General features: G+C 35.9%; 212 protein-coding genes, 4 tRNA genes and 1 pseudogene. 139 read left to right on the top strand and 78 right to left on the bottom strand.

Going from position 1 to position 230686, the window contains the following annotated elements:
- Nucleotides 1-58: 58 nt before the first annotated feature.
- Entirely contained in the window at nt 59-700 is a 642-nt protein-coding gene (locus tag ACSHW7_RS12695) for an NUDIX hydrolase (RefSeq protein WP_435679733.1), read from the bottom strand.
- Here ACSHW7_RS12695 and ACSHW7_RS12690 point away from each other — a divergent pair.
- On the top strand, nt 694-1443 hold the full coding sequence (locus ACSHW7_RS12690) for a peptidylprolyl isomerase (RefSeq protein WP_435679732.1): 750 nt from the start codon (nt 694-696) through the stop codon (nt 1441-1443). The two genes, ACSHW7_RS12695 and ACSHW7_RS12690, sit on opposite strands and share 7 nt — an antisense overlap.
- 22 nt (nt 1444-1465) lie before the next feature.
- On the opposite strand, the gene ACSHW7_RS12685 is transcribed toward ACSHW7_RS12690, so the two are convergent.
- Nucleotides 1466-2095 carry a trimeric intracellular cation channel family protein gene (locus ACSHW7_RS12685; RefSeq protein ID WP_435679731.1) on the bottom strand — a complete coding sequence of 210 codons (630 nt, stop codon included), beginning with the start codon at nt 2093-2095 and terminating at the stop codon, nt 1466-1468.
- Entirely contained in the window at nt 2092-2817 is a 726-nt protein-coding gene (locus ACSHW7_RS12680) for an RDD family protein (RefSeq protein WP_435679730.1), read from the bottom strand. Before ACSHW7_RS12680 ends, ACSHW7_RS12685 begins: the two co-directional genes overlap by 4 nt.
- A 33-nt stretch (nt 2818-2850) precedes the next feature.
- Here ACSHW7_RS12680 and ACSHW7_RS12675 point away from each other — a divergent pair, with 33 nt between their 5' ends.
- The 15 genes from ACSHW7_RS12675 (at nt 2851) to ACSHW7_RS12605 (ending at nt 17535) form a co-directional block, all read left to right on the top strand.
- The gene (locus tag ACSHW7_RS12675) at nt 2851-3807 is read left to right on the top strand and encodes a stage II sporulation protein M (protein WP_435679729.1); all 957 of its coding nucleotides are present in this window, start codon (nt 2851-2853) and stop codon (nt 3805-3807) included.
- Nucleotides 3800-4735: a hypothetical protein gene (locus tag ACSHW7_RS12670; RefSeq protein ID WP_435679728.1), complete on the top strand. Its 936-nt coding sequence runs from the start codon at nt 3800-3802 to the stop codon at nt 4733-4735. The genes ACSHW7_RS12675 and ACSHW7_RS12670 overlap by 8 nt, the downstream gene beginning before the upstream one ends.
- Nucleotides 4728-5456 (top strand): hypothetical protein, encoded by a 729-nt coding sequence (locus tag ACSHW7_RS12665; protein ID WP_435679727.1) that lies wholly within the window; start codon nt 4728-4730, stop codon nt 5454-5456. Before ACSHW7_RS12670 ends, ACSHW7_RS12665 begins: the two co-directional genes overlap by 8 nt.
- A complete protein-coding gene (locus ACSHW7_RS12660; protein ID WP_435679726.1) occupies nt 5446-6684 on the top strand; it encodes a DUF4350 domain-containing protein in 1239 nt (412 codons plus the stop codon). Before ACSHW7_RS12665 ends, ACSHW7_RS12660 begins: the two co-directional genes overlap by 11 nt.
- Nucleotides 6685-6688: 4 nt before the next feature.
- A complete protein-coding gene (locus tag ACSHW7_RS12655; protein WP_435679725.1) occupies nt 6689-7780 on the top strand; it encodes an AAA family ATPase in 1092 nt (363 codons plus the stop codon).
- A gap of 197 nt (nt 7781-7977) precedes the next feature.
- On the top strand, nt 7978-9204 hold the full coding sequence (locus ACSHW7_RS12650; protein ID WP_435679724.1) for a DUF58 domain-containing protein: 1227 nt from the start codon (nt 7978-7980) through the stop codon (nt 9202-9204).
- Between the two features lie 215 nt (nt 9205-9419).
- Nucleotides 9420-9848 carry a DUF2141 domain-containing protein gene (locus ACSHW7_RS12645; RefSeq protein ID WP_435679723.1) on the top strand — a complete coding sequence of 143 codons (429 nt, stop codon included), beginning with the start codon at nt 9420-9422 and terminating at the stop codon, nt 9846-9848.
- Nucleotides 9849-10081: 233 nt separating this feature from the next.
- Nucleotides 10082-10678 (top strand): hypothetical protein, encoded by a 597-nt coding sequence (locus ACSHW7_RS12640; RefSeq protein WP_435679722.1) that lies wholly within the window; start codon nt 10082-10084, stop codon nt 10676-10678.
- Between the two features lie 275 nt (nt 10679-10953).
- A complete protein-coding gene (locus ACSHW7_RS12635) occupies nt 10954-11706 on the top strand; it encodes a hypothetical protein (protein WP_435679721.1) in 753 nt (250 codons plus the stop codon).
- A gap of 54 nt (nt 11707-11760) precedes the next feature.
- Nucleotides 11761-11988: a T9SS type A sorting domain-containing protein gene (locus ACSHW7_RS12630; RefSeq protein ID WP_435679760.1), complete on the top strand. Its 228-nt coding sequence runs from the start codon at nt 11761-11763 to the stop codon at nt 11986-11988.
- 299 nt (nt 11989-12287) lie between these two features.
- Nucleotides 12288-12908 (top strand): hypothetical protein, encoded by a 621-nt coding sequence (locus ACSHW7_RS12625; protein WP_435679720.1) that lies wholly within the window; start codon nt 12288-12290, stop codon nt 12906-12908.
- Between the two features lie 149 nt (nt 12909-13057).
- On the top strand, nt 13058-13933 hold the full coding sequence (locus ACSHW7_RS12620; protein WP_435679719.1) for an alpha/beta hydrolase: 876 nt from the start codon (nt 13058-13060) through the stop codon (nt 13931-13933).
- 92 nt (nt 13934-14025) lie between these two features.
- On the top strand, nt 14026-14352 hold the full coding sequence (locus ACSHW7_RS12615) for a DMT family transporter (RefSeq protein ID WP_435679718.1): 327 nt from the start codon (nt 14026-14028) through the stop codon (nt 14350-14352).
- A 308-nt stretch (nt 14353-14660) separates the two neighbouring features.
- A complete protein-coding gene (locus tag ACSHW7_RS12610; RefSeq protein ID WP_435679717.1) occupies nt 14661-16406 on the top strand; it encodes a serine hydrolase in 1746 nt (581 codons plus the stop codon).
- Between the two features lie 193 nt (nt 16407-16599).
- Nucleotides 16600-17535, top strand: a complete 936-nt coding sequence (locus tag ACSHW7_RS12605) for a LysR family transcriptional regulator (RefSeq protein WP_435679716.1) — start codon at nt 16600-16602, stop codon at nt 17533-17535.
- 386 nt (nt 17536-17921) lie between these two features.
- Here the strand turns inward: ACSHW7_RS12605 and ACSHW7_RS12600 are convergent, their stop codons facing one another.
- Both ACSHW7_RS12600 and ACSHW7_RS12595 read right to left on the bottom strand, forming a co-directional pair.
- Nucleotides 17922-18119 carry a hypothetical protein gene (locus ACSHW7_RS12600; protein ID WP_435679715.1) on the bottom strand — a complete coding sequence of 66 codons (198 nt, stop codon included), beginning with the start codon at nt 18117-18119 and terminating at the stop codon, nt 17922-17924.
- Nucleotides 18120-18268: 149 nt separating this feature from the next.
- Nucleotides 18269-18727, bottom strand: coding sequence for a DUF4442 domain-containing protein (locus ACSHW7_RS12595; protein ID WP_435679714.1), 459 nt, complete (start codon nt 18725-18727; stop codon nt 18269-18271).
- Between the two features lie 212 nt (nt 18728-18939).
- Here ACSHW7_RS12595 and ACSHW7_RS12590 point away from each other — a divergent pair, with 212 nt between their 5' ends.
- From ACSHW7_RS12590 to ACSHW7_RS12550, 9 genes are all read left to right on the top strand, one after another.
- Nucleotides 18940-19599: a DUF4870 domain-containing protein gene (locus tag ACSHW7_RS12590; protein ID WP_435679713.1), complete on the top strand. Its 660-nt coding sequence runs from the start codon at nt 18940-18942 to the stop codon at nt 19597-19599.
- Between the two features lie 2 nt (nt 19600-19601).
- Nucleotides 19602-19781, top strand: a complete 180-nt coding sequence (locus ACSHW7_RS12585; protein ID WP_435679712.1) for a hypothetical protein — start codon at nt 19602-19604, stop codon at nt 19779-19781.
- The gene (locus ACSHW7_RS12580) at nt 19781-20116 is read left to right on the top strand and encodes a PadR family transcriptional regulator (protein ID WP_151894150.1); all 336 of its coding nucleotides are present in this window, start codon (nt 19781-19783) and stop codon (nt 20114-20116) included. The genes ACSHW7_RS12585 and ACSHW7_RS12580 overlap by 1 nt, the downstream gene beginning before the upstream one ends.
- Nucleotides 20113-21942, top strand: coding sequence for a PspC domain-containing protein (locus tag ACSHW7_RS12575; RefSeq protein ID WP_435679711.1), 1830 nt, complete (start codon nt 20113-20115; stop codon nt 21940-21942). The genes ACSHW7_RS12580 and ACSHW7_RS12575 overlap by 4 nt, the downstream gene beginning before the upstream one ends.
- 66 nt (nt 21943-22008) lie before the next feature.
- Entirely contained in the window at nt 22009-22731 is a 723-nt protein-coding gene (locus tag ACSHW7_RS12570) for a head GIN domain-containing protein (RefSeq protein ID WP_435679710.1), read from the top strand.
- Between the two features lie 86 nt (nt 22732-22817).
- Nucleotides 22818-24449, top strand: coding sequence for a serine hydrolase domain-containing protein (locus ACSHW7_RS12565; protein WP_435679709.1), 1632 nt, complete (start codon nt 22818-22820; stop codon nt 24447-24449).
- A complete protein-coding gene (locus ACSHW7_RS12560; RefSeq protein WP_435679759.1) occupies nt 24445-24798 on the top strand; it encodes a serine hydrolase in 354 nt (117 codons plus the stop codon). Before ACSHW7_RS12565 ends, ACSHW7_RS12560 begins: the two co-directional genes overlap by 5 nt.
- Nucleotides 24799-25033: 235 nt before the next feature.
- Complete coding sequence (locus tag ACSHW7_RS12555) at nt 25034-27457, top strand: TonB-dependent siderophore receptor (protein ID WP_435679708.1); 2424 nt, start codon at nt 25034-25036, stop codon at nt 27455-27457.
- Nucleotides 27458-27519: 62 nt separating this feature from the next.
- Nucleotides 27520-28644 carry a PepSY-associated TM helix domain-containing protein gene (locus tag ACSHW7_RS12550; protein WP_435679707.1) on the top strand — a complete coding sequence of 375 codons (1125 nt, stop codon included), beginning with the start codon at nt 27520-27522 and terminating at the stop codon, nt 28642-28644.
- Nucleotides 28645-28654: 10 nt separating this feature from the next.
- Here ACSHW7_RS12550 and trxB read toward each other — a convergent pair whose 3' ends face one another.
- Entirely contained in the window at nt 28655-29623 is a 969-nt protein-coding gene (gene trxB / locus ACSHW7_RS12545; protein ID WP_435679706.1) for a thioredoxin-disulfide reductase, read from the bottom strand.
- A gap of 361 nt (nt 29624-29984) precedes the next feature.
- Here trxB and ACSHW7_RS12540 point away from each other — a divergent pair, with 361 nt between their 5' ends.
- The 4 genes from ACSHW7_RS12540 (at nt 29985) to ACSHW7_RS12525 (ending at nt 34383) form a co-directional block, all read left to right on the top strand.
- Entirely contained in the window at nt 29985-30959 is a 975-nt protein-coding gene (locus ACSHW7_RS12540) for an NAD(P)H-dependent flavin oxidoreductase (protein ID WP_435679705.1), read from the top strand.
- A gap of 81 nt (nt 30960-31040) precedes the next feature.
- Nucleotides 31041-31766 (top strand): MBL fold metallo-hydrolase, encoded by a 726-nt coding sequence (locus ACSHW7_RS12535; protein ID WP_435679704.1) that lies wholly within the window; start codon nt 31041-31043, stop codon nt 31764-31766.
- 199 nt (nt 31767-31965) lie between these two features.
- Nucleotides 31966-33678, top strand: coding sequence for a LytTR family transcriptional regulator DNA-binding domain-containing protein (locus tag ACSHW7_RS12530; protein ID WP_435679703.1), 1713 nt, complete (start codon nt 31966-31968; stop codon nt 33676-33678).
- 207 nt (nt 33679-33885) lie between these two features.
- Nucleotides 33886-34383, top strand: a complete 498-nt coding sequence (locus ACSHW7_RS12525) for a response regulator transcription factor (RefSeq protein WP_435679702.1) — start codon at nt 33886-33888, stop codon at nt 34381-34383.
- 1 nt (nt 34384) lies between these two features.
- On the opposite strand, the gene ACSHW7_RS12520 is transcribed toward ACSHW7_RS12525, so the two are convergent.
- The 3 genes from ACSHW7_RS12520 to ACSHW7_RS12510 all read right to left on the bottom strand — a co-directional run bounded on the left by ACSHW7_RS12520 (nt 34385) and on the right by ACSHW7_RS12510 (nt 38440).
- Nucleotides 34385-36415, bottom strand: a complete 2031-nt coding sequence (locus ACSHW7_RS12520) for a S9 family peptidase (protein WP_435679701.1) — start codon at nt 36413-36415, stop codon at nt 34385-34387.
- Nucleotides 36416-36511: 96 nt separating this feature from the next.
- Nucleotides 36512-38203: an energy-dependent translational throttle protein EttA gene (gene ettA / locus ACSHW7_RS12515; protein WP_435679700.1), complete on the bottom strand. Its 1692-nt coding sequence runs from the start codon at nt 38201-38203 to the stop codon at nt 36512-36514.
- A 60-nt stretch (nt 38204-38263) separates the two neighbouring features.
- Nucleotides 38264-38440 (bottom strand): CAL67264 family membrane protein, encoded by a 177-nt coding sequence (locus ACSHW7_RS12510; protein ID WP_435679758.1) that lies wholly within the window; start codon nt 38438-38440, stop codon nt 38264-38266.
- Nucleotides 38441-38650: 210 nt separating this feature from the next.
- Between ACSHW7_RS12510 and ACSHW7_RS12505 the strand changes: the two genes are divergently transcribed.
- Entirely contained in the window at nt 38651-40294 is a 1644-nt protein-coding gene (locus ACSHW7_RS12505; RefSeq protein WP_435679699.1) for an acyl-CoA carboxylase subunit beta, read from the top strand.
- A gap of 274 nt (nt 40295-40568) precedes the next feature.
- Here ACSHW7_RS12505 and ACSHW7_RS12500 read toward each other — a convergent pair whose 3' ends face one another.
- The 3 genes from ACSHW7_RS12500 to ACSHW7_RS12490 are packed head-to-tail and all read right to left on the bottom strand — an operon-like array spanning nt 40569 to nt 43911.
- Nucleotides 40569-41129 (bottom strand): type 1 periplasmic binding fold superfamily protein, encoded by a 561-nt coding sequence (locus ACSHW7_RS12500; protein ID WP_435679698.1) that lies wholly within the window; start codon nt 41127-41129, stop codon nt 40569-40571.
- A 16-nt stretch (nt 41130-41145) separates the two neighbouring features.
- The gene (locus ACSHW7_RS12495) at nt 41146-43545 is read right to left on the bottom strand and encodes a TonB-dependent receptor (protein ID WP_435679697.1); all 2400 of its coding nucleotides are present in this window, start codon (nt 43543-43545) and stop codon (nt 41146-41148) included.
- 33 nt (nt 43546-43578) lie between these two features.
- Nucleotides 43579-43911, bottom strand: coding sequence for a hypothetical protein (locus ACSHW7_RS12490; RefSeq protein ID WP_435679696.1), 333 nt, complete (start codon nt 43909-43911; stop codon nt 43579-43581).
- Between the two features lie 120 nt (nt 43912-44031).
- Here ACSHW7_RS12490 and ACSHW7_RS12485 point away from each other — a divergent pair, with 120 nt between their 5' ends.
- The 13 genes from ACSHW7_RS12485 (at nt 44032) to ACSHW7_RS12425 (ending at nt 56256) form a co-directional block, all read left to right on the top strand.
- Nucleotides 44032-44580 carry a hypothetical protein gene (locus ACSHW7_RS12485; protein WP_435679695.1) on the top strand — a complete coding sequence of 183 codons (549 nt, stop codon included), beginning with the start codon at nt 44032-44034 and terminating at the stop codon, nt 44578-44580.
- A gap of 217 nt (nt 44581-44797) precedes the next feature.
- Nucleotides 44798-45637, top strand: coding sequence for a 5-dehydro-4-deoxy-D-glucuronate isomerase (gene kduI, locus ACSHW7_RS12480; RefSeq protein WP_435679694.1), 840 nt, complete (start codon nt 44798-44800; stop codon nt 45635-45637).
- 2 nt (nt 45638-45639) lie between these two features.
- Complete coding sequence (locus ACSHW7_RS12475) at nt 45640-46425, top strand: gluconate 5-dehydrogenase (protein ID WP_435679693.1); 786 nt, start codon at nt 45640-45642, stop codon at nt 46423-46425.
- Between the two features lie 17 nt (nt 46426-46442).
- Nucleotides 46443-47843, top strand: a complete 1401-nt coding sequence (gene uxaC, locus ACSHW7_RS12470; RefSeq protein ID WP_435679692.1) for a glucuronate isomerase — start codon at nt 46443-46445, stop codon at nt 47841-47843.
- A gap of 8 nt (nt 47844-47851) precedes the next feature.
- The gene (locus ACSHW7_RS12465) at nt 47852-48187 is read left to right on the top strand and encodes a cupin domain-containing protein (protein WP_435679691.1); all 336 of its coding nucleotides are present in this window, start codon (nt 47852-47854) and stop codon (nt 48185-48187) included.
- A gap of 7 nt (nt 48188-48194) precedes the next feature.
- On the top strand, nt 48195-49217 hold the full coding sequence (locus ACSHW7_RS12460; RefSeq protein ID WP_435679690.1) for a PfkB family carbohydrate kinase: 1023 nt from the start codon (nt 48195-48197) through the stop codon (nt 49215-49217).
- A 9-nt stretch (nt 49218-49226) separates the two neighbouring features.
- Nucleotides 49227-49736 carry a LacI family DNA-binding transcriptional regulator gene (locus ACSHW7_RS12455; RefSeq protein ID WP_435679689.1) on the top strand — a complete coding sequence of 170 codons (510 nt, stop codon included), beginning with the start codon at nt 49227-49229 and terminating at the stop codon, nt 49734-49736.
- Nucleotides 49737-49738: 2 nt separating this feature from the next.
- Nucleotides 49739-50416, top strand: a complete 678-nt coding sequence (locus tag ACSHW7_RS12450; RefSeq protein WP_435679688.1) for a bifunctional 4-hydroxy-2-oxoglutarate aldolase/2-dehydro-3-deoxy-phosphogluconate aldolase — start codon at nt 49739-49741, stop codon at nt 50414-50416.
- A complete protein-coding gene (locus tag ACSHW7_RS12445) occupies nt 50406-51392 on the top strand; it encodes a TRAP transporter substrate-binding protein (RefSeq protein ID WP_435679687.1) in 987 nt (328 codons plus the stop codon). Before ACSHW7_RS12450 ends, ACSHW7_RS12445 begins: the two co-directional genes overlap by 11 nt.
- A gap of 7 nt (nt 51393-51399) precedes the next feature.
- Entirely contained in the window at nt 51400-51855 is a 456-nt protein-coding gene (locus ACSHW7_RS12440; RefSeq protein ID WP_435679686.1) for a TRAP transporter small permease, read from the top strand.
- Nucleotides 51856-51857: 2 nt separating this feature from the next.
- On the top strand, nt 51858-53153 hold the full coding sequence (locus ACSHW7_RS12435; RefSeq protein ID WP_435679685.1) for a TRAP transporter large permease: 1296 nt from the start codon (nt 51858-51860) through the stop codon (nt 53151-53153).
- A gap of 20 nt (nt 53154-53173) precedes the next feature.
- On the top strand, nt 53174-54625 hold the full coding sequence (locus ACSHW7_RS12430; protein WP_435679684.1) for a tagaturonate reductase: 1452 nt from the start codon (nt 53174-53176) through the stop codon (nt 54623-54625).
- A gap of 17 nt (nt 54626-54642) precedes the next feature.
- Nucleotides 54643-56256 (top strand): UxaA family hydrolase, encoded by a 1614-nt coding sequence (locus tag ACSHW7_RS12425; protein WP_435679683.1) that lies wholly within the window; start codon nt 54643-54645, stop codon nt 56254-56256.
- Between the two features lie 13 nt (nt 56257-56269).
- Here ACSHW7_RS12425 and ACSHW7_RS12420 read toward each other — a convergent pair whose 3' ends face one another.
- A complete protein-coding gene (locus ACSHW7_RS12420) occupies nt 56270-57295 on the bottom strand; it encodes a LacI family DNA-binding transcriptional regulator (protein ID WP_435679682.1) in 1026 nt (341 codons plus the stop codon).
- A 435-nt stretch (nt 57296-57730) separates the two neighbouring features.
- Here ACSHW7_RS12420 and ACSHW7_RS12415 point away from each other — a divergent pair, with 435 nt between their 5' ends.
- The 12 genes from ACSHW7_RS12415 to ACSHW7_RS12360 all read left to right on the top strand — a co-directional run bounded on the left by ACSHW7_RS12415 (nt 57731) and on the right by ACSHW7_RS12360 (nt 73056).
- Entirely contained in the window at nt 57731-59077 is a 1347-nt protein-coding gene (locus tag ACSHW7_RS12415) for a glycoside hydrolase family 28 protein (protein WP_435679681.1), read from the top strand.
- A gap of 15 nt (nt 59078-59092) precedes the next feature.
- Nucleotides 59093-62221 carry a SusC/RagA family TonB-linked outer membrane protein gene (locus ACSHW7_RS12410; RefSeq protein WP_435679680.1) on the top strand — a complete coding sequence of 1043 codons (3129 nt, stop codon included), beginning with the start codon at nt 59093-59095 and terminating at the stop codon, nt 62219-62221.
- A 10-nt stretch (nt 62222-62231) separates the two neighbouring features.
- Nucleotides 62232-63854 (top strand): RagB/SusD family nutrient uptake outer membrane protein, encoded by a 1623-nt coding sequence (locus ACSHW7_RS12405; protein ID WP_435679679.1) that lies wholly within the window; start codon nt 62232-62234, stop codon nt 63852-63854.
- Nucleotides 63855-63985: 131 nt separating this feature from the next.
- On the top strand, nt 63986-64927 hold the full coding sequence (locus tag ACSHW7_RS12400; protein WP_435679678.1) for an alpha/beta hydrolase fold domain-containing protein: 942 nt from the start codon (nt 63986-63988) through the stop codon (nt 64925-64927).
- A gap of 6 nt (nt 64928-64933) precedes the next feature.
- Complete coding sequence (locus ACSHW7_RS12395; RefSeq protein ID WP_435679677.1) at nt 64934-65932, top strand: DUF4861 family protein; 999 nt, start codon at nt 64934-64936, stop codon at nt 65930-65932.
- A 3-nt stretch (nt 65933-65935) separates the two neighbouring features.
- Entirely contained in the window at nt 65936-67168 is a 1233-nt protein-coding gene (locus ACSHW7_RS12390; protein WP_435679676.1) for a glycoside hydrolase family 88/105 protein, read from the top strand.
- A gap of 10 nt (nt 67169-67178) precedes the next feature.
- The gene (locus tag ACSHW7_RS12385) at nt 67179-68399 is read left to right on the top strand and encodes a glycoside hydrolase family 88/105 protein (RefSeq protein ID WP_435679675.1); all 1221 of its coding nucleotides are present in this window, start codon (nt 67179-67181) and stop codon (nt 68397-68399) included.
- A 2-nt stretch (nt 68400-68401) separates the two neighbouring features.
- Nucleotides 68402-69451 (top strand): Gfo/Idh/MocA family oxidoreductase, encoded by a 1050-nt coding sequence (locus tag ACSHW7_RS12380; protein WP_435679674.1) that lies wholly within the window; start codon nt 68402-68404, stop codon nt 69449-69451.
- Nucleotides 69448-70449 carry a pectinesterase family protein gene (locus tag ACSHW7_RS12375; protein ID WP_435679673.1) on the top strand — a complete coding sequence of 334 codons (1002 nt, stop codon included), beginning with the start codon at nt 69448-69450 and terminating at the stop codon, nt 70447-70449. The genes ACSHW7_RS12380 and ACSHW7_RS12375 overlap by 4 nt, the downstream gene beginning before the upstream one ends.
- Complete coding sequence (locus ACSHW7_RS12370; RefSeq protein ID WP_435679672.1) at nt 70436-71215, top strand: rhamnogalacturonan acetylesterase; 780 nt, start codon at nt 70436-70438, stop codon at nt 71213-71215. Before ACSHW7_RS12375 ends, ACSHW7_RS12370 begins: the two co-directional genes overlap by 14 nt.
- 2 nt (nt 71216-71217) lie before the next feature.
- On the top strand, nt 71218-72576 hold the full coding sequence (locus ACSHW7_RS12365; protein ID WP_435679671.1) for a glycoside hydrolase family 28 protein: 1359 nt from the start codon (nt 71218-71220) through the stop codon (nt 72574-72576).
- A gap of 237 nt (nt 72577-72813) precedes the next feature.
- On the top strand, nt 72814-73056 hold the full coding sequence (locus ACSHW7_RS12360) for a hypothetical protein (protein WP_435679670.1): 243 nt from the start codon (nt 72814-72816) through the stop codon (nt 73054-73056).
- A gap of 454 nt (nt 73057-73510) precedes the next feature.
- On the opposite strand, the gene ACSHW7_RS12355 is transcribed toward ACSHW7_RS12360, so the two are convergent.
- The 4 genes from ACSHW7_RS12355 to dnaK all read right to left on the bottom strand — a co-directional run bounded on the left by ACSHW7_RS12355 (nt 73511) and on the right by dnaK (nt 78384).
- On the bottom strand, nt 73511-74137 hold the full coding sequence (locus ACSHW7_RS12355; protein ID WP_435679669.1) for a M35 family metallo-endopeptidase: 627 nt from the start codon (nt 74135-74137) through the stop codon (nt 73511-73513).
- A 159-nt stretch (nt 74138-74296) separates the two neighbouring features.
- On the bottom strand, nt 74297-75355 hold the full coding sequence (locus ACSHW7_RS12350) for a ligand-binding sensor domain-containing protein (protein ID WP_435679668.1): 1059 nt from the start codon (nt 75353-75355) through the stop codon (nt 74297-74299).
- A 353-nt stretch (nt 75356-75708) separates the two neighbouring features.
- Complete coding sequence (locus ACSHW7_RS12345) at nt 75709-76263, bottom strand: hypothetical protein (protein ID WP_435679667.1); 555 nt, start codon at nt 76261-76263, stop codon at nt 75709-75711.
- 213 nt (nt 76264-76476) lie between these two features.
- Nucleotides 76477-78384 carry a molecular chaperone DnaK gene (gene dnaK / locus ACSHW7_RS12340; protein ID WP_435679666.1) on the bottom strand — a complete coding sequence of 636 codons (1908 nt, stop codon included), beginning with the start codon at nt 78382-78384 and terminating at the stop codon, nt 76477-76479.
- Nucleotides 78385-78742: 358 nt separating this feature from the next.
- On the opposite strand from dnaK, the gene ACSHW7_RS12335 reads away from it, so the two are divergent.
- The gene (locus ACSHW7_RS12335) at nt 78743-79159 is read left to right on the top strand and encodes a cupin domain-containing protein (protein ID WP_435679665.1); all 417 of its coding nucleotides are present in this window, start codon (nt 78743-78745) and stop codon (nt 79157-79159) included.
- Between the two features lie 98 nt (nt 79160-79257).
- On the opposite strand, the gene ACSHW7_RS12330 is transcribed toward ACSHW7_RS12335, so the two are convergent.
- Both ACSHW7_RS12330 and ACSHW7_RS12325 read right to left on the bottom strand, forming a co-directional pair.
- A complete protein-coding gene (locus tag ACSHW7_RS12330; protein ID WP_435679664.1) occupies nt 79258-79656 on the bottom strand; it encodes a phage tail protein in 399 nt (132 codons plus the stop codon).
- Between the two features lie 12 nt (nt 79657-79668).
- On the bottom strand, nt 79669-80172 hold the full coding sequence (locus ACSHW7_RS12325; protein ID WP_435679663.1) for a DUF4255 domain-containing protein: 504 nt from the start codon (nt 80170-80172) through the stop codon (nt 79669-79671).
- A 215-nt stretch (nt 80173-80387) separates the two neighbouring features.
- On the opposite strand from ACSHW7_RS12325, the gene ACSHW7_RS12320 reads away from it, so the two are divergent.
- Nucleotides 80388-81659 (top strand): MFS transporter, encoded by a 1272-nt coding sequence (locus tag ACSHW7_RS12320; RefSeq protein ID WP_435679662.1) that lies wholly within the window; start codon nt 80388-80390, stop codon nt 81657-81659.
- Here the strand turns inward: ACSHW7_RS12320 and ACSHW7_RS12315 are convergent.
- A complete protein-coding gene (locus tag ACSHW7_RS12315; RefSeq protein WP_435679661.1) occupies nt 81653-82912 on the bottom strand; it encodes a Y-family DNA polymerase in 1260 nt (419 codons plus the stop codon). The two genes, ACSHW7_RS12320 and ACSHW7_RS12315, sit on opposite strands and share 7 nt — an antisense overlap.
- A gap of 5 nt (nt 82913-82917) precedes the next feature.
- A complete protein-coding gene (locus tag ACSHW7_RS12310; protein WP_435679660.1) occupies nt 82918-83286 on the bottom strand; it encodes a S24 family peptidase in 369 nt (122 codons plus the stop codon).
- Nucleotides 83287-83400: 114 nt separating this feature from the next.
- Between ACSHW7_RS12310 and ACSHW7_RS12305 the strand changes: the two genes are divergently transcribed.
- A complete protein-coding gene (locus ACSHW7_RS12305) occupies nt 83401-84828 on the top strand; it encodes an L-serine ammonia-lyase (RefSeq protein WP_435679659.1) in 1428 nt (475 codons plus the stop codon).
- Here the strand turns inward: ACSHW7_RS12305 and ACSHW7_RS12300 are convergent.
- Nucleotides 84825-85292, bottom strand: coding sequence for a nuclear transport factor 2 family protein (locus tag ACSHW7_RS12300; protein ID WP_435679658.1), 468 nt, complete (start codon nt 85290-85292; stop codon nt 84825-84827). The genes ACSHW7_RS12305 and ACSHW7_RS12300 overlap by 4 nt on opposite strands.
- Nucleotides 85293-85353: 61 nt before the next feature.
- On the opposite strand from ACSHW7_RS12300, the gene panB reads away from it, so the two are divergent.
- Together panB and ACSHW7_RS12290 are read left to right on the top strand one after the other, a co-directional pair.
- Entirely contained in the window at nt 85354-86172 is an 819-nt protein-coding gene (panB, locus tag ACSHW7_RS12295) for a 3-methyl-2-oxobutanoate hydroxymethyltransferase (RefSeq protein WP_435679657.1), read from the top strand.
- A gap of 34 nt (nt 86173-86206) precedes the next feature.
- The gene (locus ACSHW7_RS12290; RefSeq protein ID WP_435679656.1) at nt 86207-86923 is read left to right on the top strand and encodes an RluA family pseudouridine synthase; all 717 of its coding nucleotides are present in this window, start codon (nt 86207-86209) and stop codon (nt 86921-86923) included.
- 96 nt (nt 86924-87019) lie between these two features.
- Here the strand turns inward: ACSHW7_RS12290 and ACSHW7_RS12285 are convergent, their stop codons facing one another.
- The 14 genes from ACSHW7_RS12285 to ACSHW7_RS12220 form a co-directional block, all read right to left on the bottom strand.
- Complete coding sequence (locus tag ACSHW7_RS12285; protein WP_435679655.1) at nt 87020-87670, bottom strand: response regulator transcription factor; 651 nt, start codon at nt 87668-87670, stop codon at nt 87020-87022.
- Nucleotides 87667-88437: a sensor histidine kinase gene (locus ACSHW7_RS12280; protein ID WP_435679654.1), complete on the bottom strand. Its 771-nt coding sequence runs from the start codon at nt 88435-88437 to the stop codon at nt 87667-87669. The genes ACSHW7_RS12285 and ACSHW7_RS12280 overlap by 4 nt, the downstream gene beginning before the upstream one ends.
- Nucleotides 88413-89126 (bottom strand): hypothetical protein, encoded by a 714-nt coding sequence (locus ACSHW7_RS12275; RefSeq protein WP_435679653.1) that lies wholly within the window; start codon nt 89124-89126, stop codon nt 88413-88415. Before ACSHW7_RS12275 ends, ACSHW7_RS12280 begins: the two co-directional genes overlap by 25 nt.
- A complete protein-coding gene (locus ACSHW7_RS12270; protein ID WP_435679652.1) occupies nt 89126-89482 on the bottom strand; it encodes a hypothetical protein in 357 nt (118 codons plus the stop codon). Before ACSHW7_RS12270 ends, ACSHW7_RS12275 begins: the two co-directional genes overlap by 1 nt.
- Nucleotides 89483-89568: 86 nt before the next feature.
- Nucleotides 89569-90432 (bottom strand): biotin-dependent carboxyltransferase family protein, encoded by an 864-nt coding sequence (locus ACSHW7_RS12265; protein WP_435679651.1) that lies wholly within the window; start codon nt 90430-90432, stop codon nt 89569-89571.
- Nucleotides 90425-91147, bottom strand: a complete 723-nt coding sequence (gene pxpB, locus ACSHW7_RS12260) for a 5-oxoprolinase subunit PxpB (protein WP_435679650.1) — start codon at nt 91145-91147, stop codon at nt 90425-90427. Before pxpB ends, ACSHW7_RS12265 begins: the two co-directional genes overlap by 8 nt.
- On the bottom strand, nt 91144-91884 hold the full coding sequence (pxpA, locus tag ACSHW7_RS12255; protein ID WP_435679649.1) for a 5-oxoprolinase subunit PxpA: 741 nt from the start codon (nt 91882-91884) through the stop codon (nt 91144-91146). The genes pxpB and pxpA overlap by 4 nt, the downstream gene beginning before the upstream one ends.
- A 93-nt stretch (nt 91885-91977) precedes the next feature.
- Complete coding sequence (locus tag ACSHW7_RS12250) at nt 91978-93201, bottom strand: Nramp family divalent metal transporter (RefSeq protein ID WP_435679648.1); 1224 nt, start codon at nt 93199-93201, stop codon at nt 91978-91980.
- Nucleotides 93202-93333: 132 nt separating this feature from the next.
- Nucleotides 93334-96204: a M16 family metallopeptidase gene (locus ACSHW7_RS12245; RefSeq protein WP_435679647.1), complete on the bottom strand. Its 2871-nt coding sequence runs from the start codon at nt 96202-96204 to the stop codon at nt 93334-93336.
- A gap of 256 nt (nt 96205-96460) precedes the next feature.
- The gene (tssO, locus tag ACSHW7_RS12240) at nt 96461-96955 is read right to left on the bottom strand and encodes a type VI secretion system TssO (RefSeq protein ID WP_435679646.1); all 495 of its coding nucleotides are present in this window, start codon (nt 96953-96955) and stop codon (nt 96461-96463) included.
- A gap of 50 nt (nt 96956-97005) precedes the next feature.
- Nucleotides 97006-98166 carry a hypothetical protein gene (locus tag ACSHW7_RS12235; protein ID WP_435679645.1) on the bottom strand — a complete coding sequence of 387 codons (1161 nt, stop codon included), beginning with the start codon at nt 98164-98166 and terminating at the stop codon, nt 97006-97008.
- Between the two features lie 16 nt (nt 98167-98182).
- The gene (locus ACSHW7_RS12230) at nt 98183-99208 is read right to left on the bottom strand and encodes a PKD domain-containing protein (RefSeq protein WP_435679644.1); all 1026 of its coding nucleotides are present in this window, start codon (nt 99206-99208) and stop codon (nt 98183-98185) included.
- Nucleotides 99209-99238: 30 nt separating this feature from the next.
- Entirely contained in the window at nt 99239-101077 is a 1839-nt protein-coding gene (locus ACSHW7_RS12225; protein WP_435679643.1) for a type VI secretion system baseplate subunit TssF, read from the bottom strand.
- A 3-nt stretch (nt 101078-101080) separates the two neighbouring features.
- Nucleotides 101081-101515: a GPW/gp25 family protein gene (locus ACSHW7_RS12220; protein WP_435679642.1), complete on the bottom strand. Its 435-nt coding sequence runs from the start codon at nt 101513-101515 to the stop codon at nt 101081-101083.
- 227 nt (nt 101516-101742) lie between these two features.
- Here ACSHW7_RS12220 and ACSHW7_RS12215 point away from each other — a divergent pair, with 227 nt between their 5' ends.
- The 18 genes from ACSHW7_RS12215 (at nt 101743) to ACSHW7_RS12130 (ending at nt 120957) form a co-directional block, all read left to right on the top strand.
- Nucleotides 101743-102768: an NlpC/P60 family protein gene (locus tag ACSHW7_RS12215; protein WP_435679641.1), complete on the top strand. Its 1026-nt coding sequence runs from the start codon at nt 101743-101745 to the stop codon at nt 102766-102768.
- 6 nt (nt 102769-102774) lie between these two features.
- Complete coding sequence (locus ACSHW7_RS12210; RefSeq protein WP_435679640.1) at nt 102775-103692, top strand: hypothetical protein; 918 nt, start codon at nt 102775-102777, stop codon at nt 103690-103692.
- A 6-nt stretch (nt 103693-103698) separates the two neighbouring features.
- A complete protein-coding gene (locus ACSHW7_RS12205; RefSeq protein WP_435679639.1) occupies nt 103699-104574 on the top strand; it encodes a TssN family type VI secretion system protein in 876 nt (291 codons plus the stop codon).
- A 393-nt stretch (nt 104575-104967) separates the two neighbouring features.
- Nucleotides 104968-105354, top strand: coding sequence for a type VI secretion system tube protein TssD (gene tssD, locus ACSHW7_RS12200; RefSeq protein ID WP_435679638.1), 387 nt, complete (start codon nt 104968-104970; stop codon nt 105352-105354).
- Between the two features lie 100 nt (nt 105355-105454).
- Nucleotides 105455-105838, top strand: a complete 384-nt coding sequence (gene tssD / locus ACSHW7_RS12195) for a type VI secretion system tube protein TssD (protein WP_435679637.1) — start codon at nt 105455-105457, stop codon at nt 105836-105838.
- A 23-nt stretch (nt 105839-105861) separates the two neighbouring features.
- Entirely contained in the window at nt 105862-107619 is a 1758-nt protein-coding gene (locus ACSHW7_RS12190; RefSeq protein ID WP_435679636.1) for a phage baseplate assembly protein V, read from the top strand.
- Nucleotide 107620: 1 nt separating this feature from the next.
- Complete coding sequence (locus ACSHW7_RS12185) at nt 107621-108043, top strand: hypothetical protein (protein ID WP_435679635.1); 423 nt, start codon at nt 107621-107623, stop codon at nt 108041-108043.
- A 1-nt stretch (nt 108044) separates the two neighbouring features.
- Nucleotides 108045-109013, top strand: a complete 969-nt coding sequence (locus ACSHW7_RS12180) for a DUF2169 domain-containing protein (protein ID WP_435679634.1) — start codon at nt 108045-108047, stop codon at nt 109011-109013.
- Between the two features lie 6 nt (nt 109014-109019).
- On the top strand, nt 109020-109796 hold the full coding sequence (locus ACSHW7_RS12175; protein ID WP_435679633.1) for a hypothetical protein: 777 nt from the start codon (nt 109020-109022) through the stop codon (nt 109794-109796).
- 7 nt (nt 109797-109803) lie between these two features.
- Nucleotides 109804-110235 (top strand): DUF3592 domain-containing protein, encoded by a 432-nt coding sequence (locus ACSHW7_RS12170; RefSeq protein ID WP_435679632.1) that lies wholly within the window; start codon nt 109804-109806, stop codon nt 110233-110235.
- 20 nt (nt 110236-110255) lie between these two features.
- Complete coding sequence (locus ACSHW7_RS12165; protein WP_435679631.1) at nt 110256-111416, top strand: DUF2169 domain-containing protein; 1161 nt, start codon at nt 110256-110258, stop codon at nt 111414-111416.
- Nucleotides 111417-111777: 361 nt separating this feature from the next.
- The gene (gene tssD / locus ACSHW7_RS12160; protein ID WP_435679630.1) at nt 111778-112164 is read left to right on the top strand and encodes a type VI secretion system tube protein TssD; all 387 of its coding nucleotides are present in this window, start codon (nt 111778-111780) and stop codon (nt 112162-112164) included.
- A gap of 103 nt (nt 112165-112267) precedes the next feature.
- A complete protein-coding gene (gene tssD / locus ACSHW7_RS12155) occupies nt 112268-112669 on the top strand; it encodes a type VI secretion system tube protein TssD (protein ID WP_435679629.1) in 402 nt (133 codons plus the stop codon).
- Between the two features lie 12 nt (nt 112670-112681).
- On the top strand, nt 112682-114451 hold the full coding sequence (locus ACSHW7_RS12150; RefSeq protein ID WP_435679628.1) for a type VI secretion system Vgr family protein: 1770 nt from the start codon (nt 112682-112684) through the stop codon (nt 114449-114451).
- 6 nt (nt 114452-114457) lie between these two features.
- Nucleotides 114458-115819, top strand: coding sequence for a hypothetical protein (locus ACSHW7_RS12145; RefSeq protein WP_435679627.1), 1362 nt, complete (start codon nt 114458-114460; stop codon nt 115817-115819).
- Nucleotides 115820-115822: 3 nt separating this feature from the next.
- Nucleotides 115823-120052 (top strand): DUF6531 domain-containing protein, encoded by a 4230-nt coding sequence (locus tag ACSHW7_RS12140; protein ID WP_435679626.1) that lies wholly within the window; start codon nt 115823-115825, stop codon nt 120050-120052.
- Between the two features lie 2 nt (nt 120053-120054).
- Entirely contained in the window at nt 120055-120573 is a 519-nt protein-coding gene (locus ACSHW7_RS12135; RefSeq protein ID WP_435679625.1) for a hypothetical protein, read from the top strand.
- Nucleotides 120574-120579: 6 nt separating this feature from the next.
- The gene (locus tag ACSHW7_RS12130; RefSeq protein WP_435679624.1) at nt 120580-120957 is read left to right on the top strand and encodes a hypothetical protein; all 378 of its coding nucleotides are present in this window, start codon (nt 120580-120582) and stop codon (nt 120955-120957) included.
- 37 nt (nt 120958-120994) lie between these two features.
- Here the strand turns inward: ACSHW7_RS12130 and ACSHW7_RS12125 are convergent, their stop codons facing one another.
- Genes ACSHW7_RS12125 through ACSHW7_RS12115 form a run of 3 tightly spaced genes read right to left on the bottom strand, consistent with a single transcriptional unit; the run spans nt 120995 to nt 125316 of the window.
- Complete coding sequence (locus ACSHW7_RS12125) at nt 120995-122344, bottom strand: DUF5458 family protein (RefSeq protein ID WP_435679623.1); 1350 nt, start codon at nt 122342-122344, stop codon at nt 120995-120997.
- 1 nt (nt 122345) lies between these two features.
- On the bottom strand, nt 122346-122795 hold the full coding sequence (locus ACSHW7_RS12120; RefSeq protein ID WP_435679622.1) for a hypothetical protein: 450 nt from the start codon (nt 122793-122795) through the stop codon (nt 122346-122348).
- 37 nt (nt 122796-122832) lie between these two features.
- Nucleotides 122833-125316, bottom strand: coding sequence for an ATP-dependent Clp protease ATP-binding subunit (locus tag ACSHW7_RS12115; RefSeq protein ID WP_435679621.1), 2484 nt, complete (start codon nt 125314-125316; stop codon nt 122833-122835).
- Between the two features lie 474 nt (nt 125317-125790).
- Between ACSHW7_RS12115 and ACSHW7_RS12110 the strand changes: the two genes are divergently transcribed.
- A complete protein-coding gene (locus tag ACSHW7_RS12110; protein ID WP_435679620.1) occupies nt 125791-127590 on the top strand; it encodes an ABC transporter ATP-binding protein in 1800 nt (599 codons plus the stop codon).
- A 5-nt stretch (nt 127591-127595) separates the two neighbouring features.
- Here ACSHW7_RS12110 and ACSHW7_RS12105 read toward each other — a convergent pair whose 3' ends face one another.
- The 16 genes and pseudogenes from ACSHW7_RS12105 to ACSHW7_RS12030 all read right to left on the bottom strand — a co-directional run bounded on the left by ACSHW7_RS12105 (nt 127596) and on the right by ACSHW7_RS12030 (nt 148850).
- Nucleotides 127596-129137, bottom strand: a complete 1542-nt coding sequence (locus ACSHW7_RS12105) for a YifB family Mg chelatase-like AAA ATPase (protein WP_435679619.1) — start codon at nt 129135-129137, stop codon at nt 127596-127598.
- 100 nt (nt 129138-129237) lie between these two features.
- Nucleotides 129238-131715 (bottom strand): S8 family serine peptidase, encoded by a 2478-nt coding sequence (locus ACSHW7_RS12100; RefSeq protein ID WP_435679618.1) that lies wholly within the window; start codon nt 131713-131715, stop codon nt 129238-129240.
- 173 nt (nt 131716-131888) lie between these two features.
- A complete protein-coding gene (gene pgi / locus ACSHW7_RS12095; RefSeq protein WP_435679617.1) occupies nt 131889-133382 on the bottom strand; it encodes a glucose-6-phosphate isomerase in 1494 nt (497 codons plus the stop codon).
- A gap of 30 nt (nt 133383-133412) precedes the next feature.
- The gene (locus ACSHW7_RS12090; RefSeq protein WP_435679616.1) at nt 133413-134291 is read right to left on the bottom strand and encodes an N-acetylglucosamine kinase; all 879 of its coding nucleotides are present in this window, start codon (nt 134289-134291) and stop codon (nt 133413-133415) included.
- A gap of 96 nt (nt 134292-134387) precedes the next feature.
- On the bottom strand, nt 134388-135386 hold the full coding sequence (gene gap / locus ACSHW7_RS12085; RefSeq protein ID WP_435679615.1) for a type I glyceraldehyde-3-phosphate dehydrogenase: 999 nt from the start codon (nt 135384-135386) through the stop codon (nt 134388-134390).
- Between the two features lie 83 nt (nt 135387-135469).
- Nucleotides 135470-136459, bottom strand: a complete 990-nt coding sequence (pfkA, locus tag ACSHW7_RS12080; protein WP_435679614.1) for a 6-phosphofructokinase — start codon at nt 136457-136459, stop codon at nt 135470-135472.
- Nucleotides 136460-136641: 182 nt separating this feature from the next.
- The gene (locus ACSHW7_RS12075; RefSeq protein WP_435679613.1) at nt 136642-136809 is read right to left on the bottom strand and encodes a T9SS type A sorting domain-containing protein; all 168 of its coding nucleotides are present in this window, start codon (nt 136807-136809) and stop codon (nt 136642-136644) included.
- Between the two features lie 22 nt (nt 136810-136831).
- Nucleotides 136832-137830 (bottom strand): hypothetical protein, encoded by a 999-nt coding sequence (locus ACSHW7_RS12070; RefSeq protein ID WP_435679612.1) that lies wholly within the window; start codon nt 137828-137830, stop codon nt 136832-136834.
- Between the two features lie 185 nt (nt 137831-138015).
- Entirely contained in the window at nt 138016-139008 is a 993-nt protein-coding gene (locus tag ACSHW7_RS12065) for an alpha/beta hydrolase (RefSeq protein ID WP_435679611.1), read from the bottom strand.
- Between the two features lie 296 nt (nt 139009-139304).
- Nucleotides 139305-141701 (bottom strand): protein-disulfide reductase DsbD family protein, encoded by a 2397-nt coding sequence (locus tag ACSHW7_RS12060; RefSeq protein WP_435679757.1) that lies wholly within the window; start codon nt 141699-141701, stop codon nt 139305-139307.
- Between the two features lie 42 nt (nt 141702-141743).
- Nucleotides 141744-143036: pseudogene (tilS, locus tag ACSHW7_RS12055) on the bottom strand (tRNA lysidine(34) synthetase TilS); the annotation flags it as partial.
- 81 nt (nt 143037-143117) lie between these two features.
- Entirely contained in the window at nt 143118-144407 is a 1290-nt protein-coding gene (gene pabB / locus ACSHW7_RS12050) for an aminodeoxychorismate synthase component I (protein ID WP_435679610.1), read from the bottom strand.
- A 76-nt stretch (nt 144408-144483) separates the two neighbouring features.
- Complete coding sequence (gene lpdA, locus ACSHW7_RS12045; RefSeq protein WP_435679609.1) at nt 144484-145884, bottom strand: dihydrolipoyl dehydrogenase; 1401 nt, start codon at nt 145882-145884, stop codon at nt 144484-144486.
- Nucleotides 145885-146012: 128 nt separating this feature from the next.
- The gene (locus tag ACSHW7_RS12040) at nt 146013-147608 is read right to left on the bottom strand and encodes a S41 family peptidase (RefSeq protein WP_435679608.1); all 1596 of its coding nucleotides are present in this window, start codon (nt 147606-147608) and stop codon (nt 146013-146015) included.
- Nucleotides 147609-147738: 130 nt separating this feature from the next.
- The gene (locus ACSHW7_RS12035; RefSeq protein ID WP_435679607.1) at nt 147739-148395 is read right to left on the bottom strand and encodes a CPBP family intramembrane glutamic endopeptidase; all 657 of its coding nucleotides are present in this window, start codon (nt 148393-148395) and stop codon (nt 147739-147741) included.
- Nucleotides 148392-148850: an Lrp/AsnC family transcriptional regulator gene (locus ACSHW7_RS12030; RefSeq protein WP_435679606.1), complete on the bottom strand. Its 459-nt coding sequence runs from the start codon at nt 148848-148850 to the stop codon at nt 148392-148394. The genes ACSHW7_RS12035 and ACSHW7_RS12030 overlap by 4 nt, the downstream gene beginning before the upstream one ends.
- Before the next feature lie 183 nt (nt 148851-149033).
- Here ACSHW7_RS12030 and ACSHW7_RS12025 point away from each other — a divergent pair, with 183 nt between their 5' ends.
- The 4 genes from ACSHW7_RS12025 (at nt 149034) to ACSHW7_RS12010 (ending at nt 153011) form a co-directional block, all read left to right on the top strand.
- Entirely contained in the window at nt 149034-150242 is a 1209-nt protein-coding gene (locus ACSHW7_RS12025; RefSeq protein ID WP_435679605.1) for an aminotransferase class I/II-fold pyridoxal phosphate-dependent enzyme, read from the top strand.
- A gap of 105 nt (nt 150243-150347) precedes the next feature.
- Nucleotides 150348-152024, top strand: a complete 1677-nt coding sequence (locus tag ACSHW7_RS12020) for a Na+/H+ antiporter NhaC family protein (protein WP_435679604.1) — start codon at nt 150348-150350, stop codon at nt 152022-152024.
- A gap of 127 nt (nt 152025-152151) precedes the next feature.
- Nucleotides 152152-152652 carry a thiol peroxidase gene (gene tpx, locus ACSHW7_RS12015; RefSeq protein WP_435679603.1) on the top strand — a complete coding sequence of 167 codons (501 nt, stop codon included), beginning with the start codon at nt 152152-152154 and terminating at the stop codon, nt 152650-152652.
- Nucleotides 152652-153011: a diacylglycerol kinase gene (locus ACSHW7_RS12010; RefSeq protein ID WP_435679602.1), complete on the top strand. Its 360-nt coding sequence runs from the start codon at nt 152652-152654 to the stop codon at nt 153009-153011. Before tpx ends, ACSHW7_RS12010 begins: the two co-directional genes overlap by 1 nt.
- Before the next feature lie 81 nt (nt 153012-153092).
- On the opposite strand, the gene ACSHW7_RS12005 is transcribed toward ACSHW7_RS12010, so the two are convergent.
- The gene (locus ACSHW7_RS12005; RefSeq protein ID WP_435679601.1) at nt 153093-153503 is read right to left on the bottom strand and encodes a lipocalin family protein; all 411 of its coding nucleotides are present in this window, start codon (nt 153501-153503) and stop codon (nt 153093-153095) included.
- 192 nt (nt 153504-153695) lie between these two features.
- Between ACSHW7_RS12005 and ACSHW7_RS12000 the strand changes: the two genes are divergently transcribed.
- The 4 genes from ACSHW7_RS12000 to ribB all read left to right on the top strand — a co-directional run bounded on the left by ACSHW7_RS12000 (nt 153696) and on the right by ribB (nt 159784).
- The gene (locus tag ACSHW7_RS12000; protein ID WP_435679600.1) at nt 153696-156083 is read left to right on the top strand and encodes a DNA translocase FtsK 4TM domain-containing protein; all 2388 of its coding nucleotides are present in this window, start codon (nt 153696-153698) and stop codon (nt 156081-156083) included.
- 49 nt (nt 156084-156132) lie between these two features.
- On the top strand, nt 156133-156774 hold the full coding sequence (locus ACSHW7_RS11995) for a LolA family protein (RefSeq protein WP_435679599.1): 642 nt from the start codon (nt 156133-156135) through the stop codon (nt 156772-156774).
- Between the two features lie 78 nt (nt 156775-156852).
- Nucleotides 156853-158397, top strand: a complete 1545-nt coding sequence (locus tag ACSHW7_RS11990) for an LptF/LptG family permease (protein ID WP_435679598.1) — start codon at nt 156853-156855, stop codon at nt 158395-158397.
- Between the two features lie 238 nt (nt 158398-158635).
- Nucleotides 158636-159784 carry a 3,4-dihydroxy-2-butanone-4-phosphate synthase gene (gene ribB, locus ACSHW7_RS11985; protein ID WP_435679597.1) on the top strand — a complete coding sequence of 383 codons (1149 nt, stop codon included), beginning with the start codon at nt 158636-158638 and terminating at the stop codon, nt 159782-159784.
- Nucleotides 159785-159886: 102 nt separating this feature from the next.
- Here the strand turns inward: ribB and ACSHW7_RS11980 are convergent, their stop codons facing one another.
- Both ACSHW7_RS11980 and ACSHW7_RS11975 read right to left on the bottom strand, forming a co-directional pair.
- Nucleotides 159887-160054 carry a lmo0937 family membrane protein gene (locus ACSHW7_RS11980; protein ID WP_435679596.1) on the bottom strand — a complete coding sequence of 56 codons (168 nt, stop codon included), beginning with the start codon at nt 160052-160054 and terminating at the stop codon, nt 159887-159889.
- A gap of 104 nt (nt 160055-160158) precedes the next feature.
- A complete protein-coding gene (locus ACSHW7_RS11975) occupies nt 160159-161355 on the bottom strand; it encodes a DegT/DnrJ/EryC1/StrS family aminotransferase (RefSeq protein ID WP_435679595.1) in 1197 nt (398 codons plus the stop codon).
- Nucleotides 161356-161629: 274 nt separating this feature from the next.
- Here ACSHW7_RS11975 and ACSHW7_RS11970 point away from each other — a divergent pair, with 274 nt between their 5' ends.
- Nucleotides 161630-163402 (top strand): ABC transporter ATP-binding protein, encoded by a 1773-nt coding sequence (locus ACSHW7_RS11970; protein ID WP_435679594.1) that lies wholly within the window; start codon nt 161630-161632, stop codon nt 163400-163402.
- Between the two features lie 43 nt (nt 163403-163445).
- On the opposite strand, the gene ACSHW7_RS11965 is transcribed toward ACSHW7_RS11970, so the two are convergent.
- Nucleotides 163446-164081: an NAD(P)H-dependent oxidoreductase gene (locus ACSHW7_RS11965; protein ID WP_435679593.1), complete on the bottom strand. Its 636-nt coding sequence runs from the start codon at nt 164079-164081 to the stop codon at nt 163446-163448.
- A 93-nt stretch (nt 164082-164174) separates the two neighbouring features.
- Here ACSHW7_RS11965 and ACSHW7_RS11960 point away from each other — a divergent pair, with 93 nt between their 5' ends.
- Nucleotides 164175-164564, top strand: a complete 390-nt coding sequence (locus tag ACSHW7_RS11960; protein ID WP_435679592.1) for an acyl-CoA thioesterase — start codon at nt 164175-164177, stop codon at nt 164562-164564.
- Between the two features lie 92 nt (nt 164565-164656).
- On the opposite strand, the gene ACSHW7_RS11955 is transcribed toward ACSHW7_RS11960, so the two are convergent.
- Nucleotides 164657-164741 (bottom strand) — tRNA-Ser (locus tag ACSHW7_RS11955).
- A gap of 109 nt (nt 164742-164850) precedes the next feature.
- The gene (locus tag ACSHW7_RS11950; protein ID WP_435679756.1) at nt 164851-165768 is read right to left on the bottom strand and encodes a lysophospholipid acyltransferase family protein; all 918 of its coding nucleotides are present in this window, start codon (nt 165766-165768) and stop codon (nt 164851-164853) included.
- Between the two features lie 425 nt (nt 165769-166193).
- On the opposite strand from ACSHW7_RS11950, the gene ACSHW7_RS11945 reads away from it, so the two are divergent.
- Nucleotides 166194-166679 carry a ferritin-like domain-containing protein gene (locus ACSHW7_RS11945; protein WP_435679591.1) on the top strand — a complete coding sequence of 162 codons (486 nt, stop codon included), beginning with the start codon at nt 166194-166196 and terminating at the stop codon, nt 166677-166679.
- 72 nt (nt 166680-166751) lie between these two features.
- On the opposite strand, the gene ACSHW7_RS11940 is transcribed toward ACSHW7_RS11945, so the two are convergent.
- Nucleotides 166752-168131 (bottom strand): MBL fold metallo-hydrolase, encoded by a 1380-nt coding sequence (locus ACSHW7_RS11940; RefSeq protein ID WP_435679590.1) that lies wholly within the window; start codon nt 168129-168131, stop codon nt 166752-166754.
- A 151-nt stretch (nt 168132-168282) separates the two neighbouring features.
- Here ACSHW7_RS11940 and ACSHW7_RS11935 point away from each other — a divergent pair, with 151 nt between their 5' ends.
- Complete coding sequence (locus ACSHW7_RS11935) at nt 168283-169302, top strand: M28 family metallopeptidase (protein ID WP_435679589.1); 1020 nt, start codon at nt 168283-168285, stop codon at nt 169300-169302.
- Between the two features lie 132 nt (nt 169303-169434).
- On the opposite strand, the gene ACSHW7_RS11930 is transcribed toward ACSHW7_RS11935, so the two are convergent.
- The 3 genes from ACSHW7_RS11930 to ACSHW7_RS11920 form a co-directional block, all read right to left on the bottom strand.
- Nucleotides 169435-169510 (bottom strand) — tRNA-His (locus tag ACSHW7_RS11930).
- 86 nt (nt 169511-169596) lie between these two features.
- Nucleotides 169597-170313: a bacillithiol biosynthesis deacetylase BshB1 gene (gene bshB1, locus ACSHW7_RS11925; RefSeq protein WP_435679588.1), complete on the bottom strand. Its 717-nt coding sequence runs from the start codon at nt 170311-170313 to the stop codon at nt 169597-169599.
- An 11-nt stretch (nt 170314-170324) separates the two neighbouring features.
- Nucleotides 170325-171491, bottom strand: a complete 1167-nt coding sequence (locus ACSHW7_RS11920) for a trans-sulfuration enzyme family protein (RefSeq protein ID WP_435679587.1) — start codon at nt 171489-171491, stop codon at nt 170325-170327.
- A gap of 62 nt (nt 171492-171553) precedes the next feature.
- On the opposite strand from ACSHW7_RS11920, the gene ACSHW7_RS11915 reads away from it, so the two are divergent.
- The 11 genes from ACSHW7_RS11915 (at nt 171554) to ACSHW7_RS11865 (ending at nt 183063) form a co-directional block, all read left to right on the top strand.
- Nucleotides 171554-172162, top strand: coding sequence for a hypothetical protein (locus ACSHW7_RS11915; RefSeq protein ID WP_435679586.1), 609 nt, complete (start codon nt 171554-171556; stop codon nt 172160-172162).
- Complete coding sequence (gene hutI, locus ACSHW7_RS11910; protein WP_435679585.1) at nt 172162-173397, top strand: imidazolonepropionase; 1236 nt, start codon at nt 172162-172164, stop codon at nt 173395-173397. Before ACSHW7_RS11915 ends, hutI begins: the two co-directional genes overlap by 1 nt.
- Nucleotides 173394-174392 (top strand): formimidoylglutamase, encoded by a 999-nt coding sequence (locus ACSHW7_RS11905; RefSeq protein WP_435679584.1) that lies wholly within the window; start codon nt 173394-173396, stop codon nt 174390-174392. The genes hutI and ACSHW7_RS11905 overlap by 4 nt, the downstream gene beginning before the upstream one ends.
- 10 nt (nt 174393-174402) lie before the next feature.
- Nucleotides 174403-174858 carry a GNAT family N-acetyltransferase gene (locus tag ACSHW7_RS11900; protein ID WP_435679583.1) on the top strand — a complete coding sequence of 152 codons (456 nt, stop codon included), beginning with the start codon at nt 174403-174405 and terminating at the stop codon, nt 174856-174858.
- Between the two features lie 37 nt (nt 174859-174895).
- Nucleotides 174896-174969 (top strand) — tRNA-Pro (locus ACSHW7_RS11895).
- A gap of 312 nt (nt 174970-175281) precedes the next feature.
- On the top strand, nt 175282-178941 hold the full coding sequence (locus ACSHW7_RS11890) for a hypothetical protein (protein ID WP_435679582.1): 3660 nt from the start codon (nt 175282-175284) through the stop codon (nt 178939-178941).
- 89 nt (nt 178942-179030) lie between these two features.
- A tRNA-Pro gene (locus tag ACSHW7_RS11885) sits at nt 179031-179108 on the top strand.
- A gap of 214 nt (nt 179109-179322) precedes the next feature.
- Entirely contained in the window at nt 179323-180570 is a 1248-nt protein-coding gene (locus ACSHW7_RS11880; RefSeq protein WP_435679581.1) for a site-specific integrase, read from the top strand.
- Between the two features lie 880 nt (nt 180571-181450).
- Nucleotides 181451-181909: a hypothetical protein gene (locus ACSHW7_RS11875; protein WP_435679580.1), complete on the top strand. Its 459-nt coding sequence runs from the start codon at nt 181451-181453 to the stop codon at nt 181907-181909.
- Between the two features lie 3 nt (nt 181910-181912).
- Entirely contained in the window at nt 181913-182293 is a 381-nt protein-coding gene (locus ACSHW7_RS11870) for a hypothetical protein (RefSeq protein ID WP_435679579.1), read from the top strand.
- A 335-nt stretch (nt 182294-182628) separates the two neighbouring features.
- Complete coding sequence (locus ACSHW7_RS11865; protein WP_435679578.1) at nt 182629-183063, top strand: response regulator; 435 nt, start codon at nt 182629-182631, stop codon at nt 183061-183063.
- Here ACSHW7_RS11865 and ACSHW7_RS11860 read toward each other — a convergent pair.
- Nucleotides 183052-184137 (bottom strand): GAF domain-containing protein, encoded by a 1086-nt coding sequence (locus ACSHW7_RS11860; RefSeq protein WP_435679577.1) that lies wholly within the window; start codon nt 184135-184137, stop codon nt 183052-183054. The genes ACSHW7_RS11865 and ACSHW7_RS11860 overlap by 12 nt on opposite strands.
- Nucleotides 184138-184494: 357 nt before the next feature.
- Here ACSHW7_RS11860 and ACSHW7_RS11855 point away from each other — a divergent pair, with 357 nt between their 5' ends.
- From ACSHW7_RS11855 to ACSHW7_RS11760, 20 genes are all read left to right on the top strand, one after another.
- Nucleotides 184495-185355: a hypothetical protein gene (locus ACSHW7_RS11855; protein ID WP_435679576.1), complete on the top strand. Its 861-nt coding sequence runs from the start codon at nt 184495-184497 to the stop codon at nt 185353-185355.
- A gap of 30 nt (nt 185356-185385) precedes the next feature.
- A complete protein-coding gene (locus ACSHW7_RS11850; RefSeq protein WP_435679575.1) occupies nt 185386-186894 on the top strand; it encodes a cell wall anchor protein in 1509 nt (502 codons plus the stop codon).
- Nucleotides 186895-187041: 147 nt separating this feature from the next.
- Nucleotides 187042-187215: a hypothetical protein gene (locus tag ACSHW7_RS11845; protein WP_435679574.1), complete on the top strand. Its 174-nt coding sequence runs from the start codon at nt 187042-187044 to the stop codon at nt 187213-187215.
- A 505-nt stretch (nt 187216-187720) separates the two neighbouring features.
- Nucleotides 187721-189154, top strand: a complete 1434-nt coding sequence (locus tag ACSHW7_RS11840) for a CotH kinase family protein (protein WP_435679573.1) — start codon at nt 187721-187723, stop codon at nt 189152-189154.
- Between the two features lie 406 nt (nt 189155-189560).
- Nucleotides 189561-190685 carry a PQQ-dependent sugar dehydrogenase gene (locus tag ACSHW7_RS11835; protein WP_435679572.1) on the top strand — a complete coding sequence of 375 codons (1125 nt, stop codon included), beginning with the start codon at nt 189561-189563 and terminating at the stop codon, nt 190683-190685.
- A 114-nt stretch (nt 190686-190799) separates the two neighbouring features.
- Nucleotides 190800-191249, top strand: coding sequence for a c-type cytochrome (locus ACSHW7_RS11830; protein ID WP_435679571.1), 450 nt, complete (start codon nt 190800-190802; stop codon nt 191247-191249).
- A gap of 56 nt (nt 191250-191305) precedes the next feature.
- A complete protein-coding gene (udk, locus tag ACSHW7_RS11825) occupies nt 191306-191911 on the top strand; it encodes a uridine kinase (RefSeq protein WP_435679570.1) in 606 nt (201 codons plus the stop codon).
- Nucleotides 191895-192236 carry an FtsB family cell division protein gene (locus ACSHW7_RS11820; protein WP_435679569.1) on the top strand — a complete coding sequence of 114 codons (342 nt, stop codon included), beginning with the start codon at nt 191895-191897 and terminating at the stop codon, nt 192234-192236. Before udk ends, ACSHW7_RS11820 begins: the two co-directional genes overlap by 17 nt.
- 28 nt (nt 192237-192264) lie before the next feature.
- Nucleotides 192265-193638 (top strand): methylmalonyl-CoA mutase subunit beta, encoded by a 1374-nt coding sequence (locus ACSHW7_RS11815; RefSeq protein ID WP_435679568.1) that lies wholly within the window; start codon nt 192265-192267, stop codon nt 193636-193638.
- Between the two features lie 19 nt (nt 193639-193657).
- On the top strand, nt 193658-194275 hold the full coding sequence (locus ACSHW7_RS11810) for a hypothetical protein (protein ID WP_435679567.1): 618 nt from the start codon (nt 193658-193660) through the stop codon (nt 194273-194275).
- A complete protein-coding gene (scpA, locus tag ACSHW7_RS11805; protein ID WP_435679566.1) occupies nt 194275-196386 on the top strand; it encodes a methylmalonyl-CoA mutase in 2112 nt (703 codons plus the stop codon). Before ACSHW7_RS11810 ends, scpA begins: the two co-directional genes overlap by 1 nt.
- 91 nt (nt 196387-196477) lie before the next feature.
- A complete protein-coding gene (locus ACSHW7_RS11800) occupies nt 196478-196621 on the top strand; it encodes a hypothetical protein (RefSeq protein ID WP_435679565.1) in 144 nt (47 codons plus the stop codon).
- A 2-nt stretch (nt 196622-196623) separates the two neighbouring features.
- Nucleotides 196624-196746 carry a GNAT family N-acetyltransferase gene (locus tag ACSHW7_RS11795; RefSeq protein ID WP_435679564.1) on the top strand — a complete coding sequence of 41 codons (123 nt, stop codon included), beginning with the start codon at nt 196624-196626 and terminating at the stop codon, nt 196744-196746.
- A gap of 175 nt (nt 196747-196921) precedes the next feature.
- The gene (locus ACSHW7_RS11790) at nt 196922-197620 is read left to right on the top strand and encodes a hypothetical protein (protein WP_435679563.1); all 699 of its coding nucleotides are present in this window, start codon (nt 196922-196924) and stop codon (nt 197618-197620) included.
- Between the two features lie 203 nt (nt 197621-197823).
- Nucleotides 197824-198588, top strand: a complete 765-nt coding sequence (locus ACSHW7_RS11785) for a ParA family protein (protein ID WP_435679562.1) — start codon at nt 197824-197826, stop codon at nt 198586-198588.
- Between the two features lie 141 nt (nt 198589-198729).
- Nucleotides 198730-199626, top strand: coding sequence for a ParB/RepB/Spo0J family partition protein (locus tag ACSHW7_RS11780; RefSeq protein WP_435679561.1), 897 nt, complete (start codon nt 198730-198732; stop codon nt 199624-199626).
- 19 nt (nt 199627-199645) lie between these two features.
- Nucleotides 199646-200200, top strand: a complete 555-nt coding sequence (locus tag ACSHW7_RS11775) for a DUF5683 domain-containing protein (RefSeq protein ID WP_435679560.1) — start codon at nt 199646-199648, stop codon at nt 200198-200200.
- A complete protein-coding gene (gene dapB / locus ACSHW7_RS11770; protein ID WP_435679559.1) occupies nt 200200-200898 on the top strand; it encodes a 4-hydroxy-tetrahydrodipicolinate reductase in 699 nt (232 codons plus the stop codon). The genes ACSHW7_RS11775 and dapB overlap by 1 nt, the downstream gene beginning before the upstream one ends.
- Before the next feature lie 72 nt (nt 200899-200970).
- Nucleotides 200971-202554, top strand: coding sequence for a signal peptidase I (gene lepB / locus ACSHW7_RS11765; protein ID WP_435679558.1), 1584 nt, complete (start codon nt 200971-200973; stop codon nt 202552-202554).
- Between the two features lie 10 nt (nt 202555-202564).
- Nucleotides 202565-203200: a WbqC family protein gene (locus ACSHW7_RS11760; protein WP_435679557.1), complete on the top strand. Its 636-nt coding sequence runs from the start codon at nt 202565-202567 to the stop codon at nt 203198-203200.
- Nucleotide 203201: 1 nt separating this feature from the next.
- Here ACSHW7_RS11760 and ACSHW7_RS11755 read toward each other — a convergent pair whose 3' ends face one another.
- From ACSHW7_RS11755 to ACSHW7_RS11725, 7 genes are all read right to left on the bottom strand, one after another.
- Nucleotides 203202-204224 (bottom strand): endonuclease/exonuclease/phosphatase family protein, encoded by a 1023-nt coding sequence (locus ACSHW7_RS11755; protein WP_435679556.1) that lies wholly within the window; start codon nt 204222-204224, stop codon nt 203202-203204.
- A gap of 9 nt (nt 204225-204233) precedes the next feature.
- The gene (locus tag ACSHW7_RS11750; protein ID WP_435679555.1) at nt 204234-205106 is read right to left on the bottom strand and encodes a rhomboid family intramembrane serine protease; all 873 of its coding nucleotides are present in this window, start codon (nt 205104-205106) and stop codon (nt 204234-204236) included.
- Nucleotides 205107-205108: 2 nt separating this feature from the next.
- Nucleotides 205109-205858 carry a rhomboid family intramembrane serine protease gene (locus ACSHW7_RS11745; protein ID WP_435679554.1) on the bottom strand — a complete coding sequence of 250 codons (750 nt, stop codon included), beginning with the start codon at nt 205856-205858 and terminating at the stop codon, nt 205109-205111.
- A complete protein-coding gene (mutL, locus tag ACSHW7_RS11740) occupies nt 205859-207718 on the bottom strand; it encodes a DNA mismatch repair endonuclease MutL (protein ID WP_435679553.1) in 1860 nt (619 codons plus the stop codon).
- Entirely contained in the window at nt 207718-208077 is a 360-nt protein-coding gene (locus ACSHW7_RS11735) for a hypothetical protein (protein WP_435679552.1), read from the bottom strand. The genes mutL and ACSHW7_RS11735 overlap by 1 nt, the downstream gene beginning before the upstream one ends.
- Nucleotides 208078-208226: 149 nt before the next feature.
- Nucleotides 208227-208724, bottom strand: a complete 498-nt coding sequence (gene ribH, locus ACSHW7_RS11730) for a 6,7-dimethyl-8-ribityllumazine synthase (protein ID WP_435679551.1) — start codon at nt 208722-208724, stop codon at nt 208227-208229.
- Between the two features lie 6 nt (nt 208725-208730).
- On the bottom strand, nt 208731-209507 hold the full coding sequence (locus ACSHW7_RS11725; protein ID WP_435679550.1) for a tetratricopeptide repeat protein: 777 nt from the start codon (nt 209505-209507) through the stop codon (nt 208731-208733).
- 173 nt (nt 209508-209680) lie between these two features.
- Here ACSHW7_RS11725 and recF point away from each other — a divergent pair, with 173 nt between their 5' ends.
- The 3 genes from recF to ACSHW7_RS11710 all read left to right on the top strand — a co-directional run bounded on the left by recF (nt 209681) and on the right by ACSHW7_RS11710 (nt 211550).
- On the top strand, nt 209681-210760 hold the full coding sequence (recF, locus tag ACSHW7_RS11720; RefSeq protein WP_435679549.1) for a DNA replication/repair protein RecF: 1080 nt from the start codon (nt 209681-209683) through the stop codon (nt 210758-210760).
- A gap of 69 nt (nt 210761-210829) precedes the next feature.
- The gene (locus ACSHW7_RS11715) at nt 210830-211246 is read left to right on the top strand and encodes a hypothetical protein (protein ID WP_435679548.1); all 417 of its coding nucleotides are present in this window, start codon (nt 210830-210832) and stop codon (nt 211244-211246) included.
- 1 nt (nt 211247) lies between these two features.
- The gene (locus tag ACSHW7_RS11710; protein ID WP_435679547.1) at nt 211248-211550 is read left to right on the top strand and encodes a DUF721 domain-containing protein; all 303 of its coding nucleotides are present in this window, start codon (nt 211248-211250) and stop codon (nt 211548-211550) included.
- A 109-nt stretch (nt 211551-211659) separates the two neighbouring features.
- Here ACSHW7_RS11710 and ACSHW7_RS11705 read toward each other — a convergent pair whose 3' ends face one another.
- The gene (locus ACSHW7_RS11705) at nt 211660-212079 is read right to left on the bottom strand and encodes a nucleoside-diphosphate kinase (protein ID WP_435679546.1); all 420 of its coding nucleotides are present in this window, start codon (nt 212077-212079) and stop codon (nt 211660-211662) included.
- Nucleotides 212080-212146: 67 nt separating this feature from the next.
- A complete protein-coding gene (locus tag ACSHW7_RS11700; protein WP_435679545.1) occupies nt 212147-212971 on the bottom strand; it encodes a GIN domain-containing protein in 825 nt (274 codons plus the stop codon).
- Nucleotides 212972-213196: 225 nt separating this feature from the next.
- On the opposite strand from ACSHW7_RS11700, the gene ACSHW7_RS11695 reads away from it, so the two are divergent.
- The 3 genes from ACSHW7_RS11695 to ACSHW7_RS11685 are packed head-to-tail and all read left to right on the top strand — an operon-like array spanning nt 213197 to nt 215878.
- The gene (locus ACSHW7_RS11695; RefSeq protein WP_435679544.1) at nt 213197-214213 is read left to right on the top strand and encodes a DHH family phosphoesterase; all 1017 of its coding nucleotides are present in this window, start codon (nt 213197-213199) and stop codon (nt 214211-214213) included.
- A complete protein-coding gene (gene gldI / locus ACSHW7_RS11690; protein WP_435679543.1) occupies nt 214210-214773 on the top strand; it encodes a gliding motility-associated peptidyl-prolyl isomerase GldI in 564 nt (187 codons plus the stop codon). Before ACSHW7_RS11695 ends, gldI begins: the two co-directional genes overlap by 4 nt.
- A gap of 1 nt (nt 214774) precedes the next feature.
- Nucleotides 214775-215878, top strand: coding sequence for a peptidylprolyl isomerase (locus ACSHW7_RS11685; RefSeq protein ID WP_435679542.1), 1104 nt, complete (start codon nt 214775-214777; stop codon nt 215876-215878).
- 203 nt (nt 215879-216081) lie between these two features.
- Here ACSHW7_RS11685 and lysM read toward each other — a convergent pair whose 3' ends face one another.
- Nucleotides 216082-216579 carry a peptidoglycan-binding protein LysM gene (gene lysM / locus ACSHW7_RS11680; RefSeq protein WP_435679541.1) on the bottom strand — a complete coding sequence of 166 codons (498 nt, stop codon included), beginning with the start codon at nt 216577-216579 and terminating at the stop codon, nt 216082-216084.
- Nucleotides 216580-216639: 60 nt separating this feature from the next.
- Nucleotides 216640-218097, bottom strand: a complete 1458-nt coding sequence (locus tag ACSHW7_RS11675; RefSeq protein ID WP_435679540.1) for an aminoacyl-histidine dipeptidase — start codon at nt 218095-218097, stop codon at nt 216640-216642.
- A gap of 111 nt (nt 218098-218208) precedes the next feature.
- Between ACSHW7_RS11675 and ACSHW7_RS11670 the strand changes: the two genes are divergently transcribed.
- From ACSHW7_RS11670 to ACSHW7_RS11655, 4 genes are all read left to right on the top strand, one after another.
- Entirely contained in the window at nt 218209-219279 is a 1071-nt protein-coding gene (locus ACSHW7_RS11670) for a DUF3810 domain-containing protein (protein WP_435679539.1), read from the top strand.
- A 112-nt stretch (nt 219280-219391) separates the two neighbouring features.
- A complete protein-coding gene (locus ACSHW7_RS11665; protein ID WP_435679538.1) occupies nt 219392-219751 on the top strand; it encodes a glyoxalase in 360 nt (119 codons plus the stop codon).
- 225 nt (nt 219752-219976) lie between these two features.
- The gene (locus tag ACSHW7_RS11660) at nt 219977-222943 is read left to right on the top strand and encodes an amidohydrolase family protein (protein WP_435679537.1); all 2967 of its coding nucleotides are present in this window, start codon (nt 219977-219979) and stop codon (nt 222941-222943) included.
- Between the two features lie 98 nt (nt 222944-223041).
- The gene (locus ACSHW7_RS11655) at nt 223042-224337 is read left to right on the top strand and encodes an amidohydrolase family protein (RefSeq protein ID WP_435679536.1); all 1296 of its coding nucleotides are present in this window, start codon (nt 223042-223044) and stop codon (nt 224335-224337) included.
- A gap of 94 nt (nt 224338-224431) precedes the next feature.
- On the opposite strand, the gene ACSHW7_RS11650 is transcribed toward ACSHW7_RS11655, so the two are convergent.
- Nucleotides 224432-225277, bottom strand: a complete 846-nt coding sequence (locus tag ACSHW7_RS11650) for a tyrosine-type recombinase/integrase (protein ID WP_435679535.1) — start codon at nt 225275-225277, stop codon at nt 224432-224434.
- Between the two features lie 127 nt (nt 225278-225404).
- Here ACSHW7_RS11650 and ACSHW7_RS11645 point away from each other — a divergent pair, with 127 nt between their 5' ends.
- The 7 genes from ACSHW7_RS11645 (at nt 225405) to ACSHW7_RS11615 (ending at nt 230655) form a co-directional block, all read left to right on the top strand.
- Nucleotides 225405-226001 (top strand): hypothetical protein, encoded by a 597-nt coding sequence (locus ACSHW7_RS11645; RefSeq protein WP_435679534.1) that lies wholly within the window; start codon nt 225405-225407, stop codon nt 225999-226001.
- A gap of 160 nt (nt 226002-226161) precedes the next feature.
- On the top strand, nt 226162-226494 hold the full coding sequence (locus ACSHW7_RS11640; RefSeq protein ID WP_435679533.1) for a hypothetical protein: 333 nt from the start codon (nt 226162-226164) through the stop codon (nt 226492-226494).
- A gap of 3 nt (nt 226495-226497) precedes the next feature.
- Entirely contained in the window at nt 226498-226962 is a 465-nt protein-coding gene (locus tag ACSHW7_RS11635) for a hypothetical protein (protein ID WP_435679532.1), read from the top strand.
- A gap of 594 nt (nt 226963-227556) precedes the next feature.
- Nucleotides 227557-228183: a hypothetical protein gene (locus ACSHW7_RS11630; protein WP_435679531.1), complete on the top strand. Its 627-nt coding sequence runs from the start codon at nt 227557-227559 to the stop codon at nt 228181-228183.
- Nucleotides 228184-228442: 259 nt separating this feature from the next.
- Nucleotides 228443-229390, top strand: a complete 948-nt coding sequence (locus tag ACSHW7_RS11625) for a hypothetical protein (protein WP_435679530.1) — start codon at nt 228443-228445, stop codon at nt 229388-229390.
- Nucleotides 229391-229392: 2 nt separating this feature from the next.
- Complete coding sequence (locus ACSHW7_RS11620; RefSeq protein WP_435679529.1) at nt 229393-229848, top strand: PIN domain-containing protein; 456 nt, start codon at nt 229393-229395, stop codon at nt 229846-229848.
- A 12-nt stretch (nt 229849-229860) separates the two neighbouring features.
- Nucleotides 229861-230655: a hypothetical protein gene (locus tag ACSHW7_RS11615; RefSeq protein WP_435679528.1), complete on the top strand. Its 795-nt coding sequence runs from the start codon at nt 229861-229863 to the stop codon at nt 230653-230655.
- Nucleotides 230656-230686 lie beyond the last annotated feature (31 nt).

Here is a 230686-nt window from a genome sequence, read left to right as displayed (position 1 = left end):
TTTAATTTTTCCTCTTCGGAAATATTAGGGGAACAACAAATATACAAAATATTACACCTTAGCATATTTTTTTAAGTAGTTCCCTTACCTCGCTCAGCATCATCGCAGTAGCTCCCCAAACCACATGACCATTGAGTAAATATGCAGGAACTTCAATATCAGTCGCATAACTTGTTGATAGTGTTTTTGTAATCAAAACCGCATCATCCATAAAATGCGATAATGGCACTTCAATCAACGCCTCCACTTCTTCTTCCTGCGGAATAAATTTTGGCGTAACGCTTGTAATTCCTATAAATGGCTGCACAAAAAAGTTTGATGGCGGAATAAAAATTTCGGTTAGCTTTTTCAAAACAGCAATGGCCTGTTGCGGTACACCCACTTCCTCTTCGGTTTCTCGAAGTGCCGTTGCGGCTTCGTCGACATCTTCGGGTTCTGCTTTTCCGCCTGGAAATCCTACTTGTGCGGAGTGCACGCCTTTGTAGGTTTTTCGCAATATTAAAATTAAATTGGTTTCTCCTTTCTCTGACGGATAAAACAACGCCATCACTGCTGCACGCTTGGCTGTATTCTTGGATTTTGCTTTTTGTGTCAATTCTCGCAATCGCTCAATCGGTGCCATTTTATGATGAGATGCCTCTCCAGGAAGCTCCATTTTTTCTATTTTTACAATCTGTTTTGAAAATTCTAAAAATGTCATATTCCTTAAAAATTTTAGCTTCGGTAGTAGCGATTCTCTTTCTTTTTATCAATTGTGAAGATAAGAAAAAGACCCCGACGCCTGCAACACAAAATAGCAAAGAGGCCTCAAGTACTTCGGAAATAGACAACAACAAAACAAGGGTTGTTCAAGATACATTTCCGAAGAAAACAAAAAAAGAAACCCCACAACGCGAAGAAATAACCAATGAAAATGTGGTGGAATTTTTGACCAACTACGGAAAAGAAAACCCCGAAACTAAGGCGAAAATTACCACCCGCCTCGGCGAAATTGAAGTAGCGCTTTTTGAGAGCACACCTTTGCACCGCGCAAATTTTATTTACCTCGCCAAAGAAGGATATTACAATACTACTTTTTTTCATCGTGTGGTTCCAGGCTTTATAATTCAAGCAGGAACGAGCGATAATTATTCAACTCAAAAAATGCGAACTAAATTGGGTGCAGACTACCGAATCCCCAATGAAATCAATATCCCCCACACCTACGGAACCCTCTCTGGCGCAAAATATTATCGCGATAATGATGATAATAAAAGTGAGCCGTACGAATTTTTTATTTTCTTGGGCGAACCTAAAAAGAAACGTCATCTCGACGGTAGTTACACCGTATTTGGCAAAGTAACCAGCGGAATGGATGTCGTAGAAAAAATTGCCAACGAGCCAAAAGATGAACAGGAATGGCCGTTAAAAAATGTGGTTTTGACTGTGGAGGTTTTAGATTAATTGGGAGTATAGACTTTGAAACCTAAACTCCTTCAATATTTTCACTCTCTTTTTTATAAATACTAGGCAATGACAAATTAAAGGTAACCGCTAATAGTCGAATCACAATCACAACGCTCCCTGATATTATTACAATAAAGTCTGCTGTCATAGATGTTTTCAGCAAAATAAAATAACTTACTCCGCCTAAAATACATGCCGTAGCATAAATGTTTTTTCTAAAAATTACTGGAATTTCATTACAGAGAATATCTCTAATTACACCACCAAAACATGCCGTCATTGTGCCGAGTGCTATACAAATAAGTGGTGGCAAGTCTGCCGCAATTCCTTTTTCTACACCAATCACAGTATAGAGTGCGATCCCAATAGTATCAAATAAGAATAACGACTTACGGATATAGCCCAATTTTTTTCTAAACAATACCGCAAGCAGTGTTGCAATGGCAATGACATAAACGAACGTTAAATCCCGCATCCAAGTAATATTGACATCCAATAAAACATCACGCAACGTACCGCCACCCAAAGCAGTTACAAAAGCAATGATGAAAATCCCAAAAGGATCTAAGCGTTTTTTCATCGCGGTCAACGCTCCGGAAACCGAAAAGGCAATCGTTCCTAAAAAATCGATGATTAAGAGTAGACTCATGAGCGCTGCGTGTAATAATTATAATCCTTGAGAACAGTATCAATATACTGTTTGTCGTATAAATCTGATGTAGTGCTAATGGTAGCCTCTACCTTTTCTCGCAGCATTCTCAAGGTTTTATAATCTGAAGATCTAATGGCAATCAAATACGTTTCCTTTATAAGTCGTGCATCTTTATCCGTCAAGGTAGTTACGGTGGAAAATTTAGGCACATAATCATCATTTACTTCTTCAAGAATGGTATGGCTTATTTTTGTTTTTTTCTTATTTGAAATTACTACTGTTCCCGCAGCGTGGTCACCCAATCGTTGATGGCGGTCGCTAAAAATGATAGTCAATAATCCTATGGAACCTAAAAACATCCAAATATCTACCAATCGCATCATCCATAAAATTAAGTATGTGGACCAATGTGCAGGGCTTCCGTCGAGTTTAACCACTCTTGTTTTCATTACCATTTTACCTAAAGTTCTCCCTTTAAAAAGCAGATGCATATACAACGAATAGAAAAAAACAGGCAATAATAGTAATTGTTGTAATCCAAAAACAGTCCAATTATCGGTTATCGACTCGCCCATCGCATCTGTAACTAACTCAATTACATAGATATAAATAAAAAGAACAAACAAATCCACTAAAAACCCTAGAATACGTTCGCCAATGCTAACAACTTTATAGTTAAGATTAACATTTTGTGTGGTATTGATTGCTAAATTTGTCATTAAGAAAGTTGTGTTTATATTTAACTAAAAAAAATGCGCGAAGCAGCATTCGTAAAACAAAATAAAGAAAAATGGATTGCTTTTGAAAAGGCAATGCGACTTAATTATCAAATAACGCCAGATTATTTGGCAGACTACTACATACAGCTTACAAACGACCTCGCTTACGCTCAAACATATTACCCAGAAAGCAAGACACTACAGTACCTCAACTCACTTGCGAGCGAAGCGCATCAAAAAATCTATAAGAATAAAAAAGAATCCAAAAACCGCATTGTTAGCTTTTGGAAGTACGAATTTCCATTATTTTTTCTGCAATATCAACGAACATTGCTTTATGCTTTTTTAATTTTTGCTTCAGCAACGGCGATTGGAGTGATTTCAACCATCAATGATGACTCATTTGTGCGTTTAATTCTTGGTGACAATTATGTAAATCAAACACTCGAAAATATAGAAAATGGTGATCCAACTGCGATTTACAAAAGTGGTGGTGAACTCGGAACTTTTTTAGGAATTACAATCAATAACATTCGGGTCGCATTTTTGGCGTACGCTTTTGGAGTGATTACTTCTATTGGAACGGGATATATATTGTTTTCAAATGGTGTGATGCTAGGTGCATTTTTCACCTTCTTTTACAATAGAGATTTGTTGTTTGAAGCTTCAAAAACCATTTGGTTACACGGGACAATTGAAATTTCAGTGATTGTAATTGCTGGTTGCGCTGGTCTTATAATGGGTAATTCCATTCTATTTCCGAAGACATACTCACGCCGAATCTCCTTTTTAAAGGGTGCAAAAGATGGGCTAAAAGTGGTCGTAAGTACGATTCCATTTTTTATAATTGCAGGATTTATTGAAGGTTTCATTACGCGATATAGCAACATGCCCGTTTGGTTAGCGATGACGATAATTTTTGCTTCGTTGTTTTTAATCGTTTACTATTATATTATCTACCCTATTATTTTAAATAAGAAATATGCTTAAAAAAGACTTTATAGAATTAAAACAAAAACGTGATATTGGTGATTCTATAAGTACGTTTTTTGATTTCTTTAAACAAAATGCAGGAGCATACATAAATCTGTACATTAGATACAATGGTCTTTTTATCATTGGTCTTCTAGGTGTGAGTTATCTCATGGTTACAGGTTTTATGGGTATGATACAAAGTAGTGTTAATTACAATGTTACTGGGGAAAATCCTGTTGATGCTGGCGCTTGGTATATTGGGTTTGGAGTGTTAGCATTTGTTATAATCTTTTTAATCACTGGACTTCTTAATTACAGTTTAGCAGCTAGTTACATGATTGAATACGAGGATAATAAAAAAATCATAATTGATAAAAAACAAGTCTGGGCACGTCTCAAAAAAAACTTAGGAAAATCTGTTTTATTTTTGGTTTTACTCATTTTAATTTATTTAGCGGTGGCGGTCGTTGGCGCATTTATTTCCTTTATCCCTATTTTGGGAACAATAGTTTATTATGTAATAATCCTGGGTTGGACATCATGGATGGGTCTTGCATTTATGTCAATGCTCTACGAAAATAAAGATGTTTCGAGTGCCCTTGGTGAAGGCTGGACAATGCTGTTTAATTTTTTCTGGAAAAATGTTTTGACAAATCTTGTTATTTCCATACTGTTAGGGATATTGCTCGCGGTGCTACTAATGATTCCAGGGATTTTAATTGGTATTTATGTATTTCATGCCGCCGAAAATGATATTGACCTCATAAATAGTAGCGTAGCAAAAGTTATTTGGATTATAGCGCTGACCATCTTTTTATTTTTAATTTCTTTCAATCAATCGCTATCACAATTTGTAAATGGTGTTTTATATTTTTCTAACCATGAAGAAACCTACAACCACCATACACGCGAAAAAATCGAACAAATAGGCGCTGGTGAATAACAATAAATACATACTCACTTTTCTTTCTTTTTGCTGCGGAAATCTGCTGCAAGCACAAGATGCATTGCCTCAATTACAAATTGATAGTACAGCCGTGCCGCCCAAACGTTTTGCTGAAAATTTTAAAGAAAAATATTCTGGAGGTGATTATGATTATGATGTTATGGAAGGCGAGGCCGAAAATTTAATCACCCGGGGACTCAATTGGTTTTTTAGAAAACTTGCTGAACTTTTTGGGATTGACCTCGATCCGCAAACCTTTGTAATCTTGCGTTATTTAATTTATGGCGTATTGGTCATTTTTGCCATTTATATCGTTGTTAAATTATTGGTGGGCGATACTGCTTCCAGTTTTTTTACAAAGAAAAGTTCGCAACTCGCTCCATTGAAAGTGGAGGAAGAACACATTGAAAATATTGATTTGGACAGTTACATTTCCGAAGCCTTGAAAAACAATAATTATCGTCTTGCCATTAGGTATATGTATTTGAAAGCCTTGAAGCAACTCTCCGGGGCTTCAAAGATTATTTGGGATTTTGAAAAGACAAATCAAGATTATTATAATGAAATTGAAGATACCGATTTAAAAACCTCGTTTAAACGCATTTCATACGTGTACGATTATGTTTGGTATGGCGAATTTGCATTGAACGAAGACGATTTCGGCAAAGCCCAAAAAGATTTTGAACGCATTAAAACCCACTTAGGCAATGCTGGATAAACGTTCAAAAAATATACTCATCCTTTTTGGTGTCGCACTTTTGGTGGTGATTATTTCTGAAATAGTACGCCCAAAACCCATTAATTGGTGGACAAGTTACACCGCCGAAGATACCATCCCCTTTGGCTCAAAAATTTTCTTTGATGAATTACCTGCGCTTTTTGACAATGCGACGATTGAAACCATAAAAGAAGACCCTTACGAATTTCTCGTAAAAGAGGAATATGAAAACAACTCGGCATACCTGTTAATCAATGATTATATTTTGCTGGACGAACAACGTTTTGAGTCATTGCGAAACTATGTAGAGAAAGGAAATACAGTTTTTGTGTCTTCGCATTACTTCGGAAATATCGTAACAGACTCCCTCAATCTTGAAATTTTTACGAGTTACGGTTTTGCCGAAGACGATATTTTTCCCAACTTTTATGCTGAAAATCTAGAAAGTGATGACCCACCAAAATTCAAACGTGGCGCAACCTATTCTAGATTTGAAAGCATCGATACACTCACAACGCAAGCTATTGGTTACATTGAAACCGATGGCGTTATCGAGGCAATAGACGAATTTGAATATAACGTGACCGAAAAAGAACAGTTGGACGAAAACATCAATTACATTAGAGTGAAATACGGTAAAGGAGACTTTTATTTCCACTTATTACCAGAGGCTTTCTCTAACTATTATATGCTAAATGGTGCAGATAATTACACAGCAAATTTGATGGCTTTTATTGATGCAGACACTATTTATTGGGACGCATATATAAAAGATGGCAAGAAAACCATTACCTCAAAAATGCGTTTCATTTTTGACCAATCCCCATTAAAATGGGCGTATTACGTGACCATGCTCGGGCTGCTCGTTTTCATTATCTTTAAAGGAAAACGTGAGCAACGCATTATCGAAGTCATCGAACCACTACAAAACACCTCTATCGAATTTACGCGTACCATTGGTGATTTGTACTTTCAGCATAAAGACTTCGGAAATATAATCGCCAAAAAGATTTCGTATTTCATGGAAACGATTCGAACACAATATTATCTTGACACGAATGAGCTTTCAGAAAAATTCATTAACAAATTAGCACTCAAGAGTGGAAATACTATTGACGAAACCAGAAAGGTTATTGACACCATTAAAGTACTAAAAGGGAAATCATTTCATACCGAACAAGACTTGATAGCACTCAACAAACTCATTGAAAATTTTAAGACATCTTAATATTATGGAAAATCCACACGACAACGCTTCGCAACAAAATACACCACAACAGCAACCAGCAAATGAGCAACCACCCATTTCTGAAAATTCTGTTGTTCCGGAAATCGAACCTGAACAAAACAACGACGTAGCTTTTAATTCTCGTATTGATTTATCGGGATTACAAAACGCCGTTGAAAAGATAAAAGCCGAGCTAGCAAAAGTTATCGTAGGACAGCACGCCATGCTTGAAATGCTTGTGGTTTCTATCCTTGCAGATGGGCATTCTTTAATTGAAGGTGTTCCCGGAGTTGCAAAAACGATTACCGCAAAGTTGCTTGCCAAAACACTTGCTGTCGATTTTAGCCGAGTGCAATTTACGCCAGATTTAATGCCTAGTGATATTTTAGGGACATCTGTTTTTAACGTAAAAACGAGCGAATTCGAATTTAAAAAAGGGCCTATTTTCTCAAATATTATTTTGATTGACGAGATAAACAGAGCACCCGCAAAAACGCAAGCTGCTTTGTTTGAAGTAATGGAAGAACGCCAAATTACAATTGACGGAGCGCGGTACAAAATGGAACCACCATTTTTAGTATTTGCCACGCAAAATCCCGTAGAGCAAGAAGGAACGTATGCATTGCCAGAAGCACAATTGGACAGATTTTTATTTAAAATAAATGTGCCCTACCCTAGCCTTGCGGAGGAAATCCAGATTTTGACAAACGAACATCAGCGTGAAAACAAGTTGGCTTTAGATATGGTTGCTCCTGTTCTTTCGGCTGCGGAAATTGCACAATATCAAAAAGTGATTCGGCAAATAATTGTTGAACCCAATTTGCTCGCCTACATCGCAGCCATTACCGAAAACACAAGAAACAACGCCAACCTTTTTCTCGGAGCATCGCCACGTGCATCCTTAGCGATAATGAATGCATCAAAAGCACTCGCTGCTATCAACGGCCGTGATTTTGTTACACCAGATGATATCAAGAAAATAGCACCCGCGGTATTGAACCACCGTATCATTTTAACACCCGAAAGAGAAATGGAAGGCATTACAACAGATAAAGTGGTAAGTCAAATTATTGAAACCATTGAAATACCACGTTGAAATTGATCCCGATAGCTATCGGGACAAAATCGAAATTTAAGTTTAAGTAAAAATTCGTACATCGTAATTCTAAAATCGTAAATCCAAAAGTGAAATCATTCTTTAAAAGTCTATACTTAAACCAGCGCTTCTTTGGCTTGCTAATAGCTGTTGTATTGGTGTTTATACTTTCCTATTTTTTTCAGGATTTGTATGGGGTGGCACGGCTTTTATTTTTGATTTTAATGGTGGGATTGCTTTTTGATGTGTTGTTACTTTTCAGAAATAAAACGGGCGTTACCGCGAATAGAGTGTTGCCCGAAAAATTGAGCAACGGCGACGATAACAAGGTAGAGATTACGATTGTCAATAGATACCAGTTTAAAACAACCCTTAAAATTATTGACGAGCTACCCATTCAATGGCAACTGCGCGATTTTATGATTGAGTCAACACTTGCGCCATCGGAGGAAAAACGATTTACGTACCATGTGCGTCCAACGGAACGCGGGGAGTATCATTTTGGTAATTTGATAGTTTTCACAGCGAGCATTTTGGGGTTAGCGTCGCGCAAACATTTGTTTGATGCAAATGCGATGATACCCAATTACCCCTCATTTCTGCAATTAAAAAAATACGATTTTATCGCTTTTACAAATAAGCTGAAATTATTTGGATTAAAGAAAATTAGACGCATTGGCCATACGCTAGAATTTGAACAGATAAAAGATTATGTTTCTGGAGATGATGTGCGGAATATAAACTGGAATGCCACTGCAAAGCGGGGCGCTTTAATGGTAAACCAATTTCAGGATGAAAAGTCACAACCTGTGTACTCCATTATCGACAAAGGAAGAGTGATGAAAATGCCTTTTAGTGGGTTGAGTTTGTTGGATTACGCAATAAATGCTACGCTGGTAATTTCGAACATTGCTATCAAGAAAAAAGACAAAGCGGGGATGTTCAGCTTTAGCCGAAAAGTAGAAGACCGGGTATTAGCACAACGCTCAAAAGCCCAAATGAATCTGATCCTAGAAACGCTGTACAATGTACAAACCGATTTTAGCGAGAGTGATTTTGCGCGTTTATACATTGATATAAAAAGGATGGTGAAACAACGCAGTTTGATGTTGCTCTACACCAATTTTGAAACGATGGACGCACTGCACAGGCAGCTCCCCTATTTGCAAGCCATCAACAAAACGCATTTGTTAGTCGTTATCTTTTTTGAAAATACAGAGCTGAAAGAGTTCAGCGAGAAAAAAGCGGTCACTACGCACCAAATATTTGAAAAAACCATCGCCGAAAAATTTGTCTACGAGAAAAAGTTAATCGTTAACGAACTTCAGAAATACGGCATACAAACTATTTTAACCGCACCCGAAAATTTGACCGTGAATACCATAAATAAGTATTTGGAGATTAAGGCTCGTGGATTGTTGTAGACGGTAGACGAAATTAAAATTTATCGGAGGGAATAGTTTTTTGATTCATTTAGTCTTGGCTCTTGGCTCCTTTTAGTCATCATTCTTTCAGAAATCATATTCAAGATACAGTTCATCATCAAAAATTGACATTTCGGTTTTATAAAGTTTCGTAAAGGTTTGTTCTGTGGCATCTTTGTTTCAGAAATAAAAATCAACCCTTAAAACGTTATATCATGAAAACTATCATCATCTCAATCGCATTATCTATTGCATCTTTTGTAGCCACTGCGCAATCTGAAACTATAACATCAACTGGTAACTCTATTACTGTAACCGTTCCTGTAAATAGTGACGAAGGCAAAATAGGTCTTGCGCTCTACCAAGAGCATAATTTTATGAAAGGCCAACCTTTTCAAGGTACCAATGGCGAAATTAAAGACGGGAAATCTGTTGTAACTTTTGAAAACGTGCCGGCCGGAGAATACGCCATTGTTATTTATCACGATAAAAACAATAACAATCAAATGGATTTTGCGGCAAACGGAATGCCACTTGAAGATTATGGGATGTCAAACAATGTAATGAGTTTTGGCCCACCTATGTGGAGTGATGCTAAATTTGAAATAAATGGCAAAGATGTGTATATAGACATAAGAATGTAGGCACAGTTTTAACCGATACCAACTTTAAAAACCTCTTTAACACCTTTTGTTATAGGGGTTTTTGGTGTTTTGAGAGCTATTTATAAAATTTAAGAACTTTTAAAAAAACTACGTATATACAACTTCTGAAATTTTAGCTTCATTTTGGTTAAACATTAAAAATAACTTTTGGAAAGCATCAATAGTACTCGGAAAATTTTTAACTTGCTTATATACACTAGTTAGCAAACATATTGAAAAAAAACATTCTCATATTACTTATAATACTCACCTCTTGTTCATCATCAAGAATTGAAAAAGTATCGCTGGAAGGCAGGTATAAAGCAAAAGTAGAAGAAGGTTTGATTGAAATTGTTTTAGAAGAGAATAACCGATTTAGTTTTAGAAACGTGATAGGTTTAATCGATAGTAAAAGTAAAGGCGATTGGATTTTAAAAGAAAATAAAATTATACTGAATAGCGACTCGACTTATTTGAAAAACAAAATATTTGTAGATGAAATCAAAACTGAAAGTGAACCATATTTTAAAATTCACTACCCAGATAAATTAGCAGCTTTTGGCGCCTACATAATATTTAATAATAAAGAAGAATTAGGCTACGAAATAAATGATAGCGGAAAAATAAATCTGCCTAAAGAACTAAAAGTATCTAACTTCAAAATCTATCATTTAGGCAAAGAATACTTTTATAAAGTTTTATCGGAAGACAGTTTTGAAGTGACAATTTATTTTGACGACCTTGGGAAGACATATTTTGAAACTGAAGAATATGTCTTAAAAAGAAATAAGCTAATTTCAGAAGAGAAAACTGTATTCGTGAAAAGATGATGAAGAGAAATACGTTTGCTAACAACGCATATAAGCAATGCCGGAGTTTGTGCTCAATTAAAAGTTAAGGTATATTTGGGAGACCGCCAAATTTTTAAATTTGACGATTTCCAATAAAAGGTAAATAGTAAAATTTAAAAATCTGGCTTGTGTTAAATCCGAAAATAATTTTCTAATTTACACGGTACGAGCCATATACAAAACCGTTAGCCATAATATTGACCCGTCCTGAATAAAGGCTCAAGAATTAATAATATTACATAAAAAGAAAAAATATGAAAAAAATACACACAATTTATTTATTACTTTTTGGGTTTTTATCCCAAGCACAAAATGTAATTATTCCAGATGGGAATTTTAAATCAGCTCTAGTAAATACGATTTGTACAGATACAAATGGAAGTGGCCAACCAGATGATGATGTGGATACAAACAACGATGGCGAAATACAAATAAGTGAGGCCAAGGCTGTCACACACTTATTTGTCGGGGGGCAAGATATTACATCTTTAATGGGTATAGAAGAATTTACTAATCTCGAATTTCTTTTCTGTGACAACAATGGAATATCCACTTTAAGTTTTTTACAAAATCCAAATTTGAACGCACTATCCTGTAGCGGGAACAATCTGATAGATTTAGACATAACACAAAATCCGAATTTAGAACTATTATATAGTCTTACTAATCCTTTAGTAAATTTAGATATTTCGCAGAACACAAATCTAACGCATCTAATAATACCTAATAATGAAATTATAAGCTTAGACCTATCTCAAAATGAAAATTTAATTTTTTTTGATGCTGAAAACAATCAACTTATAAATCTTGATATTTCTCAAAATCCAAATTTATTAAGATTAAATGTTAAGAACAATCAACTTGTAAATTTGAACGTTAATATTGGAAGTAACGAAAACTTATCTGTAATGATAGCTTTAGACAACCCAAACTTAATGTGCATCAATGTTTTTGATGAAGACGAAGCAAATTCTACAGGATGTTTTAGTGGCGGAACACAGGGATAGTGTAAGGATGCATCCGCCTCTTACAGTGAAAACTGCACTTTAGGCTTAGCAGAAATAAATACTTCAGAAAATATAACATTATTTCCTAACCCAACCCAAAATTTTATAAATATCAAATCAGATAATCCAATAATAAATTTAAAAGTATATTCGATGGAAGGAATACTTTTAATAGATAAAAACTCTACTAGAATAAATATTTCTGAACTTTCTTCAGGTGTATATTTTGTAAATGTGTCTGTCAATGGTAGAATAATAAGTAAAAAATTTATTAAATCATAAAAAGTTTGTTCTATAAAATACTATGGGCAACAACGCATATAAAAAACAGCGCAATTCGTTGCAAACACAAAGATTTGGGAACTTTTTCGAGGTCGCCAAATTTTTAAATTTGACGATTTTCAATAAAAAAATAAATAGTAAAATTTAAAAATTCGGCTTGAGTTTAACCGAATGGGTAGCGTGCAAATCAGCGCTACTTTTCATATACTCGACCGTTACCCATAAGTTTGAAAAAAACCATTTTCATAATATTTATAGCTCTTCTGTCCATAATTGGATGTAAACAGAAGAACGAAATTATGACTAATTCAGATTTGCCGAAAATCGAAATTTATCTTCCAAAAGAACGAATCAAAACTAAAGATGGAGTAGAAATAACTCGTGAATGGAATTTTATCGAAAGTACGAGAACTGATAGTTCTATGATTCATTCAAATAAGTTATTGCGTGAGTTTGCGCGTTTGGATACAGTTACTGATAATTATATTTATGCAGGAAGTTACAATGCAGATGAAGATGATTTAGATATTAATCCATTCATTTATGAAAATGAAATAATTAGCTTTGACTTCGAAACGAGCGAATTAGAAATAAGCGCAAGTGGCGCGGAAAAGCTATGGAATTTACAAGAAGATTTCATTTATAGTCGACAATTTATTATAACGGCGGACAGAAAACCGATATTAACAGGTTATTTTTATGGGATACTTTCTTCATCCTATGTAAATCATTTTTACATTTTTTATGAGAATGGTGGTTTTGGCGAGAAAAAGCCGGTTTTTGAAAATGAAAAATTAAGAATTGAATATAATTCGAAATCAATGAAAGGTTTTTTTAAAACGGATAAAGAAAAATATGATTTTAAAACAATTGCTGAATTTTACAATGCATTTAAACTAAGCGGAAGGATTGCGGAGTAAACCTATGGGCAACAAAGAATATAATCAATGCGGAAGTTGTTGTTTAATTAAAAGTTAAGGTATATTTGGAAGTCGCTGTATTCTTACCTTAAATTCAAGGGATAGTTAATTTTTCAGCACTTCTTTTGTTTAGACATTATTCAAAAAACATGAAACCAAAAAGACCAACAAGTTTGAAATTATTATTTGCTTTAAACTTAATATTCTTTATTCCTCTAGCAAATTTTGCTCAAACAAACGAGACTATTTATTTATGGTCGGGTAATGTCCCCGGTGAAAATGAGGTAAAACATGACCCTGTACAAACAGCAAACACAAAGGGTAATGTTATTAGATTGACTGACGTAACGAATCCCGCATTAATCGTTTTTGAACCAGAAGCATCTGTTAATAATGGCGCAGGTATTATAGTATCGCCAGGTGGAGGATATAAAACACTGTCAATCGACAAGGAAGGTTATGAGGTGGCTGCATGGCTTAATACATTGGGTTTTACTGCCTTCGTATTGCAATATCGTGTACCTGATAAACAAGAACAAGCTTTGTATGATATTCAAAGAGCGATAAAAATCATCCGTAATAGAGCAAAAAGATGGGAGTTAAATCCTAATAAAATAGGGGTACTAGGCTTTTCGGCAGGAGGTAGTTTGAGTGCAAGAGCATCCACAAGATTTAATTATGACTCCTATGAAAAATTAGATGCCATTGATACTTTATCCAGCAGGCCAGATTTCGCACTGCTTATTTACCCCGCTTATCTTGACAAAGGAGAAGAAAGAAGTATTACACCCGAGTTACAAATTACTAAAGATATACCTCCATTTTTCATTTTTGCAACGGCAGATGATGAACATGCCAATAGCGCTCTTGTAATGGCAAGCGCTTTAAGAGATAATCAAATTCCAGTTGAATTACATTTGCTTTCAAACGGTGGACATGGTTATGGATTGCGACATGGCAATATTGCGGCCGAAACTTGGCCAGCACTAGCAGAAATTTGGTTAAAAAATATAATTTTGGATTAACACCGTAAATTATCCGTTTTTAAAGCTGGATTTTTGCGCTGAAAAAAATTCAACAGTATAAAAACATCAAATCAAATAAGTGATAGGTTAAAATGAATTGGATTATAGTAATCATAGCCGGGCTGTTTGAAGTAGGTTTTGCTGCATGCCTTGGAAAAGCAAAAGAAACCACAGGCACCGAAACAGTATTTTGGTACATCGGGTTTATCGTATGTTTATCCATCAGTATGTTGCTACTTGTAAAAGCAACTCAAGAATTACCTATCGGCACTGCTTATGGTGTCTGGACAGGAATTGGTGCGATTGGAACAGTACTATTGGGAATTTTTATATTTAATGAGCCTGCTACATTTTGGAGACTATTTTTTATCTCAACCCTAATAGCTTCAATCGTTGGATTGAAAATCGTTTCAAACTGAAATTGATTTGTTTAATAAAAGAAATTTAAATAGTTGAAATTTCAGACTTCACTAAATATAAAAGGATTAAAGTGAATTGCATTTTCTGAAATATTGATACAAATACTATCTTATTTTTCTTCGGAAATTTTATATAATCAAACCCCTAAATATTTATTTTAAACTCGTTCATACTAATTAAAAAATGTTTGGAAAAAACATCAAAATCACTACTGTTTTAGGGAAATGACATTTATATGACATGTAAATGTCGGATAAAAGGCAAGCGGTATTCAATACATTTGTTTCAGAAAAAAAAAATTTAAATCATGAACAATCAGTCCATTGCCGACAGACTAAAGTATCTAAGAAAAAGTAAAGGGTTCTCCCAAGAAGAATTGTCTCTTAGAACAAATGTTACAATACGTACGATACAACGTATTGAAAAAGCTGAAGTTAATCCACATTTAAATACTATTAAGTTGCTCGCTGCTGCCTTAGAAGTTGAAGTAAATGAGTTAATTCCTCTAGAAAATCCTAAAGAAGAAACGATTAAGAAAAAATGGCTTTTGCTATTACACGCGACTCCGCTATTAGGAATCTTTATTCCATTATGCAATGTACTTCTCCCCCTTTTTATTTGGATACACAAACGAGAGGACAATCCCATTTATGACAAGCACGGAATTAAGATAATCAACTTTCAAATAACGGCTTTGCTATTAGCAGCCTTATCTTTTGTGAGCTTACTAACTATTGAAAAATGGGGGTTTATTTTCTTTATAGCTACAGTTCCTGTTTGTATTGGTGTTGTGATTTTCAACATTATTTATGTTCTCAAAAAGGAAAAATGTTACTATCCGTTATCTATTCCATTTTTAAAATTCAAACAATCCGGTGTTTTATCTAGTATCATATTTCTTGTAGGAATATTTGTACTTGGCAGCTGTACTGTAAATAAAAATGAAAATGTTGAAAGGTTAGATGGAAGTACTATTTCTAAAGATTCATTGACTCATAGAATACAACAATTGGCAACCAACTCAGACGTTCAAGGATTAGGGGTTGTAATTTTCAATAATAAGCAACCTGATTATAAACATATTTTTGGATATAAAGATATTTCTGAAAAATCGACCTTAACAGATTCCACAAACATCTATGGAGCCTCTTTGAGTAAAGCTGTTTTTAGCGTAATTGTTATGAAATTAGTGGAAGATGGTATTATTGATTTGGACACGCCTCTTGAGTCTTATCTTCCGAAGAAAATTTATGAATATGAGCCAGTAACGCGTTGGCACGATGATTATTCAGACCTCAAAACCGATAGTCTGTATCATAACATTACTGCAAGAATGTGCTTAAATCATACTTCGGGTTTTCAAAATTGGAGGTCTAGGGATTTAAAATTGCAGACGAGCACGATACCCGGTGAGCATTATGAATATAGTGGTGAAGGGTTTGTTTACTTGCAGGTTGTTTTAGAAAAGATAACCAGCAAAGGACTAGAGCAACTTGCCCAAGATATTGTGTTCAAACCTTTAGGCATGAAAAATTCAGCTTATGAATGGAAACCGAAATTTGAAAAAGATTATGCAATAAGTTATGCAAAAAATGGAGGTGTTTTCAAGAAGGATAAAGATAACGAGCCAAGAGCGGCAAGTACGTTAGAAACTACATTTGAAGATTATATCATCTTTCTAACAGCAGTTTTGCATAAGAAAGTCCTAAGTGAAGCATCTTATAATGAGATTTTTAGCCCACAATTCAAAGTTAATTCTTTGGCTCAGCTCATTGAAGACAAAAAAGCAACTGATGTCGAATTTGAAAATATCAAATTAAGTTATGGTCTAGGTTGGGGATATCTTGAAACTCCTTATGGGAAAGGGTATTTTAAAGAAGGACGTGGAAGCGGATTCCACCATTACTCCATACTATTTCCAGCATTGGACAAGGGAGTTTTGATTATGAGTAATTCAGAAAATACGGGAATTATTTTTAGGGATTTATTAGAACTTACTATGGCAGACAAACACATGCCATGGCAATGGTTCAGTGAGATACCATATAAATAAGGCTACAAACAAAATGTTTGTTAAATATGTTGCTAATGTGTTTTTAATGGATAAATGTTAACTGAATAAAAAATTCTCAATTAATTGATTATTTTTTATAAAAGCACCAACTTAATCATAAGAAAAATCTAAATTAAATTAATATTCTATCAATATTTCTTATCTTTGAAATGCAACCACATTTCAAGAGATTATGACAATTACCCAACTCAAATACGTACTCGCCGTAGCCGAAAATCAAAACTTTACAAAAGCAGCTCAAAAAACATTTGTAACCCAGCCTACGTTGAGTATGCAAATTCAAAAACTGGAAGAAGAACTCGATATCCTTATTTTTGATAGGAGCAAAAAACCCATTGAACTTACGGTTGTTGGGCAAAAAATAGTACGCCAAGCAAGAAACATCGTTAATGAGAGCGAGCGCATGCAAGATGTGGTCGACCAAGAAAAAGGATTTATTGGTGGTGACTTTAATATTGGTATTATTCCGACGGTAATGCCAACATTGCTTCCTATGTTCTTGCGAAATTTCACAAAAAAATACTCTAAAGTCCACCTCAAAATTGAAGAACTCACAACTGAGGACATCATTAAAAAACTAAAAGAAGGGCATTTGGATGCTGCCATTGCTGCGACTCCTTTAGAACAAGATAATATTAAAGAACGTCCTATTTACTACGAACCGTTTGTAGGATACATTCCAGAAAGTCACAGACTTTTTGAAAAGAAGAAAATAAGTAGCGAGGATTTAGATTTGGATGATTTATTATTATTAGAAGACGGACATTGTTTTAGAGACGGTGTTATCAATCTTTGTAAATCAAAAACAGCGACTCAAGATGATAGCTTCCAACTACAAAGCGGAAGTTTTGAAACTCTCATAAAATTATCAAATGAAGGTTTGGGTATGACACTTCTACCCTATCTGCACACCTTAGACCTTACCGACACTCAAAAAGAAAAACTACGTTACTTCAATGAGCCATCTCCAGCAAGAGAAGTAAGCCTTATCTATAATAATAGCGAACTTAAAATGCAAATTGTCAATGCAATGTATGACGTAATCGCAGGCGTAATTCGTGGTGCGATTAGATTTCAAGATGTGAAGATTGTAAGTCCTTTGAAGTAGAAAGAAACTCTTAAGAAGTCTGACTGATAATTATCTTTAATGTCTGGTTGAGCGCAGTCGAAACCTAATTTTTATAAATGCAATCAAAAACCAAAACACCCATTAAAATATTTATCAATATCAATTTTAACCTCATTAGGAATATCATAATTTAGATAATAAATAAGACAACAATCAAAATATTCAATTTTTATCAATGTTTTCTTTATTTCCTCAATGAATAAAAAAGATTCATAGTGTTCATATGATATTGAATTTATCTTTGAAGTAAAACATTTAGTAATTTCTGATGCTCTCTTCAAAGTTAATACCCGTTTATTATTCATCTTAATTTGTGCTTAAAAAAAACGTCCTTCAAAAAAGTTTTTGAAGGACGTTTTTCCCGTTTAAGGATTTAACTGAATTAAACATTGATTGAGTTGAGGGTTTTCTGCAATGAGTGAATTAACCCATATTTTTAATTCCTCAATTTCGTAAGGAAGTAAACGTGATAATGCTTTTTCAAGCTCTTTACAGAAAAGATTAACATCAAAGCTCACTTTTGAAAGTACTGCCTTTGTGTAATCATACATTGCTCTAGCCATAATATTGATTAGATGTTAGGGTTAAGTAGTGTTCTCTCTATACGCTTTATGTTTTAATTAATCTGTTTTAAATATAACGAAAAAAATCGTTCAACGCTACAAAGTTTGGGTAATTAACACAGTCAATTATAAACAAAAATTTTAATTAACTATTTATTAGGCTTTAACCGCACCGTCCATTCAAATTCAAAAGTTGAAACTAAGTCGCCACTTTCATCCGTCCCAATAGATTTCATCCAGAAAGTCTGCCCCTCTCCGGTAGCAATCGTATTATTAATTGCTTCAGAAATGAGGTGTCCATCGCTACACGTAAAATTAATTCTACCTGTCGCTTTTTTACTGAAATTTGCCTTATTGTTAGCAACAAGCATTGAAATATGCTGCCCGCTTTCTTTAATCGCCCCCATTACCATCGCTCCGGTTGATAATTCGGCAGCCATTCCTTGTACGGCCCAAAATAGAGAATTAAACGGATTTTGATTGATCCATTGATGCTTTACCGAAGTCACACAACTAGTTTCAGAAATCTCCTTAACACGCACCCCCATAAAAAATACAGACGGCAGTTTAAATAAGGTGAACGTATTAATTTTTCGCTTCGAAATCATATTTAATTGTGTTTATAGCGAAGATAATTATATCCTATTAAACGTAGCCAATACAAAAGTCACATTTTAAACCAACACAAATAAAACAATCCTAAGTGTTGATTAGTAGATATTTAAATATTTTACAAATGTTAAAAAAATGTTAATTTTAGTACTATGCGTAACATAATACCTTTTTTAAGACATATATTTGTATAAGAAATTAATAGGCAATGGAACAATCAATCACAGAAAATCAAAAAAATATAGGTGCATTTATACACGCCTCTACATTTTTGAAATACTTTTTTCCCTTCGCAAACTTTTTTGCGCCACTCCTTTTATGGACACTCCATAAAGAGAAACGTTTTTTAGACCACCACGGGAGAGAAGCTTTAAACTTTCAATTGAGTATATTTATTTATGCCTTGGGTATCGCACTGTTAAGTGTACCGTTCATCGCTATTTTCGCGACAGATTTTATAAGTCTTATAGAAACGCTTGAAAGAGCGACAGAGGACCAAGCGATGAGTCAATTTTCAAATCTGGGCGGTTACATTGCTTTATTTGTCATATTTGGGTTGTTACTTTTTGGGCTATTCCTTTTTGAATTATACTATGTAATTACAGGTACAATAAGTGCCAGCAAGGGGGAGAATTTCACATATCCGTTGAGCATTAAATTCATTACAATTTCGGATCACGCTGAAGACGTGACAAGAACGCAACAATTTGTAAATAACCCGCAGGATGAAACTTCAGAAGAAATGAATTCAGAAACTAATAGTTCCGAAGAAGAAATTTCCGAAGAGAAAAAAACACAACATTACAATAGTACATCTAGTAGCGTAGATGATATTATAGACGACACAACCACACCAAAAAACAAGTAGCTATGGAAACACTCATCAATCTCATTCTAGCCGCCGCGCTCTATTTTACAGGTGCACAGGCTGCTCACGAACAAGAAATTACACAGCAACAAAAAATAATAACGCCTCAAGAAATTTGCTGTGATATTGACACACAAATAGGCTTTATCAAAAACGAACATTTTAATAACAACCCACACTAATGAATATTGAAAACACAAAAGCGCAAATGCGTAAAGGAGTGCTGGAGTACTGTATTCTCTCTATCTTAAAAGATGGCGAGGCCTATACAAGTGATATTCTAGAGAGCCTAAAGGACGCAAAATTGCTGGTGGTCGAGGGAACAATTTATCCCTTGCTTACACGCCTTAAAAACTCAGGATTGCTTTCCTATCGCTGGGAAGAATCAACGAGCGGACCCCCACGCAAATACTATGACCTCACAGAAACCGGTCATCTATTTTTAAATGAATTATCAACCACTTGGAGCAACTTGCAAACGGCAGTTTCTAAAGTAACCAATACCACCAAAAAATGAAAAAGACAGTAAATATTAATCTAGCAGGAACTTTTTTCCACATCGATGAAGATGCTTTTGGAAAATTACAACGCTACCTCGATGCCATACGTCGCTCGCTGAGTGACCCACTGGGTGGTGAAGAAATCATTCGTGATATCGAAGCACGTATTGCTGAACTTTTTTCTGAAAAAATTGAAACGAACTCACAGGTAGTTTCAACTAAAGAACTGGATGAAGTCATCAAAATTATGGGACAGCCCGAAGATTATACCATGGGTGAAGCAAGCTACGAAGAGGATATGGCAGATGCACCTAAGGATAATCAAAACTACGAATCTAAAACACGAAGCCCACATAAACAATTATTTAGAGACATTGACAACAAATTTGTGAGTGGTGTTTCGTCTGGATTAGGGCATTATTTAGGGCTTGACGCTATTTGGGTACGCCTTTTATGGATACTCCTAACCTTCCTTACAAGTGGTACGGCAATCTTGGCGTATGTTCTTTTTTGGATACTCGTTCCAGCGGCTCAAACCACTAGCGAAAAATTAAAAATGACTGGCGAACCTATAAACATTTCGAATATCGAAAAAAAGTTTAATGAGGGTTATCAAAACGTTGCAGATAGCATAAAAAATGCTGATTATGACAAGTATGGCGACAAGATCAGAAAAGGATCGTCAAACTTTTTTGATACCCTCGGAACTGTAATCGTTACCATTTTAAAAGTGTTTCTTAAATTCTTCGGAGTCATTTTAATGGTCGTAGGATTAATGAGTTTAGTAGGTATCATTATTGGGCTATTCGCTTTTGGAACCTTCGGGATTTATGATAATGGCGTGGGATTAGACATGTGGTATTTGGTAGATGCATCAAACACACCGGTTTGGGTGATTTCAATGCTAGGTATTTTTGCTGCAGGAATCCCAATGCTTGTATTGTTTATTTTAGGACTTAAAATTGTAGCACCAAATGTAAAATCAATTGGAACTCCAGCAAAAATCACATTATTAGTTTTATGGTTGGCATCACTGGGAGTTATCGCTGTATTGGCTATCAAACAAGCAAGTGCGAGAGCGTATGACAACAGTGCAATTACTGAAATTGCTGTACCTGTAAATGCTTCGGAAATTTTTAGGGTGAAAATGCGTGCTGACAAGCAATATAGTTATGAGGTAAATAGACACGGAGGTTTGAAATTGAGAACTAACCAAAGCGGTGAACGCGTTATCTATTCAAATGACATACGCTTGATTGTGCGTCATACGAATGATTCGGTAGGAAAATTAATCATCGAGCGTACCGCGGAAGCAGCCGATTTTATTGAAGCTAAAAACTATGCTGAAGCTATTGATTATAACTATACGCTTACAGGAAATGAATTAGTACTCGACGGATTTTTCACGACCTCGATGGATAATAAATTTAGAGACCAAGAAATTGAAGTGGTATTATATTTACCAAGCGGGACACAGTTGATGGCCGATAAAAACACATATTCATTCCACCGCAACGATTCTCGTTATAGAGATATATTGAATAATGGCGACGAAGGCAAAACGTTGCTAATTACTCCCAATGGAACAGAATGTTTAGACTGCCCTACCACCTCAACTAATTCAAGAGGAAACTATTATGACTATGACCAAGAAAGAAGTACCGGAGAATATCGTAATAATAGCTGGGAACAAGAAGTGGAAGATGGTCTAAATGGAACTGAAAGAGAGCTTAACAATGTTGACAGAATATTGCAGGAAAAAGAAAGAGAGATTCAACGATTGAAAGACTCATTAGAAAAGGGCAAGAATATCAAAGTAAATATCACAACTGAAACTTATTAATTCATCTTTTTTGAAAAAATTCATATTTTTAATGTGAGTTATATTTCAGAAACTAAACCAATCATTATGAAAACAACAAAAATAGTAATCATGCTTTTAGGAGTCCTTTCGATAAATTCTTGCATAGGAGATTTTAATATCAATAGAGTAAATGGTAACGGCGACGTTGTTGTTGAAAACAGGAGCATAGGTAATGATTTTGACGGCGTAAAAGGAAGCTCGGGACTCGAGGTTATTTTAACGCAAGGGACGGAAAATGCACTCAGAGTTGAAGCAGATTCTAACCTTCAAAATATGATTGAAACTTATGTGGACGATAACACACTTTACATTAAAACGGAAGGAAATATAGGAGACGCAGCCAAAAAAACGGTCTATGTAACCTATACAACACTTTCTAGCATTAAAGCAAGTAGCGGGGCAAATGTAAGTTTGAATAATGAATTTAAGAATGAAAAAATCACTCTTGATGCAAGCAGTGGTGCTAATATTACTGCGAGTATTTTTTCTAAAGACGCGTATGTTGAGACTAGTAGCGGCGCTAATATAAATGTGGAAGGAAAGACTAAAACTTTACGAACTAAAGCTTCTAGTGGTGGACATATTGACGCTAAAGATTTATTATCTGTTTCCTGCAACGCAAAAGCCTCGAGCGGCGGAAATATTACAGTGAACACAAAAGATGAGCTTGAAGTAAAAACAAGTAGCGGTGGTCAAGTAAATTATACGGGCGACCCTATTGTTAAAAACAATAGTAGCAAACACAATAACAATGTGAGCAGACTATAACGCTATCGACGTCTGTGATCTGAAAATCCCGAAACGTGTTTTGTTTCGGGATTTTTTTATCAAATTATTCATAAAAATATATAAACATGAAATCAAAATACATCATACCTATTATTGCTTGTTTTCTATTTTGCTGCAATAGAAATGTCAATTCCATCAATGCACAAACAAATGAAGCAAATACTATTTCCTTTTCAAAAAATGATATTGCTAAAACAACCTCAACACAGCCTAGTTTCTCAAATAGTTTCACGCTGAATGGAGACGAATTTTTGAATATCCATTTTAAGTTAAAGACGCCTCTTATTGAAAGCCTGCAATTGATAGAACCTAATTTTACTGAAGAAAAATTATTAGAGAAAGGAAACTTTCAATTTACATTTTTAGTAGATGGCAAAATAGTTTACGTTGAAAACTTAAATAAAGGAGCAGGATTAAAAGAGTTTAAAACAGAACAAGTCAATCATTCAATCCGTTTAGTTACGCCAGAACCCATAGATTTTTGGGGTTGGTTTATGTGGCTTAAGTTTATGAAATTAGGTGGAGGTCAAGATGTTTTAAGCAATGGAACACACAAATTAAGTGTTGAAGTCCGAGCATATTTACAACAAGACACTCTAAAAACAAGCCCTGTTTTGGCCAAGGGGGATATAACCATCGAAGTTGCTGAAATTCCAATAGATGAAAGTCTGGTGCCGGTTCAAAATATTGAACCAATTAGTGGATGGGAGCTATCAAAAGATACTTTTGATGTAAAAAAAATTGAAGCTTTAAATAGAAAAATAGCAGAAAAAAGATTTGAGGATATCAACGGAATCTTAGTTATAAAAGAAGGAAAACTTTTAATAGAAGAATATTTTAATGGGAAAACTAGAGATAGTCTGCACAACCCGCGATCTGTTGGGAAAACGTTTGCTTCAACATTACTAGGAATTGCCATCGAAGATAGTTTTATAAAAGACGAAAATGTTTTATTAAAAATTTTTTATAATCTAAAATCGTTTGAAAATTATAGTATGAAAAAAGAATCTGTAACATTAAAATCACTTTTAACAATGAGTTCGGGATTTGTTGGTGATGATAGTGACTATAATAGTTTAGGTAATGAAGAAAATATGTACCCGACAAATGACTGGGTTAAATTCGCTCTCAATTTACCTATGGATGAAAATAAAATTATTGGAAAAGACTTTGCTTATTTCACTGCTGGTGTTGTTGTTTTAGGCGACATTATTCATCAATCTGTACCCAACGGATTGGTTTCTTACGCAGAAAAAAAATTATTTACACCTCTTGGCATTACAAATTACCAATGGCAATATACTCCTCAAAAAGTAGGTAATACCGCTGGGGGCATTCAACTAAGAGCCATTGATTTTGCAAAATATGGTCAACTATACAAAAATAAAGGCGCTTGGAACGGAAAACAAATTTTAAGCGAGCAATGGGTAGAAAAAAGTCTGGACAAACAGATAAAGCAATCCACAGATGATGATAATTATTATGGATATTTATTTTGGAACAAGACTTATACAGTAAATAAAAAGGAATATGAAGTCTCCTATTGTAGTGGCCGTGGAGGCAACAAGATTTTTATTTTTAAAGACATTCCATTTGTAATCGTCATTACTTCTTCAGCGTACAATATACCAAATGCACATAGCAATATTGATCAAATGATGACTGATTATATATTACCGGCAGTATTAGAAGATTAATATTTCTGAAATTATTATAACAGAAATTTTAAATACAGTAACCTCAATAACCAATGAACAAACTTTCAAATTTGAACCAAGAACAAAATTTCAATATTCGGGCGAGGGTTTTGAATATCTTCGGAAATCTATTGAAAATAAACTCAATAAACCGTTTGAGGAAATTTCCGAAGAACTACTATTCAAACCATTGGGAATAAACAACACGCATTTTTATTGGACTCCAGAAGTAAATGAAACTGATTATGCTGTTGAACACGATGAAAATGGATTGGTACTCTGGCAGAAGATTATCTCTGAGTATTTCGGGGAGACTGGAATGGAGATTGTGAGAAGGAATTTGGATTAGTAAAGCTTATATTTTCAATTTTAAAACAATATTATAAATAGATTCTATCTTCACTAAAATCATATTTTCGGAAAATCCTGAAACAATATTTCAGGATTTTTTTTTAATAAATATGAGCGTATCAATCGATTACAAATTCCTTATTTAAATTTATTATAAATAGCTTGCGTATTCCAAAAGTGGGATTTACATTTGCCAAAAATCAACTATTTATATTAAGTCTAAATAAAAACAAATGAAAAATCTACTAAAACTTTTTCTCATATTACTAATAGCGAACAGCGCTATTGCTCAAAACGGAATAATATCTGGAACTGTAACCGACTCCAATCAAACTCCTCTTTTGGGAGTAAACATTTCTTTAAAAAACTTAACCATAGGAACGCAAACCAATGAAAATGGAGGTTTTAAAATAAGCAATTTAGAAAACGGTGATTACACCCTAAAGATTTCTTATGTAGGATTTAAAACAAGAGAAATTGCCGTATCTATTGTGAATAATCAAAACCTAGATTTAGAAAAAATCACGCTCTATGAAGGAAACGAAATCTTAAACGAAGTTATCTTGGAAGGAGAACGTCGCAACAAATTTTCAAGAAAGAAGACTGCTTATGTTTCCAAATTACCATTAAAGGATATTGAAAACACTCAAGTATATAGTACAATTACAAACGAGATTTTACAATCGCAGGTGGTTACAAATTTTGACGACGCACTAAAAAATGCTACCGGTATTGAACAGCTTTGGTCTTCAACAGGACGCGGTGGCGACGGAGCTGGTTATTATTCACTACGAGGGTTTTCCGTTCAACCACAATTGGTTAACGGTTTACCAGGGCTAACAAACGGAACTATCAATCCTGCTAATATAGAACGTATTGAAGTGCTCAAAGGTCCTTCTGCAACGTTATTTGGAAATGCAGTGAGTTCTTATGGTGGACTCATTAACGTGGTAACAAAAAAGCCATATGCCGGTACTGGTGGTCAATTATCCTTTACGTCTGGAACCTACGGTCTCAATCAAATAGTGGGCGATTTTAATACGGCTTTGAGTAAAGAGGATAATTTATATTTCAGAATCAATACAGCGTACACTACAGAGCAAAGTTTTCAGGATGCAGGATTCAGAAAATCTTTTTTCGTTGCACCTTCTCTTTCATATAAAGTGAACAACAAATTATCATTTTCTTTTTATGCCGAAATCACAAAAGCGGAACAAACCAACCCTATGTTCCTATTTTTAAACAGAAGCGCACCAACAGCAGCTTCCAATCTTGATGAATTGGAATACAATAGCAAGTTGTCATTCACGAGCAACGACTTAACACTACAAAATCCAACACAAAATTATAGAGCTGAAATGGATTATAAATTGTCAAACAATTGGCAATCGCAAACGTTACTTTCCAAAAGTTCCACGTCCACAAATGGCTATTATTCTTACTTATTTGATTACGGAATTTTAAAAGGCAATACCTATTCTCGCTTTATCAACAAACAAAATGCGAATACACAAACGACAGATATTCAGCAAAACTTCATTGGTGATTTTAAAATAGCTTCTTTAAGAAATAGAGTGGTCATTGGAGTAGATTATTTTAATGCAACACAAACCGACAATAGCACGGGCTATGCCTTCTACGGAAATATAACACCTAACGGAAACTCGAACGGAGACAACCCTTTCACTCCAGAAATAGAAGAAGACGCATATCCTTTATCAACTTCAGGAGTTGACGCTATTTTGGCATCGCAAGGTGTTAGCAATGTAAAATCTAAGTATCATATTTACAGTCTATATGCCTCTGATGTGTTAAATATTACAGATAACCTATCTGCAATGGTTGGTTTACGATTAGACCATTTTGACAATGAAGGTGATTTGTTAAATCCTGAAGATGATTTTGCCCAAACGACGCTGTCACCAAAATTTGGAATTGTTTATCAGCCCATAAAAGATAAATTATCGGTTTTCGGAAATTACCAAAATGGGTTTACTAATGTTGCACCGCAATTAGTAGGAAATCCTGATGAAGGGCCACAAACGCTACAAACATTTGACCCAGAACAGGCCGACCAAGTTGAATTTGGTATAAAAACCAACCTCTTCAAAAATAGGCTGAATGTCACTGCAAGTTATTACGATATTAAAGTGAAAGACCGTGTCATCACAGACCCATCATCTCCTTTCAATAAAATACAAGGTGGTGAGGTGGTAAGTAAAGGATTTGAAATTGAAATAAATGCAAATCCAATTAATGGATTGAATATTAGAGCAGGATTTAGCAACAATGACAGCGAAACAATAAAATCTGATAATACCGAAATTTTAAATAGAAGACCTTTAGAAGCTGGACCAAAAAAATTATACAACTTTTGGGCAAATTATGAAATTCAGGAAGGAATTTTACAAGGTTTTGGAATCGGTGCTGGATTTAATGGAGCGAGTGAACGCTTCGCAATAAACTACGAATCTACCGGAGAATTCATATTACCAAGTTATACCATTGTAAATACTTCTGTGTTTTACCAAGCAGATAAGTACCGTATAGGACTGAAATTAAATAATGCATTCAACAAAGAATATTACAAAGGCTGGTCAACTATTAGTCCCCAACAGCCAAGAGCCTTATTGGCAAACATTTCATATCAGTTTTAATTAGTCAAGTAAAAAAGGGCAGCGGTTTTAATTTACGTTGCCCCTCTCTAAAATCTACAGCAATGACTTTCAAAAAATTTATATTTCAATTACATAAAATATTAGGCTTAACAACAGGAGCAGTTGTATTTATAGTAGCTATTACCGGTTGTTGTTGGGCTTTTAGAGATGAAATTGAAAGCCTCTCTGATGACTATAAAAAAGTAGCTCCACAAAATGACGCTATCTTGACGCCAACAAAAGCAAAAGAACTTGCCGAAGAAATTTTCCCAAACAACACAGTTCACGGAACCTTATTCAAAAAAAGAAGTGACGCAATAGAAGTTATTTTTTATGATGCCGAACCAGAATTTTATCAAAGTGTTTTCTTAAATCCTTATTCTGGAAAAGTGATTCAAGTAGACAATCATCTTACAGGATTTTTTGCATTCATTCTAAAAGGTCATATTAGACTTTGGCTTCCTAAAGAAATTGGCGAACAGATTGTAGGTGCCTCCATTTTAATTTTTATTATAATCATTATTTCTGGTTTCATTTTATGGATACCAAAAAAACGTAAGAATCTAAAACAGCGTTTAAAATTTAATTGGAAAAAAACGACTCGATGGAAAAGAAAGAACTTCGACTTACATACAATTGTTGGATTTTATGTATGCTTTTTGGCTTTAATTTTGGCATTCACAGGTTCAATGATGTCTTATAATTGGTTAAAATATGTGGTGTATAAATCAACAGGAGGAGAAAAGGAAGTTCGCTTCATTATTCCTGAAAACACAAGTGAAAACATTGGAAATCAGGATTTAATACCTATGGATTATTTAATTGAAAAATTACAGAAAGAATTACCAAACGCAGAAAGTTTTGAACTTCACTATCCTAATACTTTAGACGAAAGTATTTACGTAGAAATTTCAAACAGTAAAGGAATTTACTATGATTCAGATTTTAGATTTTTCGACCAAAATACTTTACAGGAAATTGAAACGCCAGGTATCTATGGAAAATATGAGAACGCAAAAGTAGCCGATAAAATACAGCGAATGAATTATGACATACACATTGGCGCCATTGGTGGTATTGCAGGCAAAATCATTGCTTTTTTAATTAGTTTACTAACCGCAAGTTTACCCGTAACAGGCGTTTTATTATGGTATGGAAGAAATTACAAAAAGAAGAAAATGGCTTAAGTCAATAAACTTAAGCCTCTACCTCTTCTTCGGTTTCTATTGTCGCTAAATAGCGCTCCGCATCTAACGCAGCCATACAACCTGTACCTGCAGCAGTTACAGCTTGACGGTATTCTTTATCTTGAACATCACCGCTAGCAAAAACCCCGGGAATATTTGTTTTTGTTGTCTTTCCTTTTGTAATCAAATAACCTGTTTCGTCCATATCCAACTGTCCTTTAAAAATATCGGTATTTGGTTTGTGACCAATAGCAATAAACAATCCAGTAATTGCTATTTCTTCTTTCTCGCCGGTTTCGTTATTTTTCATTCTCAGACCTTCCACGACCATATCGCCTAAAACTTCATCAACTTCAGTATTATAACGCAAATCAATGTTAGGCGTCGATGTCACTCTATGTTGCATTGCTTTACTCGCTTTCATATAATCTTTACGTACGAGCATCGTCACTTTATTACAAATATTTGCAAGATACGTAGCCTCTTCAGCAGCCGTATCTCCAGCTCCTACGATAGCAACATCTTGACCCTTGTAAAAAAATCCATCACAAACCGCACATGCCGAAACACCACCACCACGTAATTTTTGCTCACTTGGTAAGCCTAAATATTTTGCAGTAGCACCCGTAGAAATAATCACAGACTCAGCTTCAATAACTTTGTTGTTGTCTACAGTTGCTTTATGAATGCCACCTACTTCTTTACTAAATTCAACCGATGTCACCATCCCAATTCGAACTTCAGTACCAAAACGCTCTGCTTGTTTTTGTAATTGTACCATCATTGTTGGCCCATCAATACCTTCTGGATATCCTGGAAAATTATCAACTTCAGTCGTCGTTGTTAACTGTCCGCCTGGCTCCATCCCTGTGTACATAAGTGGTTTCATATCGGCACGTGCCGCATAAATCGCCGCAGTATATCCCGCAGGTCCACTACCAATAATCAAACACTTTACTCTTTCAATTGTATCACTCATAATGTTCTATTCTGAAATTTTAAGGCTATAAAAATAGGTATTTTGAAAGAAACACTACACAGAAAGTTATCCATAAAACCAATGAAGTTATCAAGGAATCAAATAGATTTTATCCAAGTAATTAAGTAGGATTTCCCTCGGAAATGTTACTTAAATAGAAAATATGCAAAAAAAAAGGGAACCTTAAGACAAGACTTACACTCGAAATGGAGGTTAAATAAAGTCCAGTCTCTTGTATTGAGCGAAGCGAATGTTTATTGATTGTAAATCTAGTTATCTATCAAGCTATATATTCAATCAATCGTTCATTCTTTAGTTTCTCTCAAAATTCCACTACTTTTATATTCCTTAAAAAATACAGATGAACAAAGACCAATTTACCAAAAACCTTTCCCTGCCCGTTGTGGCAGCACCCATGTTTTTAATTTCGGGACCCGAACTTGTTATTGCTGCTTGTAAAAGTGGTATCGTGGGAACATTTCCCGCGCTCAACCAACGAACCACCGAAGGTTTTGAAGAATGGCTCATCCAAATTAAAACGGAACTTGAAAAATGGGAAAAAGAAACCGGTAAAAAAGCAGCTCCTTTTGGCGTCAACTTGATTGTGCATAACACAAACCCACGTGTGGAAGCAGATTTGCGAGTTTGCGTAAAGCATAAAGTGCCCTTAATCATAACATCGCTCGGAGCAATTTCTATGGTAGTAGATGCTGTGCACAGTTATGGCGGAATCATTTTCCATGATGTGATAAAAAGACGCCATGCCGAAAAAGCCATTGAAGCTGGTGTTGATGGCTTGATTTTAGTCTGTGCAGGCGCTGGAGGACACGCAGGGACTTTGCACCCCGTGCCTTTTATTAATGAAATTAAACAAATATTTGATGGCTTTATTCTGTTGAGCGGAGCCTTAAGCACCGGCCAGGATGTGGCGAGCGCGATGCAAATGGGCGCAGATTTAGCCTATATGGGAACTCGTTTTATCAACACAACAGAGAGCAAAGCAGATGCAGAATACCGCAAAATGATTGAAGATAGTGAAACCAATGATGTTACCTATACTGCGGCAATAAGTGGTGTTGCAGCAAATTTCTTGCAAAAAAGTTTAGATAAAGCAGGAGTCACTGAGGAACAATTAAAAAGCACTAAAAAAGTAGATTTCGGGAAAGAGCTGGACACAGAGGCCAAGGCTTGGAAAACTATTTGGTCTGCCGGGCAAGGCGTGACTTCCATTCACGATAATTTACCGGTTGGAGATTTAGTTGCTAGAATGAAAACCGAATTTAAAGATGCTATTGAGCACCAACAAGAAGTGCTTCGGAAATATAACAAACATTAAAATAATTAAACAGATGAAAAATTCAGCTATAGTCTTTTTATAATGCTATCCATTTTAAGTTGCAAAAACAACGACAAAAAGATGGAAGAAATTTCCGAAGAAAATATGGAAGAAGTTTCAGGAGAAAAAGAACAAACATTTAACATCATTCCCATCTCGCATGCAACCATAGCATTAGAATGGGGCAATGAAGTGATTTACGTTGATCCTGTGGGTGGCATAGAAGCATTTGCTGGTGCTCCCGAAGCAACACTCGTTTTAGTGACCGATATTCACGGCGACCATTTTAATCCAGAAAAATTAATGGCCACTCGTGGCGATGCTAGGATTATTGCTCCTCAGGCAGTTTTTGACAAAATGGATGAGGCATTGCAAGCGAGAACTACAGTAATGAACAATGGAGAGGAAATTGTTTCAAAAACTACCGATAAAATAAGCCTTGAAGCTATTCCAATGTACAACCTAAGACCCGAAGCTTTGAAATTTCATGAAAAAGGACGCGGTAATGGATATGTACTTTCTAAAGATGGAATGCGGGTATATATCTCAGGTGATACAGAAGATATTCCAGAAATGAGACAACTTAAAGATATTGATGTGGCATTTGTATGCATGAATTTACCCTACACCATGACCGTTGAAAGTGCAGCAAGCGCGGTACTAGATTTTAAACCAACAAAAGTATATCCATATCATTATAGAGGTACAGATGGCATGAGTGATGTGACCAAATTTATGGATATACTTGATGAAGAAAATGGAGATATTCAAGTAGTGCAATTAGATTGGTATCCAGAAGCCGAATAAATTAATTTTAAATAACAAAAAGCGCTTAAATAATTATTTGAGCGTTTTTTTGTTTTCAACTGTTTGGTTTTCAGAAAACTATTGTTTCAAAGTGTGGTTTTGTTTACTGTTAATGAAATTAAATTCAACAAATCATTCGAACTTTTTGTAAGTATTTCCTACATTTGAGTAGACACTTACTAATCATCAAGCCCCGTTTATGAGATATTTTTATCTTATTTTTTTTCTTATTTTTTCATCCATTTTTAATATCCAAGCACAATCAGAACAGCAATATGATTCTATTTATCAGCTTGGATTAAAGCATAGACGCTCACCAGATAGCTTACAAAAATATGGGCGTTTCTTGCTTTTACTTGACGACAGTAAACGTGCTGCCATATCAATGCGCGGCTATTACTATTTAGGTCAAGCAGAGTCTCTAAAAGGGGAAATAGCACAAAGTATTGTGTATTATGATAGTGCGTTGGTTTCAAAACAGGGGGTGCCAGATTCAGATTTTCAAATTATCGCAACATTGATGCGAAATAAGGGGATAAGCTACTCACGTTTAGGCAAAACTGAAGCAGCTAAAAAAGCTTTTAATGAACTCATCACGCTAGCAAAAACTAAAAACTTACCCATACAACTCGCCCCAGCATATAATGATTTAGGAATTACTGAGAAAAACACGGGTAATTTTAAAAAAGCAATAGAATTATATACAAACGCTTTACGTATTTACGATAGCCTTGGTAATTATAAAAGTATGTCGGCAACCTATTTGAACATGGGAGTTGCAGAAGCAAATTTAAAAAACCTAAATCATAGTAATGAGAGCTTTAAAAAAGTAATCTATATTTCCTTAGCGCATGAAAATAATAGAGACCTTTATAGAGCATATAATAATCTCTCTGTAAATTATAATTCCTTGAATCAACCTGATTCTGCTCTTTTCTATTTGAGAAAAATAGTGCCTTATTATAAAAATAATAAGGATAGATATAGTGAATATTTAGCTTATAAAAACTTGGGCACAGCTCATTCCCAATTAAAAACAAATGACAGTGTTTTATTCTATCTAAACAAATCTATAAAAGGTTTTAAGGAAATGAATATTCCTGAAAAAATAGGAGAAGGACAGGTAACGGCTGCAATTTTTTATTACGACCAAAGCCAATTGAACAAAGCACAAGCCTACGCAGATTCTGCTGTAAATAATTTTCAAAAATCAAATCATGCCAAGTTACTCGCAGACACATATAATTTGTTAAGTAACATTCATGAAAGCAAAAAAGATTTTGAAAAGGCAAATGAGTATATTAAAAAATCTAAACAAATAGAGGACTCTATTTATACCGCCGAGAACAACAAAAATTTAAATAAAATCTTAACCGAGCTTGAAGTAAAAGAAAAGGACTTAGCAATTGACAATTTGGAAGGCGAAAAGTCCTTTTACAAATCAACGTTTTTTATTGCGACTTTACTTTCGCTCGTATTGCTACTTTTCTTTTATTTATTATACAGAAGATATCAAGACTCAAACAAGGAGTTGATTTCATTGAGAGAAAAAATGGAATACTATCATAAAAAAACAACTCAAAAATCAGCGACTATGCTGGCTCTTAAAAGTAAAGCTGTTGTAAAAACCGAAGAACTTCTGTATGTAAAAAGTGACAGTCATTACCTAGAATTTTACACAAAGGACAACAATAAACCAGAAATAGACAGAAATGCACTTAAAGACGTTTTAGAACAATTAAAAGAACTAGGCTTTGCTCAGATACATAAATCTTATATTGTAAATCTGGACTATATTCGTATTATAAATTCTACTAAAATTATGCTTACCGATGGTACCTGGCTTCCATTATCCCGAACGTATAAACCAAGGTTAAAAGAAATATTACTTCATACTTCTGAAGAAAATTAGAAACTTAATTTGCTTGAAAACAGCACCTTGTAAAATCTCATTTTCATCTCATTTTTTGAAAATAATTTAATGCCTTAAAACGTGCGTTTTGTGACAACTTTCCTATTTTTATTGAGTTAGGGGTTGTATTTCGTGACGGAAAACCTGCGAGTAGTGACTTATAGAAGTTAATATAGATTAGTTTATAGTTTATTTGGATAACCAAAGATGAACCCAAATACTTATAAAATGAATCTTCCAGCTCAAAATTTAAAGGATACCGACCACGACCCACAAGGCAACTCGCTCAATAATGTCCAACAACAGATATCAAAACACATCCTTAATTTAATTTCAGAAAACCAACCTTTATCAAACTACAACCAATTGAAAACTCAAGACGAATCTCACGATAATGTGCGTTATCTTCATAACTCTAATAGCATCGTCAAAGAAATAAAACAGATAACCAAAGTGCTATCGAAAATCTATATCGAGGTTAATGAACAAGGATTAAAAGCAAAAAAATTAAATTCGCTTACCAAACAGGAGCTCAATATTTTTCATTTAATTTCAAAAGGTCTTCAAACAAAAGAAATCGCTGCGACATTATTCATTTCGGTACATACTGTAAACGCTCACAGAAAAAACATCTATAAAAAATTAGAAATCAACAATGTAGCTTCGCTAGTGAAACTATCTTTAATTATTGATATGGTGCAGTAAGTTATTTATACTTATCAAACCAAGCTAGCGTGTGTGCTATTTTGGTAATTAAATTACTCGGGCGTGCAGCAATCCCGTGCGATGCTTCAGGGATTTCAACGAGCACCGTTTCAATTTTTCTTAGTTTTAATGCGTGGTACAGTTGCTTTGCCTCGCTGGGTGGTGTTCTCAAATCATCCATTCCAACCATCACCATCGTGGGAGTTTCTACATTTCCAACTAAGGAAAGTGGAGAAAATTTCCAATAAACATCAAAATTCTCCCAAGGCTGGCCGGGATATCGGCTGTTTGCATAGCCATAATAGTTATCAGCTACCAAGGTTTTACTTATCCAATTCATTACTGGTTTTGCTACAACTGCCGCTTTAAATCGGTTGTTTTTTCCAATCATCCATGCAGTCATAATTCCGCCTGCGCTACCTCCTGTGACATATAATTTGCCGGCATCCACATTTCCTTTCGCAATCATTGCATCTACTCCGTCCATTACGTCATTATAATCTTCGCCCGGATAATTATTATAAAGTAAATTTCCGAATTCCTCCCCATAACTGGTACTTCCCCTTGGATTGGGATAAAAAACAATGTATCCTGCAGCTGCGTATAATTGCATTTCTGCTGAAAAATGTGGCCCATAATTTAAAATAGGACCACCGTGATTCTCAACAAGCAACGGATATTTTTTAGCCGAATCATAGTCTGGTGGATACACCGCATAGCCTTGAATATCGCGATTGTCCACCGAAGATGTATACCACATTTCTTCTACTTTTCCCAACTTTCGGTAAGCGAGTATATCTTCATTTAAAGCAGTAATTGTTTTAGCGCCTTTATTTCCTTTTGAAGTAATCGCAATTTCCGCAGGCCTGTCTGGTTTTGATATTGTATAAGCAATGGTGCCGTTGTTTGAAACTGAGAAATTTCCGCTTGCGTAAGGTCTTCCCAAAGTTGTTCCGCCTACGTTATCTGCAATATCGGTTACATTTCCGTTAATAGAAATATACGCCAATTTTGTAATCCCTTTATCGTTGTACATAAAATACAACCCCTTGCTATCACTCGCCCAAGTCGCATTGTCAATATCTCTATCGAGTGCTTCTGAAATGGATTTTACATTATCCCCATTGCTGTCCATTATATGTAATTGACGCACTTGGTAGGCCTGTACCTTGTCCTCAAAACCCACATAAGCAATATGCTTTCCATCTGGCGATATCATGGGGTTTCCATCGGGTCCATTTCTATCTGTCAAGGTTTTTATTTGCAAGTTTCGGGTATCCACAGAATAGACTTCAGAATTTCTAAAATCATATTCCCAATCAGCATTCAAATTGGCTGAAAAATAAATTTTTGTTCCATCTGGTGCCCAAGATAATCCGCCACGATGATTAAATTCGCCGCTCGTTAATTGACGTGGACTCCCTCCCTCTGCCGAAATCGTAAAAATATGGGTAAACCCTGGTTTAATATATCCTGCGCCGTCTGCTTCGTGTTTTAATCTGTCTGTAATTCGCGGTGTTTTTGCCCATTTTGCATCTTTGGGTTTCTCTGGCATCATTGCAATTACAGGAGCTTTTGCTGCTACTTTCATAGTAAATGCAATAGACTTTCCATCTGGTGACCAAGCTAAACTTGATGGACTCATTTCTAATTGTGTCAAGCGTGCCAACGTGCCAGATTGCAACCAATAAACGTAAATCTCACTACCGTTTTCTGTTCCGCTTGTAAATGCTATTTGGTCGCAGTTGGGAGACCAAATGGCATTTCCCTCAGCTTTATCTTGAGACGTTAATTTACGGTGGTTATTTCCATCGACATCAATAAGCCAAAGACTTGCCGTACTCTTATCTTCCATAATGTCAAATCCCGTTCTACGATACACAACATGTTTTCCGTCTGGCGAAATTTGTGGGTCGTTAGCGTATTCCAATTGAAAAACATCAAGATATTCAAAAGGGGTTTGGATTTGAGCTAACATTTCCGAAGGAAAAATAGAAGCTATATAAAAGGAAAAAAGGAGTAAGTATTTCATTGTGGTTAATTTTGATTTCAAGATAAATAAAAAGAGAGTTTCTAAAAAGGGATTCTAGAAACTCTCGCAGTTAATTATGTTATATTTCAGCAGTGATTATCGCACCAACTTTTTATATTTAATTCGCTTAGGCATTAAATCTCCACCTAGACGTTGTTTCTTGTTTTCTTCGTATTCACTAAATCCGCCCTCGAAGAAATATACTTGGCTGTCGCCTTCAAAAGCCAAAATGTGCGTACAAACTCTATCTAAAAACCATCTATCGTGACTAATCACTACAGCACATCCAGCAAAGTTTTCAAGTCCTTCCTCGAGTGCTCTCAAGGTATTCACATCCAAGTCGTTTGTTGGCTCATCCAGTAATAAAACGTTTCCTTCTTCTTTTAATGTCATTGCTAAGTGCAATCTGTTGCGTTCTCCACCCGAAAGTAATGAGACTTTTTTGTTCTGCTCGCTTCCACTAAAGTTGAATCTACTCAGATAAGCTCTAGAGTTTACTTGCTTCCCTCCCATCATCACCAAATCTTGCTCATCACTAAAGTTTTGCCAGATTGTTTTCTCCGGATCAATATTTGAATGCGCTTGATCAACATAACTCACCTTTGCCGTTTCTCCAGTTGTAAACATTCCTTTATCTGGGTCTTCTTCGCCCATAATCATCCTAAAGATGGTTGTTTTACCAGCACCGTTGGGTCCAATTACTCCCACAATTCCAGCCTGCGGTAAGTTGAAGTTTAAATCTTCATATAATAACTTATCGCCATAGGCCTTACTTACGCCGCTCGCTTCAATCACATTTGTTCCCAAACGAGGTCCATTGGGTATGTAGATTTCTAATTTTTCATCAAGCTGTTTTTGGTCTTGACTCATTAATTTATCGTAATTCTTTAAACGCGCTTTTTGCTTGGTCTGTCTTCCTTTTGCTCCTTGACGAACCCATTCCAACTCACGTTCCAATGTTTTTTGACGTTTGCTTGCAGTCTTGCTTTCCTGAGCCATACGTTTTGACTTTTGGTCCAACCAAGATGAGTAATTTCCTTTCCACGGAATTCCCTCTCCTCTATCCAATTCTAAAATCCAACCAGCAACGTTATCCAAGAAATATCTATCGTGTGTCACAGCAATTACAGTACCTTTATATTGCGCTAAATGATGTTCTAACCAGTGTACGCTCTCTGCATCCAAGTGGTTTGTTGGTTCATCTAATAGCAAAACATCTGGTTCTTGTAATAATAATCTACAAAGTGCCACTCGTCTTTTTTCTCCTCCTGAAAGTGGTCCAATTTTCTTATCGCCGTCTGGTGTACGTAATGCATCCATTGCTATTTCTAGCTTGGTATCTAACTCCCAGGCGTTTGCGGCGTCGATTTGGTCTTGCAACACCGCTTGGCGTGCCATGAGCTTTTCCATTTTATCAGGGTCGCTGTAGACTTCTTCAAGTCCAAAAGAGTCATTAATTTTATTATACTCGTCAAGAATAGCAACAGTTTCAGCAGCTCCTTCTTTTACAATTTCGAGTACGGTTTTTTCCGGGTCAAGTTGTGGGTCTTGTTCTAAATATCCTACCGAATATCCCGGTGCAAAAACCACATCTCCCTGGTAATTTTTATCAACACCAGCAATAATTTTAAGCAGGGTTGATTTACCACTACCGTTGAGACCGAGGATTCCAATCTTTGCTCCGTAAAAGAAACTCAGGTATATATTTTTTAAAACGGGTGTTTGTGCATTCTGAAATGACTTTGTCAATCCAGACATTGAAAATATTACTTTTTTATCGTCTGCCATTTTTTAAGTTGAATTTTTAATTAGAAAATTTGGTGATTTAATGCGCTTCGGAAATGTAATTTACATCCTTCCTTTTAACGCATTAAAAACCCATGCGATGGCAAAGAATCCTATTCCAACCGCTGCGAAGCCCCATCCTGCTACATCATCGTATCTAAAAGCTCCAAGAGCGATGAGCGATAATCCCACGATTATCATAATTAAGGTTGCCCAACCTAGCACTGTATTTTTATTCATCATAATTTTTAATTTGATCAAGGCCGAAAAGATTTCGGGAGTTTTTATGTTGTCTTATTTTCTTCGGAAATTTTAAATCCATGGAACTAGCGTAACATAAGTCCCATTTCCGAAGAAAAAAATCGATAACAAATATCGTTAATAAATCTATCTTTTGAAACAAACAAACCGTGATAGTTTTGTAATTTTACGGTCAAACAAACATTGTTCATGGACATCAACTTTAATAAAAACGAAGATCATAATAAATTACTACTTTCAGATTTACGCCAGCGACTTGGCAAGGTAAAACTTGGAGGTGGCGAAAAACGTATAGAAAAACACCACGCCAAAGGAAAGATGACCGCGCGGGAACGTATTGCGTATTTATTGGACGAGAAAAAACCATCCATTGAAATAGGTGCTTTTGCTGGAGAAGGCATGTACAAAGAACACGGCGGATGCCCAAGTGGTGGCGTTGTTGTAAAAATAGGCTATGTAAAAGGCGTGCAATGTATCGTGGTTGCTAATGACGCCACGGTAAAGGCGGGTGCTTGGTTTCCTATTACAGGTAAGAAAAATTTACGTGCGCAGGAAATTTCGATAGAGAACAAATTGCCTATTATTTATTTGGTGGATAGTGCCGGTGTGTATTTACCAATGCAGGATGAAATATTCCCAGACAAGGAACATTTTGGGCGTATTTTTAGAAACAATGCTGTGATGAGTAGTATGGGGATTACTCAAATTAGTGCCATTATGGGAAGTTGCGTTGCCGGTGGTGCGTACCTCCCAATTATGAGCGACGAAGCTTTAATCGTTGATAAAACGGGAAGTATTTTCCTTGCTGGAAGCTATCTCGTAAAAGCTGCTATTGGCGAAAGTATCGATAATGAAACACTGGGCGGAGCAACGACACAATGCGAAGTGAGCGGTGTTACAGATTATAAATCCAAAGATGACAAAGATGCTTTAGATATTATTAAAAAGATAGTTTCAAAAATAGGAGCGTATGATAAAGCTGGTTATAATCGAGCGAAGGCAATAAAACCTGCAAAAGACCCCAATGAAATTTTTGGAATCCTCCCCCGCTCTCGTGCGGATCAATATGATATGCGAGAAATCATTGAACGTCTTGTGGACGACAGTGATTTTGAAGAATACAAAAAAGGCTACGGCCAAACGATATTAACCGGCTATGCACGTATAGATGGCTGGGCTGTTGGAATTGTTGCCAATCAACGTAAGTTAGTGAAAACCACAAAAGCAAAAACGAAACCAAGCGAAATGCAGTTTGGAGGCGTAATCTATAGCGACAGTGCTGACAAAGCCACGCGATTTATTGCGAACTGTAACCAGAAAAAAATACCATTGGTGTTTTTACAAGATGTAACAGGATTTATGGTAGGTAGTAAAAGTGAGCACGGAGGCATTATTAAAGATGGGGCAAAAATGGTAAATGCTGTGAGTAATAGCGTGGTACCAAAATTTACAATTATTATAGGGAATAGCTACGGCGCAGGTAATTATGCCATGTGCGGAAAAGCATACGACCCAAGATTAATAGCTGCTTGGCCAAGCGCAGAACTTGCTGTAATGAGTGGAAACAGTGCTGCCAAAGTGTTGTTGCAAATTGAAACAGCATCCCTTAAAAAACAAGGAAAAGAGATAACTCCCGAAGTTGAAAAAGAACTCTACGACCGAATAAAAGCAAGATATGACGAACAGATTTCGCCGTATTATGCAGCGTCAAGAATTTGGACGGATGGCGTTATCGACCCATTAGACACAAGAAAATGGATTAGCCTAGGTATTGAAGCTGCTGACCACGCTCCTATTGAGAAACCTTTTAATTTAGGAGTTATTCAGGTTTAATATTTCAATTGGCGGTGTTGTAGAATAATGTGGGTAGGTGTTTTAATTGTATGTTTTAAATTTAATATGAAACACCCCACTAAATCTCCCCTCGAGGGGAGACTTTTAGCTCCTTTCCCTTGAGGGAAAGGCTGGGATAGGGTGTTCTTCGATAATTTTTTAAATTAACCCACATTATTCTACAACAGTACTTTTCAATTTAACCGAAAATAAAAATACCCGTTGAAACTTTTCAACGGGTATTTTGGTTTAAAAAATTTGATATTGTAACTGCTTATTGCACAGTTACATCTGTAAAAGTTACGGCAATATCAGTTTCGCCTCCTGCATCACCTAAACCTGTATTGGGTTTTGTAGGCTCGTGACGTAATGTGAATGTTAAATTCCCAGAACTGGCAGCATTCGCAGTAAGAGTAAACAGTATCCCTACAGGATTTCCGTCTAAATCAAAATCAACATAGGTAGTAGTTACATCGAGTGTTCCACCCACTGTGTAAAAAAACTGGTGTTCTTCTCCTTCTTCATCTACTTCAGTAGTAATATTATCTGGTGGACTCACCGTTTCATTGAGGAGAATTATTTCACCGTTATATGTGGTATTGGCACTCAAGTTTCCAGAAACTGTAACTACGGGAGCATCTCCACCATCTCCATCAATATCTCTACTTTGCAAAATAACGGCTGTTCCCCCTCCTTGAGGTCTCAAAGTTGCAGTAAACGTTGTGATTACCTCCTCTTCGTTAACTGGCACAGGAGTGGTATCATCATCATTTGAACAAGCAAGACTGAATAATCCTGCTATAATTGCTGCACTAAAAATTTTTAAGTTTTTCATTTTTTTTTGTTTTTAATTAATAATTAATTTTAAGGTTTAATAAAATATTTCTTCCCAAGTCATCCGCGTAATATCGTAGGCGATTGAGGTAATTTCTATAAGAGGTATTTAGTACATTGGTCACGTTCAATCCCACTGTGAGATTAGACTCGCTCCCAACATTAAAATCCATACTTGATTTAAAATTTAATAGATGATACGCATCTGGCGGGGTACTTACATCCACGAGTTCATCCATTTCAGTTTCTGGATTGAAAACTTCAAAGTTTGTATCTGGGAACTCATTTTGACGAAATACATATTGACTTTCTAAAGCCAAACGTAACTTGTTCAATTGTTTATTTTCATAGACAATTTCGTTCGTCGTGTTTACCGGCGGCATGTCTATCAAAGGTTCATCACGAGAACGGTCATAGCCCTTGACGAAAGAAAATTGATGCTTAAAGCTGAAATTCTCATCAATCACAATATTAGCATCTACGTCTACTCCCAATAACTGCGCATCTGTCTGGCGATATTCCCATACTTGAAAGTTTCCACGTATGGTTTGTTGAACACCAGTTGGCTCTATCACAATAAAATCTGAAATTGAATTTACATAAGGGTTTATTGAAAAATCCAGCCCTTTTCTTTTATGCTGAAATGTGACAGAAAATTTATGCGCCGTCTCCGAATCAAAACGCAAGTCACCCAACTCTATCCTTGAAGCCGAATGGTGCAAGCCTTCGCTAAAGAGCTCAGAAGGATTGGGAGCTCTCGATGCCAACGAGTAATTAAAAAACAAACTCGAAGCATCATCAAAAGCATACGTTGCTCCCGCAGTTACTGAAGGATTATAAAAATTGAGTTGAGGATTTGTCAAAAGTTGATTGTCTAATTCCTCCACAACGATTTCTGGAAACAAGTCGTCATAGTTTCGGGATTCCCAAAAGGATGTTCTGTAAAATTTAAAGACGTCCATATAGGTGTAATCAAAGCGAGCTCCTAATTCGGCTATTAAATTTTCATTTATTTCATATTTCAGAATACCATAAGCGGCAGCATCATAACGGTCATAATCTGGTATCAATCTTCTCACGCCCGTATCTGGATTTGCGAAGTTATTTTGATATCGGGTCATAATGCCTGCGGTCATGTCTAATTTTTCTGAAATTTCAGCATCCAAATTCAACTGAATTGTATGTGTCGTTAACTTTAAATCTAAGGAAGCATCATCACGATCGTCCCCGCGGCGAACGTCAAACTCAAGCCTGTTGTTTTGCTGAAAATCGTATTGCAGACTTATTTTTCCTAAACCTTCTAACCTTTTAAATCCTTTTACACGAGCCAAATGGTGTGTAACATCCTGCCGTGGGTCATCTATGGTATAGGTAAAGTCATTGACAATAAGCGGTCGATTGCTGTTAATGGCTCTTATTTGGTCTGTAGCACCGCCAATGTGCGATGCTCTTAAAATTCCTATTTCGTTTCTAAAAAGAGAATAATAGGCTTCCACGCCGAAGTTAAACTTATTCAATCCTACGCTCAATGATGCGTTGCGTTCAAAAATACCCGTGTTGCTCAGTACATAGTCTGGAGCTTCAAAATCGCCATAGCGCTTCAATGTACCTTGAACAGTACCGTACCAACCTGTTTTTGTTCCTTTAGATAGCGATGTGGACAGCGAAGCTCCACGACCATTTGTAGCAGCTGTCATTAGGGTTTTCCCATATAACGTATCTTTTACGGGTACTTTTGCAGCTTCGGAAATTATAACGCCACCTACGGCATCTCCCGAATATTGCAACGCTCCCGCTCCTTTGATTACGGTTAAATTTCCGGAAGAATTTACATCAACATTGGGCGCATGCTCGGCTCCCCATTCTTGGTCTTCCATGCGCACGCCGTTATTCATAATCACTACCCTACTGCTGTGAAGTCCATTAATTACTGGCTTTACAACTGTATTACCCGTGTTGAGCGATGATACACCAGACAGACTATTTAATGCATCACCCAAAGACCCATTGCTAAAGCTTTCTAATGTTTCTTTAGAAATAACGGTTTCTACGAGCGAATTGCTTTTCTTTTCATACGCCCTACCCTTCACTGTAACTTCGTTGAGTTCTTCCAAGTGATGCTCTAGACGGAAAGTTTTGGTTGTATTTCCATTTATCTTTACCGTATAGGTAACAGTATCACAGTACGGATGCGAAATTTGTACGTCGTAGCTTGCATTACATAATGACGAAATACTGAAATTACCATCAAAATCTGTAAGAGCAGATTGACCTGTTTCAATTATTAATAATGTTGCTCCTGCCAGTAAAGTATCATCGTGCGAATCAATTACTTTACCAGAGAAAATAGCGTCACAATTTTGTGATAGCAAACTACCGCTAGATATAAGCAATAGTATAAAGGCGTAAAAACGCATATAGATTCTTGATTTAGATAAATAAAAGTTTAACTAGACAAAATCTACAGGCGGTGCTCTTAATTGGGTATTTGTGAAATAAAATTTTTTAGAAAGAACCGAAGAAATGGTCTTTACTCTTTTTGAAGGAACTTTATATACTTTGAAATCTGGATATTCTAAAATTTCGTAATTAAACGTCGCTAAATGGAAATCACACACTTGACATTCTGGCAAATCCTGATGCATGTGGGTAGTAACCTCTGTGCAAGGTGTGTGTTCATGTCCTTCTAATGCATGTGAAAATTGCACCGCAGAAGGAAACGCAAATGCTACAAAAAGCAAAACCGATATTATAATATTTCCTATTTGTGGTTTTCTCTGCAAGAAATGGTTTAATTTACAAGTGGCAAAGATACAGAACTATTTTGTTCTTCTAAATTTGATTCTCTTAATAAAAACATAAGGTTTTATTCATAAAAAATATATTACATTGAACAAAAAACTATGAAAAAAGTAATTATTTTATTGGCACTTGCATTATGTACGCATACTTTATATGCGCAAGAAGAGAACGAACAACGAGGCCTATTTGTTCAATCTATTAGTTTAGCCCCTGGAGTTTGGGGTGATTTCGACTCAGATTTTAGAAAAGAAGAGGGGCTTGCAATAAGTGTTGATGTAACCGCAAACTACCACAGTCATCTATTCACGTTTTATGCAAGTTCCTTGCAAGAAGTACATATTTTTGGCAATAGCAATAATACATCTATTGTACAAATAGGGGCTTACTATGGTCGCGAATTTACAATTGCGCCCTGGTTCAGGATTGAAGGACATTTAGGACCCAGTATAGTTATCACTTCTTATAGCAATCCTACTACTGATTTTAATCGGTTGAATGAGACAACCCTTGGTTACGGTGGTCGCGCAAAGCTTTTGTTCTACCCAACACCCTCTAGGCGATTTGGTTTTGGACCTCATGCCCAAGTAAACCTCAACAGTGTACTCAACACAGGAATGGTTGGACTGAATTTTCAGTTTAAATTGAAATAGTTTGGAATTAATATTTCCGAAGAACTTTATTAATCAAATCCATATAATTGTTCATATCTCGGGTTAATCCTTTGAAAATCGTATAATTCTTGTTTTATAACATTATGAATTTGTTAAAAAACCTGCTCAAAAATTCATAATTATAAATAATTAGGTTTTAATTTAAATTATTTTATATTTGTGTAATCGATTACAGTTAAATAAATAATAATACTTTATGACCAATTATAGTTTTAGATACGCAACTAATCCTACGGATGCAAAAAAATACGGAACTGATGAACTTAGAGAACATTTTCTTATAGATAATCTTTTCGCAAAAAATGAAATCAACCTCACCTATTCCATGTACGACCGTTATATTGTGGGCGGTGCAATGCCTTTAAATGGAGAGCTTGTACTTGAAACCATTCCATATCTAAAATCTGAAAATTTCTTAGACCGAAGAGAATTAGGAATCGTCAATGTTGGAGGTGCCGGAAAAGTTACTGTCGATGGAGAAACGTATATGCTCAATAAAAAGGAAGCTCTTTATGTAGGCAAAGAGTGTAAAAATGTTTCATTCACTAGTGATGATAAAGATAATCCAGCACTATTTTACTTAAACTCTGCTCCTGCCCATAAAAAATTTCCTACTAAAAAAGTAGGCAAAAATGAAGCTGAAGTTATCCAACTAGGCGACGAAAAATCTGCTAATAAAAGAATACTCAACAAGTTGATAGTCAACAGCATTGTTGAAACATGCCAGTTACAAATGGGACTCACAGAGTTATTGCCAGGCAATGTTTGGAACACTATGCCTGCACATACTCATAATAGAAGAATGGAAGCCTACTTCTATTTTGATCTTGAGAGTCCACAGACTATCTCACATTTTATGGGAGAACCAAAAAACACAAGACACATCTTTTTACAAAATAATCAAGCAGTACTTTCACCGGAATGGTCTATTCACTCTGGAGCAGGAACTTCCAATTATTCATTTATCTGGGGAATGGCTGGAGAGAATCTAGACTATGGTGATATGGACAGCTTTCCACCAAACGAATTATTATAGAAATGGAATTATTCAACTTAAAAGGTAAAACAGCATTAATTACTGGTGGCACACATGGACTTGGGATGGCTATGGCTGTTGGTCTTGGTAATGCAGGAGCTAGATTAGTGATAACGAGCACTACACCCGAAAAGCTTAAGAAATCACTTGAATTTTATAAAAAACAGGGATTTAATGCTACGGGTTATATTTTTGATGTTACTAACGAAAACGTTGTAGAAGAAAAAGTTGCTATCATATCAAAAGAGGTTGGTGATATTCATATCCTCGTTAATAATGCTGGTATCATTAAAAGAGAACTAGCTATTACAATGCCGGTTTCAGATTTTAGAAGAGTTATCGATGTAGATTTAGTTGGTCCTTTTATCATGGCGCAAGCTATTGGTAAACAAATGATTGAACGCAAAGAAGGAAAAATCATTAACATTTGTTCCATGATGAGCGAATTAGGAAGAAACTCTGTTTCGGCTTATGCTGCTGCTAAGGGTGGTTTAAAAATGTTGACACAGAATCTTGCTACTGAATGGGCAAAACACAATGTTCAGGTTAATGGAATTGGTCCTGGATATTTTGCTACTTCTCAAACAGCCCCAATACGCGTAGACGGACATCCTTTTAACGATTTTATCATAAACAGAACACCTGCAGCTCGTTGGGGAAATCCTGAAGACTTAGAAGGAACTGCGGTTTTTCTAGCCTCAAAAGCGAGTGATTTTGTAAATGGACAAATAATATATGTAGATGGCGGAATCTTGGCAACTATAGGGAAACCATATAACGAAGATTAATTTTTATTAAAATTTTAATGAGCAAATCAATTATAACAGATAATTTCTTACTTGAAAATAAGTATGCTGAAGAGCTGTACCACACGTATGCGAAAAATCAACCCATTATTGATTATCACAATCACTTGCCACCACAACAAATTGCAGAAGATAAAATATTCAATAATTTGACGAATGTCTGGATTCGCGGTGACCACTATAAATGGCGAGCAATGCGTACGCTTGGTATCGATGAAAAATTTATTACAGGCATTGCAACCGATGAGGAAAAATTTATGCATTGGGCAAAAACGGTTCCTTACACGATGAGAAACCCATTATACCATTGGACACACCTTGAACTTGCTAGATATTTTGACATTTTTGAACCACTCAATGAAAAAACTGCAACTCACATCTATGCTGAAACGTCTGAAAAATTAAGCAGCCAAGAATATAGTTGTAGAAACCTCTTGAAAAAAGCAAATGCCGAAGTAATCTGCACGACCGAAGACCCAACCGATACTTTAAACCATCATAAAGATATTTCAGGTAGTGACTTTTCAGTAAAAGTAAGCACTGCTTTTAGACCGGATAAAGCGATTTTAATACTCAGTGAAGGATATAACGATTATATTGACGCCCTAGGAAAAAGCGCCGAAATTGAAATAAGTTCTTTCAACGATTTATGTGACGCTTTAGGTAAACGCATCGATTATTTTCATAAAAATGGATGCAGATTATGTGATCACGGTCTTGATAAAATATCTTTTGAAGATTTCACCGAATCACAAGTAGCGACAATTTTCAAGAAGAAACGAAGTGGAGGGACAGTCACGACGGAAGATGCTGCAAAATTTGAAAGCGCAATCCTTCTGTTTTTATCTGAAATGTATCATACCAAAGGCTGGGTGCAACAATTTCATTTAGGTGCACTAAGAAATAATAATGCGCGTATGCACAAAATTTTAGGGCCAGACACAGGATGGGATTCTATTGGTGATTATTCTCAAGCACAAAAGCTATCTGCTTTCTTAAATACATTGGACAGCAAAGATAAATTGACCAAAACAATTCTATATAACTTAAACCCTGCAGATAATGAAGTAATGGCAACGATGGCGGGTAATTTTAACGATGGTAGTGTCAAAGGAAAAGTTCAGTTTGGTTCTGGTTGGTGGTTTTTAGATCAAAAAGATGGAATGACTAAACAACTCAATGCGCTCTCAAACATGGGTCTTATAAGTTGTTTTATAGGTATGTTGACAGACTCAAGAAGCTTTATGTCATTCCCAAGGCATGAATATTTCAGAAGAATTCTTTGTAATCTTTTTGGAGAAGAAATTAAAAAAGGAGAATTGCCAGATGATATGGAATGGATTGGAAAATTGATTTCAGACATCAGCTACAATAATGCTAAAGAATATTTTGATTTTTAAAAATGATTATGAATAATAAAATGCAACATTTTTTTAAAGAAAACAATGAATGGGAAATTATAGACGAACATATAAGTCGCCAAATAGTAGCTTATAACGAATCTATGATGATGGTACAAGTAGCATTTGAAAATGGTGGTGTGGGCGAATTACACAAGCATTTTGAAACACAGGCAACGTATATAGCTTCAGGTACATTTGAAGTAACCATTGATGGTACTATGGAAATAATAAAAAAAGGACATTCATTTTTTGTTCCTTCAAATGTAGTACATGGGGTAGTTTGTCAAGAAGAGGGAATGTTGGTGGATATTTTTAGTCCCTACAGAAAAGATTTTATTTAAGAATATTATGAGCAAAGTAATTGGTTTTGGAGAAATTATGTTGCGTCTTTCAACCGAAAGACACTTACGCTTTACACAAGCAAAGGCCTTTGCTGCCAGCTATGGTGGTGGAGAATTTAATGTTTGTGTTTCTTTGGCTAATTTTGGGATAGACACATCTTTTGTAACGCGATTACCAAAAAACGAAATCGGTGCTTGTGTTTTAAAGGAGATGCGAAAATTAAATGTAAACTCTTCTCACGTTATATATGGAGGAGATAGGTTAGGCATCTATTTCTTAGAGACAGGAGCCGGGACAAGAGGTAGTAATGTTGTCTATGATAGAGCCAACAGCGCCATGGCAAACATTGAAGAAAATTCTCTCGATTGGGAAGAAATTTTAAAGGATGCAACTTGGTTCCACTGGAGTGGCATAACACCCGCCATTTCAAAAAATGCCGCAGACGAATGTCTAAAAGCCATAGAAACGGCACATAATATGGGTATTACCATTTCCTCAGATTTAAATTATCGATCAAAATTATGGCAATATGGAAAAGAGCCTAAGGAGATTATGCCAGAACTATTAAAATATAGTAATATTATTTTAGGAGATTTGGATACCGCTTTTTTTATGTTGGGAAAACCTAAACAAGACCCCAATTATCAAGATGAAAAATCACTCCCTGCACTTTACGACAAGCTATTTAATCAACTTCCTAATTTAAAAACCGTAGCGACAACCCTTCGTTATACCGTAAGTGCTTCACACCAAAGAATAGGCGGTATTTTATACGACGGAAAACGATTATACAATGCTGCCATCAAAGAAGTAACTCCGGTTGTGGATAGAGTGGGAAGTGGCGATGCTTTTATGGGAGGATTGATTTACGGGTTATTAACCTACGAGAAAGACACACAAAAAGCACTGGATTTTGCAGTAGCGGCGTGTTGCTTAAAACATACTATTTCTGGAGATTTCAACCTTGTTTCAATAGCTGAAGTTGAAAAAATGGCCAGCGGTGATGGAAGTGGAAAAGTTTCAAGATAAACAAATATTATGATGACGTTAAAAGAAATATCAAATTCAACTGGATACTCAATCTCTACAGTATCTAAAGCGCTCAACAATAAAGAAGATATTGGTGTAAGAGCTAGGGCGGTCATACAAGAGTTTGCTCTTTTAAATAAGTATGTGCCGAACAAAAATGCCATTGCATTACGTAAAAACAAAACATTTATCATCGCCGTAATTCTGCCCAGAGTAAACAATATTTTTTATAGTGAATCTTTGTGTAATATTCAAAAAGCTGCTTCAAAATTGGGGTATAGAATTATGCTCTTTCAGTCCTTTGAAAATCAACTTAAAGAGAAGGAATATCTTGATCAAATCAATGATGGAAGTATAGACGGCGCTATTGTGTTATCTACAAACCTTAATAATAAAAATGAGTTAGTTAACACAAAACTACCTGTAGAATATACCCACATAAGCGCTGAAGAAAATCCAAAAACCCTTCAAGCCTCTTGTGCTTTACATTTTGATAATTTAATAAAAAAAATAGCATAATTATGGCACAATATTCAAGACTTGAAGTTATTAAAACCATGGAGGAAACTGGCCTTGTGCCTTTGTTCTATCATCATGATATAACTGTTTGCAAAAATGTTGTAAAAGCCTGTTATGATGGTGGTGCAAGATTATTAGAGTTTGTAGCAAGAGGAGATTTTGCTCATGAAGTTTTCGCTGAACTTATTACATATAGTATTTCAGAATTACCCGGAATGATTTTAGGTGTTGGTTCGGTTACAGATGCTGCAGCGGCCTCGCTATATATGCAAATGGGTGCAAATTTTATTGTTACTCCTGTTTTCAGAAAAGATATCGCAAAGGTATGCAATCGTAGAAAAGTACTGTGGTCTGCGGGATGTGGATCTCTCTCAGAAATTGCAAAAGCTGAAGAACTTGGATGCGAAATTGTAAAATTATTTCCTGGTGAAGTATACGGACCAAAATTCGTTAAAGGAATTAAAGGTCCTCAGCCTTGGACAAGCATAATGCCTACTGGTGGAGTCTCCCCTACTCATGAAAATTTGAGTTCTTGGTTTATGGCGGGAGTCACTTGTGTAGGCATGGGGTCACAACTGATAACAAAGGAGTTTGTCAATGATAAAAAATTTAAATCACTCAAGGAAAAAGTTGAACATACTATGGGGATTATCAAAAACATAAAAACTAATGAAGTTTAAAAAAATAACGCTATTACTGCCTCTTTTCGTGATGATAATCGTATCGACCAGTTGCGAAACTATTAGCGGTACTCGTACCATAAAATTGGCACATAGCCTAGATGTCAATCATTCTGTACACAAAGCAATGTTAAGCATGCAGGAGGATCTTGCTGAAATTTCTGGCGGAAAAATGGAGCTAGAAATTTATCCAAGCCAACAATTGGGTACGGAGCGTGAGTGTATTGAACTACTCCAAATAGGGAGTTTGGACATGACCAAAGTATCAGTAGGTGTTATGGAAAATTTTGCACCAAGAATGAAAGTGTTTGGATTGCCATTTCTGTTTAGAGACAAGCAACATTCGTTTAATGTTCTCGACGGACCCATTGGTGAAGAACTCTTAGATGAGGGAACTAAATACTGGATTAAAGGCCTTGGTTACTACGACGCCGGGAGTAGAAGTTTTTACACAAAAAACAAGCCTATAAATACACCTTTAGACCTTGAAGGTTTAAAAATACGGGTCATGGAAAGTGTTACTGCCATGGACATGGTAAAAAGTTTAGGTGGTTCACCTACTCCTATTTCTTGGGGTGAACTATATACTTCCTTACAACAGGGTGTCGTAGATGGTGCAGAAAACAATCCACCCAGTTTTTATTTATCAAGACATTATGAGGTATGTAAATTTTATACACTTGACGAGCATACAATGCTTCCAGATGTATTGATTATAGGAACCCATATTTGGAACAAATTGAATGATCAAGAAAAAAAATGGTTACAACAAGCGGTTGATAATTCGGTAACCTATCAAAGAACACTTTGGGCAGAGGCCGAAAGAGAAGCTTTAGAAGAAGTTCAAAAAGCGGGTGTTACTATTACCAGGCCAGACAAATCTCTTTTTGAAGCCGATGTTAAAGGCGTATATGAACTGTACGAGACAGACCCAGCAATGAAGAAGTTGATTGAAAAAATTAAATTAATTCAATAGCATAAATATGAGAGATAAGGTTGATTCAATTTTAGGCAAAATTCTCATAATCATTATGAGCGTGATGGTTATAAATGTAATTTGGCAAGTCTTTACAAGGTTTGTTGTTGACACTCCAAGTTCATTTACAGATGAACTGGCAAGATACCTTATGATTTGGTTAGGAATTTTAGGGGCCGCTTATGTTTCGGGAAGAAATATGCACGTCGCTATAGATGTTTTACCACAACGATCTTCAACTCAAAGACAGAAAAAATTTAAACAAATTGTATATATTTTGATAATAGCATTCGCACTTTTTGCCATGGTAATAGGTGGCTTGAGATTGGTTTATATCACTTATGTTCTCGATCAAAAATCACCGGCGTTACAGATTCCATTAGCTTTTGTTTACTTCTCAATTCCATTAAGTGGTGCTCTCATCATTTATTATAAAATATATGACCTTTTAAACACCAAGTAATTATGGATTTTATCCCAATTTTAGTATTAGTTTTAAGTTTCCTTTGCTTGTTATCAATTGGAACACCAGTAGCTTGGAGTATTGCAATTTCATCTGTATTGACTATGCTTGTCACTATACCAGCATTGCCAGCATTTACGACAGTCTCGCAGCGATTGGGTACTGGACTCGATAGTTTTGCACTACTAGCAATACCGTTTTTCATCCTCTCTGGACAATTAATGAATAAAGGAGGGATTGCCCACCGGCTTATCGCATTTGCAAAAACTCTCGTTGGATCCTTACCGGGAGGATTAGCGTTAATAAACGTTATAGGCGCAATGCTTATGGGAGCTATCGCTGGAAGTGCAATGGCTTCTGCATCTGCAATGGGAAGTATTTTAGGCCCCGAAATGGAAAAAGAGGGATATTCAAGAGAGTTTGGTGCTGCTGTAAATATTACATCAGCTACTACTGGGTTGATAATACCTCCCAGTAATGTACTCATTGTATATTCATTAGCTAGTGGAGGCGTATCTATTGCAGCTTTGTTTTTAGCTGGATATATTCCCGGAATTTTAACGGGACTACTTTTAATGGTTGTTGCTTCTTTTTGGGCAAAAAAGAAAAAATATAAAATTGGGAAAAGGAGTTCTTTCAAAGAAGTCTTTAAAACATTTTTGGATGCTCTGCCAAGTCTCTTTTTATTGGTCATCGTAATAGGAGGTATCGTAACTGGAGTTTTTACTGCCACAGAGGCTTCAGCAATCGCTGTTTTATATACGCTTGTACTGGGCTTTATCTATAAGGAAATTAATTTTTCATCATTGCCAGAAATTTTATTGGATTCATCTTCAACAACAGCTGTGGTAATGTTACTTATTGCCGCATCGATGAGTATGTCATGGGTGATGAGTTATGAAAATATTCCTCAAGAAATAAGCTCATCACTCCTAGCAATTAGTGATAACCCTATTGTCATTCTATTAATTATAAACCTGATTCTTCTTTTTGTTGGAATTTTTATGGACATGACACCTGCCGTACTAATATTCACACCCATTTTTTTACCAGTCGTCACTGGTCTTGGTATGGACCCCGTTCATTTCGGAATTATTATGGTACTTAATCTTTGCATTGGTCTTTGTACACCGCCAGTAGGCTCGGTGCTCTTTGTGGGTGTGGGCGTTGCACAGACAACGATACAAAAGGTAATGAAACCGCTGCTACCCCTTTTTATGGCAATGATTGTCTCTTTGTTTTTAGTGACATATATCCCGCAACTTACGCTTTGGTTACCTAGTTTATTTGACCTATAATTAAAATTATTATCCTTATTATGGAAAAGAAAATATTACATCGAGATACAGCTCAATTAAAAACGACTCCTCCGATAAAAATAGTACAGTTCGGTGAGGGTAATTTTTTGAGAGCTTTTGTAGAATACGCTTTTCAGAAATTAAACGAAAAAGCAAACTTCAATGCAGGAATTGCTGTCGTGCAACCCATAGACAGAGGAATGGCAAAGATACTGAATGACCAAGATGGGCTTTACACCTTATTTTTAAAAGGAATTCAAAAAGGAAAGGAAATCCAAAAACATGAATTGATTACAAACATTGTAAAAGGAGTTGACCCCTACTCAAATTTTAATGATTATTTAGAGCTTGCCAAAGAAGATGAATTACAATTAATAATCTCAAATACTACCGAAGCAGGTATCGATTATGTAAAAAGTGACTCGATGGAAATGCAACCACCTAGTTCATTTCCAGCCAAGTTAACAGTTCTGTTATACAAAAGGTTTACTCATTTTAAGGGTGCTTCAGATAAAGCGTTGACTATTATTCCTTGTGAACTTATCAATAATAATTCAGAAAAATTAAAAGAAATCATACTGCAGTATGCTGCGGATTGGAAATTAAGTGGTGACTTTACCAACTGGATTAGTAACCACTGCTCATTTCATAGTACACTCGTGGACAGAATTGTACCGGGCTATCCCAAAGATGAAATTGAAGCCTACAATGCACAATTAGATTATAAAGATAATTTGATTGTCGCAGCAGAGCTATTCCTACTTTGGGTGATTGAAGGAGATGAAAAATTAAAGAAAAAATTACCTTTTCATAAAACAGACTTGGACGTAAAAATTGTAAAGGATATGCAGCCCTACCGTACGCGTAAAGTGCGTATTTTAAATGGTGCCCATACTTCAATGGTACCTCTCGCTTTACTCTACGGAAATGAAACAGTCAAAGAAACTATCGATAATCCATTTACTGGAAGTTTTGTTAACAAAGCAATTTTCAACGAAATCAACGACGTACTACCTATGGAAAAAAGTGAGTTGGACAGCTTTGCCGAAGAAGTTCTTGACCGCTTCAGAAATCCATTTATCAAACATAAATTGGCTGACATCGCTCTAAATTCTATCTCCAAATTTAAAGTGAGAGTTTTACCTAGTCTGCTTGAGTTTGAAGAAAAAAACAATAGTTTGCCCACAAACTTAACCTTCGCATTCGCATGTTTGATCCTATTTTACAAAGGGAGTTGGAATGGCAAAAGATTACCAATAAATGACAGTGAGGAAATCGTAAAAGCTTTTCATAAAATATGGGAACAAAATGACAACATTGCGGTCGCAAATGCTGTGTTGTCAAACAAAACTTTTTGGGATCAAGACCTTACAAAGGTCAAAGACCTTGAAAACGCCATAACACTTGCTCTCAATGAAATTGAAAAAAATGGAATTGAAAAAGCATTAGCAAACTTTTCTAAAACTTACTAAACAAAATAACAAACGCCATGCAGAAACAACTTATAAAAGTTCATCCTTCAGACAACGTAGCAGTTGCTTTAGTTAATTTAAAGGCAGCTGATGTTATTTTGTTTGAAAATCAAGAAATCACAGTGATTTCAGACGTAAAAGCAAAACACAAAATTGCTTTGACAAAGTTTGAAATAGGCGATAAAATATTTATGTACGGTGTTCTCGTTGGAAAAGCAAGTGCAATTATAAAAAAGGGGGGTGTTTTGACTACGGAAAATGTAAAACATCAAAGCGCCAAAGTGACTCAAAAAACCGATTCTATTCCTTGGGAGGCGCCTAATGTTGAAAAATGGAAAGATAAGACCTTTATGGGCTACCACAGAGAAGATGGCCAAGTGGGTACGGCAAATGTCTGGCTATTTTTCCCGTTGGTTTTTTGTGAAAACCGAAATATAGAATTATTGAAAGATATATTTGAAAAGGAACTTCTCACACAAAAATCAAATAATCACAGAGATTTACTACGTTCGTTGGTAAATAATAGAACCGCCAATACCGAAGTTATCGAAGAGAAAACAACCAATGTTTTTGAAAATATTGACGTGAAATTTATAACGCATCCCGGTGGTTGCGGTGGTATTAGACAAGACTCAGAAAGTCTTGCAAGACTTTTGGCAGGATATGTAAAAAATCCAAATGTTGCTGGAGCAACCGTTTTAAGTTTGGGATGTCAAAATCTTCAAATAGATATCTTTAACAACGCGCTCAAAGCCATTAGTCCAGATAATAAAAAGCCCGTATTAATGTTCGAGCAACAACAAATGGGAACAGTTGACGAAATGCTTTCAGCTATTATAAAAAATTCTTTTGAAGCAATCAAAGAAGCAAATACTATAGTGAGAGAACCCGCACCTCTATCTAAATTAAAGGTAGGTCTTGAATGCGGAGGATCTGATGGGTTTTCAGGAATTTCAGCAAATCCTACGTTAGGTTACACGTCAGATATGTTGGTTGCAATGGGTGGTACAGCAATTTTATCTGAATTTCCAGAACTATGTGGGGTAGAGCAGGAACTGGTAAATAGATGTGTAACAGAAAAAACTGCGACGAAATTTTTAAGTTTAATGAAAGCGTTTGAAAAATCTGTCGTCGATGCCGGCTCTGGCTTTGATATGAACCCTTCACCGGGAAATATTAAAGATGGTTTGATTACAGACGCTATGAAATCGGCTGGAGCAGCGAAAAAAGGAGGGACATCACCCGTGGTGGATGTATTGGACTATGGTGAATATGTTACAAAATCAGGATTAAATTTATTGTGTACCCCGGGAAATGATGTGGAAAGCACCACAGCTATGGTAGGTTCTGGGGCAAATATTGTCCTTTTTACTACAGGACTTGGAACACCCACGGGAAACCCAATTACACCTGTTATAAAAGTTTCGTCAAATTCAGAATTGGCACAAAAAATGAATGACATCATTGATGTCGATACAGGCCCAATCATAAGAGGTGAGAAAACAATTGAAGAAATGGCAGAAACAATGTTGACCTACATAATAGATGTCGCTAGCGGAACTACCAAATCTAAAGCAAGCATATTAAATCAAGACGATTTTATCCCTTGGAAACGAGGTGTTTCGTTATGATTTTATAATTGAGCTATTTTTTCTTTACAGCCTGTTTAACTGAAGATTGACGGATGATTAATTCGGCATCAAGGACCACTTTCTTTTCAATCTTCATTTCATTGTTCTGAACCTGCTCGATAAAAACCCGTGCTGCCATTTTGCCCATCTCTAGCGGAGATTGATCTACCGATGTTATTGTTAAATCCATAAATTTTGTAAATGGTTCGTTACTAAAACCTACCACGGCAAAATCATCTGGGAGGTTCAGACCCATTGATTTTAATTGTTGAATTGCACCCAAAGCACCAAAATCGCTGGCAGAAAAGAGTGCTGTAGGTGGTATATTGAGACTTATCACTTTTTTTAATGCGGTAGCACCATCTTCTACATTACTTCTAATTTGAATTACATAATCTTCAGAAAGCGAAATACCAGCATCCTTCAAAGCTTTTTCATAACCAAGAAAACGTTCATTATAAATTTCAATAGAACGATCACCAGAAAAATGTGCAATTTTTATATGTCCTTGGTCAATTAAATGTTTTGTTGCCTTATATCCCCCTTCAAAATCATTTATTACAACCGAGCTTACTCCATTCATCGTCTTTTTTCTATCAAAAAATATCAATGGAATATTCTTTTTTAATATTCTTTCAAAAGGCTCTGTCTCTTTACTCGAAGTAGATATCAAAATACCATCTACCTGTGCATTTAAAAGTGTATCTATTTTTTCTGATTCTCGACTAGGACTTTCTTGAGTCTGACATATAATCACCTGATAACCGGATGGGTGCAATTCTTCTTCAATACCTCGAATTACCGCTCCAAAGAAACTTATATCCACTCGGGGAACAATAACACCTACATTGTTACTTTTTCCACTCTTAAGAGCTAGAGCCAATTTGTTTTGCTCATAATTCATCTTAGTTGCCATTTCCAAGACGAGTTTCCTGGTAGTTTTACTAATCTTTGGATTATTATTTAGTGCCCTTGATACTGTTGCAGCAGTTATGTTAAGAGCATTCGCAATATCGTAGATTGTAGTTTTTTTCTTCATACTAAAAAATTACGCCCACATTGGTTTTAAAAAGAACCAAATGTAAAGCTTTAACTTTAATGTTATCGATTACTAAATTAAATAAAAATGAAAATAATCAATGTCAAAATCTCATTATTTCAACATTGAATTACGGAAATAGTAATATTTCAACGGGCATATCTACATTTTGACAAAATTTATAACAAATATTTAACGAATTATTTGCAAAGTAAAAAGGAAATAGTTACGTTTGGTAATCGATTACATTAAATAAAAAATATTTCTATATATATGTTGGTTTTTAATTGTCAGATAAAAAAATATAATGTAAAAATTCTACGAATTTATCAGTCTTGTATTTGCATTGTTGTTTTATTTTCGGCATCATGTGTAGAAAACAAAAACAGTAAAGTATCTAATGACACTATTTCTGAAATAACAAATCCTTGGAATATGATTTCTGAAATTTCAGAAACCATCATTGAGCCATCATTTAAAAGTGACACAATAAACATAAATGATTTTGGTGCAGATCCTACTGGAATTAAATCAAGCAGTGAATCAATTACAAAAGCTATTAATGCTGTAGCAAAAAATGGCGGAGGAACTGTTTTAATAAATGAAGGTAGATATCTCACTGGCCCAATACATTTAGAAGACAACGTAAATCTACACCTACAAAAAGGTGCTGAGGTCTTGTTCAGTACAAATCCAAATGATTATTACCCCTTAGTACCTACTTCTTACGAAGGTATTGAGTTGATGAACTACTCTCCATTGATTTATGCCTATAAAAAGAAAAATATTGCGATTACTGGAGAAGGAACTCTAAATGGTCAAGCAAGCAATGATAATTGGTGGAAATGGTCTGGAAGTAAAGAATATGGATGGTCAAAAGGCACTCCTATGCAACGTGATAGTTTGAATCTTCCAAGACTTATGGAAATGGGCGATAATGCAACGCCTCTAGAAGAAAGAGTCTTCGGAAAAAATCATTATTTAAGACCTAATTTTCTTGAATTATATGAATGTGAAAATGCTATGGTAAAAGGAATCAAAATTGTCAATGCTCCTTTTTGGATTATACATCCTTTTAAATCAAACAATATAATTATCGATGGTGTTACTGTAGAAAGCCACGGTCCAAACAATGACGGTTGTGACCCAGAATATTCAAAAAATGTTTTGATAAAAAACTGCATTTTCAATACCGGAGATGACTGTATCGCAATAAAAGCTGGGAGAGATGCAGAAGGAAGGCGAATAGGAATAAAAAGTGAGAATATTATAGTACAAAATTGTAAAATGATAGATGGTCACGGTGGAGTCGTAATTGGAAGTGAGATGTCCGCAGGTGTGAAAAATGTTTTTGTAGAAAATTGTGAAATGAACAGCCCTAATCTTGATAGAGCGATACGTATAAAAACAAACTCTCGTCGTGGAGGTACCGTTGACGGTGTGTATGTTAGAAATATAACCATTGGACAAGTAAAAGAAGCTGTTCTCAAAGTAAACATGCATTACGCCACGTACGCAAACCAAACAGGTAAATTTATCCCAGAAGTTAGAAACATTCGTCTCGAAAATATAACTGTTGAAAATGGAGGGAAATATGGAGTCTTGGCAAATGGCTTCGAAGAATCCCCCATAGAAAATATTATATTAAAAAATGTGAAGATTAAGAAGGTTGAAACACCTCTCAATCTTGAAAATGTTTCAAACATAACTCTTGAGGAAACCTATATCAATGGATTACTTATGAGTTCACCATTACCTAAAGTTAAACAAGAATCACACTAATTTAAACATCAAACTATGACTAACAAATTATCTCACACTAAATACGTAAAGTATTTAATGATTTTGAGTACAATACTTTTGTTTATTGTATCAAACACGCTTTATGCGCAAGAAGGCACAACCGTAAGCGGTCAAATTATTGACGCCAGTACGAATGAGCCACTATTTGCCGTCAATGTAATTGAACAGGGAACCTTAAATGGTGTCTCTACAGATTTCGATGGGAAATTTTCTTTGACTTTGAAAACTGCATCAGCTGTATTAGAGTTTTCATCAATTGGTTACGTTTCACAAAACACGCCTGTTGACGGTAAAACATCTCTGACAGTGATATTACAACCTGAGGCCGAATCTCTGGAACAAATCGTTTTAGTTGGATATGGTAAAGTGAAGAAAAAAGATTTAACAGGTGCCGTAAGCACGCTGAGCTCTTCTGATATTACTGAAAGAAACACAACGAGTGCTCTAGAAGCCATTCAAGGAAATGTGGCTGGGGTTCAAATTTCTTCTAATTCAGGTAGAATAGGTGACGGTTTCGATATAAAAATAAGAGGATCCAATTCATTACTTGGAGATACAACTCCCCTATATGTTGTAGATGGAACTCCAACTGATGATATTTCTTTTTTAAATCCTCAAGATATTGAAAGAATAGACATACTAAAAGATGCTTCATCTGCTGCAATTTATGGTTCTAGGGGAGCTAGCGGTGTTGTAATCGTTACTACAAAAAGTGGTTCGAGCGCTAAAAATGGTTTTAATGTAACGTATGATACATCCTATGGTTCTAAACAAGTAGCTAGATTGCCTCAACTTATGAGCGGTGAAAAGTGGTGGTATTACCATCAATCTGCTTATTTTGCTACAACAAACGGTGGTGATGCTGCCAATACAAGCGCAGAAGATTTGGCAGGATCGGTTGTAGGGAGTAGCAATAGCCTATTATTACGACGAGTTCAAGAAAATAATACATTTGATTGGTACGACGCAGTGCTGAAAAGTGGAAGCCAACAAAACAATTATCTTAATATTTCAGGAAGGTTCGATAATGGAATTGGATACAATCTAGGTGTAGGATATCAAACCGAAACAGGAAATATTCCAAACGAATCCATAGACAAATACACTCTTAAAGGGGGTCTTAACCACAAAATTAATGATAAGTGGTCCACTGGATTTAATATGACAATCGCGAGAACAGATGAGCAACTTGGAAGTGATGTAGCCATGAGAGAGGCCTTTAGACTTAATCCTTTCCTTTCTCCTTGGGAGATTGACGAAAACGGAAATGAAATTGTTGGTAGCCTTTTTGCACAGCCTGGTAAACTAACACAACCTGGAGTAGATGGTAATGTAATTGATAAAACGAGTACCTACAATCCACTATTAGAGATTGCAAATTCTTCAGATGAAAGAAATCAATGGACAACTCTTGCTAATGTATTCTTAGAATATGAACCATTAGAGTGGCTAACATTTAAAACCGCCTTTTCTGGAAATTATAATAACATTAAAAGAGGTACTGCTTTTGGAGCAATGACAAATACAGGTATTAGCAATGGAAATCTACCTTCTTCATTTCTTTCAATCTCAGACAACTTTAATTACACCTGGGACAATACATTTAATATTTCAAAAACATTTAATGAAAAACATGCATTTAACTTCTTAGGGCTTCAAAGTTTATTTTCTGACACTACCGAAAGTTCATTCCTATCTTCAAGATTTCAACCATTTGACACTGGAATTTACAATATTGGCTCAGGTGATGCGAGTACTTTTAACCTAGGATCTAACTACGTGAAGCGGACGTTGAATTCTTATGCATTGAGACTCAATTACGCTTTCGATGATAAATATTTACTCACTTTATCAAATCGTTGGGATGGTTCTTCAGTCCTTTCTGAAGGAAATAAATGGGAGTCTTTCCCTTCTGCAGCAGTAGCTTGGAAAGTAAGTGGAGAAGATTTTTTAGCTGAGAGCAAAACTATTTCAAACTTAAAAGCAAGAGTAAGTTATGGATTTACCGGAAACGATAACGTAAGCGCATATTCAACCATCAATGCTCTTAACCAGCAAGTGTATTATGACTTTAATGGAACACCAGCAAACGGTTGGTTAGCCGAAACACTAGCAAATCCAGAACTAACTTGGGAAAAAACAAGAGAATTGAACGTAGGTTTAGATTTTGGACTTCTTAACAATAGAGTTTCTGCGAGTGTTGATGTGTATGATAGATTATCAAAAGATTTGATTTTTGCACAAGCCCTACCGCTAGAATCTGGATGGGAAACCACATTTGCTAACGTAGGTTCTGTAAGCAATAAAGGTTTTGAAGTATTACTGAACACAAAAAATATCAAAACAAAAAATGTGTCATGGGAGACAACATTTACTTTCACTAAGAACACAAACAGACTTGAATCACTTTATGGTCAAGACGAATTGGATGATATAGGAAATAACTTATTCATTGGTGAATCGCTTAACTCTCATTATAACTATGTGTTTGATGGTGTTTGGCAAGCAGATGAAGCAGATGAAGCTGCTCTATATGGACAAACCCCAGGACAAGCAAGAGTAAGAGACCTTAACGGAGACGGTCAAATAACTCCGGACGACGATAGAACTATTTTAGGAAATTCAGACCCAGATTGGTCTGGAAGTATTTTATCAAACTTAAGGGTAGGTAATTTTGATTTAGCGATATCTGCATTCACAAATCAAGGGGTATATGTATTTAGTGAATACCACCAGAACTTTACAGATGTAAGAGATAGAGGGCGTCAAAAATTAGACATCCCTAATTGGTATATCCCTGAAAACGGTGCAGGAATTCCATCACAAACATCAAATATGTACCCACAACCTCGTAACGAAGGTACTTTCTGGAGAAATGATGGTGTTGGTTACTACAGAGATGCTTCATTTATAAAAGTAAAGAATATCGCAGTTGGATATTCTTTTGGTGAAAATCTAGTAGAGAAATTAAGTTTATCAAATTGCAGAATTTACTTTAACGTACTTAATCCATTTGTATTTACAGATTATGAAGGCTATGACCCAGAATGGGCATCTGCTGGCTACAATATTGCTCGTGTGAGCTCTATTACGTATCAACTTGGTCTAAGTTTAAAATTTTAATAAAAACAATATGAAAAATATATTATTAATAGCAATAGCTGTACTAAGCCTTAGTGCATGTTCAGATTATATTGAAGAGGAAAACTTGTCAAATGAGAATGCCAATTACTATGGTACAGAAGCAGGTTTCAATTTATTAGTTAACGCCAATTATGGGCAACTAAGAAATATTTACGGAAGAGACGCTTATATGTTTTGTGCCGGTACAGACCTATATGCCGTTGGGCAAGGTAGAGGTACCGAACCAGAGGGGCTATCACAGTACACTCAATTAAATTCATCTTCTCAAGGTATTGATGAACTTTACCAAGCATGTTATCAAGCCATACGCACCGCAAATACCGGATTGTATTATGGAGACATCGTTGAAAATAATGAAGGAATTGACGTAAGCACACTTACAGGTGAAATTAAATACCTAAGAGCAAATGCCTATTTTTTATTGGTTCAATCCTTTGGGGGTGTTGGATTAGTTACTGAATATTCTGAAATTCCAGTGCTTTCTTTTGATAGAAATTCTGCTGAAGAAGTTTACAATCAAATTATTCTGGACCTCACAGATGCATTGAATACTGTTGCAGATGGTGCCTACATGGGACGTGTAAATAAAAGAGCAGTTCAGCATTTATTAGCAAAAGTATATCTTACTCGTGCGTATGAAAGTTTTGGTGACTCGGGCGATTTTGCAACAGCAGCAAGCTATGCAGAAGATGCTATTGCAGGACAAGCGTTGAGTCCATCTTTTACAGATTTATGGTTTCCGCAGGAAGACAACACAAATGATTTTGACCCAGAAATACTTTTCTCTGTTCAATTTGACCCATCATCGGTAAGTGTAGACCCTACAGGGTTAGGACATAAACAAGCAAACTGGTTCAGTTCTTATCTTGGCGGATCTGAAGTTGCCGGAGACGCACCTTGGAGAAGCTATACGCTATTAGCTACAGATTTTGCACTTAGTCTTTTTATTGAAGAAGACGAACGTTATGACGCTACATTTATGACAGAAGCATTATGGAGATACTATGGTCATTTTGATGGCAACAACCCTACAGGCAGAGTACGTCACTACTATGTGCCGCAATGGGTAACACAACCTGAAATCGATGCTTATATAGCGCAGAATCCTGAAACTGAAATCCACCTTTATGGAACTTACGGAGCAGGCGTTGTGAGTAGTGATTACCAAACAATCCCAGCAAAAAAGTTTGACGACCCATTAGCCCCTTTTGAAAATGACGCGAGAGTAAGTACCAGAGATATTGTATTGTCTCGTTTAGGTGACACCTATTTAATTGCTGCTGAAGCATATTTAGCAACCAATCCGGGAATGGGCTTAAATAGATTGAATGCGGTAAGAGAAAGAGCAGGCTTGACTACACCTTTATCTACGTATGACATTGATGATCTACTTGACGAAAGAGCTAGAGAATTGTTTGGTGAATATCACAGATGGTTTGATTTGAAAAGAACAGGTAAATTAGTAGAAAGGGCATCTCTTTACAATTACTTAATTGATCAAGGAAATTTTGCTGGAGCAAATGGACAACTTAAAATACTTAGACCAATTCCTCAGTCTGCCTTGGATTTAAACCAAGGAAATAATTATCCTCAAAACCCAGCCTATCAATAGGCAATTATTAACTAATGAGAAATTTTTTCAGTAGTCACTTTATTTGAATATAGCCAAAATTGAATTCATTTCTTTAATAAAGCCTGATAGTAAAATATCAGGCTTCATTACTAATAAAAAACAAATCATTCATGAAGCTCCTTTCATATAGAATCGTACTTTTTTTTCTATTTGTTCCCGCAATAAGTTGGGGGTTTCAATCAATACAAAAAGATACTTCGTACAGTATTCAAAGCGCATATCAAAAAGCTGCTAAAAGTTTTGACGAAATCGATATTGTAACTCTTGATTCGTTTAACAATGTGCTTATAAAAAAAGACATAGCTTATTTTAAAACGAGCCAAAGAACCCTCCAGTTAGATGCATTTATCAATACACAAAGTCAAAATCCAGCCGTACTTTTAATTCACGGTGGTGGTTGGAAATCTGGTGATAAATCTCACCTTGCTTCACTAGCTCAAAAAATAGCATCTAAAGGATATAGTTGTTTTACAGTAGAGTATCAATTATCTCCAGAAGCCCAGTATCCGCAGGGGATTTATGACTGTAAAGAATCTATAAAATTCATAAAACTGAATGCAAAGCGGTTTCATGTAGATGCAAACAAAATTGCCGTTTTAGGTTGTTCTTCGGGAGCCCAAATGGCCGCGCTCATTGGTACGACAAATAATAATTCGAAATTCGAATTACCAAATGAAAGTTTCGTTTCCGCAGAAGTCCAAGCTATTATTGCCATCGATGGCATACTCGCTTTTAAACACCCAGAATCTCAAGAGGGAAAGGTGGCCGCACAATGGCTTGGAGGCTCTTACGAAGAGATTCCAGAAATTTGGGAAAAGGCCTCTGCCCTATCGCATACAGATAAAAATACGCCTCCCATCCTTTTTATAAATAGCCAATATCCTAGATTTCACGCGGGAAGAGATGATATGATTGCAATTTTAAATGAAAATAATGTTTACAATCAAACCAAGACGATTATAAATTCACCGCATACATTTTGGCTATTTCATCCATGGTTTGAAACTATAGTTTCTTACTGCATTACATTTTTAGACACTATATTTAAATAAAAAATTATGAAAAAGATAAAATACATTTCAATAGCATTATCCATTTTAGCGCTTCATGCTTGTAAAAACAAGGAAGAAGTCAAGGAACAAAATGAGCAACCCGTTCTAGAAAAAAAAGACGTTCAAAAAACGTATGCTGAAATTTCGGTAGCCGAAGGTGGCGAGTGGAAAGATCGTGTGTATGAAGGGGGCACTTCATTTAAAAATGTTGAGTCGTTAACAGTACCGCAAAGTCATACAGACCATTCATGGTATCTTCGTTACGAAGGTCCGGGTTGGGAAAGTGATAAAGTGGGGTATCGATTATACCTTGATTGGCGAAATGCCATCGATATCTTTGGCAAGACCACACATAGCATGGTTTTAAAAAACGTGGGGCAAGATGGATTTGACTCCTATCACGAAAAACAATCTTGGGGCAGTGATATTCTCAAGGTAGGAAAAGGCCTCGGTTTAGGTTCCATTGGTAGACTGGTAAATGATGAAGTTAAGCATTTTAGAGAAGTAGATTCTACAAAAGCAGCTGTTAACAATGCTACTGAAATGTCCAGCGTTGACGTTAATTATTATGGATGGAAAACCGGTGAAGAAAAAATAGACCTATCCTCTACTCTAAGTATTTTTCCCGGCGAACGTTATACAAAACATACCATTCAACCTTCAAAAAGTGTTGCTGGAATAGTAACTGGTATTGTTAATCATGGCGTTACTTTTTTAGAAGGTTTGAGCGAGAATAAACAATGGGCATATATAGCCACTTACGGAGAACAAACTCTAGTCCCCGATGATTTGGGAATGGCAATTTTTTACAACGTTGCAACCGTAACTCAAATGAAAAAAGGTGTTGATGATTATTTATTAGAATTTGAACCTACCACCCAACCCATCACTTTCTATTTTTTGGGAGCATGGGAACAGGAAAAGGATGGTATAAAAACAGAAAAGGAGTTTACGGGTTATTTGAATGAAAAACTCAAGATTTTGAATAAAAACCAAACACTTTAAAAAATGAAAAACGATTTTAACTTATTTCAAAAAATTATTTTTTTGGTTTTCATCACAACTTTCTCTGTAAGTTGTAAAGACACAGTGAAGCAAACTTCGGAAATTTCTTCTGAGTCTGAAAGCGTTATTTCAGAAGAACTTCCGTGGTCCGAACGTATGGCATTATCCGTTATTAAAAGGTATCCAAAAGCTTGGAATATTGACGATAAAACCGAAACAAAGTGGGATTACAAAATAGGCATGTTCTGTTTGGCACTTCAAAGACTTTCAGAAAAAACCAGTAAAGATATTTATTTTGACTACGGAAAAGCCTATGCAGATACGTTGATAAATGAGAAGGGAATTATCAAAAATTACAACCTTGAGGATTATAATATTGATAACATCAATGCAGGGAAAATTCTTTTTAATGTTTATAAAGAAACCGAAAACCCTAAATATTTAATCGCCTTAAAAACCTTGAGAAGCCAATTAGCAAGTCATTTAAGAACTCCCTCGGGAGGTTTCTGGCATAAACGAATATATCCCAACCAAATGTGGTTAGATGGTCTTTATATGGGGCAACCTTTCTACGCTAGATACAATACCGAAATGGAAAACAGCGATAAATTGAATGATGTTGTTCACCATTTTGAATTACTTCATGATAATGCGTACGACAGCAAAACAGGTTTATATTTCCATGCTTGGGACGAAAGCAAACAAATGGATTGGGCAAACAAGGAAACTGGAACAGCACCAAATTTTTGGCTTCGTGCGCTGGGTTGGTATGGTATGGCACTCGTTGACACACTGGAATACTTCCCAGAAAATCACCCTAAGAGACAACAATTAATAACCTATTTAAACGAATTAGCCAAAGCAATAATAAAATACCAAGATGAAACTGGACTATGGTATCAAGTTCCAAACATGCCCGAAAAAGAACCCAATTACCTAGAAGCTTCTGGCTCTGCAATGTTGACATACACCTTGGCAAAAGGTGTAAACGAAGGATATCTGCCCAACACCTATAAAGAAAATGCAACAAAAGCGTTCGACGGAATTGTAAAAAATTTAATTACCGTTGACGATGATGGAGAAATTCATATCGCCCAGGTGTGCAAGAGCGCAGGTTTAGGTGGAGACCCTTACAGAGATGGTTCTTTTGAATATTATATGAACGAACCTATTTTAACAGATAACTCTCACGCACTTGGACCCTTTGTACTAGCTGCAATGGAATTAAACAAATAAAATATCAGCAATGAAAATCTTTAAAAATTTATCTTTATTAATTGTCGCTTTAGGCTTTTTTACAAGTTGTAACGATTCAAAAAAAGAACAAAAAACCGAAGAGGCAACCGCCGTAAAAACAATACCAACTTCCTTAAAATGGTCAGAACGTATGGCTTTGACGCTAATGGAAGCTCATCCAGAGGCATATCAAATCGATGATAAGGAAGAGCCTTATTGGGATTATGTTCATGGTTTGGTTTTAACAGCCTTTGAAAAACTAGGGAAAGAAACTGGCGACAAAAAGTACTACGAATATGTAAAAGGCTATGCAGATGCTACGATTGACAGCCTAGGGAATATACCTAGTTATAAATTTTCAGATTACAATATTGATATGATTGAAGCCGGAAATATTTTATTTCATTTGTATGATACTACAAAAGATGAAAAGTATTTAAAGGCAATGCAAACGCTGAGAAAACAATTGAGCGAACATCCACGCACCTCCGAAGGCGGTTTTTGGCACAAAAAAAGATACCCTAGTCAAATGTGGTTAGACGGGCTTTTTATGGGAGAACCCTTTTATGCAAATTATACAGTTCGTTTTGAAAACGGCGAACAATTAAATGACGTAGCAAAACAATTTGAACTCATTCAAAAATATGCCTACGACGAAAAAACAGGATTATTATACCACGGTTGGGATGAAAGTAAGGCAATGGAATGGGCTGACAAAGAAACGGGGACTTCACCGAATTTTTGGTCACGCTCTTTAGGTTGGTACGCAATGGCTCTTGTTGACACGCTAGATTATTTTCCTGAAGATCATCCAAAACGAAAAGAATTAATCAATTACTTAAATCAGTTAGCAGAAAGTTTAACTAAATATCAGCATGAATCTGGCCTTTGGTATCAAGTAACAGATCAAGGCGACCGAGAAGGTAATTATCTCGAAGCATCTGGAACTGCTATGTTTGCTTATGCATTGGCAAAAGGAGTAAATAAAGGTTATTTGCCTTCAACATATAAAAATGTTGCCGAAAAGGCGTTTAACGGCTTAACCACAGACCTCGTACAAATTGGAGATAACGGCGAGGTAATTATTACACAAGCATGCGCAGTTGCAGGCCTTGGCGGAAATCCTTACAGAGATGGCTCTTTTGATTATTACGTTAACGAACGCAAAAAAAATAATGATCCAAAAGCAACTGGCCCTTTTATCATGGCTGCTTTGGAATTAAACAAATAGTTATGACAAAAAAAACCATACAAGCAGCGCTGTGTTCTTTTGGGATGAGTGGGCAGGTATTTCATGCCCCTTTTATAGAGGTGCACCCTGGCTTCAAATTGTATGGTGTTTATGAAAGAACTAAAAATCTAGCACAAGAAAAATATCCCAATGTTAAAACGTTTCGGTCTTTAGATGAAATGTTACTCGACAAAAATATTGATTTTGTTGTTGTTAATACGCCTAATATTACGCATTTTGAGTATACAAAAAAGTGTATTGAAGCAGGAAAACATGTAATCGTTGAAAAACCTTTTACGGTAACTGCGGCAGAAGCTAAACAACTTATTTTGCTGGCCGAAAAGCACAACGTAAAGCTCTCCGTTTATCACAACCGCAGATGGGACAGCGATTTTAAAACTGTACAAAAAATCATTGAAAATAAGATTCTTGGAAAGATTGTAGAAGCAGAATTACGTTTTGATAGATATTCACCCAGTTTGAGTACGAAAGCTCATAAAGAATCTCCCACAGAAGGTGTGGGTGGTTTATATGATTTAGGCTCTCACATTATTGACCAAACATTATATCTTTTTGGAATGCCAATAAGCGTTTCTGCAACCTTGGACAATTTTAGGGCAGATTCAAAAGTGGATGATTATTTCGATTTAAAATTGAAATATAACTCACATTACGTAACCTTAAAATCAAGCTACTTTGTATTGGAACCACTCCCCGCTTTTAGTGTGCATGGCAAAAATGGTTCTTTTATTAAATCACGGGCAGATGTTCAAGAAGCAACACTTCAGAAAAACATACAACCAAATAGTAGCGATTGGGGTATTGAGCCAGACTCAGAAAAAGGTTTGCTTCATATTATAAAAGATGGAAATTCGGTTAAGAAATATATTGTTTCAGAAAAAGGTGATTATTCAATATTTTATGAAGAGATGTATCATGCAATACAAAATAATGCCCCCTTACCCGTTTCGGCAGAAGAAGGAATGAATGTCATTAAAATTATAGAGGCTGCCGTTAAAAGTGATGCCGAAAAAAGAGTTGTTTTTCTATGAAAAAATATATCCAAATAATTATAATCTGTTTTACAGCTGCGTTGCAAGGACAGACTCCAAACGCCCTAAATACAAATGAAACCCAAACTGTCAAATATGATGCGGTAGTATCAAAAAATGGTGATGGAGATTATATGAGTATTCAAGAAGCGATAAATAGTACAAAATCATTTCCGTATGACCAAATACGGATTTTCATTAAAAATGGCGTATATCAAGAAAAGGTGAAAATCCACGAATGGAATCCAAATGTATCATTGATTGGAGAGAGTAAAGAAAAAACAATTATCACGTATGACAACTATTTTGACAAGATAGATTTAGGTAGAAACAGTACATTTTTCACACCAACGCTTTTAGTAGGAGCCGATAATGTTCTGCTTAAAAATCTAACAATCGAAAATGCTTCAGGTGATGTGGGACAGGCAATTGCGCTTTCAATCACTGCTACCGAAGTTGCTGTTATTAATTGCAGGTTATTGGGCAATCAAGACACGCTTTATGCTTCTGGAAAGGGAAAACATTATTTCAAGGATTGTTATATTGAAGGCACAACAGATTTTATCTTCGGAAATGCAACGGCCTACTTTGATAATTGTCAAATTCATAGTAAAAGCAACTCTTTTATTACTGCCGCTTCCACTCCAAAAGATGCCAATTTTGGGTTCGTTTTTAATAACTGCGTGGTTAATGCAGATGAAAATGTGAATGAAGTATATTTAGGCAGACCTTGGCGTATCTATGCAAAAACGGTATTTATAACTTGCACAATGGGAAGTCATATCCTTCCAATTGGGTGGGACAATTGGTCAAAGCCCGAAGCAGAGAACAAAACCTTTTACGGCGAATATAAAAACAAAGGGAAAGGGTTTACTCCTCAACAGCGTGTGCGTTGGTCGCACCAATTAACACCTGCTGAACTGGAACATTATACAATTCAAAATATCTTAGGAAATGAAAAACATATTTCAGAAAAGCAATGGTATGAAAATTTTTAGCCTTATCCTTTTTTTGAGTGTTTTTGTGTTTCAATCTTGTGATAAAAAGGTTTCAATTTCAGAAAATAAAATATTTGACTCTCAAACAATATATACCATTGGTGATTCTACCATGGCAGATAAAACAGACCCAGAAAAAAATCCTGAAAGAGGTTGGTGTCAAGTATTTACCACGTTTTTAAATTCAGAAATAACGCTGGAAAATCATGCGGTAAATGGAAGAAGTACCCGTAGTTTCATTTCAGAAAAAAGATGGGATTCTGTGCATAATAAATTAGAGGAAGGCGATTATGTTTTTATCCAATTTGGACATAATGACCAGAAAAAAAATTCTCCAGAACGATATACAAATCCCTATACCGCATATAGAAATAACCTCATCAAATTTGTAGAAGAAACGAGAATTAAAAAGGCAACGCCTATTCTATTCACTTCCATTTCTAGACGAAAATTTAATCAAGACAGCACGCTGGTTGATACGCACGGGGCCTATCCTTTGATAGTAAGATTAGTCGCCAATGAATACAATGTACATTTAGTAGATTTGCAATATGTTACTGAAATTTTAGAGGAGAGCTATGGCGTTGAAAAATCAAAAAAACTGCATCTTCATTTTGAGCCCAACGAGATAGCATATTATCCAGAAGGAATTGAAGACAACACGCACTTATCCCTTCTAGGCGCTACGGAAATATCTTCATTAGCAGTCAAAGAATTACTAAAGGAAGTGCCTGAATTTCAGAAATTTGTCAACACGAAACAATAAAAATGAAAGCCGTAATCACCATTTTCTCATTAATTACATTTATTTGTCAACCCCTGAAGGCGCAATTTAATGAAGATCAACAGGAAGCTATAAAAGCAATTGAAAAAAGCATGAGCCTTCCTGAAATTCCAGATTTTAAAATCAATATTTTAGAATTAGGCGCTAAAAATGACGGTGTGACTGATTGCAAAAAAGCTTTTGACAAGGCAATAAGAAAAATCAGGAAGAATAATGGAGGTCAAATCATTGTACCAAAAGGAAATTATAAAATAAATGGCCCCTTACATTTAGTAAGCAACCTCAATCTACATTTAAAAGAAGGGTCTCGACTGATTTTTGGTTCTAATCCAAAAGATTATCCCCTAGTTTTAACCAGTTGGGAAGGAACAATGCTGTACAATTATAGCCCTATGATTTATGGAAATAACATTAATAACGTATCTATAACAGGCACTGGAACTATTGACGGGGACGCAAAAGAGACTTGGAACACTTGGAAAGAATTGCAAGAAAAATCGCAAAAGCTTAGTAGAGACATGAACCACAACCAAGTGGATGTTGAAGAAAGAATATTTGGAAATACTCATTTTTTAAGACCTCAACTTATTCAATTCTTAAATTCGGAAACTATTTTGATTGAAGATGTAACCATTACCAATGCCCCTTTTTGGTGCGTGCATATTTTAAAAAGTAATAATGTGACACTTCGGGGTTTAAAATACAACGCTTATAACAAAAACAACGATGGTATTGACATTGAACAATCTAGTAATATTTTGATTGAAAATGTAGCTTTTGATAATGCAGACGACAACATTGCCATTAAGGCCGGAAGAGACGATGATGGACGATTGAGTTCAGATTTGCCCTCTCAGAATATTATCATTCGGAACAATAAATTTAAAGGCTTGCACGCTATTGTTATTGGTAGTGAAATGTCTGCCGGAGTAAAAAACGTTTATGCGTATAATTGTCAAACCAGTGGTTACGTCAAGCGTGGCATTTATTTAAAGACAAACTCAGACAGAGGCGGGTATATCAAAAATATCAATGTGGATAATGTTGATTTTGGCGATGTGGAAGATGCTTTTTACATCACATCCAACTATCACGGAGAAGGTAGCGGGAATTTTCCCTCAAAAATAAGTCATCTTGTTTTTAGCAATCTGAAATTTAAGAACGTTTCAAATACTGCAATTGTCATTGAAGGATACCCAAACTTCAAAGTGGAAAATGTAACTTTCACTAACATCAATATTCAGAATGCAAAAAACGCAATGACTTTAACGAACACTGAAAATGTTATTTTTAATGAAGTTATCATTGGTGAAAAACAAGGCGTTCCCAGTGCCGTTCATTAAAACCTAAAACTTTAATGGAATAACCATTTTGTTGTATGCGCTACTAATGAAAATTTGAGTCTTCTACCTTGTTATAACTTATTAACTAAACGCTACAAATTTCCGCTTTGCGAAAAATATCGCAATTATAATATCTCATTTTTTCATTTTGAAATTTGACAATCTCAAAGATTTATTCATTTCAACTAAGCGCATAAGTACTTGTTTTTCAAAATATAAAATCTACTATCTTCGGTTTTGAAACAATTTGAAAAAGCTGTAAAGGGGGATGATGCATTTCATCTTAACAGAAAATTAGAACGAGAAGGTACGCCAGAAAACAGGTGCACGCTAGACCGCAGAGTCGCGATGGTTGAAGTGTGTAAAGGAAAATTCAAAATTCCAGAATTTAATAAAGTGATGCTGGAAACTCAGGATGCTTATCTTTTAGAACATAATAACAAAGTGGGGAAAGATAAAAAATTGGAGCGACAACCATGATGATACCGGGCATAATTGGCTTGGACTTGCGCTCATGGAAGTTAGAAGCCATTATGTCGGTAGCGGTGCGCCATCAGGAAGCTATGATGTAGTTGATTTTACAAATCAAGTAAAAAAAGATATTTCATAATTAGCCAAAAGTCCCGAACAAACTACCTGTGCGGGACTTTTATTTTAAATTTCAAACGTGCTAATTTTTGTTTAAAATATCTTTTTAAAAAATAATTTGAATGTTCAACTAGTTAATTTGACGCTACTCGCAATGTTTCTTTTCAGTGATTTCTTTTTGTTTGAAATTTGCTTTATGTTTCATTGTGCGATGGTAAATAAGCAATCAATATGCTAAAGAACTTGTTTCTTATCAACACATCGCAAGAGGTTAAATATGTCATCAAAAAAAATCCCACGACTCAAATTGAGTTATGGGATTTTATTTCATTGAATTCTTTGTTTTTTAATTCCTCCATACATCTAAGCAATATTGCTCATAGTTTTCTGCACTTTTTCTTGCTTTTCTTGGGTCATATTTTGCCAAATCTTTTGCTCTCTGGTCACCATAAGTTTTGGTGTTCCCAATTCGTTGGTCCTTAAACCAAGTATGCATAAGTTCATGGATCAATACCGCGGCGATAGCATCTCTCCCCTCTTCTGGCTGTTGGTCTTTCGCAATGAGATTAGGGAATACTTTAAATGTTTTTGGTTCGAAAAAAGTGCCATTGTTTTGGGCATTATGTGTGCGTTCTTTTTGTGGCCTTAGTCTTATCGTTATTCCTTTTGCCATACGGTCGCAAATAGAATCCATTCTTCTTTCCACATCGCGCACGTGGTTTTTTCTAGTAACTTCTCCAAACCATAACTTTAATTTATAATCTGAATTGAAGGCGTTTTCCCATTTCTTATTGTCCTGTTTAATGATGGCGTTAATTTCTCTGTAGGCTTTTGCCATCATTTGTTCTGCCAACTTACAAGCGTCTAGTAACAATCGTTCTGTTTGTGCGATTGTTAAGTTGAGCTTTTTTAAGTCATCGGTAAGTTCTTTTTTTTTTCCTTTTAAGGTGGGTGATTTTACTTGGTGTGCCATAATATTAAGTTTTATTTGTTAGTACATTTAAAACTAGACACTTAAAATCTAACCAAAAATAAAATTTAGTGAACGAACCCTTTTTTGAGTGAATGATATTAAAATGAAAAATCCCACGACTCTAAATTGAGCAATGGAACTTTAAAATTATCATTACTACTAATTAAAAGCTTTTTCAAACGATGTTCCGTTAAAGGTATAAACGCCACCACTCTCCATTCCAAAAAATAAATTGTTATTGTTGTCTTTATATATGTCCCAAATCATTGGTGATGAAAGGTCTTCATCAACCGTATAATGTGTCATGTTCTTACCATCAAATTTCCATGCTCCCGCATCTCTGTCTCCAAACCAAATGTCACCATTGCCATCTTCTTCAATGGCAAAAACATGTTCTAATGTTTGGTTTGGCGAGCGACTACCGTTTAAAATGCTTTCAAAATGAATGAGACCCATTTTGTTTGAAAAGTTGATGGTTTTATCTCCCTGCATTAACAACACCCCTATTCCATTATTACCAATCCAAATATTCCCTTTTGAATCTGCGAGCACACTCCGTATATGTAATCGCTCCGTTTCGTTACGTTTTAATTTTTTTTCATCGTACATAGTAATGGACTCACCATCAAAATGGAACAAACCCGAATAGGTTGCAATCCAAATACTACCTTCTTTTCCTTCGGAAATTCCTGTGACTCCAAAAGATCTATGAGCATTTTTTTTTGGTAATGGAAAAGCCATATAGTTTACCCTAAAACCATCAAATTGATATACTCCCTTATTATCCCCTGCATTGAACCATAAACTTTCCTCTGTGTTTTTCCAACCGATGGTTGGGCCATGGGTATCATTTGTAGCACTGCTGAAATGTTCCCCATCATACATACTCACACCACTTGCCGTACCCAACCAAATATTTCCATTGGTATCTTCTTGCACGTTACGCACTTGATTATTAGCCAATCCTTCATTTGTAGTAAAGTATTGAAATGTCTTTCCATTATACACACAAACACCTTCGTTATGACTGCCCAACCAATACTTGCCTTTGCTGTCTTGAAAAATGACCCTAATTCCAGAGGTAAAGTTTAAGGTGTCTGATTCTGTTTTTTTTAAAATTTCAGGGATATTGGTTTTCGCTACAGAAACATTTTTTTCAATGCAAGAACCACTTAGCGCTATTAATAGTATTGATATAAGAATTGGTAGTTTGTTCATTTGGGTTACTTATATAAAGTCAGACATTTTATTTTGTTGAACGTACGCATCATTACCTAACCTGTCTTATTTAATATGTGAAAAAAGTGTCAATTAACTGTAAATTGTTCGTTTGGTTATAATGAAAGCTACCTATTTAAACAGAAGATTTTTCAAAACAGAAGTATTTTTCTCAACTTGAGAAGTTTAGTGTTGATAAGGGTATTAATAATATAAATGATTAATTTTCTTATTTATTTTCTTTTTTCGATTATCAAAATTTAAAATTTTAACACCTAAAAAATTAATTAAATTCAAGCTAATTATTAAAATTATTTTTAAAAAATCGGTTTATCAAAACACTCTAAATTAAGCTATTTAGTCTTGACTATAAATTCTTTTGACAAGTCATCATACAAAGCATTTATTTCATTTATGCAATTCTTTATAATCATTTTATCAGTAATTACTGATATTGGATAAGAATTTTTTCGAAGATTAATAAATTCTTCAATCAATTTTAAACATTCAACTTTCTCCGTTTCTAAAACTACATTCCCATTTTGGATTTTATGTTTTGCTCTTATTTCTTGCTTAAGGTTATTCGCATCTCTTTCAACACCTTGAACGTATTCATTTTTAATAAAACTTTGATCAAAATGAACTTTTATTAAAGTTATGTAACGATTAAGTTCAATTAAAAACTTTCTTGAAAAATACTGTAACCGCTTATTATTTGAAATATTCAAAATTGAGAAAGCGTTATTGATTTCATTGTATTCGAGTCGAATCCGAACATTCATTCTTTCATTAAAATCCTTCAAATTTTTAGTTCCTATTTCTGAAAATCTTCTGTGATTTTGCTCTATAATATCTCCGTCTTTTTTTGTTCTTGAAACTATTACACTACTATACTTAATATCTATCATTTAATTATTTAAATTATTATACATCCACAATTTACGAATACCTCCCCACCCAAAAATATGTAAACTCCTTTACATATAAACACTCATATTAACAAAGCACTTTACATTTCCGAAGAAAAACACACATTTTACCCACAAAAAAATCCCAATCTAAAATTAATTAGATTGGGATTGATATATAACAAGCGTCGCTCACTGAGCGTAGCCGAAGTGTTACTTCACTTCTTCAAAATCTACATCTTCAACGTCTGCGTTCTCACCTTCTGTTGAACCTGCATCTGCTGTTGGCTCTCCAGTTGGAGCACCGCCTTGTGCATCTGCTTGTGCTTTGTACATTTCTTCACTCGCTGCTTTCCAAGCCTCGTTGATTTTATCAAGCGCTGGCGTGATAGCATCTACGTTCTTAGTTTCGTAAGCCGATTTTAATTCAGTCAAGGCTTCTTCCACTGGCTTTTTGTTCTCGTCAGATATTTTATCTCCAAATTCTTTCAGTTGCTTTTCCGTTTGGAAAATCATACCATCTGCTTCGTTGATTTTATCTGCCGTTTCTTTCGCTTTCTTATCGCTTTCAGCATTTGCTTCTGCTTCTTGCTTCATTTTCTTGATTTCTTCTTCTGTCAATCCAGAAGATGCTTCAATACGAATGTCTTGCTTTTTACCAGTAGCTTTATCCTCTGCGCTTACTTTAATGATTCCGTTTGCATCAATATCAAAAGTTACCTCAATTTGAGGTACACCTCTTTGTGCTGGTGGAATATCACTTAAATGAAAACGACCTATTGTTTTGTTATCGTTTGCCATTGGGCGCTCTCCTTGCAGTACGTGGATTTCAACACTTGGTTGATTATCTGCTGCAGTAGAGAATATTTGACTTTTCTTTGTTGGGATGGTTGTGTTTGCTTCGATCAACTTAGTCATTACACTACCCATCGTTTCAATACCTAATGAAAGTGGCGTTACGTCAAGTAACAATACATCTTTTACATCTCCGGTCAATACACCACCTTGAATAGCTGCACCAATTGCAACAACCTCATCTGGATTTACTCCTTTTGAAGGCGCTTTTCCGAAGAACTTCTCAACGGCTTCCTGTACCGCAGGAATACGTGTAGAACCTCCTACAAGAATTACCTCATCAATATCGCTATTTGTTAATCCTGCCGCTTTCATTGCAGTTTGGCAAGGCTCAATCGTTCTCTTCACAAGATCGTCGATCAATTGCTCAAATTTTGCACGTGTTAACGTTTTTACCAAGTGCTTAGGGCCACTAGCTGTAGCTGTTACGTATGGTAAGTTGATTTCGGTAGATGCTGAAGAAGATAATTCAATCTTCGCCTTCTCTGCCGCTTCTTTTAAACGTTGTAATGCCATTGGGTCTTTACGAAGGTCCATGTCTTCAGCAGATTGGAATTCGTCCGCTAACCAATTGATAATTTTTTGATCCACATCATCACCACCTAAGTGCGTATCACCATCTGTAGCAAGTACTTCAAAAACACCGTCACCTAATTCAAGGATAGAAACATCATGTGTTCCACCACCAAAGTCAAATACAACGATTTTTTGATCTGTAGATTTTTTGTCAAGACCGTATGCTAATGCAGCCGCTGTAGGCTCATTAATAATACGCTCTACCGTAAGACCTGCAATTTCACCTGCCTCTTTTGTAGCTTGACGTTGACTATCATTAAAGTAAGCTGGTACAGTAATTACCGCACGTGTTACCGTTTGACCTAAATAGTCTTCAGCCGTTTTTTTCATCTTTTGAAGCACCATTGCACTCAACTCTTGTGGTGTATATAAACGACCATCAATGTCTACACGTGGTGTATCATTATCTCCTTTTTTTACGGTGTATGCAGCACGTTCCGCTTCGCTTGAAGACTCACTGTACTTATTACCCATAAATCTTTTAATAGAAGAAATGGTTTTTGTTGGGTTGGTAACCGCCTGTCTTTTTGCAGGGTCACCCACTTTAATTTCGCCACCGTCCACAAATGCAATCACAGAGGGTGTCGTTCTTTTACCTTCGGCATTTGGGATTACCACAGGCTCGCTACCTTCCATTACAGCAACGCACGAGTTGGTTGTCCCTAAGTCGATTCCAATTATTTTACTCATAATAATATATTTTACTTTTTTATTAAACTTTTTTGAATGTCCTCGGAAATATTAATCTCTGAATACACTTGCTATTAGACAACAAATGTGCCAGCGGAAAGAGACTGACATCGTGACAGAAAGTTTACTGCGAAGTGGCAGTAAAACAGTAACAAAACCGGATTGATTTAAATATAGAAATACTACTCATAACGTAAATAAGGATATCCATAGACAAAATTCGCTACGCTCATTGACTTAAGATGTAGGACTAAAAAATGAAGATTTAGATAAATTTTGGAAAGAAATCCAGATTGATATTTTTTTTTAAATACATAAGTTTATTTTCGCCTAGAATCCAATCACCAAAAAAAAGGGAATGATTAAGCACCTTACAAAAAAACTACACAAAAACTTAAACACCCTTACAATCGCTTTTGCAATATTTAGTATGGCTGTAAGTTTCATTGCTTGCGATGAAAAAAACACATTAAAAGACCCACTGCAAGCGGGATGGAATAATCAATCAGTTTGTGAAGTGGTAGAAGAAAATGATAAGGTAAGAGTTTTACAATGCACATTTGCTCCGGGCGTTGGTCATGAAAGGCATTACCATGCGGCGCATTTTGGTTACACCGTAAAAGGGAGTAAATTCAGAATAAAAGATACCACAGGAACCCGAGAAGTCAACGTACCAACAGGTTACAAATTTTATAATGAAGGTATAGACTGGCACGAAGTATTAAACATAGGCGACAGTACCGCCGTCTTTTTAATCATGGAACCGAAGACGTAACTTAAAATAATTCTTTTCCAATTCATTGCTATTTTCCATTATCAACCATTTTTAATAGTAAATCCTTCGTGTGCAATTTCTAGCGCTTCAATGATTGCTTAATTTGGGTTTCCATTAAAACCTGTACCGCTCATTTTAATGGGCAAAGCATTATTTAACTCCCATGTCATTGTTGGCCTTTCAAATTCATCAACTAACTGAATCACAACGGTTTCATAATCAACGGCATCACTATCAATACTCTCGAACCATTTTTTGAAATTGACGTCATTCACAAAAACACCTTTTTTGAGGGTTACGTTTCCATGTTTTTTAAGTCCCGGCATTTTGCTAGTGGCGAACATTTGACTATTACTTTTTCTGTATTCAATAACATCCGCTTCGATATCCAAACCAGATACTTCATTAAATACCACAGCGCCGTCTTGTGAACCAAAAGTTACTTTAAAATAAAATTTAGGGATTGGCCACGCGCCGTCATTTTGTTCTGCTGACATATTTTTGAAATTTTAATTTTTTTGAAGCATTGCTATTCTTACTTTATATAAAACAGAAGGTTGATGTTTTGCTCCAATCGCACTCCAAATAGCACCCATATCTTCTAAGGACAAATTTTTGATTTCTAAGGTCATCCTTGAAAATTCTACTGGCATTCCAGGAAAATTTTGTCTATCAAAAAGAGGGGTTCTCTCAAAAACACTCATGATTTCTGAAAGATTTTTTAATCCTTCTGCATAGTTTTCAGAAATATAATTAGCGGTCAAAAGAAGATACAAATTGAGATGAAGTGGCGTTCCGTGAAAACTCTTGGCGGGGTCTATTGAGTTACGCATAGATTTCTCCTCTTCTATATTGATAACGCTCAGCACTATTTTATTTTCTATAGTGTCTGAAATAGAACCATCTAAATTCATCAAACTACTTGCAATTACTGTATCTTCTGCAATAGCTGATTGTCCTTTGAAATATTCGTTGAGATGATTTGTTATAAATTGAATTGCTTTTGAAATCATATTTTGTTGGCTAGTTATTTCAGAAATAATGTGCGCTGACATTAGAGATTACTATTATAAAAATAACGTAATAGGGAGAATATGCGACAGGTATTTATACGTAATTATCTGAAAAACTGAAAATTATAACTTTATTTTAAGTTATGAAGAGTCAAAAATAATCGTGTGAAGAATATGTAAAATAATAAAAGCTATCTTTCTATTTTTATATGAGAATGAAAAAAATCATTACTTCAAAACAACCCATCCATTACATTATCCTGTTAATCCTTGCAGGAGAGGCTGTTTTTATTTTACCATTTGTCTTGGCCCGTGTTTTTAGAGCTACCGTACTTGATGTCTTTGATATCTCGAATACAGAGATTGGATATTGCTTTTCAATATATGGCCTTGTTGCATTAGGTTCTTATTTGGTTGGAGGTCCATTGGCAGATAGATTTGAACCGCGAAAATTAATGGGCATTGCGCTCGTATTGACCGCTGCTGGTGGGCTAGTTTATGCAAACCAACCTTCACTTACAACACTCGTCTTGCTCTATGGATTTTGGGGGTTTACGACCATATTTTTATTTTGGGCACCCATGATTAAAGCCACTCGGGTTTGGGGAGGTATTTCAAACCAAGGAAAAGCTTTTGGTTTTTTGGATGGTGGGCGCGGATTGGTTGGAGCACTTTTTGGATTATTGGGAGTATTCATATTTTCGTTTTTTGTTCCATCCACAGATGTTGAATTGAATACATTTCAGCAGAAAGATGCCTTTACAATGGTGGTTTATATTTCATCGGCACTGGTTGCATTGATTGGTATTCTAGTTTTCTTTTTTCTGAAATCTAACAGTTCCGAAGAAAAAATCAGTACCGAAAAAATCACCAAAGAGAATATCATGCAGGTTCTCAAATTACCCTCCGTCTGGCTATTGATGATTATTATTTTATGTGCCTACGTGGGCTACAAAATAACCGATATTTTTTCACTCTACGCGCGTGAAGTTATGTTGTTCAGCGAAGTAGATTCGGCCAAAACAGGCACTTTTTTATTATTTATAAGACCTATTGTAGGTGTCGTTATAGGATTTCTAGCCGACAAATCCAGACCCTCTTTCTATTTAATTATTGGATTTTTACTTTCTATTTTGGGTGCTGTACTTTTCGCCTCTGGCATTTTGGGCGAAGGCACTATCCTACTGTTTTTTCTAACGATTGTCATTACCGCTAACGGGGTGTATGCAGCGCGTGTACTTTATTTTGCCGTAATGGAAGAAGGGAAAATTCCACTGTTTTTAACAGGAACTGCCGTAGGAATTATTTCATTCGTTGGGTACACGCCAGATATTTTTGCCGGCCCCATGATGGGTTATTTTCTTGATGGCTTTGAAGGCGCTACTGGACATCATTATGTTTTCTGGATTTTGGCTGGGTTTTCGTTTGTTGGATTTGCAGCAAGTTTTGTGTTTTATAAAATTTCAGCAAAAAAAGTAAATCAGTGACTTTTGACAGTCATTAACTCTTTCCATTGGGTGGTTACACGCTTACTCCGCTCTTTTTTAATGAGTTCCCATTCTTCTATTCGAGTTCCTACTAAAGCAGAACCCACGGTGGCTTTTCCAAATTTATGATTGAGTACATCTACTACTTCCATAATACGCGTATCGTGTAATTTTGTACTTTCAAACAAATTACCCTGCACATATTCTTGAGGTATCAACCCCGTAAGGTTGACCCCTACTTTTTTATAGCGATAGCCTGGCTTGTAGATAAGGTGCAATGCTTTTCTTGCTTCTCTAATCAAAGCAAATGTATTATTAGTGGGCACAGGCATAGTGATGGTTCGGCTGTCGCTATATTGCTTATCTGTATTGCTATGATAATTGGTAGTGACAAAAACCTGTACGTATGTAGCACAAGATTTTTGAGCGCGCAGCACCTCGCTTACTTCGCTAATATAGTAAGCACAAGCTTCCTCTATTCGTTCTAAATCTTCCAGTTTTTTTCCAAAAGATTTAGCCGTACCAACTGCTTTTTTTCGTTTGGGCATTGTAGTAAAATCAATACAAGATTCTCCATGGAGCTCTCGCCACAAGCGTTCGCCCACTACGGTCATTTGCTTGCGCACCCATGCTAAATTTACTTGCGTAAATTCATAGGCAGTGAAAACACCTCTTTTTTTAAGGCGTTCTTGGTGCTTTCTTCCCAACCCCCATACATCTTTAGTTTTTGCCCATTTAAGAGCCTCAATGCGCTTTTCCTCTGTGTCTATAACGCACACGTGCGAAAACCTAACCTCCTTTTTTGAAATCTTGTTTGCTAGTTTGGCCAATACCTTTGTAGGCGCTATCCCAACTCCTACCGGCAACCCTGTATGCATTATTATTGTTTCCTTAACCAAAGTACCATATTCTTCTAGATTTATATGCTTCATGCCACTAACATCTATAAACGCCTCATCAATACTATAGACCTCAACGTTGGGTGAAAACATGCCAAGAATATTCATTACCCGTTGAGACATTTCTCCATACAATGTATAGTTAGAGGAAAAAAAAGTAATCTTATTTTTAATAAGTTGATCTTTAATTTTAAAAACAGGCTCGAACATAGGAATATGCGACAATTCCTTAGCTTCTTTATTCGCCGCGATTACACAACCATCATTATTACTGAGCACTACTACTGGTTTTCCCCACAAATCTGGACGAAATACCTGCTCACAAGAAGCATAAAAACTGTTACAATCTATCATTGCTATCATTGTACTTTATGTATTATGTAAGTGATAACTCCCCAAAGTGTTAAGGGCGCTGTTGATGTGGTGAAGGATATATAGAGTACATTGAATTCTCCTTCTTCTACAATCAAAGCTAAATCTCCCGTGCGAGGCTGTATTGCCCTGTCCACAATTAATACGTCTTGATTTAATATTGTGAACTCAGACCATGCGTCACCTTCCACTCTCACAAAAAAAGTAGCATCTTTATTTTGTGTGAGTTCTTTATTTAAGTCTATTGAAGACTCTAAATAATGTGTTGCTGGACTTGGGAATCCCGTTTGTTTTGAGATTTCTGGTGCGTGCAAATCTTTACTTTTTTGAATCTTTCCTGAGATAGTAATTTCCATAAAGCAAAAATATGGATATATTCCAATAAATAGGAATATATCCTGTTAAGATATTAACAAAACGAAAGGGGAATATCAATAAATTCAGTACGTTTGAGACACAAATAATGAACTATGGAAAGTATCAGTGTTTTTGATATGTTGAAAATTGGTGTTGGTCCCTCGAGCTCACACACTCTAGGACCTTGGCGCGCTGCAGGGAGATGGATTGACCATTGTAAGCGTCACGGCTATTTTGATGATATTACTGAAATTTCAGTCGATTTATACGGTTCCCTTTCATTAACCGGCAGGGGCCACGCGACAGACGTTGCTGTGCAATTGGGGCTCTGCGGTTTTGACCCGGTTACATTTCCGATAGAAAATATTGAAACTGAAATTGAGAGTATAAAAAACAATCATATTTTAAAGCTTAATAGCGAACTCGATATTCCTTTTGTAGCAAAGGAAAACATCACTTTCAACCGCAAATTTTTAGAATTCCACCCCAACGGTATCACCTTTAGATGCTTATTAAAAAATGGCACTAAACGGCACATGACCTATTATTCTATTGGTGGGGGGTTTGTGGTTCAAAAAGAGCGAAAGCGTGCAAAAAAGAAGTTAAAGAACTTCGGAAATTTCCCTTACCAAACAGAAACTGGTATTGATGTTATAAAATACTGCAATGAAGAAGGTTTTCCTATTTCAGAAATGGTACTCCAAAACGAACTTTCACTACGCACCGAAACTGAAATAAATGAGGGTTTAAAAGCCATCTGGGATGTAATGCTCGATTCTATGTATGTGGGCTGTCATACCGTAGGAACGCTCCCAGGAGGACTCAACGTGCGCCGTCGCGCCTATGCGACGCACAAAACGTTGATGCCCGATGAAAGCAAATATAACAATGCGACCGAGTGGGTTGAAGCCATACGCAATACGGAAGTCAAATTTCGTCAAATCCTTAAATGGGTTTCCTGCTTTGCACTTGCCGTTAACGAAGTAAACGCCTCGTTAGGGCGCGTGGTCACTGCTCCAACAAACGGTAGTGCAGGAGTTATTCCTGCTGTATTGATGTACTACATGGTAATAGAAAATCACGATGCCAATTTTGAAGATGTGCGCAGATTTTTATTGGTTTCCAGCGAAATTGGCAGTCTATTTAAAAAAGGTGCGACCATTAGCGCCGCAATGGGGGGATGCCAAGCTGAGATTGGCGTATCTTCTGCAATGGCAGCAGGAGCCTTGACTGAACTTATGGGAGGTTCTCCTGAGCAATGTCTAATCGCTGCGGAAATTGCCATGGAACACCACCTAGGCCTAACCTGCGACCCTATTGGCGGATTGGTACAAATACCGTGTATTGAACGAAATGCAATGGGTGCTTTAAAAGCTATTAACGCATGCGAACTAGCGCTAGATGCAGACCCGTCACAAACCAAAGTGCCTATTGACAAAGTGATTGCTACAATGTGGCAAACGGCAAAAGATATGGCAAATAAATACAAAGAAACCAGCGAAGGCGGTCTTGCCGTACAGGTGAATATGAGTGATTGCTAATCATTAAGACATCCCTCTCTCCTTCGGGAGTCTATTAAATGTTGAATTTTCCATCCCTCGTTCGTTTTGGTCAATGTAAAAGCATTTGCTCCACAATGACTAAAATTTCCGTTGAAATAAAACTGATACGGTGTCCAAACATGCGCAAGGTTTCCATCAATTTGCACTCGATAATCGAGCAAACGCTCATCCCATTGTTGTTCTTCGGGGCGATTTGCAATTGAGGACAAAAAATCTATAACATTTGTAGTATCTACAATATGCTCACCATTTTTATTTTTAAACGCTGTTTGCATCACTATATTTTTTGACATGACCTGCCTCATCTTCAGCGTATCGCCCTCATGAAAACCTTCAAAAAAAGCATCAACGATTAATTCGGCATCTTGTTGAGCGAATTGGGATTGAGCAGGTACTCCCCAATTATATGCAAGGAGATAGAAGATAATGCAGAATGACTTCATAGTTTTAATGTATAGTGGTTACCATTCAAAATTAGTATTTTTACGATCAATAATTTAATTTATGTCTTTAGCAAAAAAAGAGTACAAGCGCATCACCACGAAAACCTTGGTTGATATGAAAAAACGTGGAGAAAAGATTTCTATGTTGACCGCATACGATTTTACAATGGCCAAAATTGTAGATGGAGCCGGAATAGACGTAATCCTCGTGGGCGACTCGGCTTCAAATGTAATGGCTGGGCACGAAACCACGTTGCCAATTACTTTAGATCAAATGATTTATCATGCCGCCTCTGTCATAAGAGGTGTTGAACGAAGTCTCGTTGTTGTAGATATTCCCTTCGGAAGTTATCAAAGCGACCCTAAAGAAGCGTTGCGCTCTGCTATTAGAATCATGAAAGAAAGTGGTGGACACGCAGTAAAAGTTGAAGGTGGAAGAGAGATTAAAGAATCTGTAAAACGTATTCTGAATGCTGGTATTCCAGTGATGGGGCATTTAGGATTAACACCACAGAGTATCTATAAATTTGGGACGTATACCGTTAGAGCAAAGCATAAAGAAGAAGCCGAAATATTAAAAGAAGACGCGCTATTGCTTCAAAAAGCAGGATGTTTTGCCATCGTTCTTGAAAAAGTACCAGCACAATTAGCCGAAGAAGTGGCAAAAAGCCTTACCATTCCCATTATAGGAATTGGCGCCGGTGGCGGCGTTGACGGGCAAGTACTCGTAACACACGATATGCTAGGCATGACACACGAGTTTAATCCTAGGTTTTTAAGACGTTACCTAGATATGTTTACTGAAATGACAACAGCATTCAAATCGTACAGTGACGACGTTAAAAAAGGTGACTTCCCCAACGACGATGAGCAATATTAAGTTTTGAGCTTTTATAAACTTAAATTTCTTTATTGTGGTTTCTAAAAATTATGACAACAAATTAAGCACCGCTAGCAATCTTCAAGTCATCTTCGAGGATAATCATTTATTAGTAGTGAATAAACGTCCTGGCGATATTGTTCAGGGAGACAATACGGGCGACAAACCCCTCTCTGAAGTTGCGAAGGAATATATTGCAGAAAAATATAACAAACCAGGAGCCGTTTATTTGGGTGTCGTGCATCGTCTTGACAGACCTACAAGTGGCATTGTAATTTTTGCTAGAACTTCAAAAGCACTTACAAGACTCAATAAGCTTTTTGCTGAAAGGGAAACCGAAAAAGTGTATTGGGCAATCGTCAAAAATATTCCTGAAAAAGAAAGTGACCGCTTGGTACATTTTTTAAAACGGAATCCAAAACAGAACAAAAGCTACGCACATATCAAAGAAGTGCCTGATAGTAAAAAAGCAATTTTGAGCTACAAAATTGTAAAAAAATTAGACAATTATTCATTGTTGGAAATCCACCTCGAAACTGGAAGACATCACCAAATTAGAGCACAGCTTTCAACCATAGGCAGTCCAATAAAAGGAGATTTAAAATATGGTTTTGACAGAAGCAATAAGGATGGATCTATTCATCTTCACGCGAGAAAATTGACACTTGTTCATCCTGTTTTAAAAGAGAAAATAATATTAATTGCACCCCCACAATATGATGTTATTTGGAATTCTTGCTTAAAATCATAATATTAACCATCTATTTAATTAATTTAACATAATTCTTTGATTTAAAGCTACTTGTTTAATTTATTTAGACAAGACTAAAAGTTGTTAATCAACAAATCAGGGTCGATAAATGTTGTTTTTTAAAGCATACATTACCAGTCCCACCCTATTGCGCAATTGCAATTTTCTAAAGATTGCGTCACGATATCCGTCAATTGTTTTAGGGCTCAAATGCATCTCTTCGGCAATCTCTCTGTAGGTCATTTCGGTGCAACATAGTCGAATGAAATTGAGTTCTTTTTCTTTAAAGGAGTCATCCTCAATCAAGCCATTATTTACAATTGAATTTACTAAAACTTGAGCAACCTGATCTGTGTGATAAAAACCTTTTTCCATTACTTGTGTCATGGCAATTTGGAGTTCTTCAGGGTGAATATCTTTCAATAAATATCCGTTGGCTCCTTTGCGTAACATATTCAGAATAATAGCTTCTTCATCTTCCATTGATAGCGCTAGTACTTTAATTGATGGATGATTTTTATGCAACCATTGCATTGTTTCAGGGCCATTCATAACGGGCATATTCATGTCCAGTAATACTAAGTTTGGAATTTCCGAAGAAAGCAATAATTTTTCTTGGAGGGATTTTCCATTTTCAGCAATAAATAAAACCTCAAACCCATCAAATGATTGAATGAGCTGCGATAATGAACTTGCAAATAATTGATGGTCATCAACAATTGAAACTTTGATGTCTTTTGAAATCATACGTATGGAAATTTTAGCATTAATGAGGTGCCTTCACCTATTATTGAAGTTATCTTAAATGTTGCATTGAGCAAATTTGCTCTGCCCTTCATTGTCTCTAAACCATTACTCGTACTTTTTGAAGTGGTATCAAATCCAACTCCATTGTCATCCATTTGTAAGATTAATTGCTTTTCTTCAAAACGGACATCCACTTTTAATTCACTAGCCTTAGCATGCTTAAGTACGTTTAAACAATATTCTTGAAATATTCGGAATACCAAGATTTGCTTTTCACGGTTTAATATTATCGGAGTTCCGCTAACGTCAAGTTTTGTCGTTAAAGATTTCATACGGTCAAATCTGGAGAGTTCATTTTCAATGGACGCTAAAAGACCATTCTTTAAAACAACGTCATTATTCAAAGTTTTTGACAGTAAACGTACTTCATTTATGGTTTTCTGGATAATTTCAGAAGTCTCTTTTAAAGAGGCTTTGTAATCTTCGGGCACTTTTTGTTGCAAGATGCTTAATTGCATATTCGTGACACTCAACAACTGCCCTATGTTGTCATGGAGTTCCCATGCAAAGTTTTTAAGCGTCTGTTCTTGGATTTCTAACCGAGAGACTTCTATCTCTTTTGTAAAACGCTGTTCGGTTTTAATTCTTTCTATGAGAAATTTATTTTTTCTCTTCTGAAATGCAAGGATAAAGAAAATTACAAAAACAGTAAATCCCAGCATGACCAAGATAACATATAGAATTAATAAGATTTCTTCTTTAGACATGCGATAAAACCGAAAATATAAATGGAATATACCAATAGATTTACGATTAGCAAAGCATTTGATCTAAACGCTATAAATTCTGGACTAATTGAAGATGCCCAATATTTACCATATATCGCAAAAGGAACTAAACATAAGTTTAAAACTGTAGCCCCAATAGAAACATAAAACGGTAAAATGCCACTAAAATTTAATATCTCATCGCTATTTAGAAGTTGTAATTGAAAAATGCCAATTATAAATAACAGTAACATCGTACCCGCTAATAATGTATATACAGACACAAGAGAAAAGAAAATACCTGAAATAACTAAATTAACAACACATGAAATAACAAAAATCCATATTAATATATTGATTAGTTTTATAAGCTTATTCTCGATAAGTTTCCATTTAAAATAGTTAAACAAAACAATAAATGTGATTAAGAGACTTAGATTATACATCCAAGTATTTGTCTCTATAACGGTTCCTTTAACGAACTCAAAATATTCGTAATCAGAAAAATATGCAATTGGAGAATATTCAGCAATCAGTTCAACTATAAAGACAAACCACAAAAGAGCAACAAACACGATATCGCCCTTTTCTGGTTTTATTCTATTTAAATAATATGTGCCTACCATTGCTGCCAACAGCTCAATGAACAAGACAGGTAACACATGGACCAAGTAGTTATTTATATCCATTAATACTGATTAGGTGGCCACCCTTGTCCTCCCATATTTAATGGGTCTATATCATAATTATTTTCAGATGTACCAACGGTTCCTTTCGTTGGAGCTAAAAATACTGTTGCTCCATCATTGTCATCTTCATTATATGCCGCGAAGAAAACCCTGACACCCGGATTCTCAATTTTTTGATTGTCAGACTCACCCCTTACGTATTCTACAAACTCCTCTAATTCACTCAAACTAAAAGTAACATCACTCACATCTTTTGAACCCCTCGACGTTTCTAAATCAATCGCACGAGTATGATTCCAGTTTTTTCGTAATTTTTTCGCTAGAGCGACTGTAATAGTATTTTTCGGTTTACTCATATTGTAGGTCGTTTAGCTTTTAAATGTATGTAATTAACTACATCACAGCTAACCAAAATCTAAAATACAGGAAAAACCCTCTCTAATTAAAGGGTTTTTCCCCTATCCTTAATAATCCTAAAACAAACTTTTTCTAAAGGTCTTTTTTGGCTCAATCTATCAATAGATTCGGGCGTAAGTTGTAACACCCTAGCATATCCTCCAGTGGTTTGAGCATCTCGCATTAATACGATACAATTTCCATTGGGAGTCACTTGCACAGTTCCCGGCTGCACGGCGCTTGTAATAATTTCAAGCGGATTTAATTTTGGAATAACGCCCAGTAAATACGCCATTCGATTACTTTGAGAATCTATTGTCCCTTTAAATCGCAAGAGATTTTGCTGTTCGTGCAGCGTCAACAAATCGAATTCTGGCCCCTTTGTAACATCGAGATATATTTCAGAAGAAATCTTTGTCATAATATTTATTTCTGAAATTTTATCCCCATCAATATCGGGTTGTTTTAACGATAATCTATCTCCTTTTTTAAGTTGAAATTGAGTCGTAATTCCTTTGTATTGACTGTAACTCACAAAAACTTTTTCAACATCAAAACCACCCTTTACAGCAATATATCCTCTCATTCCATTTAATGCCGTGCCCATCTTTAAAGTACTATTCTTTTCAATAAGTATACTTTTGAACATTGAAATTTCTATACCATTGAGTAGAGGTTTGAATGTTGCTCCCGTGATACAAATGATAGTCTTCTCCTCAAAATACAAAGTTGGACCCAGCATCGTAATCTCAATGACAGCTTCGTTTTCGTCGTTACCCAAAATCTTGTTCGCTAAGAAGGCACTCCGTAAATCCATCGCTCCCGAGACCGGGATTCCTTGATTGCGATACCCAAATCTTCCGCTATCTTGTAACGTTGTGTAAAGTCCGCTAGTGATAATTTTAACCATCAATAACCTCCCTTCTCAAAACATAATTTTCAGCTTCAATTTGACCTTTAATTTGATTAAATTCTTCTTCTGAAATTTCATAAAATTTAACGCTATCGCCAGCTTTTAAAAGACAAGTAGCATCTACAACCGAAAATAAATCCAAAGGCGTGCGTCCAATAATATTCCACCCCCCGGGAGAGTCGCTGGGGTAAATTCCTGTTTGATTTCCGCTAATGGCTACACTCCCGGAGGGGATTTGTGCCCTTGGTTCTTTTTTTCTTTTAATGCACAATCGCTCATCAAGCCCACCCAAATAAGGAAACCCTGGAAGAAATCCTAAAAAATAAACTGGATACGTTTGTTGCGTATGCAATCTAATAATTTCAGGAATTGAAAGGTTTTTAAGTTTAGCAACTTCGGAAATATCTATTCCAAATGTTGGTTCATAACAAACGGGGATGTGAACAACGTGTCTTTCATTATTTGAAATTTCCGAAGCATTAATTTCAATACTTTTTAAGCATTCAACAAAGTTTTCAAGTTTTGTTGATTTTTGTAAATAAACGGCAAGCGAATTGTACGCAGGTACTAATTCAACAATCTCATCACTAAAATTCATCGTAATCAAGTTTTGAAATTTTATGACCTCTTTATGTATTTCAGGAGCGATTTTTTGCTCCCATTCCAGCAAAATAGCATGTAATCCGTAGGGCTTTAAAATGGGATATTTCATACAATAGCGATTCCGTGTTTTGGTGCTTCATTTCTTATAAAATTAAGAATTCCCAATACATTTTTATTATCTCCGTGGATGCAAAACGTACTGGCTTTTAATGAAACATGGTTGCCATCAATGGCAACTACATTTTGTTTCAACGCCATTTCGACCAATTGGCTAAAGGCTTTTTCTTCGTTCTCAATAACTGCATTTTTTACTTTTCTCGAAACCAGAGACAGGTCGTTATTGTAAGCTCTATCAATAAATGCCTCATATTTGATTGGTAGCAGATTCTTTGCTTTTTCCGCAAGCACCGAGTTGGGCGGGACGTACAAAACAAGTCTTACCCCAGTTTTTAAAATGGCATCAACCACTGCATCTGCCGTAGGCGCATCTTTTGCAGCATAATTATATAGTGCACCGTGTAATTTAACGTGATGCATTGATATTGCTGCTTGTTCGCAACATTTTTGAAATATCATAATCTGTTCAAAAATGGATTGAGTCAACTCGCTTTTGGTCATTGTGATTAATTCCCTACCAAAGTTGTCCCTATCTGGAAATGAAGGGTGCGCCCCTACTTTTACTCCGTGCTTTTTTGCCAGTTTCAATGTCTTTAAAATAGATTTAGTATTCCCCGAATGTCCGCCACAAGCAATATTGCACGACGAAATCAATTGCATTATTTGAGCGTCATTGCCCATGCCTTCACCCAGGTCTGCGTTGATATCTATTTGTATGCTGTTTGACATTTATTAGAATATGTTGTATTTTAATTATTCGGTTTAAAATTTACGCCTCTTTGTTACAAGTAGGTTTCGACTGCGCTCAACCGGACATTAGCTTTAAATCACATTAAATACTTTAAAAATAGTCCGTGCTCCCAATAGTATTGTTGTGATTAGAATAATGAATCCGAGTATGTTTTGAAGCTTAGAATTTACATAATTTCCAAGAACATTTTTCTTGTTTACGACCCAAAGTAAAAAGCCTGCAATAATGGGCAATAAAAGACCATTTGCTATTTGTGCGAATTTTATAATTTCAATAGAACTAAAGCCAATGGATGAAAAAACAACCCCGATAACCAAAATAAATCCCCAAACCATTCTAAATTTAAAATCCTTCAATCCCACATTCCAACCAAAAACCCCTTTGGCAACGTAGGCTGCAGCAAGTGGTGCTGTGATTGCAGAGGTAATTCCGGCAGCGAAAAGTCCGATACTAAGTAAATATTTTGCTAAATTTCCATAGAGCGGTTCTAGGCTCTTTGCGAGGTCTGCTGCATTATTGATTTCGGTTTGTTGTGCTCCGGCAGCGCAAATAATTATTGCTATTGACACTATTCCGCCAAGCGCGATACTCACGTATAAATCTTTTCTAGCGGTGTTTAATTCGGTCACTCCTTTCCATTTTTCTGAAACCAGTGAAGCGTGCAAAAACAGATTATACGGCACTACGGTTGTCCCCACAAGACCAATTATCATTAAAATACTTTCGTCCGGAACGCTAGGTATAAATAGTCCTTTTAAAACTTCGGAAATATTTGGGGTGGTAAAAATTGCCGCGATAATAAAGGATAGACTCATTAAAATCACCAATGAAACTAACGCCTTTTCAATGATTTTATAATTTCCCAGGTACAATAAAATGAACGCAATTGCCCCTATCAATACACTAAAAAGATTTAAATTGAAATCACCAAAATTTAAACTTGAAGGGTGTAGCAAAGTTTCCAAACCCAAAACGCCACCGCTAATATTGCCCGCTTCGTAAGCTGCATTACCTATTAAAATTGCAGAGAGCATTAAAATAATCGCACCCGCTTTAAGCGCCGGATTGTGGATTTCATTCTTTACTACCGAAGCCAAACTTTTCCCTGAAACGAGTCCCAATCTCGCTGCCATTTCTTGCAACACAATCGTAGCAATAATAGATAATAGCATTGCCCACAACAATGTAAAACTATAATTAACACCTGCGAGCGTACAAACGGTAACGGTACCAGGCCCAATAAATGCGGCAGCTACAAGTGTTCCCGGACCTAAGTTTTTAAATGGGTTTTTCAATTGGATTGTAATTATTCATATTTCAGAAATACTACTAACTTCAACTTTAAAGGTATGATTTTAAAACGAAAAACGGGAAGCCAATTTAGCTTCCCGTTTCTATCATTTTTAATATTTCCGAAGAAAGAATACTTACATTTTTACATTCTTAAGCTTTACTTCCTCTCCGTCTTTATCCATTAAAAGCACCTCATCGAAGCCCATATCCTTAAACTGTGTGAACTGACTTTCTGCGTCACCAACCACTAAATACGCCATTTTTGATGGGTCCAAGTATTTATTTGCAAGTTCTTTATGTCGTGCCAAGGTCATGTTACGAACAGTAGCTTCCTCTTTTTCGATATAATCAGGATCCAAATCGTAAGCGCTCATTTCCTGCAACATGCCCAATAATGCAAACTGAGTCTCAAAACGTCGTGCATTTGATTTGATCAATGCGTTCTTCGTAAAGTCTAGGTCTTCTTGCGAAATTCCTTCTTTATACTTATTCATTTCTTCTCTAAAGATTTCAACCGACTCTCCCGTAGTGTTTGTTCTCACGCTTGAAGTTGCTCTAAAAGTTCCCGGAATTGTACTCCCACTAAAACCAGTTCGAGCTCCATAGGTATATCCTTTTTCTTCACGTAAAATTCTATTTACAACTCCGTTGAAAGCACCACCTAAAGCATAATTCATAACTTCAGCTGGGTAGAAATCATCGTCTGTTCTTGCCAATGAAATATTACCTATTTGTATTACAGATTGCTTTGCACTAGGGATATCAACAAAATAAACAGAAGATTTATCTCTGTTGTTTGCAACGGGATATTCTGGAATAGTTACTTCTTTTGCAGCCCAATTTTTCTCTAAACTGGTTAAGCCGTCAAGTGCTTTGCTTTTATCAATTTTACCAACAATATGGAATCTAGAGATAGAAGGTGAGAAATTTTTAGCATAAAATGCTTTTAAGTCGTCCATTGTAATCGACTCAATAGACTCAACCGTCCCTGAAGTAGGATACGAAAAAATATGTTCTTCACCGTACAGCAATTTATTGAACACGTTTCCGGCAACTGTATTAGGATTTGCCGCAGACCTCTTTACTTGATTAATTGTTGCTGTTTTAATACGCCCAAATTCTTCCTCATCCCAACGTGGTTGTGTTAAAATTTCTTCCACCAAAGCCATTGTCGCCTCATAATTTCGCACCAAAGTATTTACTTGTATTACAATAGATTCGCGAGTCGTGTACATGTTTATGTTAGCTCCTAACAGCTCAATTTCTTCTTCAAGTTCTTGTGGTGTTTTTGTTGCGGTTCCTTCCATCATAATATCGGTCATCAAATTTGCAACACCATTTTTATCCATACTGTCGAGTAAATGCCCTCCTTCGATAACGATATTAAAGTTAACTGTTGGGATTTCATTTTGTTCAATACCGTAAACTTCCATTCCGTTAGCCAATTCAGACGTCCAACTGCTTGGTACATTGAGAGCTGGCGAAGTTCCCTGTGCAGGCTCAACTGAACGGTCAAAAACTGAAGGTGTCTTTGCAACTTCTTCTGTATTTTCCTCAACTGTTTCTTTTACTACATTCTCAACAATTTCTTCTTCGACAACTTCAGCCTTTACTGAGTTTTCAGCAATAAGTTCTGTTTTTCCTTTCGGCACAAAACTAGTCATCACAAAAGGCTTATCTTTAATGTATGTATTGTAAACACGCATTACATCTTCCTTTGTGACTTTATTATAATTTTCAATATCTTTTTCAATAAAACTTGGGTCTCCCGTGAATACGTTATAGCTAGCCAATTGGAATGCTTTTCCTTGCACGCTGCTAATTCCGTTATAGAAATCAGTTTCTTGACCTGCTTTTACTCGTGCCATATCTCTTTCTGTAACTCCTTCTTTTTCAAATAAATCAAAAGCTTCATTAATTCCAGTTTCCACATCCTTTAAACTTTTTCCATCATTTGCGGTAACCGAAATTCTAAAAACTCCAGCCAATTCTGCTGATTCATTATACGAATAGTAACTAGAAGAAAGTTCTTTTTCTTTTTCCAAAACTTGGTATAATGGTGCTTTTTTACCTCGAGATAATAATCTACCCAATAAACTCAACGCGTAAGAGTCTTGAGTGTATTGTTCAACTGTAGGCCATACCATATTTAGCTGTGCGGTAGTTGCAAAATTATCCTCGTGGTATAATCTTTTTGATGCCTCAAGTGTTACAGGCATGGGCTCCATTTTAGGCACATCTTTCCCTTTCTTTACTTCTCCAAAATACTTTTCAATCATTTTCTTAGCTTCAGCAGTCTCAAAATCTCCTGCTAAAACTAACGTGGCGTTGTTAGGACCATAGAATTTCTCATAAAACTCTCGAACATCTGCTACAGTAGCACTTTGTAAATCAACGAGCTCACCAATAACTTGCCAGTTGTAAGGATGACCTTCAGGATAAATTGCTTTGTCAATAACCCAACTTGTGTGCCCATAAGGATTATTATCTACACGTTGACGCTTTTCATTTTGCACCACTTCTTGTTGGTTTTCAAAAGCCGACTCAGTCACGGTATTTATAAACCATCCCATACGGTCACTTTCTAACCACATCATCATTTCCATGGCGTTGCTAGGGACAGTTTCGTAATAAACAGTACCATCTTTCCAAGTACCACCATTTAAAGTACCACCGGCATCTTGTATTTTTTTGAAGAATTGGTCTTGAGGTACATTCTCAGATTCTTGAAATAACATGTGCTCAAACAAGTGAGCAAATCCTGTACGTCCAGTTTTTTCTCGGTTAGAACCTACTCCGTACTGAACAGCGAGCGATACAATAGGATCACTTTTATCTTGGTGCAAGATTACCTGTAGTCCGTTGTCCAAGGTATATTTTTCATAATCGATTGATAGCTTCGCGCTTTCTTCTGAAATGTCACTGCCATTTTCTTTACAAGAAGTAAATGAAATAGCGATTGCCATTAATAAGAGCAATGGTAATTTTAAGTGTCTTTTTATCATTGGTTTAGTTTTTTATTTATCAACGTTAAAGGTACTTGTAGCGTATTTCGTTTTTCTTAAAATATTGTTAAAACGAATTCTTAAAAAGTCATTATATTCTCATAATTATTGATGTCGCTATCTATATCTATTTGAAAAGATTCTTTTAGATTTTCAACGTTTCAGGAATTTTCTATGATGTTCACAAAAAAAATCCAAGATGTTATCTCGGATTTTTCTAATGGTTCATTTTCTTTCTGAAATATTTCAGAAAAAATTATTTAATACGCAATTCCCGCTCGGCCTGTTTTAAGTCTTGACGGCAACTTTCGTAGGCTTCTTTGTACTCTTGGATTGTACCTTCGGCATCACTTAGCGAACGAAGCTTTTGCTTATTGTCCATAAGCTCAACATACATTTGAACTATGGAGCTGTGCATATCATATAAATATGTTGAATCTTTTGTTGGTAGTGATTTTTGCATATCAACCAACTTACTACTAATCAATTTAGATTCATAATCCACTTGCGCTCCCGGAACATCTAGAGAGTCAATCATGGACTTTACTTTTTCCATTTCTGTGTAAAAATTATTTTGGAATGCTGTTTCTTCGTTAATAAATTTAGATTGAGCTCTGAGCAAATCATTTTCTTTATTTGGCACTTTAAAATTAAAGTACACAGCTGCTACAATCATTCCTACTGTAACAATAAAAAGCCCTAAGAATTTTAAAAATGCGGAACGTCTATCTTTGCTATTTTTTGGTTTCATGTCTATGTTAGTTTATGGTGGTTAGTTTAATGTGTTTAAAATTTCAAAAGTTAATCTAATAAGAAACTTCTGCGGCTTTTTACTTCTGTATTATCTACTACTTCTTCTTTTACGAAAATTCCAGAATCAGATTTTTTACCGATGAAATCGAGCTCATTCAGTTTTTTGAATAACGATAACATGAGTTTTGTAAATGCTGATGTTTTTAAGAGTGCTTCGTTGAGATTGGTATGCACATATTCCATTTCAATGGTTTCAACTAAAACGTTTTCAAAGGCTCCTTGGTTTAAATCGCACCAATCTGTCAAATAATTAAGGAAGTCTTCTTTTCCTGTACCTACATGCACGTCGAGGCTACTTTTTATAACTCTTCCTAGATTTACCACTCGAGAAATCATTTGCACGGGAGGTGCATAGCGGTCTTTGAATCTAAAGTCAGTAATCGTGCTATTTAAGTGCCGTAAAACTTGTTCTGAAAGATGCAATGCCATCACGGCCAAGTCGTTTGATTGCTTCTTTTGATGAATTTTTTGAATGATGTGCATTGAATATGCTTCCATTTGATTTAAAAATACACCAATGCCGTTATAGGTAAATTTTAAATCCGGATGGCTTTGTACCGAACGACAAGGTGGAATAAAATCTGGGTCAATCGTTGGCTTGCCATTTTCTAAGACAATTTTTCCGATTGTAATATGTTGCTGTCCTATTTCTTGTGTAGAAACTTCAGACTTTGGCAAAATATCTAATTTATATTCAGATAAAACGTGTGGATGTCTTGGTGGCTCCTCTTCTGGATTTGCGTCCCCTACAGGTATTCTTTTAAAAGGGTTTACGGTTAAAATAACAAACCATTCCTTGTCGTCTTTTTGAATAGCATATTCTTGCTTTAAAATGTACCCAGAATGCTCTAAAAGTTGCTTAGTTTGATCGTTGATGTCAATTTGAAATCCGCCAAGAGTAATTGCTCGGCACCTGTTCAACACCACCGAGATAGTATCTTGACCATCCACTGAGAGCGAAATGTCAATTGCGCTACCATACTCGCTGTAGTCTGGAAGCAATCCAAAATTAACTGGCGAAACATCCTTTTGCTCGCTTTGATTAATATGAGATAATAAAGAGTGCTCCATCTCAATGAAGTGGTCTTTATTTATTTTCATTCCATCAATCCAATTTATGCGGTGTTGATTTTTGTTAGTCGTACTCATACGTTTATTTTTCTATTTAAAACCAACTCTTTTTGTATTCAACGGTAATATTTGTAATACAGTTTGAACCTTTATTTCTAAAGATTTCAAGGCTTTTAAGTTTTACTTTTTTCCCTTTGATGTCTTCACAAAACACTAGGAATGTGGTGTTGTCTCCATTTACTATAATGGGTTTGTTTATATCACCACAAAAGAAGTCTGAAAACGATTTTGCAGTAAGTGTTTCGTTGGAAACCAATAACACTTTTCTTGAAAATTCCTTTTCACTTATGTATGGTGCAGCACTTGGCTTATCGCTCGTGGTTGGTGCATCTTTGATTGTTGCAGTTGTAGGCGCATCTTTAATAGGTTCGCTAGTTGGTGCATTCTTAATTCTTGATGGTCGATCTCTTTCTATTTCGGCTATATCTGCAACTCCTGTTTTTTGACCCGGTAATGGTAGCACTTCTATTCTTTTTTTAGTGACGTATTCCAAATCACCATTAACTACCAAAGAAACTGTTTTAATTCCAGGTTCCTCAAAAACATAAGTAGCACGTTTGGTCTTAGCGTCTATGGTTGAACCTTCGCCAAAACGCCATTCCCAAGTGGTTGCATTGTCTGTTTCGTCTTTTACATTTAGGGTTTTTCCCACTCTAATTTCAGAAGGAAGTTCAAATATTGGGAATTTTGTAGAATCTAATAACTTAAGTCTTTCTTTTATGACTACTGTTTCAACACGCTCACAAAGGTCATTAATTTTAAGTTTCACTTTGTATTCTCCTTCCCTGTCAAAAATATGGAGTGGACTTTTTACGGTGGAAATTTCAGAACTATCTCCAAAATCCCATTCCCATTGTGATGAATTTGGGCTATTGTCTGTCAATTTTATCATTTCTCCCACTCGATACTCTTTAGCATCCATGGAAAACAGCACTTCATTACAAGAAGCTCTATTGACATATTTATAAGTAACAGTACCTGCGGAAACTAAAAAGAAACCTAAAAACAGTAATAATACTGAACGGTCAAGATGGTTTGTGAAGTTTTTATTTGCACTCATAGTCAATTATTTAGCTCGTTGAAAGAAGGATTAATTTACCAATTTTATTTTATAGGGAAATACATTTGTTGAGTTTTTTTTAAGATACAGCATTAGATTATTATTTAAAGACTCCCATTCCTCGTCTTGAGTCTCTATCTGGCTATTTATTTTTAGCTCAATTTCTATGGATTGTGTGATTCCTTTATTGGTGCCTATTCCTGTAGTAAAACCTTTTTTTACCTCAATAGATTTTAATTTATTGCCATACATTTCTTTACAGAGTGCAATGATATCCTGTTTTGTGACAATCCTGTCTCTTGAAAGTAGTGACCTTCTATACGCATTTAATCTATCTTGCATACTTAGCGTGTCCTTTCCCCCTATAGTTGTTGTTATCATATAATTTCCGGAACTCGCTACTCCCACTCCTTTGGAATTATTTAAAACAGTACCTAACTTTATATTGTTTGCAATATTTCCGTGGGTAGTCCAATACTCAACTATGATATCCTCATTAGGTTTGTAAGGAGTTAAAAAGACATAATTGGTTTCGGTTTTATCTTCTTTTGATTGAGATACTTTTTTTTCAATGACCGATAAAAGCTGATTTAAACTCTTTAAATTTTTGTTGAGAAAATCATTGTTCATAAATGAAAATGAAGCGCTCTCATCTTTTAAAAGTTCGATTAAATGCACCACATATTCCCTCGCTTTTCTTTGGTCTAGCTTACCTATATTATCGTTGCGAAGAACAAAAGTACCTTTGTCTTGATTTTGATTGTCTTTACTGCGAGCTCTGTAAACGTCACCACTTGTATTTGTGATGGATTGAATATCAAAAAACAACTCTTGAGTTTTTATAGGCAGTATATTTATAAACTCTTTTATCTTATAGCTAAGTGTATTGAGTTCCCTATTAATTACTGGAACCGCGTTCAATGTAGCAAAGCAATTTTTAAGCGTACTGTTTGGAATAATACGAGGAAACTCCATTTTTATCCATCGCAATGTTGGATCAACTTTAATTTTATTTTCGGTTAAAAATGTATCTAATTCTTCAAAATTGGACTTCTTTATTTTATTTTGACTTTTAGCTTCTTTTACAGTGACAAAATTTCGCCTATAATTATTAAGTATTTGCTGCCCCGTAAAGGTTGTTTTGTTTGCTACTGTGTCAAAAATATTATTAACGCTTGTCGTATTTTCATCATCACTGTTATAATACCCATCAATAACATTTAACCTTGCATTTTGTTGAGACCATTTAGCATTGCGTAAATGGTGATAAAATAAATCTTTATGCTCCACATCTAGCAATTCTATATAAAAAGAAATATCATGTAAAAACAGCTCTTCAATGTCGCTGGAAATACCAAAATATAGTGTTGAAGGAGGAAGTTTTCCAGTTTGTTTATGTTGAAATATAACTTCTTTTTGTTTTGATTCGTCAAAAGCAAAAACCATATTGTCACTGGCAATGTGAGTGATGTGGGCGTCTATTAAGTGCGCCCGCTGAGCAGGTGAAAAATATAAATCTTTATACGTCCGTGAGGTTTTGTCATTTGATATGGATTTGCGACACATAAACATGAACTCCTCCTCCACTTTAACCGTTTCATCTACGGCAAATATTTTTAAAATCCCATGTGCTGGTTTTGGTCCCGTGACAGATTCGGGAGTCATTAATTGGATGAGTTTTTCAGTAATTCGCGTTTGTGATTGATGTACTTCGTTTGAAATTTTTTCCATCTCAGAAGCACATGCAGAAATCAAAAGTGCAACCACCGGATCAAAGGACATTTCTATCTCGTTAGCAGGCACATCCCACATGGTGGCTGCTTTTTTGATCATCCTATTTTTAATGTGTTCTTTAGTCTCTGCTACCATAGTTTAATAAGATAATGGCCCCAAAAAAAAATACTCCACATAATTAAATGCTTCGTTCGTTTTTTTAATGCGAGCAGTAATATGAATATCAATTTTCTTTTTAATGCGGTTAGCTTCTGCCATTTCAAACAATTCCTCTTGTTTTACCTTCACTTCAACACGTATATTTGACAATCTTTTTTCAATGCGCTGTAAAGATTCTTCAAGACTTACAACGATAAATGCTTTGAGTCTATTTGAACTTTTAAGATTATCAAAATCCACTAACCAAATAGCACTGCCAAAATCTTCATCAAAAGTACATTCGCCAAAATATGAGGTATTCACTAAATGAATATAATGCGCAATAGATTCATTAATTGAGCATGAATCATGAAAACTTCCAGACAAAATTTTGCTCGCTTGTAAAGGAAGTGTATAATACCTATTATCTTTCATCGATTCGTAGTTGTTTTTAATTCTGAAAAGTAACTAATCAATTATATTTGAGGTTGATAAGTAGCTTTTTTTACATCGTAAATATAGTAATATTAACCATTAATCATAATAAATTACCGCTTACCTAAAATTTGATGATTTCATCGAGTAAGAGATTATCTGTTTTACTAAATGAGTATATTTATCTTAAATTAACAGAATTACCAAACCAACAACCCCTTTCTCTTATGAAAACATTATTACTTCTTTTTGGACTCCTTTTATTTTCTGAAATAGGTTTTGCCCAAACATTCGATGGCACTATTATCGACGAAGAATCAAATACCGCTATTAGTAATGCTTTTGTAAAAATTGACGGTACTTCCATTTCTGCAGTAACAGGTTTAGATGGAAAATTTTCAATCGATGATGAATTGCCTAGAGGCGAACAAGTAGTTATTGTTGTCAAAGATGGCTATGAAGATAAATTTTTCTTGATAGACGTAACTCCCGGAAAAATAGTATCTGCTAATAAAGTGGGGTTAGAAATGACAAAAGACGAAATGAAACGTCGCAAAAAGTTGCGTAAAGCTCAAGAGAAAGAAGAAAAACAAAGACTTAAAGATGAAGAAGCCAGACTTAAAGAAGTAAAAAAAAATAGAGAAAAAGAGGAAAAACGCCTAGCTAAAGAACTTAAGAAAGCTAAAAAAAGTGGTAAAAATGTAGATGTTGACTACGATAATGTTATAGAAAGTGAGCCTGAAATCATGGTTGAACCGGACGAACCATTAAAGACATCTGATGTTGAAACAGTATTACCTATCCAAATAAAATATGGAGCAATTATAGGAAAAACCCCTCAAGAAATAACAAACATAGAATTATATACTTTTATTGATGACTGGATGGGAACACCCTATAAAATGGGAGGTGCCAACACAGATGGGATTGACTGCTCCTCGTTCGCACAACGACTGTTTACAGCAGTTTATGGCATGTACATTGAACGCACAGCTCAGAAGCAATTTGACTCAAAATACACAGACAAATTTAAGGGTAAAGAATACCTTAGAGAAGGGGACTTGTTATTTTTTGGCCCTTCAGAATATGAAATCACCCACGTTGGAATCTACTTGGCAAATAACATGTTTGTAAATGCAACTTCAAGAAGAGGAAAAACTGGAACAAGTGGTGTAAAAATCAGTAATCTGGCCGAAAGCTATTGGACAAACCTTTTTCAAGCGGGAGGTAGAAGACCAGTTAAAAACGACTAAGCGATTTTGGAAAAATCTACCTTTGAGAAGATCTCAGAAGAACTCAACAGCCTTTATGAAAACATAAAGGCTGAAGTTGTTGTGAGCGAATTGGAAAAAAACAGTGACGCGGTTGCTTCAGATTTTATTATACAAAACAAAAGCACATTTTCCAGACCGTATCGTAGAGACATTTTAAATATTGATTCTCTCATTAACATCGATAAAATTACCTTAAACCTTTCAAGAAATGGCATTTATGATACCCTGCCCGAAGGTTTTTTTCATAAACCAAAGGCAAAACAAGGAGCAGACGATTATTTATCTAAACGAAAGGAATTTCAGGAACAAGAACAGGAAGCCAGAACATTTTTTGCACCTTTAGAAAACGAATTTTTTTATCAGAAATTTAAGATAGAAAAAAAAGAGAGAGAATTATTAAATGATTTTTATAATCTAAATGATGATTTTTTAATTGACTTTTGGGATTTAGACACTAGCATTTCAGCAGAATATAGACTGAAATTGATTAAATTATTACCCTACAACTATAAAATTGCCGGTAATTTTGAATTAACGAGAAGGTGTTTAGAAGAAATTTTAAACATACCTGTTTTATTTAAAGAGACATATTCAAATTCCCAGGAAATATTAAAAGTTGCCACGCAAAAAAGTGAATTAATTTTAGGAGTCGATACACTTCTTGATTGTGAACAAAATCTGATATTTTATCCAGAATTGCACGTAACAATTGGTCCAATACCAATGTACGAAATTGACGAATTTTTGAGAAAAGATGGGGTTCAAAAATTTATTATGTTATTTTTTGAGTACTTTGTACCCGTTGAAATTCAAGTTATTACTAAATTTACCGTTGATAATAAGGAAGGGTTTTTACTGAATAATGAAAATGCTCCTATCATGGGAATTTCTACACAAATATAAAATGTAATGGCGTCCATAGGAAACATAGCAAACGGAGAGATTTTTAAATTGAGTATCGGTTTACTCATTTTGAGTTCTATTATTATGATGCTCGTTACGAAAGTGCGAAAAGTATTCACAAAAAATAAAAAGAAAGCAATTTTATATGCACTTTTTATTCTCGCAACATTTGCTGCAACAGCTCTTTTGAGTTCTAGTAAAATACTGAACGACACACCAATCAATAGCTTTTATGGCTTTCAAGTATTGTTCCTACTTTTAGGAATTTTACATCTGTGGTTTGTTCGCAAATATTTTCCTGCGTTGAATGATGACCCGTCAGATTTTTTTACCGAGTTTCTCTTCGCATTTGCGTACTGCGCACTCGGGCTTATTGCTTTTACAAACGTGGTGAATAGATTTAAGTCACCTTTTAGTTACGTTTTTATTGGATCGGTACTTTGGTTTATAATACCTACGCTTGTATATAAATTATATGAGTTTGCGACTCAAATACCATTGCCTGTTTTTGATAGTTGGTATTTCCCCATAGGAAAAGACATTAAAGACCCAACCAAGGATGAGCTAGCAAACCCTAAAGTTATTAGCTTTGAATTTAAAAAGAAAGATAGCTTAAGCGATGTAACTAACTTCAGAATCAAGGCTCCACAATCCATGGAGTTTGGAAAATTATTTTATTTTTTCCTTATAGATTATAATGAACGACACCCTGAAGGACAAATCGATATTGTAGATACCAACACTCAGCAACCATCTGGTTGGGTATTTCACGTGAAGCCAAAATGGTACCAAGGTATAAAACACATTAACTTCAATCATACGGTGGCAGCAAGTGCCATCAATGAAGACGATGTTATCATTTGTCGTCGTGTTACTTCATAAGTAAAACTTAAAAACTCTCTTTATAATGTCCTTATAGTTCAATGAGACAAACATATCTCAACTTTTTTATATTTCAGAAATTTTACAACTTACTGATTTTGAGCGATAAAAAAGATTAGATATACGTTTTTAGCTTTTTTACATCTAATTTTCAGTATTATCCTACAATCATATATTGAAAATTGAATCAATTCTTGTAAATAAAGACTTACACCTCAATTCTACAAAACACCGTTTTCAACATTTTGACTATCTAAAAACGTAGTTAATCCTTTCATATTAAATTAGTTATAAATTTCCTTTTCGTATTTGATTCAATTTCATAAATTTAAATCATACATATTTTTATATATACATAGATATCTTTTTATTATTAATTAAACCTTCTTTATTATGTCATTTAAAGCAAAATTAAAGGTAAGCGGTAACGAGTACAATGTACTTAGCTGCTATTACGAACTTCACCAAGAAACTGATGCAACTGGAAGACCCTCTTCCATTACAAGAGGTGGAAAAATTAAACTAATAGTTGAATCTACTGCAGACACTAGTCTCTCAGACTGGATGTTCAATAACTTTGAGCGTAGAGATGGCTCCATTGTATTCTTGAAGAGAGATACTGATGCAACATCGAAAGAATTAAAATTTACTGAGGGCTATATGGTAAAATATCAAGAAGGCTTTGACTCGACGGGTAAAAACCCAATGTCTGAATCTTTTGTTATCTCCGCTAAATCCATTGGAATTGGAAATGGAGAACATGTAAATGACTGGGTATAGAAAACTTAGCATCTATTAGCGTAATTCTTGTAAATTAAGGGAGTGATTGTATCGCTCCCTTGCTTGGCTTGAATAAAGTTTAACTTCCAAATCTTACCTTATGTCTTTCGTAGCAAAATTTACTTTTGAAGATAACACATACAATGTCTTAGAATGTTCTTATCGATTTTTTCAAAAAATTGACTATTCAGGTAGACCCATAGAGGTCACTAGAAGTGGTCTTATCAAATTAACCATAGAATCTACGAATATTGATGATATAATTGCATGGATGGTATCTTTTAATGATTTTAGAACTGGTGAAATTGTGTTTTTAAAGCGTGATGCTGCGGCAGCAAGTAAAAAAGTGACATTTTTAGACGGAGTTTGCGTTGAATACGAAGAATTTTTTAATGCACAAAATGAAGTCCCAATGAAAATAGAGTTAAGTATTTCTGCAAGACAAATTGAAGTTGGTGCAATCTCACTGCTAAACCCGTGGTAAGAATTTCTTAAAAATATTAAACTATGATTTTACTTTCCTCCGCAGTATTGATGATAGACGGCCATGAAATTAATGTGCATGATACTATTGACCTTGAGCAAGAAATAGATAAACACCATACATTGACAGCAGTTTTTAGAATGGATGCCATAGAAAAGGATGATTCAAAAGAATTTGGTAATGAATCTAAAGAGTTACTAGGGAAATCAATTGCCGTTCAAATTACTGCGTCAAATGATAAGAATGGTACAAAACAATTAGAATTTAGCGGAGTTATCACAAAAGTGACCATCAAAAAAGGTAGTAGTGGAAGTCTTGGGGACCAAATTTTCGTCATTGGTAAAAGTCCTACAATATTCGCAGATGCTGGACCTCATCTTGATTCTTTTGAAGATATGACGCTCCAAGACATTGTTGAAAATACACTTAATTTCTATGATATTAAGAATGATGTGAATCCACTTCATACCGGTAATATAGGATATAGTGTTCAACAAAATGAAAGTGGTTTTGAGTATGTGAGTCGCTTATCAAAACAATATGGCGAGTGGTTTTATTACAATGGAGAGCGTGTGATTTTTGGAAAACCAGAACTTGATCCAGTGCTATTAAAATTTGGCCAAGACTTAAATGAATTTGAAGTTGATCTCAATCCTTTACCCAGTCAGTTTGCCTATCTCTCAAACGACTATATTAATGATGAACTTCTAGATGCAAAAGGAGTGGAAAGCGCTAATAACAGCCAGTTTCGTTCTAGCGTTTCAGAAACCTCACAAAATTTATTTCCTAATGTATCACAAGTTTTCGCAAATCAAAATAACAGCGAAAGGGCAAATTCTCAATTAAAATCTGTTGCAGATGCCCAACAAGCTGCTCACGAAATAAACCAAATAAAATTAAATGCGAAAAGCACAAACCCTGGAGTAAAATTGGGAAATGTAGTAGAGGTTGAAGGAAACAGATATCGTGTAACAAAGATTAAGCACACTACAAACAGAAACCAACTTTACAAAAATGAATTTGAGGCCGTTCCGGAAAACCCGAAGGGATATCCGTTGACCGCTATTAATGCCTTTCCTAAAAGTGCTAGTCAAGTTGCTATTGTGAAAGAAAATAGTGATCCACAAGGATTGGGTCGTATTCGTGTTCAATTTCCGTGGCAGAAAAAACAGAATAAAATGACTCCTTGGATAAGAGTAGTCGCGCTACAAGCAGGAAGAGGAGGCGGTATGTATAGAATACCGCACAAAGGTGATGAAGTAGTAGTTGATTTTGAAAATGGAAATGCCGAAATTCCATACACCTCCGGGAGTCTATACACAAGAAATGCACCACCGCCCCAAGGGAGTTCTGAAACAAATAACTACATTACCATCTGGCAAGTAGGTCTCAATTTAATTAGTATCAATGAAGGAGACGGCAGTATCGAAATTACAAATAAAAAAAATAGTTCGATAAAACTTGAGCTCAATGGAGACATTACTTTCAATGCTAATGCCAATATAAACATACTCGCACTAGACGGTGAAGTCAATATCAATTCACCAACGATTAATATTGGCAGTGAGGGAGAAACCCCAGATTTGACAAATATTCATGGGAGAAATATCCATATTCACGCTTCGCAAAAGTTAGAATTATTATCTGATTTTGAATTGAGTGCCAAAGGCAATAAAACTACTGTAGAAGGAGTAATAGCAACAGATATCAAGGGAGCAAAAGTATCAGTAGCAGGAACTGGTTTGACTGAAATAAAAGGTGCTATCGTAAAAATGAATTGATATGAAAAAAGAGGAAACAAAACTATTTCAGAAAAATTTAAAAAAAGGACACCAACTTTTGGTTTCTGAAACGAGCCTTGAAGATGAAATTAAGGTGTTGAATGCAAATGGTACTCCCCTATTTTCTATGAAATTTTCGGAAAATGGAACAACAGTAAAAATTTCCGCAGAAAATATATCATTTAATGCCGAAAAGAGCATCAAACTTTCTGCAAAGGATATTGAAATTGAAAGTCTCAATGATATAAAAATGGTAAGTCAAGGAGATTTAAAAACCTTCACCAAAGGCGACACAATTGCGCTTACCGAAGGTGAAAAAATAGACACGGCAAAAATACAAACCATCAAGGCAGAACTTGGCAATGTTGATATCGTTGCCAATGACGACGTGACTCTCAAAGGGGAGCGGGTAAAACTTAACTAAGATGGAATTCTACAATGAGACACCTTTTAGTTCACTAACGCATAGAACAACCTTGGGCGAAGAAAATATCGCTATGTCTGTTCAATGTAGAGTTTTTTTTGATGTGGATGCAGATGGAAATGCAACCATAAGCGACCTTCAAAAATGGGAACTCAAGGAAGATTATTGGGAAAGTGAGTTTGGCCCTATGGACAAGGATAATGTGTATGTGAGAGGTGGTGTGGACGTACTCGTTTTTGGACATGCTAGAGCTCCAAAAGGTCAAACCATAACACAAACAGATGTAGCTGTTTATATAAATGATAAAAAAATTCATGCGGTTAAAGTCTTCGGAAATAGAACATGGAAATCCATATTGGGGTTGTTATCCATAAGTGCTGCCGAACCTTTTACAAGTATTCCTTTAACGCTTGAAAATGCCTTTGGAGGAACAACAACATGGGACGGTTTAGAACTACCCTATCCTGCAAACCCATATGGAAAAGGATATTATTTTAAAAAAGAAAACGCTTTGGGAAACCCGTTACCAAATATTGAAGATATAGATGATCCAATCACAAAATGGAAATCTTGGAAAGATCCGGCTGGACTTTGCTCGTGTCCAATATTACCATTAAAGGCTAAGCACCATTTAGAACTAGAAGAAAATAATAGAAAAATTAAAAAGGTAAAAGATAGTTTTTTCAATTCGTCATTTCCTCAAATGATTGTCGATAGAATTAATCCCGGAAATACAGTAAAAGTTACAAATGTTACGGACAGAGGACCTTTTTTTTGTAAAATTCCAAAACTAGAACTAGAAATTGAAATAAAGATAGGAGAAGCCCATAAAAAAAGAAGCATGAATATTGAACAAGTGGGATTACTTCCAGACACAAAACAAATATTCATAACTTATAATTTTCCTTTTAAATATACCGTAGTTCCCTTAGAAAAAAGAAAAACAATGCTCAGGATACTAGAAAACTAACTTTATATGTATTGTTCAATCCACACTAATTTACATCCCATGCTAGGCGTTGACTGGCATATGGGAACTCCGGGCCCTCCAGTACCACCCTTTCCTATTCCACATATTGTTGCACAGGTTTTGGGTGGATTGATGACAGCCGCACAACTAGCGCCTAAAGTACATTCGCATAGCTTCCTAGTTGTAAAACGAGGTTCAGACATTGGTATGGGTGTTGGCCACATACCGTTGGCTCCCAGTTTTTTAGCTATCTTATTGCCATTTGGAAGTGGTTCGGTTTCAGAATTTGGAGCCTTTTCTGTTCAATCTGAGGGTGCTGCTACAGCTATAGCATTAGGGGTTTATGTAGGAATTAATTTAAATTGTTCAGATCCTATACCTGGAGCATCTGTAAACGGTGTTATTGCTCCAGGTTGTAATCTTGCCAATTTTACAATGGCAGATTTTGGAGCTAGTATGTTAAGTGTAGCAGCAGATATTGCAATTACAGCAGTCATAAATGGTGTTTTAGGAGCTGCATTTAAAGGAGCTTTAAATGGTGTTGCTGGTATTGCAAATAGAATTTCAGTAAGCACTGGATTGACAACTGCATTAATACTGAGTTCAAAGTCTGGACAACTAACTACCGGAGCCGTAGAATCTGCCCTTGGTTTTTTCGTTGGGTCACCCATGGGAGCTTCGGCAGACCAAGACTCCATAGGGAACATGCCAGGCAACTGGACAGATAGAAGGATTGATGATATGATGAACAATCATTATAGTAATGGGGAACAGTTAAATTAAACATATTATGCTGAACAATACTTCACCGGCAGTAAAAATTCTAGTTTTGATTTTAGTAACCGGACTCTTCGTTTTTTCCTTGTGGCGACTCTACAGTTTGTACAAACTAAAGACAAGTGGTGAAACTACGCTCGCAACAATCACAGAGTATGTTGAACGTGTTAAAAACCCACAAAGCGTTACAGGAAGTGATATGATTTATACGCCGGTATTCAGATTTACAACTAAAAAGGGAGAGACATTTACTTTGAGAGCTTCAAATGATTCAAAAGAAAAAAAATATGCGATAGGTGAACAGATAACGATTTTCTATCCAAAGGAAAATCCAAAGGCAGCACAATTAGATGGATACCTTCCATTTAAAATGTATTTTGCTTTAGCGAGTATAGGGCTGGTTGGTATTATTTTTATGATTTATAATTATATGCGAAATTCTTAAAACTAATTATTTACAAAAGTATGTCTCAAATCTCACAGCAAATTTCTGGACGCAACCCTAGAGGGAAATATATACTCAGTGTTATTGCTAAGAGGACTTATAAAATATTAGAGAACGGTGCCTGCCAACTTCATGAAAAACAAGATTCTCTCATTGATAATCTTATCATGGATGAAGAAATAGAAGGCCTTTTTAAACATGATATTGATCTATACCCATTCAAACCATTTACGGATATCGTTTTAAAAGGAGTGGCCCGAAATGTAAAAAAAGTACATTCATTTTCTGCTTGTATTGAAATTGGAAACAATAGAATGGATTATTCAATATTTGCAGATAGAAATGTACTAAAATCTGGGAAAGGTGAGTTTCATTTCAGCAGTGAGAAAACGATTCGTGAAGTTCCATTAAATTATACAAATGCTTATGGAGGAAAGGATTTGCTCGCTGAAAAACCAATAAGAGAACTACTCGCTGAGCAACCTTCCTTAAAATACGCAGAAGAAGTTATGGATATTCTTGCAGGAAGTCCTTATAGATATCCACGAAATCCATTGGGTAAAGGCTATATAATCAACACTAGTGACGAAAATATCGATGCGCTTATTTTACCCAACATTGAAAATCCTAAGCAATTACTAACCCCACAAAATTTTATTTGTAAAGACGTATTAAAGTGGTATAAAATGCCTGTTCCATTTTGCCCAGATTGGATGAGTCCGGGCAATTTTCCTCGTGTGGCGTACTTTGGCAACTATACAATTCCGGTTACTATGGATGAATCGGTTTATGAAATTGCATACAAATTTGCCTCAAAAGCTATTTTAAAAAGCAACCCTGATCCAAAAATTGTAGCGGTAGATTTTAGAGCATGTAATGGGGCATCTTTAGGATTACAATCTCAACATTTAAAAGGTGGTCAACAATGCAGATTGACAAATATCCATCCTAAAAAAAGTGAATTTATTTTTACCATTCCCAAAGATATTCCGCAGATAAAAATTGATGGGAGAGAGGGAAAATTACATACTACAGATCCTGTACTCCATACTATACTCATCGAGCCAGAAGACAATAAACTCACACTCGTTTGGAGAGGAAGCGGCAAAGCATTACGTCCCTACGCACCTATAGAACTGGAAAATATGCCCTACGAGGTAAAATGGAAAAATAGCTTTTAGAATCCGTAGTATTTCAATTTGATTGTTTTTTCTTCGGAAATAGAACCAATTTAACATCTGTAATTAAAAATTACCATCTAGATTCTCTTATTTATAGACTCAAATTTTAGAATTAAATTAACAAAGGAATGTACTCTTGTCCTAAAAGCTATAAACAACTATAAATAAATACATTAGACATAAACAAGAACAAAACTCCCTTTTTTTACCCTTCAACTTAAAAACGATGTATTTAATCCATTGTTTCTAAATTAATGGATAGATTTTTTTTTCTAACTAATTCATTTTCATACTTTTAAAAGATACATATTTTATATATATACTTAAATATCTTTTTATTACTAACTAAAAAATTTTTATTATGTCTTTTAAAGCAAAATTAAAAGTAAGCGGAAATGAATACAACGTACTGAGTTGTTATTATGAATTACATCAAGAAACTGATGCAACGGGAAGACCTTCTTCTATTACTAGAGGTGGTAAAATTAAATTAGTCGTGGAATCTACGGCAGACACGAGTCTTTCAGACTGGATGTTCAATAACTTTGAGCGTAGAGATGGTTCCATAGTTTTCTTAAAAAGAGATACAGATGCTACTTCAAAGGAGCTAAAATTTACTGAAGGATATATGGTAAAATATCAAGAAGGCTTTGATTCAACGGGCCAAAACCCTATGAATGAGTCGTTCGTTATTTCTGCAAAATCAATAGGCATAGGTAATGGTGAACATGTAAATGACTGGGTATAAACAACCTGTCATTTAACTAATATAATTTTAGCAATGTAAGGGAGTGATTTTTTGTCGCTCCCTTACTTGGCTTAAAATAAGTTTAACCTATTATCCAGCCATTATGTCCTTTTTAGCAAAAATAATCATCGAAGATGATGAAATGAACGTGCTTTTTTGTTCCTATGAATTTTCTCAAAAAATTGATCATAGTGGGCGTGTTATAGAGGCAGTTCGCAGTGGATTGATACATATAACTATAGAATCTACCCAAAACACAAATTTAACACACTGGATGCTCAACCCTTACGAATTTAAAAAAGGGAAAGTAGTATTTTATAAAAGAGACGTTATGTCCAGCAACAAAACATTGGTTTTTGAGGATGCCGTCTGTGTATTTTACAAAGAAATATTTGATGCATACAATGCAGTACCCATGAAGACCGAAATAAAAATTTCGGCAAGAATCCTTGAGTTAAATGATGCGGTGCATACTGAGGTGTGGACTTCAAAAAAATTCACATAAAAACTCCCCCTCATGGCAGTATTACAAACAACTACTATACATATAAGCGGCAAAGCAGTGGAGGGTTTCCAGCACCTAAAGCTTATCCAAGATATTAAAACACATACCGAATTGATTGTCCACTTCCCTATGGATATTTTTGAAGGAAATGAACCCATAGAAAATCATGGGCTAAAAAGCAAAGAATATCTTGGCGAAAGAATTTCAGTTGAAATAAGTTCAAAATATATAAAACAGACAATAAATGAACTTAAATTTTCTGGAATTATTACTGAAATTTCAATTGTTCGAGGTGAAAACTCAGAGATGGGAAATATTATCATCATTTCCGCTAAAAGTAACGACATCATCTCAGATGACGGGCCAACATATAAATCTTTTGAAGAAAAAAATCTTAGGGATATAGCTAAAGATTGTTGTAGCGAGTATGGGCTCAAAACAGTAATTTCTCCTTCGTATAGTGGCGTATTTCAATATATCGTTCAACACAATGAAAGCTCCTATCAATTTTTACACAGATTGGCAAGACGTTACGGTGAGTGGTTCTATTATGATAATGATACAGTCTATTTTGGTAAACCTAGCGATGAGGTAGTCCATCTAGAATTCAATTTTGATTTAATTGACATTCAAACCCAATTAATCCCGCAATCTCATAATTACAAATTTGTCTCAAATAATTACACAGAAGATAAAATCGTTGATGATGACTCAAAAGGAGGCATTAGTTTTCATAATAATAAAACCACTACTACAGATAAGGCGGGTGAGAACATTTTTAGGAACAAAAAAAACATCTGGTTGAATCTATTTGACGACCACAATACAAACGACTTACTAAAAATATTAGGAAAAAAACAACGAGAGGCAATTGCATTAAACCAAATTAAAGTGAAGGGATTGAGCTTAAATCCTGGCGTTACAATAGGTAAATTAATAGACGTTGACGGAGAAAAATACCGTATGACAAAAGTAACGCATACAGTAAGCTATATTGGTGGTTACACAAACCAATTTGAAGGTGTCTCCGGTGACCTAGACGCCTCGCCACTAACAGATATAAACGACTACCCAAAATCTGGAAGTCAAATTGCAATCATTACAAAAAATCACGAGGACCCAGATAAATTAAATAGAGTACGAGTTCAATTTGCTTGGCAAAATGATACGGGAGACCAAAGTCCGTGGATTCGTGTTGCTGTACCACACGCAGGTAACGAACAAGGTATTCAGTTTTTTCCTGAAATTGGTGATCAAGTAATCGTAGATTTTGAAGGTGGAAATGCAGAATGTCCTTATGTCGTTGGTTCTGTCTATCACAAAAATCAAAAACCAGATGGAAGCGTTGGAGAGGAGCATAATTTTATCAAAGCCATTAAGACAAAAGGTGGAAGTTTAATAAAATTTAATGATGAGGACGGAAAAGAAAGCATCACGATAACAGACAAAAAGAACAACACCATCCTCATAAATGCCGAAGATGATAGTATAAGCATCACGGCAATAAAAAATATTGTAATCGATGCCGGTGGAGACCTTCTTTTAAAATCAAAAGGAAACTTCACCATAGATGCTACTGGAGATATTCTTCAAAAATCTGCTAAGAACATCAATGTAAAAGCAGAGATGAATCACGAATTAAAGGCCGGAATAAAATCGTCCACAAAAGCTTTAATGATTGAATCGAAAGCAGATGCTAGTTCAAAATTAGAAGGTGCAATGGTAGATATAAATGGTTCGGGGATGACAAACGTAAAAGGTGGTGTAGTTAATCTTAATTAATGAACAATGAGCCTCGAACACAATCCCATAGCCCAGCTAGTTACGCAAATACAAAATAAATGGAAAGAAGAGGTTACTCCATTTCCACTCTTAAAGTTAGTACGTTGGCTCATCATTCCAGAACAAGCCAGACTCTACGAAGGTTTCTTAAGGTTAGAATCTACCGCAAGCGGAAATTTGCCAGACATGATAATCGTGCTATTGACGCCATTTACCTCAGCTAAAAATCACAGTAAAAACCTTATTCAAAACTGGATAGAATCATACAAAAAAGACACTGAAACCATTAAAGCGTTAAAAGAAAGAGACCCCAATTACAATTGGGACACAAGTGTTTATGAAGCTAAAATTTCCGAAGACCAAAAAGAAAACAACCTCTTATTGATTGAAATGCTCCATGATTTTCAAAATCTACTACCAGAAGATGACAGAGTGCTTACGTTTACATTATTTCCTTATAGCATTGAAGATACAAACGATTACGGTAAATGGTTGGTTACAATGATTGAATTTGGATTACCAGAACACGTTCGGTTTATGATTTTTGATTATGCAGACGAGCGACATTTTGATCTTACAATGAAGGAAGCGGAAGATCTGGGTAAATCACTTTCTGTTCCATTGGATCTTGATGGTGCTATTTCAAAAATATCTGAAGCCGGAGATCCCAATAAACCTGACGTGCAGTTTAGAAAGTGTGTTGCAAAAATGTCAAAGGCCGTAAGTAATAATAACACAGAAAGCGTCCATCTATGGGGCAAAAAAGCCATTGAGGCGGCGCAACGCTCTGGACTTAAAAGTTTTTTTGCCACAGCGCACATCGTATATGCAGGAATGTTGTTTGAATTCAAGGAATTTGAAATCATTCAAGAATTGTTATCAAAGGCGCTTACACTTGCTAAACAAGGACTAAAATCTGGAGATGATAACTGCAAACCTATACTTATTCAGGTCTATGGTTTTCAAGCAAGCGCAAAACAATTGGAAAAAAAACCAGAAGATGCCGCAACCCTATTTTGCAAACAAGCAGATATCGCACTTGAATATGGCTACCCACAACAGCCGTTGACAGCGTGGTGGTTGGCATACAATGCTATTAAGAAAAAAGATAAGGAACAATACAAATCTATTGTAGAAAAGGCGTACGAATTTGGCAGCCAGCAAGAAGTTGATACACTTCAATCAACTTGCATGACCTTTATTGCGGCAGACTACTACAACATATTAGACAAGCAGAATGATAAAGAACAATGTAAGGAAATAGACACTTTTATGATTACCGTTGACGGTGAAGATTGGAGAAGTCAAGTAGAGGCGAAAAGAAAAGAAATGGAAAAGCGCAAGCTATCCTTATTCAATTGGTTTTAGGCTATGATGCCAGCAAATAAACATATGGATCCTGTAATGGGCGTGGACATACACATTGTAATGATCCCTACGCCTGCCGGTCCTGTGCCTACTCCACTACCCCATCCATTCGTTGGGATGATTATGGACCCCATGGATTATGTTCCTAAAGTAGGCGCTACCGTTATGGTAAATAAAACGCCCCGCGGAAATAGTACAACAGCTGGAATGCTAGGTACTAAAGTACACATACCCATGGGGGGACCTTTCCAAATGGCGCCAACGATAGGTCATGATTCTAACAATTTTTTTGGAAGTCCTCGAGTTACGGCAGATGGTTCTTATTTTAGTGCTTCCGGCTTTATGGTCATGTCCTGTAACGATGTGGGAATGCCACTCACCGCCGCACCGGGAAAAAAAATGAAACCAAAACCGGGCTTATATCTTCCTTCATCGGCAACAATTCCAATTCCTAAAGGTCCTCCGGTAATCGTAGGTGGTCCTTATGTGCCAGATGTAGTTGGTGCGCTTTTGGGATTAGCAATGTCCTTTGGTATGGGAGCAGCAATGAAAGCTGCTGGTAAAGGATTGAAGAAATTAAATCATTCTGTATTAAAAAAATTTCCTGCCACACAAGGACTCAGCAAAAAGCTCTGTAAAATGGGTTTTGAACCCGTTGACTTAATTACTGGGCGCATGGTCTATGATGGGGAGGATTTTTATATTCCAGGCGTTATTCCTATTTCTTGGCAGCGCAATTGGTATTCAGATTCTGGATACAAAGGGATTATGGGTCATGGGTTTCATTGTAATTATGATACCGCGCTACATATTGAAGAGGCCGACCAAGCAATTGTACTTAGATTACCAGACGGCAGAGTGACCAGTTTTCCATTATTGATTGCTGAAAAAGATTCCTACTATTTACGACAAGAAAAATTAACCCTCACTTGTATTGATAGTACGACATATGAAGTAAAAGACCACGATTCTGGATTAACACATGTGTTTTCAAAGAGTACTTCTTCAGTGTTTAAAATTTCAGAAATTAAAAATTCTGATGGACTGTCAAATACATTTTATTATAACGCAGCTAATAATTTAGAACAGATTATTGATACCGCCGGAAGGAGAATAAATATTACAACAGATGCCGAAGGAAGGGTTACAAAAATTACGGCTACACATGATGGCGCGCACAAAATTTTAATCGCTTATTCTTACAATGAACAGGGTGATTTAATTGGAATTACCGATGCGATGGGTAAAACCACCACAATGGAATATCAAAACCACCTAATGATAAAAAAGACGGACCGAAATGGCCAATCTTTTTATTGGGAATATGACGGCAAAAGTACAGGAGCAAAATGCACAAAAACGTGGGGTGATGGAGGAATTCTTGCGGGTAAAATAGTATATGGAAAGGGTCAAAATTTGGTAATCAACTCTCTGGGGCATCAAACTATCTATTATTTTGACAGCAACAATCTGTGCACCCAAGTAACGAATCCAGAAGGCGGACATATATTTCATGAATATACAGAGTTCATGGAACCATATCGCGATATTGACGAGGAAGGAAATATAACTGGGTATAGTTATGATGACCGCGGAAATTTAAAAAACCTTGTCCAGCCAGATGGCTCTGCCTATTCATTTATGTATGACGAAGAGGAAAGATTAATTTTAACTATTTCGCCGGAAGGTGCTACAAACTCTAAAGTTTTTGTTGAGGACAAACTATTTGCTACCGTAGATGCAAACGGCAACACTTCAAGTTTTGCGTATAATTCTTTTGGTTTAATTGAAACCATCACAGATAGCAAGAGTAATGAGACACTACTTTTTTATAACAAAGACTTAAATCTCAAGAAAGTTATATTTCCGAATAAAGGAATTGCTACTTGGCAGTATGATGCCTGGGGTAATTGCATTCAAAAAACGAATGCAGAAAACCACACCGAGCAATTTACATACGACGCTCTCGATAGAGTTACAAAAGTGAAGTTACCAGACCATAATATTATTTCTCTGAGTTATAACGCTTATGACGAGGTAATTGAAATCATAGATGCAAAAAAGAATATAGTACGTTTTGACTATACTCCTTTGGGTAGTTTAAGACAGCGAAAAGAAAATAGTGTTGAGGTCGAATTTAAATATAATACTGAAGAACAACTCGTTGCCATTGAAAACGAACATGATGAGCGGTATCTTTTTGGCCGTAACAAAAACGGAAACATTGTAAACGAAACTGGTTTTGATGGCCTTCGGCGTGAATATATCCGGGACATTTCTGGAAAAATAATTAAAACTGTTAGACCCGATGGAAAATACACCGAGCAGGAATACAACACCAATGGCCAGCTCACCCGCAACGAATACAGTGATGGCACCTGGGAAACCTTTAGTTATAACTCAGATGGGCATCTCATTGAAGCTGTCAACCAACTCACAAAAGTTACGTTACTTCGGGATCAAGCTGGCAATATTCTGTCGGAAGACCAAAACGGGTACAATGTTGAAAGTGAATATGATATCTTCGGAAATAAGGTGGGAATTACAAGTAATTTAGGCGCAAAAATAGACGTAACCCGAAATAAATCTGGATTGGTAACACAAACCAAAGCTACCGTAGATAAAGAAAATTCATGGTCAGCTTCCTATAAATACAATAGCATTGGCCAAGAAATTGAACGTGTATTACCAGGAAATATTAAAAGTACTTTTCAATATGATTCTGCGGGCAGGCCAATAGCTCAAAAAGTAAATAGCATCCATAAAGAACAACGCAACCGTAGTTATCAATGGAATGCAGATGACCAACTTCGGAAAATGACCAACGAATTGACCAACGGTCATGTAACATACGCTCATGATAGTTTTGGAAATCTCGCAAGTGCCCGTTATGAAAACAACCAATTTGATTACAAGTTACCTGATGAGGTTGGAAATCTATTTCGGAATAAAGACCAAAATGACCGTGAATATGGTAAAGGAGGAAAATTATTAAAAGCGAATGGCACCACCTACAAATATGACGCAGAGGGTAATTTAATTACAAAACTTACCGCAACTGGTGATTGGAATTACAGTTGGTACGGTACCGGGATGCTTAAAAATGTGAGCAAACCCAATGGTGAGAACATCAGTTTTGAATATGACGCGCTTGGAAGACGAACAGCAAAAATCGTTGCACCGAGAATGTCGCACAAAGATACCATTATTACCAGATGGGTTTGGAATGGCAATGTTCCTTTGCATGAATGGAAATATAATATAGATGACCGCCCTAACTGGCAGGTAGATGAATTTGGTGATATTACAAAAGATAAAATTGAACCATTAGGATTTGAACATCAGTCTTTAATCGAAGATATTGAAGTTCAAAAAGAAGAAGGCGATGAAATAGAGACTCCAATCCCTAAAAAAGGATTTACGACTTGGATATTTGACGAAGATACGTTCAAACCTGCGGCAAAGATAATTGATGACGAGCATTTTTCAATCATTACAGATTACTTAGGTACGCCCGTTGAAATGTATGATAAGCAAGGGAACAAAGTTTGGGAAGTTGAATATGACATCTATGGAAAAATACGTACCTTAGTTAAAGGAAGTCTAGCAGATTGTCCATTTAGATTTCAAGGGCAGTATGAAGATGAAGAGACGCATTTGTATTATAATAGGTTTAGGTATTATGCCGCTGAAGAAGGAGTTTATATTTCTCAGGATCCTGTAAGACTCGCTGGAAAAAGCACAAATTTATATGGATATGTAAATGACTCTAATAAACAGCTAGATATTTATGGACTTGAATTCACAACTTTTGGTGAATTTGAGCAAGGCATGCAAGGTACTTTTGATGACAGCAATCAAATGCGTTTCAATAAACCTAAAAGTAATGATTTAGATGCGCAAGAGGGCTGGAAACAATATCAATTAAATAAAAATAGTACTGATGTACCAGTTATCGGTATATTGGACGATACTAAAAATTATAAAAAACAAAATGGTTACCAAGTTTTAGATTCGAAAAGATGGAGTCCTGGAGTTAACAAATCGTGGGTCCAAGGTGGGATAGACGCTGGTAAAGAATTTCAAATCGTAAGTCTTCAAAATGCTACAACTTTAATTTCTCAAAAAGGAGGAAATAAAGGAAACCCCTCTGTTTTTGCGGCTGAGTTAAAACAACTTAAAGCAGCTGGATATACAGAAAGTAATGGAAAGATGGTGCCCCCATGTAAATAAGTATGAAAAAAATAGATCAATTAATAAAACTAATTATAAATACAGAGAGAGAATTAATTCTTTCTAAACAAAAGTATATAACAGACAAAATTGATATTAATAAGGATGGATGGATGGAAAAAGTGCAAATAGAGAATCAAAATTTCCTAAACTATAATAAGTATATCCTAGCAAAAGCAAGCAATACATTGATTAACGATTTTGATAATTTAAATAAAGGAGAAAGAGATTTATTATGGAATGCTTTTTCTAATTCAGATCTATTTAACACCTACTTTGGAATCTATGAAGATGATATAAAAGTTGAATCTTTCAAAGACAATTTTATAAAATTAATTATTCAAGATTTAGGTAATGATACCCGTGATGCGCTATTAGAAATTGAGGAATTAATAGAATATGCCAAAGAAAATAATATAGATTATGTGTCTACAATAAAGGAAGTTATTCCATATTCAAATTCAGTTGACAAACATGGAATGGGTTCTATGAAATCAATTTTAGAAAAAATAATTTCATAATTTACTATGGTTTTTTTCTTATACTTTATCTGCTTATTCGCTTTAGAGTTTAATTCTATAAATGATGAAAAAATATCTAAAGCCACAATAACCTCCATTAAAACAAACACCTCTGGGAGAACAACGTACGATATTGCTGAAATATGGTTCATTTCAGAAAAATTAGACACTATTTCAAGTAAAATTCAACTATACGGACTTCCATTTGTTGGCTCTTTTAAAGAAGTGGGTGATACTGTTGAGATTAGTTATGACCCAGAAAACCCATATTTAGTAAAAAGTATTGAACGTAATTTCCTAGAAAAATATGCCTGGCATATAATGATAGGAATCGCTCTGTTATTTTTAGGAATAAAATTATTGAAACGAAAAAAGACAGCCTAAATAGACTGCCTTTAATTTCTGGTTGGTATTTATCGTATTACTGTTGTTCGTAATCTGAGTCCCATTGGGTTCCATCATCTCCTTTTTGTCCATCCATCTTAATCATAAAATTCTTAGCCGGGAAATAAGGTGTCATGTGGATATCTAAATGTATTCTATCTTTCTGATTTGGATCTTGCTCAAAACGTTTGATAGAAAAATCTTCAATCAACTTGTCTGGTCCTGTAATTCCATCAAGGAATTTTACAATCTGTCCCATTAATTCCTTACGCGTTCTTGCATTGAAGTTTTCAAATGCACGACGGTTTAAGAAATCCATTAACACTTTAGTTACATAATCAAACACTCGTACTACAGAATAGGTTTGTAACCCTAAGTTGTCTCCGTTAAATAATGTTTTTGCAGAAAAAGCCATTACTTTACCGTACTCATTTACCATAGGCACAAGCCCCATTTTTTCAAGTTGGGCGATATCACTTTTCTTCAAATCGAAACGAACGCCATCTACTTCATTCAATCCACCAAACTTTTTACCAGCGGTAACCTGTGACATCAAAGTACTGTAAACCTTCCCTGCCAAAGCAGACGAAGGTGGCACATATAAATCTTCTTCTTCTCCCACTTCGTCATGCTTACCTCTACCTACTAGCCAGTTACAGGCCATCATAACATTTGAACGATATTTATCTCCACCTGTTAAGTTTGCAGCTTCGAACATTTCCATTACATCATCTGGTTCATCAAGGTGCTCAAAATCTGTTACTAACATTACTTTATTTTCATGTGCAATTTTTGCCCATTTTTCTACCACTTTGTTAGAACCCAAATATCCAGGAATTACTAGAAGACCATAATTATCTCTAAGATCTAGTCTGTCATAAGCTCCTGTAAGTTCTTCTGAAATTGCATCGATAAAACGCGTATTATCAAGATCTTTCATTTGATCAAGCTCTGCATTTACAATAGAAATATTTTTCAATTTATCAGATTCGCAGTTTTTATAAAATAAAGCTACAGATCTGTATGAACGTTCTAGATCTCTTGTTGCATTAATCGCTATCCCTAAATTTTTATTTAAAGATTGATGTGCATCTGCTGCTGCCTTTTCAGATCCTTCAACCATTTCAGCAATATCATCACTTCCTGACAATACTTTTGACCAAATCTCTAATGTTTTTTTAAGTGTTTCACGCTCGTCTTTCTTTGCCATTTCTGTTAAGAAAATACGCTTTCTTGCTTTACGTTCTGGATTCATATTTTGAACCCCTTCAATAGCTGCCTCTAAAAGGTCAAATCCTCCAAACTTTACAAGTTTATCACTACTTTCTTTTAAAAACTGTGCTGGATTTTCTACTGGTGAAAACTGCTGTTGTTCTTGTGATGCCATATTATTTGTTTTCTTCTATTTCGGTTAATAATGCGCGAATTGAATCTAGTAAAGCCTGCTTTGATTCTGGGTTATCCAATGCTGTCTTTAAAATTTTATTGGTCTTAAGTTGCTTGACAACTTTAATATATTGGTCTTTTTCAGTGTCAAGATCTTTTAAAAACTTGCTCTGTCTTGTAATGCCTTTTGCACCATAATCCCCAAGATTTGCAAATCGAAGCATTTCTTTTTTACCCACACCATCTGTATCTTCAAACTCAACCTCTACTTCGGGTTTATAGTGATCAAATACTTCGTCAACGGTTTTCAAACCTTTTTGAACTACTGGTTTTATAGCCGGGTCGTTCGTTAATTTTTCTACTAGTAGGGTTCTATTTTGAGGTATCTCGGCAAATGCTTCATTAGCATCTGTTTTTACTTCCGTTCCACCTATTCCGTATGTATCGCTCATAACATTATAGTTTTGTTAGTTAATAATTATTTAGTTGTTATTTAATATCCCACTTTAACTCGCCTTTTTTATCAATGTCAAGTTTGATTTTTGTTCCTTTTGAAATTTCTCCCGAAATAATCTTTTTAGATAACGGTGACCTTAAGTCACTACGAATAACACCTCGCAATGGCCTTGCCCCATACTTTGGGGTAAAGCCTTTTAATGCGAGCACTTCAGAAGCTTTGTCACTTATTTCTAAATCTATTTCCTGTTTTGCAAGTGCTTTGTACAAATCCTTTAATTGAATCTTAAATATCTTTTCTACATTCTCTTTTGTTATGGGTGAGAATGGAATGATTTCGGTCAATCTTCCTAAAAATTCTGGTCTAAAATGATTTCCCATAATCTCTAAGAGGTCGCTCGACTTTGGAATTTCGCCTTTGGCAAAAGTGTCGACCACATGTTGGCTCCCTATGTTTGAAGTAAACAATATTACAGCATTACTGAAATCTCCTTCTTTTCCAAGTCTATCGTGTAATTTTCCCTCATCAAGTATTTGAAGAAAAATGTCAAAAACCGAAGGGTGTGCTTTTTCAATCTCATCAAATAGCACAATTGAATAGGGCTTTTGTCTTATTTTATTGACCAATAAGCCACCTTCTTCATAACCCACATATCCAGGAGGTGCACCGTATAATAATGCGGCAGAATGCTCTTCTTTAAACTCTGACATATCAAAACGAATGATGGAAGTTTCGTCTTGAAATAAAAATTCGGCGAGTGCTTTTGCTAATTCCGTTTTACCGGTTCCTGTTGGTCCCGAAAAGAAAAATGACCCAATGGGCAATCCTGGCTTGCTAAGTCCTGAACGCGATTCTAAAACAGCTTCAGTGATTGTTTTGCACGCATGGTCCTGACCTATTACACGTTTTTTCAAAACTTCTTCTATATTGAGCAAACGCTCCTTTTCATCAGATTGTAATTTACCTGTTGGAATCCCCGTTTTATTTGCAATTGTTGAAGCAATATCATTTTTATTGATACTTGTTTTTTCTTTACTAGCTATCGTTTTTAAATTGTTGAGGATGTTTCCGAGGGTTTTAAAACCTTCTTTAGATTTATTTATCTTCTCAAAACTGTCATCTTCGCCCAATTCATCAAATAATAAATAACTCAATTTATCCTTCATTTGCGTGTACATCCACGACTGCTCAGCTAAAAGTTTTGCCTCTTCCAGCTTTTCATTTTTCAATGTATCCAAACGTCCTGCAAGTTTTTCGATTTCAGGAATAGAAGTCTCCACCATATATTTTGCGGCAGACATCGTTCTATCAATTAAATCCAACGCCGAATCCGGCAAACTACGTTCCTTATTATAACGTTTTGCAAGGCGTATGGCTTCGGAAATAGAATCCTCATCAATATCTAGTTGATGATGATCCGTAAAATAGGACATCGAATTAGCAATCATCCTGTGTGCTTCTGTCTCGCTAGGCTCACTAATTCTAACAATTTCAAATTGTCTTGCAAGTCCTTCGTCCACTTCAATATGTTTCCTGAAAGCATCATTCGTTGCCGTAGCGATAACGGTAACTTCTCCTTTTTTAAGTTCAGATTTGAGAATATTTACAAGCCCTTGATTTCCTGAATTTTTATCGGTCAAATTCTTCAATTCATCAATCAACAAAATAGGTTTTGCAAACTTTTTAATTTCATTAAAGACCTTTTGCAATCTATCTTCTATTTCACCTTTGTACCCTGCCCCAGAAACAAGATCGATAAAATCTAATTCAAACACCTTCGTATCTTGCAAATGACCCGGCATAGAATCGCTAATCGAAGCATACGAGAGTCCATTCATCATCACCGTCTTCCCCACGCCCGGATCTCCTAAAATAAGTACATTGGGTTTTGATCGCCTTCCTAAAATTTCTGTTATCATTTTTATTTCGGCATCACGCCCCGAAATATTTTCCATGGATTCGTTTTGTGCCGCTAACGTTTTATCGATGCAATATTTCTTCAATGTTTCGCCAGTACTTACAGCTCCGGTTGCCACGTTACCGCCGCTAGACGCAGCTGCATTGCTCGACGAGGGATTTGAGGTAGTTTTATTTCCGATGAAATTAAAAATCTCCTTAGGAGTAAGTGGAAATGTTTTGAGCTGATCATAAGAAAAACCCACACCCGGCGTACAAATCGAAATCAGAACACATTGCTCATTGACAGTATCTAAACCTAATTTGAGTTTAATATTATCTGCCTCATAAAGTACGGCTTCAACAGATGCGTCTCCGGCGGGAGCTTCTGGAACTTTTGCTGTTTTTGGCATGGTCTCCAGCCGTACCTCTGCCCATTCTTCCACATAATAGGCATCTTGCCCCATGGCATCGATAAATTTCATCATGCCTATTTCCTTGTGCAACAATGCTTTGAGTAAATGAGCGGCGCCATATTTTTCATGCGCGTATTCCTTTGCGAGTGCCTGCGCTATGTGCAAGGTTTGCTTCAAGGAATCTATGAGTTGGTAGTCTGCCATGTTGGTTTAGTTAGTTGGTCTAAAACGCCATAGTACGTTGACATACAGGGCGTAATAAAGATTTAATTAACAAATTATTAGGATGCCGTCAAAATCTATTCGTTGATGTGTTTAAAAATCAAGTTTAAATCACGAATACCATTAAAAAACAAAAGAATGAATGTTATAATTTTCTCGGAAATATTAAATATTTGAAATATAAACTGCTAAAAAACAAAAGCTTATTTAAGAAAAGGAATTTAAATATTGAAATATTATTACTGGAAATTTAAAGTTTATCAACATCTATTTAAACCTTTTTATATAATCGAAATCTAAAAAATGTAAAACTTTCATTCTTTATAAAATTTTATATAAAGTTGAAAATTGTTACGTGGAATTACTTAAAAAATTGGACTAGTTTCGTTGAGCCACTTTTATAAAATGATGCTCATAGTGCACAAAGGATATTTAAAGTGTAGAAATCTCTATATAATGGAAGAAAAATCAAGATTGAGCCTTTTACAACTATTTCAAAAATTACTGAAATATGTAAAACCTTATAAATATTTAGCATTTGCAACTTTGGTTTTGACGCTAGTTGGCGCATTTTTAGCTCAAGTAAATGCACTCGTTTTACGATATGCAGTTAATGAACTAGCTTCACTAAGCGAATCTAACAAATCAATACAAGATGGAATATCGCTACTCACAACCATAAGTGTTATCTTATTATCTAAAGAGTTTTTTTATGCTTTAATTCAATATGGTCAAAAGTTTTATGGTGAAAAGATGAAGATTTATATTTCAAGAGATTTTGCCCAACAAATTGTAGATAAGATTTTAACTTATAGAATGGCTTTTTATAGTTCTCCAGATAATGAAAGCGGGAGGTTACAGACGCGAATAGATCTTGGAATTTCAAGTCTTACACAATTAGTGAAAAACTTTTTTATTGATATTCTTCCTTTATTTTCCAGTGCAATAATTGCACTGTTCTTTATGTTCCAAGCTAATATTTATATAGGGTTAGTTAGTCTTGCCATTATTCCTGTCTTTTTTTACATAAGCAGTTTACAGGCAACAAAACTTAAAGGTTTTAGACGGAAAATGAGAGGTTTTAGAGAGTCTAGAAATAACGGAATCATAAGTCTAATAAATTCTATTACGGTTATAAAATCTTTTACGAGAGAAGATTTAGAGAGTAAAAAGCATGAAGAAATTCAGTTCAACATGACTGAAAATCAAATGAAAACCCGCCAATTAAGTTTTCTGTTTGACGGCGTAAAAACATTCACTGAGCAATTTGGGGTTGTTATCATTATAATACTCACATCCTATTTTGTTTTAAATGGCACTATGGATATTGGTGCAATTATGTTTCATATTTTGTTATTCAATAATGTTTCTGCCCCTATAAGGCAACTCCATCGCATTTATGATGAAGTGAATGATGCTTTGATTTATTCGGAAGCGTTCTTCGAAATCATGGATGCCAATGAAGAAACTGAATTTAGCGGTACTTATGTTCCCGAAAACATTATTGGAAATTTTGAAATTAAAAATATTGATTTTGCATATCCCAATGGAACAAGAGCATTGTTTGACGTTTCAATGGTCATAAAACCAAATACCATTAACGCATTAGTGGGTTTGAGTGGGGCAGGAAAAAGTACCGTTATTAATTTACTGGACAAATTTTATGAACCAACTACGGGAGCTATTTATTTAGACGGAATTGACTTGCAGAAATATGACACTCAATGGTTAAGAGACAATATTGGTTTAGTATTACAAAAAAATCACATTTTTAATGGAAGTATTGAAGAAAACATTCTCTACGGAAAAGAGAACGCAACCCGTGAAGAGGTAATCGTTGCTGCAAAAAAAGCACACATCCATGAACAGATTATTCAATTACCTGATGGATATAATTCAAAAGCAACATTGCTTTCTGGCGGACAACAGCAAAGGGTTTCAATAGCTCGCTTATTCTTAAAAAACCCTCCTATTATTTTTCTCGACGAGCCAACAGCAAGTCTAGATGCCATTGCAACTGAACAAATAAAGAAAAGCTTAGATGCCATTAAACAAGGAAGGACTGTTATCATTATATCACACAGTATTTCTCAAATTATAGATGCCGAAAATGTCATTGTAATGGAAGACGGAAAAGTAATGGAACAAGGCACACACGAAGAATTGTATGACAATGAAAAGGCTTACCATACAATTTTTAATGCCATGGCTAATAGTTTAAATATTGATAAGATTACAAATACGCTGAACGAGTAATTTTTCTACCCAAACCATCCATCTCTATCCAAACTTCTATATTGAATGGCTTCGCCAATATGTGTTCTGTTAATATTTTCTACGTTTTCTAAATCGGCTATGGTTCTTGCTACTTTTAAAATACGGTCATAGGCACGAGCGGAGAGATTTAATCGTTCCATTGCTGTTTTCAATAGCTGTAACGAAGCCTCGTCAAGTTTGCAATATGCTCTTATTTGCTTTACTCCCATTTGAGCATTGTAATGTATATTTTCAAAATCAGTAAAGCGTATGCTCTGTATTTTTCGGGCGTTGGTAACTCGTTCTCGTATTGCTGTGCTGGGTTCTCCCTTATGCTCGTCGCTCAATTTTTCAAAGGGTACAGGAGTTACTTCAATATGGATGTCAATTCTATCCAGTAATGGTCCTGAAATCTTACTCAAATATCTTTGCATTTCAGCAGGCGAAGATGTTACTGGCGCATCTGGGTCATTAAAATAGCCTCCAGGACTTGGATTCATACTTGCTACGAGCATAAAACTGGCTGGATAGGTCACCGTGAAACGCGCTCTAGAGATTGTAACATCTCTATCCTCAAGTGGTTGGCGCATTACTTCTAATACGCCTCGTTTAAATTCCGGCAATTCATCTAAAAACAATACTCCATTGTGGGCGAGCGAAATTTCTCCCGGTTGTGGGTATTGGCCCCCACCTACGAGTGCAACATCGCTAATTGTGTGATGTGGGCTCCTAAAAGGTCGAGAAGTCATAATTCCAGCTTTTTCTAATGTTCGTCCCGCAACGCTATGTATTTTTGTAGTTTCAAGCGATTCTTGTAAGGTCATGGGTGGAAGAATACTGGGTAATCTTTTTGCTAGCATTGTTTTTCCACTTCCCGGTGGTCCTATCAATATAATATTATGACCGCCTGCTGCTGCAATTTCCATACAGCGTTTTATAGATTCTTGTCCTTTTACATCAGCAAAATCAAACTCAGGTTCTGAGAGATGTTCGTAAAATTCTGCCTCGAGGTCCACGATGGTTTGTTCCAAGGGAATTTCAGCATTGAAAAAATCGATTACTTGACTTATATTCTCGATAGCAAAGACCTCTAATTCTTCGACGATGGCAGCTTCTTTAGCGTTTTGCTTCGGAAGGATAAACCCTTTGAAACCTTCTTCTTTTGCTTTGATAGCAATGGGCAATGCTCCTTTAATGGGCTGCAAATTTCCGTCGAGAGAAAGTTCGCCCATAATTACATAATCACTCAATGGATTTTGTTCTTTTATCTGACCTGTGGCAACAAGAATACCCATTGCAAGCGTTAAATCGTACGCCGAGCCTTCCTTGCGCAAATCGGCAGGTGACATGTTAAGAATCAGTTTTTTTCCGGGAATTTTGTATCCGTTATTCTGAAGTGCTGCGGCAATGCGGTAATTGCTCTCTTTAATAGCGTTATCTGGCAGTCCCACAAGATGATACCCCACGCCATTATCAACGTTCACTTCTACTGTAATTGTGGTAGCCTCAACACCAAATACGGCACTACCAAAAACTTTTGTAAGCATACTCTATGGTTAGAATGCTTGGGGAGTTTATTACTGTGAATATACAATAAAAAAATGGCTGTCCGGGGGACAGCCATTCTAAGTATAAATTAAAATTTAATTACTTTTTAATAATCTGCTTTACTGCACTTGTGTTTTGTGAAGTTATTTTCACAAAATAGGTACCTGAAGCTAATGAAGAAATATCAAGTGTTGTTACATTTCTATTAATAGATGAACCACTAACGCGCTCGCCCAGTACTGAATAAATTTCAACAGAATTTAAATCAACTGCTGCTGAAATTGTCAACACATTAGCAGTTGGGTTAGGATATAATTGAAGTCCTTCTATATCGTTTTCTCCAAAACCAAGTTCTGCTTCAGTTGTAAATATGTAAACATCAGAAAAATCTCCATCACCACACATACTTGTTCCTTTAACTCTCCAAAAATACTGTGTTTCAAATTCTAACCCAGAAACATCTGTCGTATTGTCTTCAGTAGTTACTGAAGCTACTATATCAGAAAATGTATTATCTGTAGCTAGTTCAAAAACATAATCTTCAACAACTCCTATTGCTTCCTCCCATTCAAATGTTAAGTTAATTGGTCTATTTATGACATTATTGGGTGGAGAACTTAATTCTACTTGTGAAATTGCAGCTGTATCAACCACTTCCAATGTAACTAATGTATTCGTTGTTTGTGAAGTACCTGTTGCAATAACTTTCATCGTATATGAACCGAGAGCCAAACTACTAATATCGTCTATGCTTAAAACTACAGTTCCGCTTTCAGTTAGTGAATTTGGTGTTAAAGTTGCATTTACTCCAGCAGGAACATCTTCAACTGTAAAGTTTATAGTTTCTGAAACTCCTTCATCATACAAAACATCTATATCAAAATCTACAGTCATTTCAGCTGGACAAGCTTGAATGTTTGCGTCTTCAGTTGAAACAGAAAAACTTTCATTTGAAATCCCTTCCATCACAACCGCAAATTCTTGGGAGTTACCTATCAAGAAATTCCCTTTATGATTTACTGTCAGTGCATATTCGCCGGCAGCGGGTGGTGTAAATTGAATGATTTCAATATTATCAACATTATTTACTCCTGTTGTTGCAGCTGCTGTGAAATTTGATCCATCTAAAATCCAAGGAGAAAATGTATTTGTAGTTCCTTCTTGTGTAATTATAGCATCTAGATCGTTAATCAAACTTGGAGTTGCTACATCGTTATTACCGGCAGGAAGAAGTTCTCCTTCAGGATCAGTCCAAGCAACAGCAACAAAAACATCGTTGGTCCCATCTGCTGTAAATGAAATTGTGTATGCTCCATTTGCGTCAATTGACGCTTCAGCAATCATAGATGTATCCCCGTTGTTAGAAATTACATCAGCAGCACGCGCTGTGTTCATTAAACCCCAACCAAATCTATAATCTGGTCCTGGAGCTGTACCAGCTTCATCCGCTGTCATCAAAGCGAGTGCTCTAAGTGTTGAAGCTCTCATAAATTCTCCATTTAAATCATTGTAATGCTGTTGCAATAACATTAAGCTCCCAGATACATTGGGGGTTGCCATTGAAGTTCCACTCATTACTGTATAAGATGAATTTGAAGGACCATTACTAGATGTCATACTAACACCTTTTGCAGAAAGGTCTGGTTTAATACGACCATCGTCTGGCGGTCCCCAACTACTAAAGCTTGACATTATAACACTACCAGGTCCTGTGTAGTTTAGCACTTCGTTTACCGCAGCTACTACAATATTATTTTTGGCTAAACTTTTATCAGTTAGATAGTCGTAGCCTCCATCGCCTGTATTTCCTCCAGATTGTCTGTCATTTCCAGCAGAACAAACTGGTAGATAATAAGGTGCATTATAAATAATACGATCTATATTTCTAGCATTACTATCATAATATCCAATATACCAAATTGGAGAATCACCTGCTGGAATTCCATAACTATGATTTGATACCAATAATCCTTCTCCAGCTTGTGAAGTCATTTCTGGCTCATCATTATTAAAATCATAAGCTACTAATGACGCAACATGTGCCATTCCTTTCACAGCTCCTGAAAATTCATCACCATTTCCAATCATCGTACCGGCAACATGTGTTGAATGGTTACTAATGCTTGAAGGGCTATCCATTTGGTCAGCTCTATCGTTTAAAAGATTGTGCGTAGAACGCACTCTACCACCATCCCAAATTCCACCAAGCATGTTTTCACCATTGAGGTCTAAGCCTGAAGCTCCACCAGAGTGAACAAGATTGGTACGGGTTGTAATTCCTCCCTCGCGGTTATCGGTTGTATAGTACATAGGGCTTCCGTCAGGAAATAACCCTACTAATAAAGCATTACCACCGTTAGGTAAATCAATTTCAATTTCCCAACCGTTTGCAGCAGCCGCAACCATTGCACGTTGTTGATTTTCTTCAAAGTTTGTTGCTAACTCAGCTTCCAATTGCGCTAAAGCAACTTGATCATACCTTGACGCAATTTCTTGTCGTTCAGCTGGAGTTTGAGCAATTGCTGTTGCCATACCGGCAAGCAATATGACTCCAGATAAAAATGTAGACTTTTTCATATTTGTATTTTAAATTTTATAAGATTGCTAATTTAATAAAAAGAGTCGGTAATTACGAAAGTAACTTTCAGTATAATGAAGAAAATATGAGATTTTAACACTTTTAGATTGCTAAAAATCAAAATACTCTATTAAATGTTGTAACCGTTAAAAAATTGAATAAGAAAGACCGCTTACAATTGTAATCTTTGGTTTGCCATTTTTTTACCTAATTCCACTCCCCATTGATCGTAGCTATAAATATTCCAAATTACTCCTTGCACGAACAATTTATGTTCGTAAATAGCAATTAAAGCTCCTAAAGTTTGCGGTGTCAACTTTTTGATAAATAAGGAATTTGAAGGTCTGTTTCCACTAAAGGCTTTGAAATTATTATCTACTTCGGTTTCTCTAGTTCCCATAAGTAGGGCATCTGTCTGTGCGTGGAAATTTGCCAATAATTTTCTTTGATGTTCTTCATTTCCGAAGAGAGATTCTTCAAACGCGATAAAGTCGCAGGGAATCAACTTTGTACCTTGATGAATCAATTGAAAAAACGCATGCTGGGCATTGGTACCAGTGCTCCCCCAAACAATTGTTCCTGTTTGATAATCTACAAAATCTCCATTTCGGTCAACCGATTTCCCGTTACTTTCCATCACTGCTTGTTGTAAATAGTCAACAAATTTTGAAAGATATTGTGAGTATGGTAAAACAGCTTCCGTTTCAGCTTGAAAAAAATTATTGTACCAGACTGACAATAAAGCCAAAACAACCGGGATATTTTCTGAAAAAGGAGCTTCTTTAAAATGAATATCCATTTCATTTGCACCCTTCAATAATTGTTCAAAATTTTTATATCCAATGGCGCAACACGTGGAAAGTCCCACGGCACTCCATAAAGAAAATCGTCCTCCCACCCAGTTCCACATAGTAAAGGTGTTATCTTCAGAAATTCCAAAATTTGAAACTGCATCCAAATTAGTGGAAACTGCAACAAAGTGTTTAGCAATAGCAGTTTCTTGAGCTTGCTCTAAAAACCATTTACGAACTGTCTGCGCGTTTGTCAACGTCTCTTGCGTTGTGAAGGTCTTCGATACAATAATAAAGAGCGTAGTCTCTCTATCCAATTGCTTCAGCGTTTCCATGACGTGGTCGCCATCAATATTTGAAATGTAATGTACTTTTAGGTGATTTTTGTAAAATGACAACGCTTCGGTAACCATCGCCGGGCCTAAATCGCTTCCTCCAATCCCAATATTTACAACATCGGTTATTGATTTTCCTGTGTAACCTTTCCATTTTCCGCTTATGATAGCTTCGGAAAAGTGCTCCATTTGAGATAATGTAGCTTTGATTTCTGGTTTTAGATTTTTGAAATCCCTCAATGCTGTATGCAGCACTGCCCTATTTTCAGTTTCGTTGATTTTCTCGCCCGAAAACTGAGCTTCGATTGCCTCCCTTAGTTTAACTTCATCAGCGAGTTCCAATAAAAGTTGTAACGTTTCTGAAGTGATTCGGTTTTTTGAATAATCGAGCTGAAAATCGTTCCATTGAATACTAAAATGTTCCGTTCGCCCCTTTTCCGAAGCGAATAAATCTTGCATTTCTACATCATTGATTTCTTCAAAATGCTGGGTTAATTTTTGCCAAGCTTTTGTTTTCGTTGGATTAATTTTTGGGAACATAAAAGGTTTTAAGAGTACTATTAATGCGTTTTAATCGAGTCTGTTTTTGCGGTAATATTCAATCAAACCGTCAATAGGCCGGCGAATTATATTACCCAATTCTAAATGGTAGGGTTTCATGCAATCACGAATGATATCCTCGCTAAAATGAGCAATACTGCCAATAAAATGAATGGGGACATGCTGCGCTTCCTTGAAACAGAGAATACGGTTTTCAATAAAATTGAGCATCCCCTCGCTAATCAGTTTGTAAAAATAACCATTTATTTCGATAGCATTTTTTGGTCTGTTTTCTCCCGGATTAAAAATGAACTCGGCAAAAGATGCTAAATACATATTTGGATTAGGTTTTTTATAGAGATTTAATTTAATATCGTCTGCATCAAGGTTAAAACGGCGGGCAAACTCGGTAGCCAAAACGCTGGGCATTTTTTTATAAAAATAATCCCGAATCAACCGCTTGCCGAAATAATTACCACTCGCCTCGTCCATTAATGTGTATCCTAGCGACTCCACACTTGAGTGTACTTTTTTACCATCAAAATAACTACTGTTACTTCCGGTTCCCAAAATACAAACAATGCCAGGCTCACTTGTAGCCGCATGCACAGCAGCTACAGTATCTTCTTGAACTGTTACAGTAGAGTTTACAAATATGGACTCTAAAACACCTTTTAAGATAGCGACCGGTGTTTTTGTACCACAGCCAGCGCCATAGAAATCAAGTTGCATTTTAGTATCGAAAAGAGGTTTTAAATCTTGATTTTCAGAAATACGCTTTAATAAATCCTCTTCTGGAACAACCGCTGGATTGAGCCCTAAAGAGCGTGTTTTTAAAACAACTTCACCAGCCGAATCGAGTAAAATCCAGTCGCATTTTGTAGAACCTCCATCTGTAATAAGAATCATTTGTAGAATAATTTGTTAGTTAATAGTGGAATTAGAGTATTAGCTTATTACTCGCTGGCAACCAGTTCGTTTTTAACTAATTCCCTATTCAACGCTCTACAAACTAGCAACGTGAGCTGCAAGATCAATTAATTTTGCTGAATATCCATACTCATTATCGTACCAAGCGATTAATTTAAAGAAATTATCGTTAAGTGCAATGGCTGAGTCAGCATCAAATGTACATGTGTGCGGGTCGCTTACAAAATCTTGAGATACAACTTGTTCATCGGTATAAGCTACAATCCCTTTATAAGAACCGTTAGCGGCATCTTTGAATACTTTTTTAATCTCTTCAAGGTTGGTTGCTTTTTCAGTTCTAACCGTTAGGTCTACTACTGAAACATCTACCGTAGGAACTCTAAATGCCATTCCCGTTAATTTGCCTTTGAGTGCAGGAATTACTTTTGTCACTGCGACCGCTGCTCCTGTTGAAGTAGGAATTATATTATTTACACCACTTCTACCCAAACGATAGTTCTTCTTTGAAGGTTGGTCAACAGTACTTTGAGTTGCAGTAAGTGCATGTACTGTAGTCATCAACCCTTCAACGATACCAAAGTTATCATCCATTATCTTTGCCAATGGAGCTAAACAGTTTGTTGTACACGAGGCATTTGATACAATCGTATCGGTTGCTTTAGCTTCTTTATGATTTACTCCCATTACAAACATAGGCGCATCTTTTGAAGGTGCCGAAATCACTACTTTCTTAGCTCCTGCTTTAATATGTGCATTTGCTGAATCTAATGTTGTAAAAATACCTGTACAATCTAATACTATGTCAGCACTAGCTTCGTCCCATTTTAAATTTTCAGGATTACGCTCTGCTGAAACTCTTATTTTATTTCCATCTACTACTAAATGACCATCTTTTACTTCAATCGTACCTGGGTATTTTCCGTGAACCGAATCATATTCCAATAGATATGCTAAATGGTCAACATCCAGCAAGTCGTTCACCGCTACTACTTCGATAGCTGGGTTTTGTGATGCAATTCTGAAGGCGATTCTTCCAATACGACCAAAGCCGTTAATTCCAATTTTTGTAGTCATTCTTTTATGGTATTCTGAAGGATCAAAACAATTATTTTTGTTTGGAACACTCCAATTAATATTAAATTTTATTTCGGTTTGAATTAAATGGAAGTGATATCTGCCACTCTAATTAAACTTTCGTCTATTTTATTTGAACCTTTTAAAGATTCTTTAAAATCTATTGAAACTATCTTGTTGTGAACGATAGCTATCATCACATCGCGCTCTCCATTGAGTAAGGCATCTATGGCGCCAACTCCCATTCTACTTGCCAAAACCCTATCGTAACAACTCGGCGAACCACCCCTTTGTATATGACCCAATACAGTGACTTTACATTCATACTCTTCAAGATTTTCTCTAATGTATTCGGCGAGTCCTAAAATGTTTTTTCCTATTTGGTCTCCCTCTGCAACCACAACGATACTTGAAGACTTACCAGATTTTTTACTTCGCTTTAAGGATTCAATCAATCTATCGCGCCCCATGTTTTGCTCTGGGATGAGAATTTCCTCTGCTCCTGCTCCTATTCCAGCATTTAATGCAATATCTCCGGCATCACGCCCCATAACTTCAACTAGGAATAAACGGTTGTGTGAGTTTGCAGTATCTCTTATTTTATCGATTGCTTCAACTACTGTGTTTAAAGCAGTGTCGTAACCTATAGTGTAATCGGTTCCATTGATGTCGTTGTCAATAGTTCCGGGAAGTCCAACGATGGGAAAATCGAATTCTTCATTGAATACAATCGCACCTTTAAATGTGCCATCACCGCCAATTGTAACAAGGGCATCTATTTCGGCTTTCTTTAAATGATCGTAGGCTTTTTGTCGACCTTCTTTGGTCATAAATTCTTTAGATCGTGCTGACTTTAAAAATGTCCCACCACGGTTAATCAAATTTTTAACACTACGCGCATCCAAAGGTTGAAAGTCTCCTTCGATTAATCCTTCATAACCCCTAAAGATACCAACGCATTCTACATTATGATAGACACATGATCGAACTACCGCCCGGATGGCTGCGTTCATTCCAGGTGCATCTCCACCGCTGGTCAATACACCTATTCTTTTAATAGAGGTTTTATTCATGGTTATAAATATAAGAGCAAAAACCGCTTTCCGCAATTTGTAGAGGTTACTATAACGTTTTCGGTTAACAAGTTCTTTTTTAAAATTGAAATTTCAGAAAAAACAAGACAAAACTACAAACAAAAAAACCTGCCTTAAAATAAATCAAGACAGGTTTTCCAACAATTAAACTTTAACTTTTATTATTTTTTAATCAACTTTATAGTTTTTTCACCTTGAGCGGTTGTTACATTCGCAACATAAACACCAGCGTTAAGTACAGACATATCCAAAGAATAGTTTGTCGCGCTTGGAGTTGCACGAATTACTTCTTGCCCAAGAACATTTACAACCGAAATTGATGTAATCATATCTCTAGCAGTAACATTCCAGTCATATTCCGCTTTGGTCTATATAATTGGTATATGGTGCTTTCAAGTTAATACAGTCTACTCCATTGTCAAGACCTATCCATATATGCTGTTCGTCATCTTCAAATAGCGATAATGCAGTGTTGTCACTCAGCCCTGTATTTTGATTTACTTTAAAAAGAAGTGCTCCGTTTTTAGAAATATGATACACCCCATTCGAAATGGTGCCTAAAAGTAAGCTTCCATCTGTCAATCTTAGACTTGTATAAATACTCAGGGTTTTTGTAAGAGATTTGAGTTCGGTATTCCATGACGACAATTCCTTACCGTTGAAATTTAGAATTCCGTTAGCACGGGTAATGACTCTCAAACCTTCCGAAACTTGGAACAAACCAACAACAACATCTTCCTTAAAAATTGTTAGACCACTAACCAGTTCCTTTACTCTATTTTGAATACGGTATAAGCCTTCATTTGCAACTTGGAAATAAATAACGCCTTCCACATTATACATTTTATGGATGGTATTATTTGCTGAAATAATATTTACCTCCTCATTTAAAGTGTTATAAACATAAATACGATTTAAGGATTGAAAAAGCACCCAATTTTCATAGGGAATGATGTTCCAAAACTGTTCATCCTCAACTATATCTAAAGCTAATTTATCACTAAGAGATTGATAGGTAAGTATCCCTAACTCATTCTTCTCCCGAATACCAAAATCCATGTAGGACCCTGTATAAACACTATTGTCCTTAACAGCTACCGAACGCATTAAAGTGCCATTTGGAGATGGAAATAGTGTCCATTTTGCTCCATTGAACTCTAAAAGCCCATCATTATTTGCAATATAAATGAACTTATTTTCAGTTTGTGAAATTGACCAATTTTGATTTCCAGCACCATAAATATTGCTCGAAAAATTAGAAATAGGCGGTAGCTCTTGTCCGCTGCAAAACGTGCAGGGGAACAAAAAAAATAATATAATTGATAGTATGGATAAAAACGTATTTCTCACGAATACTAAGTATAGTTGTGTAAAATACGTAAATTTTAGATGAAGTAATAAAACATACTGATACATATTAAACCTAAACATAAGACACCTCAAAAGAGTATCACTATGACGTTGATTTTCAGTAAGAATTATAGCTCTTGCTTAAATCTACATTTGTAAATTAATATAGATTTAAAATAAAATTCCTACTTCCCAATCATCATTTGGACCGCTTCTGGAAAACGTTCTTGCCATGAGGGCACATTGTGGTTACCGCCTTCGGTTTTAATATTTCGGAACACATTATTGGAAATGTAACCCCGCTCTTTAAAGACATCATTTACATCATCTTCATATTGTGTGTAAAACATATCCAGCCCCTTTGTTCCAAAGGAAAAATAAAATTTATGTGTTTCTGGAGAAGGTAAATTATTGCGCATATAGTCAAAAAACGCAGGAGGAATGGGATTTCCAGGACTTGGCACCGCACCTACCCAATGGGTACTCATCCCAATGGCACCGCCAAAAGTTTGAGGATATTCACACACCGCATACATAGAAATCAAACCGCCCATACTCGCTCCAGCGATATACGTGTTTTGTGCATCTGTCGCTGTGCTATAATTTGCATCAATATAAGGTTTAAGCTCTTTTGTCAAGAAATCGAGATAATTATCGCTATTGAATTCAAACGTTTTGTTGAATGCTCTTACCAATTGTAATAAAGAATCTTTCGTTTTCACCGGTAATAAGTCAATAGGTTTTTGCGGGAAATAATCTTCGCTTCGTTCTTTTGCAATGTTATAAACACCAACTACGATAGCATCTTTTATTTTTTCTTCGGAAACGAGCCGAGTAATCGTTTCGTCTATCTCCATTTCAGGTTTTCGTGTATCCACTGTTGGGTCAAATAAATCTTGACCGTCATTCATGTAGAGTACCGCGTATGTTTTATCGGCCGAGTAATCCTTTGGTAACCAAACATCAACCGTTCTTGGAATTATAAAATTAGATGCAAAAGAATCAAAACGGTGAATTTTTCCAGTGATGTTTTCGTTTTCTACAACATCAAAAGAATAAGTTTTAATGTCTAATATTTCCGAAGAAGTAATTTCAGCTTTTGATATTTCGAGATTTTTTTGGGAAGAGTTACAACTTGCAAACAATGCGACTATGGCACAAAACAAATAGATTTTCATAGATACTCCTTATAGTTTCAGTAAAATTACAACGAATAAAAAAGGAAGTCTAACTTAAAAATACTAATTTATTGTTAAGAAAACTACCGGTGTAGGGCTAAATATACGTGGAAACACGTATTGATTTCACTTAATGTTATGTGTAGATTTGTTGTATGAATTAGTGAATATGCTCTAACTATGTTTTTTGTGGGGATAAAAAACATACGATGACGATAAAAAATTTACTAAGTTAGGTTTGTTAAGAGCGTTACAATGTAACGCTCTATTTTTTTACCCTAACTCAATCATAGCATCTACTTATTACCGAATTGAGATATCCCAGTCCTTAACCATTTTTCATACTCTTCTGCATCTGGCGTGTAACCAACAGGATTGATAAGATTTTCCTCGTCATGATTCATAAGTACATAGTAAGGTTGTGCATTTGCCTTATAATTTGTGATTTGTAAATCACTCCATTTATTGCCTACAGTTCTCACTTTTTTACCAGTTTCTTTACTTGTGTACTTTTCGTTCTCAGGCAATTCTTTCTTTTCGTCCACATAGAGAGAAATCAATACCACTTCATTTTTAAGGATGGGAAGAATACTACCCTCTGGCCAAACGTTTTCTTCCATTTTTCTACAATTTACACAAGCGTGTCCTGTAAAATCAATCATAATAGGCTTCCCTACTTCCTTCGCATACGCCACTCCTTTATCATAATCTGTGAAACTCAATATGTCGTGGGGTGCTAATAACTTTGCCCCCTCAGGAATTTTACCTTGAACTGCAGTAGTGGCAACGCCTCCCAATTTTGAAAACCCTACCCCATAAGGCGACTCACTATAATGTGCCGCAGGTGGAAAACCACTTATCAATTTAAGTGGAGCTCCCCAAAGCCCAGGAATCATATACACTGTAAATGATAATACCAATAATGCTAACATCAATCTACCTACGCTTATGTGAGTTACAGGCGAATCGTGCGGTAAGCGTATTTTTCCAAATAAATAAAGAGCGAGAGCCCCAAATATAGCTATCCAAATCGCAAGGAAAACCTCTCGTTCTAACCAATGTAATTGAAGTACCAAATCGGCATTCGATAAAAACTTAAAAGCTAATGCTAGTTCTAAAAACCCTAAAACTACTTTTACAGTATTTAACCAACCACCACTTTTTGGCAATGAGTTTAACCATCCCGGGAATGCTGCAAATAATGCAAAAGGCAACGCGATTGCCAAAGCAAAACCAAACATACCCACAATAGGTCCTATTTGACTTCCACCGGCAGCAGCTTCAACCAAGAGCGTTCCAACTATTGGACCCGTACAAGAAAAAGATACAATCGCTAAGGCGAGTGCCATAAAGAATATACCTATAAGACCACCCCTATCAGCTTGCTTATCAACTTTATTTGCCCAAGAATTTGGTAACATAATTTCAAAAGCCCCCAAGAAAGAAGCTGCAAAAACAATTAACAACACAAAGAAAATAAGATTGAACCAAACATTAGTTGACAACGCATTGAGCGCATCTGCACCAAAAACTAAACTCACAAAAATGCCCAATAGCACATAAATTACAATGATTGATAAACCATATATAATTGCATTTCTAATTCCTGCCGCTTTGGTTTTACTTTGTTTGGTAAAAAAACTTACGGTCATTGGTATCATTGGGAACACACATGGCGTTAACAATGCCGCGAAGCCCGAGAAAAATGCAACTATAAAAATCCTCCATAAACCTTTGTTATCTTCACTTCCATCATTTCCATCATCATTAATACTACCTGAAGCTGCAACAATTTCTGCATTAGCATCTGGTATTTGAAAAGTAAAATCCTTTGTTGGAAATATACATTTCTCATCATCACACGTTTGATAATCCAATGATATTATAAGGTCTTTTAATGAACTATTAGATACTTTTACAGTTTGTATAAAACGTGCTGTTTTATCAAAATACTCCACATCCATTTCAAATATCTTATCAAAAGTTTTGTGTGGTTCGCCAACTTGCTTCAATGATCCAACTAACTTAACTGGACTATCATCTTCTAAGCGAACTGCCGTTGGATTAGGGGCAATTACCGAAGGGTCTATATCATCATAAGATTTGGTTGAATATACATGCCATTTATCTTCAATACTCGCATTAAAAATTAACTCATATGTATCATTTCCAATTTTTCTAATCTCAGAATCCCAGGTTACGGGCTCAAAAATCTGACTGTTTTCATCACTTGCAGCACTTTTCCCCGGCAACACAAACTCTAATTCCCTAAAATCGAAAATACACTTTTCATCATCACATGATTGAAAACTTACTTCTCCGATGAATGAGGTCAAATTAGGGTCTAAAACTTTAATCTTTTGTTTAAAGGTTGCACTGTGGTCAAAATAAGTAAGTTCAAGATTAAAAACTTTATCAAAACTTGTGTGCGACTCACTCTCTGTTGCTTTGCCTATTAACTCAATTTTATCAGCATTATCTAGGTAAGAAAACGTAGTTGGTATTGGCCCGTCCTCATGTTCTTGCTGGTCGTAGAGATGCCAATTGTCTTGAATTTCAGCAATGTAACTTAATATGTATGTATCTTCGCCCGTTTTTTCGATTTCCGAAGTCCATTTAACAGGCTCTAAAATTTGTGAAAATCCCGATACTGCAAACAAGAAAAATAGTAGTGTCGCAAATAATTGTTTCATAGTTTGTTGGTGTGTTGTAATCTTTAAAATACGCGTGGTTTGGTCAGTTACTTTAAATCGGTCATCAGCTCTCCATCCTATCACCCAAACGATTTTATCGTCACTTTCCAACAACCAAATTTTTTCTTTGTCAGCCAAAGATAGCTTTTCATCTTTAAAAAATTTACTCAATTTCTTATTTCCTTTCATCCCAAAAGGCTTAAAAACATCGCCCTCCCGCCACTTTCGGACAAGCAATGGATAGCGCAGTAAATCTGCATCGACGTAAATGGTAGCAGTATCAATATTTCCTACAATATCACTAGGCGTAAAGCGCAGTGTTAGCGGACTGTGAATAATTTTTTGATTTGCTGGAATACTTACTTCGGAAATTTCTGGATGTTGCTGCAATTTAGACAAAATAAACACCGTTCTGTCCTTTAAAAGACGATGAGATTCTGAAAATATAGCTTTGCCCGATTGTGCCTTTTGTAATTTTACAATCGCCTTAAAATCAGTAAACCCAAAAGAATGAAGTAATTCATACAACAACGCTTTATTATTGGGGAGTTGTTCTAATTCGTCAATTTTAATGGAATAGCCATCTTCTGTTTCATCTACCACCAAATTGAAAACCAAAGCCAAATAATCATCCACCAACGATTGACTTTCTTGAAGATGCTCTTGTGTTTTCCTAAAATTTTGAAGCAGTTTTTTATTCGTTTCTTTTAAAGATGGAATGACTTCTAATCGCATTTTATTGCGCAGATAATCTGTCTTTTTATTACTGCTATCTTCTCTCCAAAATAGTTGTTCCTTTTTTGCAAATCGTAAAATATCTTGTCTAGAAAAAGGCAATAAGGGACGGATTACTTTGTCATTAATTTCTGGAATTCCTGTGAGACCTCTTAAACCCGTACTTCGGGAAAGATTAATTAAAAAAGTTTCGAGGTCGTCATCTGCATGGTGTCCCGTCGCGATAAAATGATAATTAAACGTTTCCGTTATTTCATAAAACCAGCGATATCGCAACTCCCTTGCCGCTACTTGGGTTGACAATCCATTGTCTTTTGCAAAAGTTTTGGTGTCAAAAGTTTCAGAATAAAATGGAACATTTAATTTGTTAGCCAAGTTTTCAACAAAAGTAGCATCTTCGTCGCTCTCATTTCCGCGTAAGCTAAAGTTGCAATGTGCAATGGCAATGGTATAATCTAGTTTGTGTAACAAATGTACTAATGCCACACTATCAACACCTCCACTGCAAGCCACAAGAATTTTACTCCCTTCGTTTTTACCTAAAGCAGGCAAAATTTGCGGAAAAGTTGTTCTAATATGTTGTTGAAAATCGTCGGTCATTCAAAATTTTCTTTTGCTGGAATTTCAGCAGAAAAAGCCATCAAAGATTATAAAATAATATGAGAGTTTTTTATCTACTTTTTATTCTAAAACTTGCCGCATCGCCTTAGCCTTTAGCAAGCATTCTTCATATTCATTCTCTGCATTGGATTTTGCAGTAATCGCACCGCCTACGGAATAACTAACGTATTTTGACATCTCGTTGTATAAAATACTCCTTATAATTACATTAAAATCAAAATCGCCATTGGGTGCAAAATAGCCCACAGCGCCACTGTACAATCCGCGTTTTGCATCTTCCAATTTCTCAATAATTTGCATGGCACGTACTTTGGGAGCACCCGTCATACTTCCCATGGGGAATGTATTTCTTATAATCGACACGGGCGAAACATCATCTGCCACTTGGCACGTAATGGTGGAAATCATTTGATGCACCTGCTGAAATGTATAAACTTTACAGAGTTCTTCGACTACGACGCTTCCTTTGGTTGCAATGCGCGATAAATCGTTTCGCACGAGGTCTGTAATCATAATATTTTCGCTGCGCTCTTTTGGGTCATTTTTTAAAGTTTCGATTAGTTTTTCATCATCGGTTTTTGTTTGAGCTCGTTTTGCAGTTCCTTTAATAGGTTGCGATACAACGGTATTTCCAGTCTTTTTTAAATAACGCTCTGGCGATGCCGAAAGTAAATAATGCTTATCGATTTTTAAAAAGGTTGCAAACGGAGGATGCGAAATATCATTCAACTTTTTGAACGTTAGTAGTGGATCAATAGTCACATCTTCGGCAAAAAACTCTTGGCAATAATTTGCTACATAAATATCCCCTCGCGCAATGTGTTTTAATAGCGCGTCTATTTTTTCGTAATAGGTGTCTTTTGAAGTTCGGAGACTGATTTTGATATGGGAAGCTGCGTGTTCTTCTTCGGAAATTTCCGCTGAAAGAATATCCTGCCAATCATCTTCCACTTCGTCATCAATCATATTCAAATATTGAATGGTGACTTCCGTTTCTGAAAATAAGAATAAACGTTTTGGTTGAAAAAAATACAAATCTGGGAATTGTAATCCGTCAAAGTTTTCAGATTTCAATCGCTCCACGTCATTTTTTAAATCATACGTCAAGTAACCAAATAACCAATCTTTTGTGGTTGTTTGATATTCTTCCAGTTTCTTAAAGGCTTGATGACTATCTGTTTTTATCGCGGTAAATGAATCCACCGCCAAAATTGCGGTATAGGTGCTATGAGCCTGTGCATGATTGTTAGAATCCAACCAAACAACTTCTTCAAATTGTTGCGCCCAAGCTAAGATGGCCTGTTTTAAATTGGTGTCTTTACGAAGTGTTTTCTTTATATTAGTTCGCATTGCCACGAAGATATTTCTAAAAAAGTAAAAATCCCACCAAAGGCGGGATTTTCAAACTCTTTTTATTCTATTAAATTTAAATATGTAATGATCTATCGTCTGTAGCTGCTAACGCTGCCTCTTTTACGGCCTCGGCATAGGTTGGGTGTGCGTGGCTCATTCTTGCAATATCTTCTGCGCTAGCTCTGTATTCCATGGCAACTACCATTTCAGCAATTAAATCGGCACAACGAGCTCCTACCATGTGCACTCCGAGTATCTCATCGGTTTTTGAGTCGCTTAGGATTTTAACAAAACCGTCAACATCTCCACTTGCTCTACTTCTTCCCAAAGCACGCATAGGGAATTGTCCAGACTTGTATTCCACTTTAGCTTCTTTTAGTTGCTCTTCGGTCTTACCAACGCTGGCAACTTCTGGCCAAGTGTAAACAACACCTGGAATTAAGTTATAATCAATATGAGGTTTTTGTCCGGCTAAAATTTCAGCAACAAGAACACCTTCTTCACTTGCTTTATGCGCTAACATAGCTCCTCTCACAACGTCGCCTATGGCATAAATGTTTGACACATTAGTCTGTAAGTGGTCGTTTACGTCCACTTGTCCTCTTTCGGTTGCTTTTACGCCAGCTTTGTCCAAATTAAGGCCATCTGTGTATGCCTTTCTTCCTACGGAAACCAAACAGTAATCACCACTAAAAGTAACTTCTTCATCTTTTTTGTTGGTCGCTGTAACAATCACTTCATTTTTCTTTCTATCTACTGCTGAAACTTTATGCGAAAGGAAAAATTTAACACCTTGTTTCTTCATTACTTTCATCAATTCTTTGCTCTGAGCGCTATCCATTGTTGGGATAATACGGTCCATATATTCCACAACCGAAACCTCAGCACCCAAACGACGATATACTTGTCCCAGCTCCAGACCAATAACTCCACCACCAATGACAACCATGTGTTTTGGAATTTCCTTAAGGCTCAAAGCTTCGGTTGAAGTAATGACTCTTTCTTTATCCAATTTTATAAACGGTAATGTTGATGGCTTGCTTCCGGTGGCGATAATGGTGTTTTTCGCTTCAATAGTTTCGGTTTTATCGCCTTTTATTTCAATGTGTGTTGCATCCTTAAAACTTCCCACGCCAGTGAAAACATCAATTTTATTTTTGTTCATTAAAAAATCGATACCCTTTGTTGTTTGATCCACAACATTGGCCTTGCGCTCAATCATTTTCTTGAAATTGATTTTCACTTCGCCAGGAATTTCAATACCATGTTCCTCAAAATGCTTGATAGCTTCCTCATAATGGTGCGAAGAATCTAGTAACGCTTTACTCGGGATACAACCCACGTTAAGGCAAGTACCACCTAGGGTGTTGTATTTTTCAATAATGGCAGTTTTCATACCTAATTGTGCACAGCGAATGGCTGCTACATATCCTCCAGGACCAGAACCTATTACGGCTACATCGTATTGACTCATAAATTTTATTCTTAAAGTTGATTGCCCTCAAATGACCGAGGGTCGCTAAAAACGATTACAAAAGTACGATTTTGTTAAAGGAATATCCAATTTTTCACAAAGGTTTAAATCAAGTAAAATAGATACGATTATTGTTTAGACTCAATATCACTTAACACCCATTCAATTTCAGGATCAATACCTGCTTGGCGGTCAGCAACTGTGGGGATAATTTCAACATCTGGCATGACGCCATATCCATCTGGGTCAACTTTGTAAGGCGATTCTACTTGCATTACTCCCATTTTGATGATTACTTTTGAGTTTGGCATTTCGTAACCTCTCGTCATTCCAGCTACTGTACCGTTATGCGCACCACCCGTTTCTTGACCTACAAAAATAGCTCTGTCATTTTTTTTGAGATTTGTAGATAGTAAAGAAGAAGCCGAAAACGAACTTCCATTTATCAATACATATACATCCCCTTTAAAGTTAGTTTCCTTTGGCTCCAAAGGTTTAACCCCGTTTAATCTGTAGTATAATTTACCATCACGTTTTCGTGTCTTAAATACATTATGTACTAAAATTATAGGCGATGCAACTACAGTAAAGGCTTTCAAAAATCCCGGCGAGGTATTGCTCATAAACGACTTGATGATGGGGGTTCTCCCGGTCACTTCGCTTTCATTGTACATTACATATTCTTTATCTGTTAAATAGCCGTAGAGGTCGTTTATCTCCTTTACGCGACCACCTGTGTTGTCCCTTAAATCGATAATCAACTCTTTCGTGCCTAGACTGTCCAAAGTTTTAAAGGTTTCTTCATAAAAAGTTCTAAAGTCACCATTTGTAAAACCTCTTATTTTCATGAGCGCCACAGTACTATCGTTGCCAACAAAACTTAAATTTCTATTGTAAGTCCCATCTTGATAGTTATAGCCATGAATGTCTTTATATTTTCTCACGGCTTTTAATGAATCTCTTTTTAATTTTCGCTCCTCTTTTGTGAGTTTAATGGGCTTGATGGCTGAAATACTATCTTTTTGAATTTCGGTTAAAGAATCGCTTTTCTTCTTTTTGTCTTGCCATTTAAAAGTTTTAGAAAAAACCGAATCACGCTGCTTAAATGTCATGCTAACACTATCTAAAAGTCCTTTGTCCATGACATAAAACCTTTGGAAACGTGACGCAACAAGGCGGTCGTACAAGGTAGTATTAAAACCATCTGAAGCTACATTGTTATTGTATTTTTCAATAAGCTCTTGCGGTGTTTCATCTTCAAATTTGAGCACTTCGCTACCTATTAAAATAGTGTCTGCGTCCTTTGCCGAAACTACAAACATTCTATTCTCAACGTTCTCAAAATCCAAACTATTGAAACCAAATTTTTTATCTCTATAAGCTTTCCGTTCTTTTTTTGTACGTTTCAATATTGGCGCAGCCATCCCAATATGACCTTGCCCTATTGACTTGATTACGGGAGCAAAAGCATAATAAAATTGTTTGCTCGACATTGATTTTGAAATGGATTGTTTTAAGCTATCAATCTTATTATTCAATCGTTCTTTTGAAATATATTGATGCAATTTAGGGTGTGCTCGTTGGATTCTAATATACGTTTTATCAATATCCTCGTGCAATTCTGCAACCGAATGCAATTTTGAGATTTCTTCGTTGTATTTTTTCACACTTCCGCAGGAAGAAATCAACACAAGCAGAAAACTCACATAGTAAATTTTAGTCATACTCTGTATTTTATTGTTAAGACGCTTTAAGAATTGAAATAGTTGCCCAGCTTTTATATTTTTCTTCGGAAATTTTAAACATCAAAATCATAGTAAACCATTAAAATTTCCGAAGAAATCATACTCAAAATCAGCCAGCCGATTCCATACCTGGAAATGCAAGCATCTCCCCCATTCCCACCGTAAATAGCCAATTGCCATAAATTGCATGCTCGATACTCACGAGCGTTGTACTTTTAAATCTAAGGTACGTCAATCCAAAAATAATACCACCAATAAAAGTCAGCACCAAAACCAATGTGTTTCTAAAAAACAAATGCGCCATCATAAAAACTATGGCATTGACAAAAACTATTTGCGCTTTTTTAGGAAATATGGATTGGTAACGCTCGTAGAAAAATGTGCGATAAATAATTTCTTGCGGCCAAACAGAAAAAAGTGTGTACACAAACAAAATGATTACGAACAATCCCGGATTATGAAATGGCACATAAAACAATGCGGCTTTATCAACAATAAACACATACACAATTGTCACTGCTGCAATAAGCAAAAATGTAATGCCCACCCGTTTCCAGAATGCTTTCCAATCTATTCCTTCCTTAATTTTAAATTGAATGGCGCCCAAACGGCGGAGCGTTACCAATAGATAACCGAAGCCAAGCAACACCATTAGTATTTTTAAATAAATTTCAAATTTTAAACCAAAATCAATTGCCAATATTACTGGCATCGCTACAAATAGCAACAAAAATTCAATGGCTAAATATCGTTTTGAAATTTTCATAATCGCACCGCGGTGGTGTTTTTAACTTCGTTGATTGAAAAGGAACTCTGCGTACTCCCAATATGCTGCAACGAAGTTAATTTATTTATCATAAACTCTCTAAAATGCTCCATATCTTTTACCACCACTTTAAGCAAATAATCGTACTCCCCGCTTACATGGTAGCATTCTAAAACCTCTTCCAGTTGTGTGGCTTCGCGCTCAAATTCACTAATATATTTTTCGCTATGCTGTGTTAATTTTACATGACAAAAAACCATAAATCCTAAATCTAATTGCTTTTTATCAAGCAAAGCAACATATTTTTGAATCAATCCATTCCGTTCCAATTTCTTAATCCGCTCATACGTCGCAGTGACAGAAAGGTTTAACTTCAACGCAAGCTCCTTGTTAGTTTGCTTACAATCCTGTTGCACTTCGGCCAGCAGTTGTTTATCGGTTACATCAAGTTTCATATAGAAAAATTTTCATAAAGATACTAATAGAGATTAAATTTTTTAGATTTTATTTCTGAAATTTAAATCATTTAAAGATTGATAAACCAAATAAAACACATTACATTGACAAATAATCTACATTTAGATACATTTGACGAAATTATAAATACATTAAGATTTCCGAAGCAAAAATCAAAATTTATGGCAGACAAAACTTTTAAACCAGCAAACAACATTCAAGATTTACAATATTTTGGGGAATTTGGAGGTGTGAATCCCTCGATTTCAGATTCTTCAACCTATACATTCTTGTCGGCCAAAACCATGTTTGACACCTTTGAAGGAAATGCAGACGGATGCTATTTATACTCACGCCACTCAACGCCATCAAACTTGTATTTGGGCGAAGCACTTGCCGCAATGGAAGGCACCGAAACTGCAAACGTAGCAGCAAGTGGCATGGGAGCAATCACACCCACGATTTTACAATTTTGCCAAGCAGGCGACCATATCGTCTCTAGCCGAACTATTTACGGTGGAACCTACGCTTTTTTAAAGAATTTTACTCCAAGAATGGATATTCATACCTCCTTTGTTGATATCACAAAATTAGAAGCGGTTGAAGCTGCTATAAAGCCGGAAACCAAAATTATTTTTTGCGAATGTGTTAGTAATCCTTTGCTCGAAATAGCTGATATTGCTGGGTTAGCAAAGATTGCTAAAAAACATAATTTACAATTATTGGTTGATAATACGTTTTCACCATTGACGATATCCCCAGCAAAATTGGGTGCCGATGTTGTAATGCACAGTCTCACAAAATTTATCAACGGTGCGAGCGATACCATGGGTGGCGTAGTTTGCGGAACACAAGAGTTGATAGATACACTAAGAAATGTAAATGATGGGGCGTGCATGCTTTTGGGCGCTTCTATGGATAGTTTGCGAGCGGCCTCTATTTTAAAAAATCTGCGCACCTTGCATATAAGAATGCAACAGCACAGTAAAAATGCACTGTTCTTAGCAAATAAATTTGAAGCAGATGGACTGCGAACTGTATATCCCGGACTAAAATCTCACCCGGGTCATGACTTGTACAATGGCATGATGAACGAACAATATGGTTACGGCGGAATGCTCACCATTGACGCGGGTAGTCTTGACAAAGCCAACGAACTAATGGAAATGATGCAAGAAAAAAACCTAGGCTATCTCGCGGTGAGTTTAGGTTTTTATAAAACGTTGTTCAGCGCACCGGGAAGCTCTACTTCTTCGGAAATTCCCGAAGATGAACAAGCCGAAATGGGATTGACCGATGGCTTGATTAGATTTTCAATTGGTCTCGACTCAGATATTGAACGAACCTATAAAATGATGCGTGAGTGCATGGTAAAAGTTGGCGTTCTTTAAAAACCTTCTTCTACAAATTAAAAAAAGGAATTCTTGTGGATTCCTTTTTTCATTTGCACAATTTTCCACAAAATCGTAACATTACATAATATAATTCAGCCAAAAATGAATCAAGACGACAACCTATCAGAAATTGATATTGAAAACCAACACATTATGGATAACAAAGAATTGTCCATTTGGGAAGCGCTCATTCCCGTAATTATTTTGATGGGGCTACTTGCTTATAATATTTTTTTTGCGGATGGAGCATGGCTCGGGGATTATTCAAATCAATTTATTTTATTGCTTGGCGGACTTGCAGCAGCAATCGTGGGGTTCAAAAATAAAGTAGGAATTGGCACTATGCTTACCGAAATATGGGAAAATTTAAAAAGCATTTTTATTCCCGTTTGTATTTTATTATTAGTAGGTGCACTGGCAGGAACTTGGTTGGTAAGTGGTATCATTCCCGCAATGGTTTATTATGGCCTTCAGGTTTTGAGTCCGGCGATATTTTTACCTGCATCAGTGATTATTGCAGCGATTATTTCGGTGGCAACGGGAAGCTCTTGGACTACAAGTGCTACAGTAGGTATTGCTTTAATAGGAATAGGAACGGCTTTAGGTATCAATCCGGGAATGATAGCAGGGGCAGTAATTTCAGGGGCATACTTTGGCGATAAAATGTCGCCTTTGAGTGACACAACCAATCTAGCGCCCGCAATGGCTGGAACAGATTTGTTTACACACATTCGCTATATGGCGATTACCACCGTACCTACCATAATCATTACATTAATCGTTTTTTCAATTATTAGTGCCACGATTGACACTAGTGGAAGATCAGACACTACATTTATTCTTGAAACAATAGATAAGTACTTTAATATTACACCTTGGCTTTTTGCTGTACCACTATTGGTAATAGTGCTTATTCTATTCAAAACAAAGCCCCTAATAGCTCTTGCATCCGGTGTAATAGTAGCAGCTATATTCGCATTCGCTTTTCAGCCCAATCTTATTAAAACTATTACAGACTCGCCTACTCAAACAATCGTAAATTCAATTTTGACTGACACAAGCGTTGAAATTGACGACTCAACTTATTTATCCGCACTATCCGAATCTGATATAGAAAAAATTAACAATGATGATAAACTGAAAAACTTATTTACTGATGATGATTTAGAGGGAGTTTTTACAACTGAAACCCTAAAAACATACTTCTCATCGAGCTATCAAGACTTAAGTGTGGCACAAAATAAAGCTGAGAATTTAGACAAACTCATAACTAACAAAAGATTAAAAAAGCTCTTTAGTGCCGGAGGGGTCAACGGAATGCTATGGACAATACTCCTAATTATCTGCGCTATGGTATTTGGTGGCATTATGGATGCCATTGGTGCATTGGCAAGAATTACAAAGGTGTTACTTTCTATGGCAACATCCATATTTGGATTATTTGCTAGTACGGTAGTAAGCTGTTTGGGTTTAAACGTTGTTGCAAGTGATCAATACCTAGCTATCGTAATTCCCGGAAAAATGTTTAAAAAGGCGTATGAAGACAGAGGCCTCGCTCCTCAAAACTTATCAAGAACATTGGAAGATAGTGGAACGGTAACCTCTGTTCTAATCCCTTGGAATACCTGTGGAGCGTATCAAAGCGGGGTACTCGGAGTAGGTGTGGGAGAATATTTCTTCTACGCAATCTTCAACTGGCTCAGCCCATTTATGACATTACTTTTCGCCGCTCTCAATATCAAAATCAAAATGATTAGAGAAAATTATACGACGGCTTAACGAGGATTAGAATTATAGTCTAAATGCTTCGGAACTATTATATTTCCGAAGCATTTCTTTTTTTTGAAACCTTTAAGAAATTTCAATTCTTGAATGTGTACTTTTGAATCTTAAAAACTCAGAGAAAATGGCAAAAATAACACTCGGCGGAAATCCTGTCGAAACCAACGGAAACCTACCAGAAAACAATTCAAAAGCTCAAAATTTTAAACTTGTCGCTTCAGATATGGGCGTAAAATCCTTAAGCGATTATAGCGGTCTCCGCAAAATACTCAATATCTTCCCTAGTGTTGATACTGGCGTTTGTGCTGCATCAGCTCGTAAATTCAATGAAGAAGCTGCTGGGTTGGACAACACAAAAGTATTATGTATCTCCAGAGACCTACCCTTTGCCCAGGCACGTTTTTGCGCCGCAGAAGGCCTTGAAAATGTAGAGATGTTGAGTGATTTTAAAACGGGAAAATTTGGTGATGATTATGGATTAAATATCATCGATGGCCCTTTTAGCGGTTTACATTCTCGCGTCGTGATTGCGCTTGATGAAAACCATAATATAATCTATAGCGAGCAAGTCCCAGAAATAGGACAAGAACCTAATTATCAAGCTGCGCTAAATGCATTGAAATAATGTGGAATACCTTTTTAGGAAAAAGACTTAAAGGTTGTAAATATGCAATTGTTGGTGCTTGGAAGCTCATCAAAACCGAACCGAGTATACAAGTACAAACAATAATTGCCATAGGTATTACCATTGCAGGATTTGTATTTAACATAAGCGCTACGGAGTGGATGTTTCAAATTTTTGCTATTGGTTTAGTCATGAGCGTCGAAGGCCTCAACACAGCTGCTGAAGCGATTGCCGATTTTGTTCATCCAGATTACCACAACAAAATAGGTTTTATTAAAGACGTAGCCGCAGGAGCAGTTTTTTTTGCTGCCGTTGCCGCAGTCCTAATTGCATGCATCATTTATATTCCTAAATTTTAGACAAATAAAAAAGGTCAAACCATCATTGCGATAGTTTGACCTTTTACTACTTTTACTATTAGATTGTTCAAAAGATTTCGGTTACTTTCTAATATAATTTTGAACAAATAAAATTCCACTTTCATTAAATTCTACGCTTAAAGAGCTGTCATTTAAAGTGACAATACGAACAATTGTGGCATCACTACCCACATTTGTAGTAATACTAGTATCTGTGATAGTGTAGGTTCCATTTAAAGGGGTAATCACAGCACAGTTTTCACCAGAGTAAATAGTTTGAGTAAACGCACCAGACTCATTAAATCGTACAGTTTCTAAAAGGTCACAAGGACCTAGAGCAAAGGGATTGCCATCTTGTGTGACAGATTGTAATTGAAATAAGCCTATAATTAGTTCGGCATTTGTTGGCTCAGAATCACCATCATCTTTGTTACAAGACACTACAGCTAGACATAGAAATAAAATTGCGGTTAATTTTTTTAAATTTTTCATGTTGTTTGTTTTAATGATTAATTATTGTTTTCATTAGTATATCGCAACAGTTAAAAAATGTCATCACTTTTTTTTTGAAAAATTTTACTTGACACATAAATTAGGCTCAAAAAATCCTCAAACTTTTAAACTATCGGGCGTACTACATACGTTAACAATTTGTACTTTTGTTTGAGACACACCTACCCATTAATGGCCAAAAAGAAAACAACGACAAAGAAAACCAAGCAACCGAGAAAACCTATCTCGTTCAAACTCTCAAAACAGCAAAAAATACTGTTAGGGAGTTTTCTTATGCTGCTTGGGCTCGCGCTTCTGTTCTCTTTTGTGTCTTATTTTTTTACATGGCAGGCTGACCAAAGCATTGTAGGAATTATAGACAGAGATGCTGAAAGTAAAAACTGGCTAAGTAAATTTGGCAGTAACATCGCGCACTTTTTTATCTATGATGGCTTCGGAATTTCATCCTTCATTTTTGCAACGCTCGTAACATTAACAGGGGTCTATTTATTTTTCGATTATGCAAAAAGCCAATTAAAGAAATTTTGGTTTTGGGGTATTTTATTGATGATTTGGATTTCCATATTTTTTGGATTTTTCCATTTCAAAAATTCACTTTTTAGTGGTGTAATTGGGTATGAAATCAACGACTTTTTTCAGGACTACATTGGGTTTCTAGGCACTATATTATTAATGACGTTTTTCGCGATTATTTATTTAGTGGTTCGTTTAAAAATCACTCCAGAGCTTGTTGCTACTACATTTCAGAAAACAAAAAAGAGTATTGAATCCGACTTTTCTTTGGAAGATGGAACTTCGGAAATGAAACAACCTGAAGATAATGTAGACACAATAACTGCTGCCGAAACGAGTTTTGAAACATCAAAAACTACAGACTTTTCATCAAATAACGACACCACCGAAGCAGAAATTTCCGAAGTAAAATCACCGATTGTCTCCACCGAAGAATTTCAAGTTGAAATCGCCGAAGAAGAAGTTGCAATGGAAGTGGAAAAAATTACCAACGAGAAAGAAGGCAAGAAAAATTTGAGCGATAAATTGGTTGCAGATTTTGGCGAATTCGACCCAACATTGGAACTGAGTGGTTACAAGTTTCCTACAATTGATCTTTTGAAAGATTACACTTCAGGGCAAGGAATTACTATCAATCAAGAAGAGCTGGAAGATAATAAAAACCGTATTGTTGACACACTCAACAATTATAAAATTGGGATTGCAAGCATTAAAGCAACGGTTGGTCCAACGGTAACTCTATATGAAATTGTACCCGATGCAGGGATTAGAATTTCAAAAATCAAAAATCTCGAAGACGATATTGCACTGTCACTTTCGGCATTGGGAATTAGAATTATCGCCCCTATTCCCGGGCGCGGAACGATAGGTATTGAAGTACCTAACAAAAACCCAAAAACAGTTTCGATGCGGTCAACAATTGCATCGCCTAAATTTCAAAGTGCTGAAATGGAACTGCCATTAGCCTTAGGAAAAACAATAAGCAATGAAACCTTCGTGGTCGACCTTGCAAAAATGCCACACCTACTAATGGCGGGTGCTACGGGACAGGGTAAATCGGTTGGATTAAATGCCATCCTCACCTCCCTACTCTACAAAAAACATCCCGCTGAAGTAAAGTTCGTTCTCGTTGACCCAAAAAAGGTTGAGCTTACTTTATTCAACAAAATTGAGCGTCATTTTCTTGCAAAATTACCGGGCGACGAAGATGCAATTATAACGGATACAAATAAGGTAATTACCACGCTGAATTCTTTATGCATTGAAATGGACCAACGGTATGATTTGTTGAAAAACGCTTTTGTACGTAATATCAAGGAATACAATACAAAGTTTAAAGCGAGAAAATTAAACCCAAATGACGGACATAAATACTTGCCCTATATTGTTTTGGTCATTGATGAGTTTGCAGATTTGATTATGACCGCTGGAAAAGAAGTGGAAACTCCTATTGCTCGTTTGGCGCAATTGGCTCGTGCCATTGGTATTCATTTAATTGTAGCAACGCAGCGACCTTCTGTGAATGTGATAACGGGTATTATTAAGGCAAACTTCCCTGCGAGAATTGCATTTAGAGTAACAAGTAAAATTGATTCCCGAACAATTCTTGACAGTGGCGGTGCAGATCAATTAATAGGACGAGGAGATATGTTATACACCCAAGGAAATGAGCTGGTGCGTATTCAATGTGCCTTTGTTGACACTCCAGAAGTTGCTGACATAACCGACTTTATTGGTGGTCAAAAAGCGTATCCAGATGCACATATTTTACCGGAATATGTTGGCGAAGAAGGTGGCACAACTCTTGATAATGATATCAACGAACGGGATGCACTGTTTAGAGACGCCGCCGAAGTGCTGGTAATCGCACAACAAGGAAGCGCTTCTTTATTACAACGAAAACTAAAATTAGGCTATAATAGAGCTGGAAGAATTATCGACCAACTTGAAGCCGCAGGAATCGTTGGGCCTTTTGAAGGTAGTAAAGCAAGACAAGTAACCGTTCCCACGATTGATGCACTAAATCAATTGTTAGATTCAGAATAAAGTAAGTTTAGTTTAATTTAAAAGCTGCTCGCCTACGCGAGCAATCATTATGAAAAAGTTAGCTTTAGTATTTATTACCATTTTTACAGTAGCAACAGCAAGCGCACAAGACGCAAAAAAACTCCTAAATGAAGTTTCGGCAAAAGTGCGGAGCTATGACAATATTACCATTGACTTTAAGTACAACCTCAATAATAAAAAAGAAGGAGTCAATCAAGACACACGTGGCGATGTTTCTCTTTCAGGAGAAAAATATGTACTTAATATGTTAGGTACAACCCGCTTATTTGATGGAAAGAAGATTTTCACTATTGTTCCTGAAGATGAAGAAGTAACCATTTCAACATACAATGCTAAGGATGACAAAGATATCACACCTTCAAAAATGTTGACTTTTTATGAAAAAGGATACAATGCAAAAATGGATATCGTTCAAAACGTAAGTGGAAGAAAAATCCAATTCGTAAAATTGACACCCATTGACAGCAATGCCGAAATTAAAGACATACTGTTAGGTATTGATGCACAAACAAAACACATTTATAAGCTAATTCAAACAGATGCGAAAGGGACAAAATATACTTTGACCGTACAATCTTTTAAAACAAATCAGCCACTTTCAAAAACCTTGTTTACCTTTGACGAAGCTAAGTATAAAAGCGACGGCTACTACATAAACAAATTGGATTAAATTCGTGGTTTGAAAATACTCGACCGGTATATATTGACAAGTTATTTGAAGACGTTTTTTAGCGTCTTCATTATTTTAATGTTCATTTTTGTACTGCAAACTATTTGGCTATATATTAGCGAATTAGCGGGTAAGGATTTAGATTTATGGATTGTACTTAAATTTTTATGGTACGTTTCTCCACGTCTTATTCCACTGGTTTTACCGCTTACGATTCTCGTTACATCTTTAATGGTCTTCGGAAGTTTTTCCGAAAAGTATGAATTTGCCGCCATGAAATCTACCGGTATTTCACTGCAACGCGCCATGCGAAGTTTAACAGTTTTTATCCTCTTATTGAGTTTTACGGCGTTTCTTTTTGCCAATAATGTAATCCCCTATTCTGAATATAAATGGCAAAACTTACGCCGAAACATTGCACAGTTAAGTCCGTCGATGGTAATAAGTGCGGGTCAGTTTAGCCAGATTGGTGATGACATTAACATTAAAGTTGCTGAAAAATATGGTGACCGTGACGAATTTTTAAGAGATGTAGTCATCCACCGAAAAAACCCAACAAAACCAAATGGCAATTATAACGTAACCATAGCTGAAAGCGGCGAACTTGCAAGTGAAGAAGGTAGCAATACACTATCACTCATTTTAAAAAATGGGAATGACTACCAGGAAATTCAAGAGAAAGACATAAGAAAAAAAAAACGTGAACCTTTCTCAAAAACATTTTTCGAGGAATACACTATCAATATTGACCTGACAGCCTTGAACGATACCGATATAGATGCCGAAAATAATTTGAGCAATCAAAATATGTTTAAGATGAGTGAATTAATTGTCGAAATTGATTCTTTGTCAGAAAGCTACACTAAAGACATTGGTGCGTTTGCAAATGATGTGTATTATCGAAGCGGCGTTTCAAAATTGACAGACCCATCGATAAAAACTAAAAAAATATCAGACACCCTAGATACATTTATGGATGTCTTTAAACCCAAAGCACAAGCCGATATTGCAAAAATGGCATTGAATAATGTAAAAGGAACCCTCCAAAGCATCAATGCAAAAAAGAGCGAATTTGCAGTAAAAACAAAGCGACTGAATAAATTTGAAATGGCATTACACGATAAATATGTGCTAGCGATTGCCTGCATCATTCTCTTTTTCGTGGGTGCGCCTTTGGGAGCCATTATTAGAAAAGGCGGTATGGGATTGCCCATGGTTGTTGCCATTTTACTATTCTTGACCTATCACTTTATTGGTATTTTCGCAAAAAACAGCGCAGAGGATGGCACGCTCCATCCCTTCATCGCCACTTGGATGAGTACGGCAATTATGTTGCCGTTGAGTATTTGGCTTACCTATCGAGCCACAACAGACCAAGGTGTATTTGACTTTGACACATTTATTAGCAGATTTACACGTTTGTTCAAAAAGAAAAGTGACTCTGATCTACCCGAAAATCAAATCCTACTCACCCAACAGGAAAAAGCGCTCGTCCTCTCCAGAAATGATGAGCAATTAAAGGATATTGTTCACAACCACGAACGATTAGGTTATTCAAAAGAAGTCAAAGAAGCAGCGATTAAAGCGTTGAAAGATAAAGGCTACAAAGACGGTGAGTTTTAAAGATTTATAAATTGCTTCGGAAATTTAAATTCCATTATTATTTCTACTTCTTCATTTAAAATAGTCAAAAAGAATTTTATCATAGAAATTTCCGAAGAAAAAAAATTTTCATTTATCGTTATTGACTCAAAACTTTTTCCATTTTCAAATTTCCGAAGTTTTGAAGATCGTATATCGTAAATCCCACATCGCAAATCGCAACTCATTCCTTATCTTTGTTGTCCATTAAAATTTTGATATGTTGACTACCGCAAACGGAACCCAAATAAAATTAAACACCATTGAAGAAGCCATTGAGGATATCAAGCAAGGCAAGGTGATTATTGTTGTTGATGATGAGGACAGAGAAAATGAAGGCGATTTTCTGGCTGCAGCCGAAACGATTACTCCAGAGATCATTAACTTTATGGCAACCCATGGAAGAGGTCTTATTTGCGCTCCAATTACCGAAAGTCGTTGTAAAGAATTGCAGCTTGAAATGATGACGGGGAATAATACAGACCCTATGGAAACTGCGTTTACGATTTCGGTGGATTTAAAAGGTAATGGCGTAACGACTGGGATTTCGGCAGCCGATAGAGCAAAGACTGTAAAGTCATTGATTGATGCAGATACAAAACCTTACGATTTAAGCAGACCGGGACATATTTTTCCTTTGAAAGCAAAAGATGGTGGTGTACTCCGAAGAACAGGCCACACCGAAGCTGCAATTGATTTTGCTAGACTCGCTGGACTAAAACCTGCCGGAGTGATTGTAGAGATCATGAATGAAGATGGGACAATGGCGCGCCTACCGCATTTGGTAGAAGTAGCTCGCAAGTTTGATTTAAAATTGGTTTCCATCGAGGCGCTGGTAGCTTACAGAATGGAGCACGATTCTTTGATTGAGAAAAAAGAAGATTTTAATATTACGACAAACTTTGGCGAATTTAGACTCCGTGCCTATCAACAAACCACAAATGATCAAATCCACATTGCGCTAACCAAAGGAACATGGGGCGCGGGAGAATCTGTTATGGTTCGCGTAAATTCTACTTTAGTAAATAACGACATTCTTGGAACCTTAACGAATAACGTTGACAAAAAACTTGACGACATGTTCAAGGTAATCAATGATGAAGGCAAAGGTGCTTTGGTTTTTATCAATCAGCAGAGTCAGTCATTTAATCTTTTAGCTCGATTACGCCAACTTCGCGAAACTCAAAAAGAAAATACGATTGTAAAAGCCCCATCTATTGGCATGGATGCAAAAGACTTTGGTATTGGAGCCCAAATATTACACGACCTTGGTATTCATAAAATAAGGTTGGTTTCAAACTCTACACAATCTAAACGCGTAGGGATGATTGGATATGGGTTGGAGATTATTGACTATGTGGGTTATTAAGAAATAAACGGTATAATTTTAAAATCGAATAAAATGAAAGGCGACGTTTCTAGGTTTTTAGAAACGTCGCCTTTTTTATTAGTAAGATTGTATTAGTTCTTCTTACAAAGGCCTTCTACCACTTATAATGTTGTATAATATTGCTATAATTGCAATAACCAACAGTACATGAATTAAACTACTGGTTCCTAGACCGGATACTATTCCGAAGAAACCTAAAATCCAAGCAATTATGCAAATAACTGCGACTAACCAAAGTAAACCTCTCATAATTATATAGTTTTAATGTTATAAGATAAATGTAAAGAGAAAACGTTAATTAACAACTTGCTCTAACAAGCATTTAACAAATACTCAATAATATTTATAGTAAATTAAGATAAAACTTGAAGAATTACTTTCTTGATATTTACTGCCCGCTCTCTCACTTGATCCTCCGTCATTCCAATCTTTACCAATGAAGAAATAGTCCTTCCCATCCAAGCATCACTTTTTGAGAAATCGGTAGTATTTAAATCTTGAATTTGGCTCTTAATTTCCGAAGAAAGATTTTGGAAGGAGGTTAAATTCCTTAAATGTTCCCAACCGTGGATGTAGTGCCAATTATTGTCAAACCAATAAAAACAAGCCTCTACTCCTGCTTTGCCCAAAGCTGTGTGCACCTTTTTGGCAATTTCCTGTGTGGGTAAAAAGAAGTTGACAAAGGAGTGGTTTTGCACACCGCCCTCGGGCACTTTTCTAAAAGTAATTTCAGGGATTGGAGTTAATTCTTCAGCTAGAATGTTATAATACAGTTCTTGCTTTTCTAAAATAGCATCAAATTTCCCTAATTGTGCGATACCAACCGCAGCATTTAATTCTGAAATTCTGAAATTATAACCCAATGCAGGATGCGTTTCGGCACCACGATTGTTGCCTATGTGGTCATGACCGTGATCCTGAAATTGGTCAGCGTTTATTTTAAAATCGTCGCTATTTGTAATAATTCCGCCACCTTCTCCACACGTAATTGTTTTTACAAAATCGAATGAAAAACAACCTAAATCTCCAATACTCCCTAAAGGTTTTCCGTCAAACGTTCCTCCAATCGCTTGGCAAGCATCTTCAAGCAATAAAAGATTGTGGGTTTTACATATTTCGGCTAGCGCCTTTAAATCTGCCATAGAACCACACATGTGAACGGGCATGATGCATTTGGTCTTTGATGTGATTGCAGCCTCCACCGCTTTTGGGTCAAGCCCCAATGTTTCATCAATATCGACCAAAACTGGAACAGCCCCAAGCATTAAAATAGACTCAAAACTCGCCACAAAAGTAAACACGGGCATGATCACCTCATCCCCTGCCCCCACGCCTGCCGCAGCAAGTGCGACAGTTAATGCGGCAGTTCCACTGGAAACCAATTGACAATGTTTTGTTTCCATTCTGGCAGCAAACGCCTTTTCAAATTCCAGTGCTTTCCAATGGCCGTTGCGCATGCCATCAAAGCCGTAGCGCATCAACACACCGTTTTCTAAAACATCGTTTACTTGTGAGCGCTCTTCGTCGCCAAAAACTTCAAATCCGGGCATGGGGTTAATCGTTAAATGGTTTATAGTTTATAGTTTTTGATTCTAGATTGTGCAGAAGTGGGAATTAAATATTTGTTATTCTCAAGTAGGTTTCAATTGTTCTCAACCAGACATCTTCATTGTGTTGACTCCCACCTTCGGTCACCCGTCTTCCGTCTTTGATTATCTTTTATCCGTCTTAACAAAACTAAAAGTTGTAAATATACAGTTGTCATTTAATTTTTAATGCTCTTTTCACTTCGGAAATTTTAAGACTTGACTACCTTTACAATTCATGAAACACTACGCCGAAACCAAAGAAAAAAAAGATAGAGAACATGCTAAAGTTACAATGACTTCGGCATTCAAGACAATTATCTGGCCACGAAGGAAATTGGTTTTTATAGGTCTTGGATTAATCGTAATTGGAAGGCTCGCCAGTTTTGTCCTCCCTTTGAAATCAAAAGAATTACTGGACGAAATCATTCCGAATAAAGACTTTTCGGCTTTATACAACTTATTATGGATGGTTGGAGTTGCCCTGTTAGTGCAAGCAATCACCTCTTTTTTATTGACCCGAATATTGAGCGTGCAAGCTCAGTATTTGATTAGTGAATTGCGTGCTCAAGTTCAGAAAAAAGTATTGTCATTACCCATTAGCTTTTTTGATAATACAAAAAGTGGATCTCTGGTCTCAAGGATAATGAGCGATGTGGAGGGAGTTCGCAATTTAATAGGAACCGGACTTGTTCAACTTGTGGGTGGAAGTATTACCGCGATTATTTCGGTTGTATTGCTGGTACGCATCAATCCGTGGATGACGTTGTTCGTGTTTTTGCCCGTTGCTATTTTTGGATTTGTGGCTTTAAAAGCATTCAAATTCATTCGACCCATTTTTAGAGAACGCGGAAAAATAAATGCTGAAGTACAAGGAAGATTAACAGAAACACTTGCTGGTGTTCGTGTAATCAAAGGATTTAACGCCGAGGCGCAAGAAAATAAAATCTTTGAAGAAGGTGTAGACAAACTGTTTCAGAATGTAAAAAAGAGTTTGACTGCAACAGCAATCATGACCAGTTCCAGCACATTTCTGCTTGGATTAGCTTCCGTAGGAATAATGGGAATTGGTGGGTATTATATGATTGAAGGCGACATGACCGTGGGAGATTTTTTACTCTTCACATTATTGCTAGGTTTTATGATTGCGCCCATTGTGCAAATGAGCAACATTGGGAGTCAACTCACCGAAGCCCTTGCCGGACTTGACCGTACCGAAGAATTAATGAACATCACTCCCGAGGAGGAAATGAAAAATAGAACGGTGACTCTTCCAGCCATCAAAGGACACTTGCAATTTAAAGATGTAACGTTTGCTTACGAAGAAGGAAAAAATGTCCTACATAATATTAATATTGACGTAAAAGCTGGAAACGTGATTGCATTGGTGGGAAGTTCGGGTTCTGGGAAATCTACGATTGCAGGACTTTCGGCTACTTTTTTAACACCCACTTCGGGACAGGTTTTGATGGATGGCGTCGATTTATCTACTGTTAAGTTGAGTAGTTATCGTAAAAATTTGGGAGTGGTGCTGCAAGACGAATTTTTATTCGAAGGTACCATCCGTGAAAACATTTTATTTCCGAGGCCAGACGCCACTGAGGAGCAATTATTAAATGCAGTAAACGCGGGATATGTAAATGAATTTACAGATCGTTTTGAAGACGGACTCGACACATTAATAGGCGAACGCGGTGTAAAGCTAAGCGGTGGACAGCGCCAACGTATCTCCATTGCACGCGCTATTCTTGCCGACCCAAAAATCATTATTCTAGACGAAGCTACTTCAAATTTAGATACTGAGAGTGAAGCTTTGATTCAAAAATCGTTGAACGAACTTATTAAAAACAGAACGACGATTATCATCGCCCACAGATTGAGTACCATTAAAAAAGCAAATCAGATTCTAGTTATCGAAAATGGAAACATTGCTGAAACCGGAAGTCACGAAGAGCTTATTGCAAAAGAAGGAAGGTATTTTGATTTATATACGTACCAGGCGAAGATATAGCAGGGAGCGAGTAGCTATTAGTTTGTGGTTTGTGGTTAAAAAATCACATTTCGATAACAACTTCTTCAACGCCACGTCGCACTTTTTTCATCTCTGCAAACATATCGTCTTCTGCACGATAACCCACTGCCAAAACCAAAACAGATTGTAATCCTTTTTCTTGCAGCTGCAAAAATTTGTCATACTTTTTAGGCTCGAATCCTTCAATGGGGCAGGCATCGATATCCTCCAAAGCACACACGGTCAAAAGGTTCCCAAGGGCAAGATAGGCTTGTTTTGCAGCCCAATTTTGGATTTCCTCTTTCGGTTTTCTTGTAAATTCATCAATCAAAAAAGTTTCAAAAGGTTTTAAAATTTCCGAAGGTGTATTCCTTGTTTTCTCCACATTTGAAAAGTAATGCTCAATATATTTTTTTGAAATTTCGGTTTCCGTGCAAAGCACAAATACATGCGAACAGTCACTTACCTGTGTTTGGTTCATGGTAAGCGGCACAAGACTTTCTTTTATTTTTTGGTCTGAAATGACCACCAATTTCAACGGTTGCAATCCATAAGAGGTTGCGGTTAAATTGAAAGAGCTTTTAAGTATATTGAGTTTGTCTTCGGAAACTTTCTGCGCCGTGTCAAACTTTTTTGTTGCATATCGCCATTTTAGAGCCGTGATGATATCTTGTGTCATATTGGGTATCTTTGTTTGCAAAAATAGGGAGTATAAAGGGCAAAATCCTATAATTCACACACCTAAATTATTATAGTAAAATAAGCATAGACAATGGCAAACATAGAAGCATTAAAAGACGAAAGTGAAACCCGAATTTTTAAAGCGGTATTCCCAAATACCACCAACCACTATGATACGCTCTTTGGCGGGACTACGCTGCACATGATGGATGAGGCGTCTTTTATTTGTGCAACGCGCTTTAGCCGTAAAAAAGTGGTAACGGTCTCTACAGATAAAATTGATTTTACGAAACCTATTCCGCAGGGAAGTATTGTTGAGTTGATTGCCCGGGTCAATAAAGTGGGGCGTTCAAGTTGTGTGGTAAAAGTGGATATGTTTATGGAAGATATGTATAGTGATGAACGAGAAAAAGTGGTGACGGGCTATTTCACATTTGTGGCGATTGGCGAGGATAAAAAGCCGGTTGGGATTTTGGATTGAAATTAGAATTTCAAGTATTTATATGCCCCTTTTTATCTCCCTATCCCTAAAAAAACAAAACCCCGTAAACATTAAGTTTACGAGGTTTAAAGCGGAGAAAGAGGGATTCGAACCCCCGGAGGTGTGACCCTCAACAGTTTTCAAGACTGCCGCATTCGACCACTCTGCCATTTCTCCTTGAGTGCCTCATCAAGGTATTCCCTTGAATGCGGGTGCAAATATACATTGCTTTTTTAAAGTATAAAATGTTTTTTTTGAAAAATGGAAAATTATTTTGGAGACTTCACTAATGCTTATTAAGTGACTTAACAAACTTAAATCTCTTGTGAGTCCAAAAGTAAAATTCTGGAGCAATATCAATCTGTTCTTCAAGGGCTTTGGCAAACATATCGGTTATTTCGTAATCTTTGAAATCATTTGGATTTTCAGCAAGCACCTTGTACGTACCCTCATAATAGCCACGTTTTACTTTTTTTGTGGCAAGAAATACCACCGGCAAATTATGTTCTTTCGCAATTTCTTCTACTCCCGTAAAAAAAGGAGTCTTCACATTACAGAAAGGCGCCCAATGTTTATTTCTATCATTTGAAGGTGACTGATCCATGATAAAACCGAACATCACCGCATCTTCGTGCTCCTCTTCTAATACTTCAGCTATTTTAACCCTCGCCTCTTTATTGACAATCAACTCGGTTTTCCAACGCCCTCTAATATCCCGAATCATCTTATCGAAATATTTGTTCTTTATTCTTTTATAAATCCCGAAGCCTTTATTATGATAATGAATATGCATTGAAACCGCCCACTCATAACTTGCATAATGCCCAAAACAAAGAATCATATCTCTTTTATGATTTAAGTACTGCCCCGCAACTTCCATATTTGTAAATCGATAGCGCTCGAGCAATTCCTGCTCCGTGATACTAATAGACTTTACCATCTCAATAAAAATATCGCAAAAGTGATGGTAGAATTTTTTTTCGGTTTCCTTTAATTTTTCTTCTGAAATTTCTGGATACGCAATTTTAATATTTTTTCGTACAACATCTTTGCGATATCCAATAACGTGATAAATCAAAATATAAAAAACGTCCGATATAAAATATAAAACCCTAAACGGCAATTTAGAAATTAGCCATATCAATGGATACACGATACTATATATAAGTAATTGCATAAAAGCTGGTTGAAAGTGGCGGCAAATATAATGAACTCCACAAAACCAAGTTCAATAAAAAACACCCCGCTCGACTACAATGAAAAAAAGTTGAGCAGGGTGCACCAATAATATGTCTTTTAACAGACAAAAATCAATCAATAAATTTGAATAACTTCGGAAATACTAAAACTTGAAAATTGATTGGTTTTGCTGAAATATTAAAATCATTAAACTTTTAAAAGGTAACATTTCCGAAGTTATAGTAATAGAACAAAAACGACTGTCAAATATTGTAAATGAGTTGAAAATTTCCGTAGAAAAAATTGAACCCGAATTTAAAACTTCTTTAACAGCAAGTGTTAAACGATTGTCAATTGGGAATTTGTTGGCACGTTTCAGTAATAATCTTACGTAATTTTACTTTAGTATTAATCGCCAGAATAAGTTTTCTGGCATAAAATAAAAAAGCTATGAAAACGACATTAGAAGAAGCAAAAGAAAAAAATCACGATAAGTTAGTCTCTAATTTACAAGGATTATTAGAAAAGAATTATGACGCTGAAAAAGGTTTTAAAAATGCGATGGAAAATGCAGAGGATAAAAGATTAAAATCATATTTAAAACAACAAGCAGCACAACGCAATAGATTTGCAACGGAGCTAGACTCACAAATTCACGCTTTAAACGAAAAACCAAAACAAAGCGGAAGTATTACCGGAACACTCCACAGAACTTGGATGGACGTAAAAAATACTTTTACAGGTGAAAGTGCTGAAGCTGTTCTTGAAGAGTGCATTAGAGGTGAAAAAGCTAGTGTAAATGCTTATGAGGAAACTCTAAAAGAAAATAGTTTTACACCAGAAATCACTCAAATGTTAACGCGCCAAGCGAGTGAAATTAAAGAGACTTTATCTTCAGTTAAAAAACTGGAGGACATTGCAGACAACTGGAGCTAATCCATTTTAGTCAGCAAAAACAAACCCCGTAATTTTAAAATTACGGGGTTTGTTATTTTTAATGTTTGCATTTTATGTTAGTTCGATTTCGGCTTCTTTAATGGACTTGAAACCACCCGCAACGTCAATTACATTATGAATTCCCCTCGCCTTTAAAATAGAGGACGCAATTACTGAGCGGTATCCGCCCGCGCAATGCACATAAAAGGGTTCGTCCTTTGGAAATTCTTTTAAATGATTATTCAAAAATTCTAAAGAGGTATGTTTTGCCTTTGGAATATGTGATGACTCAAATTCGGCTTCTTTCCTTACGTCAAAAACTGGGGCACCTTTTTCAATCTGTTGTTTTAAAGTTTGAGCCGAAACGCTTTCCATACTTGCTACTTCTCTCCCACTAGCTTTCCAAGCTGCCATCCCACCGTCAAGATATCCAAGTGTATTGTCAAAACCTACACGAGACAAGCGTGTAATGGTTTCTTCTTCTCTTCCTTCTGGAGTCACTAAAATTATGGCTTGCTTTGTATCTGCAATCAAGGTTCCCACCCAAGGGGCAAAACCGCCATCAATTCCTATAAATATAGAATTTGGAACATGTGCTTCCATAAAATCTTTTTGAGACCGCACATCCAGCATCAATGCTCCTTGATTTGTGGCTAAACTTTCGAAAGCCTCAGGAGTTAATTTTTTTGTTCCTCTGTCTATTATATCATTCAATGCATCGTACCCTTCTCTATTCATTTTTACATTTAAAGGAAAATATACCGGTGGTGGCAGTAAACCTTCGGTAACTTCTTTTATAAATTCTTCTTTCGTCATGTTTTTGCGCAACGCATAATTCATCTTTTTTTGATTTCCGAGGGTATCCACCGTTTCTTTCATCATGTGCTTTCCGCATGCTGAACCCGCGCCATGCGCAGGATATACAATTACGTCATCTGCCAGGGGCATGATTTTATTTCGTAAACTATCAAAAAGAATCCCTGCCAAATCATCCTGTGTCATCGCTCCTTTTTGAGCTAAATCGGGTCGTCCCACATCGCCTAAAAACAATGTATCACCACTAAAAATGCAGTGGTCTTTCCCGTTTTCATCTTTCAGCAAATACGTAGTGCTCTCCATGGTGTGCCCTGGTGTGTGCAATACTTTTATGGTCAAGGCACCCACTTTAAATTCTTGCCCGTCTGTGGCAATTATTGCATTAAATGTTGGGTTTGCAAGAGGCCCATAAATAATGTCTGCATCAGTTTCCTCAGCTAGCGTTACGTGACCACTTACAAAATCGGCATGAAAATGCGTTTCAAAAATATATTTAATCGTTCCGCCATCGCGCTTTGCTCTTTCAACATAAGGAGTGGTTTCTCTAAGCGGGTCGATAATGGCAATTTCGCCTTTACTTTCAATATAATAAGCGCCCTGCGACAGACAGCCTGTATAAATTTGTTCAATTTTCATAGTCATATTTTGAAGTACAAAGATACGCAATGCACAAATTTTGATTCATAATTTTCACTGCTGAAATATTAAATAATTCATAACGTCTATATAACATTAGAATAACATTATAAAAATGAATATTTTGCACCCGAATTTTAACAACTTTCAGATGAAATATATAATAATATCGCTCTTTGCAGGCTTGATTTTTTCTTGTAACGCAAATAAGACCACGACTGATTCTAAGAGTGATGACTCCTTAGAATACGCGAAGTCAATTACATCAACAGATTTAAAAACCCATCTTTACATCTACGCTGGCGATGAAATGGAGGGCAGAATGACAGGCTCAAAAGGTCAAAAAATGGCGGTAGAGTATTTAAAGAATGAATATAAAAAATTAGGAATCAATCCCCCGGCAGGACATCCTGATTATTTACAACACATTCCAGCAGAATACTTTAAAGGAAGACAGCACGAAGCAGCAGGAGACTCCGAAAACGTTGTTGCATTTATCGAAGGTTCAGAATTTCCGGACGAGATTATCATATTATCGGCTCATTTAGACCATGTGGGAATGGATGACGAAGGCAACGTGTTCAACGGAGCGGATGACGACGGAAGCGGAACCGTGGCAATGTTAGAAATGGCTGAGGCATTTCAGAAAGCAGTAAAAGATGGAAAAGGACCTAAACGTTCTATTCTATTTTTGCACGTGACGGGAGAAGAAATAGGATTGTACGGGTCTCAATATTATACGGAAAATCCCATTTTTCCGCTAGAAAATACCGTTTGTGATTTAAACACAGATATGATAGGTCGCATTGACCCAGATAAAATAGACAATCCTAATTATGTATATTTAATAGGTAGCGATAAATTGAGTCAAGAATTGCATAACGTCTCAGAAGAAGTAGCAAAGAAGTACAGTGATTTAGAACTAGACTATACATACAATGACGAGAAGGACCCTAATCGTTTTTACTATCGCAGTGATCATTACAATTTTGCAAAAAACAATGTTCCAATTATCTTCTATTTTAATGGCGTGCATTCAGATTACCATAAAATAAGTGATACGCCAGACAAAATTGAATACGACTTAATGGCAAAAAGAACACAATTAATTTTTCACACAGCTTGGGAATTAGCAAATAGAGAAGGTAGAATTACAGCTGACAAATTGTAAATGAATAATAGTTCTTTCTTATTTATTTTTTTCTAAAATTAGAAGGGAAGGTTTTTTTATTAAATAATATAGGAATCTTACAATAATATTTTAAACAGAAAAAGTCTTCCCTAAAGGAAGACTTTTTCTGTTGGGTGGAAGACCGGGTTCGAACCGGCGACCTCTGGTACCACAAACCAGCGCTCTAACCAACTGAGCTACAACCACCATTTTTGCGATAAAACACTAGTGGGTTTCAAAGCGGATGCAAAGATATATTATTTCAATTCGTAACGCAATAGTTATTTCAAAAAATTAAATTAAATCTGAAATAGAATCAACAGCAACGTAACGTTCCGCGGTAAATCCCTCTGCTGCTTCTGTACCAATTAACCTCCCTAAGTTTCTATTCCTGTATTCCATGCTATCACTCGCATTTTTTGAAGAAATAGGCGTCAATGGCTCTTTGCTATCGGCATCAAAAAACTGACTCTTATACGCATAAATAGCTTCCATTTTTTTATCCATAAATCCGCTGACATCAACAACAAAATCCGGAGCACTATCTTTCCATTGAATATAATGATACACTTGTTTAGGGCGCCACTCATGTTGATGGTTTCCTTCGTGGATGGTTTCAATTCGCCGCAGGCCACTTAAAAAACAGGCATCACTTGCAAGCTTACTTCCCTTTGGGTGGTCAATATGACGGTCATCAACAGCATTGCACAAAACCACATCTGGTTTGTATTTGCGAATGATTTTTATCACCTCTAATTGTGTTGCCGCATTGTTGACGAAAAATCCATCGGCAAATGCTAAGTTATGCCGCATAGAAACTCCTAAAATTTCGGCAGCTCTTTTGGCTTCCTTATCTCTAATTTCGGCACTGCCACGTGTTCCTAATTCTCCACGTGTTAAATCTAAAATACCCACTTTTTTACCACGGGAAATTTCTTTGGCCAACGTGCCACCACAGCTCATTTCAACATCATCTGGGTGTGCTCCTATGGCTAATATGTCTAGTTTCATCTATTTACTCTTTAATTTATTTCTTTAATTTTTACCTTTTCAAAAGCCTGCTCAAAATCTGCAATCAAATCTTCCACTTCTTCAATCCCTACCGAAAATCGTAACAACCCATCTTTAATACCTTGCTTTTCTCTTTCGGCAGCTGGTAATAACGCATGCGAGGTTTCCATGGGTGACAAGATTGTAGATTCTACTCCGGCCAAGCTCATTGAGTATTTTACAAGTTGTAAACTGCGCATAAATTCCACCGGATTAATTTCTTCAATTAATTCAAAAGAGAGCATCGCGGTAAAACCTTTCATTTGTTTTTTTGCCAACGCATAATCTGGGTGCGACTTTAAACCCGGGTAATATACTTTAGCGACAAGAGTACTTTTCTCAAGCCATTTTGCCATCTTCTTTGCATTCTTTGTTTGTGCTTTTACTCGTAACGCCATCGTCTTTAAACTCCGCTCTAAAAGCCATACCGTATAATCGCTCAAATGACCTCCCAAATTGATTGAAGTCGCCCAAATTTTTTCGATATGCGCTTGCGAACATGCAATAGCTCCGGCACTAATATCGCTGTGTCCTCCCATATATTTGGTCGCACTGTGCATAATGATATCGATGCCAAAATCGCCCGGAGTTTGGTTTATGGGACTCGCAAACGTATTGTCAATCATCGAAATAAGATTGTGCTCTTTTGCAAGGGTAGCAATCATTTGTAAATCGGTCACTTTCATTAACGGATTGCTTGGCGTTTCAATATAAATCAATTTTGTGTTTGGTTTTATTTCACTTCGGAAATCACTTTCAGAAAAACCTTTTGCGAAGCTGTATTCAATTCCGAATTTCTCAAAATCCTGCACCACAAAATTATACGTCCCACCGTAGAGCGTTTGTGGCAAAACAATGTGATCTCCTTTTTTCAAGAAAGCCAATAAACAATGACTGATGGCTGCCATTCCGCTACCAAAAATCATGGCTGCCTCCTTTTTCTCCAGCATAGCAATTTTCTTACTCAAAGCCACTTGATTGGGAGAATTAAAAGAACGTGGATACCGTTTTGCATCCATGCCGTCGTAACTATATGATGTGGACATAAATAGCGGCGAAATTGCACCTCTAAACTGCGTATCCTCCACTTCCCCAACGTGGGTACAAATGGTATTAATCCCTAAATTTTTAGTCTTCATAACTGCTCAAATTTTAAAGGTCTAAGGTATTAATTCATTTTAAGGTTTGCTATATTTAGCCTATGAAAAAAATACTACTCATATTTTTATGTTTTACTTTTTCGGTCACCATTTTTTCTCAAACTGAAATTTCCGAAGAAAATCTTTCCATCGAAATAAAAAAAACAAGAAAAATAGGGGCATTTTCAATTCAATGGCAGGGCTATCACGGAAATATACTCCCGGGAAAAGGTCAAAAAAGAGTTCAGTTACGCATTCGAGCAAAAAGTATCGATGGAGAAAAAACACCTTTTGACCCTAATAAATTATACTTTATAAATGATGAATACGAAGCGCGTTTTGCAGTAACCGAAGCAAATTACGCAAGGGCTTTGGAAACAAATATTTTTATTCGGCTTAGAGATAAAGAGTCAGAAAAATCTGCGTACGGCGCGGGTTACGACCCAAGTGTTCCCAATACATTACTTGATTATCCCTATAAAAAATATCAAGACGTCATGCTAACGCTTAATTTTGGAACCAAGCGAAGACCTAATATTCATACGCTGTATTTTAAACCAAATGATATAAATGACAACCCGCTCGACTTCTATTTTGTGCTACCAAAGGACATAAAAGAAGGTCGTGTGTATTATGGCGACACATTTATTCAAGACATAAATTTTAGATAATGCACCTACTACTCACCAACATAAAAGAGCTTTTACAAGTAAGAAAGGAACCCATTTCAAAAGTAAGTGGCACAGACATGAAAACCCTTCCAACCATAAAAAATGCGTGGCTTTTGATTAAGGATGATGTTATTAAGGACTTCGGAAATATGGCAGAGATGCCCACTTTTGAGGGCTTTAGACATTTAGATTGCAAAGGTAAAATCGTGCTGCCATCTTGGTGTGACAGTCACACCCACCTCGTCTACGCCGGAAATAGAGAGCAGGAATTTGTGGACCGTATCAACGGGCTCACCTATCAAGAAATAGCCGAAAAAGGCGGCGGAATCGTCAACAGTGCAAAAAAACTACAACAAACGAGCGCAGAAGATTTATTCAATCAATCTGAAATAAGATTAAAAGAAGTCATCAAACAAGGTACGGGCGCCATCGAAATCAAAAGCGGCTACGGCCTCACCACCGAAGCCGAAATCAAAATCCTTAAAGTAGCGAGACAGTTGGGCAAAAAATATAACATTACCGTAAAGACCACTTTTTTAGGAGCGCACGCCATTCCCCAAGAATTTAAAAATGATAAAGACGGATATCTTGATGTTGTTTGTAATGAAATGTTGCCTAAAATTTCAGAAGAAAACTTAGCGGATTACATCGACATTTTTTGCGAAGAAGGTTATTTTTCTGTGGATGATACTAACCGAGTTTTAGAAGCTGGAAAAAAGTATGGTTTACGACCAAAAGTACATGTCAACCAGTTTAACATTATTGGAGGTGTTCAAACGGGAGTTGCCCACAACGCACTAAGTGTTGACCATCTCGAAGTGTTGAATGAAGATGATATTTCGGCATTAAAAGGCAGCGAGACAATGCCAGTGGCACTTCCCTCCTGCTCTTATTTTTTGAGCATTCCGTACACACCCGGCAGACGATTGATTGACGCAGGTTTGCCTTTAGCATTGGCAACAGATTTTAATCCCGGCACCACCCCCAGCGGAAATATGAACTTCGTAGTTGCAACAGCCTGCATAAAAATGAGACTCACACCAGAGGAAGCTATCAACGCAGCCACTATTAATGGCGCTTACGCAATGGGATTGAGCGAAACTCATGGAAGTATTACCGTTGGAAAAAAAGCAAACCTCATCATCACAAAAAAAATACCAAGCTATGGCTATTTGCCGTATTCCTTTGGCAGCAATTGCATTGACGAAGTGATTTTAAATGGTAAAATAGTATGATGAAATATGTAAAAAATATCACACGACATGAGTTGGCTTTGCATACTTCAAAACGAGCGATGGAGGTCAAATTTGGAGAAGAAGTTGCCATTATAGAAGGCGATAAAACCTTATCAGATTATCCACAAAACTACGTACTACTTGGCATTCCTGAAGACATTGGCGTCCGTGCCAATCATGGCAGAGCGGGAACTTCCGGCGCTTGGGAGGCTTGTTTAAAGGTACTCTGCAATATGCAGCAAAACAACTTTACCCGCGCCCATGAGTTATTAATTTTAGGAACCGTTGATTGCGATGCAGAGATGGAAGCTTCGGCGTTATTGACAGACATCGTGCAAATGGGAGAGCTGGTCAATAGCATTGATGTCAAAGTCGCGAGTGTTATTGAAGCAATCGTTTCCGCAGGAAAAATCCCCATTATTGTGGGTGGCGGACATAATAATAGCTTCGGAAATATTAAGGGGGTTTCAAAAGTGCTGGACATGCCAATTAATTGTATCAATTTTGATACGCACAGCGATTTTAGACCTTTGGAACATCGACATAGTGGCAATGGATTCAGCTATGCAAAAGCCGAAGGATATTTGAATGAATACTTCGTCTTCGGACTACATACTGCATATAGTTCACAGAAAATGTTTGAACGGATGGAGCAAGAAAATGTCCATTTTACACTGTTTGAAGATATGTTTGTCAATGAAAAAACTTCGTATGATGACGCAAAGGCCAAGGCGGAACAAACTGTTTGTGAAGCAGCTTTTGGATTAGAAATTGACTTGGACACAATCGCAATGATGGGCAGTAGCGCCATGAGCCCAATAGGGTTTTCAATAAATCACACCCGTAATTTTGTCCATCACTTTTCAAAAAACAAAAATTGTAAATACATCCATTTGTGTGAGGGAGCGCCTACTTTTGAGCTGCATTCCAACCAAGTGGGGAAAGTGCTATCATATTTGATTGTTGATGTAATCTCGGCTAAGAAAAGCTATTAATAAATGATATATGGAAATTGTTCCTTTCGATGCTAAATATGCAGCTGATTTTTACAACCTAAATATTGAGTGGTTAGAAACTTACTTTTATGTGGAGCCTTACGACAGAGAGGTATTGAGCAAGCCGCAACACTATATTTTAGATACGGGAGGGCTAATCTTTTTTGCTATAGAAAATGAACAAGTTTTAGGAACCGTCGCATTACTAAAACGGGGCAATGGTATTTTTGAACTTACAAAAATGGCTGTACTTCCATCCGCACGAGGAAAAAGAATTGGACATCAATTGATGCAATATTGTATCGATGTTGCTACAAAAAACAACTTTAAGGGCCTTTATCTTTATTCGAATACACTTTTGGAAAATGCGATACATATTTACAGGAAATTTGGGTTTGTAGAAGTGTCAATTCCTGAGGACAATCCCTATGAACGAAGTAATATAAAAATGGTTTATCCGCTGTAGTTATTTTTTAATATTTTTTTTAGTAATATTACAAAAACGGGATGTGGCGCAGTCCGGTAGCGTACTTGGCTGGGGGTCAAGTGGTCGCAGGTTCAAATCCTGTCATCCCGACTTAATCTAAAAGACAATCTAGCGGTTGTCTTTTTTTCATCCCTATTTTTGGGGTGTGACGATAAAAGCTGATGAAGCTTTTGTCGTTGCGTGTTGAAAAAACAAGAAGGTTCAAATCCACGTTCCTACAACGGGACAGGCAGTTTCATCCTGTCTTAATTCAAAAGACAATCTAGCGGTTGTCTTTTTTTATGCCTAAGCTTCAGTAAATAAATCCATCATTTGCTAAAGTATTCCTAAACGTATCAACTGTTAATGTTGCTCTGCTTATTTTTATCATCGCTAAAATTATAGCACTTTAAATATAGATGTATGCCAAGAAATAACTTTCAAAAATTTTATATAAAAACTTTAGCCGTACTGTCGGTTTTAGTTATCACAAGCTGTATAAGCTATAAACCTCAAACAGCAAAAGATACTTCCATTGTTAACATTTCCGAAGAAGAGGTGCTACATACATTTTATGTTGCAGGTGGAATGGGTAATGGAGAGGTTTCAGAAAATAAAGAAATCAACGACTTGCTCGCTTCCTATCTTGATAAAGCTGATAAAAACAGCACGTTGCTATTTACGGGTGATTATGTTACCTGTGATGAGGAGGAGCAAAAAACCAATGTTGACAGGATTGCTACTGCTCTAGAAATTTCAAAAAACTTTAAAGGTAAAACACGATTTACACCTGGTGATAATGAATGGGCCAGTTTTGACTCAAAGCAAATAGAATGGGTTGAAGATTATATTAAGGATAGAGATATAAAACGCACCAAGGTTGAACCTAATAATGTATGCCCAATAGAATTTGAAGAAATTGACGATGACCTAGCCGTGATCTATGTAGACTCTCAATGGTATATCGCCAATTGGGATCGGGTTGAGGACATTAATAGAAAATGTACCCAAATCAATACAAGACGCGTTTTTATTGCTGAACTTGAGGGATACATAAAAGACGCTCGCGGTAAAAACCTTGTGGTTGTTATGCATCATCCCATCTTTACAAATGGAATGTATGGCATGAGCTACATGGGTGGTGTTTCGCCTAAAAAAATATTCTTTGACCGTTATAACGACTTAAGAATTCAGGTAAGCGCACTCACTCAAGACCTTGATCGCGTTACCATAGTTTCAGGTCATGAAAAAAGTTTACAATATTTAAAAGGGGGTGACATTCATCAAATAATAAGCGGCTCTATGGGAGGTGCTGCTCCTACAAAAAGAACAAAAGACAATATTACTGCCACAGGTGGAGAACTTGAATACGAAGGAAAATACACTCATGGTGCTGTAGGTTTTGCAGTGCTGAAATATTACAAAGATGGAAGCTCTCAAGTTTCATTTGTAACTAGCGAGGGCGAAAAAACACTATCAATCACCAAAGCTTTTCCTCCCAATCCCAAGCCATTCCCTGCCTTGTCAAATTCCAAAGGAACAAAAAAAGTTCCAGTTGTCACAGAGGAAAAAAAATTGAACAAGTCTGGTTTTTATAATTTTCTTTGGGGAAAAAGATACAGAGAGTATTTTGGTATTCCGGTAACTGCTGAAATTGCAGATCTAAGCAAATTATATAGAGGATTAGAAGTTGTAAAAGCCGGTGGAGGGCATCAATCCTATTCGGCTAGATTGGCTGATGGTGATGGAAGAGAATACGCAATGCGAGGTCTTGAAAAAGATGCACTAAAATTTCTGAAATTTAGAGTGCCAGGTGTATCGTATAGCAAAGAAGACTATAGAGGTACCTTTGCAGAGACTGTGGTTTATGACTTTTTTACAACCTCTCATCCTTACATACAGTTAGTAATAAACCCACTTGCAAAGTCGGTAGACTTAAATCACGGAAATACATCGCTTTATTATTTGCCAAAACAACCAGGTTTTCAAATCTTGGGCGATGCCTACGGTGATCAACTTTATTTTATTGAAGAAAGACCTAACGACGAACAAAAAGATTACGATGGATATAATCGCATGAACCCCGGAGGTGGCGAAATTAAAGAGTTTGAAAGTACGATGGATGTATTTGAAAAACTAAAAGAGGATGAAAAATACGCCATAGATCAAAAAGCATTTATTCGTGCGCGTATTTTTGATATGCTCATTGGAGATTGGGACCGTCACGAAGACCAATGGCGTTGGGGACAATACGAAATTACTGAGGACGATATCAGATTTTTACCCGTACCTCGTGACCGTGATGCAGCATTTTCAAAATTTGACGGAGTTGCAATTCCAGCAATTCAATTGTTTTTGCCAGATACTCGGTTTTGGCAATCTTATGACGAAGAAATTCCAGATGTTAAATGGTTTAACGGAGAGGGGAATAACATAGATCGGGCTATTCTAAACAAATTTAGCACTGACGAGTGGATTGCTCAAGCTAAATATATCCAAGAAAATATGACAGATGCTGATATTGAAAACGCCTTTAATGTACTCCCAAAAGAAGTGCAAGATGAAACTTCAGAAAACATTAAAAGAAATCTAAAAGGAAGACTCGCTAATCTCGACAAGATTGCAAAAATTTATGGTGAGTACCTTAATAAAACAGTTGCAATTCATGGAACAAATAAAGATGACAAAATAAAAGTTACTCGTTTGGACGATGGTAAAACAAAAGTGATTTTAGAAAGAAAATTAAATGGAAAAAACGAAATATTTTTCGACAGAACATTTGATGCTAGCGAAACCAAGGAAATTTGGATTTACGGTTTAGATGACAAAGATGATTTTATAGTGGAAGGTAATGGCAGCAATAAAATTATGGTACGTCTCATTGGTGGCTACGGAAAAGATACCTACGATATAAAAAATAGAGCAAAAGTAAAGGTGTACGATTGGAAACATGAAGAAACTACATTTGAAGACAAAACCCCTTCACATCAGTTTACCAATAAATATGAAACGAATACATTTCACTGGCGCTATTTCAAAGAGAACAATAACATCTTACTACCAAGTGCCGGGTTTAAGGCCGATGATGGGCTTTTCTTAGGTTTAAAAGATACATATACAAATTATGGTTTCAATGGAAATCCATTTAGATATCAGCATTCTCTAAATGTAAATTACTATTTTGAGTACCAAGCAGCCGAAATTATATATAGTGGAGAGTTTGCCAATATAGTTCCTAACTGGAATTTATTAGTTGGTGGCTATTTCACAAACGACACTTTTGCAAATAACTTTTTCGGCTACGGAAATGAGACTATCTATGATGGAAATGCTGATGATGAAGATAGAGATTTCAACAGAGCGAGGATGAAACAAATAAAAGCAAACATAGGTGTTGCTGAAAAGTATTTTAGCTTTAACGGTCTTTTTGAGTCCTACGAAGTTGATCAGGACCCTGCCCGCTTTTTCAATCCACAAACCGTAAATAGTCAAGTTTTTGAACATCAAAACTACTTAGGAGCCGAAGCTAAGTTTGAATATAAAAATCAAAATGCAGCAGACTTCCCTACAAAAGCACGCTATTTGGGATTGACAGTGGGAGGAAAAACAAACCTTGATGAAACCGATAATGCTTTTGCCTATGCAAGTGCAAAAATAGGTTGGCAAGAAAAATTGATTCCTTCTGGCGATTTAGTGTTAGCAACAAACGCTGAAGTAAAGCATAATTTTGGAGATTTTGGACAAGACTTTTTCTTTTACCATGCGCCCTCATTAGGAGGAAACAATGGATTAAGAGGATTTAGAAATGAACGCTTTGCAGGTAACACTTATTTTTATCAAAGTACAGATTTAAAAGCACGCATACTCAGATTAGTAACAGCTGCAGCACCTATAACATTTGGAGCTTACGGTGGGTTTGACTACGGTAGAGTTTGGGCAGATGGGGAAGATTCAGATATCTGGCACAATAGTTACGGTGGTGGTATCTGGTTAAGCACGTTGAATTCTTTAGCACTTAACGCAGGTTATTTTGCATCAGAAGAAGACGCTATAATCCAAGTAGGTTTTGGCTTTGCTTTTTAATAAAAATTAAAAGAAACATAAGCTTGCAGAGTCCCCTTAAATAGTTACTTTTGCACTTCAATTTTTAAACGTGTTTTAAATTTTGAATTCGGGGTGTAGCGTAGCCCGGTTATCGCGCCACGTTTGGGACGTGGAGGCCGCAGGTTCGAATCCTGCCACCCCGACCAAGCCATTATCAAACGGCATCAAAAACCTGTTAATCATATGATTAACAGGTTTTTACGTTTTTAAGGGTTTCATACAATTTGGTCTAAAACCACCCTAAATGAGTCCGATTCGGTGACCTATTCGGTGACCTCTAAAAAAAGTCCGTATATTGTCTAAACGCTGATTTGACTTTCGTTTTCATGCATATTGTTTAATTAGAAAACGAATTACATTATGACCAATCCGGTGACCTTTGGGGTAACTTTTATCCCAAAAATCAGTAAAACAAAGAATGGAACTGCCCCACTCTATGTGCGAATCACATTGAATGGCGAACGTATTGAACTTAGTTTACAACGTCGAATAACCTTAGCCCTCTGGGATGAACACAAAAGCCGCTTGAAAGGTTCAAGCGCTGAAACACTTCAAGTAAACCGATCCATTGATAGGGCTTACAATCAAATCTATGAGTCTTTCCGGCAATTACAAGATGAGAATAAGACCTTGAGTGCAAAAGCCATTAAAGCACGTTACCAAGGCGTTGATGAAGTGTCAAAAAAACTCTCTGATTTACTTACTTATCACACAGTCCAAATGAAAACGGTTCTAAAGCCCGGAACCCTTAAGAACTATAGGACCACTGAGAAGTACCTCTATGAGTTTTTAAAGAATAAGTTAAACGCGGAGGATATATTCCTCAAACAAGTTAATTATCGCTTCATAGTGTACTTTGAATATTTTCTACGAACCTATGTACCGAAGGTTCGTCGTCATGCTCCCCGAAACAACGGAGTGATGAAACATTTGGAGCGATTAAAAAAACTTTTTAACCTCGCACAACGGTTAGAGTGGATTGAGAAAGACCCCTTTGCTAAGTTCAAACTAAAGTTTACAAAAAAGGAACGTGCATTCTTAGATAATGAGGAATTAGCACGCCTTATAAATTTACCATTGACAAAATCTACTTTGATTAAAACACGGGATGTTTTTATCTTTTCAAGTTACACTGGACTTTCTTACATTGATATCAAGCATCTTACAGCAGATCATATCGTAAAAGGAATAGATGGAGAGCAATGGATTTATACTTCACGGGAAAAGACTGACACGCCTGTTAAAATACCCTTGCTTCCAATTGCAAAAGAAATTATGCGTAAGTATTCAAAGTATGACGAAGTGTTGGGTGTATTACTACCTGTTTATTCCAATCAGAAAGTCAATACGTATTTAAAGGAAATTGCTACATTATTAAACCTTCGAAAAAAACTTACCTTTCACGTAGCAAGACATACCTTTGCTACTACTGTAACTCTTTCCAATGTAGTAACCATAGAAACTGTTTCTAAAATGCTTGGGCATAGTAAACTTTCTACTACTCAAATCTATGCACGTGTTGTAGAACGAAAAGTTAGTGAGGATATGAAAACTCTCAAAAACCAATTATTAACATCAGAAAGGGATCAAATTTCAAAAAGGCGGTAGATTGTAATCAAAACCTTAAATCACTTTTACATCAATAAATCCCCAAAAAAAAATCAAAAAAAAAATTAAGGGGCACAAAATACAAGAGTATTTAAAAAGTGAAAGACTTGATTTAAGATTTTTCCGGGAAAAATAAGTGGGCTTTATTGACTTGCGAAAACTTTTCCGTGAAAAACGGGTTCAAACGTAAAACAAACAAAAACAAACGACCAAGCCTAAAGGTCTATAGACAGTGGGTTAATAAACGAAAAAAATAAACGTAACCTTGCGCAGCAGGTTACCCTCTTGCTTCTCATTTTTCGTCCGCTCGCGGATCAAAATTTCAAACTTTCGTCACTGCTCTATTTAGATCAAAATCTTCTAAAGAAGATGTATTTCTCTATTTTATAAAGAAATAATTTACTTATTATATCCTGAGCGTTTTCCTTTCCCCTTCTATATCATAACAAATAGTTTTAAAGAAAATTTTTAAAAAAGAATTCTATTTTAATTTCATTTACTTCCCATAGCGCCTTCACTGTTACCTTTCCTAAACCCCTATTAAAATTTAGACTGATTAAGGACTTATAAAAGGGAGTAAGCGACCGATTATGCAGTCTGTATCAGACTAAATTTTAAACCTTTGTGAAGGGAAGGGAATGTTGCTATGGGATCTAGTTAAATAGATGAAGCTTTATAGATTCCATAAAAGATGAACTCTCTTACAAAATTTTATACCTTCACCCTAAATATCTAAAGTAATATTGAGTTATATTCAAGGTATGATTTCTATACTCGATACACCACCTGATATAGTCAAAGAAAATTTAGACCTATTAAAGGACGATCTGAACTCAAAAATTCCCCCTAAGAAATTAGATAAAAACCTCTTAATTGCCACTTGGAATATACGTGCCTTTGGAAATTTAACAAGAAGTGGGATTCTGATGAAGATGACTCTCCAAAGCGTGATCTCCATTCTATTTTATGCATTGCTGAAATTATTAGTCGGTTCGATGTAATTGCTATACAAGAAGTAAAGGATAACATTAGAGCACTAAGATACACTTTAAAAGTTCTTGGAAAAAATTGGTCGTTAATCCTTACTGATGTAAACAAGGGTAAGGTGGGGAATGGGGAACGAATGGCCTATCTTTTTGATACTAGAAGAGCACAGTTATCAGGTTTGGCGGGGGAGTTAGTAGTTCCAGAAGAATGGGATAATGATATTCCAGACAATGCTCTTTCCAAACAATTTGTCAGATCTCCTTATGCAGTAAGTTTTCAGTCTAACCAACATACTTTCATATTAGTAACCCTACAAATACTTTATGGTAAAAGTCCAAGCAGTAGAATTTAAGAATTGCGGGGAATAGCTAAATGGCTTTCAAGTTGGGCAAATAATATCAATTGTTACCATCAAGATTTAATTGCTTTAGGGGATTTTAATATTGATGAACGTGGTGATCTTTTGAGCAAGACCTTTCTTCCAGAAGGATTGTATATTCCGCCTCAACTTCAAAATGAAGAAGTTACAAGGTCAATTTTTAACGCTACAAAATATTATGATCAAATTGCTTGGTTTGATAGTCAAACTTCAGGACCCAAACTTTCTATGGAATTTACAACTGGAGGAAACTATGATTTTGTTTCTATTGCACTTCAAAATCGAGAGTTAACAAAGCAAAGTTTATCATGGCTTATATCTGACCATTATCCTTTATGGGCAGAGTTTAGAATTTAATACTTGTCCTTAAGAATAAAAATTAATGGGATTTTTTCTAATAAAACAATATAAGTTTGTATTTAGATATTTTGAATACTACAAAACTAATAAAGTTCATATCATTATTTAATACGTTAGCCTTTGATTTTTCAAAAAATCCTGTCATCTTAAAAAAAGATAAGCAACTAAAATGGATAGCTGAAAACTTCAATGTTTTAAAAAACATTCTCTCATACTATTTACAACTAATACATTTGTAATAATTTAACAATATTTAATAAATCGTATAAGGTATTTGTAGGAAAAATCAATTATATTATTATCTTTAATTATTTAACCTATAAGTCTAAAAATTGACAAATAAAATTACTGATATACCCTTTTATAAATATTTAATAATATTGGTAGATGATGATCGCCTTTCTAATCTACTCAATAAAAAGATTATTGATAAAAATTTTCCCAATCAAAAAGTTTTAGACTTTATTTTCCCTAAAAAAGCCTTAACTTTCATATTAGACTATATAACTGAAAAAGAAGGTCTTCTTATTTTTCTTGATCTCAATATGCCTCTTATTTCAGGATGGGAATTCTTAAAAATTTTAAACAAAAAAAAACAGTACTTTAAGAGCTTCCACATATATATACTTTCTTCCTCTATAAATCATATTGACAAAAAAAAAGCAATGAAATATTCATTTGTTAAAGGCTTTATATCGAAACCTCTAACTAACGAGGAGGTAAGGGAAATTCAGAACAAATTATTAATTCAACCATTATCCCGTTAGCTCCTGATGCTTTTGAAAATAAACACGATTTAATTTTTCAGTAAATCTCTCTAGTTCTTTAGAGACTGATCCAATATGCATTTGGAATTCCTTTAATTGACTTTGGTCAAGTTTCTCTTCATCAAGAATTTTGACAAGCCCAACTAAATTAGCGATAGGCTTTCTTAAAACATGGGAGATGTCAAAAAGTATTTGCTCTAGTGTTTTTTGGTATTCCATACGCTCACTAATATCTTTCACATATCCATACCATATTACCGAATCATTTTCTCCCTCTTCAGGTACTGCTTTGGTATAATGCCAAGTACCGTCGAGAGTTCTAAATTCACCTTCCCATATTCCTTTTGTCTTGTTAGCGGTTTTCCAATTGGATATTAATGTGTTCCTGTCTTCAGGATTTAAAAGTTTAAAATAAGAGAAAGGTCGCTCTTTCAGTTCATTGATATTTATTTCTGGATAAAGAGAATAAATCTCTTGACTTACAAAAGTAATTTTTGCTTTTTTGTTATTGGAGGTTTTAAGCTGGTAGATCCCTATGGGGAGTTCGTTTGTGATTTTCTGTAAATTCTGTTGGTTATCTAAAATTTTTTTTTGCTGAGAATATATAGTCTTGTAATTTTCTATATATATCATCGCTTTTTTAGCCAAAATCTGTAGTGCCTTTTTTTGATTTTCAGAAAATTCTCGAGGTTTTGTATCAATCACACATAACGTTCCCATCACGTTTCCTGCCTTAGTCTTTAAGGGAGCACCCGCATAAAATTCAATATTGGGTTCTCCTACTACAAATGGATTATTCGTAAAACGTTTATCAAGTCTAGGGTTTTTAACAACCAATACCTCATTAGGATTATCAAAGGCATGCTTACAAAAGGCATATTCTTCTCTAGTACTTTCGGCATTTAAACCCACATTTGATAAAAACCATTGTTTTTTATCATCTAGTATAGTAACCAGAGAAATGGGCATCTCATATAACAATGAGGCAATTTGAGTAATATCATCTAGCACCTCAGAAGGGGGCGACCCAATAATGTCATATGAGTATACATCTGTTAATCTATCAGTTTTCATTTTACTAAAATAAAATTTCTCTTTAATCAAATACAATCTCAATAGAATTCATATCTAAGAGTTCTATTTACGATAAAAAAATATAGTTGGTTTTTTGATGCAGCTTTCATTGGTCTATTTCAATAAAAAGAACACTTCTATTGCTTCAAAATTAAATACCTAATCATCACTCACAATCGACCATTCACATATGAGCATATCATTCTAAAATAGAAATAGGAACAAAATCCACTTCACATATTTATATACTAGCCGTTGTTAAATCTAAATATATTAAAAAAATAAAACCTGTAAGAATAAACTTACGTATATAGAATAAAGATACCTATTTTTGCTTTTTTTAAAACCCCAAATTTTATGAAAATAAGACAATCGTTTAAACCTTATTTATTTTTTTTATTCCTTCTCTTAATTCAATCCAAAGTAATAGCGCAAGTAGGCATTGGTACTACAGATTTAGAAGCTGGAACTTCATTGCATATTGAAGGAGATAATGCTGGTGTATTAATCAATCGTGTTACCTTATCTGGCACAGATGATGTAACTACCATCCCTTCATTAGGAGCTACTCAAGAAGGACTTTTGGTATATAACACTAACATTTCTAATAATATAGATCCTACCACCAATGTAGGCTCTAGTTTTTATTATTGGACCGGTGATGAGTGGGAAACTATAAAACAAAGTGGAGCGAAAGAAACGGGATGGGTAGTTCTTACCGATGGAAATACCTTGGAAACAATACCTGGGGTTTCCTCTGCAGACATCACAAACAATATTGGTTGGCAAACCATTAATCTCAATTTTGAAGATGATGCCAGTGATAATATAATTGACGCATACGCGCCTGGAGGTTTAACGGGTGTTAATTTTTTTGACAGTACAAATAGTAGACTCACGCCAATTAAGCTTGGAGATGCTGTTATGCTAAGATTACAATTTGACGCAATACCTGATGACAATAACGCGTATGTTTTGGTGCGCATAAACATTGGAACCCCTTCTTCCCCTATTATCATCTATCAAAAGACCATTCCTTTATTGCGTGGTGCGGGTGAGGTAAATAATATTAGTGAATCCATTCTTCTCTATCAATTAGCCACATTTTTATCAAATGGAGCGGGTATAGAGATCGCATATTCAACTACAGGAGGAAATCCTAATGATATAGATGTATTTAATTTTGGATTATTAATTAATCGCCTTTCCTCTAAATAAAAAATATATTCACAAAAAAATTATAAAAACATGAACTTAACTACCCTATACATAGCTACCTACATTAAAAATTTGTTGTATCAAAATGTTTCAAAACTAGCTGTAAAAAAAATTATCGTTCTTTATATAATATCTTTTAGTTTTTATGTCACCAATGCACAAGTGGGTATTGGGACTATTACTCCAGACCCTTCATCAGCATTTGAAGTGTCATCTACCGCAGGGGGTATGCTTACTCCCCGAATGACAACCGCCCAACGTACTGCCATCATAAATCCAGCTACAGGTTTAGTACTGTATGATACGGATATAAATTCCCTTTATTTATATGATGGGTCTTCTTGGAAACCTATTGATGCACCTTTTACCCGAGATAACTACAAATTGATAAAAAATGTTTCTGACCTGGCGGATGAATTAACCGTAGGTGGTGGGACAGAATACTTATTGGATGAAAATACATTATATGAAATAAATGGTTCCATAACCCTTGCACATCCTATTAATTTAAATAATGGATATCTCTTCGGAAAAGATTCAGGAGAAGATATTCTCACTATCTCAGGAAATACCATGTTTGAAGGCACTAAAGGAGGAACCATTAGAAGACTCACATTACGGGCTCCAGGAGGATCTGTTTTCAATCTTAATGCCTCTAACACAGAAGACTTAGTCTTAAAAGATGCATTTATAGACGGAGCCAATTCTGTAGGGCTGATTTCTGGATTTGGATTAGTATTTTTTAGATCTGTTATCTTCACTAATAATGATGACGGCATTGAGTTCTCAAATATCGATGATCTTTTTATGGATGGCCAAGGTTGGGACAATTCTAATAGTGGAATATATAAAACGTTTACAGGAACATTTAACTCCATAGAGAAAGAAGGGGGATTTATGGAGGTTACCTCAGCGACAGCAGGGATTGATATTACAGGTATAACATCAATAACTGGCGCAGCACAAATTAAAGGTGTTAATTTTTTTGGAGGAGGTAATTATATCAATGGTGTATCTCCGTATAGTGGATATAATTTTAATAGCGATTGGGATGTTGATTGCCCGGGAATTCCACTGGAAACAGACAACGTTGCTTCGGCTAACTTCTATTATACCGGCGATCTTAATATTGGTTTTACTCAAACCATTAGCAGCAGCAGTCCTGTAGAAATACAGGGTGAAGGAACTTTTGCAAGTAACAATCTATTTCGTTTCAGAAATGAAAGTGGTCAAGGAAATAACCGTATGGTCTATGAAGGAAATAAAAAAAGAAGTTTTCAGGCAAATGCATCTCTTTCTGTTAGAGTTCAATCTGCCGGTGGAAATTTTTATGCCTTTGCTTTTGCTAAGAATGGAACATTAATTACTGAATCTAATTCTGTTGTTTATATTGCTAGTGATTCTCAAATACAAAACGTAAGTTTAAATTGTGTTATTGAAATGAATACGAATGATTATATTGAGGTATATGTTGAGCGAATTACGGGTTTTGGGAATGATACTCTAGCTGTATTCTCGCAAAATGTTACAATAAAGTAAAATATGGATATCTACTAATTAGCTATTTATAGCTCCCTTAGAGACTTCGTAAATATCTTTTAACTTGTTAGTTACTGTTGTTAAGTAACTTTAGTTTAAAAAACTAAATGAGGGCAATGATATTTGTTTCTAATTACTATAAGACCTTTGGGAAGAAATAATGGAACGAATTATAATGGATTGAAGAGCAGCACTGTAAGCAACGATAATTTCTGTGGTCGATGGAAGAAAGCCATTAATGGAAAATTTGTAGGGCAGGATATACAGATAGGAGGAGATTGTAAACCATTTAGACAGGAATTCCTTAACAATTATAATTAATCATTTTTTATTTGCGGAGTTGAATTCAAAATTAAATAAGTTTAAACAGTTTTATGATTTAGTCAAAGTATTTAAAACTGATTTTCAGCAACATAAAAGCTTCCCTCCTATTTAGGATCAATTTTTAATAAAAAATAGTGTTATTTGTTATAGGTTTATAAGTATATAATATTAAATTTGCACTCGCGTAGAACTAATAAAGTTAACGTGGCGTTCATTAAAAATATACCGATTCGGTGACCTCAAGAAAAAATCAGGTTATAAGTCACTGATTAACAGATAATTAAGCACAAGGTTGGCTTCCTGCCACCCCGACTAAAAACCACTTGAGAAATCAGGTGGTTTTTTTAGTTTTAAACGATAGCTTAATTTCCTTTTTCATATTAATTAAAATTTGATGTAAAAATATTGGATTATCGATGCTTAAATTATCGTTAACTTTTATGCTTCGGAAATAGAAAACAATTGTTATAACTATCTTTGGATTTACCAATTGTTATAAATTATGAAACATCCATTTATTTTATTTTTCATCATTCTTTTAATGGCTCAATGTACTGCGGTAAGCCAAATTGATATTGATACTTCAGAAAACAAATATTTGGCTATAGATTCTGAGCACAAACTTATTATTTGGAACATCAATGACCCACAATTTACAAGTCGTAAAATTTCAAAAATAAATATTGACAATCAATTGTTCACCTTAAAAAAGGCGCAGAAAATTTCAGAAGAAAAAACAGCTATTCTTACCAACAACGATGTTGAATATACACTCTATCCTACTTCGCTTCCACTCATCCAAATAAACACCACTGAGGCAATTGTAGACGAGCCAAAAAAAATGGGGAGCTTTAAATATGCTGACAAAGACACAACTTTTATTGCAAACATAGGCGTTGAATTACGAGGAAATTTAGCCCAAACATATCCTAAAAAATCGTACGATATGGAGTTTCGAGAAACGGCAACGAGCGAGGAATCTGTGGATGTGCATTTTGGTAATATGCGTAACGACGACGACTGGATTTTGATTGGTCTTTATAACCAACCTTTAAAATTTAGGTCTTACATAACCACTAAACTGTGGCTCGATATTTATAGTCCAGCGTATGCAGAAGAAGAGCCAAAAGCAAAAAGCGGTGCAGATGTGGAATACGTAGAGGTATTCGAAAACAATCAATACAAAGGCTTGTATTTGTTGGGCGAGCAGGTTGACAGAAAGCAATTAAAATTAAAGAGCTTTAAAGATAATGTGGTTCGTGGCGAACTATTTTCTTCAAAAAGTTATGAGGATGGTACAAAGTTTTTAGCCGCTCCGCCGTTTAAAAATCACATACCAAGATGGTCCGGCTTTGATATGGAGTACCCCTATGAAAATTATGAAGCTCACTTTGATAATCTTCACGATTTTGTGTCTTTTGTAGCAACTGCGGACGACGCTAGTTTTACTTCGGAAATTTCAAATAAAATAGACATCGCTAATGCTGTTGAGTATTTTTTATATGTCAACATTTTAAGAGCAACCGATAACCTTGGGAAAAATTATTTCTTTGCAAAATACGAACAGGGCACTCCATATTTCTTTGTTCCGTGGGATACAGACGGTACTTTAGGAACGGTCATGGACGGTCGCCGAAGCGACATCACTTATGATATTTTAAAAAATAATTTATTTGAGAGATTGCTCAAAACCAATGCATCCGATTTTAAAGGAAAAGTGAAAGCCCGTTGGGAGGAACTAAGGAACAATCAATATTCAGAAAAAGAATTGATGAATCGCATGGAAGATGTTTACAATAAATTTACAAAATCACATATTTACGAGCGAGAGCAGAAACTGTGGGGCAACTTGGGAGGCCAGGAAGATTTTGACTATACCAAGCAATGGCTTGAAAATAGACTTATCTTTTTAGATAAAAATTTTAGTAGATTTTAATCTGTTTTTAAACCTGTAAAAACCAAGAATATGTTTCTTTCGTAAATAATAATAAGTCAGAGGCCCAAATGTCCCCGCATTTTTTGGATAGACCTAACTTAAATCATCCCTTTCAAAATTTTGAATGGGATTTTTTTAAGCTAAAAAACCTCAAACTTGAATATTGCGTAAGTTATTGTAAGTCAGAGACCCAATATGCCCCCTGCAATTATTGGATAGACTTATTATAATGAGTCCCTTTCTTTTATTTGATATTTGAAAGGGATTTTATTATTTCAGTAAAACCTTAATTTTGAGTTAACTATTCACGCAATAAAATACATGTTCGTATATTTAATTTCGAACTACTAAAGCATTGTTGATTGTTTTTTAAAATCGACATAACCGTAATTTAACTATGCATAAAATGAAATTAAACCTACTCTTACTTACAATTATTGTTTCTTTCACTTCTTGCCAAGCGCCAAAAAAGAAAAATGACGTTGCCTTGAATACGCCTTCAAAAAGAAGTTACACAACTCAAAAAGTCGTGGACAATCTCAATAATCCGTGGGGGATGACATGGTTACCAGACGGCGCAATGTTGATTACTGAAAAAAGTGGGGAACTCATTCATTTCAAAAATGAAACAAAAACTGAAGTTAAAAATGTCCCCGAAGTATATAACCGCGGACAAGGTGGATTGTTAGATATCGAACTCCACCCCGATTATAAAAATAACGGCTGGATTTATATCACATTTGCCTCTACCGAAGACGGTGGCGAAGGTGGACATACCAAATTAATTCGCTGTAAACTTAGTGAAGATTTAGCATTGACCAATATTGAAACACTTTACAAAGCGAGGCCAAATACTACTAAAGGGCAACATTTTGGTTCCCGTATTGAATTTGACAACAATGGTTACTTATTCTTCTCTATTGGCGAACGTGGCGAGCGAGACGTAAATCCCCAAGACATAAAAAGAGACGGCGGAAAAATTTACAGATTAAATGATGACGGCAGTATCCCCGAGGACAATCCATTTGTCAACGAAACGGGAGCTAAAAAGGCGATTTATACCTACGGTAATAGAAATCCTCAAGGAATGGATTTAAATCCTACCACGGGAGAAATTTGGATTCACGAACACGGGCCAAAAGGTGGAGATGAGGTAAATATTGTAAAAAAAGGAGCAAATTATGGCTGGCCAGTTATTAGCTACGGAATTAATTATAGCGGTTCAAAATTCACCGAAAAAACAAAACAAGAAGGTATGGAACAACCCATTTATTATTGGGTTCCTTCCATAGCACCCTGCGGAATGACATTTGTAACTGGCGACTTATATCCAGATTGGAAAGGAGATTTACTCGTTGGGTCACTCAAATTCAATTATGTTGAACTCCTAGAATTAGACGGAAATAAAATTACTGGAAGAAAAAAAATTGCCGAAGATATCGGAAGAGTTCGAAATATAGAACAAGCACCAGATGGTTATATTTACGTTGCAGTAGAAGGTGATGGTATTTATAAAGTAATTCCAGAATAAAAAGTATCACAAAGCATCTTTTTAATGCTACAAATCTGTAAGGTTTATTGGTCCGCCAAAATGAAATCTTCTTTCGGGCTGGCAGGCAAAGCCTTCGTTAAAAAAAATTATAAAATGAAAACAATACTATCAATATTTGCACTCACTTTTACTGTCCTATCTTGCAATCAAAAAAACACAAAAGACAAAGGGCAACTCACAATTGGGCAGAATAAAGAAATAATGCAAACGCCATTAGAGCAAAGTATTACTCGTGGAAAAGAAGTATATAATGATTTTTGTAAACAGTGCCACCGCCCCAAAGGCAACGGTATCGGCAGGAGCTATCCTCCTTTGGCAGGGTCAAATTGGTTAACAGAAAAACGCACCGAAAGTATCCACGCCGTAAAGTATGGTCTCAAAGGAGAAATTGAAGTAAATGGGGAAAAATTCAACAACATAATGGCGCCCATGGGCTTGAGCAACAAAGAAGTCGCTGATGTAATGAATTATACCATGAATACTTGGGGAAACACACAAGACAAAATAGTTACAGAAGAAGAAGTTGCTGCTGTTGAAAAGTAATAGCACAAACAAGCATCGCACCTAACAAAATCTGTATTTTTGTAAAAAAACACACTATGCTCATTATTGGTATCGCAGGTGGCACGGGTTGTGGAAAAACAACCGTTGTACAACAGATTATCGAACAACTTCCTGTTGATGAAGTTTGTGTGATAAGCCAGGATTCTTATTACAAAGAAACCAGTCATTTAACCTATGATCAAAGGGCTGCCATCAATTTTGACCATCCTAATTCAATAGATTTTGAGTTACTTCATAAACATTTACAATTATTACGTGACGGAAAATCTTTTGAGCAACCGGTTTACTCCTTTGTTGAGCATAACCGCACCAAAGAAACGGTAACAACACGCCCCAAAAAAGTAGTGATTGTAGAGGGAATATTAATTCTCACACATCCAGAAATAAGAGACATGTTTGACATAAAAGTCTATGTCCATGCTGATAGTGATGAACGGTTAATTCGTAGATTGAAAAGAGATATTGCAGAAAGGGGAAGGGACATCGACGAGGTTTTAACCAGATATCAAACTACATTAAAACCCATGCACCAACAATTCATTGAACCCACAAAAGAATTTGCAGATATCATCATCCCAACCAATAAATACAACACAGTTGCCGTTGATTTAATAAGAACAATTATTGCAGATAGATTATAAAATGGGGCTTAAAAACATCAAACAAAATAAATGGTTCAAATGGTTGGGCAATAAATATATGCTCATCCTTGTGCTGTTCATTATTTGGATGTTTTTCTTTGACGCCAACAATTGGTTTTTTCACAAAGAACTCAGTGATGATATTGATGCCCTCGAGGAAAACGCAGAATTTTATCAAGCCGAAATCAAACAAGACAAAGCATTCATTGAGAAAATGAAAGATAGCACAGAGATGGAAAAATTCGCAAGAGAAAAATACTACTTAAAAAGAGAGAACGAAGATATTTATATCATTGAGCACGAAGACAGTATTAAAAACGAATAATTCCATTTATTCTAAAAATTAAAACAACATGAAATCTCCACTATTTTCTGACTTCGAACCTGTTTCAGCGAAAGCGTGGAAGCAAAAAATACAGGTGGACTTAAAGGGAGCTGACTATAACGACACCCTCGTGTGGCAAAGCTTGGAGGGAATCAACGTAAAACCCACCTACCACGGTGATGATGCCATTGAAAATATAAAAATTCCAGGAAATCCATCACACTGGAATATTGCACAGAATATTTTTATAGACGACATCGCTATCGCAAACTCATTGGCGCTCAACGCGATGCTTAGAGGCGCTGAGGCGCTAATTTTAACTTCAGAAAAACCATTTTCTATTGCTGAAATGTTTAAAGATTTTAACTTCGGAAATGTGACGCTGTATTTCGATTTTAAGTTTTTAGAGGAAGATTTTGTGATGGAATTGCAGAAGTTTCTTTCAGCTAAAAAAGCGACTTATTATTTTAATTTAGATCCCATAGGAAAACTTACCGAAGAAGGCAATTGGTTTCAGAATCAAAAATCTGATTTGGTCACTTTGGATAGATTGGCAAAAAAGTTTCCTTCTCAACATATACTTTCTGTAGACATCCGTGTATATCAAAACGCAGGTGCTACAATGGTGCAACAATTGGCTTATGGATTGTGTCATGCACACGAATATTTAGGGTCGATCAGTTCCATTTCCGAAGCAAAAAGTGAACTTGTTTTTAATATTTCCGTAGGGAGTAATTACTTTTTTGAAATCGCAAAAATAAGAGCGCTCCGTCATTTATATGCCATGCTCGCCGAAGAATATGGTGCAACTCAAACGTGCCACATCATCGCACAACCGAGTATGCGCAACAAAACAATTTATGATTATAATAGCAATATGCTGCGCACCACTACCGAATGTATGAGCGCTGTATTGGGTGGCGCAAACACTATTTGCAACCTGCCTTACGACGCGTTGTATCATAAAAGCAACGAATTTGGCGAACGTATTTCGCGCAACCAACTCCTTATTTTAAAGGAAGAAAGTTATTTTGATGCTGTTGCAAATCCTGCAGATGGCTCCTATTACATTGAAAGTTTGACGAAAGAGCTCGCCGAAAAAGCACTATCTCTTTTTAAAGACATTGAAAAAAATGGCGGACTATTAACACAGCTTATTTCTGGGACCATTCAGAAAAAAATAAAAGAGAGTGCTGCAAAAGAACAACACCTTTTTGATGAAGGTAAACTTGTTCTTTTAGGTACGAACAAACACCCCAATTTAAATGACAGAATGAAAGATGACCTAGAGTTGTATCCATTCACAAAAATAAAACCACGTAAAACTTTAATATCCCCAATAACCTCAAAAAGATTAGCCGAGGTCAATGAAAAAAATAGACTTGAAAATGAAGAGAATTAAAAAATCCCCAAAGTTAATCATGAAAAATATTGCCCTTTTTTTTACATGTATCGTAGCTATTACAACGATAATTTCGTGTGATGAAAATAAAAAACAAACGTCTATTTCATTAGATGGAAATTATGAATTCCTTGAAGATAATGGAGTTAAAATTTTTCTACCCGAAAATTTTGAACGTATTTCTTTGGCTACATACACCGACTACGCCAATAAAAACAACAAAAATAAACAAGCCCAATATACCCTGCGATACGTCAACGAGTTGAAACAAAACAAAGGCAATGTTTATATCTTTTTGAACAAAGAAAATGGCGCAACGGTAATCACAAATACGATGGAGTTTATGTCGTTCAATAAAGAAGATGCCCAGCAATTACTAGGGATGATGACGATGAATAATGACCGTGTCGCTGAGGAAACCAAACTTGAATATGAAAACTTAACGGCAAAATACAACCACATGGAAGGACACGACATCTTTAAGAGCGTGTATAAGGTGGATGACAAGTCAAAAAAAGGGAAATCGTGGTTTAACAATTCGTATATTATGACTGCGAATGGAAAAACAATATACATGCAAATGGCTTCGGAAACCGAAATGAATTACGACCCTTTTGTATTAAAGACCAAAATGTAATGGCTAAAAAAAACGTACAACATCTTACTTTAGATTCAGTTTTGAAAACTTCGGAAACAGATTCCATAAAATCTGAAGTGAAGCACTTTTCAGAAAAAGATATCCAAGGATTAGAACATCTTGATTTTGTTGCAGGAATTGCTCCCAATTTAAGAGGTCCTTATTCCACGATGTACGTTAGAAGGCCTTGGACCATAAGACAATATGCAGGTTTTTCTACCGCCGAAGAAAGCAACGCATTTTACCGTCGCAACCTTGCGGCTGGGCAAAAAGGACTTTCGGTTGCTTTTGATTTAGCCACCCACAGAGGATATGACAGTGACCACGAACGCGTGGCGGGCGATGTTGGAAAAGCTGGAGTTGCGATTGATAGTGTTGAGGATATGAAAATTTTGTTTGACCAAATTCCGTTGGACAAAATGAGTGTTTCAATGACAATGAACGGTGCTGTTTTACCTATTCTAGCATTTTACATCGTAGCTGCAGAAGAGCAAGGAGTTGCTCCGGAAGCATTAGCAGGAACCATTCAAAATGACATTTTAAAGGAGTTTATGGTACGTAATACCTACATCTACCCTCCTACCCCGTCGATGAAAATTATAAGTGATATTTTTAGATACACATCGGCACACATGCCAAAGTTTAATTCTATTTCTATCTCTGGTTATCACATGCAGGAAGCAGGCGCTACTTGTGAAATTGAACTCGCCTATACCCTCTCCGACGGACTTGAATACATAAGAAAGGGACTGGAAGCAGGAATGGATATTGATAGTTTTGCGCCACGTCTTTCCTTTTTCTGGGCTATTGGGATGGACCACTTTAAAGAAATTGCAAAATTGCGCGCTGCGAGAATGTTATGGGCCAAACTAGTAAAACAATTCAACCCTAAAAATCAAAAATCGCTTGCATTGCGTACGCATTGTCAAACAAGCGGTTGGAGTTTAACAGCCCAAGACCCATTTAACAATGTAGCCCGAACTTGTATTGAAGCTTCGGCCGCAGCTTTTGGCGGAACGCAATCCTTACATACGAATGCGCTTGATGAAGCTATTGCGTTACCAACCGATTTTTCAGCAAGAATAGCAAGAAACACACAAATATATCTTCAAGAAGAAACACACATTACTAAAACTGTGGATCCTTGGGCAGGCAGTTTTTATGTAGAAAGTTTAACAGATGAAATTTCACACAAGGCGTGGGAACTTATTGAAGAAGTAGAGGAATTAGGAGGAATGACAAAAGCCATTGAGGCTGGAATCCCAAAATTACGTATTGAAGAAGCTGCTGCGAGAAAGCAAGCGCGAATTGATAGCTCGCAAGATATTATTGTGGGAGTGAATAAATATGTACTTGAAAAAGAAGACCCACTTCAAATTCTCGATGTGGATAATGAAATGGTTCGCAACGCTCAAATAAAGAGGCTTGAATCTATTAAAAAAAGTAGAAATACCAGTCACGTTTCCTCAGCACTGAAAAAAATTGAAAAAGCAGCCAAGACAGGTGAAGATAATTTACTAGCTTTAGCTATTGAAGCTGCCCGTGCACGTGCTACTCTAGGCGAAATTAGTGATGCAATGGAAGCGGCTTTTGGCAGGTACAAAGCACAAATTAAATCTTTTAGCGGCGTGTATAGTAAAGAAATAAAGAAAGACCCATCGTTTGCAAAAGCGAGAGAAAAAGCAGACGAATTTGCTGAACTCGAAGGTCGAAGACCCCGTATTATGATTGCAAAAATGGGGCAAGACGGTCATGACCGTGGTGCAAAAGTAGTGGCTACTGGGTATGCCGATGTTGGTTTTGATGTGGATATTGGGCCATTATTCCAAACACCAAAAGAAGCCGCACAGCAAGCAGTGGAAAATGATGTGCATATTTTAGGCGTTTCCTCCTTGGCAGCAGGTCATAAAACCCTCGTTCCGCAAGTGATTGCTGAAATGAAAAAACTTGGGCGCGAAGATATAATGGTCATTGTGGGTGGTGTAATTCCGCCACAGGATTATCAATTTCTATTTGATGCCGGAGCCGTTGCCGTATACGGGCCTGGAACAAGAATAAGCGATGCTGCTATTGAGTTGTTGCAAATTTTGATAGACTCCGTAGCTGATTAGTGAAGTATATCAAACAGAACGACTGGGTCTTTGAGATTGGAAAGAAAGGGATATCGTTCCCTTTACCGAAATGTGTACCGACAAAGTCGTTATGCAACATTTTTCCTCCGTATTATCATTACAAGAATCTAAAGATTTAATCCAACGGTTTAAAAAACATTTTCAAGAGTTCAATTATACCTATTTTGCTGTTGAAATACTCGATACAAATGAGTTTATAGGTTTACGGGATTAGCGATGCAAACACGGGAAAGCAATTTTACGCCTGCTGTAGAAATAGGATGGAGATTAAAACAAAGCGCTTGGGAAAATGGATATGCAACCGAAGCTGCAAAAGCCTGTTTGAAATATGCTTCGTAAATTTTAAGACTCAAAAGATATTATTGCTGTTTTTACTTTAGATAACATTCCTTCAGAAAATGTAGTTAAGAAAATAGGGATGAAATTTTTTCAAAAATTTGAACATCCTAAATTAGCAAGATTTGCTCATCTAAATCCTTGTAAATTGTATAGTATTGTATTTTAAAAAAATATTATGAAATTAAACTTTACCACTATTCTATTAATTTTCTTCACTTTATGTGGCTACCCCCAAGAATATGAAGAAGATACTGATTCAAAATCATTTTTCAGTTTACATGCAGGTTTAAATGGCACAAGAGTAATTTCAGAGGATGATACATTTTCAAATTCCAAAAGAGAAATAGGGTACTTAATTGGTATCCAATATAATATATTTCCAGATTATGAATACTCAAATGCTTATTTTAGAATAGGATTGGAGTATAGTTCAGAAAAATCTGAAAGCGGCGACCCTTTTATAATTCAAAACGAACAAGTATTGGTATCATCTGAATTTAACCTTTTAGAGTTACATTTTCTAGGCGGCTATCGTTTTAACACTGACAAAGCTGTTGATGTTTATATGGGTGGTGGAATCTTTGGGCAGTACGCTATCAATAATCCTGATGAACAATATCTTGTTACTAAAGAAAACGGTGAAACATATCCATTATTTGACAATGATGACAACGACCTTCCTTTTCGTTATTCTATAGATGCACCTAGAGCAAACTTAGGCATTATATTAGAATTAGGAAGTTTTTTTGATATAGGTTCAAAACTAGCATCTGCTTCTATTGGTTATAAGCACGCATTTATTCTTGGTACCTCAGGGAATTTAAGCTTTGATAAAAACAACTTTTATTTAAAATTGGGGTATGAGGTATTTTAAATCACAAATAAATTAATTGTTCCTTTTTGTAATGCTGAAATATTAATTAAAATTTTTGATATTAAAACTAGCAGCTTCTCGCATTAACATTTCCGAAGTTATACAACCCCAACCCCCAAAGTAATGTTTACTTCCTGTTAACAAAAATCATTTTAAATTCCTTTAAATAGTAGTACTTTTAACCTTTAAATTAAGACAACTTAATGGGTAAAATAATTGCTATTGCAAACCAAAAAGGCGGTGTTGGAAAGACAACTACATCTGTCAATCTAGCAGCTTCGTTGGGGGTTCTTGAAAAAAAAGTATTGTTAATCGACGCAGACCCACAGGCAAATGCCAGTTCGGGATTGGGTATTGATGTTGAGAGCGTGACTATTGGTAGCTACCAATTATTGGAACATTCAGCCACTGCCAAAGAGGCTATTGTAAAGACTAATTCGCCCAATGTTGACATCATCCCAGCACATATTGACCTTGTCGCTATAGAAATTGAACTCGTAGATAAAGAAAACCGCGAGTACATGTTAAAGCAGGTAATCACCGACCTTAAAAACGATTACGATTACATCATCATTGATTGTGCCCCATCCTTAGGATTATTGACATTAAATGCATTGACCGCTGCCGATGCTGTGATTATCCCTATTCAATGCGAATATTTTGCACTCGAAGGATTGGGTAAATTATTGAACACCATTAAAAGTGTGCAGAAAATACATAACCCAGCTTTGGATATCGAAGGTCTTTTATTGACCATGTTCGATTCTAGATTGCGCTTGTCCAACCAAGTGGTGGAAGAAGTAAAAAAACACTTTGACGCGATGGTCTTCAAGACAATCATTCAACGAAACGTGCGTTTAAGTGAAGCACCCAGCTACGGTGAGAGTATTATTAGTTATGATGCAAGTAGCACCGGGGCCAATAATTATTTGAGTCTTGCTGAAGAGCTGATTGAAAAAAACAAATAAAATTTCAATATAAAAATGCTTATTTCTTCTGAAATGAGATATAAGAAAAAGAAACTCGTCTTTGACGAAAAACGATAAAACGTTACTCCAACAATTAATGGAGCAATAAAATGGAAATACCCGCCCAAACGGGTAATGAATATGGCAAAAGCTACAAAAAAACAAGCATTGGGACGTGGACTTTCAGCATTATTGAAAGACCCTGCTAATGATATACAAACAGCACAAGATAAAAACGCAGACAAGGTTGTAGGAAACATTGTAGAGCTAGATTTGAGCACTATTGAAATGAATCCTTTTCAACCGCGTACGAGTTTTAATGAGGAGGCCTTGCGTGAGCTTGCTTCTTCTATAAAAGAACTTGGCGTTATTCAGCCCATTACGGTTCGTAAACTTGGTTTTAATGAGTACCAACTTGTTAGTGGAGAACGTCGTTTTCGTGCTTCGGGATTGATTGGACTCAAAACCATTCCTGCATATATAAGAATCGCAAACGATCAAGAATCTTTAGAAATGGCGCTCGTTGAAAATATTCAACGAGAGGATTTAGACCCCATCGAAATCGCACTTTCATACCAAAGATTGATTGAAGAAATCGATTTAACACAAGAAGAAATGAGCGACCGCGTGGGTAAAAACCGCTCCACGATTGCCAATTATTTGCGATTGTTAAAGTTGGATCCAATCATTCAAACCGGAATGCGCGATGGTTTTATTTCTATGGGCCATGGACGTGCATTGATTACAATTGAAGAGCTAGACGAACAGCTTTCAATCTACGAGAAAATTCTAGAAAACAAACTCTCAGTAAGAGATACCGAGGCTTTAGTGAGAGGTGTCAATAAACCACAAGCGAAAGCAAAACCAACAACCACTTCTCCGTCGTATGCAAAAGAGGCGAGTAAAAATTTAGCTGAAATACTGGATACTAAAGTAAATATCAAAGTAAGCACTTCGGGAAAAGGTCAATTTGTGGTTCCTTTTAAAAACAAAGAAGATTTTGACCGCATCCTCAAACTAATCAAGGGTGAGAAGTAGGCTGCTACATATTATTTTTTTGTGTGTTACAGTAACACTCTTTGCCCAAAACGATTCTATTTCGGTGACACCCGAAACAAAACTCGTGGTTAAGGATTCTATCAAAGAAGAATACAATCCGTTAGCCCCTCAAAAGGCAGCTTTTTACTCGGCCGTTGTTCCCGGATTAGGGCAAGCTTACAATAAAAAATATTGGAAAATACCTTTTATTTACGCTGGAATGGGTGCAGGCGTTTATTTCTATTTGAGAAACGATAATGACTACGACCGTTTTAGAGATGCTTATAAAAGAAGGCTCGCAGGATTTACAGATGACGAATTTTACGGGGCGGGCGATACTCCAGCCATTTCAAACGATAGACTGATTGACGCCCAAAAAACAGCACAGCGAAATAAAGACGTGAGTATTATTGTCTCCCTCGCTTTCTATCTCATCAACATTGTAGATGCCAATGTGGACGCGCATTTACGGCAATATGACGTGAACGATGATTTATCAGTCACCCCAAATTTAGACTACGACCCAGTTTTTAATCAGACCAATTATGGGTTATCATTCCGCTATAAATTATAATGAATATTGCACTTTTAGGATACGGAAAAATGGGTAAAACCATCGAGCGACTCGCAACTGAAGCAGGTCACACCATCGTTTATACAAGTGGGAGTAATTCGCAAAGCGGAAATTTGAAACTCGCAAATGTCGCTATCGAATTCTCCACTCCAGAAACGGCAGTAGCGAACATTACACAGTGTTTTGAAAATAACATTCCCGTTGTTTCAGGAACCACCGGTTGGTTATCAGAAAAACCCAAAATAGAAAAATTGTGCAAAAAGCGTAACGGAAGCTTTATTTATGCGTCAAATTTCAGTGTTGGGGTAAATTTGTTTTTTGAAGTAAACAAGCATTTAGCTAAGTTGATGAAGCCTTGGAAAGAATACAATGTCTCCATTGAGGAAATTCATCATTTGGAAAAGAAAGATGCGCCCAGCGGCACGGCTATCACCCTAGCCGAAGGTATCATTGAAAACCATGATAGTAAGCATTGGGAATTAGACAAAAACGGTGACGGGGTAATTAATATTTCGGCAAAAAGAGAACCCGAAGTTAAAGGCACCCACACCATTGAATATACCTCAGCTATTGATACGATAAGTATCACACACGAAGCACACTCAAGGGACGGCTTTGCAAAAGGTGCCATCATCGCAGCCGAATTCCTCAAAGACAAAAAAGGAATTTTTACGATGAAAGAAGTATTGGGAATTTAGTGTTAAGTGAAAATAAATTATAATATTTCAGAAGAAAAAATTGTCATTTTATAGACATTAAAAATATAAGAGATGAGTTGGACAGGATGGTTAATATTGATTTTAATTGTACAAGTAATACATTTTGTAGGTACTTGGAAATTATATGTTGCCGCTGGCAGAAAAGCTTGGGAAGCGGCAGTTCCCGTATATAATGCGGTAGTTTTGATGAAGATCATCAATCGTCCTTGGTGGTGGACTATTTTATTATTTGTTCCTATCGTGAACTTGATTATGTTTCCTGTTGTTTGGGTGGAGACGATTAGAAGTTTCGGAAGAAATTCCACTACCGATACTGCGCTCGTAATTTTAACTTTAGGGCTTTACATTTATTATATCAACTACACTCAAAAGCTTAATTACATAGAAGATAGAGATTTAAAACCTAAAAGCGGAAGTGGCGAGTGGGTAAGTTCTATTTTGTTTGCTGTGGTTGCCGCGACGATTGTACATACCTATGTAATGCAACCATTTACGATTCCTACTTCGTCATTGGAAAAAACACTTTTAGTGGGAGATTTTCTTTTCGTGAGTAAATTTCATTACGGTGCGAGAACTCCAAATACGCCTATTTCTTTCCCGATGGTGCACGATACAATTCCTGTGCTTGGAGTAAAGTCGTATAGTTCAAAACCGCAGATTCCTTATTTTAGAATGCCTGGTTTTCAAGATATTTCGCGTAATGACATTGTGGTTTTCAATTGGCCGGTTGATACGCTTGTGGATATTAATCCAGCTACTATGCGTGGGAGTGTACAAAAGCCTATTGATAAAAAATCTAATTATGTTAAACGTTGCGTGGGTGTTCCTGGCGATTCGCTTGAAGTAAGAGAGGGTTATGTTTATATCAATGGAGAAAAAAACGTATTGCCTGATAGGGCGAAATTGCAGTTCTATTATTATACATTAATTAAAAGACCATTGAATCAAAATGATATTGACTATTTGAGGGAACGTTATGATATTACGGATATTTCTCGACCAGATAGCAATAATCCAAACCTCTACGTCATGCACATGACAGACGAAGCGATGGAACAGTTTAAAAGCTATAAGGACGTCGCCAAGATTGTTCCAATTAAAGAAGAGAGTACTCAATACAATTCTGGCATCTTCCCCCATAATTCACAGTATGCATGGAATAATGATTTCTTTGGCCCTATCTATATTCCTGAAGCTGGTAAAACTGTAAAAATAGATGCTCAAAGTATTCCTTTTTACAAACGTATTATTGAAACCTACGAAGGCACCGAGATGGGTATCAATAATAAAATCACTCAAAACGGCACGCAAGTAATGCTCAATGGACAACCATTAAATGAGTACACCTTTAAAATGGATTATTACTGGATGATGGGAGATAACCGTAACAACTCGCAAGACGCGCGTTCTTGGGGATATGTACCTTTCAATCACGTGGTAGGAAAGCCGGTCTTTGTATGGATGAGCTTAGACGGAAATGCAAAAGGGTTGTTTAATAAAATACGCTGGGAACGCTTTTTTACTACCGTTGGTGGTTCTGGCAAACCGGTATCTTATTTTGTTTATTTTATCGTAGCACTTATTGGGTATTTGGCTTTTAATCGTTTCAGAAAAAACAAAAAGGCAAAGAAGTAAAAGGAACAAATTGGAACCAAAAACCATTTTAATATACCCAACTTATTTGCCTTCCATTGCATCTATGGCAGCAATGGCAAAAGCCGATTACATTGTATTTGAAATAAAAGATAATTATCAAAAACAAACCTATCGCAATAGAGCATACATTGCTCATAGTAATGGCAAGTTGCTTTTAGGTATTCCCGTTAAGCATAGCAAGGATACGAGACATCAAAAAACGAAAAACATCAAAACCGAAAATGAATTTCCATGGCTCGCTGAGCACTGGAAATCTATACAAACCGCCTATCGCACCTCTCCTTATTTTGAGTATTACGAAGACGATTTAGAACCTTTGTTTACAAGTAAAGTTGACAATCTATTAGATTTCAATTTAAAAATTTTAGATACTTTTTTTGAATTAATTGGAATTTCAGCAACGGTTACAAAAACCAATGAGTATCACAAAAACCCTGACCAATTTGACGCGCGTTTTTTAGCAGATTGTAAAAAAGAAAAGGATTATAATTTTTCAACCTATCACCAAGTTTTTGAAGAAGAAAATGGATTTTTTGGGAATCTTTCGGTGTTAGATTTATTGTGCAATGAAGGTCCTAATTCATTGAATTATTTAGAATCACAAAATGTTTTTGGCTCTAAATAATTTAATCCCAACTAATAGTTGCTTTAATAGGATAGTGATCTGAAAAAGTTTCTTCTAAGGTTTTGAAGTCTAATACATCTACAGTTTCCGAAGTAAAAATATAGTCGATTCGCATAGGGTATGAATCGAATTTAAAGGTTGTCCCCAGCCCTTTTCCGTGCGAAACATAGGCATCTTTCATGTTCTCGTTCATCTTGCGATACACATAAGAAAACGCTGTATTATTAAAATCTCCAGCCACAACCACGGGATAAGGCGATGTCATTTTATGTGCAAGGATTTCCTCTGCTTGCTCCTGTTGTTTTTGAAAACCATCTCCCAATCTTTTGAATAATTTAGATTTATTTTCGTGCTGTAAATAATCAACCGTTGGCAGCACGTGCAGCGATTTAAGATGCACATTGTAAAGACGTAGGGTGTCGCTACCTTTTACCACATCAACATATAGCGTGTTGTTCAAAGTTTCGGGAAAATCAAAGGCACCCACATTAATCAATGGATATTTTGACAGAATTGCATGCCCAAAATACACCTTGTCATTTTTGAAGTGAATATATTTATAAGGATATCCTTCAATTTCAACAGTCCGATTTCTGAAATACTCTTGAAAGCAAATAACATCTGGTTGTTCGTCGGAAATGAGCTTTGTTATTATTTCCTGACTATTGTTCTCCCCATTTTTATGCAAATTGAAAAGTCGCACATTGTACGATAAAATGGATAATGAATTGCTGTTTTGAGAGCTTTCAGTTTCCGAAGAAAATTTATAAAACGTATTAAATCCAAAATATGCCAACAATAATACTATTGCCGACAGTAAAAATTTCCTTTTGAGCCTAATAATCCAATACAATAAAAACAGACCATTTATTAAAATCAATGGTGACACCGTTAAGCTGAGCAATGATATGTATGGAAAGTTTTTAGGGGAAATATAAGGTAAAACGAGCGATAAGAGCAACAACAATGCGAAAAACATATTGAGCCTATATAGTAATCTACTTAAAAATGTTGATTTTTTCAATGGTGATTATTACTCGTTTCCTGCTTTAAATAAAAAATCCTTTTCATCTTTTGACAAACTCTCATAACCACTCTTGCCTATTTTATCCAAAATAGCATCCACTTTCTTTTGGCGGTCTGTTTTCGTATTCTTTACTTCATTGTTCTTGGTAGTCGTTCTTTGTGTTTTATGAACTTTTTTAAATGGTTTTTCTTTTTTGGGTTTGAACATATTTTCAAACCCATCTATCCATTTTGTAAACCACGCACCAATATCATTTCCCTTAACAAGTTGTTTCGCATAAAAATATCCAAGTGCGGCACCGCCTATATGTGCTAACATCCCACCTCTATTCTCTCCAGAAATAAGTTGTAGAACATCCAGCGCAAACAACACTGCCGCAATATGCCATAACTTAATATTGAAAGTAAAAATACGCATTTGCATGTTTGGAGAATACGCTGCAATGAAAAACACAATCGCTCTTACGCCAGCAGATGCGCCTAACAAATACCCATATTGTCCTTGAAATACTGGCAATACATTGTAAGCAAAAACATACAACAAACCTCCACATAGTGCTCCTAAAAGGTAAATAGTCAAGAACCGTTTTGGCTGAAATAAATTTAAAATGAACGGCCCAAAAATATACAACCAAAGCATATTAAATAGCAGATGGAAAAATCCGAAATGTACGAAAGCGTAGGTAATCAATGACCAAGGCTGAAATATTAAATCACCTAAATCTTCAGGCAATACAAACCAAGAAGCAAGCACTTCTTTTTGCATCCCGAAGATAAACGAACACAACTGTAACAGTATAAAAACAGCCACATTGATAACAATGAGCTGTACCAAAATCCCACTGATCTTAAACTTATATTTTAAATCGTTTATCGTCATAGCTAATCCCAACGTGTATTATTCATACTGTTTTTCTTCCAATAATATGCCATTATAAAACCGAACAAAGCTCCACCTAAATGCGCCCAATTTGCAATGTTCTGCCCGAATAACGAAAATCCTGTAAGTCCAGAAAACAAATCGAGCAACAAGATTCCGGGAATGAAGAATTTGGCTTTGATTGGTATTGGTAAAAAAATCAACATTAATTCTGCGTTTGGGTACATCAATCCAAACGCAACCAAAACTCCATATATTGCACCTGAAGCGCCTACTGCAGGAGTATTAAAAGATTCATAAACTCCTTGTATTGTCTCGACAGGGACTACTTCAAGAATGCTAGACCTATATGTACCTGTATTTAATAATGTCGTTATTTCTGTTTGAGATAGTCCCGCTGAAAGCAAAGCATCCATTCCTTGATGTACTTGAAAATATGCAACTAATGAGTGTATGAGCGCCGCCCCAAGTCCTGCGGAAAAGTAAAAGAATAGAAATTTATTGCGTCCCCATTGAGCCTCTAAGGGTGAACCAAACATATACAGACCAAACATATTAAAAAGTATGTGCGCAAAACTATTTTGGTCATGCATAAACATATGTGTGATGGGCTGCCAAAGTTGGAAATCTGGATTCTCAAAATAGTAAAGTGAAAATAGCCTATATGCAACGTCTCCTAGGAATAAAGACCCCGCATACACGATCACATTGATAATGATTAATATTTTGACTGTTTCGGTGATTCTTCCCATTTACATAAATTTTTTATCCATGTCATTTGCGTCTAATGTAACAATGACTGGCTTATTTGAAGGCGATACACTAGGTTCTTTACATAAAAACAATTGATTCACTAAATGCTCCTGCTCTTCTTTATTCAATCTCGTTCCACTTTTAATAGCCATACTTTTTGCCATTGATTTTACGAGCAAATCATTTTGACTAAATCCAGCATCGGGAACTTCATTTTCAATATCTGTAATCAATTGTTCAAGGACTTGGTTGGCTTGACTTTCTATAAGCGACACTGGAATTCCCGAAACATTGACGGCATCCTCTTCAAACGTTTCAAAAACAAATCCTGTGTGTTCCAACTGTTCCTGCACTTTCTTCAAAACTTCCATGTCGGGCCTTGAAAAGTGCAATTGCAACGGAAACAATAATTGCTGACTTATTGCTTGTTGCAAGGTAATATTCTTTAGCAACTCCTCGTACAAAACTCGCTGATGTGCTAAATTTTGATGGATCACCATCATCCCACTTTTTATGGGACTAATGATGTATTTATTTTGTAGCTGAAACGTAACTTGTCCAACTTCTGTATTTTCTTCATCAAATAATTTTCCTGTGATTTGCTCACTCTCAAATGTTATTTGTTGGTTTGTATTTCCGTTTATTTCAGAAATATCATCTTCGAGACCCACATACAGCGACTCCCAAGAGGCAGTATTCTTTTCGCGTTTATATGGGAAACTAATGTTAGATTGTTTTGATTTCGCGTCCTCTTTGAAAGGATTAAATGACCTATCAACATCAATTGTAGGAGCTACGGCTCTTTTCTTAGCATAATCATACGGAGTATCTAGGCTTGACTCTCTATTGAAATCTAAAACAGGTGCAATGCTAAACTGTCCCAAACTATGCTTTACCGTTGAGCGAAGCATTGCATACATAGAATGCTCGTCATCAAATTTAATTTCGGTTTTTGTGGGATGTATGTTAATATCAATTGTTTTTGGGTCAACATTTAAAAACAAAAAATAACCGGGATGATACCCATTTTTTAATAATCCCTCAAATGCTGAAACAATGGCATGATTCAAATAAGCACTTTTGATAAATCTATCATTAACAAAGAAAAATTGTTCTCCCCTACTTTTTTTTGCAAAGTCTGGTTTCATTACAAAACCTTCTATTTTCAAAATATCGGTTTCTTCTTCAACGGGCACTAATTTTTCGTTTGTTTTATTTCCGAAGATATTAACGATACGCTGTCTCAAATTACTCTCCGGTAAATTAAAAACCGAAGCGCCGTTGTGCGACATCGTAAAAGAAACTTGCGGATGTGCCAATGCAACCCTATGAAACTCATCAATAATATGGCGTGTTTCCACGGGGTTACTCTTTAAAAAGTTACGACGTGCAGGAATATTATAAAACAAATTTTTAACCGCAATGGTAGTTCCACTGGGCACAACCGATGGCTCTTGCTCAATCACTTTGCTACCTTCAACACAAATTTTTGTGCCTATATCTGTTTCATGCTTTTTTGTTTTCAATTCCACATGTGCAATCGCCGCGATGGAAGCCAATGCCTCCCCACGGAATCCTTTGGTATGTAAATTGAATAAGTCCTCGGCTATTTTAATTTTTGACGTTGCGTGACGCTCAAAACTCAATCTGGCATCTGTAGTACTCATCCCAATACCATTATCGGTCACTTGGATTAATGTTTTACCCGCGTCTTTTATAAGCAATGTAACTTTCGTAGCTTCTGCGTCAATTGCATTTTCCAGCAACTCTTTGACAACACTTGCTGGACGTTGTACTACTTCTCCCGCTGCAATTTGGTTGGCAACATGGTCTGGTAAAAGTTGAATGATATCTGCCATTAGCCCAATGAGAAGATTGACAAATCAAAATCAATAATAAAAAGGAAAATAAGTGTAAGAACCAAAATAATAGCAACTACAGTAAAGTTGAATTCTACGTTATTTCTATTTCTAACTGAGGTACGTGCATTCCGCCATTGACCTGCGTAATCGTTGTCATTTACAGTATCTGCATACGCATCAAAACGAGTGGCGTGTTTGCGGTCCTCTACTTCTTCTTTACCTTTGTAATAGCGTGGCGTATAGTTAAATCGGTTATTCGATTTAAGTTTTTTTATAAGTGTAAATTTGATAGGTCCCATAATCTCTTTCCTTAATGTAAATGTACTAAAAATGGCAGTTTTTACCATTTCAAACATTTGGTTTCTTATCAACAAAGAACATACCGAAATAGTTGGTAGAATTGAACCGGTAGCAGATAAATGGAAAAAATCTATGAAATAAAATAATCACAATTCAACTTCTGAAATACAAATTATTTTAGAAAACGAACAACTGTAATTACTTTTTAAAACTTCGCGTCTTTCCTCAACTGCGCCATTTTTATGGCGGCAATGGCTGCTTCGGTTCCTTTGTTGCCGTGCTTTCCTCCGCTTCGGTCTAGAGATTGTTGACGGTTATTGTCTGTCAATACGCAGAAAATAACAGGGATATCGCCATGCACATTCAAGTCTTTAATACCTTGTGCGACCCCTTCGCATACATAATCAAAGTGCTTTGTTTCGCCTTGAATAACATTGCCTATGGCGATAATGGCATCGAGCATTTCGTAGCTCTCCCCTATTTTTTTACAACCATAGATAAGTTCAAAACTTCCAGGGACATTCCATCGTACGATATTTTCTTTAATACCTCCGCAATCTAAAATTGCATCAAAAGCACCTTGAAACATGCCGTTTGTAATTTCTGGATTCCATTCAGAAACAACAATCCCAAACTTGAAGTCTTTCGCGTTTGGGATTGTTGTCTTATCGTAAACTGATAAATTATTATTTTCTGTAGCCATATGCTGTTAATTCATTGCTTCTGCTTGTGCTAAATATACCTTGGCCTTAGCAGCTTCGGCAGATGTTGCATAGTTTTCAACAATGTTATTCAAATGCTTTTTGGCAACATCAGCTTTTCCTAATGCCATTGCAGTAATACCCGCTTTTAAAAGAAAACGTGGTGATGTAAATTCGTTTTCCTGCATCGTAGCCGCTGTCTCGTAATACCCTAATGCCTCATCTTTTTGGTCTAATTGAGCAAACGCATCACCAATTGCACCTTTAGCTAAAGGCCCCAACATAGCGTCGTCACTTTCAAAATCGCTTAAATACTTGATAGCGTTCTTATAGTCATTCATGTTCATATATGCTGTACCTGCATAGTAATTTGCAAGATTTCCAGCCTTAGTACCACCGTAGTTGTCAATAATTTTCAAGAAACCGTACTTACCTTTACCACCATTAAGGGCTAAGTTGTAAATAGAATCTTGACCATTTGTAGCATTCAATGCCGTATCAAAATACGTTTGCGCTTGGTACATTTCGTTCATTCCCTCAGCCTCTTTTGGCTTTTGTACAAAGTTTACATACGCCAAATATGCCAATACTGCAACTGCTACTACCCCTACAACTGTAAGAATTATGTTCTGGTTTTTTTCAACCCATTTTTCAGTTCTATTCGCTCCTTCGTCTAGGGTGTTAAACACCTCAGCCGTAGTACTGTCCTGCTCTAGCGCTTCAATATCTGAATTCTCAACTCTAGTATTTTTCGGTTTACCGCCTCGTTTCTTGTACGTTGCCATAGTTTTGGTTTAATGAACGGCAAAAATAAAATTTTTAACGGAATTAAAAAGCGAAAAGATTTCTTATTTTTCGATAATTTGCAGTCTTAAATTACGGCACATTTCCGCAGCCATTTTTCTTCTGAAATTTTAAGGACTTCGGAAATTTTAAAACCCTCAACCCTCTAGTTTTAATGAATTTAGAAAATATTTCCCTTTTAAATTACAAAAACTTTGAATCTGAAACTTTCTCCTTTGATCCAAAGATAAATTGCTTTGTGGGCCATAATGGTGTAGGAAAAACGAATGTGCTCGATGCTATTTACCATTTATCCTTTGGAAAAAGCTACTTTAATCCCATTACGGGACAAAATATTAAGCACGGAGAAGACTTTTTTGTGGTTGAAGGTCTTTATGATAAAAATGACCGACAAGAGAAGATAATCGTCAGTGCAAAAAAAGGAAATAAAAAAATAATAAAACGCAACGGAAAGGCCTATGACAAATTAAGTGAACACATAGGTTTTTTACCATTGGTAATCATAAGCCCAGCAGACAGAGATTTAATTATAGAAGGCAGCGACACCCGCCGAAAATTTATAGATGGTGTAATCTCGCAAGGGGATTCGCAATACCTCAACGCATTGTTGAAATACAATAAAGTATTGTTGCAGCGTAATGCATTGCTCAAATTTTTTGCGGCAAACAATACCCACAATCAAGACACGCTGGAAATCTATGATGACCAATTAAGTACTCTTGGGACCATTATTTTTGAAAAACGTAAAGCATTTGTGGATATTTATTTATCCATATTTTTAGAACGCTATAATGCCATTAGTAGTGGAAACGAAGTTGTAAACCTTGTTTATAGCAGCCAGTTAATAGAAAAACCTCTTGCCGATTTATTGAAAGAAGGTATCAACAAAGATAAATTTTCTCAATATTCAAATTTTGGGATACATAAAGATGATTTGTCTTTTGAAATTGACGGATATCCTATTAAAAAGTTTGGTTCGCAAGGACAACAAAAAAGCTACTTGATAGCTTTAAAGTTGGCTCAATTCGATTTTATAAAACAACAAAGTAAAGTTAATCCTATTTTGCTGCTCGATGATATTTTTGATAAATTGGACGAGCAACGCGTAGCTCAAATTATAGCCTTAGTTAATAATGAAAATTTTGGGCAGTTGTTTATTAGTGATACACATGCCGAACGCACAGAAAATATCATTAAAGAGATTCATCAAAGTTATAAGATGTTTCGATTGTAGCTTGTAATATGTATGCACATTCCTGTTAGCTTTTTACTGAAAATTGAAAAAGGTTTAAAATATTTTTGAATGAAATTAAAATTAATAGTAACCATATACGCTTTAGTTTTTTTGAGTTGTGGTCAAGATAAACAAGAGCAACTGGAAAATCTTTCTGGGTATTGGGAGATTGTTTCGGTGGAAGATGAAGATGGAACATTGAAAGAATTTAAAATTAGCACTACGGTGGATTATATTTCCGTGGAAAACAGTAGTGGGAAACGGGCGAAAGTGAAACCACAATTGGACGGTACTTTTATTACCTCCGGAAATGTTGAGGAATTTGAAATCATGGATTTGCCAGAACATATTGCACTCAAATACAAAACGCCTTACGCCACTTGGTCAGAATTTATATTAGATGCCACAAAAGAAAAACTAGTTATTCTCAACGAAGAAGGGAAAAAATACACCTATAAACGATTTTCAACCTTTACCTTTGAATAATATGTCAAAGAAAAAAAGAAGTACCGAATCTCAACCTGTAAGCGATTTACTCAAAGCCTATATTGGCTCTGGAAAACTTGCAAAAGGACTGGACAAGGTAAACGCTAGCGAGGCATGGCATAATGTGATGGGGCCTGGTGTGGTTTCATATACAACGCAGGTAATTCTGGAAAGAGATATTTTATATGTACAATTGAGCTCTTCGGTTTTAAGAGAAGAATTGAGCTATGGGAAGTCGAAAATAATAAGATTGCTCAATGAAGAATTGGGGAAGCAGATGATTGATAAATTGGTATTGAGATAGAGCGCTAGTTTGAGGATTGACAAAAGACCGCTTCGCTGAAAGAAGTGTGACGTAGGACAAAAAAAGGCTGTTCTTTCGAACAGCCTTTTTTAATTGTATATCTAAATGACTAGAACATCTCTCTTCCTGCAAAGTGAAATGCACCTTCAATAGCAGCGTTCTCATCGCTATCACTACCGTGTACTGCATTTTCTCCAATAGAAGCAGCATATAATTTTCTGATGGTACCCTCAGCAGCATCGGCTGGATTAGTTGCACCAATCAACGTACGGAAATCTTCAACAGCATTTTCCTTTTCAAGGATAGCCGCAACGATAGGTCCGCGCGTCATATATTCAACAAGTTCGCCATAAAATGGACGCTCGCTATGTACCGCGTAAAATTCCTTCGCATCTTGCGTAGTCATGTGTGTCAATTTCATTGCAACGATTTTAAATCCGCTTGCATTTATTTTTTCAAGAATAGCACCAATGTGTCCTTTTTCAACACTATCAGGCTTTAACATTGTAAACGTTCTGTCTGTTCTCATAATTTTTTTAAATTTTGTGCAAAAGTAACTAATAATCTACTATTGGCAACCTAATTAAAAAACGATTTTACTTTTTAATAATCTGAGACTTATCATTTAATCCCTCTACTTTAATATCGGGATTTCCATACACATAAATATAACTTTTTCCCTGCGCATATAATTGCAACTCTTTGCTCGCATACACGTAAATATCAGATTTACCGGAGGCTATTAAATTTGCGTATTCAGACTCTAAATCTTTTGATTTCACATCTGTATTACCCGTTGCTGTTAATTTCAGTTTTATAACATCTCCTTTTAGATTTACATCGGCTCTTTTATTTATTTCAACATCAAGCTCTTCTAAAACGAGGTCACTTTTTAAGTAGGCGTTATCATTTAAAATATATCTTGCCTTATTTCCTTTTAGCTGAATTTCCCCCTTCGTATTACCGCTAAAAACAAAAGTTGCATCTTCAACATTTATGTCTAGATCATATTCCACATTATCATAGGCGTTGAAAGTAAGAATGTCGAAATCTAGCTTATTTTTAGATTTCAAATCAACATCACCTTTTAAGGTAATCGACGAAACGTCTTTATAAGTTATATCGATTTCAAGTCTTTTACTTGAAGTAATATTATAAAGTGGTTTTATTTTTAAAACTTCATCAAAAACCTGAAAATCCACCACCGAAATTATATTTTCATCGGCTTTGATATGATATTCGGTTTTATCACCTTTAGTCAGGGTAACTTCAAAATCTCCATCAATTTCAATAGCATTAAAATCATTTAAGGTTTGATAGACATCTTGAACGTTACGGTCCCCTTTAATTTTTGGCAGCTTTTGAGAATTGCAACTCATTAAAACTAAAATAACACATAAATTAGGTATAATTTTCTTCATAAGAATTTTCTAATATTTTGAAATTGGAATTACTATTTGATGGTCGACAAACCTACTAATTTAAAGCCCTAAAGCGTTATTCTTTTAGCTAAAGTAATCCTAAAGTTTATACACTAAAATTCGTTTTTTGTATCATTACTTCTGAAATTATGAACAACAAATTACTATTGTAAATAATACACTAAATTTCAGAAGAAAGAAGCATTAATCGTATCTTTGAAATCTATGATAAAACAACTTGTAAAGAGCGCTGAAAAGCTCATTGAAACTTCAAAAAATATTGTTATTGTCAGTCATAAAAATCCAGATGGCGATGCGGTGGGATCCTCTATGGGACTTCATTTTTTTCTGAAAAACATGGGAATTGAAAGCACCGTAATATTACCGAATGATTTTCCAGATTTTTTGAAATGGATGCCAGGAGTTGAAACTGCTTTAAACTTTGAAAAACAAAATTCTCAAAGTGTAAACGCTCTAGAAAAAGCCGATTTGATTTTTACGCTGGATTTCAATTCGCTTTCACGTGTAGGAGATATGAATCAATTTCTCGAAAAAAGTGAAGCCTGTTTCATCATGATTGACCACCATCAACAACCCGATGATTATGCCGCCGTCATGTACAGCGACCCAAGCATTGGCAGTACCTGTGAGATGGTGTTTCACTTTATAAAAGCTTTTGAAAAAGTGGACTTAATCGATAGTGATATTGCGACACTTTTGTACACAGGAATAATGACAGACACGGGTTCATTTAGATTTCCATCTACCACTGCAGTAACCCATAATGTGATTGCTCAATTGTTGAATGCTGGCGCAAATAATGCTGAAATTCATCAAAATGTATACGATGCAAATTCACAATCACGTATTAAATTGTTAGGGATTGCGCTCGATAATCTTCACGTTTTAGAGGAATACAACACGGCATATATTACATTGTCACAAGAAGAACTTGATAAAAATAATTTCAAAAAAGGAGACACCGAAGGTTTTGTCAATTATGCATTATCTGTAACAGGCATTATTTTTGCAGTAATTTTCATAGAAAATAGACAAGAAAAAATTGTAAAAATGTCGTTACGAAGCAAGGGTGATTTTTCGGTAAATGATGTTGCCAGAGACCACTATAATGGTGGTGGGCATATTAACGCCGCAGGTGGAAAAAGTGAGTTATCGCTCGAAGAAACAGTAACACAATTTATTAGTATATTGCCGCAATATAAAGAAGCGCTGACCGCATGAAAAAATTAGCAGTTGTCATTAATTTTTTGTTTTTAGTTTTGGGAGCATGTCAATCTCCACAAGCTAGACGTCCCGTTAAAACAAGTTCAGGAAGTTTTATAGAAGCTTCGGTGGAGCGAAATAAAAAAATATATGAGGATGAGCGGTCTATTTTTGAAACGTGGATCGAGAACGATAGCCTAAATGATTATGTGACTTCAGAAAGCGGATTTTGGTACTATTATCATGCCCAGGATTCTGTATCAACTAACCAAATGCCAGTTCTTGGCGATGAAGTAACATTTACCTATAATATTAAGGATCTTGACGGAAACGTTATCATTTCAGAAGCTGAAAACGGAGTACAAAGTTATTTAGTCGATCAATCAAACCAAGAATTGATTTCAGGAATTAGAGACGGCGTAAAATTATTAAAAGTAGGCGAAAGCGCTACATTTTTATTCCCGTCCTATAAAGCATATGGATATTACGGTATCGAAAAAAAATTGGGAACCAATGTTCCCATTACAAGTAAAATAACTTTATTATCAATAACCCAAACCCAAGAAAACAAAGAGTAACATGAAAAAATTATCATTATTATTACTACTTACCCTTGCAATGGCATCTTGCCAAAATAAATATCCAGATTTAGAAGATGGAGTTTATGCTGAAGTGGTAACAAACAAAGGAACATTTGTTGCAAAATTATACAACGAAGCAACTCCATTAACCGTTGCGAGTTTTGTCTCTTTAGCCGAAGGTACCAACGGTATGGTTGACGAAAAGTACAAAGGCAAAAGATTTTATGACAGTTTGATCTTTCACCGTGTCATCAAAGATTTTATGATTCAGGGAGGTGACCCAACAGGAACAGGAAGCGGTAGCCCAGGGTACAAATTCCCAGACGAGATTGTGGATACACTTGTTCATGATAAAAAAGGAATGCTTTCTATGGCAAACTCAGGCCCTGCCACAAATGGTAGCCAATTTTTCGTAACATTAAAAGAAACTCCTTGGTTAAATGGAAAGCACACTGTTTTTGGTGAAGTTGTAATGGGAATGGATGTCGTAGATTCAATTGGTGCAGTGGAAGTTACTCCACCAGCAAACAGACCAGTGACTCCCGTAGTAATTGAAACTATAAATATCATTAAAAAAGGTGGTGTAAAAGTTCCATATTTCACAGAAGAAATGGAAAAAATCGAGACAGCTAAAAAAGAAAAAGAAGCTGCTGCAATGAAAGTTGCTGAAGACGTTGCTGCCGAAATTATGCCTCTTAAAGATAAAGCTGAAACACTACCATCAGGACTTAAGGTATATTGGAACAAAAGAAGTAAAGGACAAAAACCAGCCGAAGGATCCAGCGTTATGGTAAACTATGCTGGATATTTTGAAAACGGAAAAATGTTTGACACCAACCGTCTTGAAGTTGCTGAAAAGTTTGACGAAGTAAATGCTGCAAGAAAAGCCGCAAATGCTTACGTTCCCAACAAAATGTCATACAGCCCAGACGCACAATTAGCAGCAGGTTTTAGAGAAGCTTTGTTGATGATGAGTGTTGGAGATAAAGTAACTGCATTTGTCCCTTCGCATTTAGGATACGGTGAACGTGGTTATCCGCCAGTAATTCCACCAAATACCGATTTAGTTTTTGAATTGGAGATTACTGATATTATGGAGTAACAATCTATAAAGATTAAAATTTAAGAAAAATCTCGCTTATTTATTTAAGCGAGATTTTTATGCTTATGGTTTATTTGAACTTCAAAATCATCATAAAATTTGTTGATTGCTGGTATTTAAAATGAAAAATCCTCGCTGAATAAATCCACAAAAAAAAGGCATCTCAAAAATGAGATGCCTTAAAATTAAATATCAATATGTTCTTAATCCAAGTTTGGAATACGTAATACCTGTCCAGGATAAATTTTATCAGGGTGCTCCAACATTGGCTTGTTTGCTTCAAAAATAACTGGATACTTCATTGCGTCTCCGTATACTTTCTTTGCAATCTTGCTAAGCGTATCTCCACTAACTACCGTGTGAAAAATTGCAGCTGGCGCTTCTTCTTCAACCGTCATATCATCTTGTACTTCTGCAATACCGTTAGAGTTCCCTACTACTAATATCACTTTTTCTCTTGCTTCTTGGTTTTTAGCCATTCCATTGATTGTTGCTCTATCACCTTCTACTGAAACGAAAAAATCCTCCACCCCAAGGTTTAAAGAATTTACATTGTTGATAATTGCCTGTGCAGCTCTTTGATTGTTCGCTCTGGTTTTTTCAGCAGCCTCCATTTTTGCTTCTGCCGCTTCTTCTTCAGTTGTTTTTCCAATTCCGAAAACTTTTGCTCCGGCATTTTTAATAAATGAAAATAATCCCATGTTAAATTGTTGTTTTTAAGGTTAAAATATAAATGTACTAATTAATAAACTAATTTTTTTCTACGGAATATTCTTAAGGGTTTCCAATACGAATTTCCAATATTTTTGAGTGCTTGAAATACTTGCACGCTCATCTGGCGAATGTGCTCCCTTTATAGTGGGGCCAAAACTTATCATATCCATTTGCGGATAATTTTGTCCCAATATTCCACATTCTAAACCGGCATGACAAGCAGCTACGTGAGGTTCTTCATTGTTTAATTTTACGTATAACTCACGCATTACTTTCAAAATAGGGCTATCCATTTTAGGTGCCCATCCCGGGTATTCCCCAGCAAAAGTGACATTAAATCCAGCCAACTCAAATACTGATTGTAATGAAGTTGCCAAATTTTCTTTTGACGATTCAACCGAAGAACGCGTCAAACACTCAATAGTCATCGTTCCATCAACTACGGTTACTTTAGCAATATTGTTTGATGTTTCAACAAGATTTTCAATGGATGGGCTCATTCTAAAAACTCCGTTGTGAGCCGCATACATCGCTTTTAAAAATTTTAATTGTTCATCTTGTTTTAAAACTTTTGCGGGTCGGTCTTCAATCTTATCAGTAACAATTTCCAAATCTGGTTCCAAAGAAATAAACTCGTTGAATATCTCACCGCTAATTTTTTTGATTTCAGATTTAAAGGCATTTTCTTGCCCTTTGGGAACAACTACAACAGCAACACTTTCTCTAGGAATTGCATTGCGAAGACTTCCGCCTTTTAAGCTTGCTAGATGCATGACATCTCTTGTAGCAAACAATAAACGATTCATTAATTTATTAGCATTTCCGAGGCCTTTAATAATATCCATTCCGCTATGTCCACCTTGAAGACCTTTTAATGTAATGCGATACACATGAGCGTCATATTGGTCTGCAGCGTCCATTTGAGCATAATTTTTCTTAGCAGTAACATCAACTCCGCCAGCGCACCCCACTCCTATTTCGTCGTCTTCCTCGGTATCTAGATTTAAAAGAATTTTACCATTTAATAAACCTCCTTTTAAACCCATTGCACCAGTCATTCCTGTCTCTTCGTCAATCGTAAAGAGTGCCTCTAGCGGTGGGTGCTCAATGGTTTTACTTTCTAAAACCGCCATAATAGTTGCAACCCCAAGTCCATTATCTGCTCCCAACGTTGTTCCTTTAGCACGTACCCAATCTCCATCCACATACATTTCAATTCCTTGAGAATCAAAGTCGAAATCTGTATCATTATTCTTTTGATGTACCATATCTAAATGTGATTGCATCACAATAGGCGTTCTATCTTCAAGACCCTTTGTTGCGGGTTTTTTAATAATCACATTTCCTACTTCGTCAACTTTCGTATCAAGACCTAGATTTTTACCAAAATCCTTCATAAACTCGATTACTCGTTCCTCTTTTTTTGATGGGCGCGGTACGGCGTTTAAATCGGCAAACTTATTCCAGACTTTTTGTGGTTGTAATTTCCTGATTGCTTCGTTCATAGTAAGTTTTACTTTAAATTCATTAGTTGCTGTACAAAGTTAGGCACATTTCTTACTTTTACGATACTTTTAGATAAACTATAACATTTAAGATTGCTCCACATTTCAGCTATGCTAAAGAAATATTCAACAGTTATCCTTGCATTGCTGCTTCCGCTTCAAATCGCACTACTTCAATTATTGAAATATTCAACACAATTTGTAGAACAATGGTATAGTTTAGGGCTCTACCCTTGGATTGGCAAGATTTCCAGAACATTGTGGGGTTGGGTTCCGTTTTCGGTGGGTGACATTTTTTATGTCCTTATCGTTATTCTTGCTATTCGCTGGTTGTATAAAAATGTGCGCAGATTAAAATTTGAACCTGCCAAAGTTATTTTAGAAATCATGGCGAATGTTTCAGTGGTTTATTTTATGTTTTATTTTCTTTGGGGCTTTAACTATTACCGGCAACCGCTACATACTTCTTTGGAAATTGGAAACGATTATACAACGGAAGAACTCATTTCAACCACAAAAAGACTGATTGCAAAATCAAACGAAATGCACCGACAGTTGGGGTATCCAGATTCGGTTAAAATCGATATCATTCGCGACCAAAAAGAAGTATTTAAAAGCACCGAAAATAGTTTTCAAAATCTGGGTGAAGTTTACCCAACACTCGCACTCGAACATCGCAGCATCAAAAAAAGCACGTGGAGTTTGGGCTTGACATATATGGGGTATAGCGGGTATTTAAATCCGTTTTCTGGCGAAGCTCAAGTAAATGGATTGATAAAAACGCATAAATTTCCTGTGGTAAGTTGCCACGAGCAAGCCCACCAATTGGGCTATGCCAAGGAAAACGAAGCCAACTTTATTGCCACGCTCGCTACCTTAAAAAATGACGACCCCTATATTCAATACACGGGATATATTTTTGCTTTACGCTATTGCGTCAATGAAGTTTCGCGCAGAGATAGTGCAACGTATGACCAATTACTTACAACTATAAATCCTGGTATTTTAGAAAGCTACAAAGAAATGCGCGAGTTTTGGGATAGCTACAACAGTCCGTTTGAGGACTTTTCAAAAGGATTTTATAATTTATTTTTGAAAGCAAACAATCAACCGCAAGGCATTGCCACGTATAGCTATATGGTGGCGTTGGTTGTAAATTATTTTGAGGATAGAGCGTTTTAATCTTTAGACTTTTAACCGAAGAAATCATGAAACAGCATTGAGAAACATAAAATATCATTATTCACATCTCTTCGGAAATATTAAATAATCAATCCCTTTTATAAAGCTAAAAATGAATATAAACCCAAAATCAATTAGAACGTTTATAGGTTCAAAAGACTTTACAATTTCTAGAGAATTCTATTTAGAATTAGGTTTTGAGGAAACAATGATTTCCGACAACATGTCTTATTTCCATATTGGAGATTTCGGGTTTTATCTACAGAATTATTATTCAAAGGAATGGATTGAAAACACCATGATTTTCCTCGAAGTGGATAGTCCTGAAAACTTTTTAAAAGAAATCAAAGAACTTGATTTGGCTAAAAAATATTCGGTAAAATTAACTAAAATTGTCTATAAAGATTGGGGGAAAGAATTTTTTCTTCATGACCCTAGCGGAGTGCTATGGCATTTTGGGAATTTTAAATAACGGGGTTTGAATTGTTTGGAAAGAATGAACAGTTTTTTAAAATTTCACCTTCAAAATCGTTACGTAATTAAAATATATCCTAAAAAGTACTTTACTCTCTTTCTTTCCTCAATAGCCAAAAGCAGTTTTAACACTTTTTAACAAACACCTACCCCACTCTTGTTTGTATCTTTCAAGACTAACATAGTATCAATCATTAAAATTTCCGCGAAAGCGAACATATTTATGAAAAAATTAAGACTCATCGTCTTGGCGTTACTTGCAACCAGTGCGCTCACCGCTCAGGATTATTTTCCAAAAAACGATGGCGTGAAAGAGACAAACTCCAATTATCACGCCTTTACAAACGCTACCATTTTTATTACTCCCACTCAAAAAGTGACAAACGCTACCTTATTGATTAAGGATGGCAAAGTGGTCGAAGCGGGTAAAAATGTGTCCATCCCAAAAAATACAGTGGTGGAAGATTTGGCCGGTAAATTTATTTATCCTTCATTCATTGACCCGTATACTGATTTTGGCGTAGAAAAACCAAAAAGAGAAAGTGGTGGCCGCAGGTCTCCACAATACGAAGCAACACGCGAAGGTTTTTACTGGAACGACCACATCATGCCCGAAACCGCTGCTATTGACTCTTTTAAATACGACGCAAAAGCAGCGAAAGAAATGCGCGAACAAGGTTTTGGTGTTGTCAATACACACATGATGGACGGTATTGCGCGCGGAAGTGGCGTTCTCGTTGCCTTAAATGATGATGACGGAGAAGCTACTCGCGTGCTTGATGATGATTTTGGACAGTTTTATTCCTTTTCAAAAAGTGTAAAAAGCAGACAGTCTTATCCAGGTTCTTTGATGGGAGCCATGGCCTTATTGCGCCAAGTGTACGAAGATGCAGATTGGTACAGTAAAGGAAATATACCAACCAAAGACCGCTCACTTGAAGCATTGATTGCCAAAAAAGGCAAAGTATCTTTTTTTGAGGCGGGTGACAAAACCAATAATTTGAGAGCTGATAAAATAGGTGACGCGTATGGCGTAAACTATGTAATCGTAGGCGGTGGTGACGAATATGAAATGGCGCGCCAAATGAAAGCAACTAATGCGACCTTTATCATTCCAATTAATTTTACCGATGCATTTGACGTGAGTGATCCATATTTAGCCGAATATATTTCGGTAGAAGATATGCGCGCTTGGAATCAAGAACCAACGAACCCGAAAGTACTTTCAGAAAATAGGGTTCCTTTTGCTTTAACTACTTTTAAGTTAGAGAAGGCGAGTGAATTTTCTTCAAAACTAGAAAAAGCAATTGCGTATGGTTTTGACAAAACAAAAGCACTCGAAGCCTTGACAACCGTACCCGCAAAATTGCTTAATATGAGTGATAAAATAGGAGGTTTGAACAAAGGGATGTATGCAAATTTTTTAATCACTTCTGGCGAACTTTTTGAAGATGGCACTACCATTTATGAAAACTGGGTTCAAGGAAATAAAAACGTTTTGGAATCAAAAGACCAAACAGATATCCGTGGAGATTATACGCTTGCTGTCGGCGGAAAAACCTACGACTTAAACATAAGCGGTGAGCCTTCAAAGCCAAAAGCTTCGGTTAAGATGGATACGGTTGAATATAAAAATGATTTCAAATATCAAGAAAACTGGGTGACGCTTTCATTCACAGACGAAGAAACCAAGGAAATTTTTAGAACCACGGGAATCGTTCCAAAACAAGGTGGAAATTTCAGCGGAAAAGCGGTATTGCCAAGTGGATTATCTTCACAATTTATTGCTACAAAAAAGGAAAATACCGGTAACGTTTCCGAAGAAAAAGACGATGAAGAAAAAGAGCCAAAAGTATATGAAGTACTCCCAATGACCTCTCCAAACATAGGCTACGGAAATGCAGTACAACCACAACAACAAGATATGTTGTTTAAAAATGCTACCGTTTGGACGAGTGAAAATGAAGGTGTTTTAGAACAAACCGACGTTTTAATCAAAAACGGAAAAATAAGCAAAATAGGAAAAAATTTAAGTGCTGGCGGAGCTAAAGTAATCGATGCAACGGGAAAACATTTAACCGCAGGAGTGATTGACGAACATTCGCACATTGCTGCTCTTTCCATCAATGAAGGAGGCCAAAATTCAAGTGCCGAAGTTACCATCGAAGACGTTGTGGACCCAGAAGATATAAACATTTACCGCAACCTTGCAGGTGGTGTTACGAGTATCCAGATTTTACACGGTTCAGCCAACCCAATTGGTGGGCGTTCTGCGATTATCAAACTTAAATGGGGCGAGGATGCAGACGGGCTTATTTATGATGACAGCCCTAAATTCATCAAATTTGCTTTGGGTGAAAACGTAAAGCAATCCAATTGGGAGAGCTACAGTCGTTTTCCACAAACGCGCATGGGTGTGGAGCAGTTATTTGTCAATTATTTTAACCGCGCCAAGGAATATGACGCAGCTAAAAAGAGCGGAAAACCATATCGTAAAGATGCCGAAATGGAGACTTTAGCCGAAATTTTAAACGGGGAAAGATTTATTAGTTGCCACAGTTATGTGCAGAGCGAAATCAATATGTTGATGAAGGTTGCTGAAAAATTTGGTTTTAGAGTGAACACCTTTACCCACATTCTAGAAGGATATAAAGTGGCTGATAAAATGGCCGAGCATGGCGTGGGCGGTTCTACGTTTAGCGATTGGTGGGCATATAAATACGAAGTAAACGATGCAATCCCTTACAATGCCGCGATTATGGCAAGCCAAGGTGTAACAGTTGCGATCAATAGTGATGATGGCGAAATGTCCCGCAGATTGAATCAAGAGGCCGCAAAAACCATTAAATATGGCGGAATGACCGAAGAGGAAGCTTGGAAAACTGTTACTATCAATCCTGCAAAATTACTTCACATTGACGAACGTGTAGGGAGCATTAAAGTTGGAAAAGATGCCGATGTTGTTTTGTGGTCTGACCATCCAATGAGCATTTATGCTATTGCAGAAAAAACAATTATCGAAGGTAAAACGTATTTTGATTTAGAAACCGACAAACAAAAGAGAGCTGCCATTGCCGCAGAAAGAAACCAACTCATGAAAATGATGGCTACAGAAAAAGACGGTGGTGGAAAAACAAAAAAGCCATCAAGAAAAGCACCAAAAGATTTCCATTGCGATACTGAAATGTAAATGAAATCAAAGCTGAAATTAAATTCGAAATCTAAAAACGAAGTCACATTTCAGTAAAGCTTCTCTAAAATAATTAAAAACCAAGAAACACATTTAAGATGAAAAACATACAACTAATTTGTTCCCTACTGCTCACCGTTACCACAATGACAGTAGTTGCGCAGCAAACACCTGCTCCAGCGCAACAAGGCGCGATGACCATTCAAGGGGCAACAGCGCATGTGGGCGACGGAACTGTGATTGAAAACGCTATCATCGTTTTTGAAAACGGAAAAATTACAGCCATAGGCACCAACGTTGCTTCAAAAGGAACTGTCATAAATGCTGCTGGAAAGCACGTGTACCCTGGGATTATTGCACCTGCCACTTCTTTGGGTCTTATTGAAGTTGAAGCCGTGAGAGCGAGTAATGACCGTGACGAAATTGGCGAGATGATACCAAACATTCGCAGTCTCATTGCATACAACGCAGAAAGCAAAGTAGTCGAATCCATGCGCCCCAACGGTGTATTGATTGGGCAAGCAACTCCGCAGGGAGGTACAATTTCAGGGACTTCATCCATTGTACAATTTGATGCATGGAACTGGGAAGACGCCGCTGTAAAAGTGGACGACGGTATTCACATGAATTGGCCCAATAGTTTCCGTCGCGGGAGATGGTGGATTGGAGAACCCAGAGGGTATCAACCCAATAAAAAGTATACCGAAGAAGTGGATGGTGTAAAGAGCTACCTAGCACAGGCAAAAGCTTTTGGCAATGGCAGCGGGCAATCTGCTAATGAAGAAATGAAAGCCATGCAAGGTCTTTACAATGGAGATAAAAGACTATACATCTATGCTGACCGTGAAAAAGATATCATCGATGCCATTACAGCAACTCAAGAAGCGGGCGTGCAGCAAATTGTCCTTGTGGGAGGATACGAAGCGTATAAGGTGATTCCGTTTCTGAAACGTAACAACATCCCTGTTCTCGTACAGCACACACACAATCTGCCCAATAGCGCAGATGATGATTATGATTTGCCGTATAAACTACCAAAACTTTTAGTGGATGGTGGTCTTATGGTTGCACTTCAAAATAGTAGTACCTCAAATTTCCAAACGAGGAATTTGCCTTTCTATGCTGGGCAATTGGTGGGACAAGGCTTGGATAAAGAAAAAGCACTCCAACTAATCACTGGTAACACTGCGGAAATTTTAGGAATTGGAGATAACTATGGAACATTAACAGTAGGAAAAAGTGCTACGCTTTTCATTAGCGAAGGTGATGCTCTAGACATGCGTGGAAATCAATTGACAAAAGCGTTTATTGACGGAAGAGATATTTCGTTAGAAACCCACCAAACAGAACTTTGGAAACGTTATATGGGTAAATATGACGGACAGGGTAAGTAAGTAAGTAACATTTCAGAAGAAAAAATAAAATCCCAAAGGCTTGTTGAGTTTTTGGGATTTATTGTTTTAGAAAAAACTAATGCATTTTACTTATTCAATCAAGTTTTAAAAAATCTATGGGACTGTTCGCCTTCAATATATTTATAGTCGAGACTTGGGTATAAAGCAATGTAGTTTTTATAGTGTTATGCCCCAATAATTCCTGTATCAATTTTAAATTAGTACCGGTTTCTAGCAAGTGCGTCGCGTACGCATGCCTTAGACTATGGGGTGTTACGTGTTTTGTAATTTTAGCTTTCTTACATGCTTTTTTAAAAATTGCCCGTAGAGAACCTGCGGTGTACTTACCTCCTCTTTGACCTTCGAATAAAAATGTTTTTGGTTTATATTTTTTGTAATATTCGCGTAAATACTCTTTAAGGGTTTCGGGAAAAGGAACTATCCTATCTTTTCGGCCTTTTGCCTGTTGTATAAAAATACAATTACGGTTGCCGTCAATATTGGATATTTTAAGGTCTATTAATTCTCCCGTTCGCATTCCCGTGCTGTACATCAAGAGCAGCATGGCTTTATGTTTTTCGTTTGTTGTTTTGTTTATTATCAATGAAACTTCTTCTTTTGAAAGAATCATGGGCAATACACGTTGTGGTTTTCTTGGGTAGATGGTATCAAAATCTGCCTCGATTTTATACATCTCTCTTAAATATAATTTGACAGCACTAAGAAATTGCTTCTTGGTTGTATATACGTAGTTTTTTTGAAGTATGTGTTCACTAATTTTTCTTAATAAATATGGGTGCTCCATCCGCTCCATTTCTATTGAATCCCCTAAAAACGTGTTAAATGCATTTAATAAACCAACGTATGTATTGATTGTGTTGGCACTATATTGCTTTGACTGTAATAACTGAGAAAATCTTTTAAAACTATCTTTATACACGGATATAAATTTTACTGAAATGTACTCATTTTATTTTAATTATTATTGGTTGAACCATTGTGGTTATTGAAGCTTTTATTTAACTTGCTTATATACACTAGTTGCCTGCAATTAAAACCGACCGAAATTGACAATATTGAACAAACTGTTTAAAAGAGAAAAATCAAACCAACTTCAAGTTGGAGATTGGGTAAATTCTTATTCAAAAGGAATTTACAGAATTGAAAATATTGTTGACCAATTTTACGATGAAAGTTATCCTGCACTCGGAGAAAATAAAATTGGCGACCGAATTAAAGACCGAATAATCGTTGCGAAAAGATTTCTTAATTCGAAGCTTAAAAAATCATTTAGTTATGAGAGTTGTAGCGAAGTTTTTGTTTCAAAACTGAACAACAGTCAATATTCTGAACTTCAAAAAGTAATCGAAAAAAACCCAAAACTGCTGGCGGAATTTAATGAATACGAAATTCCAATAAGAGAGACAATCTATAATATGCAGTTACAAATAGACAATGAATCTGATTTGAAAAAGGTAAACGGACTTATTGACTTCATAAAAACTGGGAAAAGCTTTTTAGAAATTCAAACGGAAATGAAACAAACTAACTTGTTAAAACTTAAACCAAAACATTTCGGAAATTATTTATTTCAACTGATTAATTATAATGACGAATTTTTGGATAAAAAGAAAATATGGCGGAATGCAAAACTGACAAAATAATAACTGCAGGCAACACCGTGTATAGCTCATTGCGGCTGAATTCCTAATCGGAATTCATTGCAATTTGCTATCTTTCGGTTTCGGCGGAAAGAATCCTGCGGATTTCCCGCAACGAGCCATACACAAACACGTTGTAACACATTTACCAAACCAACGAAAATTGAAATTAACTAAAAAACATTTAGGAATTTTTGACACCTACGAAGGAAAAAAATCATCGTTGGAGAATGTTGGAACTTCAAAGGAAAAAGAACTATTCCAAAATGGAGAATTTGAGAAAATAACGGAATTAGTACAAACCGAATACAAAATCAAAAAAAACGAACTTTCAAAATCCGAAATACAAAACCACAAATCTGAACTGAATGCAATATTTGATAACAACTGGAACAAAAAATCGCTCAAATACTTATCGAAAAAATATTGTGAATCTAAAAAAGAACAGAGCACTTTGGACTCAATAATGTCAATCCTTTGGGCAATGTTTGGATAGAATATGAATAAAGCTGTTAAATACACTTATCTAACCATTGGAATTAATCTGCTAATAGCAATTTTAATATTTCTATGGCTATTAGCTGGAACTAAAAATCCAATAAAAGATTTAGTTGATTTTATTTTAGATTTTTCCTTAAATTTTGGTCTAGGAATTACTTCTTTGTTTGTTTCGGGTTTTTATATCGGGAACAAAATGCAAAGACTGATTTGCCAAAGAAAATGGAATTCTATTTTGGTTGGAATGTTTGGACTAATGATAATTTTAATTTGTGGAGTTTTTGGAGGTTCAACAATCGGATTTATTGAAGAAGGTCTTGCCAATGGAGATAATGTTTATGACGCAATTGTTGACTATTATTACAAGCCTTTTTTCTGGATATTAATATTTGGATTTATTCCAACTTTTATAGCTGGTGGAATATTAGGCGGACAAATAAAAAAAACGTGTTACAACAATGTATAACCGCAATTACGGCGGATTCGACTACGTCCGAATCCAATCGGAATTGCTAAAGTCTGTGCTAAACCGAAAAATAACGCATATTAACCCGTAACTGACGGTTATACGAGACCGTTAGCCACCATTATGAAAAAAATCCTGATTCCATTTATATTTTTTGCGTGTTTCTTTATTTCGTGCAATAAAAACTAATTAAGCGGAATATCTTGGTTAGTAACAAAGTCATATCCTATCCCTCCAGATGCAGAAAATTCAATACTTGATGGTTTAATCTTTAATTTTGAGAATAACATAGTAAATATTAGCAGTGTTTATTACGATGAAATTGAAAGTTATAATTTCGAAGTTAAAAACAATCAAATAACTTTTGGAGACAGTATAGACCTCAAAATAATAGCTGAATATCCTGACAGTTTAATTGTTAATTATAAAAATGCTGCAAGAATTAAACTCGTTAATTTAAAAGGTAATGATAACAAAATAGTTGATTTTAATGCAAATAATTGGCAATTACTATATGATAACCCAAATTATAATGAGTATAACTCAAAATTAATTTTAACTAATAATCAATTTTTCGATTCACCAAATTCTAAAATGGCAATATTGAAAAATCTAAAAACTAATAAGTACGATAGAATGGTCGAGCAATGGAATTTCAAAAACATAAATGGAATTAATTTATTTGCAATAACCAATAGACAAGCTTTTAATAGTTTTTATCAAGTTATTAAAAACAACGAAGATTCAATTTTATCTATAAAATGTATAAATTGTAAAGAATTGATAACCGCTAAAATGGTAAAAGAAAAAAATGCGACAAAAATAGAAAAGGAGACTTCTCTAAATAAAATATCAAAATCGAAATGGGTAATTGAACAAATTTTAAAAACTGATACAATTTTTCTTTCAACAGAACCAACTTCAGGTTTTATACCTTACAATTCATTAGTTGATAAAAAAATGACTTTTGAATTTTCGGAAAATAATTCGTTTTCAATTGAGGGTTTAAAAAACATGTCGCTTAATGGAAATTGGCATTTGTCTTCAAGTGGTAACGAAATAATATTAAATGACGGTAAATTTGTCAATGATTACATTGATATTTTATCGATTGAAGATGAATTTATGGAAATCAGCAATTTAAATTGGTTTCGTTCAAATGAAACTTATGAAGATTTGCAAATCTACTACGAAGTCAGACTGAAGAATAACGGTGGCTAACAACGTATACAAACAATTCGAGATTAGTCGCTTAATTAAAAATGAAGGCACTTTTTTACGTCGCCGAATTTTAACAAATCCGACTTATTGCAGAAAAAAATTAATAAGCGGAATTTGTAAAAATCGGCTTTTGCTCAACCGAATGGCTAAAGCCATTCTCCCTCGCACTGTTCGTATACAAGAACATTGTGCACAAGCTGAAAAAAATAAAATTATTGCTAACTTATTAAATTATACCTTTGTATAAACTGTCTGTATTTTGGAAAAACGAATCGTAGAATATGATATAATTTTAAAAAGTGACCTTCAAGAGAAGGGAACTATAGATTTGGACAGAATTGCCTTTTTAGCCAAGAGTATTACTAATATTGCCAAAGGAGCTTTGCAAATTAGATTAGGTGGAATTTCTTATAAGCAAGGCAAAAAAGTAAGTTATTTAGACAATGCATTAAAAATAAAACTCAAAGGAATTAAAGAAAGTAGTACTCTTCTTCAATTAGAAACACAAACTTTTGAGAGTACAATTAGAGGAATACAAATTAATGCTTTCCAACCCGAAGTTGCAGAAGAATTGCCGAATCAAACACCTATGTCTTTATTTATGTTGGCTTATCAAGAAGCATTTGATGACCAAGATGAGGAAAAAGACTTACTTGATAAATCTTTGCTTAAAGACTTAAAAGATTTAAAAACGTTCTTCAAATCTAACAATGAAGAATTAATAATTTCAAACCGAAGTTCGTTACCCGAACTACATTTAAAAAAATCAGATTTTGAGAAGATTAAATTGTTGGAAGATAGAATACCTGACCCACAAAATGTTGTTGTTAATGGCATAATTGATATTCTTGAACATAGCAAATCCAAAGTAACTGTAAAAACAGAACAGGGTAATCTTTATGGTAATCTTACTCAAAAAAGTCAGCAAGAAAAAATCAAAGATTTTTGGGGTAAAGAAGCAACAATTTATGGAGTTGGGCATTTCAAAACAAATGGAAAACTTGCTTACATAGAAATTGAAAGAATTTTTGAATCTTCTCAAGAAGATAAATATTTTTCTAAAATTCCTTTTTCAGAATCAACCGAATTACAAATTAAAAAGCAACTTCAAAAAAATCCTACTAAAAATTGGATGAACGAAATTGCGGGTCAATGGCCAGGAAATGAGACTGACGAAGAGTTTCAGCAACTACTAAATAACATTTAAGAATGAAATATTTAGTATTAGATACTTGTGCTGTAATTCATATAATTAGACAAAGTAACCAAGGTAAGCAAGCTCTAAATTGGATTAATTCTTTAGAGGTTCAACCGATACAAGTTATTTCTGTAGTAACAAAAGCAGAATTAATAACTTTTGCTCAAATAGCTGGTTGGCAAAGTTCAAAACTCGCTTTCTTAAATAAATTTTTAAAAGGAGTTACTTATGTTGACATCATTCATTCTGATAATCTTCTAATTGACAATTATAAAATTATAGATTGTTATAGCAAAAATATCATTCCAGATAATAAGGGAGTTTTCAAAGGTGGTTCTCATGTAACAATGGGCAAAAATGATTTATGGATTGGAGCTACTGCATTAACATTAAATGCAACATTGTTGACAACCGACAAAGATTTTGACCATTTAGCTGGAACTATTTTATCAGTAAAAAGTTATTGATTCAACTAAACTATGAGTTCTGAAAAAGAAAAAAATATAACGGTAGAAAATACGGCTGAATTAAAAGCGAAAAATACATTTAAAAAAATATGGAGTGATTCAGTTTTTAGCCAACTAATTGCAACAGGAATTATTTTTTTACTTCCATTTTTTTCAGCAATTATATATAAATTATTAGAAGGTAAATCTATCAAGGAATTCTTTAAAGATATTTTTCATTTTGAAATAAAACTTTATGTACTTCTAATCCTATCTTTAATTCTAGTACTTGGATATTTTCTTTATTTAAGATTTTATAAAAAGAAGAATGAATATCAAAAACATTTCTTATCACAAAAAATCGGAAATTACAGATATGGAGATTTGAATAATATTCTATTAACTACTTACGCTGAAATCCCGCTAAATCTTCATTATCGAATTGGCTTAAAAGAATTAGATTTATTGACCTTGTTCAAACTTTTTATGCCTCAATTCAGTTATGGAGTTGGTTGGAATGACCCAACTGAATATGGCGACTTTTTATACTATCAACTCGGTCCAGACCTAATTGCATATCAACTTTGCGAAAAAAGACCTTCTCTTGACAATAATACTGCCGGAAACATTAATTCATTTGATATCGTTACATCTGCAAATGGATTTAAATTTTTTGCACTTCTTGAAAGTATTGACAGACTTGATAACAGAGATAGTTATGAAAAGGAATTTGAAGAAAACCAAAAGAAAAAAAACGAAATTTCTGAATCTAAAAAAGCCAGTGCACAACAAAGAACTGAGGTAAAAAACAACCTTTTTCTTCATTAAATTTTGACATTATTTTTTTGGGGCGAGAATA

This window comes from Patiriisocius sp. (assembly GCF_051252435.1).
Lineage (GTDB): Bacteria > Bacteroidota > Bacteroidia > Flavobacteriales > Flavobacteriaceae > Patiriisocius.
The sequence above is the reverse complement of the archived record's forward strand: the minus strand, read 5'-3'. Positions and strand labels throughout refer to the sequence as shown.

Excerpts from the sequence above, each read along its gene's own strand:
- ACSHW7_RS12690 (WP_435679732.1), top strand. The coding sequence starts at position 694 with ATGTCATATTCCTTAAAAATTTTAGCTTCGGTAGTAGCGATTCTCTTT.
- ACSHW7_RS12695 (WP_435679733.1), bottom strand. The coding sequence starts at position 700 with ATGACATTTTTAGAATTTTCAAAACAGATTGTAAAAATAGAAAAAATG.
- ACSHW7_RS12685 (WP_435679731.1), bottom strand. The coding sequence starts at position 2,095 with ATGAGTCTACTCTTAATCATCGATTTTTTAGGAACGATTGCCTTTTCG.
- ACSHW7_RS12680 (WP_435679730.1), bottom strand. The coding sequence starts at position 2,817 with ATGACAAATTTAGCAATCAATACCACACAAAATGTTAATCTTAACTAT.
- ACSHW7_RS12675 (WP_435679729.1), top strand. The coding sequence starts at position 2,851 with ATGCGCGAAGCAGCATTCGTAAAACAAAATAAAGAAAAATGGATTGCT.
- ACSHW7_RS12670 (WP_435679728.1), top strand. The coding sequence starts at position 3,800 with ATGCTTAAAAAAGACTTTATAGAATTAAAACAAAAACGTGATATTGGT.
- ACSHW7_RS12660 (WP_435679726.1), top strand. The coding sequence starts at position 5,446 with ATGCTGGATAAACGTTCAAAAAATATACTCATCCTTTTTGGTGTCGCA.
- ACSHW7_RS12655 (WP_435679725.1), top strand. The coding sequence starts at position 6,689 with ATGGAAAATCCACACGACAACGCTTCGCAACAAAATACACCACAACAG.
- ACSHW7_RS12645 (WP_435679723.1), top strand. The coding sequence starts at position 9,420 with ATGAAAACTATCATCATCTCAATCGCATTATCTATTGCATCTTTTGTA.
- ACSHW7_RS12635 (WP_435679721.1), top strand. The coding sequence starts at position 10,954 with ATGAAAAAAATACACACAATTTATTTATTACTTTTTGGGTTTTTATCC.
- ACSHW7_RS12625 (WP_435679720.1), top strand. The coding sequence starts at position 12,288 with ATGACTAATTCAGATTTGCCGAAAATCGAAATTTATCTTCCAAAAGAA.
- ACSHW7_RS12620 (WP_435679719.1), top strand. The coding sequence starts at position 13,058 with ATGAAACCAAAAAGACCAACAAGTTTGAAATTATTATTTGCTTTAAAC.
- ACSHW7_RS12615 (WP_435679718.1), top strand. The coding sequence starts at position 14,026 with ATGAATTGGATTATAGTAATCATAGCCGGGCTGTTTGAAGTAGGTTTT.
- ACSHW7_RS12610 (WP_435679717.1), top strand. The coding sequence starts at position 14,661 with ATGAACAATCAGTCCATTGCCGACAGACTAAAGTATCTAAGAAAAAGT.
- ACSHW7_RS12605 (WP_435679716.1), top strand. The coding sequence starts at position 16,600 with ATGACAATTACCCAACTCAAATACGTACTCGCCGTAGCCGAAAATCAA.
- ACSHW7_RS12600 (WP_435679715.1), bottom strand. The coding sequence starts at position 18,119 with ATGGCTAGAGCAATGTATGATTACACAAAGGCAGTACTTTCAAAAGTG.
- ACSHW7_RS12595 (WP_435679714.1), bottom strand. The coding sequence starts at position 18,727 with ATGATTTCGAAGCGAAAAATTAATACGTTCACCTTATTTAAACTGCCG.
- ACSHW7_RS12590 (WP_435679713.1), top strand. The coding sequence starts at position 18,940 with ATGGAACAATCAATCACAGAAAATCAAAAAAATATAGGTGCATTTATA.
- ACSHW7_RS12585 (WP_435679712.1), top strand. The coding sequence starts at position 19,602 with ATGGAAACACTCATCAATCTCATTCTAGCCGCCGCGCTCTATTTTACA.
- ACSHW7_RS12580 (WP_151894150.1), top strand. The coding sequence starts at position 19,781 with ATGAATATTGAAAACACAAAAGCGCAAATGCGTAAAGGAGTGCTGGAG.
- ACSHW7_RS12575 (WP_435679711.1), top strand. The coding sequence starts at position 20,113 with ATGAAAAAGACAGTAAATATTAATCTAGCAGGAACTTTTTTCCACATC.
- ACSHW7_RS12570 (WP_435679710.1), top strand. The coding sequence starts at position 22,009 with ATGAAAACAACAAAAATAGTAATCATGCTTTTAGGAGTCCTTTCGATA.
- ACSHW7_RS12565 (WP_435679709.1), top strand. The coding sequence starts at position 22,818 with ATGAAATCAAAATACATCATACCTATTATTGCTTGTTTTCTATTTTGC.
- ACSHW7_RS12555 (WP_435679708.1), top strand. The coding sequence starts at position 25,034 with ATGAAAAATCTACTAAAACTTTTTCTCATATTACTAATAGCGAACAGC.
- ACSHW7_RS12550 (WP_435679707.1), top strand. The coding sequence starts at position 27,520 with ATGACTTTCAAAAAATTTATATTTCAATTACATAAAATATTAGGCTTA.
- trxB (WP_435679706.1), bottom strand. The coding sequence starts at position 29,623 with ATGAGTGATACAATTGAAAGAGTAAAGTGTTTGATTATTGGTAGTGGA.
- ACSHW7_RS12540 (WP_435679705.1), top strand. The coding sequence starts at position 29,985 with ATGAACAAAGACCAATTTACCAAAAACCTTTCCCTGCCCGTTGTGGCA.
- ACSHW7_RS12535 (WP_435679704.1), top strand. The coding sequence starts at position 31,041 with ATGGAAGAAATTTCCGAAGAAAATATGGAAGAAGTTTCAGGAGAAAAA.
- ACSHW7_RS12530 (WP_435679703.1), top strand. The coding sequence starts at position 31,966 with ATGAGATATTTTTATCTTATTTTTTTTCTTATTTTTTCATCCATTTTT.
- ACSHW7_RS12525 (WP_435679702.1), top strand. The coding sequence starts at position 33,886 with ATGAACCCAAATACTTATAAAATGAATCTTCCAGCTCAAAATTTAAAG.
- ACSHW7_RS12520 (WP_435679701.1), bottom strand. The coding sequence starts at position 36,415 with ATGAAATACTTACTCCTTTTTTCCTTTTATATAGCTTCTATTTTTCCT.
- ettA (WP_435679700.1), bottom strand. The coding sequence starts at position 38,203 with ATGGCAGACGATAAAAAAGTAATATTTTCAATGTCTGGATTGACAAAG.
- ACSHW7_RS12510 (WP_435679758.1), bottom strand. The coding sequence starts at position 38,440 with ATGAATAAAAATACAGTGCTAGGTTGGGCAACCTTAATTATGATAATC.
- ACSHW7_RS12505 (WP_435679699.1), top strand. The coding sequence starts at position 38,651 with ATGGACATCAACTTTAATAAAAACGAAGATCATAATAAATTACTACTT.
- ACSHW7_RS12500 (WP_435679698.1), bottom strand. The coding sequence starts at position 41,129 with ATGAAAAACTTAAAAATTTTTAGTGCAGCAATTATAGCAGGATTATTC.
- ACSHW7_RS12495 (WP_435679697.1), bottom strand. The coding sequence starts at position 43,545 with ATGCGTTTTTACGCCTTTATACTATTGCTTATATCTAGCGGTAGTTTG.
- ACSHW7_RS12485 (WP_435679695.1), top strand. The coding sequence starts at position 44,032 with ATGAAAAAAGTAATTATTTTATTGGCACTTGCATTATGTACGCATACT.
- kduI (WP_435679694.1), top strand. The coding sequence starts at position 44,798 with ATGACCAATTATAGTTTTAGATACGCAACTAATCCTACGGATGCAAAA.
- ACSHW7_RS12475 (WP_435679693.1), top strand. The coding sequence starts at position 45,640 with ATGGAATTATTCAACTTAAAAGGTAAAACAGCATTAATTACTGGTGGC.
- uxaC (WP_435679692.1), top strand. The coding sequence starts at position 46,443 with ATGAGCAAATCAATTATAACAGATAATTTCTTACTTGAAAATAAGTAT.
- ACSHW7_RS12465 (WP_435679691.1), top strand. The coding sequence starts at position 47,852 with ATGAATAATAAAATGCAACATTTTTTTAAAGAAAACAATGAATGGGAA.
- ACSHW7_RS12460 (WP_435679690.1), top strand. The coding sequence starts at position 48,195 with ATGAGCAAAGTAATTGGTTTTGGAGAAATTATGTTGCGTCTTTCAACC.
- ACSHW7_RS12455 (WP_435679689.1), top strand. The coding sequence starts at position 49,227 with ATGATGACGTTAAAAGAAATATCAAATTCAACTGGATACTCAATCTCT.
- ACSHW7_RS12450 (WP_435679688.1), top strand. The coding sequence starts at position 49,739 with ATGGCACAATATTCAAGACTTGAAGTTATTAAAACCATGGAGGAAACT.
- ACSHW7_RS12445 (WP_435679687.1), top strand. The coding sequence starts at position 50,406 with ATGAAGTTTAAAAAAATAACGCTATTACTGCCTCTTTTCGTGATGATA.
- ACSHW7_RS12440 (WP_435679686.1), top strand. The coding sequence starts at position 51,400 with ATGAGAGATAAGGTTGATTCAATTTTAGGCAAAATTCTCATAATCATT.
- ACSHW7_RS12435 (WP_435679685.1), top strand. The coding sequence starts at position 51,858 with ATGGATTTTATCCCAATTTTAGTATTAGTTTTAAGTTTCCTTTGCTTG.
- ACSHW7_RS12430 (WP_435679684.1), top strand. The coding sequence starts at position 53,174 with ATGGAAAAGAAAATATTACATCGAGATACAGCTCAATTAAAAACGACT.
- ACSHW7_RS12425 (WP_435679683.1), top strand. The coding sequence starts at position 54,643 with ATGCAGAAACAACTTATAAAAGTTCATCCTTCAGACAACGTAGCAGTT.
- ACSHW7_RS12420 (WP_435679682.1), bottom strand. The coding sequence starts at position 57,295 with ATGAAGAAAAAAACTACAATCTACGATATTGCGAATGCTCTTAACATA.
- ACSHW7_RS12415 (WP_435679681.1), top strand. The coding sequence starts at position 57,731 with ATGATTTCTGAAATTTCAGAAACCATCATTGAGCCATCATTTAAAAGT.
- ACSHW7_RS12410 (WP_435679680.1), top strand. The coding sequence starts at position 59,093 with ATGACTAACAAATTATCTCACACTAAATACGTAAAGTATTTAATGATT.
- ACSHW7_RS12405 (WP_435679679.1), top strand. The coding sequence starts at position 62,232 with ATGAAAAATATATTATTAATAGCAATAGCTGTACTAAGCCTTAGTGCA.
- ACSHW7_RS12400 (WP_435679678.1), top strand. The coding sequence starts at position 63,986 with ATGAAGCTCCTTTCATATAGAATCGTACTTTTTTTTCTATTTGTTCCC.
- ACSHW7_RS12395 (WP_435679677.1), top strand. The coding sequence starts at position 64,934 with ATGAAAAAGATAAAATACATTTCAATAGCATTATCCATTTTAGCGCTT.
- ACSHW7_RS12390 (WP_435679676.1), top strand. The coding sequence starts at position 65,936 with ATGAAAAACGATTTTAACTTATTTCAAAAAATTATTTTTTTGGTTTTC.
- ACSHW7_RS12385 (WP_435679675.1), top strand. The coding sequence starts at position 67,179 with ATGAAAATCTTTAAAAATTTATCTTTATTAATTGTCGCTTTAGGCTTT.
- ACSHW7_RS12380 (WP_435679674.1), top strand. The coding sequence starts at position 68,402 with ATGACAAAAAAAACCATACAAGCAGCGCTGTGTTCTTTTGGGATGAGT.
- ACSHW7_RS12375 (WP_435679673.1), top strand. The coding sequence starts at position 69,448 with ATGAAAAAATATATCCAAATAATTATAATCTGTTTTACAGCTGCGTTG.
- ACSHW7_RS12370 (WP_435679672.1), top strand. The coding sequence starts at position 70,436 with ATGAAAATTTTTAGCCTTATCCTTTTTTTGAGTGTTTTTGTGTTTCAA.
- ACSHW7_RS12365 (WP_435679671.1), top strand. The coding sequence starts at position 71,218 with ATGAAAGCCGTAATCACCATTTTCTCATTAATTACATTTATTTGTCAA.
- ACSHW7_RS12355 (WP_435679669.1), bottom strand. The coding sequence starts at position 74,137 with ATGGCACACCAAGTAAAATCACCCACCTTAAAAGGAAAAAAAAAAGAA.
- ACSHW7_RS12350 (WP_435679668.1), bottom strand. The coding sequence starts at position 75,355 with ATGAACAAACTACCAATTCTTATATCAATACTATTAATAGCGCTAAGT.
- ACSHW7_RS12345 (WP_435679667.1), bottom strand. The coding sequence starts at position 76,263 with ATGATAGATATTAAGTATAGTAGTGTAATAGTTTCAAGAACAAAAAAA.
- dnaK (WP_435679666.1), bottom strand. The coding sequence starts at position 78,384 with ATGAGTAAAATAATTGGAATCGACTTAGGGACAACCAACTCGTGCGTT.
- ACSHW7_RS12335 (WP_435679665.1), top strand. The coding sequence starts at position 78,743 with ATGATTAAGCACCTTACAAAAAAACTACACAAAAACTTAAACACCCTT.
- ACSHW7_RS12330 (WP_435679664.1), bottom strand. The coding sequence starts at position 79,656 with ATGTCAGCAGAACAAAATGACGGCGCGTGGCCAATCCCTAAATTTTAT.
- ACSHW7_RS12325 (WP_435679663.1), bottom strand. The coding sequence starts at position 80,172 with ATGATTTCAAAAGCAATTCAATTTATAACAAATCATCTCAACGAATAT.
- ACSHW7_RS12320 (WP_435679662.1), top strand. The coding sequence starts at position 80,388 with ATGAAAAAAATCATTACTTCAAAACAACCCATCCATTACATTATCCTG.
- ACSHW7_RS12315 (WP_435679661.1), bottom strand. The coding sequence starts at position 82,912 with ATGATAGATTGTAACAGTTTTTATGCTTCTTGTGAGCAGGTATTTCGT.
- ACSHW7_RS12310 (WP_435679660.1), bottom strand. The coding sequence starts at position 83,286 with ATGGAAATTACTATCTCAGGAAAGATTCAAAAAAGTAAAGATTTGCAC.
- ACSHW7_RS12305 (WP_435679659.1), top strand. The coding sequence starts at position 83,401 with ATGGAAAGTATCAGTGTTTTTGATATGTTGAAAATTGGTGTTGGTCCC.
- ACSHW7_RS12300 (WP_435679658.1), bottom strand. The coding sequence starts at position 85,292 with ATGAAGTCATTCTGCATTATCTTCTATCTCCTTGCATATAATTGGGGA.
- panB (WP_435679657.1), top strand. The coding sequence starts at position 85,354 with ATGTCTTTAGCAAAAAAAGAGTACAAGCGCATCACCACGAAAACCTTG.
- ACSHW7_RS12285 (WP_435679655.1), bottom strand. The coding sequence starts at position 87,670 with ATGATTTCAAAAGACATCAAAGTTTCAATTGTTGATGACCATCAATTA.
- ACSHW7_RS12280 (WP_435679654.1), bottom strand. The coding sequence starts at position 88,437 with ATGTCTAAAGAAGAAATCTTATTAATTCTATATGTTATCTTGGTCATG.
- ACSHW7_RS12275 (WP_435679653.1), bottom strand. The coding sequence starts at position 89,126 with ATGGATATAAATAACTACTTGGTCCATGTGTTACCTGTCTTGTTCATT.
- ACSHW7_RS12270 (WP_435679652.1), bottom strand. The coding sequence starts at position 89,482 with ATGAGTAAACCGAAAAATACTATTACAGTCGCTCTAGCGAAAAAATTA.
- ACSHW7_RS12265 (WP_435679651.1), bottom strand. The coding sequence starts at position 90,432 with ATGGTTAAAATTATCACTAGCGGACTTTACACAACGTTACAAGATAGC.
- pxpB (WP_435679650.1), bottom strand. The coding sequence starts at position 91,147 with ATGAAATATCCCATTTTAAAGCCCTACGGATTACATGCTATTTTGCTG.
- pxpA (WP_435679649.1), bottom strand. The coding sequence starts at position 91,884 with ATGTCAAACAGCATACAAATAGATATCAACGCAGACCTGGGTGAAGGC.
- ACSHW7_RS12245 (WP_435679647.1), bottom strand. The coding sequence starts at position 96,204 with ATGATAAAAAGACACTTAAAATTACCATTGCTCTTATTAATGGCAATC.
- tssO (WP_435679646.1), bottom strand. The coding sequence starts at position 96,955 with ATGAAACCAAAAAATAGCAAAGATAGACGTTCCGCATTTTTAAAATTC.
- ACSHW7_RS12235 (WP_435679645.1), bottom strand. The coding sequence starts at position 98,166 with ATGAGTACGACTAACAAAAATCAACACCGCATAAATTGGATTGATGGA.
- ACSHW7_RS12230 (WP_435679644.1), bottom strand. The coding sequence starts at position 99,208 with ATGAGTGCAAATAAAAACTTCACAAACCATCTTGACCGTTCAGTATTA.
- ACSHW7_RS12225 (WP_435679643.1), bottom strand. The coding sequence starts at position 101,077 with ATGGTAGCAGAGACTAAAGAACACATTAAAAATAGGATGATCAAAAAA.
- ACSHW7_RS12220 (WP_435679642.1), bottom strand. The coding sequence starts at position 101,515 with ATGAAAGATAATAGGTATTATACACTTCCTTTACAAGCGAGCAAAATT.
- ACSHW7_RS12215 (WP_435679641.1), top strand. The coding sequence starts at position 101,743 with ATGAAAACATTATTACTTCTTTTTGGACTCCTTTTATTTTCTGAAATA.
- ACSHW7_RS12205 (WP_435679639.1), top strand. The coding sequence starts at position 103,699 with ATGGCGTCCATAGGAAACATAGCAAACGGAGAGATTTTTAAATTGAGT.
- tssD (WP_435679638.1), top strand. The coding sequence starts at position 104,968 with ATGTCATTTAAAGCAAAATTAAAGGTAAGCGGTAACGAGTACAATGTA.
- tssD (WP_435679637.1), top strand. The coding sequence starts at position 105,455 with ATGTCTTTCGTAGCAAAATTTACTTTTGAAGATAACACATACAATGTC.
- ACSHW7_RS12190 (WP_435679636.1), top strand. The coding sequence starts at position 105,862 with ATGATTTTACTTTCCTCCGCAGTATTGATGATAGACGGCCATGAAATT.
- ACSHW7_RS12185 (WP_435679635.1), top strand. The coding sequence starts at position 107,621 with ATGAAAAAAGAGGAAACAAAACTATTTCAGAAAAATTTAAAAAAAGGA.
- ACSHW7_RS12180 (WP_435679634.1), top strand. The coding sequence starts at position 108,045 with ATGGAATTCTACAATGAGACACCTTTTAGTTCACTAACGCATAGAACA.
- ACSHW7_RS12175 (WP_435679633.1), top strand. The coding sequence starts at position 109,020 with ATGTATTGTTCAATCCACACTAATTTACATCCCATGCTAGGCGTTGAC.
- ACSHW7_RS12170 (WP_435679632.1), top strand. The coding sequence starts at position 109,804 with ATGCTGAACAATACTTCACCGGCAGTAAAAATTCTAGTTTTGATTTTA.
- ACSHW7_RS12165 (WP_435679631.1), top strand. The coding sequence starts at position 110,256 with ATGTCTCAAATCTCACAGCAAATTTCTGGACGCAACCCTAGAGGGAAA.
- tssD (WP_435679630.1), top strand. The coding sequence starts at position 111,778 with ATGTCTTTTAAAGCAAAATTAAAAGTAAGCGGAAATGAATACAACGTA.
- tssD (WP_435679629.1), top strand. The coding sequence starts at position 112,268 with ATGTCCTTTTTAGCAAAAATAATCATCGAAGATGATGAAATGAACGTG.
- ACSHW7_RS12150 (WP_435679628.1), top strand. The coding sequence starts at position 112,682 with ATGGCAGTATTACAAACAACTACTATACATATAAGCGGCAAAGCAGTG.
- ACSHW7_RS12145 (WP_435679627.1), top strand. The coding sequence starts at position 114,458 with ATGAGCCTCGAACACAATCCCATAGCCCAGCTAGTTACGCAAATACAA.
- ACSHW7_RS12140 (WP_435679626.1), top strand. The coding sequence starts at position 115,823 with ATGATGCCAGCAAATAAACATATGGATCCTGTAATGGGCGTGGACATA.
- ACSHW7_RS12135 (WP_435679625.1), top strand. The coding sequence starts at position 120,055 with ATGAAAAAAATAGATCAATTAATAAAACTAATTATAAATACAGAGAGA.
- ACSHW7_RS12130 (WP_435679624.1), top strand. The coding sequence starts at position 120,580 with ATGGTTTTTTTCTTATACTTTATCTGCTTATTCGCTTTAGAGTTTAAT.
- ACSHW7_RS12125 (WP_435679623.1), bottom strand. The coding sequence starts at position 122,344 with ATGGCATCACAAGAACAACAGCAGTTTTCACCAGTAGAAAATCCAGCA.
- ACSHW7_RS12120 (WP_435679622.1), bottom strand. The coding sequence starts at position 122,795 with ATGAGCGATACATACGGAATAGGTGGAACGGAAGTAAAAACAGATGCT.
- ACSHW7_RS12115 (WP_435679621.1), bottom strand. The coding sequence starts at position 125,316 with ATGGCAGACTACCAACTCATAGATTCCTTGAAGCAAACCTTGCACATA.
- ACSHW7_RS12110 (WP_435679620.1), top strand. The coding sequence starts at position 125,791 with ATGGAAGAAAAATCAAGATTGAGCCTTTTACAACTATTTCAAAAATTA.
- ACSHW7_RS12105 (WP_435679619.1), bottom strand. The coding sequence starts at position 129,137 with ATGCTTACAAAAGTTTTTGGTAGTGCCGTATTTGGTGTTGAGGCTACC.
- ACSHW7_RS12100 (WP_435679618.1), bottom strand. The coding sequence starts at position 131,715 with ATGAAAAAGTCTACATTTTTATCTGGAGTCATATTGCTTGCCGGTATG.
- pgi (WP_435679617.1), bottom strand. The coding sequence starts at position 133,382 with ATGTTCCCAAAAATTAATCCAACGAAAACAAAAGCTTGGCAAAAATTA.
- ACSHW7_RS12090 (WP_435679616.1), bottom strand. The coding sequence starts at position 134,291 with ATGATTCTTATTACAGATGGAGGTTCTACAAAATGCGACTGGATTTTA.
- gap (WP_435679615.1), bottom strand. The coding sequence starts at position 135,386 with ATGACTACAAAAATTGGAATTAACGGCTTTGGTCGTATTGGAAGAATC.
- pfkA (WP_435679614.1), bottom strand. The coding sequence starts at position 136,459 with ATGAATAAAACCTCTATTAAAAGAATAGGTGTATTGACCAGCGGTGGA.
- ACSHW7_RS12075 (WP_435679613.1), bottom strand. The coding sequence starts at position 136,809 with ATGATTACATCAATTTCGGTTGTAAATGTTCTTGGGCAAGAAGTAATT.
- ACSHW7_RS12065 (WP_435679611.1), bottom strand. The coding sequence starts at position 139,008 with ATGAAAATCTATTTGTTTTGTGCCATAGTCGCATTGTTTGCAAGTTGT.
- ACSHW7_RS12060 (WP_435679757.1), bottom strand. The coding sequence starts at position 141,701 with ATGAAACAATTATTTGCGACACTACTATTTTTCTTGTTTGCAGTATCG.
- pabB (WP_435679610.1), bottom strand. The coding sequence starts at position 144,407 with ATGCGAACTAATATAAAGAAAACACTTCGTAAAGACACCAATTTAAAA.
- lpdA (WP_435679609.1), bottom strand. The coding sequence starts at position 145,884 with ATGAGTCAATACGATGTAGCCGTAATAGGTTCTGGTCCTGGAGGATAT.
- ACSHW7_RS12040 (WP_435679608.1), bottom strand. The coding sequence starts at position 147,608 with ATGACTAAAATTTACTATGTGAGTTTTCTGCTTGTGTTGATTTCTTCC.
- ACSHW7_RS12035 (WP_435679607.1), bottom strand. The coding sequence starts at position 148,395 with ATGAAAATTTCAAAACGATATTTAGCCATTGAATTTTTGTTGCTATTT.
- ACSHW7_RS12030 (WP_435679606.1), bottom strand. The coding sequence starts at position 148,850 with ATGAAACTTGATGTAACCGATAAACAACTGCTGGCCGAAGTGCAACAG.
- ACSHW7_RS12025 (WP_435679605.1), top strand. The coding sequence starts at position 149,034 with ATGGCAGACAAAACTTTTAAACCAGCAAACAACATTCAAGATTTACAA.
- ACSHW7_RS12020 (WP_435679604.1), top strand. The coding sequence starts at position 150,348 with ATGAATCAAGACGACAACCTATCAGAAATTGATATTGAAAACCAACAC.
- tpx (WP_435679603.1), top strand. The coding sequence starts at position 152,152 with ATGGCAAAAATAACACTCGGCGGAAATCCTGTCGAAACCAACGGAAAC.
- ACSHW7_RS12010 (WP_435679602.1), top strand. The coding sequence starts at position 152,652 with ATGTGGAATACCTTTTTAGGAAAAAGACTTAAAGGTTGTAAATATGCA.
- ACSHW7_RS12005 (WP_435679601.1), bottom strand. The coding sequence starts at position 153,503 with ATGAAAAATTTAAAAAAATTAACCGCAATTTTATTTCTATGTCTAGCT.
- ACSHW7_RS12000 (WP_435679600.1), top strand. The coding sequence starts at position 153,696 with ATGGCCAAAAAGAAAACAACGACAAAGAAAACCAAGCAACCGAGAAAA.
- ACSHW7_RS11995 (WP_435679599.1), top strand. The coding sequence starts at position 156,133 with ATGAAAAAGTTAGCTTTAGTATTTATTACCATTTTTACAGTAGCAACA.
- ACSHW7_RS11990 (WP_435679598.1), top strand. The coding sequence starts at position 156,853 with ATGTTCATTTTTGTACTGCAAACTATTTGGCTATATATTAGCGAATTA.
- ribB (WP_435679597.1), top strand. The coding sequence starts at position 158,636 with ATGTTGACTACCGCAAACGGAACCCAAATAAAATTAAACACCATTGAA.
- ACSHW7_RS11980 (WP_435679596.1), bottom strand. The coding sequence starts at position 160,054 with ATGAGAGGTTTACTTTGGTTAGTCGCAGTTATTTGCATAATTGCTTGG.
- ACSHW7_RS11975 (WP_435679595.1), bottom strand. The coding sequence starts at position 161,355 with ATGCCCGGATTTGAAGTTTTTGGCGACGAAGAGCGCTCACAAGTAAAC.
- ACSHW7_RS11970 (WP_435679594.1), top strand. The coding sequence starts at position 161,630 with ATGAAACACTACGCCGAAACCAAAGAAAAAAAAGATAGAGAACATGCT.
- ACSHW7_RS11965 (WP_435679593.1), bottom strand. The coding sequence starts at position 164,081 with ATGACACAAGATATCATCACGGCTCTAAAATGGCGATATGCAACAAAA.
- ACSHW7_RS11960 (WP_435679592.1), top strand. The coding sequence starts at position 164,175 with ATGGCAAACATAGAAGCATTAAAAGACGAAAGTGAAACCCGAATTTTT.
- ACSHW7_RS11945 (WP_435679591.1), top strand. The coding sequence starts at position 166,194 with ATGAAAACGACATTAGAAGAAGCAAAAGAAAAAAATCACGATAAGTTA.
- ACSHW7_RS11940 (WP_435679590.1), bottom strand. The coding sequence starts at position 168,131 with ATGAAAATTGAACAAATTTATACAGGCTGTCTGTCGCAGGGCGCTTAT.
- ACSHW7_RS11935 (WP_435679589.1), top strand. The coding sequence starts at position 168,283 with ATGAAATATATAATAATATCGCTCTTTGCAGGCTTGATTTTTTCTTGT.
- bshB1 (WP_435679588.1), bottom strand. The coding sequence starts at position 170,313 with ATGAAACTAGACATATTAGCCATAGGAGCACACCCAGATGATGTTGAA.
- ACSHW7_RS11920 (WP_435679587.1), bottom strand. The coding sequence starts at position 171,491 with ATGAAGACTAAAAATTTAGGGATTAATACCATTTGTACCCACGTTGGG.
- ACSHW7_RS11915 (WP_435679586.1), top strand. The coding sequence starts at position 171,554 with ATGAAAAAAATACTACTCATATTTTTATGTTTTACTTTTTCGGTCACC.
- hutI (WP_435679585.1), top strand. The coding sequence starts at position 172,162 with ATGCACCTACTACTCACCAACATAAAAGAGCTTTTACAAGTAAGAAAG.
- ACSHW7_RS11905 (WP_435679584.1), top strand. The coding sequence starts at position 173,394 with ATGATGAAATATGTAAAAAATATCACACGACATGAGTTGGCTTTGCAT.
- ACSHW7_RS11900 (WP_435679583.1), top strand. The coding sequence starts at position 174,403 with ATGGAAATTGTTCCTTTCGATGCTAAATATGCAGCTGATTTTTACAAC.
- ACSHW7_RS11890 (WP_435679582.1), top strand. The coding sequence starts at position 175,282 with ATGCCAAGAAATAACTTTCAAAAATTTTATATAAAAACTTTAGCCGTA.
- ACSHW7_RS11880 (WP_435679581.1), top strand. The coding sequence starts at position 179,323 with ATGACCAATCCGGTGACCTTTGGGGTAACTTTTATCCCAAAAATCAGT.
- ACSHW7_RS11860 (WP_435679577.1), bottom strand. The coding sequence starts at position 184,137 with ATGAAAACTGATAGATTAACAGATGTATACTCATATGACATTATTGGG.
- ACSHW7_RS11855 (WP_435679576.1), top strand. The coding sequence starts at position 184,495 with ATGAAAATAAGACAATCGTTTAAACCTTATTTATTTTTTTTATTCCTT.
- ACSHW7_RS11850 (WP_435679575.1), top strand. The coding sequence starts at position 185,386 with ATGAACTTAACTACCCTATACATAGCTACCTACATTAAAAATTTGTTG.
- ACSHW7_RS11840 (WP_435679573.1), top strand. The coding sequence starts at position 187,721 with ATGAAACATCCATTTATTTTATTTTTCATCATTCTTTTAATGGCTCAA.
- ACSHW7_RS11835 (WP_435679572.1), top strand. The coding sequence starts at position 189,561 with ATGAAATTAAACCTACTCTTACTTACAATTATTGTTTCTTTCACTTCT.
- ACSHW7_RS11830 (WP_435679571.1), top strand. The coding sequence starts at position 190,800 with ATGAAAACAATACTATCAATATTTGCACTCACTTTTACTGTCCTATCT.
- udk (WP_435679570.1), top strand. The coding sequence starts at position 191,306 with ATGCTCATTATTGGTATCGCAGGTGGCACGGGTTGTGGAAAAACAACC.
- ACSHW7_RS11815 (WP_435679568.1), top strand. The coding sequence starts at position 192,265 with ATGAAATCTCCACTATTTTCTGACTTCGAACCTGTTTCAGCGAAAGCG.
- ACSHW7_RS11810 (WP_435679567.1), top strand. The coding sequence starts at position 193,658 with ATGAAAAATATTGCCCTTTTTTTTACATGTATCGTAGCTATTACAACG.
- scpA (WP_435679566.1), top strand. The coding sequence starts at position 194,275 with ATGGCTAAAAAAAACGTACAACATCTTACTTTAGATTCAGTTTTGAAA.
- ACSHW7_RS11800 (WP_435679565.1), top strand. The coding sequence starts at position 196,478 with ATGCAACATTTTTCCTCCGTATTATCATTACAAGAATCTAAAGATTTA.
- ACSHW7_RS11795 (WP_435679564.1), top strand. The coding sequence starts at position 196,624 with ATGCAAACACGGGAAAGCAATTTTACGCCTGCTGTAGAAATAGGATGG.
- ACSHW7_RS11790 (WP_435679563.1), top strand. The coding sequence starts at position 196,922 with ATGAAATTAAACTTTACCACTATTCTATTAATTTTCTTCACTTTATGT.
- ACSHW7_RS11785 (WP_435679562.1), top strand. The coding sequence starts at position 197,824 with ATGGGTAAAATAATTGCTATTGCAAACCAAAAAGGCGGTGTTGGAAAG.
- ACSHW7_RS11780 (WP_435679561.1), top strand. The coding sequence starts at position 198,730 with ATGGCAAAAGCTACAAAAAAACAAGCATTGGGACGTGGACTTTCAGCA.
- dapB (WP_435679559.1), top strand. The coding sequence starts at position 200,200 with ATGAATATTGCACTTTTAGGATACGGAAAAATGGGTAAAACCATCGAG.
- lepB (WP_435679558.1), top strand. The coding sequence starts at position 200,971 with ATGAGTTGGACAGGATGGTTAATATTGATTTTAATTGTACAAGTAATA.
- ACSHW7_RS11750 (WP_435679555.1), bottom strand. The coding sequence starts at position 205,106 with ATGACGATAAACGATTTAAAATATAAGTTTAAGATCAGTGGGATTTTG.
- ACSHW7_RS11745 (WP_435679554.1), bottom strand. The coding sequence starts at position 205,858 with ATGGGAAGAATCACCGAAACAGTCAAAATATTAATCATTATCAATGTG.
- mutL (WP_435679553.1), bottom strand. The coding sequence starts at position 207,718 with ATGGCAGATATCATTCAACTTTTACCAGACCATGTTGCCAACCAAATT.
- ACSHW7_RS11735 (WP_435679552.1), bottom strand. The coding sequence starts at position 208,077 with ATGTTTGAAATGGTAAAAACTGCCATTTTTAGTACATTTACATTAAGG.
- ribH (WP_435679551.1), bottom strand. The coding sequence starts at position 208,724 with ATGGCTACAGAAAATAATAATTTATCAGTTTACGATAAGACAACAATC.
- ACSHW7_RS11725 (WP_435679550.1), bottom strand. The coding sequence starts at position 209,507 with ATGGCAACGTACAAGAAACGAGGCGGTAAACCGAAAAATACTAGAGTT.
- recF (WP_435679549.1), top strand. The coding sequence starts at position 209,681 with ATGAATTTAGAAAATATTTCCCTTTTAAATTACAAAAACTTTGAATCT.
- ACSHW7_RS11715 (WP_435679548.1), top strand. The coding sequence starts at position 210,830 with ATGAAATTAAAATTAATAGTAACCATATACGCTTTAGTTTTTTTGAGT.
- ACSHW7_RS11710 (WP_435679547.1), top strand. The coding sequence starts at position 211,248 with ATGTCAAAGAAAAAAAGAAGTACCGAATCTCAACCTGTAAGCGATTTA.
- ACSHW7_RS11705 (WP_435679546.1), bottom strand. The coding sequence starts at position 212,079 with ATGAGAACAGACAGAACGTTTACAATGTTAAAGCCTGATAGTGTTGAA.
- ACSHW7_RS11700 (WP_435679545.1), bottom strand. The coding sequence starts at position 212,971 with ATGAAGAAAATTATACCTAATTTATGTGTTATTTTAGTTTTAATGAGT.
- ACSHW7_RS11695 (WP_435679544.1), top strand. The coding sequence starts at position 213,197 with ATGATAAAACAACTTGTAAAGAGCGCTGAAAAGCTCATTGAAACTTCA.
- gldI (WP_435679543.1), top strand. The coding sequence starts at position 214,210 with ATGAAAAAATTAGCAGTTGTCATTAATTTTTTGTTTTTAGTTTTGGGA.
- ACSHW7_RS11685 (WP_435679542.1), top strand. The coding sequence starts at position 214,775 with ATGAAAAAATTATCATTATTATTACTACTTACCCTTGCAATGGCATCT.
- lysM (WP_435679541.1), bottom strand. The coding sequence starts at position 216,579 with ATGGGATTATTTTCATTTATTAAAAATGCCGGAGCAAAAGTTTTCGGA.
- ACSHW7_RS11675 (WP_435679540.1), bottom strand. The coding sequence starts at position 218,097 with ATGAACGAAGCAATCAGGAAATTACAACCACAAAAAGTCTGGAATAAG.
- ACSHW7_RS11670 (WP_435679539.1), top strand. The coding sequence starts at position 218,209 with ATGCTAAAGAAATATTCAACAGTTATCCTTGCATTGCTGCTTCCGCTT.
- ACSHW7_RS11665 (WP_435679538.1), top strand. The coding sequence starts at position 219,392 with ATGAATATAAACCCAAAATCAATTAGAACGTTTATAGGTTCAAAAGAC.
- ACSHW7_RS11660 (WP_435679537.1), top strand. The coding sequence starts at position 219,977 with ATGAAAAAATTAAGACTCATCGTCTTGGCGTTACTTGCAACCAGTGCG.
- ACSHW7_RS11655 (WP_435679536.1), top strand. The coding sequence starts at position 223,042 with ATGAAAAACATACAACTAATTTGTTCCCTACTGCTCACCGTTACCACA.
- ACSHW7_RS11635 (WP_435679532.1), top strand. The coding sequence starts at position 226,498 with ATGAATAAAGCTGTTAAATACACTTATCTAACCATTGGAATTAATCTG.
- ACSHW7_RS11630 (WP_435679531.1), top strand. The coding sequence starts at position 227,557 with ATGGCAATATTGAAAAATCTAAAAACTAATAAGTACGATAGAATGGTC.
- ACSHW7_RS11620 (WP_435679529.1), top strand. The coding sequence starts at position 229,393 with ATGAAATATTTAGTATTAGATACTTGTGCTGTAATTCATATAATTAGA.
- ACSHW7_RS11615 (WP_435679528.1), top strand. The coding sequence starts at position 229,861 with ATGAGTTCTGAAAAAGAAAAAAATATAACGGTAGAAAATACGGCTGAA.